General features: G+C 72.9%; 192 protein-coding genes, 5 pseudogenes and 1 riboswitch (2 of these 198 running past the window's edge). Of the genes and pseudogenes, 121 read left to right on the top strand and 76 right to left on the bottom strand.

The features are described from left to right. On the bottom strand, window positions 1-635 hold the 5' portion of the coding sequence (locus tag HT134_RS15130) for an ABC transporter ATP-binding protein (protein ID WP_175600955.1). The gene continues 94 nt to the left of window position 1, outside the view; 635 of the gene's 729 nt are visible here — the first part of the coding sequence; its start codon is at window positions 633-635; its stop codon lies off the left edge, out of view. Then, complete coding sequence (locus HT134_RS15125) at window positions 632-1,138, bottom strand: PadR family transcriptional regulator (protein WP_175600954.1); 507 nt, start codon at window positions 1,136-1,138, stop codon at window positions 632-634. The genes HT134_RS15130 and HT134_RS15125 overlap by 4 nt, the downstream gene beginning before the upstream one ends. Window positions 1,139-1,268: 130 nt before the next feature. Here HT134_RS15125 and HT134_RS15120 point away from each other — a divergent pair, with 130 nt between their 5' ends. The 8 genes from HT134_RS15120 (at window position 1,269) to HT134_RS15085 (ending at window position 9,585) form a co-directional block, all read left to right on the top strand. Beyond that, the gene (locus HT134_RS15120) at window positions 1,269-2,516 is read left to right on the top strand and encodes an ABC transporter substrate-binding protein (protein ID WP_312888132.1); all 1,248 of its coding nucleotides are present in this window, start codon (window positions 1,269-1,271) and stop codon (window positions 2,514-2,516) included. Window positions 2,517-2,523: 7 nt separating this feature from the next. After that, entirely contained in the window at window positions 2,524-3,855 is a 1,332-nt protein-coding gene (locus HT134_RS15115) for an ABC transporter substrate-binding protein (RefSeq protein ID WP_175600953.1), read from the top strand. A gap of 12 nt (window positions 3,856-3,867) precedes the next feature. After that, on the top strand, window positions 3,868-5,253 hold the full coding sequence (locus HT134_RS15110; RefSeq protein WP_175600952.1) for an ABC transporter permease: 1,386 nt from the start codon (window positions 3,868-3,870) through the stop codon (window positions 5,251-5,253). After that, entirely contained in the window at window positions 5,250-6,152 is a 903-nt protein-coding gene (locus tag HT134_RS15105) for a carbohydrate ABC transporter permease (RefSeq protein WP_175600951.1), read from the top strand. The genes HT134_RS15110 and HT134_RS15105 overlap by 4 nt, the downstream gene beginning before the upstream one ends. A 138-nt stretch (window positions 6,153-6,290) precedes the next feature. Beyond that, the gene (locus HT134_RS15100) at window positions 6,291-6,968 is read left to right on the top strand and encodes a uracil-DNA glycosylase (RefSeq protein WP_175600950.1); all 678 of its coding nucleotides are present in this window, start codon (window positions 6,291-6,293) and stop codon (window positions 6,966-6,968) included. A 10-nt stretch (window positions 6,969-6,978) separates the two neighbouring features. Further along, window positions 6,979-7,302 (top strand): hypothetical protein, encoded by a 324-nt coding sequence (locus HT134_RS15095; protein WP_175594104.1) that lies wholly within the window; start codon window positions 6,979-6,981, stop codon window positions 7,300-7,302. 106 nt (window positions 7,303-7,408) lie between these two features. Next, window positions 7,409-7,699 carry an MTH1187 family thiamine-binding protein gene (locus HT134_RS15090; RefSeq protein WP_175594105.1) on the top strand — a complete coding sequence of 97 codons (291 nt, stop codon included), beginning with the start codon at window positions 7,409-7,411 and terminating at the stop codon, window positions 7,697-7,699. A 293-nt stretch (window positions 7,700-7,992) separates the two neighbouring features. After that, window positions 7,993-9,585 carry an FAD-dependent monooxygenase gene (locus HT134_RS15085; protein ID WP_175600949.1) on the top strand — a complete coding sequence of 531 codons (1,593 nt, stop codon included), beginning with the start codon at window positions 7,993-7,995 and terminating at the stop codon, window positions 9,583-9,585. On the opposite strand, the gene HT134_RS15080 is transcribed toward HT134_RS15085, so the two are convergent. After that, the gene (locus HT134_RS15080; protein WP_175600948.1) at window positions 9,575-9,772 is read right to left on the bottom strand and encodes a hypothetical protein; all 198 of its coding nucleotides are present in this window, start codon (window positions 9,770-9,772) and stop codon (window positions 9,575-9,577) included. The two genes, HT134_RS15085 and HT134_RS15080, sit on opposite strands and share 11 nt — an antisense overlap. Before the next feature lie 47 nt (window positions 9,773-9,819). On the opposite strand from HT134_RS15080, the gene pdxR reads away from it, so the two are divergent. Continuing rightward, window positions 9,820-11,277 carry a MocR-like pyridoxine biosynthesis transcription factor PdxR gene (pdxR, locus tag HT134_RS15075; RefSeq protein ID WP_175600947.1) on the top strand — a complete coding sequence of 486 codons (1,458 nt, stop codon included), beginning with the start codon at window positions 9,820-9,822 and terminating at the stop codon, window positions 11,275-11,277. Here pdxR and HT134_RS46960 read toward each other — a convergent pair. From HT134_RS46960 to glgX, 6 genes and pseudogenes are all read right to left on the bottom strand, one after another. Continuing rightward, the gene (locus HT134_RS46960; RefSeq protein ID WP_281387486.1) at window positions 11,250-11,381 is read right to left on the bottom strand and encodes a hypothetical protein; all 132 of its coding nucleotides are present in this window, start codon (window positions 11,379-11,381) and stop codon (window positions 11,250-11,252) included. The genes pdxR and HT134_RS46960 overlap by 28 nt on opposite strands. Window positions 11,382-12,140: 759 nt before the next feature. After that, window positions 12,141-12,443, bottom strand: a pseudogene (locus HT134_RS48085) (GNAT family N-acetyltransferase); the annotation flags it as partial. A 277-nt stretch (window positions 12,444-12,720) separates the two neighbouring features. Further along, the gene (locus HT134_RS15065; protein ID WP_175600945.1) at window positions 12,721-14,079 is read right to left on the bottom strand and encodes a hypothetical protein; all 1,359 of its coding nucleotides are present in this window, start codon (window positions 14,077-14,079) and stop codon (window positions 12,721-12,723) included. A gap of 168 nt (window positions 14,080-14,247) precedes the next feature. Continuing rightward, window positions 14,248-15,978, bottom strand: coding sequence for a malto-oligosyltrehalose trehalohydrolase (gene treZ, locus HT134_RS15060; RefSeq protein ID WP_175600944.1), 1,731 nt, complete (start codon window positions 15,976-15,978; stop codon window positions 14,248-14,250). Then, entirely contained in the window at window positions 15,968-18,193 is a 2,226-nt protein-coding gene (treY, locus tag HT134_RS15055) for a malto-oligosyltrehalose synthase (RefSeq protein ID WP_175600943.1), read from the bottom strand. Before treY ends, treZ begins: the two co-directional genes overlap by 11 nt. Beyond that, window positions 18,186-20,279 carry a glycogen debranching protein GlgX gene (glgX, locus tag HT134_RS15050; RefSeq protein ID WP_175600942.1) on the bottom strand — a complete coding sequence of 698 codons (2,094 nt, stop codon included), beginning with the start codon at window positions 20,277-20,279 and terminating at the stop codon, window positions 18,186-18,188. The genes treY and glgX overlap by 8 nt, the downstream gene beginning before the upstream one ends. Window positions 20,280-20,494: 215 nt before the next feature. On the opposite strand from glgX, the gene mscL reads away from it, so the two are divergent. From mscL to pip, 3 genes are all read left to right on the top strand, one after another. After that, entirely contained in the window at window positions 20,495-20,929 is a 435-nt protein-coding gene (gene mscL, locus HT134_RS15045) for a large conductance mechanosensitive channel protein MscL (protein ID WP_175600941.1), read from the top strand. A 171-nt stretch (window positions 20,930-21,100) separates the two neighbouring features. Next, window positions 21,101-21,697 carry a hypothetical protein gene (locus tag HT134_RS15040; protein ID WP_312888131.1) on the top strand — a complete coding sequence of 199 codons (597 nt, stop codon included), beginning with the start codon at window positions 21,101-21,103 and terminating at the stop codon, window positions 21,695-21,697. Window positions 21,698-21,716: 19 nt separating this feature from the next. Next, window positions 21,717-22,688: a prolyl aminopeptidase gene (gene pip / locus HT134_RS15035; RefSeq protein ID WP_175600940.1), complete on the top strand. Its 972-nt coding sequence runs from the start codon at window positions 21,717-21,719 to the stop codon at window positions 22,686-22,688. Here the strand turns inward: pip and HT134_RS15030 are convergent. Further along, window positions 22,642-23,190, bottom strand: a complete 549-nt coding sequence (locus HT134_RS15030) for a phosphatase PAP2 family protein (RefSeq protein ID WP_175600939.1) — start codon at window positions 23,188-23,190, stop codon at window positions 22,642-22,644. The genes pip and HT134_RS15030 overlap by 47 nt on opposite strands. Before the next feature lie 182 nt (window positions 23,191-23,372). Here HT134_RS15030 and HT134_RS47630 point away from each other — a divergent pair, with 182 nt between their 5' ends. Further along, a complete protein-coding gene (locus HT134_RS47630; RefSeq protein WP_312888130.1) occupies window positions 23,373-24,167 on the top strand; it encodes a universal stress protein in 795 nt (264 codons plus the stop codon). Between the two features lie 163 nt (window positions 24,168-24,330). Here HT134_RS47630 and HT134_RS15020 read toward each other — a convergent pair whose 3' ends face one another. Beyond that, complete coding sequence (locus HT134_RS15020; protein WP_175600938.1) at window positions 24,331-25,461, bottom strand: glycosyltransferase; 1,131 nt, start codon at window positions 25,459-25,461, stop codon at window positions 24,331-24,333. Continuing rightward, window positions 25,458-26,432 carry a glucosyl-3-phosphoglycerate synthase gene (locus HT134_RS15015; protein ID WP_175600937.1) on the bottom strand — a complete coding sequence of 325 codons (975 nt, stop codon included), beginning with the start codon at window positions 26,430-26,432 and terminating at the stop codon, window positions 25,458-25,460. The genes HT134_RS15020 and HT134_RS15015 overlap by 4 nt, the downstream gene beginning before the upstream one ends. Window positions 26,433-26,530: 98 nt before the next feature. On the opposite strand from HT134_RS15015, the gene HT134_RS15010 reads away from it, so the two are divergent. Continuing rightward, entirely contained in the window at window positions 26,531-27,496 is a 966-nt protein-coding gene (locus tag HT134_RS15010; RefSeq protein ID WP_175600936.1) for a Gfo/Idh/MocA family protein, read from the top strand. After that, window positions 27,489-28,670, top strand: a complete 1,182-nt coding sequence (locus tag HT134_RS15005; RefSeq protein WP_175600935.1) for a zinc-binding dehydrogenase — start codon at window positions 27,489-27,491, stop codon at window positions 28,668-28,670. Before HT134_RS15010 ends, HT134_RS15005 begins: the two co-directional genes overlap by 8 nt. Before the next feature lie 9 nt (window positions 28,671-28,679). On the opposite strand, the pseudogene HT134_RS48080 reads toward HT134_RS15005, so the two are convergent. From HT134_RS48080 to HT134_RS14990, 3 genes and pseudogenes are all read right to left on the bottom strand, one after another. Next, window positions 28,680-29,858, bottom strand: a pseudogene (locus tag HT134_RS48080) (MGH1-like glycoside hydrolase domain-containing protein); the annotation flags it as partial. Continuing rightward, complete coding sequence (locus tag HT134_RS14995) at window positions 29,855-30,640, bottom strand: sugar phosphate isomerase/epimerase family protein (protein WP_175600934.1); 786 nt, start codon at window positions 30,638-30,640, stop codon at window positions 29,855-29,857. The pseudogene HT134_RS48080 and the gene HT134_RS14995, both read right to left, overlap by 4 nt. A 4-nt stretch (window positions 30,641-30,644) precedes the next feature. Further along, window positions 30,645-31,673, bottom strand: a complete 1,029-nt coding sequence (locus HT134_RS14990) for a zinc-binding dehydrogenase (RefSeq protein WP_175600933.1) — start codon at window positions 31,671-31,673, stop codon at window positions 30,645-30,647. 113 nt (window positions 31,674-31,786) lie between these two features. On the opposite strand from HT134_RS14990, the gene HT134_RS14985 reads away from it, so the two are divergent. The 5 genes from HT134_RS14985 to HT134_RS14965 are packed head-to-tail and all read left to right on the top strand — an operon-like array spanning window position 31,787 to window position 37,081. Beyond that, window positions 31,787-32,674: a sugar phosphate isomerase/epimerase family protein gene (locus HT134_RS14985; protein WP_175600932.1), complete on the top strand. Its 888-nt coding sequence runs from the start codon at window positions 31,787-31,789 to the stop codon at window positions 32,672-32,674. Window positions 32,675-32,707: 33 nt separating this feature from the next. Further along, entirely contained in the window at window positions 32,708-34,072 is a 1,365-nt protein-coding gene (locus HT134_RS14980; RefSeq protein ID WP_175600931.1) for an ABC transporter substrate-binding protein, read from the top strand. Next, on the top strand, window positions 34,069-34,980 hold the full coding sequence (locus tag HT134_RS14975) for a carbohydrate ABC transporter permease (RefSeq protein WP_175600930.1): 912 nt from the start codon (window positions 34,069-34,071) through the stop codon (window positions 34,978-34,980). The genes HT134_RS14980 and HT134_RS14975 overlap by 4 nt, the downstream gene beginning before the upstream one ends. Further along, window positions 34,964-35,884 carry a carbohydrate ABC transporter permease gene (locus HT134_RS14970; RefSeq protein WP_312888129.1) on the top strand — a complete coding sequence of 307 codons (921 nt, stop codon included), beginning with the start codon at window positions 34,964-34,966 and terminating at the stop codon, window positions 35,882-35,884. The genes HT134_RS14975 and HT134_RS14970 overlap by 17 nt, the downstream gene beginning before the upstream one ends. A gap of 3 nt (window positions 35,885-35,887) precedes the next feature. Then, a complete protein-coding gene (locus tag HT134_RS14965) occupies window positions 35,888-37,081 on the top strand; it encodes an ROK family transcriptional regulator (protein WP_175600929.1) in 1,194 nt (397 codons plus the stop codon). 56 nt (window positions 37,082-37,137) lie between these two features. On the opposite strand, the gene HT134_RS14960 is transcribed toward HT134_RS14965, so the two are convergent. Beyond that, window positions 37,138-37,917: a helical backbone metal receptor gene (locus HT134_RS14960; protein WP_246364392.1), complete on the bottom strand. Its 780-nt coding sequence runs from the start codon at window positions 37,915-37,917 to the stop codon at window positions 37,138-37,140. A gap of 164 nt (window positions 37,918-38,081) precedes the next feature. Here HT134_RS14960 and HT134_RS14955 point away from each other — a divergent pair, with 164 nt between their 5' ends. Then, window positions 38,082-38,885 carry an SAM-dependent methyltransferase gene (locus tag HT134_RS14955; RefSeq protein ID WP_175600928.1) on the top strand — a complete coding sequence of 268 codons (804 nt, stop codon included), beginning with the start codon at window positions 38,082-38,084 and terminating at the stop codon, window positions 38,883-38,885. Window positions 38,886-38,921: 36 nt separating this feature from the next. Here HT134_RS14955 and tpx read toward each other — a convergent pair whose 3' ends face one another. Continuing rightward, window positions 38,922-39,422, bottom strand: coding sequence for a thiol peroxidase (gene tpx, locus HT134_RS14950; RefSeq protein ID WP_175600927.1), 501 nt, complete (start codon window positions 39,420-39,422; stop codon window positions 38,922-38,924). Between the two features lie 83 nt (window positions 39,423-39,505). After that, window positions 39,506-42,781 (bottom strand): fused isobutyryl-CoA mutase/GTPase IcmF, encoded by a 3,276-nt coding sequence (gene icmF, locus HT134_RS14945; protein ID WP_175600926.1) that lies wholly within the window; start codon window positions 42,779-42,781, stop codon window positions 39,506-39,508. 86 nt (window positions 42,782-42,867) lie between these two features. On the opposite strand from icmF, the gene HT134_RS14940 reads away from it, so the two are divergent. Continuing rightward, complete coding sequence (locus HT134_RS14940) at window positions 42,868-43,920, top strand: glucose 1-dehydrogenase (protein ID WP_175600925.1); 1,053 nt, start codon at window positions 42,868-42,870, stop codon at window positions 43,918-43,920. 59 nt (window positions 43,921-43,979) lie between these two features. On the opposite strand, the gene HT134_RS14935 is transcribed toward HT134_RS14940, so the two are convergent. Both HT134_RS14935 and HT134_RS14930 read right to left on the bottom strand, forming a co-directional pair. Further along, window positions 43,980-44,840, bottom strand: coding sequence for a CHAP domain-containing protein (locus HT134_RS14935; RefSeq protein WP_312888142.1), 861 nt, complete (start codon window positions 44,838-44,840; stop codon window positions 43,980-43,982). Window positions 44,841-45,014: 174 nt separating this feature from the next. Continuing rightward, window positions 45,015-45,785, bottom strand: a complete 771-nt coding sequence (locus HT134_RS14930; RefSeq protein WP_175600923.1) for a PP2C family protein-serine/threonine phosphatase — start codon at window positions 45,783-45,785, stop codon at window positions 45,015-45,017. 75 nt (window positions 45,786-45,860) lie between these two features. Here HT134_RS14930 and HT134_RS45600 point away from each other — a divergent pair, with 75 nt between their 5' ends. Both HT134_RS45600 and HT134_RS14915 read left to right on the top strand, forming a co-directional pair. Beyond that, entirely contained in the window at window positions 45,861-47,918 is a 2,058-nt protein-coding gene (locus tag HT134_RS45600; protein WP_246364391.1) for an N-6 DNA methylase, read from the top strand. Window positions 47,919-47,956: 38 nt separating this feature from the next. Continuing rightward, the gene (locus HT134_RS14915; RefSeq protein ID WP_175600922.1) at window positions 47,957-48,850 is read left to right on the top strand and encodes a serine/threonine-protein kinase; all 894 of its coding nucleotides are present in this window, start codon (window positions 47,957-47,959) and stop codon (window positions 48,848-48,850) included. A 6-nt stretch (window positions 48,851-48,856) separates the two neighbouring features. Here HT134_RS14915 and HT134_RS14910 read toward each other — a convergent pair whose 3' ends face one another. From HT134_RS14910 to HT134_RS14900, 3 genes are read right to left on the bottom strand one after another with little or no spacing between them, the layout of a single operon-like run. Next, window positions 48,857-49,561: a GntR family transcriptional regulator gene (locus tag HT134_RS14910; protein WP_175600921.1), complete on the bottom strand. Its 705-nt coding sequence runs from the start codon at window positions 49,559-49,561 to the stop codon at window positions 48,857-48,859. After that, entirely contained in the window at window positions 49,558-50,685 is a 1,128-nt protein-coding gene (locus HT134_RS14905; RefSeq protein WP_175600920.1) for a CaiB/BaiF CoA transferase family protein, read from the bottom strand. The genes HT134_RS14910 and HT134_RS14905 overlap by 4 nt, the downstream gene beginning before the upstream one ends. Continuing rightward, window positions 50,682-52,127: an aldehyde dehydrogenase family protein gene (locus tag HT134_RS14900; protein WP_217707822.1), complete on the bottom strand. Its 1,446-nt coding sequence runs from the start codon at window positions 52,125-52,127 to the stop codon at window positions 50,682-50,684. Before HT134_RS14900 ends, HT134_RS14905 begins: the two co-directional genes overlap by 4 nt. A 74-nt stretch (window positions 52,128-52,201) precedes the next feature. Between HT134_RS14900 and HT134_RS14895 the strand changes: the two genes are divergently transcribed. After that, a complete protein-coding gene (locus HT134_RS14895; protein WP_175600918.1) occupies window positions 52,202-53,362 on the top strand; it encodes an acyl-CoA dehydrogenase family protein in 1,161 nt (386 codons plus the stop codon). A gap of 26 nt (window positions 53,363-53,388) precedes the next feature. On the opposite strand, the gene HT134_RS14890 is transcribed toward HT134_RS14895, so the two are convergent. From HT134_RS14890 to HT134_RS14850, 9 genes are read right to left on the bottom strand one after another with little or no spacing between them, the layout of a single operon-like run. Beyond that, the gene (locus HT134_RS14890; RefSeq protein WP_175600917.1) at window positions 53,389-54,462 is read right to left on the bottom strand and encodes a C45 family autoproteolytic acyltransferase/hydrolase; all 1,074 of its coding nucleotides are present in this window, start codon (window positions 54,460-54,462) and stop codon (window positions 53,389-53,391) included. Then, window positions 54,459-55,133 carry an FMN-binding negative transcriptional regulator gene (locus HT134_RS14885; protein ID WP_175600916.1) on the bottom strand — a complete coding sequence of 225 codons (675 nt, stop codon included), beginning with the start codon at window positions 55,131-55,133 and terminating at the stop codon, window positions 54,459-54,461. Before HT134_RS14885 ends, HT134_RS14890 begins: the two co-directional genes overlap by 4 nt. A 4-nt stretch (window positions 55,134-55,137) precedes the next feature. Continuing rightward, window positions 55,138-56,106: a P1 family peptidase gene (locus HT134_RS14880; RefSeq protein WP_175600915.1), complete on the bottom strand. Its 969-nt coding sequence runs from the start codon at window positions 56,104-56,106 to the stop codon at window positions 55,138-55,140. Beyond that, on the bottom strand, window positions 56,103-56,840 hold the full coding sequence (locus HT134_RS14875) for an ATP-binding cassette domain-containing protein (RefSeq protein WP_175600914.1): 738 nt from the start codon (window positions 56,838-56,840) through the stop codon (window positions 56,103-56,105). Before HT134_RS14875 ends, HT134_RS14880 begins: the two co-directional genes overlap by 4 nt. A gap of 40 nt (window positions 56,841-56,880) precedes the next feature. Further along, a complete protein-coding gene (locus tag HT134_RS14870; protein WP_175600913.1) occupies window positions 56,881-57,834 on the bottom strand; it encodes an ABC transporter ATP-binding protein in 954 nt (317 codons plus the stop codon). Next, window positions 57,831-58,697 carry an ABC transporter permease gene (locus tag HT134_RS14865; RefSeq protein WP_175601143.1) on the bottom strand — a complete coding sequence of 289 codons (867 nt, stop codon included), beginning with the start codon at window positions 58,695-58,697 and terminating at the stop codon, window positions 57,831-57,833. The genes HT134_RS14870 and HT134_RS14865 overlap by 4 nt, the downstream gene beginning before the upstream one ends. A 2-nt stretch (window positions 58,698-58,699) precedes the next feature. After that, window positions 58,700-59,608 (bottom strand): ABC transporter permease, encoded by a 909-nt coding sequence (locus tag HT134_RS14860; RefSeq protein WP_175600912.1) that lies wholly within the window; start codon window positions 59,606-59,608, stop codon window positions 58,700-58,702. A gap of 5 nt (window positions 59,609-59,613) precedes the next feature. Further along, entirely contained in the window at window positions 59,614-61,239 is a 1,626-nt protein-coding gene (locus HT134_RS14855) for an ABC transporter substrate-binding protein (RefSeq protein WP_175600911.1), read from the bottom strand. 6 nt (window positions 61,240-61,245) lie between these two features. Next, entirely contained in the window at window positions 61,246-63,225 is a 1,980-nt protein-coding gene (locus HT134_RS14850) for a primary-amine oxidase (RefSeq protein WP_175600910.1), read from the bottom strand. Window positions 63,226-63,422: 197 nt separating this feature from the next. On the opposite strand from HT134_RS14850, the gene HT134_RS14845 reads away from it, so the two are divergent. From HT134_RS14845 to HT134_RS14820, 6 genes are all read left to right on the top strand, one after another. Next, on the top strand, window positions 63,423-64,406 hold the full coding sequence (locus HT134_RS14845; RefSeq protein WP_217707819.1) for a LacI family DNA-binding transcriptional regulator: 984 nt from the start codon (window positions 63,423-63,425) through the stop codon (window positions 64,404-64,406). 219 nt (window positions 64,407-64,625) lie between these two features. After that, entirely contained in the window at window positions 64,626-65,918 is a 1,293-nt protein-coding gene (locus HT134_RS14840) for an ABC transporter substrate-binding protein (RefSeq protein ID WP_175600908.1), read from the top strand. Continuing rightward, entirely contained in the window at window positions 65,915-66,874 is a 960-nt protein-coding gene (locus HT134_RS14835; RefSeq protein WP_175600907.1) for a carbohydrate ABC transporter permease, read from the top strand. Before HT134_RS14840 ends, HT134_RS14835 begins: the two co-directional genes overlap by 4 nt. Further along, entirely contained in the window at window positions 66,871-67,674 is an 804-nt protein-coding gene (locus HT134_RS14830) for a carbohydrate ABC transporter permease (RefSeq protein WP_175600906.1), read from the top strand. Before HT134_RS14835 ends, HT134_RS14830 begins: the two co-directional genes overlap by 4 nt. Continuing rightward, window positions 67,671-69,041 (top strand): GH1 family beta-glucosidase, encoded by a 1,371-nt coding sequence (locus HT134_RS14825; protein ID WP_175600905.1) that lies wholly within the window; start codon window positions 67,671-67,673, stop codon window positions 69,039-69,041. Before HT134_RS14830 ends, HT134_RS14825 begins: the two co-directional genes overlap by 4 nt. A 35-nt stretch (window positions 69,042-69,076) precedes the next feature. Next, on the top strand, window positions 69,077-70,072 hold the full coding sequence (locus HT134_RS14820) for a LacI family DNA-binding transcriptional regulator (RefSeq protein ID WP_175600904.1): 996 nt from the start codon (window positions 69,077-69,079) through the stop codon (window positions 70,070-70,072). A 2-nt stretch (window positions 70,073-70,074) separates the two neighbouring features. On the opposite strand, the gene HT134_RS14815 is transcribed toward HT134_RS14820, so the two are convergent. After that, a complete protein-coding gene (locus HT134_RS14815) occupies window positions 70,075-70,434 on the bottom strand; it encodes a DUF1622 domain-containing protein (protein WP_312888128.1) in 360 nt (119 codons plus the stop codon). Between the two features lie 116 nt (window positions 70,435-70,550). Between HT134_RS14815 and HT134_RS14810 the strand changes: the two genes are divergently transcribed. Next, window positions 70,551-71,405, top strand: coding sequence for a hypothetical protein (locus tag HT134_RS14810; RefSeq protein WP_175600903.1), 855 nt, complete (start codon window positions 70,551-70,553; stop codon window positions 71,403-71,405). Window positions 71,406-71,521: 116 nt separating this feature from the next. On the opposite strand, the gene HT134_RS14805 is transcribed toward HT134_RS14810, so the two are convergent. Beyond that, a complete protein-coding gene (locus HT134_RS14805) occupies window positions 71,522-72,394 on the bottom strand; it encodes a sugar kinase (RefSeq protein WP_175600902.1) in 873 nt (290 codons plus the stop codon). 187 nt (window positions 72,395-72,581) lie between these two features. Here HT134_RS14805 and HT134_RS14800 point away from each other — a divergent pair, with 187 nt between their 5' ends. From HT134_RS14800 to HT134_RS14790, 3 genes are all read left to right on the top strand, one after another. After that, complete coding sequence (locus HT134_RS14800; RefSeq protein WP_175600901.1) at window positions 72,582-73,304, top strand: hypothetical protein; 723 nt, start codon at window positions 72,582-72,584, stop codon at window positions 73,302-73,304. Window positions 73,305-73,483: 179 nt separating this feature from the next. Then, entirely contained in the window at window positions 73,484-74,188 is a 705-nt protein-coding gene (locus HT134_RS14795; protein ID WP_175600900.1) for a maleylpyruvate isomerase family mycothiol-dependent enzyme, read from the top strand. A gap of 78 nt (window positions 74,189-74,266) precedes the next feature. Then, window positions 74,267-74,512, top strand: coding sequence for a DUF6343 family protein (locus HT134_RS14790; RefSeq protein WP_175600899.1), 246 nt, complete (start codon window positions 74,267-74,269; stop codon window positions 74,510-74,512). 111 nt (window positions 74,513-74,623) lie between these two features. On the opposite strand, the gene HT134_RS14785 is transcribed toward HT134_RS14790, so the two are convergent. The 3 genes from HT134_RS14785 to HT134_RS14775 form a co-directional block, all read right to left on the bottom strand. Beyond that, window positions 74,624-74,875, bottom strand: a complete 252-nt coding sequence (locus tag HT134_RS14785; RefSeq protein WP_175600898.1) for a DUF3040 domain-containing protein — start codon at window positions 74,873-74,875, stop codon at window positions 74,624-74,626. 86 nt (window positions 74,876-74,961) lie between these two features. Next, complete coding sequence (locus HT134_RS14780) at window positions 74,962-75,207, bottom strand: type B 50S ribosomal protein L31 (protein ID WP_175594158.1); 246 nt, start codon at window positions 75,205-75,207, stop codon at window positions 74,962-74,964. A gap of 28 nt (window positions 75,208-75,235) precedes the next feature. Continuing rightward, window positions 75,236-76,012 carry an SDR family NAD(P)-dependent oxidoreductase gene (locus HT134_RS14775; RefSeq protein ID WP_175600897.1) on the bottom strand — a complete coding sequence of 259 codons (777 nt, stop codon included), beginning with the start codon at window positions 76,010-76,012 and terminating at the stop codon, window positions 75,236-75,238. A 433-nt stretch (window positions 76,013-76,445) separates the two neighbouring features. On the opposite strand from HT134_RS14775, the gene recQ reads away from it, so the two are divergent. Both recQ and HT134_RS14765 read left to right on the top strand, forming a co-directional pair. Further along, window positions 76,446-78,254, top strand: a complete 1,809-nt coding sequence (recQ, locus tag HT134_RS14770) for a DNA helicase RecQ (RefSeq protein WP_175600896.1) — start codon at window positions 76,446-76,448, stop codon at window positions 78,252-78,254. A gap of 781 nt (window positions 78,255-79,035) precedes the next feature. Beyond that, a complete protein-coding gene (locus tag HT134_RS14765; protein WP_175600895.1) occupies window positions 79,036-79,536 on the top strand; it encodes a hypothetical protein in 501 nt (166 codons plus the stop codon). Between the two features lie 372 nt (window positions 79,537-79,908). On the opposite strand, the gene HT134_RS14760 is transcribed toward HT134_RS14765, so the two are convergent. After that, window positions 79,909-80,460, bottom strand: coding sequence for an NUDIX hydrolase (locus HT134_RS14760; protein ID WP_175600894.1), 552 nt, complete (start codon window positions 80,458-80,460; stop codon window positions 79,909-79,911). 295 nt (window positions 80,461-80,755) lie between these two features. Between HT134_RS14760 and HT134_RS14755 the strand changes: the two genes are divergently transcribed. The 3 genes from HT134_RS14755 to HT134_RS14745 all read left to right on the top strand — a co-directional run bounded on the left by HT134_RS14755 (window position 80,756) and on the right by HT134_RS14745 (window position 82,694). Continuing rightward, a complete protein-coding gene (locus tag HT134_RS14755; RefSeq protein ID WP_175600893.1) occupies window positions 80,756-81,466 on the top strand; it encodes a cysteine hydrolase family protein in 711 nt (236 codons plus the stop codon). A gap of 89 nt (window positions 81,467-81,555) precedes the next feature. Further along, window positions 81,556-81,834, top strand: coding sequence for a hypothetical protein (locus HT134_RS14750; RefSeq protein WP_175600892.1), 279 nt, complete (start codon window positions 81,556-81,558; stop codon window positions 81,832-81,834). A gap of 413 nt (window positions 81,835-82,247) precedes the next feature. Further along, entirely contained in the window at window positions 82,248-82,694 is a 447-nt protein-coding gene (locus HT134_RS14745; RefSeq protein ID WP_175600891.1) for a hypothetical protein, read from the top strand. A 200-nt stretch (window positions 82,695-82,894) separates the two neighbouring features. On the opposite strand, the gene HT134_RS14740 is transcribed toward HT134_RS14745, so the two are convergent. Beyond that, entirely contained in the window at window positions 82,895-84,247 is a 1,353-nt protein-coding gene (locus HT134_RS14740; protein ID WP_175600890.1) for an erythromycin esterase family protein, read from the bottom strand. 175 nt (window positions 84,248-84,422) lie between these two features. After that, the gene (locus HT134_RS14735) at window positions 84,423-85,232 is read right to left on the bottom strand and encodes an alpha/beta hydrolase (RefSeq protein ID WP_175600889.1); all 810 of its coding nucleotides are present in this window, start codon (window positions 85,230-85,232) and stop codon (window positions 84,423-84,425) included. A gap of 212 nt (window positions 85,233-85,444) precedes the next feature. Here HT134_RS14735 and HT134_RS14730 point away from each other — a divergent pair, with 212 nt between their 5' ends. Genes HT134_RS14730 through HT134_RS14715 form a run of 4 tightly spaced genes read left to right on the top strand, consistent with a single transcriptional unit; the run spans window position 85,445 to window position 89,874 of the window. Then, window positions 85,445-86,449 carry an NAD-dependent epimerase/dehydratase family protein gene (locus tag HT134_RS14730; RefSeq protein ID WP_175594169.1) on the top strand — a complete coding sequence of 335 codons (1,005 nt, stop codon included), beginning with the start codon at window positions 85,445-85,447 and terminating at the stop codon, window positions 86,447-86,449. 29 nt (window positions 86,450-86,478) lie between these two features. Beyond that, window positions 86,479-87,168 (top strand): PIG-L deacetylase family protein, encoded by a 690-nt coding sequence (locus HT134_RS14725; RefSeq protein ID WP_175600887.1) that lies wholly within the window; start codon window positions 86,479-86,481, stop codon window positions 87,166-87,168. A 37-nt stretch (window positions 87,169-87,205) separates the two neighbouring features. Next, window positions 87,206-88,147: a methionyl-tRNA formyltransferase gene (locus HT134_RS14720; protein WP_175600886.1), complete on the top strand. Its 942-nt coding sequence runs from the start codon at window positions 87,206-87,208 to the stop codon at window positions 88,145-88,147. Window positions 88,148-88,158: 11 nt separating this feature from the next. Then, a complete protein-coding gene (locus HT134_RS14715) occupies window positions 88,159-89,874 on the top strand; it encodes a Rossmann-fold NAD(P)-binding domain-containing protein (RefSeq protein ID WP_175600885.1) in 1,716 nt (571 codons plus the stop codon). On the opposite strand, the gene HT134_RS14710 is transcribed toward HT134_RS14715, so the two are convergent. Continuing rightward, entirely contained in the window at window positions 89,871-91,127 is a 1,257-nt protein-coding gene (locus tag HT134_RS14710) for a condensation domain-containing protein (protein WP_175600884.1), read from the bottom strand. The genes HT134_RS14715 and HT134_RS14710 overlap by 4 nt on opposite strands. 14 nt (window positions 91,128-91,141) lie before the next feature. Beyond that, window positions 91,142-91,387: an acyl carrier protein gene (locus HT134_RS14705; RefSeq protein WP_175600883.1), complete on the bottom strand. Its 246-nt coding sequence runs from the start codon at window positions 91,385-91,387 to the stop codon at window positions 91,142-91,144. Between the two features lie 141 nt (window positions 91,388-91,528). Here HT134_RS14705 and HT134_RS14700 point away from each other — a divergent pair, with 141 nt between their 5' ends. From HT134_RS14700 to HT134_RS45595, 8 genes and pseudogenes are all read left to right on the top strand, one after another. Next, window positions 91,529-92,986, top strand: a complete 1,458-nt coding sequence (locus tag HT134_RS14700; RefSeq protein ID WP_175600882.1) for a class I adenylate-forming enzyme family protein — start codon at window positions 91,529-91,531, stop codon at window positions 92,984-92,986. Between the two features lie 64 nt (window positions 92,987-93,050). Next, window positions 93,051-94,538, top strand: coding sequence for a condensation domain-containing protein (locus HT134_RS14695; protein WP_175600881.1), 1,488 nt, complete (start codon window positions 93,051-93,053; stop codon window positions 94,536-94,538). Continuing rightward, window positions 94,535-100,690, top strand: coding sequence for a non-ribosomal peptide synthetase (locus HT134_RS14690; protein ID WP_175600880.1), 6,156 nt, complete (start codon window positions 94,535-94,537; stop codon window positions 100,688-100,690). The genes HT134_RS14695 and HT134_RS14690 overlap by 4 nt, the downstream gene beginning before the upstream one ends. Beyond that, a complete protein-coding gene (locus tag HT134_RS14685) occupies window positions 100,687-106,077 on the top strand; it encodes a non-ribosomal peptide synthetase/MFS transporter (RefSeq protein WP_175600879.1) in 5,391 nt (1,796 codons plus the stop codon). The genes HT134_RS14690 and HT134_RS14685 overlap by 4 nt, the downstream gene beginning before the upstream one ends. An 89-nt stretch (window positions 106,078-106,166) precedes the next feature. After that, a pseudogene (locus HT134_RS14680) lies at window positions 106,167-107,032 on the top strand (IS5 family transposase). 30 nt (window positions 107,033-107,062) lie between these two features. Further along, window positions 107,063-107,248, top strand: a complete 186-nt coding sequence (locus HT134_RS14675; protein WP_175600878.1) for a helix-turn-helix domain-containing protein — start codon at window positions 107,063-107,065, stop codon at window positions 107,246-107,248. 259 nt (window positions 107,249-107,507) lie between these two features. Next, window positions 107,508-107,618, top strand: a pseudogene (locus HT134_RS48075) (hypothetical protein); the annotation flags it as partial. Continuing rightward, a complete protein-coding gene (locus HT134_RS45595) occupies window positions 107,588-108,550 on the top strand; it encodes a tyrosine-type recombinase/integrase (RefSeq protein ID WP_376768091.1) in 963 nt (320 codons plus the stop codon). The pseudogene HT134_RS48075 and the gene HT134_RS45595, both read left to right, overlap by 31 nt. Before the next feature lie 214 nt (window positions 108,551-108,764). Here HT134_RS45595 and HT134_RS14665 read toward each other — a convergent pair whose 3' ends face one another. The 4 genes and pseudogenes from HT134_RS14665 to HT134_RS14655 all read right to left on the bottom strand — a co-directional run bounded on the left by HT134_RS14665 (window position 108,765) and on the right by HT134_RS14655 (window position 116,444). Next, window positions 108,765-109,079, bottom strand: coding sequence for a hypothetical protein (locus HT134_RS14665; RefSeq protein ID WP_175600877.1), 315 nt, complete (start codon window positions 109,077-109,079; stop codon window positions 108,765-108,767). After that, on the bottom strand, window positions 109,076-110,638 hold the full coding sequence (locus HT134_RS14660) for a polymorphic toxin-type HINT domain-containing protein (protein WP_512698715.1): 1,563 nt from the start codon (window positions 110,636-110,638) through the stop codon (window positions 109,076-109,078). The genes HT134_RS14665 and HT134_RS14660 overlap by 4 nt, the downstream gene beginning before the upstream one ends. A gap of 108 nt (window positions 110,639-110,746) precedes the next feature. Then, a pseudogene (locus tag HT134_RS48325) lies at window positions 110,747-111,451 on the bottom strand (RHS repeat-associated core domain-containing protein); the annotation flags it as partial. Further along, on the bottom strand, window positions 111,378-116,444 hold the full coding sequence (locus HT134_RS14655; protein ID WP_246364483.1) for a LamG-like jellyroll fold domain-containing protein: 5,067 nt from the start codon (window positions 116,442-116,444) through the stop codon (window positions 111,378-111,380). The gene HT134_RS14655 and the pseudogene HT134_RS48325, both read right to left, overlap by 74 nt. Window positions 116,445-117,806: 1,362 nt before the next feature. On the opposite strand from HT134_RS14655, the gene HT134_RS14650 reads away from it, so the two are divergent. Together HT134_RS14650 and HT134_RS14645 are read left to right on the top strand one after the other, a co-directional pair. After that, window positions 117,807-118,013: a cold-shock protein gene (locus tag HT134_RS14650; RefSeq protein ID WP_175600874.1), complete on the top strand. Its 207-nt coding sequence runs from the start codon at window positions 117,807-117,809 to the stop codon at window positions 118,011-118,013. A gap of 357 nt (window positions 118,014-118,370) precedes the next feature. After that, window positions 118,371-119,795, top strand: a complete 1,425-nt coding sequence (locus tag HT134_RS14645) for a DEAD/DEAH box helicase (protein ID WP_175600873.1) — start codon at window positions 118,371-118,373, stop codon at window positions 119,793-119,795. 106 nt (window positions 119,796-119,901) lie between these two features. Here HT134_RS14645 and HT134_RS14640 read toward each other — a convergent pair whose 3' ends face one another. From HT134_RS14640 to HT134_RS14630, 3 genes are read right to left on the bottom strand one after another with little or no spacing between them, the layout of a single operon-like run. Further along, a complete protein-coding gene (locus tag HT134_RS14640) occupies window positions 119,902-120,960 on the bottom strand; it encodes a 2-oxo acid dehydrogenase subunit E2 (protein WP_175600872.1) in 1,059 nt (352 codons plus the stop codon). After that, on the bottom strand, window positions 120,953-121,957 hold the full coding sequence (locus HT134_RS14635; RefSeq protein ID WP_175600871.1) for an alpha-ketoacid dehydrogenase subunit beta: 1,005 nt from the start codon (window positions 121,955-121,957) through the stop codon (window positions 120,953-120,955). The genes HT134_RS14640 and HT134_RS14635 overlap by 8 nt, the downstream gene beginning before the upstream one ends. Continuing rightward, window positions 121,954-122,835 (bottom strand): thiamine pyrophosphate-dependent dehydrogenase E1 component subunit alpha, encoded by an 882-nt coding sequence (locus tag HT134_RS14630; RefSeq protein WP_175600870.1) that lies wholly within the window; start codon window positions 122,833-122,835, stop codon window positions 121,954-121,956. The genes HT134_RS14635 and HT134_RS14630 overlap by 4 nt, the downstream gene beginning before the upstream one ends. Window positions 122,836-123,002: 167 nt before the next feature. Here HT134_RS14630 and HT134_RS14625 point away from each other — a divergent pair, with 167 nt between their 5' ends. Further along, window positions 123,003-123,461, top strand: a complete 459-nt coding sequence (locus HT134_RS14625; RefSeq protein ID WP_175600869.1) for a hypothetical protein — start codon at window positions 123,003-123,005, stop codon at window positions 123,459-123,461. 99 nt (window positions 123,462-123,560) lie between these two features. Beyond that, window positions 123,561-124,010 carry an SRPBCC family protein gene (locus tag HT134_RS14620; RefSeq protein WP_175600868.1) on the top strand — a complete coding sequence of 150 codons (450 nt, stop codon included), beginning with the start codon at window positions 123,561-123,563 and terminating at the stop codon, window positions 124,008-124,010. Window positions 124,011-124,065: 55 nt separating this feature from the next. Here HT134_RS14620 and HT134_RS14615 read toward each other — a convergent pair whose 3' ends face one another. The 4 genes from HT134_RS14615 to HT134_RS14600 form a co-directional block, all read right to left on the bottom strand. Next, window positions 124,066-127,269 carry an AfsR/SARP family transcriptional regulator gene (locus tag HT134_RS14615; RefSeq protein WP_175600867.1) on the bottom strand — a complete coding sequence of 1,068 codons (3,204 nt, stop codon included), beginning with the start codon at window positions 127,267-127,269 and terminating at the stop codon, window positions 124,066-124,068. Between the two features lie 40 nt (window positions 127,270-127,309). Continuing rightward, on the bottom strand, window positions 127,310-127,684 hold the full coding sequence (locus HT134_RS14610; RefSeq protein WP_312888127.1) for a nucleotide pyrophosphohydrolase: 375 nt from the start codon (window positions 127,682-127,684) through the stop codon (window positions 127,310-127,312). Window positions 127,685-127,771: 87 nt separating this feature from the next. Then, window positions 127,772-128,224 (bottom strand): DUF6789 family protein, encoded by a 453-nt coding sequence (locus HT134_RS14605; protein WP_175600866.1) that lies wholly within the window; start codon window positions 128,222-128,224, stop codon window positions 127,772-127,774. A 74-nt stretch (window positions 128,225-128,298) separates the two neighbouring features. Beyond that, complete coding sequence (locus HT134_RS14600; protein WP_175600865.1) at window positions 128,299-129,312, bottom strand: LacI family DNA-binding transcriptional regulator; 1,014 nt, start codon at window positions 129,310-129,312, stop codon at window positions 128,299-128,301. A gap of 141 nt (window positions 129,313-129,453) precedes the next feature. On the opposite strand from HT134_RS14600, the gene HT134_RS14595 reads away from it, so the two are divergent. The 4 genes from HT134_RS14595 to HT134_RS14580 are packed head-to-tail and all read left to right on the top strand — an operon-like array spanning window position 129,454 to window position 133,896. Further along, window positions 129,454-130,740 (top strand): extracellular solute-binding protein, encoded by a 1,287-nt coding sequence (locus tag HT134_RS14595; RefSeq protein WP_175600864.1) that lies wholly within the window; start codon window positions 129,454-129,456, stop codon window positions 130,738-130,740. Continuing rightward, a complete protein-coding gene (locus tag HT134_RS14590) occupies window positions 130,737-131,699 on the top strand; it encodes a carbohydrate ABC transporter permease (RefSeq protein WP_175600863.1) in 963 nt (320 codons plus the stop codon). The genes HT134_RS14595 and HT134_RS14590 overlap by 4 nt, the downstream gene beginning before the upstream one ends. Next, window positions 131,696-132,514: a carbohydrate ABC transporter permease gene (locus HT134_RS14585; RefSeq protein ID WP_175600862.1), complete on the top strand. Its 819-nt coding sequence runs from the start codon at window positions 131,696-131,698 to the stop codon at window positions 132,512-132,514. The genes HT134_RS14590 and HT134_RS14585 overlap by 4 nt, the downstream gene beginning before the upstream one ends. 2 nt (window positions 132,515-132,516) lie before the next feature. Further along, complete coding sequence (locus HT134_RS14580) at window positions 132,517-133,896, top strand: glycoside hydrolase family 5 protein (protein ID WP_175601140.1); 1,380 nt, start codon at window positions 132,517-132,519, stop codon at window positions 133,894-133,896. 95 nt (window positions 133,897-133,991) lie between these two features. Here HT134_RS14580 and HT134_RS14575 read toward each other — a convergent pair whose 3' ends face one another. Together HT134_RS14575 and HT134_RS14570 are read right to left on the bottom strand one after the other, a co-directional pair. Beyond that, window positions 133,992-135,458, bottom strand: coding sequence for a tetratricopeptide repeat protein (locus HT134_RS14575; RefSeq protein ID WP_175600861.1), 1,467 nt, complete (start codon window positions 135,456-135,458; stop codon window positions 133,992-133,994). After that, a complete protein-coding gene (locus HT134_RS14570) occupies window positions 135,455-136,114 on the bottom strand; it encodes a TetR/AcrR family transcriptional regulator (protein ID WP_175600860.1) in 660 nt (219 codons plus the stop codon). Before HT134_RS14570 ends, HT134_RS14575 begins: the two co-directional genes overlap by 4 nt. Window positions 136,115-136,177: 63 nt before the next feature. Between HT134_RS14570 and HT134_RS45590 the strand changes: the two genes are divergently transcribed. Genes HT134_RS45590 through HT134_RS14560 form a run of 3 tightly spaced genes read left to right on the top strand, consistent with a single transcriptional unit; the run spans window position 136,178 to window position 138,283 of the window. Continuing rightward, window positions 136,178-136,705: an MFS transporter gene (locus tag HT134_RS45590; RefSeq protein WP_246364389.1), complete on the top strand. Its 528-nt coding sequence runs from the start codon at window positions 136,178-136,180 to the stop codon at window positions 136,703-136,705. Continuing rightward, a complete protein-coding gene (locus HT134_RS46955; RefSeq protein ID WP_312888140.1) occupies window positions 136,609-137,616 on the top strand; it encodes an MFS transporter in 1,008 nt (335 codons plus the stop codon). The genes HT134_RS45590 and HT134_RS46955 overlap by 97 nt, the downstream gene beginning before the upstream one ends. Before the next feature lie 49 nt (window positions 137,617-137,665). Beyond that, entirely contained in the window at window positions 137,666-138,283 is a 618-nt protein-coding gene (locus HT134_RS14560; protein WP_175600858.1) for a rhomboid family intramembrane serine protease, read from the top strand. A 69-nt stretch (window positions 138,284-138,352) separates the two neighbouring features. Here HT134_RS14560 and HT134_RS14555 read toward each other — a convergent pair whose 3' ends face one another. After that, a complete protein-coding gene (locus tag HT134_RS14555) occupies window positions 138,353-140,725 on the bottom strand; it encodes a lantibiotic dehydratase (RefSeq protein ID WP_175600857.1) in 2,373 nt (790 codons plus the stop codon). 252 nt (window positions 140,726-140,977) lie between these two features. Here HT134_RS14555 and efeU point away from each other — a divergent pair, with 252 nt between their 5' ends. From efeU to HT134_RS14525, 6 genes are all read left to right on the top strand, one after another. Continuing rightward, window positions 140,978-141,829, top strand: a complete 852-nt coding sequence (gene efeU / locus HT134_RS14550; RefSeq protein WP_175600856.1) for an iron uptake transporter permease EfeU — start codon at window positions 140,978-140,980, stop codon at window positions 141,827-141,829. 84 nt (window positions 141,830-141,913) lie between these two features. Beyond that, a complete protein-coding gene (efeO, locus tag HT134_RS14545; RefSeq protein WP_175600855.1) occupies window positions 141,914-143,071 on the top strand; it encodes an iron uptake system protein EfeO in 1,158 nt (385 codons plus the stop codon). A gap of 81 nt (window positions 143,072-143,152) precedes the next feature. Next, complete coding sequence (gene efeB / locus HT134_RS14540; RefSeq protein ID WP_312888126.1) at window positions 143,153-144,469, top strand: iron uptake transporter deferrochelatase/peroxidase subunit; 1,317 nt, start codon at window positions 143,153-143,155, stop codon at window positions 144,467-144,469. A gap of 412 nt (window positions 144,470-144,881) precedes the next feature. Beyond that, complete coding sequence (locus HT134_RS14535; RefSeq protein WP_175600854.1) at window positions 144,882-145,262, top strand: CU044_2847 family protein; 381 nt, start codon at window positions 144,882-144,884, stop codon at window positions 145,260-145,262. Continuing rightward, window positions 145,246-146,376 carry a S1 family peptidase gene (locus tag HT134_RS14530; protein WP_175600853.1) on the top strand — a complete coding sequence of 377 codons (1,131 nt, stop codon included), beginning with the start codon at window positions 145,246-145,248 and terminating at the stop codon, window positions 146,374-146,376. Before HT134_RS14535 ends, HT134_RS14530 begins: the two co-directional genes overlap by 17 nt. Beyond that, complete coding sequence (locus HT134_RS14525; protein ID WP_175600852.1) at window positions 146,373-148,061, top strand: tetratricopeptide repeat protein; 1,689 nt, start codon at window positions 146,373-146,375, stop codon at window positions 148,059-148,061. Before HT134_RS14530 ends, HT134_RS14525 begins: the two co-directional genes overlap by 4 nt. A 119-nt stretch (window positions 148,062-148,180) precedes the next feature. On the opposite strand, the gene HT134_RS14520 is transcribed toward HT134_RS14525, so the two are convergent. Together HT134_RS14520 and HT134_RS46950 are read right to left on the bottom strand one after the other, a co-directional pair. Beyond that, window positions 148,181-148,870 carry a leucine-rich repeat domain-containing protein gene (locus HT134_RS14520; RefSeq protein ID WP_175600851.1) on the bottom strand — a complete coding sequence of 230 codons (690 nt, stop codon included), beginning with the start codon at window positions 148,868-148,870 and terminating at the stop codon, window positions 148,181-148,183. 364 nt (window positions 148,871-149,234) lie between these two features. Beyond that, a complete protein-coding gene (locus tag HT134_RS46950) occupies window positions 149,235-149,813 on the bottom strand; it encodes a CGNR zinc finger domain-containing protein (protein ID WP_175600850.1) in 579 nt (192 codons plus the stop codon). Between the two features lie 36 nt (window positions 149,814-149,849). On the opposite strand from HT134_RS46950, the gene HT134_RS14510 reads away from it, so the two are divergent. After that, window positions 149,850-150,743 (top strand): arginase family protein, encoded by an 894-nt coding sequence (locus HT134_RS14510; RefSeq protein ID WP_175600849.1) that lies wholly within the window; start codon window positions 149,850-149,852, stop codon window positions 150,741-150,743. A 46-nt stretch (window positions 150,744-150,789) separates the two neighbouring features. On the opposite strand, the gene HT134_RS14505 is transcribed toward HT134_RS14510, so the two are convergent. After that, window positions 150,790-151,989 carry an ROK family transcriptional regulator gene (locus tag HT134_RS14505; protein ID WP_312888125.1) on the bottom strand — a complete coding sequence of 400 codons (1,200 nt, stop codon included), beginning with the start codon at window positions 151,987-151,989 and terminating at the stop codon, window positions 150,790-150,792. 79 nt (window positions 151,990-152,068) lie between these two features. Between HT134_RS14505 and xylA the strand changes: the two genes are divergently transcribed. From xylA to HT134_RS14480, 5 genes are all read left to right on the top strand, one after another. Beyond that, window positions 152,069-153,232: a xylose isomerase gene (gene xylA, locus HT134_RS14500; protein ID WP_175600848.1), complete on the top strand. Its 1,164-nt coding sequence runs from the start codon at window positions 152,069-152,071 to the stop codon at window positions 153,230-153,232. Beyond that, complete coding sequence (locus tag HT134_RS14495) at window positions 153,229-153,972, top strand: sugar phosphate isomerase/epimerase family protein (RefSeq protein WP_175600847.1); 744 nt, start codon at window positions 153,229-153,231, stop codon at window positions 153,970-153,972. Before xylA ends, HT134_RS14495 begins: the two co-directional genes overlap by 4 nt. Next, entirely contained in the window at window positions 153,969-155,072 is a 1,104-nt protein-coding gene (locus tag HT134_RS14490; RefSeq protein WP_175600846.1) for a Gfo/Idh/MocA family protein, read from the top strand. The genes HT134_RS14495 and HT134_RS14490 overlap by 4 nt, the downstream gene beginning before the upstream one ends. 133 nt (window positions 155,073-155,205) lie before the next feature. After that, window positions 155,206-155,508 (top strand): putative quinol monooxygenase, encoded by a 303-nt coding sequence (locus HT134_RS14485; RefSeq protein WP_175600845.1) that lies wholly within the window; start codon window positions 155,206-155,208, stop codon window positions 155,506-155,508. Between the two features lie 46 nt (window positions 155,509-155,554). Further along, window positions 155,555-156,307 (top strand): helix-turn-helix transcriptional regulator, encoded by a 753-nt coding sequence (locus HT134_RS14480; protein WP_175600844.1) that lies wholly within the window; start codon window positions 155,555-155,557, stop codon window positions 156,305-156,307. Window positions 156,308-156,373: 66 nt separating this feature from the next. On the opposite strand, the gene HT134_RS14475 is transcribed toward HT134_RS14480, so the two are convergent. After that, complete coding sequence (locus HT134_RS14475; protein WP_175600843.1) at window positions 156,374-158,275, bottom strand: DUF4434 domain-containing protein; 1,902 nt, start codon at window positions 158,273-158,275, stop codon at window positions 156,374-156,376. Window positions 158,276-158,462: 187 nt separating this feature from the next. On the opposite strand from HT134_RS14475, the gene HT134_RS14470 reads away from it, so the two are divergent. Then, on the top strand, window positions 158,463-161,342 hold the full coding sequence (locus HT134_RS14470) for a DUF7824 domain-containing protein (protein WP_175600842.1): 2,880 nt from the start codon (window positions 158,463-158,465) through the stop codon (window positions 161,340-161,342). 67 nt (window positions 161,343-161,409) lie between these two features. Then, window positions 161,410-161,709 (top strand): hypothetical protein, encoded by a 300-nt coding sequence (locus HT134_RS44695; protein ID WP_217707817.1) that lies wholly within the window; start codon window positions 161,410-161,412, stop codon window positions 161,707-161,709. On the opposite strand, the gene HT134_RS14460 is transcribed toward HT134_RS44695, so the two are convergent. Beyond that, a complete protein-coding gene (locus HT134_RS14460) occupies window positions 161,696-163,672 on the bottom strand; it encodes a family 10 glycosylhydrolase (RefSeq protein ID WP_312888124.1) in 1,977 nt (658 codons plus the stop codon). The two genes, HT134_RS44695 and HT134_RS14460, sit on opposite strands and share 14 nt — an antisense overlap. Window positions 163,673-164,015: 343 nt before the next feature. Between HT134_RS14460 and HT134_RS14455 the strand changes: the two genes are divergently transcribed. The 7 genes from HT134_RS14455 to HT134_RS14425 all read left to right on the top strand — a co-directional run bounded on the left by HT134_RS14455 (window position 164,016) and on the right by HT134_RS14425 (window position 171,800). Continuing rightward, window positions 164,016-165,539, top strand: a complete 1,524-nt coding sequence (locus tag HT134_RS14455; RefSeq protein ID WP_175600841.1) for a golvesin C-terminal-like domain-containing protein — start codon at window positions 164,016-164,018, stop codon at window positions 165,537-165,539. Window positions 165,540-165,757: 218 nt separating this feature from the next. After that, window positions 165,758-166,852: an ABC transporter ATP-binding protein gene (locus HT134_RS14450; protein ID WP_175600840.1), complete on the top strand. Its 1,095-nt coding sequence runs from the start codon at window positions 165,758-165,760 to the stop codon at window positions 166,850-166,852. Beyond that, complete coding sequence (locus HT134_RS14445) at window positions 166,845-167,936, top strand: ABC transporter ATP-binding protein (protein WP_175600839.1); 1,092 nt, start codon at window positions 166,845-166,847, stop codon at window positions 167,934-167,936. The genes HT134_RS14450 and HT134_RS14445 overlap by 8 nt, the downstream gene beginning before the upstream one ends. Next, a complete protein-coding gene (locus HT134_RS14440) occupies window positions 167,933-168,862 on the top strand; it encodes a carbohydrate ABC transporter permease (RefSeq protein ID WP_175600838.1) in 930 nt (309 codons plus the stop codon). Before HT134_RS14445 ends, HT134_RS14440 begins: the two co-directional genes overlap by 4 nt. Before the next feature lie 5 nt (window positions 168,863-168,867). After that, the gene (locus HT134_RS14435) at window positions 168,868-169,716 is read left to right on the top strand and encodes a carbohydrate ABC transporter permease (protein WP_175600837.1); all 849 of its coding nucleotides are present in this window, start codon (window positions 168,868-168,870) and stop codon (window positions 169,714-169,716) included. Continuing rightward, window positions 169,716-170,009: a DUF2160 domain-containing protein gene (locus tag HT134_RS14430; RefSeq protein WP_217707816.1), complete on the top strand. Its 294-nt coding sequence runs from the start codon at window positions 169,716-169,718 to the stop codon at window positions 170,007-170,009. The genes HT134_RS14435 and HT134_RS14430 overlap by 1 nt, the downstream gene beginning before the upstream one ends. A 15-nt stretch (window positions 170,010-170,024) precedes the next feature. Next, the gene (locus HT134_RS14425; RefSeq protein ID WP_175600836.1) at window positions 170,025-171,800 is read left to right on the top strand and encodes an ABC transporter substrate-binding protein; all 1,776 of its coding nucleotides are present in this window, start codon (window positions 170,025-170,027) and stop codon (window positions 171,798-171,800) included. A 21-nt stretch (window positions 171,801-171,821) separates the two neighbouring features. On the opposite strand, the gene HT134_RS14420 is transcribed toward HT134_RS14425, so the two are convergent. Both HT134_RS14420 and HT134_RS14415 read right to left on the bottom strand, forming a co-directional pair. Continuing rightward, window positions 171,822-172,979 carry a cytochrome P450 gene (locus HT134_RS14420; RefSeq protein ID WP_175601135.1) on the bottom strand — a complete coding sequence of 386 codons (1,158 nt, stop codon included), beginning with the start codon at window positions 172,977-172,979 and terminating at the stop codon, window positions 171,822-171,824. A gap of 108 nt (window positions 172,980-173,087) precedes the next feature. Continuing rightward, window positions 173,088-173,651, bottom strand: coding sequence for a TetR/AcrR family transcriptional regulator (locus HT134_RS14415; protein ID WP_175600835.1), 564 nt, complete (start codon window positions 173,649-173,651; stop codon window positions 173,088-173,090). 87 nt (window positions 173,652-173,738) lie between these two features. On the opposite strand from HT134_RS14415, the gene recD2 reads away from it, so the two are divergent. The 14 genes from recD2 (at window position 173,739) to HT134_RS14340 (ending at window position 190,767) form a co-directional block, all read left to right on the top strand. After that, on the top strand, window positions 173,739-175,946 hold the full coding sequence (recD2, locus tag HT134_RS14410; RefSeq protein WP_312888122.1) for an SF1B family DNA helicase RecD2: 2,208 nt from the start codon (window positions 173,739-173,741) through the stop codon (window positions 175,944-175,946). 90 nt (window positions 175,947-176,036) lie between these two features. Further along, entirely contained in the window at window positions 176,037-178,334 is a 2,298-nt protein-coding gene (locus HT134_RS14405) for a heparinase II/III domain-containing protein (RefSeq protein ID WP_175600834.1), read from the top strand. Then, window positions 178,331-180,079 (top strand): substrate-binding domain-containing protein, encoded by a 1,749-nt coding sequence (locus HT134_RS46940; RefSeq protein WP_217707815.1) that lies wholly within the window; start codon window positions 178,331-178,333, stop codon window positions 180,077-180,079. Before HT134_RS14405 ends, HT134_RS46940 begins: the two co-directional genes overlap by 4 nt. 131 nt (window positions 180,080-180,210) lie before the next feature. Beyond that, the gene (locus tag HT134_RS14390) at window positions 180,211-181,218 is read left to right on the top strand and encodes a hydroxyacid dehydrogenase (RefSeq protein WP_246364388.1); all 1,008 of its coding nucleotides are present in this window, start codon (window positions 180,211-180,213) and stop codon (window positions 181,216-181,218) included. Between the two features lie 40 nt (window positions 181,219-181,258). Further along, on the top strand, window positions 181,259-182,563 hold the full coding sequence (locus tag HT134_RS14385; protein ID WP_175600833.1) for an ABC transporter substrate-binding protein: 1,305 nt from the start codon (window positions 181,259-181,261) through the stop codon (window positions 182,561-182,563). Between the two features lie 56 nt (window positions 182,564-182,619). Next, a complete protein-coding gene (locus HT134_RS14380; protein ID WP_175600832.1) occupies window positions 182,620-183,549 on the top strand; it encodes a carbohydrate ABC transporter permease in 930 nt (309 codons plus the stop codon). Further along, window positions 183,546-184,367, top strand: coding sequence for a carbohydrate ABC transporter permease (locus tag HT134_RS14375; protein ID WP_175600831.1), 822 nt, complete (start codon window positions 183,546-183,548; stop codon window positions 184,365-184,367). The genes HT134_RS14380 and HT134_RS14375 overlap by 4 nt, the downstream gene beginning before the upstream one ends. Beyond that, window positions 184,364-185,074 (top strand): ferredoxin-NADPH reductase, encoded by a 711-nt coding sequence (locus HT134_RS14370; RefSeq protein WP_175600830.1) that lies wholly within the window; start codon window positions 184,364-184,366, stop codon window positions 185,072-185,074. Before HT134_RS14375 ends, HT134_RS14370 begins: the two co-directional genes overlap by 4 nt. A gap of 127 nt (window positions 185,075-185,201) precedes the next feature. After that, window positions 185,202-186,653 carry an MFS transporter gene (locus tag HT134_RS14365; protein WP_312888121.1) on the top strand — a complete coding sequence of 484 codons (1,452 nt, stop codon included), beginning with the start codon at window positions 185,202-185,204 and terminating at the stop codon, window positions 186,651-186,653. A gap of 81 nt (window positions 186,654-186,734) precedes the next feature. Beyond that, window positions 186,735-187,340, top strand: a complete 606-nt coding sequence (locus HT134_RS14360) for a DUF4396 domain-containing protein (RefSeq protein ID WP_175600829.1) — start codon at window positions 186,735-186,737, stop codon at window positions 187,338-187,340. A 108-nt stretch (window positions 187,341-187,448) separates the two neighbouring features. Beyond that, window positions 187,449-188,624 (top strand): alpha/beta hydrolase family protein, encoded by a 1,176-nt coding sequence (locus tag HT134_RS14355; protein ID WP_217707814.1) that lies wholly within the window; start codon window positions 187,449-187,451, stop codon window positions 188,622-188,624. Between the two features lie 211 nt (window positions 188,625-188,835). Then, window positions 188,836-189,204, top strand: a complete 369-nt coding sequence (locus HT134_RS14350; RefSeq protein WP_175600827.1) for an STAS domain-containing protein — start codon at window positions 188,836-188,838, stop codon at window positions 189,202-189,204. A gap of 51 nt (window positions 189,205-189,255) precedes the next feature. Next, entirely contained in the window at window positions 189,256-189,666 is a 411-nt protein-coding gene (locus HT134_RS14345) for an ArsR/SmtB family transcription factor (RefSeq protein WP_175600826.1), read from the top strand. Window positions 189,667-189,759: 93 nt separating this feature from the next. After that, window positions 189,760-190,767, top strand: a complete 1,008-nt coding sequence (locus tag HT134_RS14340) for a cation diffusion facilitator family transporter (RefSeq protein WP_175600825.1) — start codon at window positions 189,760-189,762, stop codon at window positions 190,765-190,767. Here the strand turns inward: HT134_RS14340 and HT134_RS14335 are convergent. Continuing rightward, on the bottom strand, window positions 190,758-191,672 hold the full coding sequence (locus HT134_RS14335; RefSeq protein ID WP_175600824.1) for an SDR family oxidoreductase: 915 nt from the start codon (window positions 191,670-191,672) through the stop codon (window positions 190,758-190,760). The two genes, HT134_RS14340 and HT134_RS14335, sit on opposite strands and share 10 nt — an antisense overlap. Window positions 191,673-191,803: 131 nt before the next feature. Here HT134_RS14335 and HT134_RS14330 point away from each other — a divergent pair, with 131 nt between their 5' ends. Then, window positions 191,804-192,709, top strand: coding sequence for a prenyltransferase/squalene oxidase repeat-containing protein (locus tag HT134_RS14330; protein ID WP_175600823.1), 906 nt, complete (start codon window positions 191,804-191,806; stop codon window positions 192,707-192,709). Here the strand turns inward: HT134_RS14330 and HT134_RS14325 are convergent. Next, window positions 192,678-192,878, bottom strand: coding sequence for a hypothetical protein (locus HT134_RS14325; RefSeq protein ID WP_175600822.1), 201 nt, complete (start codon window positions 192,876-192,878; stop codon window positions 192,678-192,680). The two genes, HT134_RS14330 and HT134_RS14325, sit on opposite strands and share 32 nt — an antisense overlap. Window positions 192,879-193,334: 456 nt before the next feature. Here HT134_RS14325 and HT134_RS14320 point away from each other — a divergent pair, with 456 nt between their 5' ends. Both HT134_RS14320 and HT134_RS14315 read left to right on the top strand, forming a co-directional pair. Further along, window positions 193,335-193,964, top strand: coding sequence for a phosphoribosyltransferase (locus HT134_RS14320; RefSeq protein ID WP_175600821.1), 630 nt, complete (start codon window positions 193,335-193,337; stop codon window positions 193,962-193,964). 97 nt (window positions 193,965-194,061) lie between these two features. After that, window positions 194,062-194,394: a putative quinol monooxygenase gene (locus HT134_RS14315; protein ID WP_175600820.1), complete on the top strand. Its 333-nt coding sequence runs from the start codon at window positions 194,062-194,064 to the stop codon at window positions 194,392-194,394. Window positions 194,395-194,449: 55 nt separating this feature from the next. Here the strand turns inward: HT134_RS14315 and HT134_RS14310 are convergent, their stop codons facing one another. Further along, complete coding sequence (locus HT134_RS14310) at window positions 194,450-194,752, bottom strand: 4a-hydroxytetrahydrobiopterin dehydratase (protein ID WP_175600819.1); 303 nt, start codon at window positions 194,750-194,752, stop codon at window positions 194,450-194,452. 157 nt (window positions 194,753-194,909) lie between these two features. Between HT134_RS14310 and HT134_RS14305 the strand changes: the two genes are divergently transcribed. After that, on the top strand, window positions 194,910-195,707 hold the full coding sequence (locus HT134_RS14305; RefSeq protein WP_175600818.1) for an alpha/beta fold hydrolase: 798 nt from the start codon (window positions 194,910-194,912) through the stop codon (window positions 195,705-195,707). A gap of 5 nt (window positions 195,708-195,712) precedes the next feature. On the opposite strand, the gene HT134_RS14300 is transcribed toward HT134_RS14305, so the two are convergent. From HT134_RS14300 to HT134_RS14290, 3 genes are read right to left on the bottom strand one after another with little or no spacing between them, the layout of a single operon-like run. Continuing rightward, window positions 195,713-196,699: an endolytic transglycosylase MltG gene (locus HT134_RS14300; protein ID WP_175600817.1), complete on the bottom strand. Its 987-nt coding sequence runs from the start codon at window positions 196,697-196,699 to the stop codon at window positions 195,713-195,715. After that, window positions 196,696-197,208 (bottom strand): SigE family RNA polymerase sigma factor, encoded by a 513-nt coding sequence (locus HT134_RS14295; RefSeq protein WP_175600816.1) that lies wholly within the window; start codon window positions 197,206-197,208, stop codon window positions 196,696-196,698. The genes HT134_RS14300 and HT134_RS14295 overlap by 4 nt, the downstream gene beginning before the upstream one ends. Window positions 197,209-197,257: 49 nt before the next feature. Continuing rightward, complete coding sequence (locus tag HT134_RS14290; protein WP_175600815.1) at window positions 197,258-198,757, bottom strand: PucR family transcriptional regulator; 1,500 nt, start codon at window positions 198,755-198,757, stop codon at window positions 197,258-197,260. A 122-nt stretch (window positions 198,758-198,879) separates the two neighbouring features. Here HT134_RS14290 and HT134_RS14285 point away from each other — a divergent pair, with 122 nt between their 5' ends. The 4 genes from HT134_RS14285 to HT134_RS14270 all read left to right on the top strand — a co-directional run bounded on the left by HT134_RS14285 (window position 198,880) and on the right by HT134_RS14270 (window position 204,613). Further along, window positions 198,880-200,184: an MFS transporter gene (locus tag HT134_RS14285; protein ID WP_175600814.1), complete on the top strand. Its 1,305-nt coding sequence runs from the start codon at window positions 198,880-198,882 to the stop codon at window positions 200,182-200,184. Window positions 200,185-200,259: 75 nt separating this feature from the next. Then, window positions 200,260-201,831 carry an amidohydrolase gene (locus HT134_RS14280; RefSeq protein ID WP_175601130.1) on the top strand — a complete coding sequence of 524 codons (1,572 nt, stop codon included), beginning with the start codon at window positions 200,260-200,262 and terminating at the stop codon, window positions 201,829-201,831. Window positions 201,832-201,864: 33 nt separating this feature from the next. Next, a complete protein-coding gene (locus HT134_RS14275; RefSeq protein WP_175600813.1) occupies window positions 201,865-202,986 on the top strand; it encodes a diaminopropionate ammonia-lyase in 1,122 nt (373 codons plus the stop codon). A 163-nt stretch (window positions 202,987-203,149) separates the two neighbouring features. Next, complete coding sequence (locus HT134_RS14270) at window positions 203,150-204,613, top strand: vanadium-dependent haloperoxidase (protein ID WP_175600812.1); 1,464 nt, start codon at window positions 203,150-203,152, stop codon at window positions 204,611-204,613. Window positions 204,614-204,705: 92 nt separating this feature from the next. On the opposite strand, the gene HT134_RS14265 is transcribed toward HT134_RS14270, so the two are convergent. After that, window positions 204,706-207,930, bottom strand: a complete 3,225-nt coding sequence (locus tag HT134_RS14265; protein ID WP_175600811.1) for a serine/threonine-protein kinase — start codon at window positions 207,928-207,930, stop codon at window positions 204,706-204,708. Next, window positions 207,927-208,238 (bottom strand): protein kinase family protein, encoded by a 312-nt coding sequence (locus tag HT134_RS14260; protein ID WP_175600810.1) that lies wholly within the window; start codon window positions 208,236-208,238, stop codon window positions 207,927-207,929. The genes HT134_RS14265 and HT134_RS14260 overlap by 4 nt, the downstream gene beginning before the upstream one ends. A 151-nt stretch (window positions 208,239-208,389) precedes the next feature. On the opposite strand from HT134_RS14260, the gene HT134_RS14255 reads away from it, so the two are divergent. After that, complete coding sequence (locus HT134_RS14255) at window positions 208,390-210,678, top strand: M28 family peptidase (protein WP_175600809.1); 2,289 nt, start codon at window positions 208,390-208,392, stop codon at window positions 210,676-210,678. 43 nt (window positions 210,679-210,721) lie between these two features. Here HT134_RS14255 and HT134_RS14250 read toward each other — a convergent pair whose 3' ends face one another. Further along, window positions 210,722-211,414: a GNAT family N-acetyltransferase gene (locus HT134_RS14250; RefSeq protein WP_175600808.1), complete on the bottom strand. Its 693-nt coding sequence runs from the start codon at window positions 211,412-211,414 to the stop codon at window positions 210,722-210,724. A 64-nt stretch (window positions 211,415-211,478) separates the two neighbouring features. Here HT134_RS14250 and HT134_RS14245 point away from each other — a divergent pair, with 64 nt between their 5' ends. The 14 genes from HT134_RS14245 (at window position 211,479) to HT134_RS14180 (ending at window position 225,935) form a co-directional block, all read left to right on the top strand. Further along, on the top strand, window positions 211,479-212,000 hold the full coding sequence (locus HT134_RS14245; RefSeq protein WP_175600807.1) for a carboxymuconolactone decarboxylase family protein: 522 nt from the start codon (window positions 211,479-211,481) through the stop codon (window positions 211,998-212,000). Window positions 212,001-212,241: 241 nt separating this feature from the next. Then, window positions 212,242-212,390: riboswitch (cyclic di-AMP (ydaO/yuaA leader) on the top strand. Between the two features lie 13 nt (window positions 212,391-212,403). Continuing rightward, complete coding sequence (locus HT134_RS45570) at window positions 212,404-213,291, top strand: CHAP domain-containing protein (protein WP_246364387.1); 888 nt, start codon at window positions 212,404-212,406, stop codon at window positions 213,289-213,291. A 198-nt stretch (window positions 213,292-213,489) separates the two neighbouring features. Then, window positions 213,490-214,464, top strand: a complete 975-nt coding sequence (locus HT134_RS14235; protein ID WP_175601128.1) for a C40 family peptidase — start codon at window positions 213,490-213,492, stop codon at window positions 214,462-214,464. 107 nt (window positions 214,465-214,571) lie between these two features. Continuing rightward, the gene (locus tag HT134_RS14230) at window positions 214,572-215,129 is read left to right on the top strand and encodes a dihydrofolate reductase family protein (RefSeq protein ID WP_175600806.1); all 558 of its coding nucleotides are present in this window, start codon (window positions 214,572-214,574) and stop codon (window positions 215,127-215,129) included. 78 nt (window positions 215,130-215,207) lie between these two features. Beyond that, complete coding sequence (locus HT134_RS14225) at window positions 215,208-215,468, top strand: twin-arginine translocase TatA/TatE family subunit (protein ID WP_175600805.1); 261 nt, start codon at window positions 215,208-215,210, stop codon at window positions 215,466-215,468. Window positions 215,469-215,713: 245 nt separating this feature from the next. Next, window positions 215,714-216,151: a Fur family transcriptional regulator gene (locus HT134_RS14220; RefSeq protein ID WP_175600804.1), complete on the top strand. Its 438-nt coding sequence runs from the start codon at window positions 215,714-215,716 to the stop codon at window positions 216,149-216,151. 31 nt (window positions 216,152-216,182) lie between these two features. Next, on the top strand, window positions 216,183-218,417 hold the full coding sequence (gene katG / locus HT134_RS14215) for a catalase/peroxidase HPI (RefSeq protein ID WP_175600803.1): 2,235 nt from the start codon (window positions 216,183-216,185) through the stop codon (window positions 218,415-218,417). 182 nt (window positions 218,418-218,599) lie between these two features. Beyond that, window positions 218,600-220,045: an MFS transporter gene (locus HT134_RS14210; protein ID WP_175600802.1), complete on the top strand. Its 1,446-nt coding sequence runs from the start codon at window positions 218,600-218,602 to the stop codon at window positions 220,043-220,045. A gap of 237 nt (window positions 220,046-220,282) precedes the next feature. Beyond that, on the top strand, window positions 220,283-220,921 hold the full coding sequence (locus tag HT134_RS14205; protein WP_175600801.1) for a biotin transporter BioY: 639 nt from the start codon (window positions 220,283-220,285) through the stop codon (window positions 220,919-220,921). Between the two features lie 6 nt (window positions 220,922-220,927). Beyond that, complete coding sequence (locus HT134_RS46935) at window positions 220,928-222,445, top strand: AMP-binding protein (RefSeq protein WP_217707813.1); 1,518 nt, start codon at window positions 220,928-220,930, stop codon at window positions 222,443-222,445. Then, the gene (locus HT134_RS14195; protein WP_175600800.1) at window positions 222,442-223,605 is read left to right on the top strand and encodes a thiolase family protein; all 1,164 of its coding nucleotides are present in this window, start codon (window positions 222,442-222,444) and stop codon (window positions 223,603-223,605) included. Before HT134_RS46935 ends, HT134_RS14195 begins: the two co-directional genes overlap by 4 nt. Further along, the gene (locus HT134_RS14190) at window positions 223,606-224,280 is read left to right on the top strand and encodes an energy-coupling factor ABC transporter ATP-binding protein (RefSeq protein ID WP_175600799.1); all 675 of its coding nucleotides are present in this window, start codon (window positions 223,606-223,608) and stop codon (window positions 224,278-224,280) included. After that, window positions 224,277-224,882 carry an energy-coupling factor transporter transmembrane component T family protein gene (locus HT134_RS14185; protein ID WP_175600798.1) on the top strand — a complete coding sequence of 202 codons (606 nt, stop codon included), beginning with the start codon at window positions 224,277-224,279 and terminating at the stop codon, window positions 224,880-224,882. The genes HT134_RS14190 and HT134_RS14185 overlap by 4 nt, the downstream gene beginning before the upstream one ends. Before the next feature lie 150 nt (window positions 224,883-225,032). Beyond that, window positions 225,033-225,935, top strand: coding sequence for a GNAT family N-acetyltransferase (locus tag HT134_RS14180; protein WP_175600797.1), 903 nt, complete (start codon window positions 225,033-225,035; stop codon window positions 225,933-225,935). Between the two features lie 68 nt (window positions 225,936-226,003). Here the strand turns inward: HT134_RS14180 and HT134_RS14175 are convergent, their stop codons facing one another. The 4 genes in view from HT134_RS14175 to HT134_RS14160 are tightly spaced (at most 54 nt apart) and all read right to left on the bottom strand, a layout consistent with a single transcriptional unit that may run on beyond the window. Beyond that, a complete protein-coding gene (locus HT134_RS14175) occupies window positions 226,004-226,999 on the bottom strand; it encodes an MBL fold metallo-hydrolase (protein WP_175600796.1) in 996 nt (331 codons plus the stop codon). Continuing rightward, the gene (locus HT134_RS14170) at window positions 226,996-227,421 is read right to left on the bottom strand and encodes an SRPBCC family protein (protein ID WP_175600795.1); all 426 of its coding nucleotides are present in this window, start codon (window positions 227,419-227,421) and stop codon (window positions 226,996-226,998) included. Before HT134_RS14170 ends, HT134_RS14175 begins: the two co-directional genes overlap by 4 nt. Next, entirely contained in the window at window positions 227,418-228,671 is a 1,254-nt protein-coding gene (locus HT134_RS45555; protein ID WP_217707812.1) for a M24 family metallopeptidase, read from the bottom strand. Before HT134_RS45555 ends, HT134_RS14170 begins: the two co-directional genes overlap by 4 nt. A gap of 54 nt (window positions 228,672-228,725) precedes the next feature. Beyond that, window positions 228,726-229,530: the 3' end of a helix-turn-helix transcriptional regulator gene (locus tag HT134_RS14160; protein ID WP_175600794.1), read on the bottom strand. The gene runs 1,925 nt beyond the window's last position; only the last 805 of its 2,730 coding nucleotides appear in the window; its start codon lies beyond the right edge, outside the window — the gene reads right to left on this strand; its stop codon occupies window positions 228,726-228,728.

The raw sequence follows: 229,530 nt of genomic DNA, 5'->3' as shown, positions 1-229,530 counted from the left end.
CGGTCGGCCAGGCTCGCCACCCGGGCGTCGTGGGTGACCATGACGATGGTCTGGCCCTGCTTGTGGACCTCGCCGAGCAGGCGCAGCACGTCGCGGGTGTTGCGGCTGTCGAGGTTGCCCGTGGGTTCGTCGGCCAGCAGCACGCTGGGCTTGTTGGCCAGCGCGCGGGCGAGGGCCACCCGCTGCTGCTCACCGCCGGAGAGCTGGGCGGGCGCGGCGTCGGCCCGGTCGCCCAGGTTGAGCGCGGCGAGCAGGCTCTCGCGCCGCTCGCGGGCCTCCTTGGGGGAGATCCCGGCCAGCAGGGCGGGCAGCTCGACGTTGTCGGCCACAGTCATGTTGGCCACGAGGTTGAAGAACTGGAAGACGAAGCCGACCTTCTCGCGGCGCAGCAGCGCCCAGGCGCTCTCCGACAGCGTGTCGACGCGCTTGCCGTCGAGCCAGATCTCGCCGCTGGTGCGGGTGTCGAGCCCGCCGAGCATGTGGACGAGCGTGGACTTGCCGGAGCCGGAGGGCCCCATGACGGCGACGAACTCGCCCTCCTCCACCTCCAGGTCGACGCCCCGGACCGCGGGCACCGGCAGGGCGCCCCCGGAGTAGATCTTGACCAGGTTGACCGCCTTGAGGACGGCGCTCATGCGAGGTCCTCCTGGCAGCGCTCCAGCCAGTCGAGGTCGGCCTGCAGGTGCAGCATGGCGCCCTCGATGAGGAGCCCGGCCACCCGGTCGCGGGGGTCGGTGCCGGACAGGAGGTCGTTCAGGTCGGCCATGAGGGAAAGATAGTGCCGCCGCTGGCGACTGATGAGAGCCATGCGGTCGGCGATGCCGGTGAGGGGGGCGAGGACGAGCTTCATGAAGAACTCGTCGCGCACCCGCGGCCCCTCGGTCGGCTCCTCGACCCACGCGGTCAGGGCGTCGCGGCCCTTGGCGGTCAGGTAGTAGACCTTCTTGTTCGGCCGGTTGGACTGCTCGACGTCGACGGACCTGACCAGGCCGTCCTTCTCCAGCCTGCCGAGCGTCACGTATATCTGGCCGATGTTGGGGGAAGGGTAGGCGGACCCGAAGGTCTGCTCCAGTGCCTGCTTCAGCTCGTAGCCGTGAGCCGGCTCCTTCGCCAGCAGGGCCAGCAGGTGAGGCCGCACGCCTCACCCCCTTCCCTTGCGTTACGTGAGCGTTACGTGCCCATCCGTTGACCTCCACATTACTCGTGTGCATAACATGAATGCATCTACCTAACACGTATGTAATCCCGAGGAACGTGGAGGTAACAGGGTGCTTCGCCCCGTTCCGATCGTGCTGGCCGTCCTCCTGGCGGCCGGATGCGCGGGAACGGGCGACGAGGGCGGTGGCGACACCGGGACCGGCGGCACGGGTCCCATCACGTTCGCCACCGGGCGCGACACCACGGCGTACCTGCAACCCCTGCTGGACCGCTGGAACCAGGCCCACCCGGCCGAGAAGGTGACGCTCCTCGAACTGCCCGAGGCCGCCGACGAGCAGCGCGCGCAGATGGTGGCCAACCTCCAGGCCCGCAGCAGCCGGTACGACGTGCTCGGACTGGATGTGGTGTGGACCGCGGAGTTCGCGGACAACGGCTGGATCATCCCCCTGGAGCGCGGGCTCTTCCCGCTCGACAGGCTCCTGCCGACGGCCGTGGAGACCGCGGTCTACAAGGACAAGCTCTGGGCCGTGCCGTACACGTCCAACGCGGGGCTGCTCTACTACCGCACCGACCTCGTGAAGAAGCCGCCCAGAACCTGGGCGGAGCTGCGCGAGCAGGCGCTAGCAGTCACGAAAAAGCATGACATCGAGGGTTATGCCGGGCAGTTCCTCGCGTACGAGGGGCTGACCGTCAACTTCACCGAGGCCGTGCAGTCGGCGGGCGGGCAGGTCGTCAGCCCCGACGGCACGAAGGTGACGCTCGACCCGGCCAAGGCGAAGACCGCGCTGGAGTTCCTCCAGCGGGGGCTGCGCGAGGGCTGGATCCCCAAGGAGTCGCTCACCTACAAGGAGGAGGAGACCCGCCTGGCCTTCCAGGAGGGCAGGCTCGCCTTCGCCCGCAACTGGCCGCACGCCTACGGGCCGGCCATCGGGCGGCTCGGCGGCAAGGTCGGCGTCACGCGGCTGCCCGGGCTGGACGGGCCCGGCTCCAGCACGCTCGGCGGCGCCAACCTGGCCGTCAGCGCCTCCTCCAAGCACCAGCAGACCGCGCAGGAGTTCATCCGCTACTTCACGGGCCTGGACAACGAGCGCCGGGTCCTCACCGAGGGGTCCTTCCCGCCGGTGTGGACCGAGCTGTACGACGATCCCGAGCTGATCAGGCGCTTCCCGTACCTGCCCGTGCTCAAGGAGAGCATCCTCGCCGCCAAGCTCCGGCCGGCGAGTCCCACCTACAACCAGCTGAGCCTGGTGATCGCCAGCTCGGTCGCCAAGGCCATCAGTCCTCCCTTCACCGAGTCCGCCGACGACGTCGCGGCCTCGATGAGATCCGAACTCGAAGAGATCATCAGAACCCAGTGAGGAAGTCATGGCAAAAGCCAGCGCAGCAGTCATCCTGGCCGGGCTCGCGGTAGCCGTCGCCGCCTGCGGCAACGCGCCGACGACGAGCGAGCCCGCGGCCTCGAGCTCCGCGAGCTCGGCGAGCACGGGCGGCGGCGGCAAGACCCTCGAAGGGGTCAAGCTGGAGATCGCCGCCAAGTGGACCGGCGACGAGCAGAAGAACTTCGAGCAGGTGCTCAAGGCCTTCACCGAGAAGACCGGCGCCAAGGTCACCTACGCCTCCACCGGCGAGGACACCGGTGCCTACCTCGGCCCGCGCATCCAGGGCGGCAGCCCGCCCGACGTGGCCGTCCTCCCGCAGCCCGGCCTGGTGCAGCAGTACGCCAAGCAGGGCGCGCTCAAGCCGCTGACCGACGCGGTGACCAAGGAGATCGACGCCAACTACACCCCGTACTGGAAGGAGCTCGGCTCCGCCGACGGCAAGGTGTACGGCGTGCTGATCAAGGCCGCGCACAAGTCGCTGGTCTGGTACCGCACGCAGGCCTTCCAGGACGCCGGCGTCCAGGAGCCGGCCACCTGGGACGACCTGATGAAGGCCGCGCAGACCATCGCCGACTCCGGCACCGCGCCGTTCTCCCTCTGCGGCGCGTCCGCCTGGACCCTGACCGACCTGTTCGAGAACATCTACCTCTCGACGGCCGGCCCCGAGAAGTACGACCAGCTCTCCAAGCACGAGATCCCGTGGACCGACCCGAGCGTGGCCACCGCGCTGGAGAAGATCGCGCAGATCGCCGGCAAGCAGGAGTTCATGGTCGACGGCACCTCCGGCACCATGCAGACCGACTTCCCGACCTGCGCCAACAAGGTCTTCGCCAACAAGAAGTCGGCCATGGTGATCGAGGCCGACTTCGTGGCCACCTCCGTCGCCCAGGCCAAGGGCAAGGTCGGCGAGGACGCCAAGGCCATCCCGTTCCCGAAGGCCGGCGACACCGCGCCCGTCATCCTCGGCGGCGACGTCGCGGTCGCGATGAAGGACTCCCCCGGCGCCATGGCGCTGCTGGAGTTCCTCGCCTCCAAGGAGGGCGGCGAGATCTGGGCCAAGCTGCCCGGCTACCTGTCGCCCAACAAGAACGTCTCCCCCGACAACTACCCCGACGCGCTGACCAAGCAGCTCGGCCAGACGATCGTCTCGGCCGGCGACGCCGTCCGCTACGACATGTCGGACCTCGCGCCCAGCGCGTTCGGCGGCACTGACGGCAAGGGCGAGTGGAAGATCCTCCAGGACTTCCTGCGCAAGCCCACGGACATCAAGGGCGCGCAGGCCGCGCTGGAGGCAGAGGCCAAGAAGGCCTGGAAGTAAAGAGGTAAGGCCGTGACCGAACGGTTGGACGGCCCGGCCCCGGCGGTGCCGCGCGAGGAGGAGACCTCGCGCGGCGGCGCAGCCGGACCGGCTGATACCCCCCGCACCACACGACGCCTCGGCCCCTCGCCGGCGGTCGCCATCGCCTTCCTCCTCCCGGCGGCCGTGCTGCTGGGCGTCTGGGTGGTCTACCCGATCGTCTACTCCCTGTTCCGCAGCCTCTTCGACGCCTCCGGCAAGGGGTTCGTGGGGCTGGGGAACTACACCACGATCTTCACCGACGCCGGCATGCTCACCACGATCAGGAACAACCTGATCTGGGTGGTCGTGGCGCCGATCGTGGTCACCACGCTCGGGCTCATCTTCGCGGTGCTCACCGAGCGGATCCGGTGGGCGACGGCGTTCAAGCTCATCGTGTTCATGCCGATGGCGGTCTCGCTCATGGCCGCCGGCGTGATCTTCCGCCTCGTGTACGACGAGGCCCCGGACAGGGGCGTGGCCAACGCCATCCTCACCACCGTGCACGACACGTTCTCCTCCTCGCAGGGCTACCCGGAGGCGCGTCCCCGTGAGGGCGCCCAGTCGGCGGTGGCCGCGCAGAACGGCGGAGTCGTCACCAAGCAGGCCGTGCAGGCGGGACAGCCGGTGCTGGTCCCGATCGTGGGCGTCAAGCCCGCGGCCATGCCGAAGAACGCCCGGCCCGCCAAGGCGCCCACGGGCGGCGGCGGCCTGGCCGGCACGGTGTGGTTCGACTTCACCCCCGGCGGCGGTGGCGCGCCGAACCAGGTCGACGCGGGCGAGAAGGGCCTGCCCGGCATGACGGTGGAGGCGGTCAAGGACGGCCAGGTGGCCGGCACCGCCACGACCGCCGAGGACGGCTCGTTCCGCTTCGAGGGACTGCCGGCCGGCTCGTACGTGGTGCGGCTGCCGCAGTCGAACTTCAAGGCCGCCTACAACGGCCTGACCTGGCTCGGGCCGACGCTCATCACACCGGCGATCATCGGCGCGTTCGTCTGGGTGTGGGCCGGGTTCGCGATGGTGCTGATCGCGGCGGGCCTGGCGGCCATCCCGCGGGACGCGCTGGAGGCCGCCCGCATCGACGGCGCGACGGAGTGGCAGGTGTTCCGGCGGATCACGGTGCCGCTGCTGTCGCCGGTGCTGCTGGTCGTCTTCGTCACCATGATCATCAATACCCTGAAGGTCTTCGACCTCGTCTTCATCATCGCGCCGTCCTCGGTCCAGCCGGAGGCGAACGTGGTCGCGCTGGAGATGTGGCGGGTGGCCTTCGGCGGCGGCAACAACCAGGGGCTCGGCAGCGCGCTGGCGATCTTCCTGCTCATTCTGGTCCTGCCCTTCATGATCATGAACATCCGCAGGTTCAGGAGGGAGAACGCATGACGACCGCGACAGCCACGGCCGCTCCCGCCGGCCTGCAGACGGGCGCGCCCCGCAGGGGCCTGGCCGGCAGGATCGTGGACCGCGTCGGCAGCGGCGTGATCCAGGTCCTCATGGTGCTGCTCGGCCTGTTCTGGCTGGTGCCCACGATCGGCCTGTTCGTCGTCTCGCTGCGCACGGTGGACGTCAACAACGCCGAGGGCTGGTGGACGGTCTTCACCAAGCCGGCCGAACTGACCATCAAGAACTACAGCGACCTGCTGGCCAGCGGCTTCACCTCGTCGTTCTGGAACACCGTGGCGATCACGGTGCCGACCACGGTCCTGGTGATCGGCATCGCGGCCATGGCGGCCTACGCGTTCGCGTGGATGGAGTTCAAGGGCCGCGACACGCTGTTCCTCGTCGTGGTCGGGCTGCTCATCGTGCCGATCCAGATCGCTCTCATCCCGATCGCCAAGATGTACGGCGACATGGGGATCTTCGGCTCGATCCCCGGCGTGGTGCTGTTCCACACGGCGTTCGGCCTGCCGTTCGCGATCTTCCTGCTGCGCAACTTCTTCGTCGGCATCCCGGCCTCGCTGCTGGAGGCGGCCCGGATGGACGGCGCGCCGGAGTGGAAGATCTTCGTCTCGGTGGTGTTCCCGCTGGGCAAGCCGGCGATCGCCTCGCTGGGCATCTTCCAGTTCCTGTGGGTGTGGAACGACATGCTCATCGCGCTGGTCTTCGCGAACACCGAGAGCCAGCCGATGACCAAGGCCCTCCAGTCGCAGATGCGGCAGTTCGGGTCCAACGTGGACATCCTCTCCTCGGGGGCGTTCCTGTCGCTGATCGTCCCGCTGATCCTGTTCTTCGCCTTCCAGCGGTACTTCGTCCAGGGCATGATGGCCGGCTCCGTCAAGTAGCCGGTCCTCCGTAAGCGGGCGCTCGCATCTCACAGGGGCTGCGGGCGCCCGCTCCGTCGTGCTCTGTGATCATTCCGGTACGGCCGGAGCGCCCGATTCGGACACGAGCCGCACCAGACCTGGATAGGCTGATCGGCCATGGCAGGTCGTCCCCTGAACGAAGTCGTCGAAGCCGGATGGGCCCGAGCACTGGAGCCCGTCGCCGAGCGGATCGCCCACATGGGCGAGTTCCTGCGCAACGAGATCAACGAAGGCCGGCAGTACCTCCCCTCCGGAGCCAACGTGCTGCGCGCCTTCAGCCAGCCCTTCGACGAGGTCAAGGTGCTGATCGTCGGGCAGGACCCCTACCCCACCCCCGGGCACCCCATCGGGCTGTCCTTCTCCGTCGCCCCCGACGTGCGGCCCATCCCGGGCAGTCTGCTCAACATCTACAAGGAGATGGAGTCCGACCTGGGGCTCCCGCGTCCGGCGAACGGCGACCTGACCCCGTGGGCCGAGCAGGGCGTCCTGCTGCTCAACCGGGTGCTCACCGTGATGCCCGGCAAGCCCGCCTCCCACCGCGGCAAGGGCTGGGAGGAGGTCACCGAGCAGGCCATCCGCGCCCTCGTGGCCCGCGACAAGCCGATGGTCGCGATCCTGTGGGGCCGCGACGCGCGCAACCTCGCGCCCATGCTCGGCCAGGTCCCGCGCATCGAGTCGGCCCACCCGTCGCCGCTGTCGGCGCGCAACGGATTCTTCGGGTCGCGGCCGTTCAGCCGGGCCAACGAGCTGCTCATCCAGCAAGGCGCGACCCCGGTCGAGTGGAAGCTGCCCTAGCATCGTCGCCATGAGCGATAACGAGAAATTCCTGCGTCTCACGGTCGAGCTGACCGTCGAGGTGCTCGACGTCAATGCGCTGCAGGCCGCCGCGCTCGCCGAGATCCGGCACCCGGACGCCGACCTGTCCGACGAGGAGCGGGCCGAGCAGGCCGAGCTGGTCTCCTCCGACGAGACCGGCGCCTCGGCGTTGCAGTGGCTCATCGAGCCCGACCACGTGCTCCAGCTCGTGGACCACATCGACGAGATCGAGCCCCGCGAGGCCATGCTGGGTGTCGAGCCGTCCGAAGCGCCCGAGGACGACGAGGACGACGAGGAGCATGCGCACGCCTGACATCGGGAGCCGGTCACGGCGCTGAGGCGCGCCGTGACCGGCCGTCAGGCCGGCGAAGAGTCCGGGCACGGGGTCGTCCGTGCCCGCCCGCACGAGAGGGCACGCTGTGATCGTCGCATTCTCCATCACCCCGCTGGGCGTCGGCGAAGGGGTCGCCGAGCCGGTGGCGCGCGCCGTCAAGGTGGTCAGGGAGAGCGGGCTGCCGAATCGCACCGACGCCATGTTCACCACGATCGAGGGTGAGTGGGACGAGGTGATGGCCGTCGTCAAGCGCGCCGTGGACGCGGTGGCGGAGGTCGCACCCCGGGTCAGCCTCGTCCTGAAGGCCGACCTGCGCGAGGGCGTCACGGACGGGATGACGAGCAAGCTCGAATCCCTGGAACGCCACCTGTCCTAGTCCCCTCGCCGGGAGTTCTGGCCCCTCCATGGGAGTCCTGACGTCCTTCCTGTGAGTCCGGCCGCTCCCTGGAATCCTGCCCCCTCCCTGGGGGCTCGTGAGCGTGCGTGCCCCCTGGTGGGCGCGCACGCACGGGTTGCGGGCCGGCACGCTTGGGACATCCATGGAGACCCCTCAGCGCAAACGCGATATGTCTTGACCCGCTCCGGTGACGCGACATATCGTGTTCTTCGCGACGCGAACGCGATATGACGCGTTCCCCTTCCCCTTCGCGTACCCCCTGAGAGGTGGACATGAAGCACGAACGAGTGCCCGTCCTGATCGTCGGCGGCGGCTACGCCGGGCTGAGCGCGGCCATGCTCCTCGCGTGGCGGCAGATCCCCGTCATGCTCGTCGAGCGGCACCCCGGCACCTCGATCCAGCCCAAGGCGTTCGGCGTCGGCCCGCGAGCCGTCGAGCTGCTGCGGCCCGTGCCCGGCGTCGAGCACGCCCTCGGCCGGATCTGGGAGGGCATCGGCGACGACATGCGCATCGCCATCGCCCCCAGCCTCAGCGCCCCGAACCCCCACATGATCATGGAGAACCAGGCGCTGGACTTCCTCTCCGAGCTCACCCCCGCCACCCAGGTGGGCGCCCCGCAGGCCGAGATCGAGCGGGTGCTGCGCGCCAAGGCCGAGGAGCTGGGCGCCGACCTGCGCTTCTCGACCGAGCTGGTCACGCTCGACCAGGACGGCGAGGGCGTGACGGCGGTCATCCGGTCGGGCGGCGTCGACAGCCTGGTCCGGGCCGACTACGTGGTGGCCGCCGACGGCTACCGCAGCCCGCTGCGCGAGGCGCTCGGCATCCCCACCACGGGCAAGGGCCCGCTCGGGCACATGTTCTCGATCATGTTCGACGCGGACCTGAGCGGGCTCGTCCGCGAGCGCGAGGTCACGCTGTGGTACCTGCAGAACGACGTGTTCACCGGCGTGATCGTCACCGGCACCGGCGTCGGCGCGCACGTCGTGGGCGTCAACTACGACCCCGGCAAGGGCGAGAGCGCGGCCGACTTCACCCCCGAGCGGTGCGTGGATCTGGTGCGCGTCGCCACCGGTGTCCCGGACCTCGACGTGCGGATCCTGGACACGACCTCCTTCACCCTCGCGCACATCCTGGCCGAGCGGTACCGGCACGGCCGGGTGTTCCTGGCCGGCGACGCGGCCCACACCATGCCGCCCACCGGCGGCCAGGGCGGCAGCACCGCGCTGCAGGACGGCTGCGACATCGCCTGGCGGCTCTGGCTCGTCCTCACCGGCCAGGCCGGGCCCGGCTTCCTCGACACCTACGACGCGGAACGCCGCCCCATCGGCGCCCTGACCGCCGACGCGCAGCTCGCCAACCTCGGGGTGCGGATGCCGCCCGGCCGGCGCGTCGACTACCCGGAGCCGCTGGAGGACTTCCTCCCGGCCCTGCTCGGCTACCGCTACCACTCGACGGCCGTCGTGGCCGAGCCCGGCGACGACGGCTCGCTGCTGGAGGACCCGCGCGTGCCCACCGGCCGGCCCGGCGGCCGGGCCCCGCACGTCGTCCTCGACTGGGACGGGCAGCGGATCTCCACGATCGACCTGTTCGCGTCCGGGTTCGTGCTGCTGGCCGGGCCGAAGGGGCGGGCCTGGACCGACGCCGGGCGCCGGGTGCAGGACAAGCTCGGGATCCAGCTCACGCGGGTCATGGTGGGCGACGAGCTGACGGACGTGGAGGGCGTCTTCGGCAAGAGGTACGGCGTGGGCGAGGGCGGCGCCGTGCTGGTGCGGCCCGACGGATACGTGGCCTGGCGGTCCCCGGAGCCGGACCCCGCGCCGGCGGCCACGCTGGAGCGCGTGCTGCGTCAGGTGCTCAGCCGCTGACGGGCTCCCCTGCGGCGACGTCGCGTGTTCCGGCCACGCCGGGGCCCGTCGTGGCCAGGGGTCGCGCGCTCACGCCTGCCACCCACCGCGCGATCCCCCACATGCGCTCGTCTCCCGCCCGTTCCGTGCGGGAGACCGGCCCGAGGAGATGGTTCGTGAGCCCGATGGCCGCGGCTAGATGTCTCATTCCTGACAACGTAGAGAACGTCTGGCTCAGGGATATAGTCCAGATCCATGGAGGATGAGTGGTCCAGATGGGGGCTGGATCTCCACGTCCATCTCCGGACCGGCGCGGGGCACGGTCTGCGGGCCGGGCTCGAACACGCCCTGCGTGACGCCGTGCGAAGCGGCCGGCTCAGCTCGGGAACACGGCTGCCGTCGTCGCGGGCGCTCGCCCGCGACCTCGGGCTCGCCCGCGGCACCGTCACCCAGGCCCTGGACCAGCTCGTCGCCGAGGGATACCTGGAGTCGAAGCCACGCTCGGGCATCCGCGTCGCGCCCCAGCCCACCGCGCCGCCCGCGGAGACCGCGCCCCCGTCCCACGCCACCCTGCGGCCCGTACGGGGTGTCGATCTGCGCTCCGGCTCTCCCGACCTCGCCGCGTTCCCGCGACGCGAGTGGCTCGCCGCCACCCGGCACGTCATGCAGACCGCCCCCAACACCGCCTTCGGCTACCGGGAGCCAACGGGCGCGATCGAGCTGCGGCAGGCGCTGGCCGAGTACCTCGGCCGGGCCCGTGGCGTCAGCACCACGCCCGACCACATCGTGGTGTGCGCCGGCTACGCCCACGCGTTGCGCCTGGTGTGTCAGGTCCTCCGCCATCACGGCGGCTCCGCCGGCGCGCTCGCCTTCGAGGACCCCACCGAGCCCCGCCACCCGGCGCTCGTCGAACAGCTCGGACACCGGGCGCGGCGCCTCCCCGTCGACCGGGACGGATTGATCGTCGAGGGCCTCACGGACGAGAGCGCCGTCGTCGTCACCCCCGCCCACCAGTACCCGCTCGGGGTCACCCTGAGCCCCGCCCGGCGCGTCGAGCTGGTGTCCTGGGCCAGGCGGACCGGCGCGTACATCGTGGAGGACGACTACGACGGCGAGTTCCGTTACGATCGCCAGCCCGTCGGCGCGCTCCAGGGCATGGCACCCGACCGGGTCGTCTACGCCGGAACCGCCAGCAAGACCATCGCGCCCGGCCTGCGCCTGGCCTGGCTCGCCCTGCCCAGCGGCCTGCTCGCCGCGCTGCGGGAGGTGACGCGCTGGGACGAGTCCTCGGTCAGCGTCATCGACCAGCTCGTGCTCGCGCGGCTCGTCCGGACGGGCGAACTCGACCGGCACGTGCGCCGCTGCCGGGCCCGCTACCGCCGGCGGCGCGACCTTCTCGGCGAGGCCGTCACCCGGCGCCTGCCGCACGGCCGCCTGTCCGGCATCGCCGCCGGCCTGCACGCCGTCCTCCGCCTCCCCGCCGGGTCCGACCACGAGGCGGCCCTGCTCGCTCACCTGGCCGGACGCGGCATCCACGTCGAAGGCATCTCGCCCTTCTACCACCGGCCGGAGCGGTCCCCGCTCGCCGTCGTCATCGGCTACGCCACCCCGGCCGAGCACGCCTATGGCAGCGCCCTGGACGCGCTCGTCGACGCCCTGCGGGAACGCATGCCGGCCACCGGGCCTCAGCCGAGGTCGGGGTGCGGGATGTAGCGGTCGGGGCGGATCAGGGAGAGAGCGCCGTCGTCGGCCATGAACGTGTCCAGGTCGCCGATCCTCCACCCGGCCTCGACCAGCGGCGACACGAGCGGATGCACCCCCGGCACCGCGATCCTGGCCACAAGCGGCGCCGGCTCGCCACCGCCGGCCTGGCCCGTCGCGCTCTCCCGGACCTCCGCTGTTGACGGGACGGCCCCGGCGGACCGGATGGCCGCTGTTGACGGGACAGCCCCGGCGGACCGGATAGTCGCTCTTGGCGCTATGTCCCCGCTCGATGACCCCAAAGGCCCGGTGGACCTGGAAGCGCCGCTTGATCCAAGAGTCCCGACCGACCCCCTAGCCCAGGTAGACCCGGCGCAGCTGGACCTGACAGGCCCGATAGACCCCTCTAGCCCGGTTGACGCGGAAGCGCCACTTGACCCGGAAGCTCCGGCGGACCCCATAGCCCGGGTAGACCCGGCAGCGCAGCCTGACCCGAAATCCCCGGCAGACTCCGAAGGTCCGTTGGAGCCGGAAGCGCCATTTGACCCCAAAGGCCCGGTGGACCGGACCGTCGCTGCGAGTGCGCCGAGCGCCGCCTCCGCGCAATCCTGTGGCGTCGTGCCGCCGGCCGGGCCGATCACGACGTCGCCGCCGCTCACTCGGGCGAAGGCATATCCCTCACCCGTCGTGTACGGGGTGACGCCCGGCGTGGCGGCGTACCAGGCGAGTGTGCCCGGGCGGGCACCGCCGCCGGCCCGCGCGTCGAGCTCCACGACGTCCTCCGGGCGTGCCTCCCGGACCGGCGGGGCAGGCAGACCTGAGGCGGGACCGGTCAGGTAGAGCAGCGGGCACCAGGGGCGCAGCCCGTACCGGATGTACAGGCCCATGGCGCGCGGGTCCGAGGAGGCGAAGGTGACTTTCGGTCCGCCCCCGCCCAGCAACTCCGCGAGGAGAGCGCGCCCCACCCCGGACGACTGGTGCTCGGGCAGGACGAACAGGTCGCCCAGGTGCGTGACTTCACCACGGCGCAGCGTGCCGCCGAAACCCCGGGCCCGCCCGTTCGCCGTGGGGGCGAGGACGAGCCTGCCGAAGGCCCGCTCGGCGTCGAGGAAGTCGCGTGCCGCAGGCCAGCCCCGCAGCAGCCCGAACCGCCTGGCCACCGCCCGCACAGCGGGCATGTCGCCCTCTTCCGCGCCGCGCACCATGCCCTCTGCCACGTCTCCTCCACACCTAGTCGCGAACTCACCCCATCATCGACTGCTCCGGCCAGAGGCTCGCCAGGATCGCGCCCGCGGCGAGCAGCGCGTGGCGGCATGCCCCGCCGCATCCCTGTCCACGCCTGTTCCGGCAGGTCCCCGCCATTCAAGCCGCCACGTCGTGCTCCCCATCCCCATCCCCGTCACCGTCCGCCGTGCGCCGCCTGGCGAACTGGGGCCCGGGGCGGGCTCGGGTCGGTCAAGCTGCGAGGGGGTACGGTGCGGTGCTGGGGCGGGGTGGGCTTGCCTCCTGGGTGGCGCAGAGCCAGTCGTTCAATGAGCCGGTGAAGCCCGAAGGTGGGCCGACCTTGAGGCAGGTCGCCCTCCCTGTGCCCGAGACCGGGGCGACCTTGAGGCGGCGGACGCTTCCCGGTCTGCCCATGGTCGGGGGCTCCGTTTCGCAGGGCGTCAGGCGTACGTCGAACGACGGCCCTGCGAGAGCCGACGAGGTCGCAGGCCGCGAGGCGGTGACGGCGGAGACGGCGGAGAAGCCACCTGCGGTGTGTGACGGTGGCGTCGCCTGGCCGATGCTGTCGGGCGGTTCGCTCCACGCCATGGGGTCTCCCGGCGGGCTGATGTGCAGGTGGTCGTCGATGAGGCGGACGTCCGCCCTCGGGTGTGTCGCGAGGAACGCCAGGTGGTCGGCCAGCAGATGGCTCGCCACCGTACGGAGGAGGTTCGTCGCGCACAGCGTGTGGGCGCAGGCGGCGCCGTCGATGGTGATCTCCGGCAGCGCGAAGCGGCGCAGCCCTCGTGAGGTGACCCGCAGGCAGTCGCACGCCGCCGTGTCAGCAGGGTCCCAGGGCGGGCAGGTGGCGTCGTCGTGGACCTGGACGTCCCAGCCCAGCCAGTCGTCGGCGAGCCGGAAGACGACGGGCTCGTCGGGGCAGCGGTCACAGCTCGGCACCGTCGAGCCCGTCAGCGGGTCGATGACCAGGCCGCCGCACTGCCGGGCCAGGGCGCGGGCCGTCGCGCGGGCGACCTGGAGGATGTCCGGGAGCTGGTGCGGGGGCGCGGTCGAGGAGACCACCAGGTGCTGTCTGGCACGTCGCAGGAGGCGGCGTTCGTCGTGGTGGAGGAAGCGACAGCCGTCGTGGTGGGAGGTCCAGCGCTCCTCGGGGTGGCGGCTTCGGCTCTCGGCGGGGTGCCGGGTGTCGAGGTTGTGGTGGAAGGGGGTGCGGGGGTCTGTGCCGGGGATTCGGGGGTCGGGGTAGTGGGCGGCCCGGTGTTCGTGCTCGCCGGGGATCCGCCGCCCGGCGTAGGGCGCGCTCCGGCGTGCGTCGGGACGAGGTGAGGCGGGTGGGAGTGGCGTGGCTCTGTGCGGCGGCGAGATCGGGCGGCGCAGGGCTCTGCTCCCGGGCGGCGTGGTGACGCCTCTCCACGGTGCCGGGTGGTGCGTGACCTCCAGGCCGGGCGTTCCGTAGGCGGTCATGGCGGCCTTGCGGTGCGGCTTGGCGACCCTCCACGGCACGAGGTCGGGGATCGGGCACGGCAGACGCTCGATGGCGACGACGAACCGGCTCGTCAGAGCCGCGGGCAGCGGCAGGGGGATCTTCATGAGGGCCTCCGGGGTGGGTGAGGGCCTCAGCTTGGCGAAGGGCTGGGAGGGGTGAGGGTGCCGAGCGCGGTTCTGTGGATGACGAGGTTTCTCTCATGGAGAGGCTGTGGACGACAGGCCCCGGCGTCAGCGCCAGGGAAACCTCGTCATGCGTACCAGGAGGCCCGGTCAGGCGTCCTTCTCCTGGGTGGCACGGCAGATGGCCAGGCTCTGTGGTGGCAGCCGCAGCCCGCCCGCGCCCGCCGTCACGTTGTCGTCCGCCGCCAGCAGGACCGTGCTCACCCGCACCGGCAGCGTCGCCGTCTCCCCGCTGAAGTTGACCGCCACGCACACCGACTCGCCGCGCCACATGACGAGCCAGTCGCCGCCCTCCCGGTCGTACGTCACCCGCACCCGGTCGAAGCGCGGGTCCGACAGCTCAGGCAGCGCCTTGCGCAGCGCGATCAGGTCGCGGTACCAGCACAGCAGCGACCAGTGCTCCTCCTCCTTCAGCTCCCCCCAGTCGAGCTTGGCGTCCAGGAACGTCTGCTCGTCCGACGGGTCGGGCGCCTCCCACGCGTACCCGAACCCGTCGAACTCCTTCGCCCTGCGCCCGCCCTCCGTGTCGCGCAGCTCCGGCTCCACATGGTCGGAGAAGAACGGGAACGGCGTGCGCGCCCCCCACTCCTCCCCCATGAACAGCATGGGCGTGAACGGCGAGGTCAGCAGCAGGCCCGCCCCCAGCTTGAGCGCGGGCACGGGCAGCCGGTCGCCCGCCGGGCGGTTGCCGACCTGGTCGTGGTTCTGGACGCAGGCGACCAGCCGGTGACCGGGCACCCCCGTGTACGGGCTGCCGTGCGCGCGTCCCCGGAACGTGGAGTGGCCCCCGTCGTGGAGGACCCCATGCGTCAGCACCTTGGCCAGGGCCGCCAGGCCGGCGAAGTCCTCGTAGTAGCCGTGAGTCTCGCCGCTGACCGCGGTGTGCAGGGCGTGGTGGACGTCGTCGTTCCACTGGGCGGTCATGCCGAGGCCGCCGGCGTCGAGTGAGCGCACCATGCGCGGGTCGTTGAGGTCGGACTCGGCGATGAGCGACAGCGGCCGGCCGACGGCGCAGGCCAGCGCGTCCACCTCGGCCGACAGTTCGGCCAGCAGGTGCGTGGCCCGTTTGTCGTGCAGGGCGTGGACGGCGTCGAGGCGCAGGCCGTCGATGTGGTAGTCGCGCAGCCACTGCAGGGCGTTCTCGATGAAGTAGCGGCGCACCTCGTCGGAGCCGGGCCCGTCGAGGTTGACCGCCTCGCCCCAGTAGCTGCCGGCGAAGCCCCCGAAGTAGGGGCCGAACGGGTGCAGGAAGTTCCCCGACGGGCCGAGGTGGTTGTAGACCACGTCGAGGATGACCCCGATGCCCTCCCGGTGGCAGGCGTCGACGAACGACTTGAGCCCGTCCGGCCCGCCGTACGTCTCGTTGACCGCGTACAGGTCCACCCCGTCGTACCCCCAGTTGCGCCCGCCGGGGACCGGCGCGACCGGCATGATCTCCACGAAGTCGACGCACAGCTCCGACAGGTGGCCGAGCCGCTCGATGGCCGCCTCGAACGTCCCCTCCTGGGTGAAGGTGCCGACGTGCAGCTCGTAGATGACCGATCCGCGCAGGTCACGGCCGGTCCACCGCTCGTCGGACCAGGTGAAGCGGCCGTGGTCGTAGACGGCGCTCGGGCCGAAGACGCCCTCGGGCTGCCGCCGCGAGCGCGGGTCGGGGTACGGCCCGCCGCCGTCCACCACGTACGCGTACCGCGTCCCGTGCCCGGCCTCCGGGACGTCGGCCCGCCACCAGCCGCCGGGCCGCCGCTCCATGGGACGCCGACCGCCGAGGACGTCGAGCTCGACAGCCGTGGCCTTCGGTGCCCAGACCTCAAAGATCATGTCTCTCCAGGAGTGCGACGGGATGCCGGTCGAGCAGGTGCGCTAGCGGGACACGGCCCGTGTGGACAGCGCCGGTGAGCAGGTCGCGCCAGGATCCGGCGGGCAGCGTCAGCGAGGTGGTGCCCCAGCCGCCGCGCCGTTCCAGGCCCACCGGGAGGCGGGTGGCCACCGCGACGGCCCGGGCCCGGCCCTCGTCGCCGGGGACGCCGGTTCCGCCCGCCGCCGCGGGGCCGCCCGCCGTGACGGCGCCGCCGGTGACCGGGCCGGCGAACGCGCCGCCGCCCCGCGCGAACGCGATCACGTGCTCGGCCGCCTCGCCGTCTGCCGCCAGCGGCGTGTACGCCGCGTCGGGGCCCAGCCGGCGGCGCAGCCGGAGCGCCTGCGTGGTGACCAGCAGCTTGGCCGCGTCCCACGCGGAGGCGGGGGTGCGCGGGTAGCTCACGGGCCGCCGGTTGTCCGGGTCGACCAGGGAGAAGTCGGTCGTCTCGTTGCCCTGGTAGACGTCGGGGACGCCGGGCATCATGAGCTGCACCAGTTTGGCGCCCAGCGAGTTGGACATCGCGTAGCGGTCGATCCGCTCGGTGAACTCCCCGATCGGCAGCTTCACGGCGGCCTCGGCGAAGTCGCGCAGCCGCTGCTCGTAGCCGGGGTCGGGGGTGACCCACGAGATCGCGGTCTTGGCCTCGCGGGCGGCCTTGAGCAGGTAGCCGGCGAAGCGCTCGGCGGAGATGGGCCAGGCGGCCATGAGGTTCTGCCAGGCCAGGTAGTCGAGGTGGGGGTCGTGGGACACCGCCGACGACCAGGCGGTGACGGCCTCCTCCCACTCGGCGGGCAGCTCAGACAGCACGCACAGGCGGGCGCGCACGTCCTCCGACCGCTTGGTGTCGTGGGTGGACAGCGTGGTCATCGTGTGCGGCCGCATGTCCGCGCAGTACGCGTGGAACTCCTCGACCGAGGTGCCGAAGAGGTCCGGCTCGCCGCCCACCTCGTTCAGGCACGACAGCGGGAACCACCGGTACAGCGCGGTGTCCTCGACGCCCTTGGCCATGACCGGCCCGCACGCCTGCTGGAAGCGGGTGACGACCTCGGGCGTGCCGTACAGGACCTCGTGGGCGAGCCGCCGCGCGGCGGGAGAGCAGGCCGCGGCGGCCGTCTCGACGATCTCGGCCGACTCGGGCGGCACCGGCTCGCCCGGCACCACGTAGGCCCGGTAGACCGGCATCGCGGTCAGCAGTTCGGCCACGGTCTCCGGCTCGGAGCCGGTCGCCGCGGCCAGGCGCCTGACCTCGGCGCCGAAGAACAGGTCCAGCACCTCGCGCTTGGAGCGCGCCGCCACCTCACCGTAGTCGGCGGGCTGCCCGGTCAGCCGCGTGAACAGCTCCAGCAGCGGCTGCCCGCCCTCGGGGTCCACGAACAGGCCGTTGACCCGGTTGAGCACCTCGTAGCCGGTGGTGCCGTCGCACGGCCAGTCGTCCGGCAGCCGCTCGTGGCCGATGAGGATCTTCTCCACGACGGTCCATGTGTCGCCGGTCCTGGCGCGCAGCCGTTCGAGATAGCCGCGGGGGTCGGCGAGCCCGTCGGGGTGGTCGATGCGCAGCCCGTCGACCAGCCCCTCGTCGAGCAGCCAGAAGATCACCTCGTGGGTGGCGAAGAACACCTCCGGGTCCTCCACGCGCAGCCCGATCAGCGTGGAGACGTCGAAGAAGCGCCGGTAGCCGGGCCCCTCGCGCCAGTCGACCAGCCGGTAGTGGCCGGGGTACGGGAACTCGTGCTCGTGGTAGCGCAGCACGTCGCCGTCCACGACGGGCTCGACGTCGTCGCCCAGGACCGGGAGCGCCACCTTCCCGTCGTCGTCCCACTCGATGTCGAACCAGCGCGCGTACGGCGAGGAGGCGCCGTCGCGCAGCACCGACCAGAACGCGGCGTTGGTGGTGTTCATGTGGTTGGGCACGATGTCCACGACGATGCCCAGGTCGTGGGCGGCGAGCCGTTCGGCCATCTCCCGGAAGCCCTTGGCGCCGCCGAACTCCTCGCGGATGCGCGAGTGGTCGGTGACGTCGTAGCCGTGCAGCGAGCCGGGCGTCGCCTGCAGGATCGGCGACAGGTAGACGTGGGTGACCCCCAGGTCGCGCAGGTAGCCGGCGATCTCCCCCACCTGGGCGAACCCGAAGTCGGGGGTGAGCTGGACGCGGTAGGTCGACAGGGGCCTAGACACGGCGCAGCACCCTCACGCTGCGGCCGGGGACGTCCACGCTCTCACCGGCCCGGCAGACGCGGATGTCCAGGCTGATCGGCATCGCCGTGTCGATCTCGGTCTGCCACATCTCTCCGTAGTCCTTGGGGATCGTGAACCTGATGGGTTCGTGGTGGGCGTTGAACAGCAGCAGGAACGAGTCGTCGCGGATGGGCCGGCCGCGCCGGTCGGGCTCGGTGATGGCGTCGCCGTTGAGGAACACGGCCAGCGACTTGGCGTAGCCGACGTTCCAGTCGGCGTCGGTCATCTCCTCCCCCGCCGGGGTGAGCCAGGCGATGTCGCTCAGACCACGCACCGGGCGGCCGTAGAAGAACCTCCTGCGCCGGAACACCGGGTGTTTCTTGCGCAACGCGGCCAGGCTCTGCGTGAACTCCAGCAGCAGCCAGTTCTCCCGCACGTCGGACCAGTCGACCCAGGTCAGCTCGTTGTCCTGGCAGTAGCCGTTGTTGTTGCCCAGCTGCGTGCGGCCCAGCTCGTCGCCGTGCGACAGCATCGGCACGCCCTGCGACAGGAACAGCGTGGTCAGGAAGTTGCGCTTCTGCTGCTCGCGCAGCGACTCGACGGTCAGGTCGGCCGGGCCCTCGGCGCCGCAGTTCCAGGACCGGTTGTCGTCGCTGCCGTCGCGGTTGCCCTCCTTGTTGGCCTCGTTGTGCTTGTGGTCGTACGAGACGAGGTCCTGCAGGGTGAAGCCGTCGTGGCAGGTGACGAAGTTGATGGAGGCGGCGGGGCGGCGGCTGTCGTCCTGGTAGAGGTCACTGGAGCCGGTGAGCCGGGAGCCGAACTCGGGCAGCGTCGCCGGCTGCCCGCGCCACAGGTCGCGGATGGTGTCGCGGTAGCGGCCGTTCCACTCGGTCCAGCGCGAGGGGAAGTTGCCCACCTGGTAGCCGCCGGGTCCGACGTCCCACGGCTCGGCGATCAGCTTGACCTGCGAGAGCACCGGGTCCTGCTGCACCAGGTCGAAGAAGGCGCTCAGCCGGTCCACCTCGTGCAGCTCGCGCGCCAGCGTCGAGGCGAGGTCGAAGCGGAAGCCGTCGACGTGCATCTCCGTCACCCAGTAGCGGAGCGAGTCCATGATCATCTGCAGGACGTGCGGTGAGCGCATGAGCAGGCTGTTGCCGGTGCCCGTGGTGTCCATGTAGTAGCGCGGGTCGCCGTCCACGAGCCGGTAGTAGTTGGGGTTGTCGATCCCCTTGAACCCCAGCGTGGGCCCCAGGTGGTTGCCCTCGGCCGTGTGGTTGTAGACGACGTCCAGGATGACCTCGATGCCCGCCTCGTGCAGGGCGCGCACCATGGCCTTGAACTCCAGCACCTGCCCGCCGCGCTGCCCCTGGCTGGAGTAGCGGTTGTGCGGGGCGAAGAAGCCGATGGAGTTGTAGCCCCAGTAGTTCGTCAGCCCGCGGTCCTCGAGAACGTGGTCGGTGACGAACTGGTGGACCGGCATCAGCTCGATGGCCGTGACGCCGAGCTTGGTCAGGTGGTCCAGGATCTCGGGGTGGCCCAGGGCCGCGTAGGTGCCGCGCAGGTGCTCGGGGATCTTCGGGTGCCGGACGGTGAGCCCGCGCACGTGCGCCTCGTAGATCACGGTGTCGTGGTACGGCGTGGCGGGCGGCCGGTCGTGCCCCCACCCGAAGAACGGGTTGATCACGATGGAGCGCGGCATGTACGGGGCGGAGTCCATGTCGTTGCGCGAGTCGGGCTGGCCGAACCGGTAGCCGTACACCGCCTCGTTCCACTTCACGTCGCCCTCGATGGCCATCGCGTACGGGTCGAGCAGCAGCTTGGCCGGGTTGCACCGCAGCCCCTTGGCCGGGTCGTACGGCCCGTGCACGCGGTAGCCGTACCGCTGGCCGGGATTCACCCCGGGCAGGTAGCCGTGCCAGATGAAACCGTCCACCTCCGGCAGCGCCACGCGGCTCTCCCGGCCCTGCTCGTCGAACAGGCACAGCTCCACCTTGTCGGCGGCCTCGGTGTAGAGCGAGAAGTTGGTGCCGGCGCCGTCATAGGTGGCCCCGAGCGGATAGGGGTCTCCCGGCCAGACTTCGATCATCAAGGCTCCCTTGCGGCTCTTCCCCATGTTGCGTTCCCCCGCCCTGCCGAACAAGCACTGCCGTACAAGCCCCCCATGGACGGATCAGGTCCTTCCCACAGATCGCGCCCTTAGCCCGCCGCCGGGCACCGGTTTGGGCCCGCCTTCACCTGCCGCTTCGCGCGAGGGCCGCGCGCCGCGTTTGACCGCGTGCTCCCGGGTCACGTAGGCGTTCCATGGGTGGATTCAAGAAGTTCCTCTTACGGGGCAACATCGTGGAGCTGGCCGTCGCCGTGATCGTGGGGGCCACGTTCAGCGGGCTCGTGCAGGCGCTGGTCGCCGACCTCATCACGCCGCTGATCGGCGCCGTGACCGGCGGGCGGCAGCCCGACTTCGCCGACCTGTCGTTCACGGTCAACGGCAGCCAGTTCAAGTACGGCGACTTCCTCAATCACCTCATCAGCTTCCTCATCATCGCGGCCGTCGTGTACTGGCTGGTGGTCCTGCCCATGACCCGGCTGGTCACCCTGTTCGAGGGGCACAAGGAGGCGACGACCAAACAGTGCCCGGAGTGCCTGAGCGACATCCCGGCCGAGGCGCGCCGGTGCGCGCACTGCACGGTCACGCTGGTGCCCGACTCCGAGAAGCCCTCGGTCGCCGACCTGGGGTAGCCGCCGGAGCCTGGCAAGAACATCCCCGGCATTGGGCGAGGCTTGGGGCGAACAGGGCACAGATCGGGGCGTAGGAGGGCGGAAGCCACCGAGGTGCCCAGTACGCATGGGCTGTGGGGTTTTGGCAGGTTGTGGGCTTCAAGAGTGCCGCCGGTTGGGCAAGATGGGCGGGTGAGCGTTGAGTTGATGGTCTGGGACGAGCCCGTGCCGATCTCCAGGGACGAGGCGCGGGCCGCGTACCTGGCCGCGAAGAAGGGCAGGCCGGTCCAGGGCGAGCTGCCGCAGGTGACCAAGGAGCTGCCGGGGCTCGTCACGGTGTTCCCCGGGCACGTGCTGGTGACGATGGACCCCGAGTCGATGGACGAGCTGTCCGCCCAGGTGTTCGCCATCGCCCGGGCCCACGGGATGGTCTGCTACGACCCGCAGCGCGACCTCGTCCACAACGTCGGGCCGCTCGGCGTGTACCAGGGCATGCAGCTCCACACCGGCGACGGCATGATCGTCCACGATCCCGACCTGGGGCTGGTCCACGACGTGCTGGCCACCCTGTCGGCGCAGAACCCGTTCGCGGCGCTCGTGACGTTCGGCCACCACTTCATCCAGGTCTCCCCGGCCGGGCCGGCGGAGAACGCCGGCTACGAGGTGGAGTACAAGGAGGGGCACATGGTGCGGACGCTGATGCCGCGCCTGGAGGACGTGCGCCAGTCCTTCCACGAGTACGCCACCGGCGACCGCTCCTTCCTCGCGCGGCACGACTGGTCTTCGTGAGGGTGGCAGGATCGGCGGGATGAGAACCCATTACCCGCCCATCGAGCCCTACGACTCCGGCTTCCTCGACGTGGGCGACGGCAACGAGATCTACTGGGAGCTGGTCGGCAACCCCGACGGCAAGCCCGCGGTCATGCTCCACGGCGGCCCCGGCGGCGGCTGCTCCGCCAAGCACCGCCGCCAGTGGAACCCCGAGCTGTACAAGGTGGTGCTGTTCGACCAGCGCAACTGCGGGCGCAGCCGGCCCCACGCCAGCGACCCGGCCACGTCACTGGAGCACAACACCACCTGGCATCTCGTCGCCGACATGGAACGCCTGCGCGAGCACCTCGGCATCGAGGCGTGGCAGGTGTTCGGCGGGTCGTGGGGCAGCGCGCTCGCCCTGGCGTACGCGCAGACCCACCCGGAGCGGACGACCGAGCTGGTGCTGCGCGGCATCTTCACGCTGCGCCCCCAGGAGCTGCGCTGGTTCTACCAGGAGGGCGCCTCCTACCTGTTCCCCGACCGGTGGGAGAGATACCTGGCGCCGATCCCCGAGGAGGAGCGGGGCGACCTCATGGCCGCCTTCCGCCGCCGCCTGGAGGGCGACGACCCCGCGCAGCGGCTGGCGGCGGCCCAGGCGTGGGCGCAGTGGGAGGGGTCCACGGTCACGCTGCTGCCGGACGAGCAGCTCGTCGCGGAGTTCGGCGAGGAGCGCATGGCGGTGGCCTTCTCCCGGATCGAGAACCACTACTTCACCCACCTGGGCTGGTTCGAGCCCGAGCAGCTCATCCGCGACGTCGGCAAGATCCGCCACATCCCGGCGGTCATCGTGCAGGGCCGCTACGACGCCTGCACGCCCATGGCCACGGCCTGGGACCTGCACCGGGCCTGGCCCGAGGCGGAGTTCCACGTGGTGGCGGACGCGGGGCACGCCGCCACCGAGCCGGGCATCGTGGACCGGCTCATCGAGGCGACAGACGGCTTCGCGCGAGGCGTACCATCGGCGTGACCGCGCCGACCAGCAGCAGCGTGCACAGCGGCGCCAGCGTCACCCCGATGAGGTAGCCCGCCGCCACGTCGTGCGGGTAGTGGACGCCGACGAACACGCGCGAGAACGCCATGACCGCCGCCAGCGGCAGCACCACCCACGCGAGGGAGCGCCAGGCCAGCACGAGCGCGCCCGCGGCCCCGGCGGCGATCACGGAGTGGTTGCTGGGGAACGACCAGTCGTCCGGCGGCGGGCACGCGGCGATCGTCGCGATCCCGCCGCGGCACGGCCGGTCCTCCCTGACGAAGGTCTTGAGCACCTCGCTGAAGACGTACGCGCACACCACGCCGGCCGGTCCGGCGATCGCGATCGCCAGGTCGCGCGCGGGCCCGTTGCGGGCCCGCCACCAGCACAGGACGAACAACGCCGCGAACAGGAACAGGCCGGCGTCGGTGCCGACCTCGGCGAGGCCGTGGAGCCAGCCGGGCGTGCTGAGAGCGAAGTCGACGATGTCGCGGTACACACGTGTCCAATCGATGAACGAGCAGTGACACGACCTTACGGAAGATCACCGGCGTTCGCGTCGGACTCCGGGCTGATTCCCGGCCGTCACCCTCGGCCGATCGGCCGACCCTTCCCCGGCCCGCCACGACGACGCGCGGACGGGCGGCGTAGGGGGAGTTCGGGCCGGGTAGAGAGGCATGCGTGATCGGAGAGCACGTGATCGTCGGCTACAGCGCCGACGCCGGTGGACGTGACGCTCTCGCCCTCGGCTCCGCGATCACGCGGGTCACCGGCGGCGAGCTGACCGTGGCGACGATCTACCCGCCCGGCAGCCCCGGCGAGGCCGTGGAGGCGCAGGCGAACCTGGCGCACGCCGCCGAGGAGCTGGGCGGCCTGCCCGCCGAGTACATCACCTACGAGAGCCGGGGCGCGGGACGCGGGCTGTCGGTCCTGGCCAGCCGCGTCCGGGCCGACCTCATCGTGGCCGGTTCGGCGGACGGCGGGCAGCGGGGGCGCATCGGGATCGGCTCCACCTCGGACCACCTGCTGCACCTGTCGCCGGAGGCGGTGATGCTGGCGCCCGCCGGCTACCGCCCGCCGGAGGAGGCGGGCAGGCTGACGCTGGCCTACGTCCACCGGCCGCAGTGCGACGCCGCCGTCGAGCGGGTGGCGCAGACGGCGCTGCGGCTGGGCGTGCCGCTGCGGCTCATCACGCTGGACCTGCGCACGGACGATCCCGGCCGGCTCCGCGACGACCTGGCCCTGGCCGTACGGCTGGCGTGGGAGACCACCGGCATCGAGGCCGAGGCGGAGGTCGCCGAGGGGCACGACGTGGCGGAGGCGCTGGCGACGCTGGAGTGGGCGCCGGGCGAGCTGCTGGTGTGCGCGGCGAGCGAGGACGCGCAGCCGCACCGGGTCTTCCTCGGGGAGCTGGCCATGAAGGTGCTGCGGGCGGCGCCGTGCCCGGTCACCGTGCTGCCCCGCGGCTTCGACTGACGGGCCGCCGTCGACGCGACCCGCGGCTTCAGCTGACGGGCCGCCGTCGACGCGACCCGCGGCTTCAGCTGACGGGCCGCCGTCGACGCGACCCGCGGCTCGGCCGGCGCCGTCGGACGGGGCCCGCGCGGCGCGCGCGGGCCACGTCCGGGAGAGGCCGAGGTCAGGAGCCGATGCGCCGCCTCCTCATCGCCTGCTCGTACAGCTCCAGGTAGCGCTCGGCCATGACGCCGGGCGTGAAGCGGCGGGCCGCCTCCGCGCGGCACTCCTCAGGGTCGATCTCGTCCACCCGCAGCACGTACTCGGCCAGCTCCTCCTCGGTGTCGGCGAGCCACCCGGTGCGGCCGTGGTCGATCAGCTCGCCCAGGCAGCCCCGGCGCAGCCCCACGGCGGGCACGCCGAGCGCCAGCGCCTCGACCACGGCGGTGCCGCCCGGCTCGTCCCACTGGACGGGGAACAGGGCGGCCCGCGCCGAGCCGTACAGCTCGTCGCGCCGCCGGCCCTCGACGGTCCCCACCCAGCGGACCAGGTCGCCGTCCAGGTAGGGGCCGACCGCCTCCACGTGGTAGCGCACGTCGGGGTGGCCGTGCAGCGGGTGGTACGGGTCGTGGGCGACGGCGTCCAGCTCGGCCGCCGTGCCGAGGCCGCTGACCGGCCCGGCGAGCACGAGCGGCAGGCCGAGCTTCTGGCAGATCCGGGCCGCGATGTGCTGGCCCTTGAGCCGGCAGATCCGCCCCATGACCACCAGGTGCTCGCCGCCTTCCACCCGGGGCGCGGCGCCGGCGAGCGGGGTGGCCAGGTGGACCGCGCCGAGCGCCGCCGAGCGCAGGGCGGCCGGCGCGAGGCGGAGCTGCGACTCCGACACGCCGTTGACCGCGATCGAGGGCGGGAAGGCGCCGTAGAACGCGGCGTGCTTGCGCAGGTCCCAGTGGAGGGTGTGCAGCACGGGCGGCCCGCCGAGGGCGGACAGCACGGCCGGGCCGACCACCTCCAGGTGGTCGTGGACGAGGTCCACGTCGTCGCGGCGCCGCACCTCGCGCGCCACCATCGCCTGGTGGGCGTGCGCGACGCCCATGACCTGGTTGTACGGCTTCTGCAGCTCCCCGAACTGGCCGGTGTCGTAGACGCTGACCAGCTCGTCCACCTCCAGCGTGCTGGACCCGACGGAGGCGAGGACGACCCGCACCCCGCGCTCGCGCAGCGCGGGCACGAGCGTGGCCACGACGTTCTCGATGCCGCCGTAGCCGGGGGGCGGCACCGGTAACCACGGGCCGGTGTTCACCAGCACGTTCATGCGACGTCCTCCTCGGCGAGCAGCGAGGCGAGCGGGGGACGCTCGGCCACGACGACGTTCATGAGCGATGCCTGCCCGTCGAGCCCGAACTGCAGGAGCGTGCGGGCCGGCGGCTGGGTGGCCATGACCCGTCCCTGGCGTTCGAGCCGGGTCCAGGCGGTGTGCAGGATCTGCCCGGCCATGCGGCCGAGCGCGGCGGTGGACTGGTGGGAGTGGACGCGCACGCCCAGGTCGACCTGGGCCATGGCGTCGAGGCCGACCAGCTCCAGCAGGTCCACCAGGAGTCCCAGCTCGACGCCGTACTCGGTGACGAACGGGACCTGCTCCAGCACCTCGCGCCGGCCGGCGTACTCGCCGCCGAGCGGCTGGTGGAACCCGGCCAGCTCGGGCCAGAACATGTTGAGGATCGGCCGTGCCACCAGCTCGGTGACCCGTCCGCCGCCTCCCCGCAGCCTCGCCCCGTCGGCTGCGATGAACGGCCGCTCGTAGGCGCCCTTGACGAACTGGACGCCGGAGTCGGTCAGCAGCGGCCCGAGGAGGCCGGTGACGAAGTGCGCGCCGAAGTCGCGCAGGTCGGCGTCGACGAAGACGACGATGTCCCCGCTGGAGGCCGCCAGTCCCTTCCAGAGGGCCTCGCCCTTTCCGGTGAGGGGCGGCAGGTGGGGGAGCACCGCGTTCTGCGCCACGACGCGGGCTCCCGCCGCGGCGGCCACCACGGCCGTCGCGTCGGTGGAGTTGGAGTCGACCACGAGGATCTCGTCCACGAGCGGGATCCGCTCGACGAGTTCGCGGCGGATCACGGTGACGATGTCGCCGACTGTCGGCTCCTCGTCGCGCGCCGGCAGGACGACGCTGACCGTGGTCGTTCCCTTGGCGAGGAGCAGGGCGTCGGGGGCCCACTCGGTCGCGGTGCTCGAGTGGGGACCGTACCATTCCCGAGCCCTGGCCAAGGCCCGCAGATCTGTCTCCATGCACTCAGCCCCGTTCTGTTTAGGGGGTCACGGTCGCGCATATGTTCCCTATTGCCGGGAGTTTGAACGTGTTGTTTGATTTTGCGTAAAAGTGGGATATGCGAGATGTGTCCTCAATCACCCGCATAGGCATCATCGGTGCCGGAAATGTCGCTGCGCGCCACGCGGACGTGCTGTCAGGTTTTCCCGACGTGGTGATCACCGGAATCGCCGACGTCGATCCTCTGAAGGCCGAGGCGCTCGCCGCGCGTCATGGAGTCCCAGCTTTTGACGGCCACGCCGGGCTGCTGGAGGCGGGCGGACTCGACGCAGTATACGTCTGTGTGCCCCCATTCGCGCATGGCAAGCCAGAGCACGATGTCCTGTCGTGCAATCTCCCGATTTTTGTCGAAAAACCCCTCGCGCTCGACCTGGAGACGGCGGAAAACATCGCGTCCGAAATCCGGCGGCGCGGCCTGCCCTCGGCGGTCGGCCATCACTGGCGCTACCTGGACGTTCTCGACCGGGCCCGGGAGCTGCTGGCCGACCGGCCGGTACGGCTGGCGCTCGGCCACTGGCTCGACAAGGTGCCCCCGGTCGGCTGGTGGCTGGACCCGGCCCGCTCCGGCGGCCAGGTCGTCGAGCAGGCGGTCCACGTCCTGGACCTGGCCCGGGTCCTGGTCGGCGAGGTGGCCATGGTCCACGCCGTGCCCGCCGCGGGTGACGGCCCCGCTGACGGGGAGGTGGACCGGGCCGTGGCCGCCGTGCTGCGCTTCGCGGGCGGCGCCACGGGCACGCTGGCCACGACGAGCCTGCTGCGCCACAAGCACCGGGCCGGCCTGGAGGTGTACGCGGACGGCGTCGCCCTGGAGCTGACCGAGACCTCGCTGACCGTCAACGGCACCGAGGTGGTCGAGGACGCGGGCCGGGCGAAGACGCTGGTCGACCGGGCGTTCATCGACGCCGTGCGCGACGGCGGCGGCGACGTGCGGGTGCCGTACGACGAGGCGCTGCGCACCCACCGGCTGGCGCTCGCGCTGGCCCGGTCGGCGACGCTGGGAAGGCCGGTGACCCTCGATGGCTGACCCCGTGACGGACGCGGCACCCTCCCCGGCGCGCTCGACGGCGCGCAGCCGCGTGCTCTGCGTCGCGGCGCCCGGCGAGGTCACCCTGGTCGAGGAGGAGTTGCCCGCCGTGCCCGAGGGCGGCTTCCGGGTGGAGACCGTCTACAGCGGGATCTCCGCCGGCACCGAGCTGACCTACGTCAAGGGCACCAACCCCTACCTGGCCGCCTCGTGGGACCGGGCGCTCGGCCTGTTCCGGCCGGGCGCCCCGGCGCTCGCCTATCCCGTACGCGGCATCGGCTACATGCAGGTCGGCCGGGTGGCCGAGACCCGTACGCGGGCCGTGCGGGAAGGCGCGCTGGTGGCCATGGCCTACGGCCACCGCACCGGCTACGTGGCCGACCCGCTGGCGGACCGCTTCGTGGAGCTGCCCGCCGGCCTCGACCCCGTGCTCGGCGTCTACGTCGCCCACATGGGGCCGATCTGCGCCAACGGGCTGCTGCACGCCGCCGCCGACCTGTACGGACCGGCCGTGCGCGACCTGGGGGACGGCGTGCGCGGGCGGCGCGTGGCCGTCGTCGGGGCGGGCGTGGTGGGGCTGCTGACGGCCGCGTTCGCGCTGGAGCACGGCGCGGCGGAGGTCGTGGTGGCCGACGAGACGCCCGAGCGGCTGCGCGTCGCCGAGGCGCTCGGCGCCCGCCCGCTGCCCGTGGACCCCGGCGACAGCGACGGCGATGGCGACGGCGACCCGGCGGTGGAGCTGAAGCGCCGCTGGCGGCACGGCCCCGACGACCGGGGCGCCGACGTGGTGTTCCAGTGCCGCGGGCAGGCCAGGGCGCTCGCGCTGGCCCTGCGGATGCTGCGCCCGCAGGGAACGGTCGTGGACCTCGCCTTCTACACCCGGGGGGCGGAGGAGGTGCGGCTCGGCGAGGAGTTCCACCACAACGGGCTGTCGCTGCGGTGCGCGCAGATCGGCCGGGTGCCGCGCGGGCTGGCCCACGCCTGGGACCGGGAGCGGCTGTCGTACGAGACGGTCGCCCTGCTCGGACGGCGTGGCGCGGCGCTACGCGAGCACCTCGTCACCGATGTCGCCGGCTTCGCCGAGGCGCCGCGCCTCCTCGCGGATCTGGCCGCCCGCCGGCGCCATTCCGTCCAGGCCGTCCTCCGCGGCGACGTCCAGGATGAGGGCGGCTGACCAGCTGAAGTCGTGACAGCCGTGGCCCTCCAGCGTGAACGGGTCGAAGTACTCGCGGAACCCGGACGCGGTGACGGCCCTGACCATGCCCTCGGCCAGCGGCGCGGCCAGGTCGGGCCGGCGCCGCCGCAGGCCCCGCCAGATCAGCCAGGTGAGGTTGATCCAGGCGGGGCCGCGCCAGTAGCGCACCGGGTCGAACTCGGGCGCGGCCGGGGCGAAGCTGGGCACGATCCCGTCCTTGAGCCCGAACCGGTCGAGGCCCGTGCCGATCAGCTCGTTGACCAGCTCGCGCGGCAGGCCGGGCAGCATGAGCGGGGTCAGCCCGGCGGCGCTGTTGGAGCGCACGAGGCAGCCGGTGAGCACGTCCCGGGCGTGGAAGAGGCCGTCGTCGTAGAGGTGCTCGGCCATCGCGGAGGTGACGGCCGCGGCCTCGCGGGCGTGCGGCTCGGGGTCGAGCCCGATCACCCGCGCGATCCGCCCCAGCGCCACCTCGGCCACGCCGTACGCGGCGTTGAACAGCGGATCCTCCACCCGGAAGGCGTCGGAGCGCCGGTAGCCGGTGTCGCGGTAGGCGCGGGCGAGCGAGGTGTAGCGCGCGTAGTCACGGTCGGTGGGCCGCTCCTCCACGCTGACGTAGGTCGTGTCGCGGCGCACGAACGCGGACGGCTCGGGCTCGACGACGGCCAGCGGCACGTCCCAGGCGGGGCTGTTGTCCATGCCCGACTCCCAGGGGTGCACGATCGAGATCAGCCCCTCGGGCGAGCGCCTGGCCGTGCGCAGGAACTCCTGCTGGGCGACCAGGCGCGGATAGATCCGCCGCAGGAAGGCCGGGTCGGGCTCGGCCAGGTGGACGCGCCAGGCGGCCAGCGCGTGGACGGGCGGCTGCACGATCCCCGAGGTCCGCACCCCCGACGGGGCGCTGACCTGCCAGAACTCCGGCCCGGGGAAGTAGGCCCCCTCGGGCACCGCCGGGTTGAACACGATGTGCGGCACCCGGCCGTCGCGCCACTGCGCGCCGAACAGCGTCAGCAGCTCCGACCTGGCCCGGCGCGGCGACCACCGGGCGTTGCCGATCGCGATGAAGGCGGAGTCCCAGCTCCACTGGTGGGGGTAGAGGGTGCGGGAAGGGACGGTGTAGCTGCCGTCCCAGTTGGCGACGAGCACGCGGACGGCGTCGCGGAGGATCATAGGAATTTCCTGATGAAGGAGGCGGTCTGGGGAAGGACGATCTCCGGTTCGCCTCGAAGGCGGCATTCCAGCGCGAGGTAGCCGTCGTAGCCGGCGGCGTCCAGGGCGGCGAGCTGCGCCGCCCAGTCCAGGTGGCCGGTGCCGGGCTGGTTGCGGTTGGACTCGGAGACCTGCATGTGCGCGAGGTAGGGGGCTGCTTCGAGGATCGAGCGGCAGGGGTCGTCCTCCTCGATGTTCATGTGGTACGTGTCGCCTGCCACCCGGATCGCGTCCATCGAACAGTACGACACCGCCTCGGCCAGCGTGTTCACCATGTGGTTCTCGTAGCGGTTGAGCGGCTCCAGCATGATGAGCACACCGTTGCGCTGGGCGTGCTCGCCCAGCGTGGCCAGCGCCTCGGCCAGCACCTCGCGGTCCTCGTCGGGCCCGCGGGGCGGCTCGAAGGGCGGCAGCCGCCGTGAGAACTGCCCCCAGGAGGCGGGGGTCATCACGCCGATGCCGCCCAGCTCGGCGATGACGGTGAGCTGGGACCTCAGCTGCTGGATGGCGTCCTTGCGCAGGGCCGGGTCGAAGTCGCCGATGAAGTGCGGCATGTCCACGCACACGGTCGGCATCACGACGCCGTCGGCGCGGGCCCGCTTGAGCTCGGTGAGGCGGGTGGCGAAGTGGAAGTCGCCCTTGCCGCGCAGCTCGATGGCGTCGAAGCCGGCGTCGAGCGCGAAGGCGAACTTCTCCTGCAGGGTGCGGCCGGGCAGAAGCTGCTCCTGGACGGAAAGCTTCACTGTCTCACTCCTCGAATCGGAAGACGAGCTGGAGGACGTCCGCCGGCCGGTGGTCGAGCAGCTCGTAGGCCGCGGCGGCGTCGCGTGCCGGGACGACGTGGCTGACCAGGCCGAGCACACCCACCTCGGCCCGATGGACGAGCTCCATGAACGTGCGCTGCAGCCGCTCGACGTCCCAGCGGTGCGCCAGCCAGGAGGCGACACCGCCGATCTGCGAGGCGACGAGCTGCACCTGGTTGTGGTGGAACTCCTCGCCGAGCCGCAGGCCGGTCGCGTCGCCCTGGTAGAAGCCGGCGGCGACGACCCGGCCGCCCCTGCGCACGGTCCGGATGGCCTCGTGCAGGCCCAGGTGGCTGCCGCTCAGCTCGATTGCGGCGTCGGCGCCGTCGACGCGCTTGCGGATCAGCTCGGCGACCGAGCCGGCGCGCACGTCGAAGGCCTCGACGGCGCCGAAGGCGCGGGCCAGCTCCAGCCGGGCGGGGATGGCGTCGGCCGCGACGACCCGGGCGCCGCTGAGCACGGCCAGCCGGGTGGCGAGCAGGCCGATGACGCCCTGCCCGAAGACGGCGAGCTGGTCGCCGAGGTGGACGTCGGCGGCGTGGACGGCGTTGAGCGCGATGGCGCCGACGCGGGCGAACACGCCGGTCAGCGGGTCGGCCGAGGGCGGCAGCACGTGGCCGGCCAGCCGCTCGGCGGGCACGACGGCCTCGGCCCGGTGGCCCCAGATGCCCCACACGAGGCTGCCCACGGGCGGGTCGCTGACGTCGGGCGCGGCCTCGACGACCTCGCCGACCTCCTGGTAACCCCAGCCCGTGAGGGGGTAGGCGTGCGTGCGGCCGTCGACGAAGAGCCGCCGCTCGACGTCCCAGCGGCGGGTGAGGTACGGGTTGGTACCGCGGTAGGCGGTGAGTTCGGTACCGGCCGAAACCCCGGAGTAGAGCGTGCGGACCCGGATGGAACCGGGTTCCAGAGCGGCGGGCGGCTCGGAGCCGACAAGGACACGGCCCGGCCCTTCAAACGTGATGACGCGCATTCCCCCACGCTTACGATTATTGATCAAACGAAAGTCAAGGATTTAGTACGAACATGCAGACCATAGTTGAGTGGATAGCACTCTAAAGTCTAGGACTTCGTGCGGAGGTAAGAATGAAATTGGGTTTCCTGACCGCCTGTCTTCCCGAGCTCGATCTCGTGGATGTCGCCCGGTGGGCCGTCGAGCAGGGTTACGAGGCGCTCGAAGTCGCCGGATGGCCGTCGACGGATACCCGAAATCACATCAGAGTGGACCGTTTCGACGGCGCCGAATGCGAGCGGGTCGGGCGAATCTTCGCAGAGACCGGACTCACCCTTTCCTCGATCGCCTATTACGAGAACAATCTGCACCCTCGCGCAGGGGCGGAGGTGAACGCGCACGTGCGCCGGTGCGTGGACGCCGCCGCGGCGCTCGGCTGCCCCACGGTCGGCACGTTCGTCGGCCGCGACCCCGGCCTGTCGGTCCGCGACAACCTCGAACGCGCCGAGGGCGTCTTCCGCCCCCTCGTCGCCTACGCCCGCGACCACGGCGTGGACCTGGTCATCGAGAACTGCCTGATGAAGAGCTGGCACCCCGACGGCTACCCGGGCAACCTGGCCTACTCCCCCGAGCTGTGGGAGTGGATGTTCACGCTCGGGCTGCGGCTCAACTACGACCCCTCGCACCTGGTGGCGCTCGGCATCGATCCGGTCGCCGCGGCCATGCCGTACATGTCGCAGATCGCGCACGTGCAGGCCAAGGACGTCGAGCTGCTGCCGGGCACCATCAACCGCTTCGGCTTCTACGGCCCGATCAGCGGCGAGAAGGGCTGGTACCGCTTCCGGGTGCCGGGGCTGGGGCAGATCCAGTGGGGCGAGGTGGTCGGCGCGCTGCGCCGGGGCGGCTACGACGGGGTGGTCTCGGTCGAGCACGAGGACCCGGAGTGGACCGGCGGCACGGAGAGGGTACAGAGCGGTCTCGGTATCGCGTACGGAACGTTGCGTCACCTTGTGCGGGGGTAAGTGCGGCATATCCCCGTGAACGAGGAGCGCGCCATGCCGAAAAGCACCACCGCCGTCCTCTGTGTCACCCTGATGGCCGCGGCCACGCTGACCGCGTGCGGCGGCGGGAACGAGAGGGCGGCCAACGAGATCACCGTCTGGACCGAGGAGAACCTCCCCGACCGGATGGCCGTGCAGCAGCGGATCGCCGCCGACTTCACCAAGAAGACCGGGATCAAGGTGAAGCTGGTCGGAGTGGCCGAGGACCAGTTCAGCCAGATCGTCACCTCGGCCGCGGCCGCCGGCAAGCTGCCCGACGTCATCGGGGCCCTCCCGCTGTCGTCGGTGCGCGAGCTGGAGGCCGACGACCTGCTCGACACCGAGACCCCGGCCAAGGTCGTCGACCAGCTCGGCCGCGACTCGTTCTCGCGGCGCGCGCTCGACCTCGACAGCTCGGGCGGGAAGCTGCTGGCCGTGCCCAGCGACGGCTGGGCCCAGCTCGTCCTCTACCGCAAGGACCTGTTCGACAAGGCGGGCCTGGCGCCGCCCGACACGTACGAGGCGCTGGAGGCGGCGGCGCGCAAGCTCAACACCGGCGGCGTCGCCGGCATCACGCTGGCCATCGCGCCCAAGGACTCCTTCACCGCCCAGAGCTTCGAGCACGTGGCCCTGGCCAACGGCTGCCAGCTCGTGGACGCCTCCGGCAACGTCACGCTCGACTCGCCGCAGTGCGTGAAGGCGTTCGGCTTCTACGCCGGGCTGGTCAGGAACTACTCGGTCAAGGGCAAGCAGGACGTCGACTCGACCCGCGCCACCTACTTCTCCGGCAAGGCCGCCATGGTCATCTGGTCGTCGTTCATCCTCGACGAGCTGGCGGGGCTGCGCAAGGACGCGCTGCCGAGCTGCCCGCAGTGCAAGGACGACCCGGGGTGGCTGGCGAAGAACACGGGCGTCGTCACGGCGTTGAAGGGCCCGGACGGCAGCGCTCCCGCGCAGTACGGGGAGATCGTCTCGTGGGTGGTCACCCGCGACGCGGCCAAGGACTCGGCCGCCAAGTTCGTCGCGTACGCCATGAACGAGGGCTACGAGCGGTGGATCGGGATGGCGCCCGAGGGCAAGTTCCCCACCCGCAAGAGCTACGCCGCCGCCTGGAACAAGCTGCCCGCCGGCGTCGACACCAAGAAGCCGCTGGCCGACGTCTACCCGGCGTCCGTCCTGGACGCGCTGCGCGCCGGCCCCGACAGCTTCGCCCGCTGGGGCATCACGCAGGGCCAGGGCAAGCTGGTGGGCGCCACGATGGGTGAGCTGCCGGTGCCGAAGGCGCTCAGCCAGGTCGTGGACGGCTCACTGACGCCCGAGCAGGCCGCCGCCCAGGCCAAGAAGGACGTCGAGACCATCAAGCGCGGGATCCGCCAGTGAGCCTGACCCTACAGAAGCAGGAGGGGCGGGCCGGGCTGGCGCTGATCTCGCCCACCCTGGTCATCACCCTGGTCGTGGTCGTCCTGCCGCTCCTGTGGGCCGTCATGCTGGCCTTCCAGGACGTGCGGCTCATCAACATCCGCAGCAAGGGCCTGTTCGGCGGCTACACGCTGGAGAACTTCCGGTACGTGCTCTCCGAGCCGGGCTTCTGGCCGGCGCTGGTCAACACGCTCGTCTACACCGTGGCCGGCACCGCGCTGTCCATCGCGGTCGGGCTGGTCGCCGCGCTGGCGCTGCGTGACCGCTTCAAGGGGCGCACGCTGGTGCGGGCCTCCATCCTCATCCCGTACGTGGCGCCGGTCGTGGCCGTCGCCTTCCTGTGGGAGACGATGCTGAACCCCCAGTACGGCATCGTGAACACCTGGCTCAGCCAGCCGATCGCCTTCCTCAGCCAGGCCAAGGGCACCTTCCTCGGGGTGGAGGTGCCGGTGGCGCTGCTGACGGTCATCGCGTTCGAGGCGTGGCGGTACTTCCCGTTCGCGTTCCTGTTCATCCTGGCCCGGCTCCAGGCGCTGCCCGCCGACCTGGAGGAGGCGGCCGTGGTGGACGGGGCGACGCCCACCCAGCGCTTCCGGTACGTGATCATGCCGCAGCTCTGGCGGATCGTCGCGCTGCTGGCCGTGCTGCGCTTCGTGTTCACCTTCACCAAGTTCGACGACGTGTACCTGCTGACCGGCGGCGGGGCCGGGACCGAGGTGGTCAGCGTGCGCGTCTACAACTTCCTGACCTCGCGCGACGACATCGGCGCCGCGGCGGCGCAGGCGATCGTCCTCGCCGTCGTGCTGGTCGTCTTCCTGGCCCTCTACCTCAGGTTCTTCGCGGGAGGCGAACGTGAGCAGAACCGCTGAGCCGGCGCTGGCCGCTGGCGGGGGCGAGCGGCCCGCGAGCGCGCGCCGCGGGCGGCCGATGAGCAGGGACCGGGTGGAGCGGGCCGCGCTGCGCGTGCTCAAGCCGCTGGTGATCGCCGTGTTCGTCGCCGTCACCGCGTTCCCGTTCCTCTACATGGTCATGCTGTCGGTGCGCGACATCCAGGAGCTCATCCTCGACCCCGGCTCCCTGTGGCCGCGCCGGCTCACCCTCGACACCTACGCCGACGTGCTGACCCGGCAGGGATTCCTGACGTTCATGCGCAACAGCGCGATCGTGGCCGTGGCGTCCGTGGCGGTGACGCTGCTGATCTCCATCCCCGGCGCGTACGCGGTGGCCCGGCTGCGCTTCTTCGGGCACCGGCAGGTCCACTTCCTGTTCCTGGCCGTCTACCTCTTCCCGGCGATCGTGCTGGCCATCCCGCTCTTCGTGCTGTTCACGATGATGGGGCTGCGCGGGTCGCTGTTCGGGCTCATCCTCGTTTACATCGCGCAGACCGTGCCGGTCACGGTATACATGCTCCGCAACTACTTCGAGACCGTGCCGCGTAGCGTGGAGGAGGCGGCCGCCATCGACGGCTGCACGCGCCTGTCGACCATCTGGCGGGTCGTGCTGCCGCTGTCGAAACCCGCGCTCATGGCGACCGGCCTCTACGTGTTCATGATCGCCTGGAACGAGTTCCTGTTCGCCCTGCTCTTCCTCGTCGAGAGGCGGGAGAGCTGGACGGTCTCCCTGGGACTCTCCCAGCTCGCGGGCAGCATCGAGATCCCGACCACGGTGCTCATGGCCGGGTCGGTGGTCCTGACGCTGCCCATCGTGATCGTGTTCTTCGCCAGTGAGCGCCTGCTCACCGAGGGTCTCACGGCGGGAGCTGAGAAGGGGTAGACGATGCTGACGGCAGGGCACATCCTCCAGCTCATCCGTGATGGCTCCTGCCGCACCCGCAAGGAACTCATCGAGTACACCGGACTGTCCCGCTCCACGATCACCGACCGGGTGGACCGGCTGATCGAGGCCGGCTACATCCACGAGTCCGGCGTGGCCAGCTCCGGGGGCGGCCGCCCGCCCTCGGTGCTGGACCTCGACGCGGGCAAGCGCCTGGTGCTCGTGGCCGACCTCGGCGCCGGGCACGCCCACGTCGCGCTGACCGACCTCGCCGCCCGGCCGCTGGCCGAGGAGCACACCGAGATGCGCATCGACCGCGGGCCCGACGCCGTCCTCACCTGGGTGCGGCAGGCGTTCCAGCGGCTGCTCGACCGGACGGGCATGCCGGCCGAGCGGGTGTGCGGCATCGGCGTGGACCTGCCCGGCTCGGTGGACCACGACACCGGGCGGCTGCTGCGCTCGTTCGTCATGCCCGGCTGGGACGACCATCCGATCGGCGCGAGCCTCAGCTCGGCGTTCGGCGTGCCGGTGCTCGTGGAGAACGACGCCAACGCGATGGCACTCGGCGAGTGGTGGTCGTCGTGGCGGCGCACCCGGGCGCTGCTGCTCGTCAAGGTCTCCACCGGCATCGGCACCGGCGTGGTGCTGGACGGCTCCGTCTACCGGGGCGCCGAGGACGCCGCGGGCAACCTCGGCCACGTACGGCTGCGCGAGAGCGACGGCCGGGTCTGCACGTGCGGCTCGCGCGGCTGCGTCGCCTCGCTGGCCAGCGGCCACGCCTTGGCCACCGACCTCGGGGTGGAGACCAGCCGCGACGTGGTGCGCCTCGTCCAGGCCGGCGACCCGGCCGCCATCGCCCACGCCCAGGAGGCGGGCCGCACGCTCGGCGTCCTGCTGGCGACCGCGGTGAGCCTGCTCAACCCGGGCGTCCTGGTGCTGGCCGGTGACATGGCCGAGACCGGGGAGCACTACCTGACCGGCATCCGGGAGAGCGTCTACCGGCGCAGCCTGCCGTACACGACGCGCAACCTGCGGATCGTGACCAGCACGCTGGGGCGGCGGGCCGGGATCGTGGGCACGGCGGTGATCGTCATGGAGCACGTGCTCAGTCCCGGGGCCGTGGACGCCGCCCTGGCAGCCCAAGCCGCCCCGGCCGCCCCGGCTGCCCCCGCCGGCCGCTCCGGCACCGGCGCCTGAGCGCGGGTCGCCTCAGCTCGCCAGGGCGCGGGCCCCCTCAGGTCGCCAGGAAGCCCTCAGGGCGCCAGGGCGCGGGTCAGGCGGGCGCGGGCCGTCACGAGGGAGGGGCCGTACCAGGTCAGGTCGCGCCCGCTGACCAGCGCGCACCGCAGCCCCGGGAAGCATTCGGGCCCGTCGCCGGCGTGGAAGGCGTACGGCTCGTCGGGCAGCACGACCAGGTCGGGCGCCCGGGCGGTCAGCTCGGCGAGCGGCACCTTGGGGTAGCGCTCGGCGTGCCCCGCGTACAGGTTGTCCACGCCGAGCCGGCGCAGCACGTCGCCGGTGAACGTGTCGCGTCCCACCACCATCCACGGCCGCCGCCAGATGGGGACGACCGCGGTGCGCCGCGGCCCCTCCTGCGGCTCGCGCCAGACCTCGCGCGCCTCGGCCAGCCACGCGGGCGGCTCCGTGCGGCACGCCTGCGCGAACATCCGTTCCAGGGAGGCGAACGCCTGGTCCAGGGTCTCGATCCGGGTGACCCAGACGGCCAGGCCGGCCTCGCGCAGGGCGGCGAGGTCGGGCTCGCGGTTCTCCTCGGCGTTGGCCAGCACCACGTCGGGGCGCAGGCTCCTGATCGCGTCGAGGTCGGGGTTCTTGGTGCCGCGCACGCGCGTGACGTCCAGGCCGGCGGGGTGCGAGCACCAGTCGGTGGCGCCGACCAGCGCGTCCGGCACGGTGGCCGCCACGGACTCGGTGAGCGACGGCACGAGGGAGACGATTCTGGTCACGGTCGCGGGCACCCGCACGGCCGCCCCGGTGTCGTCGCGCACGCCCGCCTCCGTCATCGCCGTCTCCATGCCACGACCCCATCCTGCCCGGTTCGGGTCGCCTGAGCCCTGACCGAAAATGAGTGAAATACCGTGAATTCTGGGCCGAATGTGCGCAGGTCCTCCACAAGCTCCATAACGAATCCGTAGAATCCCCCATAAAGATCATTACTTCTTGATCGGGGGATCTCCGGTTGGAGCGAGAACCGCTGGGCTTCGACCCCAACACGCCCAACGTCGCCCGGCTGTACGACTACTACCTCGGGGGCAAGGACCACTTCCCGGCCGACCGTAAGGCCGCCGAGAAGATCCTCGCCGTCGCGCCCGAGGTGCGTCTCGCCGCGCGGGCCAACCGGGCGTTCCTGGGGAGGGCCGTCCGCTTCCTGGCCCGGAGCGGGGTGACGCAGTTCCTCGACATCGGCACGGGACTCCCCACCCAGGGCAACGTGCACGAGGTCGCCCGAGAGGCCGCGCCAGGGGCGCGCGTGGTCTACGTGGACCGGGACCCCGTCGTGCTCGTGCACGCCCGCGCGCTGCTGGCCGACGACGCCAACACCGTCGTCGTCGAGGGCGACGTGCGCGACCCCGTCGGCATCCTGAAGAACCCCGACGTGACGGGGCTGCTCGACTTCAGCAAGCCCGTCGCCGTGCTGCTCGTCGCGGTGATGCACTTCGTGTCCGAGGCGGAGGGCCCCGAGGAGATCATCGGGACGCTGCGCGAGGTGATGGCCCCCGGCAGCTACCTGGTCATGTCGCACGGCACCAGCGACGCCCGGCCCGACGCCGTGGACAAGGGCGTCGAGGTCTACCGGAGCGCGACCTCGCCGCTGACCCTGCGCAGCCGCGAGCGCGTCAGGGAGCTGTTCGACGGGTTCGACCTCATCGAGCCGGGCCTGGTGTGGCTGCCGCAGTGGCGGCCGGACGACACCGACATGATCGACTTCGCCGAGGACCCGCAGTCGTCGCTCATCGTCTGCGGGATCGGCCGCAGGAGCTAGCCGACGGGGCCCGCGCCGGCGGGCCCCGTCGACCGGTTACTTCAGCGCGGCGAGGGCGGCGTCGTAGTCGGGCTCCTGGGTGATCTCCGGGACCAGCTCGGAGTGGATCACCTTGTTGTCGCCGTCGAGCACGACCACCGCGCGGGCGGCGAGCCCGGCCAGCGGCCCCGACTCCTGCGCGACGCCGTACTCGGTCAGGAACTCACGGCCCCGCATGAGCGACAGCATGACCACGTTGTCGAGCCCCTCGGCGCCGCAGAAGCGCTGCTGCGCGAACGGCAGGTCGGCCGACACGCAGAGCACCACGGCCTCCGGGTGCTCGGCGGCGACCTGGTTGAAGCGGCGTACCGAGGCGGCGCACACACCGGTGTCGACGCTCGGGAAGATGTTGAGCACCTTGACCGAGGAGCCGAACGACGCCAGCGTGACGTCGCTCAGGTCCTTGCCCACCAGGCTGAACGTGGGCGCCTCGGCACCCGGCTGCGGGAACGTGCCGCCCACCGTGACCGGGTTGCCCTTGAACGAGATCTCGGACATGAGAAAACCTCCTGTTAGCTGTGGTCCCCGGTGGCGATCCTATCGGCGGGCCGAGCGGTGCCACCGGGGCAGCCCGGGGTGTCTCACACGTTGCGCCGGTACTGACCCCCGGCCTCGAACAGGGCCTCGGTGATCTCGCCGAGCGAGCACACGCGCGCCGCGTCCATCAGCACCTCGAAGGCGTTCGAGCGGGACATGGCCGCCTCGCGCAGCCGGGCCAGCGCGGCGGGCGCCTCGGCGCGGTGCCGCTCGTGGAAGGCGCCGAGCCGGTCGAGCTGCGAGCGCTTCTCCTCCTCGGTGCCCCGGGCCAGCTCCAGCTTCCGCTCGTGCGGCTCGTCGCCGCGCGGGTTGCGGAAGGTGTTGACGCCGATGATCGGCAGCGAACCGTCGTGCTTGCGCATCTCGTACAGCATCGACTCGTCCTGGATGCGCCCGCGCTGGTAGCCCGTCTCCATGGCGCCCAGCACGCCGCCCCGGTCCGACAGCCGCTCGAACTCGCTGAGCACGGCCTCCTCGACCAGGTCCGTCAGCTCCTCGATGATGAACGAGCCCTGCAACGGGTTCTCGTTGCGGGCCAGGCCCCACTCGCGGTTGATGATGAGCTGGATGGCCATGGCCCGGCGCACCGAGTCGGCCGACGGGGTGGTGACCGCCTCGTCGAAGGCGTTGGTGTGCAGGCTGTTGCAGTTGTCGTAGATCGCGATCAGCGCCTGCAGCGTGGTGCGGATGTCGTTGAAGTCCATCTCCTGGGCGTGCAGCGACCGGCCCGAGGTCTGGATGTGGTACTTGAGCTTCTGCGAGCGCTCCGCGGCGCCGTACCGCTCGCGCATCGCGACCGCCCAGACGCGCCGGGCCACCCGCCCGAGCACGCTGTACTCGGGGTCCATGCCATTGGAGAAGAAGAACGACAGGTTGGGCGCGAAGTCGTCGATGTCCATGCCGCGCGCGAGGTACGCCTCGACGTAGGTGAAGCCGTTGGCCAGCGTGAAGGCGAGCTGGCTGATCGGGTTGGCCCCGGCCTCGGCGATGTGGTAGCCGGAGATCGACACCGAGTAGAAGTTGCGCACGCCGTTGGCGATGAACCACTCCTGGATGTCGGCCATCATCCGCAGCGAGAACTCGGTGGAGAAGATGCAGGTGTTCTGCCCCTGGTCCTCCTTGAGGATGTCGGCCTGGACCGTGCCCCTGACCGTGGCCAGCGTGCGGGCGCGCAGGTCGCGCGCCTCCGCCTCGGACGGCTCGCGCCCCTGCTCGGTCCGGAACCGGTCGAGGGCCTGGTCGACGGCCGCGTTGAGGTAGAAGGCCAGGATGGTGGGCGCCGGCCCGTTGATGGTCATCGACACGGACGTGTTGGGCGCCGCCAGGTCGAAGCCGTCGTAGAGGGCCTTCATGTCGTCGAGCGTGGCGATCGACACCCCCGAAGTACCGACCTTTCCGTAGATGTCGGGGCGGAGGTCGGGGTCGTGGCCGTACAGCGTGACCGAGTCGAACGCGGTGGACAGCCGCGTCGCCGGCTGGCCCTCCGAGAGCAGCTTGAAGCGCCGGTTGGTGCGGAACGGGTCGCCCTCCCCCGCGAACATCCGGGTGGGGTCCTCGTCGTCGCGCTTGAACGGGAACACGCCGGCGGTGAAGGGGAAGCGGCCCGGCAGGTTCTCCGAGCGCAGGAACCGCAGCAGGTCGCCGTGGTCGCTGTAGCGGGGCAGCGCCACCCGGGGGATGCGGTTGCCGGACAGCGTCTCGCGCCACAGCGGCGTGTGGATCTCCCGGTCGCGCACGCGGACCACCAGCTCGTCGGCGGTGTACTGCTCGCGCGTGGCGGGCCAGGAGTCGAGCAGCGCCCGGCTCTCCTCCGACAGCTCGCGCTCGGCCCGCTCCTCCAGGCCGGCCAGCCGCTCCTCGCCCCCTTCGCCCCCGCCGTCGCGCTTCAGGAGCGCGCGCACGGCGGCGACCTGCTGGCGGCGGCGGGCCGCCTCCGCCTGGGCGAGGGTCTCGGCGTGGTAGGCGCGGACGGTCTCGGCGATCTCCGCCAGGTACCGCACCCGCGCGGGCGGGACGATCGCCTCGGACGCCTCGGAGGTACGGCCGCGCACCGGCGCCAGCAGCCCCGGCCCGGCGGGCAGCCCCTTCTCCACGAGCACCGCCTTGAGGTGCTGGTAGAGGGCCGTCACCCCCGCGTCGTTGTAGCGGGCGGCGATCGTGCCGAACACCGGCATGTCGTCGGGCGAGACGCCGAACGCCTCCCGGTTGCGCACGAGCTGCCGGCGCACGTCGCGCAGGGCGTCCTCGGCCCCGCGCCGCTCGTACTTGTTGATCACCACGGCCTCGGCGAAGTCGAGCATGTCGATCTTCTCCAGCTGGGAGGCCGCGCCGAACTCCGGGGTCATGACGTAGATCGGCACGTCCACGTGCGGCACGATCCCGGCGTCGCCCTGGCCGATGCCGGGGGTCTCCACGATCACCAGGTCGTAGCCGGCGGCGCGGCAGGCCGCGACCACGTCGTCGAGGCAGGCGGGCACCTCGTTGGGCGCGCCCCGGGTGGCCAGCGAGCGGAAGTAGGTCTGCGGGCCGAGGCTGTTCATGCGGATGCGGTCGCCGAGCAGCGCGCCGCCCCCGCGCCGGCGGGTGGGGTCGATGGCGATGACGGCGATGCGCAGCTTGTCGTCGTTGTCCACGCGCAGGCGCCGGACCAGCTCGTCGGTGAGCGAGGACTTGCCGGAGCCGCCGGTGCCCGTGATGCCGAGCACGGGGGCGCGCGGGCCGCCGAGCACCTCGGCGTCGCCAGCGGCCGGTTCGCCGCCGGCGCGTGAGCCGCCGACGGCGCGCAGCCGGTCGAGCAGCTCGGCCGGTGCGCGGCCGGACTCGATCAGGGTGATCGCCCGGGCCAGCGCGGCCTGGTCGCCCGAGACCACGGCCTCCGCCGAGGGCGGGTCGCCCAGCTCGACGTCGCACTCCTCGACCAGCTTGTTGATCATCCCGGGCAGGCCGAGGCGCTGGCCGTCCTCGGGCGAGAAGATCCGGCTGACGCCCCGGGAGTGCAGCAGCTCGATCTCCTCCGGCACGATGACGCCGCCGCCACCGCCGTACACCTTGACGTGCCCCGCGCCGCGCTCGCGCAGCAGATCGACCAGGTAGGTGAAGAACTCGACGTGGCCGCCCTGGTAGGAGCTGACCGCGACGCCCTGGACGTCCTCCTGGATGGCGGCGGTCACGATCTCGTCCACCGACCGGTTGTGCCCCAGGTGGACGACCTCGGCGCCCTGGGACTGGAGGATGCGGCGCATGATGTTGATCGCGGCGTCATGGCCGTCGAACAGCGCGGCTGCCGTCACGAAGCGGACGGGATGGACCGGTACGTGCACGCCTGATCACTCCTCTTTGAGCGGCCTACCCTCAAGATACTAGGACGTCCTACTATTTCCTGTCGCCTGCCGGGTAGAGGTCGGTCATGCGCGCACTCACCTTGCGGCCGGACACCCGCGGGTCGCTCTGTGTCGAGGACGTACCCGACCCCGAGCCCGGCCCCGGCGAGCTGCTCGTCGAGGGCCTGGCCCTGGGCATCTGCGGCACGGACCGGGAGCTGGCCTCCGGTGAGTACGGCTTCTGGCGGGGCGAGAAGGACAGCATGATCCTCGGCCACGAGTCGCTCGGCCGCGTGCTCCGGGCGCCGGAGGGGTCCGCCTTCTCCCCCGGCGACCTCGTCGTGGGCGTGGTGCGCCGGCCCGACCCGGTGCCGTGCCCGGCCTGCGCCCGCGGCGAGTTCGACATGTGCCGCAACGGCCGCTACACCGAGCGCGGCATCAAGGCGCTCGACGGCTACGGCAGCGAGCTGTGGACCGTGGAGGAGGACTACGCCGTGCGCATCGACCCCCGCCTGGAGCGGGTGGGGATGCTGATGGAGCCGACCTCGGTCGTGGCCAAGGCGTGGGAGCACATCGAGCGGATCGGGGCGCGGTCCTGGTTCGAGCCGCGCACGGCGCTCGTCGTCGGCGCCGGGCCGATCGGGCTGCTGGCCGCCCTGCTCGCCACGCAGCGCGGGCTGGAGGTCCACGTCGTCGACCGCGCCACCGAAGGGCTCAAGCCGGACCTGGTGCGCTCGCTCGGCGCGGCCTTCCACTCCGGCGACTCCCTGGAGCCGGTGCGCGGCCTGCGCCCGGACATCGTCGTCGAGGCCACGGGGGCGGGCACGATGGTCCTCGACTCGATGGTGGCCAGCGGCTCGGCCGGCATCGTGTGCCTGACCGGCGTGTCGCCCGCCGGCAAGGTGCTGGACGCGGACGTGGGGCGCATCAACCGGGACATGGTGCTGGAGAACGACGTGGTGTTCGGCTCGGTCAACGCCAACCTGCGGCATTTCCGCGCCGCGGGCGAGGCGCTGGCGGCGGCCGACTGCGCCTGGCTGGAACGGCTGATCACCAGGCGGCTGCCGCTGGAGCGGGCGCTGGAGGCGTTCGACAAGCCGGGCGACGACGTCAAGCTGGTCATCGAGCTCGGCGACTGACCGGCGGACCGGCTCGCGTCAGTGTCTCGGCTCGTACCGCTCGTACGGCTCCTACGGTCCTACCGCTCGTACGGGCGGCGGCGGGAGGCCGGCGGCTGGTCGCCGGGAGGCCCGCCGATGACCACGGGAACCCGCCGGCTGCCGGTGTCGCGCTCGCGGCCGTCCCCGGCGGGATCGGGGCCGGACCAGGCGGGGTGGGCGTCGGTCCAGGCGGGGTCCGGGTCGGTCCAGGCGGGGTCGGGGTCCGGCCAGGCGGGGTCGGCGTCGGTCCAGGACAGGCCGTGGTCGCGGCGCGATGGCGCGCTCCAGGGCCAGGCGAGGCGGCGACGGGTGCCGCGGCGGCGTCCGGCGAAGCGTAAGGAGAGGACGATCGTCGTCAGCACCATGACGGCGAGCAGCGCGTGGGGCGTGCCCAGCACGTCGAACACCGACCCCTGGGGCTCCCGCTCCCGCAGCGCCGGCGCGAACGGCCGCTCGGTGGAGCGGATCTCGCTCAGCGTGGCGTTGGCCTTGACCAAGCGCGGCAGGCCGTACCCGACGACCTTGTCGGTCTCGCGGACCTTGCGCTTGAGCCAGACGCGGTCGACGTTCGCCTCGATGGTGTGGATCTTGCCGCCGGAGACGCTCTCGACGATGCCGACGTGGTCGATGCCCTGGTAGCTCTTGCCGCCCTTCCAGTCGAAGAAGACCAGCGCTCCCGGCTCCGGCTTGGCCGACCAGGCGCCCTGCTTGATGAACCAGGCGGCGTGGGACGGCGTCCAGGCGAAGCTGCCGACGTAGTCCGTGAGGCCGGCCCGGTCCGCCGCCCAGGCGATGAACATGTCGCACCAGGGCGCGTCCCGGTACTGGGCGTCCTGGACGCGCTCGGCGTACCAGTGGCCGAACTTGGTCTGCTGGCCGCCCTTCTCCCGGTAGCCGATCTCCTTACGGACCTGTTTCAGCAGAGCTTCCGCGATGGGGTCCAGCGCGACTCCTCCCAGAAAATCCGGACGATCACGATGTACGGTAATCGCCGCGCGGCGAGCGCGGGCCGCGCACCGCGAAAGTGGCGAGCTCTGAGAAGGAAAAGGACCTCCGTGACGGAAGTGACGCGGCTAGGCCCCGGCGCCCACGCGCCACACCTGGTCGTCGCCCGTGCCGGGCGCCACCACGTCGGCGACGATCACGGTCACGTTGTCCGGCGAGCCGCCCTCGTTGGCCAGGTCGATGAGGCGCTGCGTGGCCATCGCCGGGTCGGGATGCGTGGTGAGCACCTCGTGCAGCATCTCGGGACCGAGCACGGCCGTGAGCCCGTCGGAGCACAGCAGGTAGCGGTCGTCGGGCTCGGCCTCGCGCAGCGCCATGTCGGGCTCGGCCCGCCCCTCGCTGCCGAGCACGCGCAGCACCATGGAACGCCGGGGATGAACGGCGGCCTGATCCTCCGTTATCCGCCCTTCGTCCACCATCGACTGCACAAGTGTGTGATCCTTGGTCATCTGGTAAAGAGCACCATCGCGAAGCAGGTATCCGCGGGAGTCACCGAGATGAGCCAGGGCGAACCGGTAACCGTCCCAGAGCATGGCGGTCACCGTGGTCCCCATGCCCCTGCGCGCCGGGTCGATCTCCGCCAGCTCGACCAGCCGGCGCGCCGCCTCGTGCACGGCGCCCTCCAGGGCGGCCTCCAGGTCGGCGCCGGTCTCCGGAAGCGTGGCATCCAGCTCGCGCATGACGGCGATCGCCGCCGAGCTCGCGAGCTCGCCGGCCGCGTGGCCGCCCATCCCGTCAGCCACCACGAGCAGCCGGCCGCTCGCGTAGCCGGAATCCTCGTTCTGCTCCCTGCGGCGCCCCACATCTGATCCGGCGGCATAGCGGATGTTGTGCTTCATACCTAGCAGTAAATCATTGGTTGAAAGACTTCACAAGCAGATGCGCTGAAGACTCTTGTGAACTACTGTGGTCGCATGAGCCACGACCCGACCGTGAACGCCGGGGACATCGCCCGGCTCGCGGGGGTCGGGCGCGCCGCGGTGAGCAACTGGCGACGCCGCCACGACGACTTCCCCCGCCCCGTGGGCGGAACCGCCAACCAGCCGCTGTTCTCGCTGCGGCAGGTCGAGGCGTGGCTGCGGCGCTATGGGAAGTCCTACCAGGTATCCCTGGGAGATCGTGTGTGGCAGCGCTTGAAAGCCGCCGGAGATCTACGCCTGGGTGACCTTGTTGCCGAGGCGGGTGAGTTTCTTTCCACCGGGAGTGCCGAGCTGGAGCCCGAACTGGCCGGGCTGGTGTCCGAACTGGCCGAGCGGCACGGGCCGCTCACGGCGTACGAGTTCCTGTGCGAGCGCTACCTGGAGGCCCACTCGCGCCAGTTGTCGGTGACCCGGGAGGACGTCGCCGAGCTGATGGTCCGCCTGGTCGGCGCCGCCCCGTCGGACGATCGACCCGCGCCGGTCCGCACCGCGCCGTCGGACGGGCACCGGGCGAGCGGTCTCGCCGCGTCCGGTGCCCGCGCGTCCTCGGGGGGCCGTCGCCAGGTCGGCCTGCCCACGTCCCCTGAGGGCCGTCGCGAGAGCGCCTTGCCCACGTCCCCCGAGGGCCGTCGCGAGAGCGGCCTCGCCGCGTTCACGGACGGCCGTGGACAGGACGGCCTCGCCGCGTTCCCGGACGACCACCGCGAAGGGCGGGCCGGGGGCCTCATCGAGGCGCCGGCCACCATCCTGGACCCCGCGTGCGGCGTCGGCACGCTGCTGCTCGCCCCCAAGGCCGCCCGCCTGCTCGGGCAGGACCTCAACGGCGCCTCCGCCCGCATCACCGCGGCCCGGCTGAGGCTGCGCGGCGCCGACGCGCGGATCGTCCCCGGCGACGCCATCCGCCACGACGCCTTCGCCGGGGAGAAGGCCGACGCCGTCCTGTGCGACCCGCCGTTCAACGAGCGCGCCTGGGGCTACGAGGAGCTGACCGGCGACCCGCGCTGGGAGTACGGCCTGCCGCCGCGCGGCGAGTCCGAGCTGGCCTGGGTGCAGCACTGCCTGACCCATGTCCGGCCGGGCGGCCTGGTCGCCATCCTCATGCCGCCCGCCGCCGCGAGCCGCAAGGCGGGCCGCCGCATCCGGGCCAACCTGCTGCGGGCCGGCGCCCTGCGCGGCGTCGTGGCGCTGCCCGGCTCCGACCTGTGGCTGCTGCGCCGGCCGCGCGCGGGCGAGCGCCCGCCGTCCGACGTGCTCATCCTCGACGCGACGGCCGACCTGTCCGCCGTCGAGCCGGCCTGGCGCGCCTACCTCGACGACCGCTCCGACCGTACGGTGCGCATCATCGACCTGCTGGCCGACGAGGTGGACATGACGCCGGCCCGCCACCAGCGCCGCGACGACGTCGGCCGGGCCTTCACCGAGGCGCGCGACCGCTTCCTCGCGGCCGCCGCGACGCCGCCCGACCTCAAGGTGCTGGAGCAGCCGCTCGACCAGCCCGCCACCACCGTCGGCGACCTCATCAAGGAGGGCCTGGTCACCGTGCTCCAGGCGCCGCCCAAGATGGCCGCCGAAGGCGGCGACCTGCCGATGCTGACCGCCGACGACCTGGCCGGCGGCACGCCGCCCTCCGGCCGGGCGAACGCCCAGCAGGGGCTCGTGCAGGTGCGCCCCGGCGACGTGGTGGCCTCCTACTCCAGCGTCCGGGTCATGGCCGAGGGCGGCTGCGTGCTGGGGCCGCACCTGACGCTCTACCGGGTCGACCAGCGCCGGCTCGACCCCGACTTCCTGGCCGGCTTCCTGCGGGCGGCCGGTGGGCGCGCGACGACCGGCTCCAGCCGCTTCGACGTGCGGCGCACCCGCCTGCCGCGCCTGACGCTCAAGGAGCAGAGCGCGTACGGCGAGGCGTTCCGGCAGCTCGCGGTGCTGGAGGACGCGCTGCGTGAGACCTCCGTCCTGGGGCAGACACTGATCCGTCTGGGCCTCGACGGGCTGGCCGACGGCCACCTGCACCCGCCCGCTCATGGCCTCATGGAGTCAGGCGGCGGAGCCTGACGGTGTAGCTTTTCCCGAAAGGCGGCATGGAGGGGCGAATGGTCATCGGCGACCGCTATGTGCTCGAGCACTTCCCCCTCGGGCAGGGCGGCATGGGAGCCGTCTACGCGGGCCACGACCGCCACCTCGACCGCCGCGTCGCGGTCAAGCTGCTGCGCCTGCCGGCCGGCGGCCCGGACGGCGAGCTGGAGCGCCGCTTCATCCGGGAGGCCCGCATCCTGGCCCGGCTGGAGCACCCGGGCGCGCCGGTGCTCTACGACTTCGGCACCCACGAGCAGCGGCTGTACCAGGTCATGCAGTTCATCGAGGGCGTCACCGTGGCCGACGTGCTCAGCGAGCACGGGCCGCTGCCGGTTCCGTGGGCCGCCGCCGTCGCCGCGCAGGCGTGCGCGGTGCTGTCGGCCGCGCACGCCCTGGCGATCTGCCACCGCGACCTCAAGCCCACCAACCTCATGCTGTGCCCCGACGGCAGCGTGAAGGTGCTCGACTTCGGCCTGGCCATGCTGCGCGAGGCCGACGTCACGACGTTCACCCGGATCGGCCAGATCCTCGGCACGCCCGCCTACATGGCGCCCGAGCAGATCCAGCGGGGCGTCGCCGAGCCGCGCAGCGACCTGTACGCGCTGGGCTGCGTGCTGCACGAGATGCTGACCGGCCGGCAGCTCTTCACCGGGCCGACGGACTACGTGGTGTTCGAGAAGCAGGTCAAGGAGCGGCCTCCGGACATCCCGGGCCTGCCGGCCGGGCTCGGGGCGCTGCTGTCCGAGCTGCTGGAGAAGCGGCCCGACGACCGGCCCTCGGGGGCGGAGGAGCTGTACGAGCGGCTGGAGCCGTACGCGGTGGGGCTGCCCATGCTGCCCGGCTTCCTGGCCAAGGCGCCGAGTCCGGGCCGCATGTACGCCCGGATGGTCGGCCGCGTCCTCAGCGAGTGAGACGCTTCACGCCTGGGGGGCGCCGGGGAGGACGGCCTCGATGGCGGTCACGGCGTGGGCGCGGTGCGCGGCCAGGACCCGCACGGCCCCTTCGGCGTCGCGGCGGCGCAGCAGGTCGAGCGCGGCCCGGTGCTCCTCGATGACCCGCTCCCTGTTGGCCGGCTCCCCGTAGTAGACGGAGCGGTAGGCGTCGGTGGAGTCCCACAGCGTCCTGATCATCCGGACCATGCGCGGCAGCCCGGACGCCTCCAGGATCGTCATGTGGAAGCGGCGGTTGGCCTCGGCCATCGCCAGCACGTCGCCCGCGGCGGCGGCCTCCTCGACCTCCGCCTGCGCCCGCTCGGCCGCCCGCAGCGCCTCGTCGCCGATCCGCCCGGCCGCCCGGCGCACCGCCTCGGCCTCCAGGAGCTCCCGGATGAGGTAGACCTCGCGCAGGTCGCCGAGGGAGAGCCGCTCGACGAAGTAGCCCCGGTGGGCCTGGTAGGTGACCAGGCCCTCGCCCTGCAGCGTCTTGAGCGCCTCGCGCAGCGGGACGCGGCTCACGTCGAGCTCCTCGGCCAGCGCCTCCTGCCGGATGGGGTCGCCGGGACGCAGCCTGCCGGTGGTGATGGCGCGCCGCAGCTCCTCCAGGACGAACTGCTGCGCCGTGGGCGGCCTGCGCCGCCCACCGGCCTCGGCCGCGACACCCCTCTGGCCTTCTGGCGTGGTCATTCGCCCAATATCTCACGTACCCACTGATCGTCCTGCCCGAGCGAAGGGGGCGCGAGACGGTACTCCGGCGGCGTGCGGCTGAGGCCGACGGGGTTGGCCACCTGGGCGGCCGGCCCCTCGCCGACCAGCGGGTTCAGGCCCAGCTCGGTGGCCAGGGCGAAGGCGTCGGCCATGGTGTTGATCGGCCCGCAGGGCACCCCGGCGGCGCTCAGGGCGGCGAACCACTCGTCGGCCGTGCGGGCGGACAGCGCCCGGTCGAGCTCGGCGCACAGCTCGTCCCGGTGCGCGACGCGGCCGGCGTTGGCGGCGTACCTCGGGTCGGCCGCGAGGTCGTCGCGCCCGAGGGCCGCGCACAGGGCGCGGAACTGGCGGTCGTTGCCGGCCGCGATGACGATCGGCCGGTCGGCGGCCTGGAACACCTCGTACGGGACGATGCTGGGGTGCCGGTTGCCCATGGCGGAGGGCACCACGCCGGCGGCGGCGTACCCGGAGGCCAGGTTGGTCATGGCCGACAGCAGCGACGACAGCAGCGAGACCGTCACCCGCTGCCCCTGGCCGGTGGCGTCGCGGTGGCGGAGCGCGGCCAGCACGCCGAGCGAGGCGTGCAGCCCGGTGATCACGTCCACGAGGGCGACGCCCGCCTTGGTGCCGGGCCCGCCCGGTTCACCGGTGACGCTCATCAGCCCGCCGACGGCCTGCGCGATGAGGTCGTAGCCGGGCAGCCCGGCTCCCGCGCCCTCGCCGAAGCCGGTGATGGAGCAGTAGACCAGCCCCGGGTTGGCCGCGCGCAGCGTGTCGTAGCCGAGCCCGAGGCGGTCCATGGTGCCGGGCCGGAAGTTCTCGACGAGCACGTCGGCGCGGGCGGCGAGCGCGCGGGCCACCTCGGCGTCCGCCGGGTCGCGCAGGTCCAGGGCGATGGAGCGCTTGTTGCGGTTGACGGCCAGGAAGTAGGTGGCCTCTCCCCCGGCGTACGGCGGGCCCCACGAGCGGGTGTCGTCGCCGCCGCCCGGCCGTTCGACCTTGACGACGTCGGCGCCGAGGTCGGCGAGGAGCATGGTCGCGTACGGGCCGGCGAGCACCCGGCTGAAGTCGGCCACGAGCAGGCCGGACAGCGCCCCGCTCACGCCGGCGCCCCGAGGTAGACGGTGACGGTCTGGGTGAAGAACTCGCGGGCGGCCCGTCCCTGCTCCCTCGGCCCGAAGCCGCTGAGCTTGCTGCCGCCGAACGGCACCCAGGGGAAGGTGCCGGCGGACTCGGAGTTGACGTGGAGGACGCCGACGTCGAGGTCGTCCACGGCCCGCAGCGCGGCGCCGAGGTCGCGGGTGAAGATCGCCGCCGACAGCCCGTGCTCGCTCCGGTTGGCCAGCCGCAGCGCCTCCTCCGGGCCCGAGGCGCGCACCGCGCCGACGACCGGGCCGAACAGCTCGGTGCGCCACACGTCCAGGTGCGTGCCGGGCAGGGCGAGCACGGTGGGCGGGGTGAACCAGCCCTCGGCCAGCCGTCCTTCCCGGTACGGCCGGGCGCCCGCCAGCGGCTCGGCGCCGTCCTCGACGGCCCGCCGCACGCCGGCGGTCACCCGCTCCCTGGCAGCGGCGCTGACCAGCGGTCCCATCTCCACGCCGTCCTGGAGCGGGTCGCCGACGACGAGTTCCCCCGCCCTGGCGGCCACCTTGCGCAGCAGATCGGCCGCGACGGCCTCCTCGACCACGAGGCGGGAGGTGGCCGTGCACTTCTGCCCGGTGGACCGGAACGCGCCGAGGCACACCTGCTCGGCGGCGTGGTCGAGGTCGGCGTCGGCGAGCACGACGGCGGCGTTCTTGCCGCCCATCTCGGTCTGCACGGGCTTGGCCAGCTCGCCGCAGCGGGCGATGACGGCCCGGCCGACCTCGGTGGAGCCGGTGAAGGAGACGACGTCCACGCCGGGGTGGTCGATGATCGCCGCTCCGGCGTCGGCCTCGCCGTACACGAGGTTGAGCACGCCGCCGGGCAGGCCGGCCTCGGCGAGTGCGCCCGCCAGGCGCATGGCGAGGAGCGGCACGAGCGAGGAGGGCTTCCACACGACCGTGTTGCCGTAGGTCAGCGCGGGCCCGATCTTCCAGGCCGGGATGGCGATCGGGAAGTTGAACGGCGTGATGAGGCCGGCGACGCCCACCGGGCGGCGCATGACGAGCAGGTTCTCGCCGGGGCGCGGGGAGGCGTAGATCTCGCCGTTCTCGCGGTCGGCCTCGCCGGCGTAGTAGCGCAGGATGCGGGCCGCGCCGCGCACCTCGGCCACGGCCTCGGGGAGCGTCTTGCCCTCCTCGCGGCTCAGCTCGCGGCCCCACTCCTCGGCGGCGGCGTCGAGCAGGGCGGCGGCCCTGGACAGGACGGCGGCGCGCTCGTGGTGGGGGGTGGCGCGCCAGGACGGGGCGGCGTCCCGGGCGGCGCGGACGGCCAGCTCCACCTCTTCGGGGGAGGCGGCGCGCCCGCGGGCGACGATCTCGCCGGGGTTCGCGGGGTTGGCGTCGGCGAACTCGGCGCCGGATCCCTCGATCCAGCGGCCGTTCACGAGGTGCAGGAGCTCCATGGTCAAATCACCCTATCCATGCCATATTGCATAATCAATATTGGATCCAATATCCGATGCTGACAGGAGCGCTCATGCACCCCTCCGCTCTCTTCGCCCTCGACGGCCTCCTCACCGACGAGGAGCGCGACATCCGCGCGGCCGTCCGCCAGGTCTGCGACCGGGAGATCCGGCCGCACGTCGCCGGCTGGTTCGAGGCGGGCGAGCTGCCCGCGCGCGAGCTGGCCCGCACGCTCGGCTCGGTCGGCGTCCTCGGCATGCACCTCGACGGGTACGGCTGCGCCGGCCTCGGCGCCGTCGCGTACGGCCTGGCCTGCCTGGAGCTGGAGGCCGCCGACTCCGGGCTGCGCAGCCTGGTCTCGGTGCAGGGCTCGCTGGCCATGTACGCCATCTGGAAGTACGGCAGCGAGGAGCAGAAGCAGGAGTGGCTGCCCGCCATGGCGGCCGGGGAGCGCATCGGCTGCTTCGGCCTCACCGAGCCCGACTTCGGCTCCGACCCGGGCGGCATGCGCACGACGGCCAAGCGCGACGGCTCCGACTGGGTGCTCGACGGCACCAAGATGTGGATCACCAACGGCTCGATCGCCGACGTCGCGGTCGTCTGGGCGCGCGCCGAGGACGGCGTCCGCGGCTTCCTCGTCCCGGCGGGCACGCCCGGCTTCGCCGCGCACGACGTCAAGCACAAGGTGTCGCTGCGCGCCAGCGTGACCAGCGAGCTGGTGCTGGACGGCGTGCGCCTGCCGGCCGAGGCGATGCTGCCCGGCGCGCGGGGGCTGTCCGGCCCGCTGGGCTGCCTGAACGAGGCCCGCTTCGGCATCGTCTTCGGCGCGATGGGCGCCGCGCTCGACTGCCTGGAGACGGCGCTGGACTACGCCGCCACCCGCGAGGTGTTCTCCCGGCCGCTCGCCTCCTACCAGCTCACCCAGGCCAAGCTCGCCGACATGACGCTGGAGCTGGGCAAGGGCCTGCTGCTGGCGGTCCACCTCGGGCGGCTGAAGGAGCGCGGCGAGCTCACCCCCGAGCAGGTGAGCGCGGGCAAGCTCAACAACGTGCGCGAGGCCCTCGACATCGCGCGGACCTGCCGCACGCTGCTCGGCGCGAGCGGCGTCACGCTGGAGTACCCGGTGATCCGCCACGCCGTCAACCTGGAGTCCGTGCTGACCTACGAGGGCACCTCGGAGATCCACGCGCTGGTCGTCGGCAAGGCGCTCACCGGCCTGCCCGCCTTCCACTAGAACGGCCGCGCCGCTGACGGGGCGGCTCAGAACGTCTGCCAGGTCGTCCCGGCGACCTGGCAGAGCCGTCCCCGGTGGACGCGCATGGCGCCCGCGGCCACATCCAGGCTGATCACCGCGAGCGTCTCCCAGCGCTGGTCGAAGGGCAGCTCCGGGTCCGGGTGGGCGCACACCGGCGCCACCGGGGCGTGGCAGGTCATCGCCCCGGCCCGCGCCGTGAGGTCGGGGTCGGCCAGGCCGTCCGCCCGTTCCTCCAGGTGGCGCAGCCGGGCGTACGTGCCGGGCCGCTCGGTGCCGAGGTCCTCGCCCCGCGCCAGGCCCGGGTCCAGGAAGTGGTTGGTGTGCAGCAGCACGCCGCCGATCCCGTTCGCCCCGGCCTCGACCACCCCGACGCCCGCCGGGCAGATCTCCAGCGCCCTGACCCCCTCCAGGGTGACCACGGTGACGACCGTGGACGCCGACGTCCGCGCCGAACGGGCGATCCGCGTGGCCTCCTCCAGCGTGGCCGCCTCGCCGAGGATCCGGCGCGCGACCAGGTGGACGGGCACGCCGACGTCCGCGTGGTCGGAGCGGTGGCGCAGGATGTTGAAGTGGACGCCGAGGCCCGCGCCGTTGACGCCGATCTTGGCCAGCACCCCGGCCTCGGTGAACGTGCGCACCCGGCGCCCGCCGTCCGTCTCGAAGGCCCACAGCAGCGGCGCGTCGCGCAGGTGGTCGTGCCAGTCCCAGGTCTGGACGGTACGCGGCGAGCGGCCCGCGCCGAGCACGACGGCCGTCGAGCACTCGCCCTCGCCGCCGGCCCGCAGCGCCGCGAGGATCTCGGTGCGGGCGTTGACGGCGGCCACCTGCCAGGGCTCCAGGCCGCAGCCGGCCGCGATGCCGCCGATCTCCTCGGCCAGCGCCGGCGCCCACGCGGCCGTCGCGGCCAGCGCCCGCTCGGCCAGCTCGCGGACCTTCCCGGGCCCGGCCCCGCACGCCTCGAACAGCCGCAGGTAGCCGTCGTGGTTGGCGCGCACGGCCGCGCCCCAGTGGGTCCCGAACTCCCTGCCGCGCCCGCCCGGGTCCGGGCGCGAGGAGGTGAACGCGGGGAACCTGGTCACGAAGCCACCTCCGGGCCTGCCTGCCGCCCGGCACCCGCCGGGCCTGCCTGCTGCCCGGCATCCGCCGGGCGAGGGTCCACCTGGTCCATGAGCGCGGCCAGCGCCGGGTCCGCGTCGCGACGGACCCTCGCGCGCCGCCCGTCGTCGATGTCCTGGCTCAGCTTGAACATGCCGCGCTCCCCCGTCACCCGTACCCGGAAGGCGACCACACCGGACACGATCCGGGCGAACACCTCACGGGAGGCCGCGCCGGGCCGCCACGACGGCGTCCGGGACGACTCCATCGCCTCCACGGTCCGCTCCACCACCTCCAGCGGGTCGGGATGGACCTCGATCCGGCCCGTCAGGTGGACGGCCGCGTAGTTCCAGGTCGGCACCGCCGGGTCCGCCTCGTAGCTGGTCGGCGAGACGTACCCGTGCGGGCCCGAGAAGACGACCAGCGCCTCCGGCGCGGACTCCCAGGCGCGCCACTGCGGGTTGACCCGAGCCAGGTGGCCGACCAGCGTGGCCCCCTCGAACCCGGGCCCGCCCGCCTCCTCCACCAGCACCGGGGCGTGGGTGGCCACGGGCACGCCGCCCGCGACGCTGACCACGAGCGCGAACGGGTTCTCCCGCACCAGGCGGGCCGCGTGCGCCGGATCGGCGGGCGCGTAACGGGGGAAGACGTGCATCGGCCTACTCCACGCCGCTCAGGACGGCGTCCCAGGCCACCTCCGAGGCCAGCGCGCCGAAGCCCGCCGGCTTGAGCCCCTCCAGCTCCACCTCGTCGGTGGTGAGGGCGAACAGCACGTCGCCGTCCGTGGAGGTGTGGAACGGCTGGATGCCGCGGTGCATCGAGCTGTGCACCTGGCGCGCCACCTGGGCGAGGTCGCGGTCGGTCAGGCTCACGTTCGTCACCATGACGGTCAGCGTGGTGTTGCCCATCACGGCCGGCGCGTCCGCGAGGTCCGCGTAGTCCACGCTCGGGTGCCGCCTGACCCCTTCGCCGGAGTGGTAGTTGCCGCGCAGGATCTCGCCGTCGCGGCCCACGACCACGCCCACGGAGTTGATCACGGTCGCCACCAGCACCTTGGCGCTGCCGAAGACGCCGAACGCGGCGCCCTGCCCGGCGTACTCGGCCCGGCCGAAGTCGATCTTCCCGGCGGTGGCGCCGATGCCGGCCCCGCACCTGCCCACGGGGAACTCGCCCTCGCGGGCGGCGCGCAGCGCGGCGCGGCCGAGCGCGGCGTCGGGGTGGACGGCGTTGTCCCGGGCGGAGAAGTCGTAGATCACCGCGCCGGAGACGAGCTGCAGCTCGTCCCACCTGACCTGGTTGCCGCGCCGGGCGAGGAGCTCCTCGCTCACGCCCGCGGCGGCGGCCAGGCCGTACACCGAGCCGCCCGCGAAGCAGATCGCGTGGTTGAAGTCGTAGCCGCCGCTCATGCCGACCGCGCCGCCGCGGGCGTCGACGGCGGTGCGCGCGCCCGCCGGGACGTGCACGACGGTGCAGCCGGTGGGGCCCTCGGCGTACTCGGCGGTGCCGACGTACACGCCGGGCAGGTCGAACGGCACGCCGGCGCGGCCGGGGCTGGGCTGGGGGGTGAGCGGGAGGTCGTCGTTGCCCGGCACACCGGCGTTGAAGGACGAGACGGGGGCGAGGGTCACAGGGACTCCAGGAGCTGGCGCGAGTACGGGTGTTCGGGAGCGGTGTGGAAGACGGCGGCGTCCGCGGTCTCGACGATCACGCCGTCGCGCATGACGGCGATCCGGTCGGCCACGTACCGGACGGCGCCGAGGTCGTGGGAGATGAACAGGGCGCTGAAGCCGAACTCCGCCTGCAGGTCCTTCAGCAGGTTGAGGATCTGGGCCTGGACGGAGACGTCGAGGGCGCTGACCGCCTCGTCGAGGACGACGAAGCTCGGCCGGGTGATCAGCGCGCGGGCGATCGACACCCGCTGCCGCTGGCCGCCGGACAGCTCGTGCGGATAGCGCTCGGCGAAGGCGGCGCCGAGGCCGACCTGCTCCAGCGCCTCGGCCACCAGCGAGCCGGCGGGCCGGCCGAGCACGGCCAGCGGCTCGGCGACGCTCTGCCCGACGCGCATGCGCGGGTTGAGCGACCAGTGGGGGTGCTGGAGCACCGCCTGGATGCGCCCGGCCAGGTCGCGGCGCCTGCGCGGGAACGGCCTGCCGTCGAAGCGGACCGTGCCGGAGGTGGGCCGTCGCAGGCCGAGCGCCACCCGGCTGGTGGTGGTCTTGCCCGAGCCCGACTCCCCCACCACGCCCAGCGTCTCGCCCTCGGCCACGGCCAGCGAGATGCCGCGCACGGCGTCGAGGCGGCGCCGCCGCAGGGGCGGGCCGGTGGTGAAGGACACCGTGACGTCGTCCAGTTCCAGGATCACGCGACCACCTCCAGCTCCGCGGCCCGTCCGGCTCCGCCGGTCACGCGACCACCTCCAGTTCTCCGGTCAGGTCGGCGGCCCGGTGGCAGAGCGCGTCCTGCTCGCCCACCCGGACCGGCGCGGGCCGCTCGACGGCGCAGCGTTCCTCGGCGAACGGGCAGCGCGGCTCGAAGGCGCACCCCGGTGACGGCCCCGTCAGCACCGGCGGCCGGCCGGGCACGGGCCGCAGCCGAACGCCGGGCGGCGCCGCCGCGGGCGCCGACGCGGCCAGGGCCGCGGTGTAGGGGTGGGCGGGGGCGCCGAGCACCGCCGCAGCGGGGCCGGACTCCACGACCCGGCCGCCGTACATGACGGCCACCCGGTCGCACCGCCGGGCCACGGCCGGCAGGTCGTGGCTGAGCCAGACGATGCTCGTCCCCGCCCCGGCCGCGAGCGCGAACACCACGTCCAGCACCTTCTCCCGCACCTGGGCGTCCAGCGAGGCGGTCGGCTCGTCGGCGACCAGCAGCTCGGGCGAGGCGGCCATGGCCAGCGCGATCGCCACCCGCTGCGCCATGCCGCCGGAGAGCTGGTGCGGGTACGCGGAGGCGACCCGGTCCGCGTCCAGCCCGACCCGGGCCAGCTGGGCGGCCACGTCGTCGCGGCCCGTCCGGCCCAGCACGAGCCGTAGCTGCCGCCCCACCCGCATGGTCGGGTCGAGCGAGGCGATCGGGTCCTGGAAGACGAAGCCCAGCCGGCTCCGGCGCAGCCGCCGCAGCTCGGCCGGGCGCAGGGCCAGCACCCTCTCCCCGGCCACGCGTACCTCGCCCGCCTCGACCCGGGCCTGGCGGGGCAGCAGGCGGCCGATCGCCGCGCCGAGCGTGGACTTGCCCGAGCCGCTCTCGCCCACCACGCCGACCGTCTGCCCGGCCGCCACCCGCAGGTCGGCGCCGTCGAGGGCGCGGGCCCGGCCGTAGTCCACGACCAGGCCGTCCACTTCCAGCAGCGGGTTCATACCAGCGACCTCGTCTCCCTCGGTTCGAAGCGGTCGCGCAGGCCGTCGCCGAACACGTTGATGGACAGGATGGCCAGCACCAGCACGGCGCCCGGCCCGATGATCAGCCAGGGGGCTGCCATCATGTACGTCCCACCCTGCCGGATGAGCACGCCGAGCGACGCCTGCGGCGGCTGCACGCCGAAGCCCAGGAAGCTCAGGCCGCCCTCGACGGAGATGCCGACCGACAGCGCGTACGTGCCCTGCACGGCGATCGTCCCGGCCACGTTCGGCAGGACGTGCCGGCCGAGCACGCGCGGCAGCCGGGCGCCGCTGATGACGGCGGCCGTCACGTAGTCGCGCCCGGCCACGGCCACGGCGGCGGCCCGCACGAGCCTGGTCATGAGCGGGATGGTCACGAGCACGATGCCGGCCAGCGCGGCGAGCTGCCCCGGCCCGGCGACGGCGGCCACGAGCACGGCCAGCACGATCGCCGGGAACGAGTAGAGCACCTCGACCACCCGCATGATCAGCTCGTTCAGGTAGCCGCCCCGGTAGCCGGCGAGGACGCCGAAGCCGGCGCTCAGCGCGGCGGTGACGAGCACGGCCGCCGACGACAGCAGCAGCGTGGTGCCCACGCCCTCCATGACGCGCGGCAGCACGGAGCGGCCCAGGTTGTCGGTGCCGAGCCACCAGCCGGGGCCGGGCGGCCGGAGCCGCGGCCCGACGATGGCGTCGGGGTCGCCGGCGGCGTCCACGAGCGAGCCGAGGGCCAGCAGCACGAGCAGCAGCAGGCAGGCCAGGCCCGCCAGCGACAGCGGGTCGAGCCCGCGGGCCCGCGCCCCGCCGCGAATCTCGGCTCGGGCCCGCCCGCTCCGGAGCATCTTCACGCGCGCCTCCCGAGCCGCGGGTCCACCAGGCCGACGAGCAGGTCGACCAGGACGTTCATGACGATGAACACGGCGGCCGCGAGCAGCACGCCGGCCTGCACGACCGCGTAGTCCCTGCGGCCGACCGCCTGCACGACGTAGGAACCGATGCCGGGCAGGTTGAACAGGTACTCGACGATCAGCGCGCCGCCCAGCAGGTACGCGGTGACCGTCGCCGTGAGCGTGAGCACCGGGCCGGCGGCGTTGCGCAGGACGTGGTGCCTGACGATGAACCACGGCGTCTCGCCCCGGGCGACGGCGGCGGTGATGTGCTGCTCCACCAGCACGCCGAGCACCGCGTCGCGGGTCGTCCGGGCCGTGGCCGAGATGGCGAAGATCGACAGGACCGCGGCGGGCAGCAGGTATCCGGTGGTCTGCAGGCCGTACCGGGAGACCACGAAGACGACGAGGCTGCCCAGCGCGAACTCCGGGACGCTCACGCCGAGGCCGCTCAGCAGCCGGCCGGCGCCGCCGCCACCGCCGGGCCGGGCGCGCACGGCGGTGACGACGCCCAGCGGCACCCCGGCCAGGACCGCGGCGGCCACGGCGAGCAGCGTGAGCCGCGCGGTCACCGGCAGCCGCGCCGCCAGCTCGGCCGCGACCGGCTGGCGGCTGATCATCGAGGTGCCGAGGTCGCCGGTGCCGACCGCCGCCAGCCAGTGCCCGTACTGGGCGAGCACCGACTGGTCGAGCCCGTAGCGGGCGGCCAGCGCCGCCTTCTGCTCCGGCGTGGCGAACGGGCCGAGGATGGTCTCGGCGAACCCGCCGGGCATCAGGCGCAGGGCCGCGAAGATGAGCACCGAGATGCCGAGGAGCGTGACGGCCGAGCTGAGCGCCCGGCCGCCCCACCACAGCAGCAGCCGCATCGCGCTCAGCCCCGCTTGACGCGGGCGTCGGCGACCAGCCGCAGCAGGTTGCCGTACCCCTCGGTGGCGTACAGGCTGGGGCTGACCGCGTCGGCTCGGTAGGCGATCGTGGCCGGGCGGGTCACCAGGGGCACCATCTGGGAGTCGGTGTCCGCCTTGGCGCACACCTCGGCCAGCGCCTTGTCCCGTTCCGGGCCCGCCGGGGTCTCGCCGGCCCTGGCGATGAGCGTGTTGAGGTCCTTGTCGGCCCGCATGAAGCCCTGGTTGAAGCCCGCCACGTCCGGGTTCCACCAGGTGGTGACCATGCCGGGGTCGGCGTAGCCGGCGAACCACGACAGGGCGGAGTCGAACGTGGCCGGCGCCTTGCCGTACACCTTGCCCGCCCAGCTCGCCTCGTCCATCTGCTCGATCTTGACGGTGACGCCGGCCTGCTGGAGGTTCTGCTGGATCACCTGCGCGACGGCCGGGGCCGGCTCGGTGGCGTAGATGCTGAGCGTGAAGGACAGGTTCGCGGCGCCGGCCTGGGCGAGCAGCTCCTTGGCCCCGGCCGCGCCGCCGCCGGTGGCCGACGGGAGCGTGGCCGGGTCGCAGGCGCCGGGCAGGCCCGCCGGGGTGACGCCGGTGGGCCTGCCCTGGCCGCCGAGCGCCACCTCGGCGATCTGCTTGCGGTCGAGCGCCATGTTCACCGCCTGCCGGACCCGGGGGTCGGCGAACTTGGGGTTCCTGGAGTTGAGCATCAGGTAGTAGAAGTCGGTGGTCGCCTGGGTGGCGACCTTGACGTCTGTCGCGCCGGCCAGCATCGCGGCGGAGTCGACGTTGCCGAGCGAGGCGAGGGCGGCGCTGCCGTTCTGCACGGCCGCCACGCGCGCCGCCTCCTCCGGGGCGATGGTGACGGACAGGCTGTCGGCGGCCGGCTTGCCCTTGTCCCAGTAGTGCTCGTTGCGGACGAAGGACCACGAGACGTCCTGGCGGTGGTCCTTCACCTTGAACGGGCCCGTGCCGAGCATCTGCTTGGCCGGGTCGAGCGAGCCGGCCTCGATCTCCTTCATCGGCAGGACCGCGGCCGGCACGTTGGCCAGCGCGGCGAGGAACGGCGTGTACGGCCGGGCCAGCGTGACCTTGACGGTGCCGGCGTCCACCTTGACGACCTTCTCGACCGGCCCGAGCTGGCCGCGCCACACCGACTTGGCGGCCAGCAGCCGCCTGAGGCTGCCGACCACGTCGTCGGCGGTCATCTCCCGGCCGTTGGAAAAGGCCACGCCCTTGCGCAGGTGGAAGAGGTAGGTCTTCGGGTCCGGGGTCTCCCAGCTCTCGGCGAGCGCGGGCTTCGGGGCGAAGTCGGGGCCGACGGTGACGAGCGTCTCGTACACCAGCGACATGAGCTGCCAGGAGGTGGCCACGTCGGCGAGCTGGGGGTCCAGCCCGGTCGCGGCCCCGCTGTCGATGTGCACGGCGAAGGTGAGCGCGCCGCCCGCGGGCAGCTTGCCGTCGGCGAGCGCGAGGTATCCGGGCGGGGCCGTCGCGTCCGCGCCCGCGCCCCCGGGCGTGCCGGGGGCGGCGGCGGTCCCGCCGGCGCAGGCCGAGGTGGCGGTGAGCACGGCGGCGGCCCCGCAGGCCAGTCTGTATCGCATGACGCCTCATCTCTGGTGGCAGGAGCCCTCGGCGGGGGCGCCGGGCGGGGCGCCGTTCACGGGGGTGTGGCAGGAGCTCGGGGAGGTGGCGCTCGGGGGGACGTCGAGCGTGGGGTTGCGGTCGAAGAATCCGACGGGCCTGAGGGTGAAGCCGCACGTGTCGACCGGCATGATCGGCCAGTCCTCGGTGCGGGGGAAGTGGGTCAGCCCGAACGTGTGCCACAGCACGATGTCCTGGCCGTCGATGTCGCGGTCGGCCGCGGTGTACGCGGGGAGGCCGGCTCCGCCGGGGTGCTGGTTGACCAGGTCGCCCGCCGGATACCGTTCCGCCGGATGGTAGCGCGTCACCCACAGGTGGCTGGTGGCGAACTCGGCCCGGGAGCGGATCGAGGAGTCCTCGTGGGCGAGCAGGGTGGGCAGGCCCTCGGGATGCAGGGCGTAGCCGACGGGCTCGCCCAGCCGGTTGGCGACCCGCGGGTTGACCACGTGCCAGGTGCGGCCGGCGGCCAGGTCGGCCTGGCGCCTGCCCTGCGACTCGGTGCGCAGCCGGGTGGCGCGCCGGCCGAAGGCGTTGCCGTACGGGTTGGCCTCGTCCATGGGCAGGCGGACGACCTCGACCTCGTCCACGGCGTTGGCCGGGCCGTCGACCATCATGTCCAGCCGGGCCGAGAACAGGTGCTGGTGGTAGGGCGCGGCCAGGCCCGGCGCCACCTGCGAGGCGTACGGCGCGGCGCGCTCGTCGTAGGCGCCGGTGAACACGATGCCGGTGGCCTTGACCTCCAGCTCGATCGTGCCGTCCAGGTAGAGGTACCAGTAGAAGCCGTAGTCGTAGTTGCCGACCGTGACGAAGAAGGAGATCACCAGCCTGCGCTGCCGCCTGGTCTCGCGGGAGCCGTTGGCCGGGTCGGTGTGCTTCCACAGCACGCCGAAGTCCTCCTCGTGCATGCAGATCGCGTTGGTCAGCGCCTTGGGCGAGCCGTCGCCGCCGGTCACGGTGACGTCGAAGTAGGTGATCTCGCCCAGGCAGTCGCAGCCCAGCTCCAGGGAGTTGGCCAGCTTGCCGAGCTGGTACTCGCCGGTGTCGAAGTAGTTCTGCCAGAACCGGATCCGGCTGGGGTCGCCGTAGGGCACCAGCATCTCGGCCACCGACGCCCGGTAGACGATCGGCCGGCCGTCGAAGGCGATCTGGTGCAGCACCAGGCCCTCGCGCATGTCGTAGCCGAGCCGGACGCTCCACTTCTCCCAGGTGACGAGGTTGCCGTCGATCGCGAAGCTCGGCCCTTCGGGCTGCGTGATGTGGATCGGGCGCTGGGTGGTGCGCGGCTCGCCGAAGGCGCCAGGCAGGTGGTAGTCGCCGTGCTCGGCCGGGATCGGCAGGACGCCCGTGTCGACGATCTCGATCACGGTGCCCTTGAGCAGGTCCACGTACGCGACCAGGCCGTCGATCGGGTGCGCCCACGGCAGGCTGTCGGGAGTGGGCCGCAGGTGGGCGAGGACGCGCGCGACCCGCCGGCCCTCCTCGCCGGGCAGCCCGTAGTGGCCGGCCGACAGGGCGGCGAGCCAGATCTCGGCGCCGGCGTCCAGGCCGCGCCGGGCCAGGGCGGCGGCCCAGCCCTCGTCGGCCTTGAGCACCCTGCGGACCAGCTCGTGCTCCTCGTCCAGCATGGGGACCTGACCGGCGGTCACCGGGTCGATCGGCCGGCTCGACTCGACCCGGCCGTCGGTGAGCGAGACCACGACGTCGTGAGCCTGCTCGGTGGCCAGGTCGACGAGCAGGGCGCGGGCGCGCCGGGGAGCCGGGCCCGCGCCGAGGACCTGCTCCTTGGGCGGTTCCTCGACCCCGAGGTAGGAGATCCGGCCGGAGCCGGCCGCCAGCACGCCGTCCTCGGTCATGATCCGTGTGACGTCCTCGATCTCCCGCGCGCCGAGCGGGTCGAGCGGGTGCGGCCGCTCGCCGACGCCGAGAACTCGCCGTCCAGATGACATCCGGCTGTCGCCCCTTCGCTGCCGTGCCGACAGTGTCGCACTGCGGTGCCGGAACGTTCCGGCATGTCGGTCAACATACTTCCGCCGCCAGAGGAGGACAAGACCCCAATGTGGTAAGAAACCAGGCCGAAATCCGGCACCCCAGGGCGGAGCCGGACCGGCCGAAAGACATTCGGGAGAGCGCTAGCATCGGGGGCGTGGGCCCAGACGAGCCGGCCACCCTCCTCACCGTCGCCAAGACGGCGGGGGTGTCCAAGACGACCGCATCCGACGCGCTCAGGGGCTCGGGCCGGGTGTCCGCCGAGACCAAGGCCCGCGTGCTGGCGGCCGCCGCCGCCCTCGGCTACGTGCCCAACGGCTCGGCCCGGCACCTGCGCCGCGCGAGCACCGGCACCATCGGCCTGCACGTGCCGGAGGTGCTCACCCGGTCGGTCTACTACATGGCGTTCGTGTTCGGCGTCGTGCAGGGCGCGGCCGACAACGACTACGACGTCACGCTGATCACCTCGGGCCGCCGCACGCCGCGCGTCGACGGCCTGGTGCTCGGCGACCCGCTGGCCGACGACCCCCTTGTGGCCCGGCTCATGGGCACCGGCCTGCCCACCGTCACCTGCGAGCGCTTCCCCGGCGCGGGCCAGGCCGACGGCGTCGTGCTGTCCCAGCACGCCGAGACGGTCGGCGCGCTCATGGACCACCTGAGCGCCTCGGGCGCGACCCGCCCCGCGCTCATCGTGGCCGGCGACGCCAGCGACTGGGCCGCCTCCGTGCAGGGCGGGTTCCGCGACTGGTGCGCGCGGCACGACCTGGAGCCGCGGGTGCGCACGGTGCCGTTCGACGCGCCGCCCGACGAGGTCCGCCGCGCGGCCAGGGAGCTGCTGGCGCTGCGGCCGGAGATCGACGCGCTCGTCTGCGGCCCCGCCGGGGCGGCCGCCGGGCTGGGGCCGCTGCTGCGCGAGGAGGGCCGGATCCCCGGCCGCGACCTGCTCCTCGCCTCGTGCGTCGACAGCCAGGCGATGCAGCTCGCCGACCCGCCCATCACCTCCATCGACCTGCGGCCCCGCGAGGCGGGGGTGCGGTGCGCGGAGCTGCTGTTCGACCTGCTCGCCGGGCGGGCGCAGCGGGGCGCCGAGCGCGTCCACCCCATAGAGCTCATCGTCCGCGACTCCACCCGCCGCGCCTGAGTCCCCGCCGACTCCACGGCCCCACCTCACCCCCCGCCACAGAGGGCGCAAGCGCTTTCCCTGCTCATCGCCCCCACACGCTGCCGTGAACGCGCTCTCTCACACTCTCCGATCGTTATCTCACAGCAATTGACACCTATGGGTGAGCTTGGCGACCCTTTCGAGAGAGCGCTCTCTCAGCCGGATCACTCCCCCCCGCCCCGACCCCGGAGGGTTCCCATGCCCCCTCGCCTCCAGCGCGCGGCCGTCCCCCTGCTCACCGCCTCCCTCCTCGCCCTCGCCACGGCCTGCGGCGGCGGAGGCGGTGACACCGCCGGGACCGCCGCCAAGCCGGGAGAGAAGATCAAGCTCACCATCGGCCTGTTCGGCGACTTCGGCTTCAAGCCGCTCTACGAGGAGTACAAGAAGACCCACCCGAACATCGAGATCACCGAGAACGTCACCCAGTTCAACGACCACCACAACAACCTGGTCAAGCGCCTGGCCACCAACGCCGGCGCCGACGACATCGAGGCCGTCGAGGTCGGCTACATCAGCACCTTCACCGCCCAGCCCGCCAAGTTCCACGACCTCAAGCAGTACGGCCTGGACCGGCGGCAGGGCGAGTACCTCGACTGGAAGTGGCAGCAGGGCCTGAGCAAGCAGGGCGGCCAGCTCCTCGGCCTCGGCACCGACGTCGGCGGCCTGGCCATGTGCTACCGCAAGGACCTGTTCGCCAAGGCCGGCCTGCCCACCGACCGCACCGAGGTGGCCGCGCTCTGGCCGACCTGGGACAAGTACATCGAGACCGGCCGGAAGTTCGCGGCGTCCGGCGTGGCGGGCGCCAAGTTCGTCGACAGCCCCGGCGAGATCTTCCGCGCCATGGTCAACCAGGCCCCGACCGGCCTGTACGACGACCAGGACCAGATCATCGTGGGCTCCAACCCGGCCGTGAAGCAGGCGTGGGACCTGTCCAACCAGCTCACCTCCGAGAAGCTGACCGCCAAGCTGGCCGCCTTCTCCCCGCCGTGGAACACCGGCTTCGCCAAGGGCTCGTTCGCCACGATCATCTGCCCGGCCTGGATGACCGGCTTCATCCAGGAGCAGGCCAAGGACGCGGCCGGCAAGTGGGACATCGCGACCGTGCCCGGCGGCTCCGGCAACAGCGGCGGCTCCCACCTGATGATCCCCAAGCAGAGCAAGCACCCCAAGGAGGCGGCCGAGCTGATCGACTTCCTCACCTCCAAGGAGAACCAGGCCAAGGTCTTCAAGGAGGAGGGCACGTTCCCGTCGATCCCGGCCCTGTACGACGACCCGTCGATCCAGAGCTTCACCAAGCCCTTCTTCGGCGACGCGCCCATCGGCAAGATCTACTCGGAGGCCGCCAAGGCGCTCAAGCCGCAGCACCTCGGGCCCAAGGAGGCCGAGGTCCGCGTCGTCATCGGCGACGGCCTGGGCCGGGTCGAGCAGGGCAAGCAGACCCCCGACCAGGCCTGGGCCCAGGTGCTCGAGGACGTCAAGAAGATCAAATGAGCTCTCTGCCTCTCGCCGTGGCCCGGCGGCGGCATCGGCGGGGCGTGCGGCACACCCTCGACGTGAGGGTGTCGCCGTACGCCTACGTCGCGCCGTTCCTGCTGCTCTTCTGCGCCTTCGGGCTGTTCCCGCTGGCCTACACCGCCTGGGTGAGCCTGCACGACTGGACGCTGCTGTCGGACGAGCACGCGTTCGTCGGCGCCGCCAACTACGTCACGCTGCTGGCCGACGGCTACTTCTGGAACGCCGTGTTCAACACGCTGTCCATCGGCGTGCTGTCCACCGCGCCGCAGCTCGTCCTCGCGATCTGGCTGGCGCACCTGCTCAACCGGCCGCTGCGGTTCCAGACGCTGTTCCGGGTGTCGCTGCTGCTGCCCAACGTCACCAGCGTGGTCGCGGTCGTGGTCATCTTCAGCCAGCTCTTCGGCCGCGACTTCGGGTTGATCAACTGGGTCCTGTCCTGGTTCGGGGCCGGCGCCGTGGACTGGGCGGCGGGCACGGCCACCTCCCACGTCGCCCTGTCGACGATGATCATGTGGCGGTGGACCGGCTACAACGCGCTGATCTTCCTGGCGGCCATGCAGGCGGTCCCGCGCGAGCTGTACGAGGCGGCCACCCTCGACGGCGCGAGCGGGTTCACCCAGCTCCGCAGGATCACGCTGCCGATGATCCGGCCGACCATCGTCTTCGTGGTCGTGGTCTCCACGATCGGCGCCATGCAGATCATCGCCGAGCCCCTGCTGTTCAGCGCGAGCAGCGGCGCGGGCGGCGTCGGCGCGAGCGGCGGGCCCGACCGGCAGTACCAGACGCTCGCGCTGTTCGTCTACGAGCAGGGCTTCACCAAGTTCGACTTCGGCTACGCCGCGGCGGCCTCGTGGCTCATGTTCGTCGCCGTGGTGCTGGTCGCGGGCGTCAACTACCTGCTCACCCGCCGGATGAGGGGCGGGCTGGCATGAGGCTGCGCTACCTCACCCTCGTCGCGGTGGTCTTCTTCTCCGCCTTCCCGCTCTACTACAGCGTGGTCGTGGCCTCCCGGCACAACTCGGCGCTGGCCCAGGTGCCGCCGCCGCTGCTGCCGGGCGGCAACTTCTTCGCCAACGTCTCCCGCGTCTTCGACACCGTCCCGTTCGGCCTGGCGCTGCTCAACTCGGTACTGGTCGCGGGCTCGATCTCGGTCGCGGTGATGTTCCTGTCCACGCTGGCCGGGTTCGCGTTCGCCAAGCTCCGCTTCCGGGGGCGGGGCGCGCTGCTGCTGGTGACGGTCGCGACCATGACGGTGCCGGCGCAGCTCGGCATCATCCCGCTCTACCTGCTCATGGTGAAGCTGGAGTGGACCGGCACCATGTACGCGCTGGTCGTGCCCGCCCTGGTCAACGCATTCGGGGTGTTCTTCATGACCCAGTTCCTCTCGCGCGCCCTGCCGGGCGAGCTGCTGGAGGCGGGCCGGGTGGACGGGTGCACGACGTGGGGGCTGTTCTGGCACGTCGTGCTGCCGGTCGCGCGGCCCGCGGCGGCGGTGCTCGGCATGCTGACCTTCATGTCGGCCTGGAACGACTACTTCTGGCCGCTGGTCGTCCTCACCCCCGACAACCCGACCGTGCAGGTGGCGCTGTCCACCCTGGCCAGCGGCTACGTCAACGACTACGTGCTGGGCCTGGCCGGCACGGCGGTCGGCACCCTCCCCCTCGTCCTCGTCTTCGCCCTGTTCGGCAGGCAGATCATCGGCGGAATCATGCAAGGAGCAGTAAAAGGATGATTTTCCCGGAAAACTTCGTCTGGGGTGCCGCCACGGCCTCGTACCAGATCGAGGGGGCGGTCAAGGAGGACGGGCGCGGCCAGTCGATCTGGGACGTCTTCTCCCACACCCCCGGGAACGTGGCGGGCGGCGACACCGGCGACGTCGCCTGCGACCACTACCACCGCCACGCCGGCGACGTCGCGCTCATGCGGGAGCTCGGGCTGGCCGCCTACCGGTTCTCCGTGGCCTGGCCGCGCGTCCAGCCCGACGGCACGGGCCCCGCCAACCCGCGCGGCCTCGCCTTCTACGACCGGCTCGTGGACGAGCTGCTGGCCGCCGGCATCACCCCGTACGTCACGCTCTACCACTGGGACCTGCCCCAGGCGCTGGAGGACCGCGGCGGGTGGACCGCCCGCGACACCGCCCACCGGCTGGCCGACTACGCCGAGGCCGTGCACGCCCGGCTGGGCGACCGGGTGCGCCACTGGACGACGCTGAACGAGCCGTGGGTCTCGGCGTACCTCGGCTACGGCAACGGCGTCCACGCGCCCGGCCGCCGCGACCCGGCGGCGGCCATGCGCGCCGCGCACCACCTGCTGCTCGGCCACGGCCTCGCGGCGGCCCGGCTGCGCGAGCGGGGCGCGCAGCACCTCATGCTCGTCGTCAACTCGGCCCCCGTGCTCACCCCCGCCCAGGTCGGCGACCCGTCCGCGGTGCCGGGCGCGGCGGACGCGGCGGCCGTGGAGCGCGTCCACGCCCTGCTGACCCGGCAGTTCCTCGACCCCGTGGTCCACGGCCGCTACCCGGAGGCGGTGCTGGCGGCGGCCGAGCGCAACGGCGGCACCGGCCACCTCCAGGACGGCGACCTGGAGCTGATCGCCGCGCCGATCGACCAGATCGGCGTGAACTACTACAACCCCTGCGTGGTCGAGGCGAGCCCCGGCGAGCCGGCCGACGCCGCCTGGCCGGGCTCGGAGGACATCGGTTTCCGCGCCGCCGACGCCCCGTCCACGGCCATGGGCTGGCCGATCGTGCCCGACGGGCTGTCGCGGCTGCTGGTCCGGCTGACGCGCGACTACCCGGGCGTCCCGCTCATGGTCACCGAGAACGGCGCGGCGTTCGAGGACGTGGTGGTGGACGGCCGGGTCCACGACGCCGACCGGGTCTCCTTCCTGGAGGGGCACCTGCGCGAGGCGCACCGCGCCATCGAGGCGGGCGCCGACCTGCGCGGCTACCTCGTGTGGTCGCTGCTGGACAACTTCGAGTGGGCCGAGGGCTACCGGCGCCGGTTCGGCATCGTCCACGTCGACTACGCCACCCAGGCCCGTACACCGAAGGACAGCGCGCTGTGGTTCAGGAACGTGATCGCCAGGAACGGGCTGTAGATTCCTTCCGTGTTCACCCTCTCCCTGGCGCAGACATGAGGCGGCCGACCCTGGAGGCGGTCGCCGCCCGCGCCGGGGTCTCCCGTGCCACGGCCTCGCGGGTCGTCAACGGGCAGACGACCGTGGCGCCGAACATCCGCGACGCCGTGCTGCGCGCGATCGACGAGCTGGGCTACGTGCCCAACCCGGCCGCGCGCAGCCTGGTCACCCAGCGCACCGACTCGGTCGCGCTCGTCGTGTCGGAGCCGCCGACCCGGGTGTTCTCCGAGGACCCCCTGTTCTCCACGGTGATCCGCTCGGCGAGCGTCGAGCTGGAGACCGTCAACAAGCAGGTGGTGCTCATGCTGGCCTCCTCGGCCAGCAGTCACGCGCGGGTGGAGCGCTACATCGCGGGCGGCCACGTCGACGGGGTCATGCTCATCTCCATGCACGGGGCCGACCCGCTCCCGGCCGCGCTGTCCCGGCTGCGCGTCCCGGTCGTCTCGTACGGCCGGCCCGCCGTCCCCGTGGACATCCCGTACGTGGACAACGACAACGTGGGCGGGGCCGAGCTGGCGGTGCGCCACCTGGTGGCGGGGGGACGGCGGCGGATCGCCACGATCGCCGGCCCGCAGGACATGATCGGCGGCCAGGACCGGCTGACCGGCTACCGCAACGTGCTGCGCGACTCCGACCGCCGCTCGATCGTCGCGGTCGGCGACTTCACCCGCGAGTCGGGCGCGGTGGCGATGCGCCAGCTCCTCGGCGACGACCCGGGCCTGGACGCGGTGTTCGTGGCCAACGACCTGATGGCGGTGGGCGCGCTCCAGTCGCTGCGGCAGGCGGGCCGCCGGGTGCCGGACGACGTGGCGGTGGTGGGGTTCGACGACATCGAGGCCGCCCAGTACACCGAGCCGCCGCTGACGACGGTCCGCCATCCGGTGGTGGAGCAGGCGACGGCGATGGTGCGGCTGCTGCTCGGGCTCTTCGAGGGCGGGCCGGCCGATCCGGTCATCCTGCCGACGGAGCTGGTGGTCCGCGAGTCGGCCTGACCTCAGCGGGACGGCTCGCGCGGCGGCACGGCCCGCTGCCACGGCAGCCGGCCCTCCAGCTCCACCTGGAGCGAGAAGCTGAGGAACGTGCGGACCGCCACGATCACGGCCAGCACGCCGACGCTCCCGAACGTGGGCGAGACGGCCACGGTCCTGATGATGTCGGCCGCCACCAGCAGCTCCAGGCCGAGCAGGATCGCCCGGCCCACTCCCTGCCGGAACGTCATGTAGAGGCCGGCCACCTCCCGCGTGCGGGCGTACCGCACGCCGAAGACCACGAGCGCGGCCAGGACGCCGACGGCGATGACGAGCACGCCGGCGAAGTCCATGACCTCGCCGATGATCTCGATGACGTCCTTCACGCCGCTCCCCCCTCGGCGTCTTCATGCCCACCCCGCTCCGCGCCCGATCTCAATCCGCCTGTGATCAACGGCTGGAATGCTGGAGCCCCAGTGGAACCGCGGCCGAGGGGAGCGTCATGCCGGTGCTTACGTCCAGGGCTCGGGTACGGTTCGCCGCCTCGGCGGTGGCGCTGGCGTCGGCGGTCTTCGCCCCGCTCGGCGCGTCGTCCGCGGCGCGGGCGAGCGCGGACGTGGTCGAGTACAGCTGCACCGGCGACTCGCTGCCGGCTCTGACCGTGCGCCTCCGGGTGACGCTGACGATGCCGACCTCGGCCGTGGTGGGAGAGCAGTTCTCCATCAGGTGGAGCGGCACGTACGAGACGGGCTCGGAGCTGAAGGCGCCGTCGACGGGGCTGCCCGCGGGGCTGAACCTCTACCCGCATGCCGGGATCTCGGGGTTGACGGGGCTCACCTCCGCCACCGGCGCGGGGGCCCTCGGCGCCGTCACGCCCGGGCAGGCCATCACCCTGCCCACCGTGGAGATGAAGGCCACGGCGCGGAACCCGGGCACCGGCTCGGTCCGGCCCGGCGCGGTCACCATCGGGACGACCGAGAACGAGCCCCTGATCACGTGCCAGGCGGCCAGTACCGGGCAGCTCTCGGCGTACACGCTGACGGTCGCCGCCGGGAGCACCGACCCCGACCCGACGTCATCCCCTGACGCCTCGACCTCCGGCACGCCGACCTCCTCCGGCACCACGGAAGAGCCGGACGACTCCACGGACTCCACCGACTCCTCCGGCTCCTCCGCTGAGGAGACCACCCGCAAGCGGTCGTCCGCCGTCCCCAAGGCGGGGGCGGAGACGGGTGGCGGCGGCGAGGCGGGCCCGGACGGGCGGGCGCTCGTGCTGGGCGGGTCGGCGCTGATCATGGCGGCGGGGATCGGCGGCCTGCTGACCCGCCGCCCCCGGCGCGCCACCGGCCGCGGCTAGCCCTCCTCCGCCGCCCTCGGCGCGCCACCGGCCGCGGCCAGCCCTCCTCCGCTGCCCTCCGCGCGCCACCGGCGGCGGCCGGCCCTCCCCCGCCGCACCCGCCAGGCCCGCCGGGTCTACAGGTCGGAGCGGTCGGGCAGGCCCTGCCAGTCGCTGGCGCTGCTCACGGCGGCCGCGCCCAGCACCGTGCCGCGGTGCAGCCGTTCCTGCGGCGTCAGCCCGTCCAGCGCCGCGCTGATGTACCCGGCCACGAACGCGTCCCCCGAGCCCGCCGTGTCCACGATCGGCACCTGGAGCCCGGGCGCGTCGTAGCGCATCCGGTTGGCGCGCACGCTGGCGCCCTTCATGCCCCGGTGCACCACGACCTCCCGCTCCGGCGTGAGCGCGGGCTTGACCAGGTCCAGCTCGTCCTGGCCGAGGAACAGCAGGTGCGACTCGCAGGCCAGCTCGCTCAGCACCTCCTCCGCCTCGCGTACCGACGGCCACAGCTCCGGCACGTAGTTCACGGCGAACGAGATGACCACCTCGGCGGCGCGGGCGGCGCTCACGGCGGCGCGGACCGCTTCGAGCGCGCCCCGCCCCAGCCCCGCCGTCAGGCCGGTGACGTGCAGCATCTTCGAGGCCGCGATGCGGTCGATGGGCACGTTGCCCGGCGAGAGGGACGAGCCTGCGGACCCGGCGCGGTAGTGCGTCACCTGCGGTTCCCGGCCCACGCGCGACTCCCTGAGGAGCATCCCGGTACGGGCGCCCTCACTGACCCGTACGTCGGCGACGTCGACGCCCTCGCCCCTGAGCACCGTGAGGACTCTCGCCCCCAGTTCGTCACCCCCGACCTTGCCGAGGAAGCAGGCCCGGTGACCGAGCCGGGCCAGGCCCACGGCCAGCGTGAACTCGGGGCCGCAGACGTCGAGCCGGGCCTCGGACTCGTGGCGGACCCGGCCGCTGGAGACGACTCCCAGCGCCTCGCCAAGGGTGTAGACGTCCGTCATGGCCGAGACTGTAGCCGGTCTGTGTATCTCCACAGGATTTTCTTGTTGATTGCCCAGGTAGTGCGTGTGATCGAATTTTTGTCGTAACTTTGCTCAACCTTTTCCCCATATGGTGGCTCTAAGTAGTAAAAGCGAGCCGGCTTCCCGGGCCGGCTCCAGCGATACGGGGAGAGGAATCAGCACCCTCATGAGAAAGATCGCTGTAGGTATCGTCTCCGCCCTGGTGGGTGGGGCCATGCTCGTGTCGGGTGGCAGCACCGCCATGGCCAAGACCAAGGCGTCCACCGTCGACATCAGGGACATCTCGCCGAACCCGGTCGTCGTCAAGGGCGACGGCGAGACGGAGGCGTTCTTCAAGGTCGACGCCAGCAGCGACGTCGACAACGTCAAGCTGAGCGTCAGCCCCCTGGGTGTGCGCACGCTGCGCGCGCAGGAGGCCAAGCAGCTCGAGTCGTGGCGCTTCAGCGTCCCGTTCAACGCCGACGACGCCGAGGGCAAGTGGCGCGCCACCGCCCAGGCGTTCAAGAACGGCCAGGTCGTCGCGACCGACGAGGCCGTCTTCAGCGTCGAGATCCAGGACGAGAAGGCCGAGACGCGGATCTCCCGCTTCAGCGCCGACCCCTACAAGGTCCGCAAGGGCAAGTCGATCTGGTTCTCCGGCCGTCTCCAGGTGGATGACGAGGGCTGGGAGGGCGTTCGCGGCGAGAAGGTGAACGTCTACTACCGCGCCAACGGCTCCAGCGGCTGGAAGTGGGTGGCCTCCGCCACCACCAAGTGGGGCGGCAAGTTCACCGCCAGCACCCGCGCCTGGAGGAGCGGCACGTTCAAGGCCGTCTACGACGGCAACGACGAGCTCCAGGGCGCCGAGAGCCGCACGGACTACGTCCGCGTGGTCTCCTGGCGCCGCTGAGCCCGACCGGTCGTCATGACCGGTGAGCACGCCTGAGCACGACCCGGTCGTCATGACCGGGCGCACGTCCGAGCGCGAGCCCGGTCCCCTCGTGGGGGCCGGGCTCGCGCCTTTCCCGCCGTCGATCCCGCGCCCGCGGACGATCGTGATAGGCGGCGTCCTGGGGGTAGCGTCGAAATATGGCTGACGACCTGCTGAAAGAGTTCGACCCGTTCGACATCTTCGACGCCGAGGCGGCCAGACTCGACCGGTTCTTCTCCGGTCTGGACGACGAGGGCTGGCAACGGCCGTCGCGGTGCGCGGGGTGGTCGGTGCGTGACGTCCTCGCGCATCTGGCGGGCGAGGAGCTCTACAACCACGCCTGCCTCGACGGCAACGTCCAGGACCTGCTGGCCCGTCTCGCCCGCGAAGGGGTCAACGGGTTCCACGACTTCAACGAGTGGTCCGTACGGCAGCGCCGGCCCATGCCGGTGCAGGCCGTACTGGAGGAGTGGCGCGAGCAGAACGGCGACACCCGGCGCCGCATGCGCGAGCTGGGCGCCGACCACCTGATCGACACCATGGCCGGGCCGTACCCGGTGGGGTGGCAGACGTTCCACTACGACTCGGAGTACGCGACCCACGCCGACGACGTCGGCGCCCCGGTCTCCGACGAGGAGATCGAGGGGCGGACGCTGTGGCGGGTCGCGGTGGGGCGGTTCGTCCTGGCCGAGCAGGGGGCGGACGTCCAGGTCGAGCAGACGGCGGAGCAGATCTGGGCGTACGCCGACGGGGTGAGCGCGACGCTGTCGTACCCGGAGTTCGCCGAGGCCACGGTGGGGCGGCTCCCGGCCGGCCACGGGCTCGACCCGCGGCTGGCCGAGAGGCTGCGCTGCCTGGCCTGAACGGCCGGGGACGGGCTTGCGCGGGCCGCGGAGGAGTGCTTCCGCGGCCCGGCTCGCCCGGCGAGTGGGGGAGGAGACATGTGGCTGCGTGACCGCTCGGGAACCGAGCCGGCGTCCGCGCGCAGCCCGCTGCGCGCCCGGCGGGCGCTGTCGACGGTGGCGTTGGTGGCCGGGGTGACGGCGGCCGTGTTCTTCGCGTTCAGCGCGATGAGCACGGGCGAGGAGGTGTGGGCCTGGGAGGCGGCGATCGGCGCCGTGGTGGCGATCATCGCGGCGATCGACCTCGCGGTGGTGCGACGCCGCCGCGGCCAGTCAGGCCGCTGACCCGACGCGACCCGCGCGCGCGTTCAGGCGACGAACACGGCCTCCGTTCAGGCGACGAGCGGGCCTTCGGGACCTCCGTCCAGGCGACGAGCGGGCCTTCGGGACTTTCGCTCAGGCGACGAGCACGGCCAGGGTGAGGAGCGCCACCACCAGCAGGACCGAGAGCACGATGAGCCACACGTGCCGTGTCACCCAGCCGCGCGCGCGTTCCCCGTACGGCCGTATGTAGCCTTCGCCGCCTGCTTCGATGCTGTTGATCGCCGCGACGCGCCTGGCCAGGTCCGGGTCCTCCAAGGCCAGGGCGTACTCGATTTCCGCGAGGATGCGGCGTTCCTTTCCAGAGAGACCCATCGCGATCACCATGCTCCCACGCCGGTGAAGGCTTTGTACCCACAAGTAATGGGGGCATGCGGCTGCTCAGGCCGGAAGTGGCGCCGTAATTCGTTCGGTCAGTTCGTGCCGTACCGCTGCCTGAAACGCTCGACGCGGCCCGCGCTGTCCACGATCCGCCCGCGGCCGGTGTAGAAGGGGTGGCTGGCGGAGGAGACGTCCACGTCCACGACGGGGTACGTGCGGCCGTCCTCCCACTCGACGGTCTTCGCGCTGGTCACGGTGGACCGGGTGAGGAAGGCGAACCCCGCGCTCGGGTCACGGAAGACGACGGGGCGGTACGACGGGTGCAGGTTCTTCTTCATGCCCCCCTCAACCTGACGACAACGGTTTTCATTCCCGGGCTTCGGGATCGAGCCCGAGCACCGACCGGCCGCCGTCCACGGGCAGCGTCACGCCGCTCACGAACGCGGCGTCGTCCGACAGCAGGTACGCCACGGCGGCGGCGACCTCGGCGGCGGACGCCACCCTGCCGAGCGGGTGCAGCCGCGCCATCTCCGCCTCGATACCGGCCGCCCCCTCGGGGCCCAGCGCGGCCAGGAACTCCTCGTACCTCTCCGTCGCCACCGACCCCGGCGCGACGGCGTTGACCCGGATGCCGCGCCTGCCGTACTCGACCGCGAGCGCCCTGGTCAGGCCCTCGACGGCGGCCTTCGCCGTGGAGTACGGCAGGCTGCCGGGGACGGCCCGGCGGGCCTGGTGCGAGGTGACGTTCACGATGGCGCCGGACGTACCGGCGGCCAGGAATCGGCGCACGGCGGCGGCGCAGCCGGTGACGGCGAGGTCGAGGTTGGCCGCGATCAGCGCCCGGATCTCGGCGGTGGAGGAGGTGTGGACGGAGGCGTCGCGGAAGACGGCGGCGTTGTTCACCCAGCCGGCGAGCGTGCCGGACTCCTGGGCGAGGTCGGCCGCCCGCTCAACCACGGCCTCGTCGGAGGCGTCGCCGACGACCGGGACCACCCCGTCGCCCGCCCAGGCGAGGGCGGTGGGGTCGTGCTCGACGGCCACCACGCTGACCTTCGCGCCGCCTCCCCGACCGGCCAGCAGCCGCTCCACGACCGCCCTGCCGATCCCGCGCCCTCCGCCGGTCACCACGTACGACACGCTCATGATCCCCACGCTACGCGCAGCGTCGCGATCAGTGCGGGCTCCCGACCGGCGCGCGTTCCCGCTCAGCGGGCGTTCCCGCTCAGCACTGCTTCCCCCTCGCCGCGCGTTCCCGCCCGCCCCAGCCTCCCGCTCGGCGCACCACCCCGACCTGGACCATGCGAACAACGACATCCCCGGCGGACTGCAAGCGGCCGGCCTCCCAGGGCCACCCGCCTGGAGGACATGCGTCGGGACGAACCGGTGGCCGCCGGGAAGAACCGCCGTTCCAGCCGCCCGCCCTGGCTCGACCCGGGCACTCACTCCCCCAGCTCGCCGTCTGCGTGACCCAACGATCCGGGCGAAGCGGGCGCTGGAGCCCCAGGGGCTCGTGAATTCCTCATCGCCGTGGGCGAATCCGTGCCGGCGATCACCCCCGATCACATAAGGTAGCCGCATGGATACCCCCATCGAGGTCCTGCACCGGGTCTTCGGCTACGACTCGTTCCGGGAAGGCCAGCAGGAGATCATCGAGCACGTCGTGCAGGGCGGCGACGCGCTCGTCCTCATGCCGACCGGTGGCGGCAAGTCGCTGTGCTACCAGATCCCGGCGCTCGTGCGGCCCGGCGTCGGCGTGGTCATCTCGCCGCTGATCGCGCTCATGCAGGACCAGGTCGACGCGCTGAGAGCGCTGGGCGTCCGCGCGGGGTTCCTCAACTCGACGCAGGGCATCGACGAACGGCAGGCGGTCGAGGCGGCGTTCGTGGGCGGCGAGCTCGACCTGCTCTATCTCGCGCCCGAGCGGCTGCGGGCCGACTCCACCCTGCGCCTGCTCGACAGGGGCGACATCTCGCTGTTCGCGATCGACGAGGCGCACTGCGTGTCGCAGTGGGGCCACGACTTCCGGCCCGACTACCTCGCGCTGTCCGGCCTGCACGAGCGCTGGCCGGAGGTGCCGCGCATCGCGCTGACCGCGACCGCCACGCCGGCCACCCACGCCGAGATCTCCTCCCGGCTGGGCCTCGACCAGGCCAGGCACTTCGTGGCCGGCTTCGACCGGCCCAACATCCACTACCGCATCACGGCCAAGAGCGAGCCGAAGCGGCAGCTGCTGGAGTTCCTGCGCACCGAGCATCCCGGCGACGCGGGCATCGTCTACTGCCTGTCGCGCTCCTCGGTGGAGAAGATCGCCGAGTTCCTCGCCGACAACGGCATCCCCGCCGTGCCCTACCACGCGGGCCTCGACGCGGCCACCCGCGCCGCCCACCAGTCGCGGTTCCTGCGCGAGGACGGGCTCATCGTGGTGGCGACGATCGCGTTCGGCATGGGCATCGACAAGCCCGACGTGCGCTTCGTCGCCCACCTCGACCTGCCCAAGTCGGTCGAGGGCTACTACCAGGAGACCGGCCGCGCCGGGCGCGACGGCCTGCCCGCCACCGCCTGGATGGCCTACGGCCTGCAGGACGTCGTACAGCACCGGCGGCTGGCCCTGGAGGGCGACGAGGCGCACCGGCGGCGCCAGGTCCTCCACCTCGACGCGATGCTCGCCCTGTGCGAGACCGCCGGCTGCCGCCGCGTCATGCTGCTCGACTACTTCGGCCAGGAGCTCGACAAGCCCTGCGGCAACTGCGACACCTGCCAGGCGCCACCCGAGTCCTGGGACGCCACGGTCCCGGCTCAGAAGGTGCTGTCCACGGTGTTGCGGCTGGCCCGGGAGCGGCGGCAGAAGTTCGGGGTGGGGCAGATCGTCGACATCCTGCTCGGCAAGAAGACGGCCAAGGTGCTGCAGCACGGGCACGACGCGCTGACGGTGTTCGGCGTGGGCACCGAGCTGGGCAACACCGAGTGGCACGGGGTGGTGCGCCAGCTCCTCGCGCAGGGGCTGCTGGCGGTCGAACCGGCCCACGGCGCGCTCGTGCTCACCGACGCGAGCGCCGACGTGCTGCGGGGGCAGCGCGAGGTCCGCCTGCGCCGCGACGCCCCGCGCCCCACCCGCTCCCGGCCGTCCGGCGGCGGCGGTTCCTCACGGCAGGCGGTGGAGCTGCCGGCGGAGGCGGCGCCCGTCTTCGAGCGCCTGCGCGCCTGGCGCGCCGCCACGGCCAAGGAGCAGGGCGTCCCGGCGTACGTCATCTTCCACGACGCCACGCTGCGCGAGATCGCCACGCTGGCGCCCTCGTCGCTGGCGGAGCTGGGCAAGGTCAGTGGGGTCGGGGAGAACAAGCTGGCGAAGTACGGCGAACAGGTCCTGGAAACCCTGGCCTCGTGACACGACCCCGCCGGGCTGGGCTTGCGGCGTGCAGTTCGGAGGGCGGGGGCGGCGCGACATCGCCGCCTATTCGTCGCGGCGGACTTGGCGGGTGAAATCGTCGGGGTCACGGAGCGCCTGACGGGACGGAGCGCCTGACGGGAACGTGGGGAGGGCGGGCGCGCTCGCTTGGGAAGCGGGGAACGATGAGCGCGCTTGGCTCACAGCCGCAAGAAGTGCCGGCGGCTCGCGGGGCTTGTAAGGGGCTGGGCGCGCTGGACCGACCTCTCGCGACGGCCGCTAACCGTTCGCGAGAGCTGGACGGCAGCTAACCGTTCGCTGGAGCTAGGGAGAGTTGGACGCGCTGGGCCGACCCTCTCGACGGCCGCGTGCCGTTCGCTGGAGCTAGGGAGAGTTGGACGCGCTGGGCCGACCCTCTCGACGGCCGCGTGCCGTTCGCTGGAGCTAGGGAGAGTCGGACGCGCTGGGCCGACCCTCTCGACGGCCGCGTGCCGTTCGCTGGAGCTAGGGAGAGTCGGACGCGCTGGGCCGACCCTCTCGACGGCCGCGTGCCGTTCGCTGGAGCTAGGGCCTGTTGTGTGGGCCTCAGCAGAGCACCGGTGATGGAGCCGACGAAGCAGAGGTCGGCGCCTCAGGGCGGTGCGGCTGCTGCCCTCGCCGCTGTTGGGAGCGAAGGCGACCAGCGTGGTGCGCCGCGGGCCACGATGACTGAGCTGCGCCCGAGACGGATATTTGATCTGACTGCATGGCACGGCCGGAGCGCGAGTGGCATGCTACGCCAGTGCAGACGATCAAGAAAGCGGTCGCGGTATCGGCGATGGCCGTGGTCTTGGTGGTCGCGGTGCTGATCTTTGCCCCCACCTACGGATACGCCGCGGTGGATTTTGCCACGTGCAAGGTTCAGGTGGCGCAGCAGCATCCTGCGCTGCAGAAGGAAGTGACCCCGCTGCTGGCCCGGTTGTTCCCCGCGGGCTCGGTCACAGCGATCGACCGTGAGGACAACTGCGAGTTCGAACCGCTTCCTGACTTGATTCCCGTACCGAGCGCCAGCGTGGTCGTGACGGTGGCGGATGATGCCCAGCACGTTCGAGGCGCCCTGGCCGTCATGCGTCGCGAAGGCTGGCGGGATGTGGAGCCCGTCGAGGAACCGGATTCACTACAGATGGTGGGGCTGACGAAGAAGTTCTCGCACGGCACCGTCGAGATGTCCATCGAGTACGACCCCAGCGTATCTGGCGGTTCGGGCGTACTCACGTGGGAGTTCTTCTTCGAATATTCCTAGGGAGTCGGGCCCGCTGGGCTGACCCTCGCGACGGCCGCCAGCCGTTCGCGAGAGCGAGAGCTGGGGAGAGTCGGGCGCGCTGGGGTGGTCCTCGCGACGGGTGGGAGTGGTTCGCGGGGGGCTCGTGAGGGTTCGGGCGCGCTTGAGCGGTGCTTACGTGCACCAGTTGGACGCGATCGACTCGCAGCCAGGAGGTTGAGGCGGTCGGCTGGGAACCAGGAGAGCGGGGCGGTCGGCTCGGGAGTCACGAGAGCCAGAGCGACCGATCCAGGGACCGGCAGAGCCAGAGCGGCCAACGCAGGAAGCAGGAGGGCCAGGGCGATCAGGTTGTCTGGCTTTGGTGGTCGGGGGTCCCTGGCGCTGCTGGTCACATCAGGTGTGGCGGCTGTCGGCGTGCTGAGCGTCGAGCAGCGTGGCGGCGCGGTCGAGGGTCTCGCGGACGTTCGCCTCGGTCGTCAGCTCCCGGGCCTCGGTGGTGGTGAGCCAGCGCAGCGGCGCGTCCTCCCGCTCGGGCCGTACGGCGTCGGGTGAGCCGGTGGCCAGCATGAAGCGCAGGTCGGCGTGCTCGTGGGCGGGTTCGTGCGGTGCGGCGGGCACCGGGACGATCACCAGGTGAAGGGGACTCGAGTCCGGCCAGGGCGCCAGGTCGGTCAGTCCGGTCTCCTCGGCGCCCTCGCGCAGCGCGATCGCCAGCGGGTCGGTCTCGCCGGGGTCGGCGTGCCCGCCCACGAGGATCCAGGCGTGCTGACGGGCATGCCAGCGCAGCAACACCCGTCGCGTCGGCGGATGCACGATGAGCGCCGTCGCGGTCAGGTGCAACGGGAGCTCGCGCCCCCAGGGGCCGCCGGGGCCGTCCAGGATCTTCCGCGTCCGTTCGGCGTCCACGGCCTCGACGGCGTTTCGCGGCTCCGGCAGCACCAGCATGAATCTCTCCTTCGTACGTGCGCCTGAGAGGGTCCCACATCGCCGCACCGGTGCGACACCGAATATCGCCGGGGGCGCCGTGAACAGGGCGGGCGCCCAGCTCGGTGGACAACTGCCGGTTGTGCCGTGTCGGCGTGTCGGCTGTTGGACTCCCCGGGTCGGCCACCGTTTTGATGGCGCCGCGCCACCGTCGCGCACGACCACCGACCCCCGCCGGACACGTTCGCCAGCCCACGTCCGCCGGCCCACGTCCGCCGGCCACGTCCGCTGGACATCCCCTCACCCAAGGAGAGACATGACCGTCACGACCCCGACGCTGGACCCTCGGACGAGCGCGCTGCTCGTCATGGACTACCAGCCGGCGATCCTGGCCTCGCTCCCCGGGTCCGCCGAGCCGGAAGCGCTGCTGTCCCGGGTGGCGGACGCGATCGCCGGCATGCGGGCGCACGGTGCGGTCATCGCCCACGTGCGGGTGGGCTTCACCGAGGCCGACTGGGCGGCGATCCCGCCGGCCAACAAGACGTTCTCCTTCGTCGCCCGGCAGCGCCTGATGCACCACGAGGAGCCCGGCACCGCCTTCCACGATCGGCTCGTCCCCGAGCCCGGTGACATCACCGTCCGCAAGACCCGCTACGGCGCGCTGTCCACCACGGACCTCGACCGCCGGCTGCGGGAGCGCGGGGTCACGACCCTGGTCATCGCCGGGGTCACCACCAGCGGCGTCGTGCTGTCCACCGTCACCGACGCCGCCGACCGCGACTACCGGCTCCACGTCCTGTCCGACTGCGTCGCCGACCCGGATCAGGCAACCCACCACGCTCTGATGACCGGCGTCTTTCCGAGGATGGCCCACGTCGTCGACACCGCCGGACTGCGGTCCTTGCTGCGCGGGAGCCGCCCCGGGCAGGCAGTTTCGGCGCGGGGCGGTGGCGACGGCCCCACGAAGAACGGTCGTCGCCACCGCACTGACCCCGAAACCGGGCGGTCAGCTTCACTGCCACATTAGCCGGACAATCGGCGTGGCGCTCTCGGCGCCACTCCCGCCCGCTACGTACAGTGATCATGAACTGTCGCTTCGTGGTAACAGGGGGAACCATGAGAAGCCTCATCGCCGCCGGCCCGCTGCTCCTCGCCGCCGTGCTGGTCGGCGCGGCGGCGGGCCCGGCCGCCGCCGCGCAGAGGGACGACGGCATCGGGAACGAGTGCAGCTCGTCCTCACGCACCTCGTCCACCTGGGTGTACGCGGTCAACGACGAGGTGGTGTCCGGGTCCTACACCTCCGAGGTGTGCAAGGATCCCGCGATCGGCTGGCAGCCGTACTGGTGGGAGAACATCGTCAACGAGACCGACGACCTGGGGTCGTACGAGCAGTGACGCGTGAGCGGTGAGCGTGCGCGAGCGCATGCTCCTGACGCCGGTCCGAGTCGCCTCTCGGACCGGCGCACCGCACACCCCGCGAGGCCGCCGCCCTCCACCTTTTTCCCGAAAGGCATTCGGTGCGCTCCGCCGGGAATTCCGGAAAGAAAATCACCGGCATCGGCAGCACGGCGGCAAATAGTTGTGGCGTAACCTCTTGCCATGAATCCGGACTCCGGCCGCCAGGAATGGGGCGACCGAGGAAGAAAGCGCACCGTGGTGGCCGGCTGCCTGGTCGTCGGGGCGATAGGGGCAATTATCTGGCTCATTGCCCTGGGTGTGATCCTGTATTTCCTTTTACGATCATAAATCGCGGTTGGAACCTCCTGCGGCGTTCCGGTGTACGGGACGTGAGAGAACGAGGAGGCGTCGTGAGATCGATCGTTGTGGTGGTGCTCATGCTGGCTGCCGGATGCGCGAGAACCCCGGGAGCGCCGCCGAGTGCCGGTCCCGCCGTGGCGGCGGGATGCCCGGGGGCGTCGGGGGTCAGCGCGGACGGCGGGCTGCCGGAGGTGCGCGGGGAGGGGCGGGGCGCGGAGGTGTGGGGGCTGTTGTTCGCACCCGTGCCGTTCGAGCGCGGACGCGAGGTGAAGATCGTGTGGCGCATGACCGGTGAGGGCCCCCTGACGGTCACGGCCACGCTGCCCGACGGCACCCGGGCCCGCCGCACGTTCGGGCCCGAGCAGCACGGCGGGTCCACGTGGAAGCGGCCGGGCGACGAGTGGGGCACGGGATTCATGTTCCCGAAGGCGGGCTGCTGGCGATTCGACCTGACCAGGACGCGCGGGACCGGCCAGGTGCGGCTGCCCGTCCGCTGACCCCATGGGCCGGCGCGCCCCTCCGCCCCGGCGTGGGGCATGTCCGTCCCGTCCGCGACCCCTGTCGCCGCCACGTGGGCGGCGCGGGCAGGGGTCCCGGACGGGGGTCGCGGACAAGGGGTCGCGGACACGGGTCGCGGACAGGGGTCGCGGACAGGGGTCGCGGACAGGGGTCGCGGACAAGGGGTCGCGGACGGGCGTCACGGCGTCAGCTTGTCGGCCTCCCGGACGTCGTGGAGATGGATGAGGACGTCGAAGGAGCGGGCGAGCGCGAGGTCGGCCGGCGGGTAGGGGTACTGCGTGCCGATGTTGCGCGTGGGGCGGGCGACGTCGAGCCAGGCGCGCGCCGCCGCCGGGGCGTCGCGGACGTCGAGGTAGTAGTCCTCGTGACGGACCTGGTCGAGGGTGTACTCGTTCATGCCGGGCGTGGCCGCTCCCACGGTGAACTTCTTCCAGTCGCCGCCGAGGGCGGCGTCCTTCGACAGGAAGGAGCCCTGGTGGAAGGTGAAGCCGATGGGGAGGTACTTCGGGCCCAGCGTGTCGCGCAGGAACGATCCCTGCGTCTTGGGATACATCGTGGGCTCGCCGGCCGTGTAGCCGACGTGGTCGTTCTGCGCCGACAGCAGGATCTTGTCGCCGGTGCGCCGCTGCCACCAGGTGATGTTCTGGGCCATCACCTGGTCACGGAAGCGCTGGGCGGTGGCCACCGAGTCCGGGTCCTTGACGTCCATGGTGAGGAATCTGGCGGTCTGGGCGATGGATCGGGCGTTCTGCTCGGCCCAGGCGAACTCGTCTCCGCCGGGGCCCTTCTGGCTGATGATCAGCTCCAGGGCCTGCTCCGCCTGGTCGGCGAGCCGCAGGCGTTCCGCTTGGGGCTTGCCCAGGTAGGCGAAGACGTCGTCGATCGGCCGCAAGCCGGCGTAGAGCTCGTTGAGCCGCGCGAGCGACTCGGGGTGGTGCTCGCGCACGTAGCCGGTCACCCGGCCGAAGAACGCGTCACTCAGTGTGGGGGCGCCGAGGTCGTCGCCCATGAAGTGGACGGTGCGGCCGGGGTGGCGGCGGTTGTGGTCGCGCATCCACTCGATGAGGCTCACGAACTCCTCGCGGTCCCATGGCGAGCCGGCCAGCGTCTCCTTCGCGATCTCGCGGGCGTTCCCCCTGCCGGTCTGGAGGTAGTCGTCGATCACGAGTCCGGCGGACCAGCTCAGCTCCAGAGCGAAGGTGGTGAAGCCCTTCTCCTCGACGAGGTAGCGGAAGACCCGCTCCTTCATGGTGAAGAACTCGTGGGAGCCGTGGGTGGCCTCACCGAGGCCCACCACTCCGGCGTCGCCGATCATCGCGCCCAGGGCTCGCAGGTCGGCCGTCCTCCTCCCGGGCTCGGTCGTGCGCAGCGGGTGCGCCGCCTGCTCCAGCGCGTGGACGGGGTTCCGCTTCCCGCCGGCCGTGTCGGCCAGGGCCGCCTGAGCCGTCACGGCGGCGATGACCGCTCCCGTCGCGATCACCGCGGTCCCCAGTCGACGCCGCCGGCTGACGCGCTTCCAGTCCCTGGCCATGCTGATTACCCCTATGCCTTGCGTGTTGCCACGTGCGATCCATACGCCGACGAGAGTATGGGCCACGTGTGCACGCCTCCCATGACGCTGACCTGCGTCTTTGGGATGAGGCGGGCTGGTGTGCCCGGGTGGGGCGGCCCCTACCCGGGGGCGCGGGATGACCCCCGGCGGGGCCTCAGGCCGGCAGGACGCGGTCGATGAACGCGGTCACGTCCGCCAGGACCTCCTCCCGGTTCGTCTCGTTGAAGACCTCGTGGCGGGCGCCCGGGTAGACGCGCTCGGTGAGGTCCGTCCCCCTGATCGCCTCGATCCCCGTGCGGGTGCCGGTCAGGGGCACCAGCCGGTCGTCCTCGCCGTGGACCCACAGCGTGGGCAGCGCGCCGAGCGAGCCCGCCTTGGTGATCGTGGCCAGGGTGGTGGCGAACGCCTCCAGCGTGGGCCGCTTGAACGGCCCGTGCCAGACCAGGGGGTCGGCCGCGTAGGCGGCCCCCACGGCCGGGTCGCGGCTGAGCGTCGCCGGGTCGATGGGCACGTCCGGCGGCTCCTCGTACGCGAGCAGCTCGGAGATCGGTCCCCACTCCCCCAGCACCGGCCCCGACAGCACCAGCGCCGTCAGGCCCTCGCCGTGCCGCTGGGCGTAGCGGGCGGCGATCATGCCGCCCATCGAGTGGCCGATCATCACGACCGGCACCCCCGGGTGCCGCCGCACGGCGTGCTCGCGGAGGGTGTGGACGTCGGTCACCACGTCCTCGAAGTCCCTCACCAGCGCCCGGTCGCCTTCCGACCTGCCGTGCCCCAGGTGGTCCACCCCGTACACCGCCGCGCCGTCGCCGGTGAGCGTGCCGGCCACCCATGCGTAGCGTCCGAGGTGCTCGCCGTACCCGTGGACGAGGACGGCCAGGTAGCGGGGGCTCTCGTGCGGCCACTCGCGGGCCGCGAGCGCGCCGTGGGTGCCGGTGAGGGGGTGTTCGCGTGACGTCGCCATGCCCTGGGATATCTCCGCGCGGGCGTTGATCTACGCGCGCACGGAGCAGCACGTCCGTAATGTGGCGCAAGAGGATGATAAAAGATGAAAACTTCTGCCACTGGTGACAAGTAGGGCGAAAACTGTTTTAATCCGACGCTAGGTGGCCCCGGGGTGCCATGACCCGGAGTGACCGTTTCCTCGAGTCACGGCTTCGTGGGAAAGGCAGGCCCGTGGGAGCTCCAAGTGGCGAAGTAGTCGTCACGGGCGGTCTCGGTTTCATCGGCTCACATCTGGTGGACGCCTACCTGGAGGCGGGCCACCCCGTACGGATCATCGACTCCGACGCCGGCGCGGTCATCGACGGCGAGGACTACGACGCGAACCCCCGCTGCACGGTCGTCCGGCGGCGCGTGGAGGACTACCTGGCCGGCGGCGGCGACTTCCGGGGCGTGGACCGCGTCATCCACGCCGCCTCCTACGTCGGCCCCGCCAGCATCCTGTCCAGGTCGGGCCGGCTCGGCCACGACATCATCGGCAGCACGGCCCCGGTCATCGAGGCGTGCGCGAGCGCGGGCGTGCCGCTGTGCGTGTTCAGCTCGGCCGAGGTGTACGGCCGCAGCGGCGTGCTCGACGAGAAGGACGACATCGTCGTCCCGACCCACTACAACACCCGCATCGAGTACGCCATCGCCAAGACCCTGGCCGAGGCGATGGTGGCCAACAGCCGGCGGCACGGGCTGCGCGGCATCGTCATCAGGCCGTTCAACGTCGCCGGGGCGCGCCAGTCGCGGGCCGGCGGCTTCGTCATGCCGACGTTCGTGCAGCAGGCGCTGGCCGGGCGGCCGATCACCGTGTTCGCGGGCGGCGACCAGGTGCGCGCGTTCATCGCGGCCGGCGACCTGACCGGCTTCCTGCTCGGCTACATGGACGCGGCGCTGGAGGGGGACGACGTCGTCATCAACGTCGGCAACCCGGCCAACGCCGTCACCATCATGGAGCTGGCCGAACGCGTCAAGGCGCTGCTCGACAGCCCGTCGCCGATCGTCCGGGTGGACGGGAGGAGCGTGCACGGCCCGCACTACGCGGAGGCGGAGTCGTTCCACAAGATCCCGGCGCTGCGTGCGGCCACCGGCCTGGGCTGGCGGCCCCGGGTGCCGCTCGACGAGCTGATCCTGAGCACGGCCGACTACTACCGCGCACGAGAGGACCGAAGGGCAGTGAATGCACCGCTTTAGCCATCCATGCGGACGGCGGTGACCGGGGCGTGCGACGCTTCGAGCGCGTGCTGGTGATCTCGCCGCACGCCGACGACGAGGTGCTCGGGTGCGGCGGGCTGATGGCTGCCCAGGCCGACGCCGGGGCCGAGGTGCACGTCCTGTTCCTCGCGGTGGACGGGATGCGGCACTACGGCCTCGACGGGGCCACCACGTACCGGCAGCGCCTGGACGAGATCGAGGACGTGCGGGCCACGCTCGGCTTCAGCTACGAGATCGCCTACGGCGACCGGGACCTGACCGAACGGCTCGACACGCTGCCCCGCAGGGAGCTGGTCGACCTGTTCGAGCGGGCGCTGAACGAGCGGCGCCCGGACCTGCTGCTCCTGCCCAGCTTCGCCGACTACGACCAGGACCACCGCGCGGTGTTCGCCGCCGGGTTCGCCGCGGCGCGGCCCATCGCGCAGCAGTTCGGCAAGTGGCTGGTGCCCAACGTCTTCCTGTACGAGATGTCGAAGATCCAGTGGGCGTCGGAGCCGATGCCCCGCTCCACCGCGTACTGCGACATCGGCGCGTACATGGAGCGCAAGCTGGAGGCGCTGCGCGGATACCGGAGCCAGCACCGGCCCTCCCCGCACATCAGGAGCGAGGAGTCGGTGACGGCGCTGGCCACGCTGCGCGGCGCGGAGATCGGCGTGGAGCGCGCGGAGGCGTTCGGCGTGCTGAGGACGGTCCTGTGACGGGGCCGGGCGAGGTCAGGCGGCTGAGGGAGGTCCTGTGAAGACGTTCGCGTTCTGTACGGGGATGGAGTTCGCCGCTCCGGCCGTGGACGTGCTGGCGGCGCAGGGCACGGCCCCGTCGCTGCTCATCGGCTACCCGCCGAAGCTGAGCCACCGGTCCGGGTACGCGCCGCTTCAGGAAGCGGCGGACAAGCACGGCATCCCGCTGCTGGAGACCGACGACATCAACGACGGCCGCGCCCACGAGCTGGTCACGGGCAAGGGCATCGACCTGCTCGTGGTCGCCGGGTGGTCGCAGCTCGTCCGCGACCCGCTGCTGTCGGCCTGCCCGCTGGGCGCGATCGGGCTGCACCCGACGCGGCTGCCGGAGGGCCGGGGGCGGGCGCCGCTGCCGTGGACGATCATCAAAGGCCTGACGTCGAGCGCGGTCAGCCTGTTCTACCTGAACGAGGGCGCCGACGAGGGCGACCTGATCGCCCAGCGCGACTTCGAGGTGAGCCGCCGCGACGACGTCACCGAGGTCTACCGCAAGGTCACCCGGATCAACATCGAGCTGCTCGCCACGTACGTGCCGCTGCTGCTGTCGGGACAGGTCGTGGCCAGGCCGCAGCCGCCCGGCGGGTCGTGGTGGGAGCGGCGGCGGCCGGACGACGGGGTGATCGACTGGTCGAGGCCGGCCGGCGACGTCTACGACTTCGTGCGCGCCCTGGCCGCGCCGTACCCGGGCGCCTTCACCTCCGTGGACGGGCGCAGGCTGTACGTGCACAGCGCCGACCTGGTCGAGTGGGGCGGGGCGGACGAGCCGCCGGGCACGGTGCTCGCGCCGGTCTGGTCCACGGGGACGGCGGGCGTGCTCGTGGCCTGCGGGTCGCGGCTGCTCGTCGTGCGCGAGGCGCAGTGGGAGGGCGGCGAGCGGCGGGACGCGCTGGCGCTGCTGGAGGCGGGCGAGCTGCCGGTCGGCACCCGCCTGGGCACGTGACCTCCGCCGGCGTGAGGCTGAGCGGGGCGGTGATGGCGCACCCGCGCCACCGGGAGGCCGCCGAGAAACTGGCCGGCGACCGGCTGGACGTGGTCACCGACCCGGACCCGGGCGGGCGGCCGTCGGCGTTCCGCACGTCGCTGCTCGCCTGGTCGAGCGTCCCGCCCGACTCGACCCACCACGTGGTGCTGCACGACGACATGGTCCTGTCGGGCACGTTCTTCGAGCGGGCCGAGCGCGCCGCCCGCGCCATGCCGCGCGCCGCCCTGGCGCTGTTCGCGTTCTGGAACTCGCGCAACGGCGCGGCGGTGCGGCTCGGCGCGCTGGCCGGGGCGCGCTGGGTGCCGGGCGCGGGCGAGTACACGCCGGTGGCGGCGCTGCTGCTGCCCCGGGACGTGGCCGCCGGGTACGTGGAGTGGGCCCGCGGCCGGGGCGACACCTGGCCGGACGACGTGCTCATGGGCCGCTACCTGCGGCAGGCCGGGGTGCCGGTGCTCGTCGCGGTGCCGAGCCTGGCCGAGCACGAGGACCTGGCGAGCCTGGTCGACAACGACTTCCAGGGGCTGCGCCGCTCGCCGTGCTTCTTCGCCGACGACCCGCAGGCCGGGCGGGAGGAGGGCGGGCCGGTGCCGGCGCTGCCGGTGATCCCGTTCTTCAAGCGCGGCGTGGCCCAGTGCGCGGTACGGGTGCCGGGCACGGCCCGCTGGCGCGACATCCTGTGCGAGGACTACCTGCGCGGCCGGGGCGTGGACGTGGACGCGCTGCGCGTGCCGGACGAGCACGGGCAGCTCTGGCTGGCCGCGTACACGATGGGCGTCGTCCACCACGGGCCGCGCGGCGACCCCGAGGTGCTGGACCGGGCGCTGGCCACGATGGGGCCCGGCGGGCTCTGCCACGCGCTCGGCTCGCGCGAGCTGGGCCGCCTGTCGGACCGGCTGCGCGAGGTGGCGCGGGACGGCCTGGCGGCGGGGCTGGCGGCGCGGCCGAGGCGCGGCGGGCGGCCGGCGGTGGCGGTGACGGGCTCGGCCACGTTCGTGCGCGACCAGGTGGCGCTGCTGCTCGCCGACCGGGGGCACCGGGTGACCGCGCCGTCCTCGGCGGCTGCCGTGGTGCACGTGTGCGCGCTCGGCTGGGACCCGGACGCCGATCCGGAGGAGGAGCTGCGGCTCGCGCGCGAGGCCCTGGCGGGGGCGCGGCACGGGGTGCTGCTCAGCTCGTGCGCGGTCTACCGGCGGGGTCCCGAGGCCGTGGACGAGGACAGCCCTGTCGAGCCGGGGTCGGCGGTCCTCGCGGTGGAGGCCGCCGTGCCCGGCGCGAGCGTGCTGCGCCTCGCGGAGCCGTACGGGCCGGGGATGCCGCAGCGGGGCGCGCTGCCCGAGCTGGTGCTGCGCTCGTCGCTGAGCCGGGCGCTGCGCGTGGACGGCGGCACCGCGCAGCTCGTGCACGTGCGCGACGTCGCCGCGGCCGTGGCGGCGGTGCTGGCGCGGCGGCCGGGGGCGCGGGTGTTCAACGTCGCGAACCCCGGCAGGCTGCGGCTGCGCGAGCTGGCCGAGGCGGTGACGGGCGCGGTGCGGCCGGTCCCGGTCGAGGAGACGCCCGGCGGGGAGCGGGCGCCGACGATCGACGCCGGGCGCGCCGGGCGGGAGCTCGGCTGGCGACCGGCGGTCGAGCTGGACTACGGGCTGCACAACCTCGCGCAGTGGATGGCGTACGAGAGCGACCGCTAGAGCTCGCCGCAGGCGGCGTCGACCACGAGCGTCTCCAGCTCGCGCAGGTAGCGCTCGATGCCGGCCGGCCCGAGCAGGGCCGTGTCGGCGTACAGCGACACCTCCATGCGTCCCGGCTCGCCGCCGAGGTGCAGGCGGAAGTCGCAGATGTTGCGGTCCATGGCGTCGGTCCAGGCGACCTCGGTCCGCTCCGCCGCCGCCCGCAGGGTCCGCTCGTCCGGTGGCGCCGTTCCGGGCTCGTCGCGCTGGACGAGCCGCTGGTCGTTGAAGCAGCCGAACGACCGGATCCCCGGCCCGGCGGCCGAGACGGCCTCCTCCATGGCGTACGGGTCGAACCACGCCTGCCGGTAGGCCCGCATGGCGGCGCTCCAGCCCCGGCGCACGAGGTCGCCGAACGAGGGCGCGTCGAGGTCGAGCAGCACGAGGCCCTCCTGGGAGATCGTGGACACCACGTCGCGCCGGTCGGCGGCGAAGCGGTTGCCGACGATGACCCGCATGCCGCAGTGCCGCTGCCCGGTCAGCCCGCCCGCGAGCCGCATGGCGGCGGCCAGCAGCACGGTCGAGGAGCTGACCCGGTGGCGCGCGGCCACGGCCCGGGCCGCGGCGGCGAGCGCGGCGGACGACATGGTCGCCTCCAGGAACCGCGGCGCCCCGGGGACGAGCGCGGCGTCCGGCACCGGGTCCATCCGGGCGTGCTCCTCCAGCCAGAAGGCGACAGCCCGTTCCGAGACGCGCGTCCCCTCCTCCGAGCGCTGCCACCCGGCCAGCTCCCGGGGCGTGGCGGCGGTCACGGGCGGCAGGGAGTCGCGGATCAGCAGCAGCCGGAAGTCGCGGACGACGAGGTCGGCGGCGTGCCCGTCGGCGGCCAGGTGGCACAGCACGAGCACGACGTCCGTGACGTGCTCCCCGTCCACCACGAACGCGACCCGCAGCGGCCACTCGTCCGCGTAGCGGAACGGCTCGGCGGCCAGCCGGTCGCGCACCAGGCCGGCCGGCTCGGAGGTGACCTCCACGTGGGGCCGCGCGGCCGGCCACACGAGCTGACGGGGCGCGTCGCGCGGCCCGGTGAGCCGGGTGCGGAGCGACTCGTGCCGCGCCACGAGCGCGTCGAGCGCCCGCCTGGCCCGCTCCACGGTGACGGGCCGCCGGGGGCCGGGGAACACGCGGGCGATGTTGAGGTAGCGCTCCTGCGGCGCGGCGGCGACCACGGCGCGCCAGATGTCCTGCTGCCCCCAGGTCAGCGGCGCCTCCACGGGCTCCGGCCCGCTCAGCGAGGCTCCCGGGCCCGCACGTCACGCACCAGGTCGTCGAGGGTCTCGAACGCGCCCGGATCGACCTCGACCCCGAACTCGGTCTCCACGGCGTCGATCAGCCGCAGGAAGCCGAGCGAGGTCACGCCCAGGTCGGCCAGCCGGGCGGTGCCGGCCAGCACCTCGGCCGCCTCCACCTCGCCGTCCGTCGCCTCGGCGACCAGGCCGGCCAGCCGTTCACGTAGTTCGCCGTCGGTCAGCACGTGGCTCGGACCTCCGTTTCCCCGGATTCGGGGCGAGTGTGCCACGGCGTAGATCGTCCGCACAACCACCGATGGACGAGGGGTTGACGGTTGTGTGCATTTTTTCTACCGTCTGGCGGCAGCCCGAAAATATTTCTGGGGGTGGTCCCGTCGGCTGTTCCGGTCCCCTCACTGCTCGGCGCGAGAGCCGCCGCCGACCCCGGCCACGAGGCCCTGGCCGTCGCCGGGTCCGGCCGGTTGACGCTCCGGGACTGGGACGAGCGCTCGGACGCCACCGCCCGCGCCCTGCTGGACCGCGGGGTGCGGCGGGGTGACCGGGTGGCGCTGGCCTTCGGCGCCCGCGACTGGATCATGTACGCGGTCTGCTGGATGGCGGTGCTCAAGGCGGGCGCCGTGGCGGTGCCGTTGTCGGACCGGCAGGCGGAGCCCGAGCTGAGGTCCATGATCGAGCACTGCGGCGCCACGCTGACCGTCCACGGGTCCGGCCCGCCGCCCGTGCCGGGCGCGTTACCCGCCGGCGAGCTGACCGGGCCCGCCGAGCCGCCGCCGGTCGAGCTCGACCCCCTCGACCTGGCCCAGATCCTCTACACCTCCGGCACCACCGGCACCCCCAAGGGCGTCGCCGCCACCCACGCGAACCTCACCTCGCCGCCCGTCCACCCCAGGCGCCGCCCGTTCGCCCACTCACGGCACCTCGTCCACGCCTTCCCCATCGGCACGAACGCCGGCCAGGTCATGCTGCTGCACGCGCTGACCGCCGCCCCCACCGTGGTCACGCTCCCCCTGTTCACCCCGGCCCGGTTCGCCGCGCTCGTCGAGGAGCGCGCCGCCGGGACGGTGTTCGTGGTCCCGGCCATGGCCGTCGAGCTGCTGAACGCCCGCGTGCACGAGCGCCACGACCTGTCGAGCGTGCTGCTGCTGGGCTCGGCCGCCGCCGCGCTGCCGCCGCCGGTGGCCGCCCGGCTGGCCGCGGCGTTCCCGTCGGCGACGGTCGTCAACTACTACACCTCCACCGAGGCGGCGCCCGCCCAGACCATCATGGTCTTCGACCCCGACCGTCCGGGCGCGCTCGGCCGGGCCGCCGGGGGCAGCAGCCTGAAGATCGCGACCGCGGACGGCGAGCCGGTGGCGCCGGGCGAGACCGGCGAGGTGTGGATGCGGGCCGCGGCCCACCCCCGCGCCTACTACGGCGAGCGCGGCGACACCTTCCGCGACGGCTGGGTGCGCATGGGCGACCTGGGCCGCCTCGACGCCGACGGCTACCTGTACCTGGTGGACCGGGAGAGCGACGTCATCAAGTCGGGCGCGTTCAAGGTCTCGACGCTCCAGGTGGAGGCGGCGCTGCACGAGCACCCGGCGGTGGCGGAGGCGTCGGTGTTCGGGGTGCCGCACCCGGTCATGGGCATGGCGGTGGCGGCGGCGGTGGTCCCGCGCGAGCCCCTGGCGCTGCGGCAGGTGCGGGCGTTCCTCGGCGAGCGGCTCGCCGCGCACGAGCTGCCGACCCGGCTGCTGTGCCTGGACGCGCTGCCGAGGAACGCGGCGGGCAAGGTCGTCAAACGAGAGCTGCGCCGCCTGGCCGAGGAGCGGCCGCGCGAGTGAACGGGCACGGGCGGGCGGCCACGCGCCGATGACGGACACGGCGAGCGGAACACGGGGAGACGGCATGGTCCTGGCGTCGCAGGCGCAGCACGGAATGTGGATCACCGAGAGGGTGCACGGCACGGGCACGGCGTACCACATGCCGTTCGCCCTGTGGTTCGACGGCCCGCTGGACCGCGAGGCCATGCTGGCCGCGTGCGCGGCCGTCGTCGCGCGGCACCCCGTGCTGTCGTGCGTGTTCGAGGAGCGCGACGGCGAGCTGCACCTGGTGCCCGCGGCGGCCAAGCCGCCGGTCGAGTTCCTGCCGTCCGTCCCCGACCCGGAGGAGTTCGTCGCGCGGGAGGTCGCGCGGCCGTTCGACCTGGAGCGGGGGCCGCTGGCCCGCTTCACGCTGGCCGGCGTGCCGACGGGGCGGCACCTGCTGCTGTTCGTAGCGCATCACCTGGTCTTCGACGGCATGTCCAAGGACGTGCTGGTGCGGGACCTGGCCGCCGCGTACACGGGCGGGCCGCTGCCGCCGCTGCCCCTGCCGTACGGCGGGAGCGGCGAGGTGCCGGCCGAGGCCGCGGCGTACTGGCGGGAGCGCTGGCGCGAGGTGCCGTCCGTGGTCGTCGGGGGCGCGCCGCGCACGCCGCGCGTGGCCGGGCACGGCGAGACGGTGCTGTTCGACCTGACGCGGGAGATGGCCGCCGCCGCGTTCGACGGGGTCTCGCGCTTCGAGCTGTTCCTGGCCGCCGTCCACGCCCTGCTCTTCCGGTACGGCAACGCCGAGGTGTCCGTGGCCGTCGCCCTGTCGACGCGGACGCCCGAGACCCGCGACCACATCGGGCTGTTCGCCACCGAGCTGCCCGTGTTCTCCTCACCGGAGCCGGACCTCGCGTTCCGGGACCTGGCGCTGCGGCTGCGGGCCGAGATGCGGCGGCTGAACGCCTTCCGGGAGGTGCCGGTGGCGCGGGCCGTGGGCGGCATCCGGCCCAGGCCGGCGCTGGCCCCGGCCTCGGTCAGCTTCCGGCGGCGCGCGGCCGACCAGGACTTCCCCGGGCTGCGCGTGTCGGCGGAGTGGAAGATGTCCAACCACGTGGTGCGCAACGCCCTGCACTTCCAGGCCGTGGACGGCGACGACGGGCTCCGGGTGACGCTGCACCACAGCCCCGAGATCGTGTCCCGGGAGGAGGCCGGGCGGGTGGCCGCGCACCTGCGCGCGGTGCTGGAGGCGGTCGCCGCCGACCCCGGCGTCCGGCTCGCGGCCCTGCCCCTGCCGGAGGCCGCCGTCGTCACCGCGCCGTCGCCCGTCCCCGCGGAGGCGTCGTCGAGGGCCGCCGCCGACGACGAGCTGGTCGGCCAGGTGCGGGCGATCTGGATGGAGGTGCTCCGGCTGGACGACATTGCGCCCGACGAGGACCTGTACGACCTGGGCGGCCACTCGCTGACCATCACCCAGATCTGCGCCCGGATCCGCAAGCGGCTCGGCGTGGACGTGCCCTTCGACGTGTTCCTCGACGACCCGACCATCGCGGGGGTCGCGGCGGCGGTCGGCGAGCTGCGCCCATGATCTCCCTGGGCCAGGAGCGGCTGTGGTTCCTGCACCGGCTCGACCCCGCCGACCCCGCGTACCGGGTGGCGGTGGTGCGGCGGCTGCGCGGGCCGCTCGACGCTGACCTGCTGGAGGCGGCGTTCGCGGACGTGGTGGCGCGGCACGAGTCGCTGCGCACGCGCTTCCCCGACCAGGACGGGCTGCCGGTCGCGGTGGTGGACCCGCCGGGGCCGGTGCCGGTCGAGCGCGTTGAGGTGTCCGGGCCGCGGGAGGCGGAGCGGCTGTTCGCGGCGCGCGCCGCCGCGCCGTTCGAGCTGGCCGCCGCCCCGCCGCTGCGGGTGACGCTGGCGCGGCTGGCCGACGGCGACCACGTGCTCGGCGTGGTGCTGCACCACGTGATCGCCGACGGCTGGTCCCTGAACGTGCTGATGGACGACCTCGCCGCCTGCTACGCGGCCCGCCGCGACGGCGTCCCGGCCGCGCTGCCCCCGCTTCCCGTGCGCTACGCCGACCACGCCGCCGCCCAGCGCGCCGCCGACGCCTCCGCCGACCTGGAGCACTGGACCGCCCGGCTGGCCGGCGCGCCCGTGCTGGAGCTGCCCACGGACCGTCCGCGCCCGGCCCGGCGCGGCAGCCGGGGGCGCGAGACCCCGTTCGAGCTGCCGCCCGAGCTGGTCGGCGCGCTGTCGCGGCTGGCGCGGGCCGAGCGCTGCACGCTGTTCATGGTGCTGCTGGCCGCCTACCAGGTCCTGCTGTCGCGGCATTCGGGGCAGGACGACGTGGTGGTCGGAACGCCGACGGCCGGGCGCGACCGCCCCGAGCTGGAGCCCATGGTCGGGCTGTTCGCCTCGACGATGGTGCTGCGGGGCGACCTGTCGGGCGATCCGTCGTTCGGCGAGCTGCTGCGCCGTACGCGGACGGTCGTGCTGGAGGCGATGGCGCACCGCGACGTGCCGATCGAGCGGGTGCTGTCCGCGCTCGACATCGAGCGCGACCTGTCGCGCACGCCGCTGTTCCAGGCGATGCTGGCGCTGCACAACGCCGCCACCGGGTACGGCGAGGCCGCGACGTTCGCCGGGCTGGAGAGCACGCCGTTCCCCCACGGCGACCCGCCGGCCATGGTGGACGTGCGGATGGAGCTGTGGCCCACGGGCGACGGCCGCGGCGGCGGGCTGCGCGGCGCCCTCCACTACAGCGCCGAGCTGTTCGAGCCGGACACCATGGAGCGGATGGCGGCCCGGTTCGTCACGCTGCTGACGTCGGTCGCGGCCCGGCCGGAGGCGCGGATCGGCGAGCTGGACCTGCTGCCGCCCGCCGAACGGGAGCTGGTCACCGCGGCCTGGACCGGCGCCGCCCTCGACGTGCCCGAGGGCACCGTCGCCGACCTGGTGCTGCGCCAGGCGGAGCGGCGGCCGGACGCCGTCGCCGTCGAGTGCGCGGGCGAGCGCGTCACCTACCGGGACCTCGCCGAGCGGGCCCGGCGGGTCGCCGCGGACCTGTGGGCGCGGGGCGCGGGGCCCGGCTCGGTGGTCGCGCTCCGGCTGCCGCGCTCCGCCGGCCTGCCGGGCGTGCTGCTCGGCGTGATGCTGTCGGGCGCCGCCTACCTGCCCATCGACCGGGGGCTGCCGGACGAGCGGGTCGCGTACATGCTGGAGGACTCGGGCGCGCGGCTGACGCTCGGCGACCTGCCGCCCGCCCCACGGCCCGCGACGCTCGGCGGCGAGGCCGCGTACGTGCTCTACACCTCCGGCTCGACGGGCCGCCCCAAGGGCGTGGTGGTGCCGCACGGCGCGCTGGTCAACCTGCTGGCCGGGATGGAGGCCCTGCTCGGCTCGTCCCCCTCGGACGTCTGGCTGGGCAGCACCTCGCTGTCGTTCGACATCGCGGGGCTGGAGCTGTACCTGCCGCTGGTCACCGGCGGGCGGCTGGTGCTGGCCGGGGACGAGGAGGCGCGCGACGGCGCGGCGCTGGCCCGGCTGATCACCGGGTCGGGCGTCACCCACGTGCAGGCCACGCCGTCCGGCTGGAGCATGCTGCTGTCGGCCGGGCTGGACCCGGCGGGCCTGGTGGCGCTGACGGGCGGCGAGGCGCTGCCCCTCGCCCTGGCGCGGCGGCTGCGCGCGCGGGTCGCGCGGCTGCTCAACATGTACGGGCCGACGGAGACGACGATCTGGTCCACGGCCTGGGAGGTGCCGCCCGCGCCGGAGCGGGTGAGCATCGGGCGGCCGATCGCCAACACCACGGTCCACGTCCTCGACGCGTCCGGCGCTCCCGCGCCCGTCGGCGTGCCGGGCGAGCTGGCCATCGGCGGCGCCGGCGTCGCGCTCGGCTACCTGGGGCGGCCCGAGCTGACCGCCGAGCGGTTCGCCGGCGGGCGGTACCTGACCGGCGACCGGGCCCGCCGGCTGGGTGACGGCACGCTGGAGTTCCTCGGCCGCGCGGACGGCCAGGTCAAGCTGCGCGGGCACCGGATCGAGACCGGCGAGGTCGAGGCGGCGCTGGAGTCGCACCCGGCGGTGGACCGGGCGGCGGTGCTCGTGCGGGGCGACGACCTCGTGGCGTACGTCGCGGTCGGAGCCGGTGACGTCGCGGTCGGGACCGGTGACGTCGCGGTCGGAGCCGGTGACGTCGCGGTCCCCGAGGGGCTGGCCGGGCACCTGGCCGCGTGGCTGCCCGCGTACATGGTGCCGAACGTCGTCGTCCCCCTCCCCGCGCTGCCCCTCACCCCGAACGGCAAGGTGGACCGGCTGGCCCTGCCCGAGCCCGGGCTCCCCGAGGCGGGCCGGGGCGGGGCGCCGCGCACCGACCGCGAGCGGCAGGTGGCAAGGATCTTCGGCGCCGTGCTCGGGCTGCCCGAGGTGGGCGTGGACGACGACTTCTTCGCCCTCGGCGGGCACTCGCTGCTCGCCACCCGGGTCGTCGCCCGGCTGGAGGCGGCCGGGACGCCCGTGCCGCTGCGCGAGCTGTTCGCGCACCCGACCGTGGCGGGCCTGGCCGCGCTGCTGGAGAGCGTGCCGGACGAGCACGCCCGCCCCGTGCGCCCCCGCCCGGCCGGCACGCTGCCGCCGCTCTCCCCCGCGCAGGAACGCCTGTGGTTCCTGCACCGCCTCGACCCCGCCGACGCCTCGTACACCATGTTCGTCGTCCGCAGGCTGCGCGGGCCGCTGGACCGGGCGCGGCTGCGCACGGCGCTGAGCGGGGTCGTCGCCCGGCACGAGGCGCTGCGCACCCGCTTCCCCGAGGTGGACGGGCGGCCCGTGGCCGTCGTCGAGCGGCCCGCCCCCGTCGCCGTCGAGGAGCTGGACGCCCGCGACGAGGCCGAGGCCCGCGCGCTGGTCGCCGCCCGCACGAACGCCCCGTTCGACCTCGGCGCGGCCCCGCCGCTGCGGGTCACGCTGATCCGCCTGGCGGACGGCGACCACGTGCTGTGCGTGGTGATGCACCACATCGTCGCCGACGGCTGGTCGATCGGCGTGTTCCTCGACGACCTCGCCGCCCTCTACGCCGGGGCGCGGCCGGAGCCGCCGGCCGTGCAGCAGGGCGACGTGGCCCGCTGGCAGCGCGACCGGGACGGCGCCGCCGCGCTGGCGTACTGGCGCGAGCGGCTGGCCGGGCCCCCGGCGCTGGAGCTGCGCACCGACCGCCCCCACTCCGAGGGACCGGCCCGGGGCGGCCACCACGTGCTGGAGCTGCCCGAGGAGCTGGCCGGGGCGCTGGAGGCGGTGGCCCGGCGGGAACGGGCGACGCTGTTCATGGTGCTGCTGGCCGCCTACCAGCTCCTGCTGTCCCGGCACACCGGGCAGGACGACGTGCTCGTCGGCACGCCCACGGCCGGGCGCGACCGGGTGGAGCTGGAGCGGGTCGTCGGCTACCTCAGCAACACGCTGGTGCTGCGCGGCGACCTGTCCGGCGACCCGACGCTCGCCGAGCTGCTGGACCGGACCCGGGGTGTCGTGCTGGAGGCGATGGCCCACCAGGACGTGCCGTTCGAGCGGCTGCTGGCCGAGCTGGACGTCGAGCGGGACCTGACCCGCAAGCCGGTCTTCCAGACCATGCTCGCGCTGAACCAGGGCGGCCGGGACGAGCGGGACCGGATCGGCGACCTGGAGATGTCGTACTTCGACGACGGCTACCGGCAGGCCAAGTTCGACCTGACGGTGGAGGCGTGGCGGTCGCCGGGGCTGCTGCGGGTGGCGTTCGGGTACGACGCGGGGCTGTTCGACGCGGAGACGGTGCGGCGGCTGGCGGAGCGGTTCGCGGTGCTGCTGGCGGCGGTGGCGGATCCGGCGCGGCTCGGCGTGCCGGTGTCGCGGCTGCCGGTGCTGACGGGAGAGGACGAGGAGCTGCTGGCCGCCGCCGGTCACGGCCCTGACCTCCGCAGTGAGGAGCCTGAGCTTCTCGGCGAGGAGCCTGGTCTTCTCGGCGGGGACCGCGTGCCGGAGATGGTGGCGCGGGCCGTGTCGGCGTACCCGGACCGGGTGGCCGTGGTGTGCGGCCAGGAGAGCGTCACCTACGGCGAGCTGGGGCGGCGGGTGGCGGCGCTCGCCGCCGAGCTGGCCGGGCATGGTGTCGGGGACGGGATCGTGGGGCTGCGGCTCGGGCGGTCCGTCGAGGCCGTGGTGGCGATGCTGGCCGTCTGGCGCGCCGGGGCGGCCTACCTGCCGCTCGATCCGGCCCATCCGCCCGCCCGGCTCGACCGCGTCGCCGCCGAGGCGGGCGTCCGGGCCACGGTCACGGGATCCCTGGCCGTCCTGCCCGGTGTCCCCGCGCCGCGCGAGGAGCCCGGGCTGGCGTACGTGCTGCACACCTCCGGCTCCACCGGCGTCCCCAAGGGCGTGGCCGTCGAGCACGGCGCTCTGGCCGCGCGGGTGCGGTGGATGCGCGAGGCGTACGAGCTGCGGCCCGGCGACCAGGTGGTGCAGCTCGCGCCGCTCGGGTCCGACACGCACGCCGAGGAGCTCTACCCGGCGCTGGCGGCCGGGGCGACGGTCGTGGTGGTGCCCGGCGACGGCGGGACCCTGCCCGACCTGCTCGCCGAACGGCCCGGCGTCACCGTCCTGGACCTGCCCACCGCGTACTTCCACCAGCTCGTGGACGTGCTCGACGACGTGGCCTGGCCCGCTGCGCTGCGGCTGGTGATCCTCGGCGGCGAGCAGGTCGAGGGGTGGGCGGTGGCGCGATGGCGGGAGCGGTTCGGCGACCGGGTGCGGCTGGTCAACACGTACGGGCCGACCGAGACGACGATCATCGCCACGGCCGCCGACCTGACGGAGGATGAACCGCGTCCGCCCATCGGGCGGCCCGTCGCCGGCGTCGCGGTCCGGCTCCTGGACCGGCACGGCCAGGCGGTGCCGCCGGGGGCTCCCGGCGAGCTGCACGTCGGCGGCGCGGGAGTGGCACGCGGCTACCTGGGCCGTCCCGACCTGACCGCCGAGCGGTTCGCGGACGTCGCCGGCACGCGCTGGTTCCGCACCGGGGACCTGGTCCGACTGCGGCCCGACGGCCTGCTGGAGTTCCTCGGGCGGCTTGACGAGCAGGTGAAGATCCGGGGGTTCCGCGTGGAGCCGGGCGAGGTCGAGCACTGCCTGCTCGGGTGTCCCGGCGTGCGCCGCGCCGCCGTGGTCGCCCGGGACGGCGAGCTGGTCGCGTACGTGGTCGGCGAGGCGGCCGTCGTCGGCGAGGCGGGCGTCGCCGGTGCGGGAGCGGTCGTCGGGGAGGCGGGCCGGCTGGCCGAGCACGCCGCGCGGACGCTGCCGCCGTACATGGTGCCCGCCCACTGGGTGGTGCTCGACGCGCTGCCGCTCACCCCCAACGGCAAGCTCGACCGGGCCGCGCTGCCCGCCCCGGGCCGTCCGGAGGGCACGGACCGGACGCCGCCGCGCACCGACGCCGAGGAGCTGGTGGCCGACGTCTGGGCCGAGGTGCTGGGCGCGGACAAGGTGGGGGCGTTCGACGACTTCTTCGCGCTGGGCGGGCACTCCCTGCTGGCGGTCAAGGTGGCTGCCCGGCTGCGCGCCCTCGCGGGGGTCGATCTGCCGATCCGCACGCTGTTCGCCCGCCGTACCGTCGCCGAACTGGCGCTCGCCGTCGAGGAGGCGCTGGTCGCGGAGGTGGCCGGGCTGTCCGACGAGCAGGCGCGCGCCCTGCTGGACGCGGAGGACCTGTCGTGACCGAACTGACCTCGCCGTCCGCGCAGCTCACGGAGGCGCAGCGGGCGCTGCTCGCGCGGCGGCTGCGCCGTCGCCGCGCCCCGGCCGCGCCCGTCGTCCCGCCGCTGCCCGAGGGCCAGGAGCCGCCGCTCTCGTACGCCCAGGAGCGGCTGTGGTTCATGGAGCAGTACGCGCCCGGCAACGTGGCCTACACGATCCCGTTCGTGCGGCGGCTGCGCGGCCCGCTGGACGCGGCGGCGCTGTCCAGGGCCTTCGACGAGGCCGCGGCCCGGCACCAGCCGCTGCGCGCCCGCTTCCCCGCGAGCGACGACGGCCGCCCGCTCGTCGTGATCGCGCCGGAGGCCTCCGTGCCGTTCACGACCGCCGCGGCGGCCTCGGCCGAGGAGGCGCGCGAGCGGGTGGACGCGTTCCTGGCCGAGCCGTTCGACCTGGCGGCGGGCCCGCTGATCCGCGCCCTCCTCGTCCGGCTGGCGGACGGCGACCACGTGCTGGCCGTCGCCGTCCACCACATCGCGGCCGACGGCTGGTCCGCCGACGTGCTGCTGCGCGAGGTGCTGGGCCGCTGCGCGGGCCGGCCCGCGCCGGAGCTGCCGGTCACCTACGGCGACTTCGCCGCCTGGCAGCGCGACCGCCCCGACGCCGAAGCCGACGTGGCGTACTGGCGGGAGCGGCTGGCCGGGCTGCAACCCCTCGAACTGCCCGCCGACCTGCCGCGCCCGCCCGAGCTGACCTACCGGGGCGCCGCCCACTCCTTCACCGTGGACCGCGAGCTGGCGGCCCGCCTCGCCGGGATCGGCCGCGACCGCGGGTGCACGCCGTACATGGTGCTGCTGGCGGCGTTCGCCGCGCTGCTCGGCCGGTACGCCGGTCAGGAGGACGTCGTGCTGGGCTCGCCGGTGGCGGGCCGGTCGCTGCCCGAGCTGGAGAACCTGGTCGGCTGCTTCGTCAACATGCTGCCCATGCGGGTCGACCTGTCCGGCGGGCCGTCGTTCACGGACCTGCTCGACCGGGTGCGCGAGAGCGCGACCGGCGCGTACGCGCACCAGGAGCTGCCGTTCGAGCGGCTGGTGGCGGAGCTGAACGTGCCGCGCGAGGTGTCGCGGTCGCCGGTGTTCCAGGTGCTGTTCGCGATGCAGAACTACGCTTCCGCGGAGCCCACGGCCGGGGACGGGCCGGTGGTGGAGGGGTTCGACCTGGGGGTGTGGGCGACCCGGTTCGACCTGGAGCTGTACACGTGGGGCGAGGGGTCGTTCCTGTTCGTCTACAACACCGCGCTGTTCGCGCCCGAGCGGATCGAGCGGATGGCCGGGCACCTGGCCACGCTGCTGGAGGGCGTGGCGGCCGACCCGGCGGCGCCCGTCCACCGGGTGGAGCTGCTGACCGCCGCCGAGCGGGCCGAGCGGGAGCGGTGGAACGACACGCTCACGCCGCTGGGCGAGCCGGACCTGCTGCACCGGCCCTTCGAGGAGCGGGCCTCGTCTTCCGATGTCGCGCTGGTCCACCCGGGCGGCGGCATCACGTACGAGGAGCTGGACCGGCGCGCCTCGGCGCTGGCGGGCGAGCTGGTCGCGGCCGGGGTGCGGCGCGGCGAGCTGGTCGCCGTGGTCATGGAGCGCGGCTGGGAGCAGGTGGTCGCGGTGCTGGCCGTCGGCAAGGCCGGGGCGGCGTACCTGCCGGTGGACGCCGACCTGCCGGACCGGCGCCGCTTCGAGCTGCTGGAACGCGGGGAGTGCGCGGTGGCGCTCACGCAGCCGCGGCTGGAGTCGTCGCTGGAGTGGCCTCCGGGGGTGACCCGCCTGGCGGTCCACCCCGCGCCCTCCACGGTCTCCGCCGTGGAGTGCCCGGCGAGGCCGGACGACCTCGCGTACGTCATCTTCACCTCCGGCTCCACCGGCGCGCCCAAGGGCGTGATGATCGAGCACCGCGCCGCGCTCAACACCGTCCGCGACATCAACCACCGCTTCCGCGTCGGCCCGTCCGACCGGATCATCGCGCTGTCGGCGCTCAGCTTCGACCTGTCGGTGTACGACGTGTACGGCGCGCTGGCCGCCGGGGCCACGCTCGTCATGGGCGAGCCCTCCGGCGACAAGGACCCGGCCGCCTGGGCCCGCCTCGTGGAGGAGCACCGCGTCACCGTCTGGAACTCGGTGCCCGCCCTCATGGAGCTCCTCGTGGACCACGCCGAGCACGAGGGCTCGGACCTGTCCTCGCTGCGGCTGGTCATGATGTCGGGCGACTGGATCCCCACCACGCTCCCCGGCCGCATCCGCGCCCTGGCCCCCGACGCCGAGATCGTCAGCCTGGGCGGCGCCACCGAGGGCTCCATCTGGTCGATCGCGTACCCCGTCGGCGAGGTGGACCCCTCCTGGACGTCCATCCCGTACGGCACGCCGCTGGCCAACCAGAGCTTCCACATCCTCGACCGCGGCCGGTGCGACGTGCCGGTGGGGGTGCCCGGCGAGCTGCACATCGGCGGCGTGGGCGTGGCGGCGGGCTACTGGCGCGACCCCGAGCGGACGGCCGCCTCCTTCGTCACCCACCCGCGCACCGGCGAACGCCTCTACCGGACGGGCGACCTCGGCCGCTACCGCCCGGACGGGACGATCGAGTTCCTGGGGCGGGCGGACGCGCAGGTGAAGATCCGCGGGTACCGGATCGAGCTGGGCGAGATCGAGGCCCACCTGTCGCGCCACCCGGCGGTGGCGGAATGCGTGGTGGCGACGTCCGGGACGGGGACGGGGGCGCAGCTCGTCGCGTACGTGGTGCCGCGAACCTCGGATGCGGAGGCGGCGGCTCTGCGCGCCCACCTCGCGGAGACCCTGCCCGCGTACATGATCCCCGCCCGTTTCATCCCCCTCCCCTCGCTCCCCCTGACCGCGAACGGCAAGGTGGACCGCGCCCGCCTCCCCGCCCCGTCCGCATCCACTTCGTGGGCGCAAACGCGGACGGAGCCCTCGACGGAGGCCGAGCGCCTGGTCGCCGCCGTCTGGGCCGACGTACTGGAGCTCGACGGCTTCGGGGTCGACGACGACTTCTTCGACGTGGGCGGCCACTCGCTGCTGGCCATCAAGGTGGTCGCCAGGCTGCGCAGGGAGCTGCCGCCCGGGGCGACGCCCATCGCCGTGGTCGACCTGTTCAAGCACCCGACGGTCCGCGGCCTGGCCGCCCTCGTGGAGGGCACCGCCACCGCCTCGCGCGGCCTGCTGCACGAACTGACGCCCCGCCGCACGTCTCCCCCGGTGCTCACGTACGTGTGCGTGCCGTACGGCGGGGGCGCGGCGGTCGTCTACCAGCCGCTGGCGGACGCGCTGCCCGGCGAGTACGCGCTGTGGTCGGTGGCCATCCCCGGCCACGATGTCGGCCTGGACGAGGAGCGGCTGCCGCTGGAGGAGGTCGCGGCCCGCTGCGTCGCGGAGATCATGGAGAAGGTGCGCGGCCCGGTCGCGCTGTACGGCCACTGCGGGGTGGGCTCGGCGCTGACCGTGGAGATCGCCCGGCGGCTGGAGGCCGAGGGACGCCCGCTCGAAGCCGTCTACATCGGGGCGATCTTCCCGTTCGCCCGGCCGTCGAAGGGACCCGCGGCGCTGCTGGCCAAGCTGGCCCGGCGCGAGTTCCTGCGCGGCGACCGCGGCTACGTCAACTGGCTGACCTCGATGGGCCTCGACATGGGCGACCTCGACCCGGCCCAGGCCCGGCACATCGTCCGCACCATGCGCCGCGACAGCGAGGCGGCCGAGGAGTACTTCACGGGGTTGTTCGAGGGCGCGGTGACGCGGCTGCGGGCGCCGGTGATCAGCGTGGCCGGGGAGCACGACCCGGCGACGGAGTTCCACGAGGAGCGCTTCCGGGAGTGGCACTTCCTCAGCCCGGTGGCCGGGGTGGTGGAGCTGGACGAGGCGGGCCACTTCTTCCTGAAGTACCGGGCCGGGGAGCTGGCGGCCATCGTGACCCGTACGCACCGGGCCTTGGCGGAGGGCGGGGAGGCGGGCGGCGAGACGTGGCGCCTGGCCGCGACCTCGAGGGATGACTCATCAGGGACCGGCGCACCACGCCGCGAGCCGACGACGCCCGCTCCCAGCATGGGGAGGTTCGCCACCGTCGCTTGCGGCCAGCTCGTCTCGATGCTCGGCGCCGCCCTGACCGAGTTCGCCATCCCCGTCTGGATCTACCTCACGACCGGCTCGCTCGCCCAGTTCGCGCTGCTGGCGGTCGTCGGCCTGGTGCCCGGGATGCTGGTCGCCCCGCTCGCCGGCGCCGTCGTGGACCGGGGGAACCGCCGCACCGTCATGCTGTACGGCGACGCGGCGGCCCTGACCACGCAGCTGGGATTGGGCCTGCTCCTGTGGACGGACCGCCTTGAGACCTGGCACATCTACCCCCTGCTCGGCGTCCTGTCCGTGGCCCTCACCTTCCAACGGCTGGCGTACGGCTCGGCGGTGCCCCAGCTCGTCCCCAAGCGCTACCTCGGCCACGCCAACGGCATGGTGCAGATGGCCGGCGGCATGACGCAGCTCCTGGTGCCGCTCGCGGCCACGGGCCTGATGGCGGCGATCGGGCTGGAGGGCATCCTGGCGCTGGACGTGGCGAGCTACGCGTTCGCGATCGGGGTGACGCTGCTGGTGCGGTTCCCGGCGGCGATGGCGTGGCGGCGCAAGGAGCCGGTGCTGGCGGAGATGGTCGCCGGCTTCCGGTACTCGTGGGGCGACCCGGGCTTCCGGCGCATGCTGCTGTTCTTCGCCGTGCTGAACGTGTTCCTGTCGCCGCTGTTCCTGCTCGTCTCGCCGCTGGTGCTGTCGTTCGGGACGCTGGCGGACGTGGGGCGGATCTCGTTCGTGTCGGGCCTGGGGGTCTTCCTCGGCGGCCTGACGATGACGGCCTGGGGCGGGCCGCGGCGGGGACGCATGCGGACGGTCCTGTGGTTCACGCTGGCGCTGGCGGCGTTCTGCCTGGTGACGGGGCTGCGAGCGGACCTGGTGACGATCGGGGTGGGGGCGTTCGGCATGTCGCTGTGGCTGACGCTGCTGAACGGGGTGTACGCGACGATCGTGCAGGTGAAGGTGCCGCAGCGTTTTCACGGGCGGGTGTTCGCGCTGAACACGCTGATCGCGTGGAGCACCTTGCCCCTGGGCTTCGGGCTGGTGGCGCCGTACGGCGCGGCTGTCTTCGACCCCTTGATGGCCCCGGACGGGCCGCTGGCGGGAACTCTCGGGGCAGTGATCGGGACGGGGGCCGGTCGGGGGGTGGGGTTGATGTATCTGCTGTTCGCGGTGGCGATGGCGGTGCTGGCGGTGGTGACACTCCGATCCCGGCTGCCGAAGCTGGTCGACGAGACCCCGGACGCCCTTCCGGACGACCTGATCGGCCTGGAGGCCCTGGGCCGCCCCTAGGCCGTGTTTTGTGGATCAGGAGGTGGGACCAGCCTCCTGATTCGCCGATTCGGGCAGCGCGGCGAGCTCGGGTGTGGCTCGATGAGTACATGGTTCGTCGCCATGAGTTAACCGATGCCGCGTGGGAACGTATCGCGCCGCTACTGCCGGCCAACCCAGGACGAGGTGGCCGCTGGCGGGATCACCGCCAAGTGCTCAACGGCATCGTCTGGAAGATCCGCACCGGCGCCGACTGGCGGGACATCCCCGACCGGTATGGCCCTTGGCAGACGATCTATCAGCGGTTCCGTCGCTGGTCAGCCGATGGGACGTGGCAGCGGCTGCTGGAGCACGTCCAGGCTCACGACGACGCGGCAGGAACGGTGGACTGGTCAGCGGTGTGCGTCGACTCGACCATCGTGCGGGCCCATCAGCACGCCGCGGGCGCCCGCAAAGGGGGCACCGGGCAGGGACGAACCACCACGTTGGGGATCAAGGCGGTCAGGCGCTCGGGCGCTCGCGCGGCGGACTGACCACCAAACTCCACCTGGCCACCGACGGGCGCGGCCTGCCGCTCGCCTTCGTCATCACCAGCGGCAACATCAACGACTGCACCCAGTTCACCCGCGTGATGGCAGCCGTTCGCGTGCCTCGGCTCGGCTCAGGCCGCCCTCGCACCCGACCGCAGCATGTCATCGCTGACAAGGGCTACAGCTCCCGGGCCATCCGCACCTATCTGCGCCGGCGGGGCATCAGCGCGACCATCCCTGAACGCGCCGACCAACTGGCCGGGCGAGCCCACCGAGGACACCGGCGCTGCGCGTTCGACCCCGTCCGCTACAAGCGTCGCAACGTCGTCGAACGCTGTTTCAACCGGCTCAAGCAGTTCAGAGGCATCGCCACCCGCTACGACAAGCTCGCCGTTCACTACCAGGCAGTTGTCACCATCGCTTGCCTGCTGCTATGGATCGCATGAGATCCACAAAACAGGCCCTAGAGGCCGCCCATGACCCGGCTTCTTCTCACTGCCTCCGAAGCCGCCGAAGCCCTCGCGATCTCTCGCAGCAAGCTCTATCAGCTCCTGCATGCGGGCGCGCTCGTCTCCGTGCTCATCAGCGGCTCGCACCGCATCCCCCTGTCCGCCCTGCACGACTACATCAACCACCTCACCGACAAGGAGGCCGCAGCATGACCACGACCTTGATAGCCACTCCCGAAGAGCCGAACCGCAACGGAAAGCCTCGCACCTCGCGACGGCGCACCAGCGGCGAGGGCACCCTCTACCAGCGCGCCGACGGGCGTGGGAAGGAGCCGCCGACGTCCCTGCCACGAACGGGCAGACCCGACGCATCCGCGTCTACGACAGGACCCGCCGCGAAGCCGCCGACAAGCTCACCAAGAAGATCGCCGACCACCGGCAGCACCTGCCAGTCCCGGCCCGAAATCCAGCCTTGGGCGACTACCTGACCACGTGGCTCGTTCACGTCGCCGTACATAAGGTCCGCCCCAACGCCCTGGCCCGCTACCGTGCATGCGTCCGCCTCTACTTCCCCGCCCACCTGCTCAAGAAGAAACTCAGCCAGCTGACCGCCGAGGACATCCGGCAGTGGCTCGACCAACTCCGCGCCACCTGCCGCTGTTGCGTCCAGGGCACCGACGCCGCCTGCGGCCCCACCGCCCCCGAAGAGAGCCGCCATCCACGCTGCTGCACCCTCGGCCAGTACTGCCAACGCATCCTGTCCCCGCTGACCATCCAGTACATCCACGCCGTGCTCCGCTCGGCCCTGGAGCAGCTGTACGGGAAGACGACCTCCCACGCAACGTCGCCCGCAACGTCGAAGTCCCCGTCGGACGGCAGAAACGCATCGAACCCCTCAACCCGGCCGAAGCCCGCGCCTTCCTCGACGCCGCCCAGGGCTTTCGCCTGCACGCCCTGTTCGACCTCGCGCTACGCACCGGCATGCGACGCGGCGAACTACTCGGCCTGCGCTGGTCCGACCTTGACCTGTCCGGCGGCACCCTGGCCATCCGCCAGACCCTGCAATACGTCCCCGGCACCGGCCTAGTCACCACCGCCACCAAGACCCCAAGCTCCGAACGCCGCATCGCCCTACCCCGCGAATGCATCACCTCCCTGACCTGCCACCGCACCCAGCAAGACGCCGACCGCGCCACCGCAGGACCAGACTGGACCGACACCGGCCTGGTCTTCACCACCAAGACCGGCACCCCGCTCCAGCACAGCAACGTCAACCGCGACTTCCACAAACTCCTCCGCGGAGCCGGGCTACGTAAGATCCGCTTCCACGCCCTCAGACATTCGTGCGCCTCACTCCTACTTGATCAAGGTGTGGACCCTATCGTCATCAAGGAGCTGCTCGGCCACACCCACATCGCCATCACCGCCGACGTCTACGCCCACATCCGACTCCGCCTCCAACGCGACGCCATCGAACGCATGACAGGCGCTCTCTGCGACCAGCCTGACACGTAGCCCTCAGAAAACGATCAGGATCTCTGTAGCCGTCACCGTAGCCGTCAAACGTGGTTCGGCACCCCAAGTGAAACCATCGCAAGGGGTGTCGAATTCATATTTAAGACACCAATATAAACTCGAGCCGAGACAACCTTCAAATAATCCGGCCGAATCAATATTCGGCACACCACTTACTGTCGACCAACTGCTTGGATGTCTGGTCAGTTGAAAATCACGGAACCCCCAAGATGTCCATGATTCGAGTGGTCGCGAGATCCAGGATTCGCTCTACATCTTCGCGAGGAGTTCCCGCCCCAACTACTCTTTCGATCTGCCATTCTATAAAGATTGGCATAAACCAGAGGAGTTTGACGAAGGACGAATTTACAACTTCACCCTCGACGGGATCGATTTCACCCAGCAGCTCAATATAGGCGTCAGCAAGCTCTTGAACGAACTCTCCGCCGCGCAAGCGGCCAAGGAACCCCGTCTCATCGTCCCAGGTTAGATCCAGCGCCTCAAGGAGCTCTGGATCGTCATGCCTCAATCCCAACACCCCACAATCGCATCGGAGGGTACGTAGCCATGGATCAGAACCTCCTGGTCCTTTTTGGCGTAGGCGTCCACTCTACCCTTCCCAGGGAACCCAGAGGAGACATCAGCGATCGCTCCAGGAATCTTGGAAAGATCGATCGCAACAACCCCATGCCCCTGGTTGTATTTATCAAATGCCACGCTCGGCAACTTTGAGGTGGAAATCCAGGGGCTTCTACGCTTTCCAGCTACATGCGATAGCGGGTCGACAACTGCGCTGGGATCGCGAGCTGTGAGCCCCAAAGCCGGGTCCTCGCCAGGGGCCAAAGCCCTCCACACAATCCCTGGCCAGGCATCCCCATCTGCGGGATTGTCGTTGTGAACGAGGATGGCTTGGTCGCCTGCTACCACATGGTAGGTGTGCGCGGCGTCAATCGTCAGATTGTGGACCCGCCGAACAGCGGTCCGGCTAGCGATCGCTGTGATCTGAACGTACGTGCCAGCTGCAGTCTGCAACCACATGCCAGGTTGTAGCTGGCCGGCCGGGATCCAGACTTTGAGTGCGGGGATCCAGAAGGGATGGTTGCCTGTGGCGACGATCTCGCCTGTCCGATCACCCTTCTTCCCGTCTGTATCTATGGTGATCTCGACCAGCCGCTTCATCCCTTGGCCAGCGATCAGGGCCGTGACCGATTGAGGCTTCCTACTGCCTGTCGATGGATCCGTGGCGAGAACCATGTCGCCGATCTTGACGTTTTCGATCGGCTTGGCGCTCCCGTCCGCCATGAGCACCTTGGTGCCTTCGACGAAACTGTTGCCAGTCCCGCAGCTGAAGATCGGGGGCTGCGGAGGGTCGCCCAATTCGATCTCCGTGTCCTCAGGGTCGACAGCGGCTACCCCGTCTTCACATGTCCCTGTCCCGTACCGTGAAGCGTCACAGTTGATGATGGGGTCTTCATAGGCATTGGGATCGATTCCGTAGAGTTCCGCTACCGCGTCACCACTGATAAAGATCTGGTCCGGGTGCGCACATGGTTGGCCAGGGGTGCAGTTATCAGGGGTCCCGCATCTCGACTCAGGGCAGGGAGGAGGGGTGCACGGGCTCTTGCAAGGCCCGTGGATGGTGCTTTGCTTGGTGGGCTTCCGCCTCTTCTTGTCGTCGGGATTCTGGGTAGTTGAAATCTTCCTACATGCAGGGGACGAACACTTCGGCTGGCCGCAGCTGCCAACTACTGAACATCCGCGAGGCTGCTGGTGAGGAGTCGAAGTGGTAGTTGTCGGGCGCTGATCCTGCGGCTTTCCACGCACCTTCGTCTTCGGCTTGACCGGCTGCATTGGTTCTCGCCTGTCGTCACCGTAAGAGCTTGACGTGGTACTCGTCTTGCCTCCAGGCTTGACTGCACCCTTGCCTTGACTGGATGCCTTGGCTGCCGCTGCCGCTGCTGCTGCAGCTACGCGAGCCGCCGTCGCCGCCTCTCGCGCAAGGCGGGCCGATATATACGCAGCTTTCACAGCAGCCACAGCACGATTCACCGCGGCACGAGCAGCAGCAGCAGCAGCGGCGCCCGCCATAGCTGGGGCGGCGTTGCCGAGACCACCAATCGAAGATGAGCTGCTCGCAGTGGCGGTGCCTCTGCCGCCTCCGCCGCCACCGCCCATGTCGTCCTTATGGCCGGTCGGGTCAACGTTGCTGAGAGGCCTTCCACTAACGTACGTATACCGATTCGCCTTGATGGAAGGCTCCGCCGGCAACGTCCAGGTGTCGCGCGAGGCGAACGAGCCGGTACCCGGCTGGTACCACCGGGCATGCATGTTGACCTTGCCGGTGTCGGGGTCCGTGTACTCTCCCTGGTAACCCAGCGTCGACTTGGTCCCGGTCTGCGCCAGTACCTCGCCGTACGGGTTGTACGCAGTCGACCCCGACAAAGCCGTGCCAGAAAACGTCCCGACCAGGTCGTCATGGATGTCCGTGAAGGCCCCGAGCGCCGCGTTCGCTCCCTCCTTGACACTGACCAAGCCGCCGAACGGATCCCAGCCGTACTTCGACTGGACCGCGCCCGCCTGGTCAGTGATGGCCACGACGTCGTTGGACAGGCCCGCGTAGGCGAAGCGCTGCTGCGTCGTCCGCGTCTGACGGGTGGCCATGCGGTCGAAGGCGTCATAGGTGTACGTCGCGTCGCCGTCGTTGATGAGGCGGTCGAAGGCGTCGAACGTCAGATGCTTCGTGGTGCCGTTCTTCGTCTCCGTGGCGAGCGTGCCGCGCGGCGTGTACGTGTAGTCCGTACCGTCGCCGGACGTCAGACGATTGCGCTCATCGTAGGTGTAGGTCTTGTCGCCGGCCTGGATGCGGTTGCCGGAGGCGTCCCACTTGTAGGTCGTGGTCGTGCCGTCCGGGCCCTTCCAGGAGGTGAGGCGTCCGGCGTGGTCGTAGCCGTAGGTGTTGTTGCCGGCGCCCGGCCGTCCCCTCCGTGATTTTGGAGGTGAGGTTGTCGTCCTTGTCCCAACCGTAGGTGATCTTTGCTAACTGGCCGCCGGTGCTGTTCTTCAGCGTGTGGGTGGCCACGCGGTCCACCGCGTCGTACGTGTAAACCTGCGTGTTGACCGGGTTGGTGGACGTGACGGTGCTGAGCCGGTCCGCCTTGTCGTAGTCATACGTGTTGGTGCGGCCGCTGACCGGGTCGGTGACAGTCCTGAGGCGGTTGTCGTCGTCCCAGGTGTAGGTCGTGGTGCCGCTGGCGTCGATCCGCTGGGTCGGGTTGCCCATCGGGTCGTAGCCGAACGCGCTCGTCTGGCCCGTCGGCCCGGAGACCTTGGTCAGCAGGCTGCGGTCGTTGTACTCGAGGACCTGGTCGTTCATCTTGGTGACGCGGTCGGCCAGGTCGTAGCCGTACGTCTTGTCGTCGGTGTACAGCCCCTCACCCGAGCCGCTGACCTTCGTCACCCGGTCGAGCAGGTCGAACTCCCTGTCCAGGCGCACCCCTCCGGGCTGGATCAGCGCGGTCTCGTTGCCCGCGACGTCGTAGACGTGGGTCCAGGTGCGGTCCGCCAGGTTGGGGTGAGCTGTGGTGGAGGGCTCGGTGAGGGTCTCGATGAGCCCGAGCGTGTTGTACGCGGTCCAGGTGGCGTTGCCGCGCCCGTCGGTCAGGCGGGTCCGCGCCCCCGAGGCGTCGTAGCCGAAGCTGGTGGCGATGGACTCGGTGTCGGAGACCGGCTCGACGAGTTCGGTGAGCTGGTTGGTCGCGTCGAACGTCCGCTTGGTGACATGCCCCTCGCCAGATGTGATCTTGGTGAGGTTGCTCGCGAGGTCGTAGCCGTAGCCGCGCGTCTTGACGGTCGCGCCCTGCTTGTCCACGTTCTTCAGGCCGGTCAGGCGGCCGGCGAGGTCGTAGTCCGCGATGAGGGCGTTGCCCAGCGCGTTCGTGACCTTGGCGGGACGGCCGACCAGGTCGTAGTCGAAGGTCGACGTGTTGGTGACTGGGTCCGTCTCCGTGCGGACCTCGGAGGCGGCGTTGACCGTGTAGGTGGTGGACTTGTTGCTGGGCGGGGTCACCTTGGTGAGGGCGCTTGCGTCGTTGTACTCGTACTTGGTGACGTACGCCGCGGTGGTCGGCTTGCGCTCCACGAGCGTGCTGGTGATCCGCCGGCCGAGGTCGTCGTACGTGGCCTCGCTGCGCGCGCCGGTCGGGTCGATGGCGGCCAGTTCCTCGCCCAGGAGGTCGTAGTGGGAGATCCACTGGCCGGCGGGCTGCCCCTGCGCCGCGGGCGGGTCCGTGACGCGGACCGGGTTGTCGAGCGCGTCGTACTCGATCGTCGTGACCTGACCGCGGGGGTTCGTCGTCTTCGTCAGACGACCCACCTTGTCGTATTCGTAGAGAACCTTGGGTGTGACCGCCGTGCCGCCGGGCGGCGTGTACGGCATGCCCGTCACCGAGGTGAGCTGACCGGCGCGGTCGTAGCCCGACGTGGTGATGCGACCCTCCGGATCGACGGCGTGCGTCTGGCGACCGACGGCGTCGTAGCCGAACTTCGTGGTGACGCGGTCGTCCCGCGCGGCTCCGGCCTTCTCCACCTTCACCGGCGGTGACTTGACCTCGATCAGCTGGTTGTTCAGGTCGTAGCGGAGCGTTGTGGTGAACGCTGCGGCGTCGGCGCCCGACGCGTTGCCCCGAGGATCGACCGCCTCCACGACCAGGCCGCGGTCGTCAACCTTCCAGGTGGTCGTCACGTCCTGGCCGTCGTTCTTGACGGTCTGGCGGACGAGACGGTCCTCCTTGTCGTAGGCGTACTCGGTCGTCTCGACTCGAGTGGTGCCGGTCGCGGACTGCTTGGTGGCGATGATGTTGCCGTTGGCGTCGTACGTGTAGCCCGTCTTGCGGCCGAGCTCGTCCGGGTCGAGCGTCTGCGACGTGAGCCTTCCTGCGGCGTCGTAGACGTAGTCGACGCGGACCTTGCCACCGCCGCCGACCTGCTGAGTGACATTGCCTGCGGCGTCGTACGTGTTCCTCTCGAGGACCACGTTCCTGGTGGTGGTCAAGCCGTTCAGCTTGGCCTCGGTGGCCGTGGTCTCCGACAGGAGGTCGTCGCGGTAGTAGGTGTAGGAGGTCGTGCGCCCCATCGCGTCCTTGCGCGTCGCCAGCCGCCCGCCGTCGTCGTACGAGAACGACTCGAGCGTGATCTCCTTGGGAGCGGTCGGAGCGACGGGACTGCCGGTCCAGTTCTTCAGGGTGCGCGAGGCCAGCTCGCCGCGCTTGGTGTACGTGTAGCCGAAGATCGAGCCGAGCTCGTCGGTCACCGTGACTTTCGCGCCGATCTCATCCCAGGAGGTGCGGATGACGCCGCCCTCGGGATCTGTGGCGGTCTCCTCGCGGCCGTGGGTGTCGTAGGTGTAGCCGAAGACCTGCTCCTGGTCGCCGCCGGTCAGGTCCTTGACGGTCTCCGAGAGGATGTTGCTGTCGGGGTCGTACGCGTACGTGGTCTGTGCGGTGTGGGTGACGCCGGTGACCTCGTTCTTGACCCCCGGGCTGGTCTGGGTGGCGATCCGCCCCAGCAGGTCGTAGGTGTACGCCGTCTTGGCGCCGTCCGGCTGGGCCTTCGAGATCTCAGTCTCGCTCGTCACACGTCCCAGGACGTCGAACTCGGAGGAGACGACCAGGCCCTCGGGCATGGTCTGCTCGGCGAGGTCGCCCGCGGACGTGTAGCGGTAGCTCGTCGTGTTGTTCCGGGCGTCGGTGCGCGACTTCACCAGGCCGGCCGGAGTCGTGCCACCGCGTACGGCGGGCTCGGTGCCGTCGGTGTAGGCGATCGTGGCCGAGCGGCCGTTGGGGAAGTCGGGCGTCGCCGGGGTGATCTGCTTGGTCTGCTCGCCGTACTGGTTGTACTCGAAGGTCGTGGCGTACGTGTTGTCGGTGGAACTGCTGGAGCGGGCGTCACGCACCTTCAGGACGCGGTCGTTGCGCAGGTCGAACTTGTCGTCCTTGTTGAGGTAGTACTCCGTGTAGCTGGTCTGGCAGCTGTCGAAGGTGCGGCAGGTCTCGGTGGAGAGGGTGTTGCCGCGCTCGTCGCTCTGCCAGGTTGTTGTGTTGTTGTTGGGGTCGACCCGTTCGTACAGGTAACCGCCGGTGTCGTAGGAGTACTTGGTGACCTTGCCCAGCTGGTCGGTCTTGGACATCAGCCGGTAGCCGCGCCAGGCGTCGTGGACGGCGGTGATCTTCTCGTTCTTCGGGTCGGTGACCACGACCGTGGAGGTGCCGGCGGCGCGGTCGATGGTGCGCTCCCCGAGTTGCCAGGTGCCGCCGTGCTGGTCGGTGTGGGTCTTGATGCGCTCGGTGGCGGGGTCGTAGGTGTTGACGGCCCAGATCCGGCCCGACGGGAGCGTGATCTTGGTGAGGAGCTGCGGCGCTTGGAGACGGGCGGCGTAGTGGCGGGCCACCTCGGCGGCCGACAGGGGGCGGTCGTAGAGGGCCACCTCGTCCAGTGAGGCCGCCAGTCCTCCGCCGCCGAGATCCAGGTAGTCAAGATCGCTGGTGCCGGTGATGGGGCCGTTGAGCGTGCCGGCGACCTGTCCGTCCAAGTACAGCGTCTGCACGTCGCCGGCGGCAGCGAGCACGACGTGATGCCACGCGCCATCCTTGACCGTGGCGCTGGTGACGATCGGGGTGGTGGTCTGGTGGAACGACGCCGACAGCTTGCCGGCCGACGTGATCTCCAGCATCGGCTTGGAAGCGTTGTCGAAGATCTCGTGTGCCCGCATGATCGTGCCGGTGCCGGTGGTCTTGAACCACAGCTCCGCCGAGGCCCACTTGCCCACCCTGGGCATGAACCCGCCAGGCAGGGTTATGTTGGCGCTGGTGGAGGCGGCGATGTCCACAGCCGTGTCAGCGGCGCCGGCCAGCGCTCCCGGCTTGCCCAGGGTGACGTCGTCGTCATAGTAGATGTCCTCGGCGCCCCAGCCCAGATCCTTGCCCTGGTAGCCCGTGCTCTCCCCGAGCCTCCAGTAGCCGAGCGGGTCGGAATCCAGGACCGTGCTGCGATACAGCGATCCGGGGCTGTGCTCGTAGAGGGTGCAGCCGCCCGCGGGGTCGCACACCTTCTCCAGCACATCGCCGTTGTAGGTGTAGGACCAGGTCAGCGGCTTGCCGTCCACGGGGTCGATCGAGACCGCAGTGATGTGCGCACCGGTCCAGGCGAAGGTGAGCGAACGACCCCCCGGCGCGGTCGCCTTGGAGAGCTTGCCGTCGGTCCCGTACGTGAGTTCCTGGACACGTCCGCGGTTGTCCGTCATCTTCAGCAACCGGCCGGCGCTGTCGAACAGGTAAGACGTGGAGGACTTGTCCATCAACCGCCAGCTGCCGTCGGCGTTCTTGGCGAGCGTGGCGTACATGCCTGGTGGCGGCTGGTATCCGCCGTCATCCTTCTTTGCAAAGCGGACCTGGCGACCGTCCGGGTAGGTGACCAGAGCGGCCTCGCGGCCCGCCACGTTCTCCGGGACGATCCGCATGTCCCACCGGGTCGCCCAGCCCGCGCCGAAGGCGCCGTCACGCCGCGGGTCCATGCTGTTGAAGGACCGCACCACCGACAGCGGCGGGCCGGCAGTCGCGACCTGCAGGTCGGTGAAGGTGGTGGTGTAGTTGCCGGACTGCTGGTTGAACTCCTGGCCATTGACGCCTCGTATCGACAACTGTGAGGTGATGGTGGGCTGCCGGACACCCACCACCAGCGTGTAGATGTCGGAGTAGGCGCTCTGACCCCCGATCGTCGACGCGTCGCTGACCTGAACCCGCCACCAGTACTGACGGCCCCACGCCAATGTGCCCTCGGGGATCGTCCAGGTGCTGGACTCGTTGCAGCAAAACGGGTCATGCGTGGTGCAACGCGACATCGACGGCGTTTCGCAGATCTCGAACTTGTAGCCGATCGTGCCCGTGTACCAGGTGGTGGCAGTGACGTGCAGCGTCGGCTCCGTCGTCATCACCTGCATGCCGTTGTCGGGAGACATCGACGTCACGGTCGGGGGCGGCGGCTTGGGGCAGTCGCCGATCAGCATCCAGCCGGTCTGTAGTTCATACGGGGGATAGGTGTTCAGGCTCGCCGGGATGTTCTGGATGGCCTTCCAGACCTTCTGGCCGGACGCGACGTAGGTGCCGTACGCCACGTACACGCCCTTCTGCCACGGTGAGTACGAACCGCAGGGCGGATCGCAGGGAGCCCATGGCCCGCAGGACTGAGTGGAGGCCACACCCGCCTTCGTCGCGGTCGAACTGGGGGTGGGAGTTGCTTGTCGGGACGTCGCTGTGCGCCGCGCCCGGACCAGTCCGGAACGTTCCTCCTGAGGCAACGCCTTCTTCAGCGGCTTGGCCTTGCCCTTCGGTGTTCCTGGATCCGCAGTTGTGCGCGTCGCATTCGCCGACGTCAGCGACAGCAAGCCTGCGGCGGTCCCCCATGACTGCTTCGGCGTCTCAGCCGAGCCTCCTGCTACATGCGGCACTGCCACGGAGGCAGCCGCCACCACCGGTTGCGGATCGAACCCCAGCAGCCCGGGAAGCATCACGGCCAAGATCGTGATCACCAGGATGCGGACACGACGATCCCAAGGCAGCAAGCGGCGCATACGCCGTCACACTCCGAACCACGTGGGGCATCCCCGAGGGGACGCCGGACGAAGCTCCACCCCGTCTGAGCCAGATGACAAGGTCTCTGACTAGCGCGGCTCGGAGCGCGTTGCTCAAACGGACGAAGCGCAACTTCCACCCGAAACGGCAACAAGATCCAATTAAGTCATACAAAGATCACGGATGGTGACTTACCACTCTTGAACGCCACGCCCTAAGCCCTTGGGAGCCGTACGCCAGCCGCTGGGAGGTGAGGACCAGCGGTGGCCTGGTCCGCGTAGCCGCAGGCACCGCAAGACGTGGGCGGCCGTGCAGCGCGGGTCGGCGGCTGTCGCCCGCGCTGACCGCCCGGCCGAGACCGAGTCCATGGACCCCCTTCAACCGGGGCACGTTCCCCATCTCTGGATGTTCAGGCGCGATTCGGCGAGAGGGCGTGCACAGCAGGGCAGAACGTGTGCTAAGTTGAATTCAGTTGCAGTTGTGGTACCCATAAAAACTTGTGTGCACCTGACGGTATGTAGCCTCAGGTGCATTTTTTGTTTACCGGTCTTCTCCGGGTGTGGGCCTATCTCGGCGACGCGAGATTCGTCCGATGCGGATTTCGGCTTTGCACCTATCAAGAGGAGATCAACATGGCTTCTGGCACCGTGAAGTGGTTCAACGCGGAAAAGGGCTTCGGCTTCATCGAGCAGGACGGCGGCGGCGCCGACGTCTTCGCGCACTACTCCAACATCGTCGCCAACGGCGGCTACCGCGAGCTGCGCGAGGGCCAGAAGGTTGCCTTCGACATCACCCAGGGCCAGAAGGGCCCGCAGGCCGAGAACATCGTTTCCGCCTGACACTGACACACCACGCAACTGGGGCCCGCGCCATAGGGTGCGGGTCCCAGCGCGTCGCTCGGGTGGTAACCGACGTGCTGTGACGGTCTCACAAGCCGCGAAGGGCAGCATGTCCGTTCTTCCGCCGCACACCGGCTGGACCACTGATGGCTCCGGTTCGGACACAAGTCCGCTCCGGGCTCTCTGACCGGCATCGCCGCCCCTGTTCTCTTCGGCGAATGCCGACCATTTCGACGCCCGAGGCCAGGCTGTTCTCCGCCGGCTCGGCGCGTCTTTCTTCGGCTCGTTCTTGACATTCTTGTGCTGCTCATCGCGCCGGGAATCACTTGACACGTGCCGCTTCGAGGAAGGTTCTGCATGAACCACGCAACTCGCAAGCACGACCGTTACTCCCCCACCCGCACCGGCGGCTCTGCCAGGGGCGACCAATTCGCCTCACCGGCGCGTGGCCGTTCAGCCGTCCCCAGCCGTTCCGGTGGTCACGGGCGTCGTCCCGCCGCGCTTCAGGGGGAATTCGCACTGCCGGTCACGGTCACCCCGGCCCTGCCCGCAGCCGCGACGTTCTCTGAACTGCACATGCCGCCCGCGCTGATGAAGGTGCTCACCAGCCTGGGTATGAAAGAACCGTTCCCGATCCAGGCGGCCACGCTGCCGAACTCCCTGGCCGGCCGGGACGTCCTCGGGCGGGGGCGCACCGGGTCAGGCAAGACACTCGCCTTCGGCCTGGCCCTGCTCGTCCGCACCTCCGGACAGCGTGCCGAATCGCGGCAGCCGCTGGCCCTGATCCTCGTTCCCACTCGGGAGCTGGCCCAACAGGTCACCGACGCGCTCACCCCGTACGCTCGGTCACTGAAGCTGCGGCTGGCCACCGTCGTCGGCGGCATGTCGATCGGCCGGCAGGCCAATGCGCTGCGCGCTGGTGCGGAGGTCGTCGTCGCGACCCCGGGACGGCTGAGGGATCTCATCGAGCGCGGCGACTGCCGCCTCGATCAGGTCGCCATCACCGTACTGGACGAGGCCGACCAGATGGCCGACATGGGCTTCATGCCGCAGATCACCTACCTGCTCGACCAGGTGCGCCCCGGGGGCCAGCGGATGCTGTTCTCCGCCACTCTGGACCGCAATGTCGATCTGCTGGTCCGCCGCTACCTGACCGACCCCGTGGTCCATTCGGTCGACCCCTCGGCGGGCGCGGTCACCACGATGGAGCACCACGTGCTGCACGTCCAAGGCGCCGACAAGCAGGCCACCACCATGGAGATCGCTGCTCGCGACGGCCGGGTGATCATGTTCTTGGACACCAAGCACGCCGTGGATCGGCTCACCGAAGACCTGCTGAACAGCGGCGTACGCGCCGGCGCGCTCCACGGGGGCAAGTCCCAACCCCAGCGCACCCGCACCCTCGCCCAGTTCAAGACCGGCCACGTCACGGTGTTGGTGGCGACCAACGTCGCGGCTCGTGGCATCCACGTCGACAACCTCGACCTCGTCGTCAACGTCGACCCGCCAAGCGACCACAAGGACTATCTGCACCGCGGCGGCCGTACCGCCCGCGCCGGCGAGTCCGGCAGCGTCGTCACCCTCGTCCTGCCCGACCAGCGGCGTGGCATGACCCGCCTGATGGCCGACGCCGGTATCGTCCCGCAGACCAGCCAGGTCCGTTCGGGCGAGGCGGAACTCAGACGTATCACGGGCGCCCAGGCTCCCTCAGGGGTTCCCGTGACCATCACCACGCCGGTCGCCGATCGTCGGCCGCGCCGGAACCGCCGACGATTCGGATAGCGGGGAGGGCAGGGCCTGCCCGCCGCGGGCGGCAGTGCGGAAGGAGTCGCCGCCGTGGGGCCGGCCGGTGCTCGACCTCCTGCACTCCGGTGATCGCCTTCGCCTCTCACAACCCTTCAGGTGACTCCAGCGACTCCTTCAGTGCCTGGAGGAAGAGGACCGCGTCGCGGCCGTTGTTGAGGCGGTGGTCGTAGGCGAGGCCGATCGTCGCCACCGTACGGTCCCCCTCCGGTTGCGGCGAGGCCAGGGCGAGGGCGCAGGCGTGGCCGGGGGCGATGATCGGGATGGCCAGGACGATGTCCGGGTCGTGGTGCAGGGTGACCGCGATGTTCGCGCCCCGGAGGTCGGCCTCCTTGAACGTGCCGTGCTGGGCGTGCCGGCGGAAGGCGGTCATGGTCTCGGCGATCTCCGCGAGCCCCGGGCGACCGCGGACGACCGGGACGTACAGGCCCGTGCCCAGGTCGATGGTGACGCCGACCGCGGGCGTCTCGGGGACCGCGGCGGTGGCCTCGTCCACGAGTTCGGCGAAGAACATCGGGTGCTTGTCGTGCAGGGACGCGACCGCGGCGATGAGCAGGTCCGGGAGGCCGACCAGCTTGCGCAGGCGTCTGGTGAGGTCGCGGGTCAGGGTCAGGGCCGCTCCGACGTCCACCTTGATCGCGGTGTACGCGGCGGGGATGGTCCGGTGGGAGAGCGTCACGGTCCGCCCCACCGCCCTCTGGTGGACCGAGAGGGCCGCCTGCGAGGCTGAAGAGCCGGACGCGGCCAGGCGTTCCACGTCCGCGCGGCGTACCACCTTCACGTCCAGGGTGCGTACCAAGGCCGGGTCCAGGCCGAGGCTGTCGATGAGGTCCTGGGCCGGGGCCGTGATGATCGGTCCTCCGGGCTTCTCCGCGAGTGTGGGGGCGGGGAAGGGCACCGCGGGCTCCGCGTCGCCGGAAGTGATCCGCGCCAGCAGGTCCCCCGGGCGGCAGACGGCCCCCTGCGCCAGCAGGTGCGTGAGCGTGCCGTCCTGCTCCGCCGTCAGCTCCTCCACCGCCTTCGACGTCTCCAGCGTCGCCACCGGCTCCTCGCGCCGCACCGGCGCGCCGTCCGCGGCGAGCCACTCCAGCAGCGTGTACTCCGAGTCGTTGTTGTTGAGCTTCGGGACGCGGAGCTCACCCATGCAGGCCCTCCAGTACGGCCGAGCGGATCGTCGTGTCCTGCACCAGCACCTCGCGCTCCAGGTGGACGGCCGTCGGGATGACGCTCGCGGCCGAGCTGACCAGGGCGACGGGGCGGCGCAGCGTCCCCCACAGGCGCGTGTGCAGGCCGGCCGCGACGTGCTCGCCCCACGTGCCGCCCGCCGTGCCGTCCTCCGCGACGCACACGAGCCCGGTACGGGCCAGCAGCGGCACGAGCCCGGGCACCCCCGCCGGGTCGAACGGGTGCAACCGTGACGGCACGAGCAGCGCGCCCGCCAGGTCGTGCTCCAGCAGCAGCGTCCGCATGGCCGACACCGCCCGGTGGGCGAGGCCGCCGGGGACGATCAGCGTGTAGTCCGGGTCGCCGCCGCCGGCCAGCTCCACCACGGCGACGTCGTCCACGAGCCGCCAGGTGAACAACTCGTCCACGGCCCCTTCCCCGTACATGGGGCGGGTGTAGAGGACCTTGTCCTCGAACAGCAGACACGGCTCGCCGAGCGCGAGCATGCGGTCGAGCACGCCGCGGTTGTCGTGGAACGGCGTCACCTCGAACAGCGACAACCCCGGCACCCCGAGGAAGTGCTTCTGCAGGGTCTGGCTGTGGGTGGGGCCGTAGCCGCGGTGGCCGCCGGAGGGGCAGCGGACGACCAGCGGCATGGGGACGCGCCGGCCGTACATGGTGACCGACTTGGCGGCGAAGTTCACGATCTGGTCGAACGCGAGGGCCGCGAAGTCGCCGAACATGATCTCGACGACGGCCTTCTCCCCCGCCAGCGCCAGTCCGGCGGCGGCTCCGGCGATGGCGCCCTCGCTCAGCGGCGTCGCGAGCACGCGGCCGGGGAAGCGCTCCGACAGCCCTTTGGTGATCTTGAAGGCGCCGCCGTACGGGTCGAGGATGTCCTCGCCGAGGACGTACACGGACGGGTCGTCACCGAGCAGGCCGTGGAGGGCCCGGTTGAGGTTCTCGGCGACCCTCATGCGCCACCCCACACCGCGGGAGGCCGGGCGGCGACCTCGGCGGCGACGCGCTCCACCCGGTCGCGGGCCGCGGCCTCGACCCGGGCCGACTGGGCGGGGTGCGCGGCCCGGTAGGCGGCGTACCAGTCGACCGGCCGGACGCCCGGCGGCCGGACGTCGTCGCCCTTGCTGTGCGGGCCGAGCCGGTGCGTGCGGAACTCCAGCACCAGCGGCCCGGGGTCCGTCCGCACCGTCTCGATCAGCGGCGCCACCTCGCGCCTGACCGCGGTGACGTCCAGGGCGTCGATCGCGTGGTGCCGGACGCCGAACGCCGCCGCCCGTCCCGCGACCGTGCCGGCCATCTGCGCCGGCGTGGGCGTGGACTGGGCGATGCCGTTGTGCTCGACGACGACCAGGAGCGGCAGCCGCCAGAGCGCGGCCAGGTTCAGCGCCTCGTACACCGCCCCCTCGCCCCAGGTGCCGTCGCCGATGTACGCGCAGGCCAGGGCGCCGGGCTCGTGCCGGCTGAGGTGGAGCGCCACCCCGGCGGCCACGGGCATGCTCTGGCCCTGTACGCCGGTGGACAGGTAGCGCCCGCGCCGCAGGTGCTGGCTGCCGCCCACCCCGTCGCAAACCGCTCCCTTGCGACCCATGATCTCCGCCAGCAGCCCCTCGGGGTCGTCGAAGCGGGCCAGGTAGTGGCCGTGGCCGCGGTGGTTGCTGAAGATCCAGTCGCTGTCGCGGAGCAGGGGGCGCAGCGAGACGGGGACGTACTCCTGCCCGAGGCAGGTGTGGGTGGTGCCGTTGAGCTCCCCCTGCTCGAAGAGCGCGAGCAGCTTGCGCTCGAAGCAGCGGATCAGCAGGAGCAGTGCCAAGTCCTCGTCAGCCAGCCCGTTCATAGGCCCCTTTGAGTCCCCGAAAAACGCGGAAAAAGCCTGAAAAATCCCTGGAAAGGCTATCCAAAGGCGCCTATCCCGTCCACAGTCTCGATCACGCGGCGCGTCCCCGGGAGGTAAGTGCCGAACGGTCTTCTGATCGCTCCCCGTACGGGACTACCTTCTGATCCATGACCCCTCTGGAGCCACTGAGATCCCCCTACCGGCCGCGCCGGACCCGGTCCTTAGGCGTGACGATGACGGCCGGGTGGAGCGTGAAGGTCATCGGCATCACCGCGGAAGGAGAGCTGCCCGACGACTTCGAGGTGGAGGCCGCGCTGCAGGCGGCCGAGCAGGACCTGCCCGAAGGGGGCGGGGTGGCGTTCGTCATCGTGGACCGCGGCACCGACGCGCTGTGGGCGAACGTCTGCTGGTGGCGCTCCGACATCCTGTTCCAGCGGCTGTGGCGGGCCGAGCTGGGCTCGACCGACCTGCGCCGGATGCCGCTCGACGCGCCGGTCGGCTGCGTGTGGCAGTTGCTGGCCATCGACTGCGAACGGCGGGCCTGGGTGGAGCACGTGCTGACCCGGCCGCACGACCCCGACCTCACCGGCTATCTGGCCGCCGACCCCATGGTGGAGGCGAGCTGACGGACGATCTTAAGGGCACCAGAAGGGGATCGTAAGGGCGCCCCGGCATCGTGGAACACGTCAGAAGACGGACGAGCCCCACGAACGAAAGGCACCACGATGACGCAGACCGCGCAGTTCGAGATCACCCGGGTCCTCGACGCCCCCCGCGAGGAGGTCTACGCCGCCTGGACCGAGCCGCGGCGCCTGTCCCGCTGGTTCGGGCCCCGTTCGTTCACCGCCCCGGTGGAGCGGATCGTCGCCGACGTGCGGCCCGGCGGCGCGTGGCAGGTGGTCCTGGTCGGCGAGGGCGGCTTCGAGGCCCCGCTCGGCGGCACCTACCGCGAGGTGGACGGCCCCGGCCGGCTGGTCTTCACCACCGGCGACCCGGACAACCCGGGCGACGGCCCGGCCTCGGTGGTCACGCTGGAGCTGACCGAGACGGACGGCGGGACCGCGATGCGCTTCCACCAGTTCGGGGTCAACACCGACGAGGAGCACGCCCGGCAGGCCAAGGCGGGCTGGACCGAGTTCTTCGACCGGCTGGCCGAGCACGTGGCCCAGGCATGACGGCCCAGGCATGACGGCCCAGGCATGACGGCCCAGGCATGACGGCCCAGCCCACTCACAATCCGGGCGCGTCGGCCGGCTTGAGCCGGCCGCCCTCCTCGTACAGCGCGTCGAACGCCGCCCCGCCCAGCGCCGCGCGCACCCGCTCGACGACGCGCCCGATCTCCTCCGCCTGCGACGGCCCCGCCGGCAGCCGGTTGCCCTCGCGGACGGCGGCGGCCAGCCCGAGCAGCCGCGCGGCCCGCTCGGGCGAGCCGAGTGCGGCAAGGGCGGAGGCGAGCCCGTCCACGGCGAACGCGACGCTGGCCGGGTCGCCGACGCGCTGCGCCGCGGTCAGCGCCTCCAGGTGCAGCGCCCGGGCCTCCTCGGCGTCGCCGAGGCGTTCGCGCAGGTGTCCCAGCTCGACCAGGGTGGTGGGCAGGTGCAGCGCGGGCTCGGCGCCGGGGTCGCGCGGCACGCCTTCGAGCAGGTGCAGCAGGTGCCGCTCGGCCACCTCGTCCCGGCCGGCCCGGCGCGCGGCGAAGGCGAGGCCCATCTCGGCCATGAGCGTGCCCTCGCGGAAGCCCTGCTCGACCGACAGCCGCAGCGCCCGGTCGCACAGCTCCATCGCCTGCTCGTAGTCGCCGCTCTGCAGCGCGTTCCAGCCGAGCCACGCCGTACGGCGGGCGGCCTCGTTGCCCATCCCGAGCTCCTCGGCCACCCGCAGCCCGTCCTCGAACAGCCGCCTGGCCCCCTCGGCGTCGCCCTTCACGGCGGCCAGGCCGGCCAGCCACTCCGTGGCCTGGAGCAGCCCCCACCGGTCGCCGAGCTTGTCGAAGAGGCGGACGCTCTCCTCGCTGTCGCGTTCGAGGGCGACCATGTCACGGGTGGTGAAGGCGTCGCGGGCCCGCTTGCTGAGGGCCGCGGCGATGCCCCATTCGTCGCCGATCGCGCGGAACGTCGTCAACGCCGCGCCCACCAGCTCCTGCGCCGTCGGCACGTCGGAGACCGCCATGCCGAGGAAGAGCTCGGCCCGCGCCCTCTCGCGGGGGTCGGCGATGGCCGCGGTGTCCCAGGCGGCCTCGTCGCCGAGCATCATCGCGAACCCCGCCCGCCAGGCCGCGGCCCGCGCCCGGCCGGGAGCCTCCCCGCGCAGGGCGAGGGCCGTCTCCAGCGAGCGCCGGGCCTCGCCGGGCCTGCCGCGCAGGTACCAGTACCAGCTCAGCGCGTTGACCAGGCGGATCGCGGTGTCCGCGTCGTGGCCGCGGGCCGCCGTCTCCAGGGCCGCGCGCAGGTTGGCCGCCTCGGTGTCGAGCCGTTGCAGCCACGCGCGCTGGTCGTGCCCGTACAGGGCGGGCTCCGCCCGCTCGGCCAGGGCCAGGTGGTGGCGGGCGTGGGCGCGCCGCACCTCCTCCAGCTCCCCGGCTTCGGCCAGCCGGTCCAGGCAGTACTCGGACACCGACTCCAGCAGCCGGTACCGCACGCCCGCCGCGCCCTCCACGACCACCACCAGCGACCGGTCCACCAGCCGGGCGAGCAGGTCGAGGACGTCGAGCTCCGCCGGCTCGCCGAGCCGGCCGTCGCCGTCGCCGCCGCCGCCCGCGCAGACCTCCTCGGCCGCCTCCAGCGTGCACCCGTCGGCGTGGACGGCCAGGCGGCGCAGCACCACCCGCTCGGGCGGCGTCAGCAGGTTCCAGCTCCAGTCGATGACCGCGGTCAGCGTCTGCTGGCGGGCCGGCGCGCCGCGGTGACCGGCGGCGAGCAGCCGGAACCGGTCGTCCAGCCGCGCCACCACGCCCCGCACGCCGAGCGCCCGCACGCGGGTGGCGGCCAGCTCCAGCGCGAGCGGGATGCCGTCGAGCCGGCGGCAGAGCCGTACCACCGCCTCGGCGTTGCCCGCGTCGAGCGTGAAGCCGCGCGCGGAGGCGGCGGCGCGGGCCACGAACAGGCGCACGGCGTCGGACCGCTCCGCGGCGTCCAGCGCGACGGCGGGAGAGGCGCCGAGGACGGCGTCGAAGGCGGTGAGGTCGGGCACGCCGAGCGGCGGCACGCTCCACAGCACCTCGCCGGGCAGGGCCAGCGGCTCGCGGCTCGTGGCCAGCACCCGCATCCCCGGCACGGCCCGCAGCAGCGCCTCGGCCAGCTCGGCCACCCGTTCGACCACGTGCTCGCAGTTGTCCAGCACGAGCAGCAGCTCACGGGCGCGCAACACCTCGCCGAGCCGCGCCGCGGGCGCCGCCCCCTCCGTGCCCTCGCGGATGCCGAGCACCTCCATGACGGCCTCGGCGGGCGAGCCCGTGGCGCGGTCGAGCGCGGCCAGCTCGACCAGCCAGGCGCCGTCGGCGTACGCGCCGGACAGCCGGTGGGCGACCTCCAGCGCGAGCCGGGTCTTGCCGACGCCGCCGCTGCCGGTCAGCGTGACCAGCCGCTCGCCCTCCAGCAGCGCGGCGACCTCGGAGACCGCGTCGTCGCGGCCGATCAGCCTGCTGACGGGGGCGGGCAGGTTGGTGGGCGGCAGCTCGGCCGCGGCGCTGAGCGCGGGGTCCTGGCCGAGGATCGCCTGGTACAGCTCCGCCAGCTCGGGGCCGGGGTCGAGGCCGAGCTCCTCGGCCAGCCGCTCGCGCAGCTCGGTGTAGCTGGCCAGCGCCTCGCTCTGCCGTCCCGCCCGGTACAGGGCGCGCATGTGGACGGCGCGCAGCCGCTCCCGCAGCGGGTGGCGGGCGACGAGGTCGCCCAGCTCGCCCGCGAGCAGCCCGTGCTCGCCCAGCTCCAGGCGCGCCTCGGCGTGCCGCTCCAGCGCCGCGAGGCGCTGCTCCTCCAGGCGGACGATCGCCGCCCTGGTGAACTCCTCGTCGGCGAAGTCGGCGAACGCGGGCCCCCGCCACAGCCCCAGCGCCTCCGACAGCAGCGCGGCCGTGGCGCGCGGGCCGTCGGCCGTCTCGGCGCGCGCCACCAGGCCGGTGAAGCGGGCGGCGTCCACGGCCCCGGGCCCGGCCTGGAGGAGGTAGCCGGGGGCGCGGGAGACGACGAGGTTCTTGCCGCCCGGCTCGGCGTCCTCCAGCGCCCTGCGCAGCTGGGAGACGCGCACCTGGAGCGCGCCGGCCGGGTTGCCCGGCGGTTCGCCGCTCCACAGGTCGTCCACCAGCCGGTCGGCGGACACGACGTGTCCCTCGCTGACGAGGAGGTCGGCCAGGAGCGCACGCACCTTCAGGCCGGGGATCGCCACGCTCTCCCCGGCGTCGGTCCAGACGGCCAGCGGGCCGAGCACGCCGAATCGCATGCCCGTCACCTTATGCGCGGCCGTGAGCCTCTGGTACGGCTCAGCGGTCTCCCCGTCGATCCGGGGGCAGCTTGGGCGCCTTCCTCGCCGAGCCTCGGTAGAGGGCCGGGTCGTAGCGGCGCTCGTTCTCCGCCAGCTTGGCCCGGGCCGCCTCCACCAGGTCGATCCCGAGGACGTCGGCCAGCCGCACCAGGTAGGCCGTCACGTCGCCCAGCTCCCCGCGCACCCGGTCGAGCGTGGCCGGGTCGAGGCTCGCCGACTCGTCCGGGGTGAGCCACTGGAACTCGGCCACCAGCTCGCCCGCCTCGCCGGCCAGCGCCATCGCGAGGTTCTTCGGGGTGTGGAACTGCTCCCAGTCGCGGGCCCGCGCGAACGCCCGCAGCCGCGCGGCCAGTTCCTCCAACTCGGTGCTCACGTGCGCCGACCCTACCCTCCTCGCCTCCCGGAGGGTCCGGTCACGCGCCCGGCGCCGACGCCGACGCCGACGCGGGCGCGGGCGCGGTCAGGCCGCCTCGGCCGCGCGGCGGCCGAGGCGGGTGAGGGCGTTCGCCAGGGCCAGGCCGTAGACGACATGGCCGGCCGCCATCACGGCCTGGCGGCCGGGCCGGTCGCGGTGGGCCGGCGGCATGGTCGTGAGCTTGGGCACCCAGCCGGCGTAGCTGCCGTACCAGATCGCCAGGCCGTACAGGACGCCGAGCGGCACCCGGCCGCGGCCGCGGGTCAGCACGCCGAACAGCGCGCCGGACCCGATCCCGAACGCGAAGTGGGCGGCCGTCCCCAGCACGCCCTCCCCCGGCTTGGGCTTGCGCGGGTGGCCGGGCAGGATCGCGCGGACGATGCGCTTGGGCGGCTGGTCCCTCATCAGGCCGGCGCGCTGGCCGGCCACCATGACCGTGCTCATCGCCGCCGTCGCGAGGGCTCCGCCGACGGCTCCGTTCACGAGATGTCGCAGCATGCCGTACCGGCTGCCCGGGAGCCTGATCGGGAAACCGGCGTACGCGCCACGCTCGCGCGGCGCGCCCGAGACGGTCAGGGGCGCAGCGGCGCGGTGCTCTCGCGGACGACCAGCTCGGTGGCCAGCTCCACGCGCCGCGTCTCCGGCTGCTCGCCCCGTCCCATCGCGAGCACCGTGCGCGTCGCCAGCGCGGCCATCTCCTGCAACGGCTGGCGCACGGTGGTCAGCGGCGGCCAGGCCGAGCGGGCGAGCGGCAGGTCGTCGAAGCCGACCACGCTGAGGTCCTCCGGCACCCGCAGGCCGCGCTGCCGGGCGGCCTCGAACACGCCGAACGCCTGCAGGTCGCTGCCCGCGAAGATGGCCGTGGGCGGGTCGTCCAGCGACAGCAGGGCGTGGCCGTTGTCGTGGCCGGAGTCGACGAGGAAGGTGCCGCGCCGGATCAGCTCGGGAGCGACCGGCATGCTGGCGGTCTCCAGGGCGGCGCGGTAGCCGTCGATGCGGGCCTGGCTGCACAGCATGTCGGCGGGGCCGCTGATCATCGCGATGCGGCGGTGGCCGAGCTCGACGAGGTGCCGGGTGGCGGCCAAGCCGCCGTTCCAGTTGGTGGCGCCGACCGAGACGACGCCGGGCGCCGGCTCCCCCTCGGGATCGACGACCACGAACGGCAGCGAGCGGGCGCGCAGCTGGTCCTGGACCCCGGCCGACAGGCGGGAGGCGACGATGACGACGCCGTCGGTGCGGCGGCCGGCCAGGCGCTCCATCCAGTCGCGGCCGGGCCCGGCGTGGGTGTGCAGGACGGAGATGACGACGCTGGCCCCGGCCTCGTGGGCGGCGCTCTCGGCGCCCCGGACGATCTCCATGGCCCACGGCGACTCGATCTCGGCGAAGACGAGGTCCACGAGCCCGGCGGGGGTGTCGCCGGTGCTGGCGCGGCGCTGGTAGCCGTGCTGCTGGAGCAGCCGCTCGACGCGGGAGCGGGTCGCGGGCGCGACCTCGGGACGGCCGTTGATGACCTTGGAGACCGTGGGGATGGAGACCCCGGCCTCCTCGGCTATCAGGGCGATCGTCACCCGCCTCTTCGCTGACATAGGTCCACAGTGTACCGAAACTTTCGGCGGAGCGATGCTCCTGTTGCTGCTATTGACGCGTAACAGGCCGTTTACCTATGCTCCGGTCAGCGAAATTATCGGGGGGTTTCACGAAACTTTCGGCGTGAGGAGAGAACCCCTATGAGAGGACGCGGTTTCCTGCTGATCGCGACGGCCGTACTCGTCGCCGGATGCGGCGGCGGCGGAGGCGGCGCCGCCGAGCCGAAGCAGAGCCAGGCGGGCTCACCGGCCAAGGTGACCCTGGAGCTGTGGCACCTGTCGACCACCGAACCGATGAAGACGATCATGGCTGAACGGGCCAAGGAGTTCGAGGCCAAGCACCCCAACGTCACCATCAAGGCCACCGTCCTCGAGAACGAGGCGTACAAGTCGAAGATCACGACCCTCACCCAGTCCGGCAAGGCGCCCGACGTGTTCGCCACGTGGGGCGGCGGGGTCCTCAAGCAGCAGATCGACGCGGACCTGGTCAAGGACCTCTCCGCCGACGTCGCCCCGATCCTCGGCGGCTTCACCAAGGCGTCGCTGGCCGCCTACCAGTTCGACGGCAAGACCTACGGCCTGCCGACCGACATCGGCATGGTCGGCTTCTGGTACAACAAGAAGCTCTTCGCCAAGGCCGGCATCCAGCAGCCGCCCGCCACCTGGGCCGAGTTCCTCGACGACGTCAAGAAGCTCAAGGCGGCCGGCACCACCCCGATCGCGCTGGCCGGCAAGGAGAAGTGGCCGGGCCACTACTACTGGGCCTACCTGGCCATGCGCATCGGCGGCGTGCCGGCGCTCCAGCAGGCCGCGACCGACAAGAACTTCAGCACCCCCGACTTCGTGGCCGCCGGGCAGCAGCTCAAGGCGCTGGCCGACCTCCAGCCGTTCCAGAAGGGCTTCCTCGGCGCCGGCTACTCCACCCCCGACGGGCAGTCCGCGAGCGTCTCCAACGGCAAGGCCGCCATGGAGCTGATGGGCCAGTGGGCGCCGGCCGTGCAGAAGTCGTCGGGCAAGGGCCTCGGCGACGACCTCGGCTTCTTCCCCTTCCCGGCGGTCGACGGCGGCAAGGGCGCGATCACCGACGCGTTCGGCGGTGGCGGCGGCCTGGCCGTGGGCGCGGACGCGCCGCCGGAGGCGGTGGAGTTCGTCAAGTTCTTCGACGAGATGGCCAACCACAGCAGGGCCGTCGAGAAGGGCGGCGTGCTGCCCGTGCTCCAGGGCGAGGAGAGCGCCGTCAAGGACCCCAACCTCAAGGTCGTCGCGGAGTCCCTGGCGAAGGCGACCGGCTTCCAGCTCTACCTGGACCAGGCGTACCCGCCCGCGGTGGGCGCGGAGGTGAACGACAGCGTCGCCCAGCTCATCGCGGGCACCAAGACGCCGCAGCAGGTCGCCGACGCCGTCACGGAAGTGGCCAAGAGCGAATGACGACGCTCACCCGGGGGCCGCAGGCGCCCGCGCTCGCGGCCCGCGACCGGCCGCCGCGGCGCAGGCGCCGGCCCTGGCTGACCATCACGCTGTTCGTGCTGCCGGCCCTGGTGCTGTTCCTGCTGCTGGTCGTCGCGCCGATCGCGGTCGCGCTGTACGCCAGCGCGTTCAAGTGGAACGGCTTCGGCGGCCTGCCGACGAACTTCGTCGGCCTGGACAACTTCACCCGGCTCTTCGGCACCGAGGTCTTCCGGCAGGACGTCTGGCACCTGGCCGTGATCGTCCTGCTGTCGCTGGGCGTGCAGCTTCCGTTCTCGCTCGCCATCGCCATGCTGCTGCACCAGCGGGTGCGCGGCCGGGCCGTCTACCGGCTGGTGTTCTTCGCGCCGTACGTGCTGTCGGAGGTCATCACCGGGGTGCTGTTCTCGCTGCTCCTGTCACCGGACGCGGGGCTGGCCAACCAGATCCTCGGCGTGTTCGGGCTGGAGTCGGAGTGGCTGGCCGACACGGGGACCGTGCTGCCGTCGGTGTTCCTCGTCATGACCTGGAAGTACTTCGGGTTCCACATGATGATCTATCTGGCGGGGCGGCAGAACATCCCGCAGGAGCTGATCGAGGCCGCGCAGATCGACGGGGCCACGCCGTGGAGGGTGTTCCGCCACGTCACGCTGCCGCTGCTCGGCCCGACGATCAGGATCAGCGTGTTCCTGTCCGTCATCTACACGATCCAGCTCTTCGACCTGGTGTGGATCCTCACCGAGGGCGGCCCGTCGCACGCCTCGGAGACCATGGCGGTCACCATGATGGAGTTCGGCTTCGGCCGCAACCAGGTGGGCTACGCCAGCGCGATCAGCGTCGTCATGTTCGGGCTGAGCCTCGTCTTCGCGCTGGTCTACCAGCGGTTCGTGATGCGCCGCGACCTGGAGGGCGCGACGACGTCGATGGGAGACCACCGGTGAGACGCACCACCCTTCCCCTGCACGCGATCGCCTGGATCGTGGGCGCGTTCATCCTCGTGCCGATCGTGTACGCGCTGCTCGGCGGCTTCAAGAGCACCGACCAGCTCTCCACCAACCCGTTCGGCCTGCCCGACCCGTGGGTGACGGAGAACTACACCCAGGTGCTCGGCTCGGGCTCGTTCTGGCGGCAGCTCTGGAACAGCACGTTCATCGCGGTGGCGACCACGGTGATCGTGGTGCTGCTGTCGGCGATGGCGGCCTACGTGTTCGCCCGCTTCGCCTTCCGGGGCCGGGAGCTGCTGTTCACCGTCTTCACCGTGGGGCTGATGTTCCCGTTCGCGGTGGCCATCCTGCCGATCTTCGTGATGCTGCGCACGCTCGGGCTGCTCGACAACCCGCTCGGGGTGATCCTCACCCAGGCCGCGTTCGGGCTGCCGCTGACGATCATCATCCTGCGCGGCTTCTTCCGCAGCGTGCCGGGCGAGGTCGAGGAGGCCGCCACCATCGACGGCTGCACGCCGTTCGGGTTCTTCTGGCGGATCCTGCTGCCGATGGCCCGCCCGGCGCTGGCCACCGTCTCGGTGCTCGCCGTCGTCGGGAGCTGGAACAACTTCATGCTGCCGCTGGTGGTCTTCAGCGACGAGACGGCGTGGACGCTGCCGCTGGGCGTCCAGCAGTTCCAGGGCCAGTACACCTCGGACATCGCGCGGGTGCTCGCCTACCTGGTGCTGGCCATGCTGCCGGCGCTGGGCTTCTACGCCGTCGCCGAGCGGCACCTCATCGGCGGACTGACCGCGGGAGCGACGAAAGGGTGACCATGCTGCACGTGTCCGGAACACGGCTCCTGACCTCCGACGGCACGCCGGTGCGGCTGCGCGGGGTGGGCCTCGGGGGCTGGCTCAACATGGAGAACTTCATCACCGGCTACCCCGGCGACGAGTCGTCGATGCGGCTGGCCGTGCGCGAGGTGCTGGGCGAGGAGCGGGCGGCGCTGTTCTTCGAGCGGCTGCTCGGCTCGTTCTTCACCGAGGACGACGCGGCGCTGCTGGCTGGGCTGGGCATGAACTGCGTGCGCATCCCGGTCAACTACCGGCACTTCGAGTCGGACGACCGGCCGTTCGAGATCGTCGAGGACGGCTTCCGGCACCTGGACCGGGTGATCGGCCTGCTGGGCGCGCACGGCGTGTACAGCGTCATCGACCTGCACGCCCTGCCCGGCTCGCAGAACCAGCACTGGCACTCCGACAACCCCACGCACGTCGCCGCGTTCTGGCGGCACCGGCACTTCCAGGACCGGGTGGTGCACCTGTGGGAGGCGATCGCCGACCACTACCGCGACCACCCGTGGGTGGCGGGCTACAACCCCGTCAACGAGCCCGGCGACCCGTCGGGCAAGGTCGTCGGCCCGTTCTACGACCGGCTGGTGAAGGCGCTGCGCGCCGCCGACCCGCGGCACGTGCTGTTCCTCGACGGCAACACCTACGCCACGGACTTCACGGTCTTCCGTGAGATGTACGAGAACACGGTGTTCGTCTGCCACGACTACGCGCTGGCCGGGTTCGCCCACGGCGGGCCGTACCCCGGCTACACGCGCGGCGAGTGGTGCGACCGCGACGAGCTGGAGCGGACCTTCGAGCGGCGCTCGCGCTTCCAGCGGGAGACGGGGACGCCGCTGTGGGTGGGCGAGTTCGGGCCCGTCTACACCGGCGACCCGGACGTCGACGGCCAGCGCTACCAGATCCTGCGCGACCAGCTGGAGATCTACGACGCGTACGGGGCCGGCTGGTCGCTGTGGACGTACAAGGACGTGGGCCTGCAGGGCCTCGTCTGCGCCCGCGGGCCGTACCTGGAGCGGTTCGGCGGGTTCATCGCCAAGAAGCGGCGGCTCGGCGTCGACCGGTGGGGCTCCACCATGGAGGAGACGGCCGCCGAGCTGGCGCCGCTGCACCGGCTGCTGGAGGAGGAGGCGCCGGGCTGGGACCCGTACCCGTGGGGCGCCCGCTACCAGACCGACGACCTCGTCAGGCACATCCTGCTCGCGCAGGCGCTGCTGCCGGAGTACGCGGAGCTGTTCCGGGGGCTCGGCGACGACGAGCTGCTGGCGCTGGCCGACTCGTTCCTGCTGGAGCGGTGCGCCCGGCGCGAGCCGCTGCTCGACCTGCTGTCGGCGAGCCTCGGAGCGGAAGGAGCGCGCTGAGGGGACCCCGGCCCGCGGTCTCACCGGGGCAGCACCGAGGGCCGCCGGCCCGCGGCGTCACCGGGGCAGCGGCAAGGGCCGCCCTTCGCGCGGCCTCACCGGGGCAGCGCCGCGCGGAGCGCCTCCACGCAGCGGGCCTCGGCCTCGTTGCGGAGCCCGGCCGCCGCGTGGGCGGAGCGGATCGCCTCCTGGCGTTCGTCCTCCCACTCGCGCGCCTGCTCGGCCGTGGTGGCGTGGTCGCGGAAGCGGGTCGCGCTCGCCGCCCAGCTTCGCGCTCCTGACGACTGGTCCTTGGCGAGCGTCACACCGGCGGCGAACGCCGACAGCGCGTCGGCCCAGGCGCGATAGGTGAGGGCGAGCCGGGTGGTCTCCTCGTGGATCTCCACCATGAGCTCGTGGAAGTCGGCGTCGTCGCCGTCGCGCACGCGCAGGCCCGCGCTCCCGTGGGCCACCGCGTCGAACTCGGCGGCGTACTCGGCCGTGAGCTCGCCCTCGTAGCCGAGCGTCGCCACCGCGAGCCTGAAGCGGGAGACGTCGCCGGGGACCGGGTCGTCGTCCATGCCGAGGACGTACCAGCCCGACTCGGCCGGCGGGCCGGGCACAGCCGGCATGGGGTAGGCGAAGCTCTTCAGCTCGGTGCCGGGGCCCGGACTCGTGTACGCGGTCGCGCCCATGAGCTCGGCGACCGAGCCGAAGACGTCGAGGGCCCGTTCGAGCAGTTTCTCCACCTTGACGCGGGACTCCGACGTGGCGGCGCGCAGGTCGCGGACGGCGGCGTCGATCGGCTCCGAGCGGGCCGGCCCGATCAGCTCGGCCAGGTCCGCGAGCTCGGGAGCCGCCGCCGAACGGGGATTGCGCCGCCATTTGTCCTTGATGATGCGCAGGTGCCACCAGATCTCGGTGAACGCCTTGCTGAGCGCGTCGTTCTCCGGGCTGACGCGGGCGGCGCCGAGATAGACCTCCGCCGACTCCAGGGTGCGGTGCAGCATGAACAGCAGCTCGCCGAGGCCCAGGGCGAGCGCCTCGTGCTCCGGGTCGAGCCGGAGCCCGTCCCGGTAGGCGCGTTCGGCCTCCGCCCAGTCATACCTGGCCCGGGCCACCTCGGCGAGCGTGAGGTAGGCGAACGGGTCCTGGGGATTCGCCTCGATCGCCGCGCCGGCCGTGCGCCGCGCCTCGTCGACCTTGAAGCACGCCAGCTGGCAGCGCGCCAGCACGTTCAGCGCCCCCGCGTCCTCGGGGTTGATCCGGACCGCTTCCACGGCCTCCCGCAGCGCGGCGGCTTTGCGGCCTTCGTCCAGGAGCAGCAGGGCCAGCAGGCGATGCGCCCACGCGCCGTGCGGTTCGAGGCGGAGCGCGGCCCGCACGGCCCCGCGGGACTCGGACCACCACAGGGGACTCAGTGCGGACCGGGCGTTGAGCAGGCAGTGGGCATGCAGGCAGTGCGCCTCGTAGGCGGTGTCCTCGGCGGCCAGCGCGGGGCGCAGGGCCTCGGCAGCCTCGCGCCACCGGCCGAGGTCCGCCAGGTGGTGGGCGGCCGTGAGGGCTTCGCGGCCCGCGTTCACGCGGCGCCGCCCGCGTGTCCGCCCGCGTGTCCGCAGTAGTCGCCGAGGCCGTGCTCCAGCAGGTCGAAGGCGCGCTCGGCGTCGGCCACGGCGTCGGGGTACACCGCGTCGGACGGCTCGCCCGCCAGCAGGCGGCGCAGGTTCTCGCCGGTCAGGGCGGCGCGCGTGGAGGTGATCTGGGCCGCCGCCACGCGGGCCGTCACGTCGTCGCGTCCCGACTGGGCGGCCAGCTCGCGGGTCAGCAGTTCCCGGGCGCGTTCGTGGAAGACGTAGGCCCTGGTCGTGAGGGCGGGGGTGGTGAGGATGAGCCGCATGACGGCGAGGGTGTGCGGCGCGTCGTTGATCCCCACCGAGGCGTCCCGCCGGGCGAGGCGGTCGAGGTAGTCGCGGCGCAGAGCGACCACGGCCGGCTCGCCCGGGGCGCGCTCGCGCACGACGCGGGCGGAGTCCTCCACGTGCGCGTCCATGGGCGAAAGGACGATGTCCTCCTTCGTCGCGAAGTAGTTGAAGACCGTCTTCCTCGACACCTGGACCGCAGCGGCGATCTCCGCCACCGACACGTCGTCGAAGCCGCGCTCCACGAACATCCGGATCGCCGTTTCCCAGATCTCCCGCTGGGTCTGCAGCTTCTTCGTCTCCCGCAAGCCGAGTTCCATGGGAGCGATACTACCCTGAGAGGAAAAGTTGTCTCAGTGTAAATTTCGTCTTAGAGTAATGGCATGACCGACAAACAGCTCGGAGTGGCCAAGCTGCTCTGCCTGCTCACGATCGTCGTGGCAGTGCTCGACCAGAACATCGTCTCCTCCGCGATCGTCCCGATCGTGCGCGAGCTCGACCCCGCCGGCGGGCTCGACCACGTCGCCTGGCTGGTCACCGCGTTCGCCCTGGGCGCCACCTCCGTGCTCCCCCTGTACGGCCGGCTGTGCGACGCGCTCGGCGCCAAGCAGGTCTTCCTCGGCGCGGTGGGCACGTTCGCGCTCGGCTCCCTGCTGTGCGGGCTCGCGCAGAGCATGGGCCAGCTCATCGCCTTCCGCGCGGTGCAGGGCATCGGCGCGGGCGGCCTGATGAGCGTGACCATGGTGGTGAGGCCCACCTGCGCCGGCCCGGCGACACGAGCGGCCCGGGGGCCGCCGCCGGGCTCGTCGCGGGCATCGGCTTCGCGGTCGGCCCGCTGCTGGGCGGCCTGTTCGCCGACCACGGCGACTGGCGGCTGGCCTTCCTCGTCAACCTGCCGATCACCGCACTGATCATCGGCGGGGCCCTGTGGGCGGTCCGCATCCCCCGGCACGCCGTCAGGGGCTCCGTCGACGTCGCGGGCGCCGCGCTCGCCGCCGCCTTCGCCTGCTCCCTGCTGCTGGTCTGCGACTGGGGCGGCACCGAGTACGCCTGGACCTCGCCGATGATCCTCGGCCTGGGCGCCGCCGCGATCGTGTCGCTCGCCCTGTTCCTGCGGCGGCAGGCCACCGCCGAGCACCCCGTCCTGCCGCTGAGCCTCTTCCGCGTCGGCGCCCTGCGCGGCGCGTTCCTCGTGCAGGCCCTGTGCAGCGTCGCCATGGTCGGCACCATGGTCTACCTGATGCTCTACCTCCAGGTGGCGCGCGGCGTCACCGCCACCGGGGCCGCCGGCTACCTCGTCTTCATGGCGCTGGGGCTGACCGCCTCTGGCTTCCTCGGCCGCAACGCCTCCGTGCGCGCCTCCCTCGTCGCCGGCACGGGGGCCACGGCGCTCGCCCTGGCCTGGCTCGCGTTCCTGCGCCCGGACACCTCGCTGTGGCTGGTGCGGGCCGCTCTCACGCTCGTCGGGCTCGGCTTCGGCCAGCTCCTCGGCAAGCTCATCATGCTGGTCCAGCAGCAGGCGCCGGCCGCCCACCTCGGCGTGGCCACCACCGGCATCCGCTGGTTCCAGAACCTCGGCATGGCCGTCGGCTCGGCCGTGCTCGGCTCGCTGCTGGCCCGCGTGCTGGCCGCCAGGACCGGGGGGCTCGACATCTCCGGCGTCGCCACCCATCCGGCGGCGGTCGGGGCGTTCGTCTCGTCCCTGGGCGTGGTGTTCGCGGTGGCCGCCGCCGTCATGACCGCCGCCCTGATCTGCGCCGCCATGCTGCGCACGACCGACCGGCGGCCCGAGCCGCTGAAGGAGCCCGCTCCCGTCGCGTGACCGTCCATCATGGAAGGCCCCCCGTGAACCGCCACCCTGAGGACCAGCCGTGACCCGCCCCTCGTCCCCCGACGCCCCATCGGGCCGGACCTCCGCCGCCCGCCCCCTGCTCACCTGGGCCGTCCTCGGCGTCACCGCCGTGACCACCGCCGCCGGGCTGCTCGTCCCCGGTTTCGCCCACGCCCTCGTCCGCACCGACGGCTTCTTCCACGGCGAGTGGTGGCGCCTGATCACCCCGATCCTCGTCAACCCGGAGGGCCCGCACCAGATCATCTTCAACGGGGCGATGCTGCTGCTCGCCGGCGTCACCGCGGAGCGGGTCTTCGGGCGGGCCCGCTGGACTGCTTTGTACCTGGCGGGCGGCCTGGCCGGCAACGCCTGGAGTTACGTGTTCGACCACCACAGCGCGGGCAGCTCCGTGGCCGTCGCCGGGCTGGCCGGCGGGCTGGCGGCGTGGGCGCTGAGCGGGCGCGCCGGGTTGCCCGTTCCCCCGCGGATCGCGGCGGGCGCGCTGCTCGTGGGCGGCGCCGCGCTCGCCGCCCTGGGCGACAACCACGGCGCCCCCCTGCTGGCCGGGGCCCTGCTCGGGACGGTGTTCCTGCGCACCACGCGCGACGTGCCGTCCCTGGCGGACGTCCGGCCGGGACGTCCGGCGCGCACTCCGTGACGTCCCTGACGGACCGCAGCCTCTGTGACACCTTGACGGACCGCAGCCTCTGTGACGTCTTGACGGACCTCAGCCCGAGACGTCCAGCGCGTACTCCGTGACCCGGCGGCCGTGCGCGCCGTACACGGGGGCGTCCACCGGGTCCGGCAGGGCCTCCTCCAGCACCACGTTCCCGTCCTTGCCGGCCGCCGCGTGGGCCATCGCCAGCAGCAGGAAGTGGTCGGTCACGTCCACGTAGAACGGCCTGCGGGCGGCCCGCCGTCCCGAGGCGAAGCGCACGAAGAACCGCCGCGGTATCCCGTGCCGCTCCAGCCAGCGCGCCGTCCTCAGCACGTACGCCGCGTCGCCCTCCCCGTCGTACGGCACCGGCAGCTCCCCGACCGGCATCCGCCAGCCGGCCCGCGCCAGCACCACCCGCCCGAGCCGGAGGCGGGGCCGGGCCTGCACCTCGTCCACGGCCGCGGCCGAGCGCCACGGCGCCACCGCCAGCCCGACCGGCTCGCCGAAGACCCGCAGCAGGAACGACCAGGCCGCGGGCAGCGCGCGCGGCGCCGACGCGCCGAGGTGAGCGGGGCGCACCGGCTCGCCGTCCGGGCCGGTCAGCACCAGCAGCAGCGTGGCCGGGTCGTAGGAGACGCGCAGGTCCGTCAGCGACAGCGCCGCGCCCTCCGCCACCGTGAACGGGTAGTCCACGGCCACGGCCGAGGCGGGACGCAGGTTGAGGTGGTTGCCGAACGTGCCCAGGCACTCGGCCACCGGCCGCCGCGGGCCGTCCGGCACGCTCACGCCGGCGCGGGAGAGCAGGTGACGGATCCGGCCGGCGCCCCGGCCGTACCCGGCGGTGAGCGTGTTGAGCACGAACTCGTGTCCCGCGGTCAGGTGGCCGTAACAGGTGACGGAGCCGGGCGGCCGGACGTACGCGGGCCACGACACCGCCATCTTGTCCACGATGTCCGGATCGGCCACCAGCACGCCCTGCTCGTCCGGCGGCGAGGCGAACAGCGCGTCCCACGTCTCGCGGCGCAGCCGGTTGATCCGGCGCGCCGTCGATCCGGCGGCGGGCCCGGCGCGGTCGAGCAGCGCCCGCAGGTCCGCGCACGCGGCGGGCGCGTCGCGGTAGAAGGCCAGGAACGGCACCGAGGCGTCCGCGCCGTGGCGCTCCACGAAGTGCTCGGCGGCTGTGATCCTGACCGGCAGGTCCGGGTCGAGCACGGCGGCCAGGCGGCGCACCGCGTCCAGGTCGCGCAGCACCGGCTGCCAGGCGCCCCGCCCGCACACGGCGGGCGGCGCCGTCGAGACGGCCGTCTCCACGCGGACGCTCCGCTCGCCGAGCCCGGCCGTGTCGCCGAGCCGGGCGAGCAGCCAGCCCGCCACCGGCCTGATGCGCTCGCCGTAGGTCGCCTGGACCGCCTCGCGCAACGCGGTGGGCAGCCACGGGCGGTCCGGCGAGTCGCCCGGCAGGACCTCCTCCACCCAGGCGGCGAGGTCGGCCAGCGGGTCCAGCGCCTGGTCGGCGAACGGCCGCACCCGCTCCACGAGCCCCAGGGCCAGCAGCCGCCCGACCACGCCGGGCTCGGCGACGGCGCGCTCCAGGGCGCCCACGGTCGGCTCCGGCGTGGCCCGCACCCAGGCCAGGGCCCCGGCCACGGCCGGCTCGGCCAGGATCGCGACGGGCTCCGCCGCCTCCCGAGGCTCACGGAAGGGCCTGCCGTCCGCCTCCCCGGCGCCGCGCGCGGCCCCGAGGAACCACAGCCTGCCGTCCTCCTGCCACAGGCTCGGGTTGACGCGCACCCGCACCGCCTCACGCAGCCCCGGACGGTCGGCCAGCGCCGCCCAGACGCGCCGCACCGTCCCGAGGTCCACCTCGGGCACGGCGCTCCAGCGCAGCTCGTCGGCCGGGGTCACGGCCGGTCCGGCGTCCTCCCACCGGCCCAGCCCGCTGATCGTGAACGCGGCGTGCGGGCTCGCCGTGGCGGCGGTGCGGGCGACGTTCCTGGCCAGCCGCGACAGCTTGGGCCGTTTCGGCACCGCGCCCGGCCGGGCCAGCCAGCCCTCCAGGGTCGCCGACAGCCGGGGACACGAGCAGGCCAGGCCGCGCAGGAACGCGTCGTCGCCGGCCACCGAGCGCAGGGCGTCGGCGCGGTCGCCCAGCTCGGCGGCCAGCGCCTCGGCCAGCGCCCCCGGCGCCTCGTCGGCCCAGCCGCCGCCCTCCTCGCCGTCGTCGCCGTCGAGCACGGGGGCGCCGTACGGGTCGCGCCCGAACGCGCGGCCGTCGTCCTCGTCGTCCTCGTCTTCCGGCCCCTCACGGGGTTCCTCTCCGCGCTCCTCCGCGAGGATCTCGTCCACCAGCGCCCAGGTGCGCGTGAACCGCAACTCCTCCAGCCCGTCGGACGGCAGCCCCGCCACCCGCACACCGAAGACGTCACCCGTCTGACCGTCCATCGCGATCCCCCCGTACGGACTCTTGGGGCAACCTTCCCCGTCCGGCCGCTCCCAGGGGCAACGCACGCACCGCGCTTTACCGGTTGTACGCGGTGATATAGGCCACCATAGACGTTCGCCGGGCCGGATCCATCGCGCCGACCTGCGACGGGACGCCGCGCGGAGGGGGGCGTCGGAGCAGCCGCTTGCATTAGGTAGGCTCCACCTGCCCTAATTTAGGTAAGCCTTTCCTACGCCGCTGCGGGAGTGACCGTGTTCGCCAGCTACCTGATCGGACTACGCGAAGGACTGGAGGCGACCCTCGTCGTCTCGGTCCTCATCGCGTTCCTCGTGAAGAGCGACCGCAAGGACGGGCTCCCGTACGTGTGGGCCGGCGTCGGCGCCGCCGTCGCGCTCTCCGTGGGCTTCGGGGCGCTGCTCACCTTCACCGCCGCCCACCTCGGCCACACCGGGCAGGAGCTGTTCGACGCGATCACGTCGCTCCTCGCCGTGGTGTTCGTCACCTGGATGATCTTCTGGATGCGGCGCGCCGCCCGCGCGCTCTCCGGCGAGCTGCGGGGCAAGCTCACCGACGCCCTCCAGATGGGGTCCCTGGCCGTCGTCGTCATGGCGTTCCTCGCCGTCGCCCGCGAGGGCCTGGAGACGGCGCTGCTGTTCTTCGCCTCGGTGCAGGGCGCCACCGCCACCGCCGCGCCGCTGGCCGGCATCACCCTCGGCCTGCTCACCTCCGTGCTCATCGGCTGGGGCCTGTACAAGAGCGCCCTGCGGATCAACCTCACCAAGTTCTTCACCTGGACGGGGCTGCTGCTCATCCTCGTCGCGGCCGGCATCTTCAAGTACGGCGTGCACGACCTGCAGGAGGCCGGCGTGCTGCCCGGCCTCAGCACGTACGCCTTCGACGTCAGCGCGGTCGTCCCGGCCGACTCCTGGTACGGGGCGCTGCTGGCCGGCACGCTCAACCTCACGCCACAGCCCAGCGTCCTCGAAGCCGTCGCCTGGCTGCTCTACGTTGTTCCCACGCTCTTCCTGTTCCTGCGTCCGCAGCGCGCACGGACGACGCCCACGCCGGCGTCCACCTCCCCCGCCGCCCGGCCCTCCGCCTGACCTCGCCCACCCGACCAACACCACCCGATCGAACACCGCCCGATCGAACACCGCCCGGAGAGTCGCAGTCCGATGAGGAACACCATGCGCATCAGCACCCCCCGAGCCCGCCACGCCCTGGGGTCGGCCGCCGGCGTGCTGGCCCTGCTCTGTCTGGCCGCCTGCGGCTCCGGGGAGCAGGCCACGACCGGCGCCGCCGCTCCGGGCAAGCCGGGCAAGATCACCGTGGCCGCGTCCGACACCGAGTGCAAGGTGGCCGCCACCGAGGTGGCGGCCGGCACCAGCACGTTCGCGGTCACCAACGACGGCAGCAAGGTCACCGAGTTCTACGTGTTCGCGCCGGGCGACCGGGTCATGGCCGAGGTGGAGAACATCGCGCCCGGCCTGACCCGCGAGGTGGTCGCGGAGCTGCCCGCCGGGGCGTACGAGACGGCCTGCAAGCCGGGCATGGTGGGCAAGGGCATCCGCAACCCGCTCAAGGTGACCGGCGAGCACAAGCCGCTGACCAAGGACGCCAAGCTGGCCGGGGCCACCGCCGAGTACAAGCGCTACGTCAAGTCGCAGAGCGACACGCTGCTGGTCAAGACGCAGGAGTTCGTGGACGCGGTCAAGGGCGGCGACATCGCCAAGGCCAAGGAGCTGTACCCGGTGTCGCGTACGTACTGGGAGCGGATCGAGCCGGTGGCGGAGATCTTCGGCGACCTCGACCCCGCCATCGACGCCCGCGAGGCCGACCTCGCCCAGGGCGAGGAGTGGACCGGCTTCCACCGCATCGAGAAGGACCTCTGGATCACCAAGGACGTCGCCAAGGACGGCCCGATCGCCGACAAGCTGATCGCCGACGTCAAGGCCATCGTCGCCAAGGCCAACGCGACCGAGCTGACCCCGCTCAACCTCGCCAACGGCGCCAAGGAGCTGCTCGACGAGGTCGCCACCGGGAAGATCACCGGTGAGGAGGACATCTGGTCCCACACCGACCTGTGGGACTTCGACGCCAACCTCCAAGGCTCCAAGGCGGCCGTGCAGGCGCTGCGGCCGGTCCTGGAGGAGCGGGCTCCCGACCTGGTCAAGACGCTCGACGAGAAGTTCGCGGCGGCCGAGGCGGCCCTGGCCGTCCACCGGAAGGGCGACGGCTGGAAGCTGCACAACGAGCTGTCCAAGGAGGAGCTGAGGAAGCTCTCGGACGCCATCAACGCGCTCGGCGAGCCGATCAGCAAGATCGCCCCGATCGTGGCGAAGTGACAGCCGGGCGGACAGAACGGATGGACGTGGCGAAGTGACGACGGGACGGACCGGGCGGACCGGGCGGAGAGGCGTGACGAAGTGACGACCGGACGGGGAGACGCGGCGATGGGCGAGCACGGCGACCAGGCGGCGGAGCGCGAGCGCCAGGCGGAGCGCACCGGCCGGATGAGCCGCAGGAAGCTGTTCGGGCTGGGCGCGGCGGGCGTGGCGGCCGTGGGGGCGGGCGCCGTCGCCACCCGCTCCCTCCTGGAGGAGCCGGTGGCCAGGGCCGCCTCCACCTCCGACCCCGTCCCCTTCTACGGCGAGCACCAGGCCGGCATCGTCACCCCGGCCCAGGACCGGCTGCACTTCGTCGCCTTCGACGTGATCACCGACAAGCGGGCCGAGCTGGTCGAGCTGCTGCAGGAGTGGACCGCCGCGGCGGCCCGCCTGACCCAGGGCAAGGACGCGGGCACGTTCGGGGCGATCGGCGGCTCGCCGGAGGCCGCGCCGGACGACACCGGCGAGGCGCTCGGCCTGCCCGCCTCGGGGCTGACGCTGACGATCGGGTTCGGGCCGTCGCTGTTCGACGACCGGTTCGGGCTGGCGTCCCGGCGGCCGGCGGCACTGGCCGACCTGCCGAAGTTCCCCGGCGAGCAGCTCGTTCCGGAGATCTCCGGCGGCGACATCTGCGTGCAGGCGTGCGCCCACGACCCGCAGGTCGCGGTGCACGCCATCCGCAACCTCGCCCGCATCGGGTTCGGCAAGGTGTCGGTGAAGTGGTCGCAGCTCGGCTTCGGCCGTACGTCGTCCACCTCGCGCGCCCAGAGCACGCCGCGCAACCTCATGGGCTTCAAGGACGGCACCAACAACATGAAGCTGGAGGACGCCCAGCTCCTGCGCGACCACCTGTGGGCGTCGGGCAACGACTGGATGGCCGGCGGCACGTACATGGTGACGCGCAAGATCCGGATGACCATCGAGACGTGGGACCGCACCTCCCTGTCCGAGCAGGAGGCCATCTTCGGCCGCGACAAGGGCGCGGGCGCGCCGCTGGGCAGGAAGGCCGAGTTCGACACGCCCGACTTCAACGCCACGGGGCCCGACGGCCAGCCGTACATCAAGGCCGACGCCCACGTCCGGCTCGCCCACCCGAGCCACAACGGCAACGCCCACCTGCTGCGGCGCGGCTACAACTACGTGGACGGCTCCGACGGGCTCGGACGGCTCGACGCGGGCCTGTTCTTCATCGCCTACCAGCGCGACCCGCGCACGGCGTTCGTCCCGGTGCAGACGAACCTGGCCAAGCACGACGCGCTGAACGAGTACATCAAGCACGTGTCGAGCGGGCTGTTCGCCTGCCCGCCCGGGGTGCGGGACGCGGGCGACTACTGGGGCCGCACCCTGTTCGCCTGACCACAGGGGCCTGAAGCGGAAGGGCCTGAAAGGCAAGGCCCTCGAAGGGGCGCGCTCCGCGCGTCTCGACTCGGACAGCGCTGTGTGGGGGAGCCGAGCTCCCCCACACCCCCTTGGCAAGGGGCCTCCGGCCCCCTGCACCCCCGAGAGTCACCCGCGTTCGCAGAAAACGCTTGGCCCTCTGCCAGACCGGAAAAGGCAAGAGCCTGCTCACAGAACCTCGGGCCGGTACGAAGTCGAGGTCAGAGGAATTGCCTGCGCTGTGGCCCGCGGCCCTGGTAGGCCATCGCCATCGCGCGCGGAGACCTGACAACCCGGCATTCCAGGCCCGGGCGCCCGGCCCAGCGGTCATGATGAGATGACGATCTCTGGGCGTGGAGATACCTCGCTGGCGGAAGAGGAGTGATCGGGCATGTCGAACGTGGTTCCCATCGAGCTGCCGGACGGCGAGGTCATTCTCGCGCGGGTCCGCGTCGAAGGCCCGTCGGATGTCGGCTCGACCCAGGTCTTGCGGAAGCTGCCGGTCGACGACCTCAGGAAGGTCGTCACCGGCGTCGCCGGAACAGTCGCGGACGCGGTCGAGTCAGTACGGCCCGACCAGGTCAGCGTGGAGTTCGGCATCGAGATCGCGGTCAAGAGCGGCAAGGTCGCGAGCGTGCTGGCGGAGGCCGGCGGCAAGGCGAGCCTCAAGCTCACGTTGACCTGGGACACGGCGCGTGACAAGCAGGCGCACGGCGCGGCGGACAGCGATGAGGAGAGTGACGGCGAGGGCACGGGTGAAGCTGCTGCGTAGCATCGACGAACTGCTCAAGCCTCGGCTGGTGCTCGTCAACTCCACTGTGGGCGGCACCGGCTTCCTCGTCGCGCCGGGCGCTGTCCTCACGTGCGCCCATGTCGTCGACGAGCCGATCGGCGAGATCGTCGAAGTGCGGCATCTGGGTGTCGTGCTCGACGCCGAGGTGGAATCCCGGTTCCCGGCGGCGGCCGGCGAGGACGCCTTCTACCCCTATCCCGACCTCTGCCTGCTGCGGATCCGCGACTACGAACAGCATCCGTGCGTCGTGCTGGACGAGCGGATTCCGGTCATCGATCAGCGGCTGTACACGCGTGGTTACACGACGACCTTCTCGCCGATGCCGTCGGAGGAGCCGAGCACGTTCACGTACGAAGGGCTGCACGATGTCGCGGGCGGGCAGCTGCTGAAGTTGATGGCAGGCGACGCGGTCGCCGGCATGAGCGGCTCGCCGCTCCTGGACCTGGCCGGCGGCGCCGTCGCCGGGGTCGTCAAGACGAGCCGGGGCGAGCGGGGCGGAGGATGGGGCATCCCCGTGAGGGCTGCCTTCGCCGCGATGCCGGGCCTCAAGGAGGCCAATGCTCGATACGGCGAGAGCGATCCACGGTGGGGGGACATTCTCCGCTCGGCGGGCAAGGCCCATGACAGCCGGGTGATCGTCGACATCGACGCGATCCGAGAGCGCACGCCCGCGCACCGCCCGGCCGGCGTCCTGTTCACCGTGACCAACGTCGCGGGAGCGCTCGTCAAGCTGGTCTCCATGGGGCTGGAGGTGATCTCGTGCCGCAGGACCGCCGCGCCGCACCATGACCTACCGGAGGGGCTGCCCGAGCAGTTCTCCCTCTCGGTCGAGATCGAGCCGGCGCCGGGCGTTTACGAGCTGCTCGATCACGCACACATGCTGCAACCCCAGGAGACCGAGGGCTACAGCCTCCAGATCCATGCGGCGGAGGGGTGGATCTATCTGCTGTCACTGCATGTGCGATGGCGGGAACCGGGCGGCTCGGATCTGGAGGTCTGGCAGAGCCCGCCCTTCGAACTCGCGTTCACCATCACGAACCCCGGCGAGCTGCTCCGCGCCGCCAGGGAGGCGAACCCGGGCGGGACGAGATGACCCTCGATGACGCGCCGGCCCGTTGCGCGGGATGCGGAGACGGGTTGCCGCTGTCGGGTCGCGTCTTCTTCGACACCTCCGACTCGACCGAGGAGACCCGGAGGCTCCTCGAGGACCCGGACCTGCCTGCGGCGCCCGTGGCGTGTGGTTGCGGAGCCGAGAGATGGCTGCCTCTGATCTGCCGTGACCCGGCGACGGAAGCCCTCTTCTTCGTGGCCGACGAAGACCGCGCAACGTTGCTGGATGAATACGACGAGACACTGGTGAGCTGCCTGAGCGCCATACCGCCGGAGGCGCGGGATCTTGCCCTGCATGGCCCGTACTTCGTGGTCGCGGGCGTGGCCGCCCTACGGGAGCTCATCGTGCGCGGCGACCGGCTTCTCGCCTCCCTTCGTGATGTGCAGATGGCGGAGGTTCCGAGCGCCCATCTCGCCGTGATGAACCTCCTGCAGGTCGCCGCGGCGTACGCGCGGGCGGACCGGACCGGCCCGGCGTTCGACATCCTGCGGCGAGCACCGCTCGCGCAGGTGCGCAGCCCCGATTACTGGGTCGCCTACGGCAAGCATGCCGTGGCGGCGGGCTCGCTCGACGCGGCGGAAGCCGCTTTCGCGCGGGCGGCGGCGGCCTCCCGAGAGCTCTCTCATCTTCCGCTGGATCCGCTGGGCGCCGATGACAGCCTCGCGGATATTCCCGGAGTCCGGTTGCCGCAGCTCACGGAGGCCGTAAGAGAACGCCGACGACTGCTGATGTTCGGGCCGGAGCCGGACGATGAGACGGCCGCCGAGAGGACGGGGTACGGCATCGGCGCGATCCAGGCCGCGCTGATCGACCTGCCGGACCAGGACGTCAAGACGCTCCGATCCCTGCACCGCTCAAGCCTCGGCATCTTCCTGAAGTGGATCGACGGCTCGCAGGCGCGCAAGGCGAACGCCGCCGAGCTCAAGCGGATGTGTGCCCTCGGCAAGGAACGCGCCCGCGGCGACCTCGGCGCGGAGCAGGACCCCGAGCGGCTGCTGCGCGTAGGCGAAGTCCTCGCCGAGGCCGGAGAGCCCGACCTCGCCCTGGCCTCGCTGCGACGTGCCGAACGCACCGGCCCGCCCGAGGTGGGGTTCGCGGCCGCGCGCCGGATCGGCGCGATGCTGTCCGCGTCCGACGCCGAAGAGGCGGAGAAGTGGCTCAGGAAGGCGCTGATCTCCCGCCGATCCGAGACCCGGGCCATGGCGCACCTCGGACTCGCACTCATCGCCCAGCGCAGGGGCATGCCTGAGCTCTACCACGAACAGCTCCTGCTCAGTGCGAGGCTCTGCGGCGACCGGGGATCTCCCGAAGCCCTCTACCTCCTGGCGCTCCGCGAGGCCGAGCTCGGCAGGCAGGAGACCCAGATGGCCTATCTGACCCAGCTCGCGCGGGGGAACCACGGCACGGTGACCGAGGCCGCGGGAGTGGCGCTCGCCGACCTCTGCCTCCGCCGGGGCGAGCCTGCCCGGGCGTATGAGTTCGCCATGCTCGGGAGCCATTCCCTGGAGGTGGACATCGTCATGGCTTCGATGTTCATCCGGGGGATGGTTCTCACGGTGGCGGGGCGGATCCGAGAGGCACGACAGCTCATCGGCGCCGTCGCGATGATGCCCGGTATCTACTCCGAGAGGGCTCAGCGATGGCTCGCCGACCATCCCGGACCGTGACCGTGCTCCGTTGACCTCGATGGGCGGGGATTCCTGCGGCGCGCTCGGACCGCGCCGAGGCGCGGTGACGCCGTTCCGATCGTGCTCGCCGGTTCTCGTGCGTGCCAGTAGGCGTCGCACTAGACGGAATCTTCACCGTCCACGACCAGACGGGACGCCCACTTGGGAATCTTGTCGAAGTCGGCCTCGTTCAGGTCGATCCGTTCGAGCGAGGGGAGCTTCTTCAACCATTTCGGCAGCTCACTCAGGTACGTGTCGGTGACGTCGAGTTCGACAAGGGCGTGGAGCGTGGCCAGCGAGTCCGGGAGCTCGCTGAGTGGGTTGTCCGCCACGTCGAGCCGGGTGAGCGAGGCGAGGTTTCCCAGTGAATCGGGCAGCTCGCTGAGGTTGTTGGCGTGGACGTCGAGCATGGTGAGGGAGGTGAGATTCCCCATCCACTCAGGCAACTCCTCCAGGGGGCCGTCAGACAGATCCAGGAAGGTCAGCGCCTTGAGGTCGCCCAACCACACGGGTAGCTCCTTGAGGTGGTGACCGGCCAAGCCGAGTCCCTGGAGAGCGTGGAGGTGAGCCAGAGATCCGGGAAGTTCCCGGAGTCTGTTGCCTGCCAGGTCAAGCCGGGTGAGTGAGGTGAGCCCGCCCAGCCATTCCGGCAGCTCACTGAGCTGGTTGAAGCTCAGGTTGAGGTGGGTGAGTGAGGTGAACGCGGCCAGCGTCGCCGGCAGGCTGCGGAGCTCCAGGCCGGAGAGGTCCAGGACGGGAGTGCTGGTGCGCAGTGCCCGGTTGATGCGATCTTCGGCTTCGGACGCCATCGATGTCTCCTCGGAAATCACGCCAGGCTACCGCCAAAGATCACAACAGGGCGGCACAATGCCGGCATGAGGGATCGAACAGCGACCTCTCCCTCCTCCCTCGTCGCGATGCCCAGCGCGTCCTGGGAGAGCGTCTTCCTGGCCGCTCCGGGGGTCGTGCGGGCGGTCACGCTGGCCGCCCTGCTGGGACAGCCGCTCACCCGGGGCCCAGGGCGGGTCATGGGGTGGTTGCCGACCGCCGACGTGGTCTCCTGCGGATGGATGGTCACACGAGCGACGGGTGGTCGCCACAGGGTCCGTACGGCTGGCCGATCCTGGTGTGCGGGGCGGGCTCGGGTCTCAGAGGCGGTGGCGGGCGCGGGTCTCAGGGGCGGTGGCGGGCGCGGGAGGCGGCGGCGTGGGCGCGGTTGGCGCAGCGGGTCGAGCAGAACTGGCGCCGCCCCGGGCGGCTGCGGTCCACGAACGCGTCCCGGCACGGGGCGGCGGCGCACATCCGCACCCGTTCCCAGTCACCCTCCGCCGCCAGGTCGAGCAACTCCTGCACGGCCCGTACGGCCAGGCGGCCGGCGAGCGAGGCGCCGGGCGCGGGGGCCAGCCGGAGCCGGGGGACGCCGTCCGCCTCCTCGACGGCCGGGCGTAGCGGCAGCTCGGCCGTCCAGCGCGCCAGCGCCGGTGAGCGGTCCGCGGGGTCGGCGGACAGGACGGCCCGGAGCCGATCGCGCACCGCCCGCACCTCCGCCAGATCCGCCAGATCCCTCTGATCCGCCAGATCCTCCAGATCCGCCCGATCCGCCGGTTCCTCCTCGCTCCGCGTCACCGACAGCTCCGCGCAGAAGCGGCGCAGCGCCGCCGCGTCCGGCAGTCGTTCCGGTTCGTCCAGGTACGCGTCCCAGGTGTTGGCCAGGTCCAGCGCCACCAGACCCGTCTCCGCGAAAACCCGCATTCCGCCATCCCATCAGCCCGTGCTACCGTCAGGAGTATGAGCATTATAACCACTGACAGAGTCTTGGCCGTCCTCGACGCTCCCTCCAACCTGGGTCTGCGCCCGCCCGCGCCGGACAGCGTCCCCGGCTGCTACAAGGCCCCGTGGGCGTTGCGGGACGCCGGGCTGCTCCAGCGGCTCGGCGCGAGCGACGCCGGAGCCGTGGTGCCGCCCCGGTACGTGTCCACCTGGCAGCCCGGCGACGGCGTGCGCAACGGCCAGGCCATCGCCGCCTACACGCGCAGGCTGGCCGAGCGCCTCGCCGGGCTGCGCGGCGAGGGACGGTTCCCGGTGGTGCTGGGCGGTGACTGCTCGATCGTGCTCGGGGCCGCGCTGGCGCTGCGGCGCGAGGGCCGGTACGGGCTGGCGTACCTCGACGCGCACGCCGACTTCCGCCACCTGGGCAACTCGCCGCACGTCGGCGCGGCGGCCGGGGAGGACCTGGCGCTGGTGACCGGGCGCGGCGACGGCTATCTGACCGACATCGACGGCCTGCGGCCGTACGTGCGGGACGAGGACGTGATCGTGCTCGGTGTGCGGGAGGGCGAGGATCTGCTGGACGTCGCGGGCTCCGGCCTCGCGTACGTGCCCGCCGCCGAGGTGGCCGCCCGGGGCGAGGAGGCGGCGGCGGCCGTGCTGGCCAGGCCGGAGCTCGACGGGTTCTGGATCCACGTGGACGCCGACGTGCTCGACTCGTCCGTGCTGTCGGCCGTCGACTCGCCCTCCCCCGGCGGTCTGTCGGCCGACGAGCTGGTACGGCTGCTGCGCGGCCTGCTCCGGCTGCCCGGCGCGGCCGGCTTCCAGGTGACGATCCTGGATCCCGACCTGGACGAGGACGGGTCGCAGGCCGCTCTGCTCGCCGACGTCATCGTCCGGGCCCTGGCCGCCTGACGGAAGACCCCGGAAGGGGGTCAGCCGGAAGAGTCCCGGGAGGGGGTCAGAGGGCGAGGACGCCCGCCGGGTCGGCGAGCACCCGCTGCATCGCCAGCCCCGCCGCCCCCAGCACCGCCGCGTCCGCGCCGATCGCCGACATGGCGACCCGCGGCGGCGTGCGCCGCATCTGCCGCAGCCGCGCCGACAGCACGTCGGACGCGGGCCGTTCCACCCAGGGGAACAGCCGCGCGAACACCCCGCCCAGCACGATCGTCCCCGGGTCGAGCAGGTGGACCGCCGAGGTGAGGGCCAGGCCGAGCGCCTCGCCCGCCTGGCCGGCCGCCGCGAGGGCCGCGCGGTCGCCCGCCTCCAGCAGCGACACGAGCCCGTCGATCGAGGCCGAGGCGGCGGGCAGCGCGGCGGCGGCGCCGGGCAGGGCCGCCACCCGGCCGCGCATCGGGACCACGGCCCCGAGCAGCGCGTCCTGTCCCGCGTACACCTCCAGGCAGCCGCGGCCGCCGCAGCGGCAGGCGGGCCCGTCGGGCACGACGACGACGTGCCCCAGCTCGCCGGCCAGCCCGTACGTGCCGCGGAACAGCGACCCGTCCACCACCAGCCCGGCCCCGATGCCGATCTCGCCCGAGACGTACAGGAAGTCGCTCTGGCCGGAGCCGAACCACAGCTCGCCGAGCGCCGCGAGGTTGGCCTCGTTGTCGACCTCGCAGGCCAGGTCGTGCAGGCCGAGCTGGCCCGCCACCCCGATGTCGCGCCAGCCGAGGTGGGGCGCGTTGCGCAGCAGGCCGTCCTGGACGGGGCCCGGCACGGCCAGGGCTGCGCCGGTGATGCGCAGCCCGGCGCGCTCGGCGTCGGCGACGGCCTGGCCGGCGAGTTCGCGCAGGTCGGCGAGGATGGCCTCGGGGCGGGAGCCGCGGTTGTCGGCGGGGCGGACGCGGCGCACGCGCACGGTGCGGGTGAGATCGACGACGCAGGCGGCCAGGTAGTCGACGTTGACCTCCAGGCCGAGCGTGGCGATCCGGTGGCCGCTGAGGCTCACGGCGACGCCGGGACGGCCCCGCTCGCCGTCGCGGACGGCGCCGTTCTCGACGACGACGCCGGCGTCGAGCAGGTCGGAGACCAGCTTCGACACGGTGGTCTTGGTCAACCCGGTCAGCTCGGCCAGGGCGGCCCTCGTGAGCGGGCCCGCCGCGCGGATCTCGCCGAGCACGACGGCGAGATTGCGGGCGCGCATGGAATCGTGCCGCACGCCTCTTGACGATGCCACATCTGCCTCCGAGGATTATGTGCAGATTGTGGACTTAATCCTAGAGCGGCGAGAGGGCACCATGAGCTCGTTCATCCCAACCCCCGATGATCGCTTCACCTTCGGCCTGTGGACGGTCGGGTGGCAGGCTCGTGATCCCTTCGGAGACGCCAGCCGGCCCGCGCTCGACCCCGTGGAGACCGTACACCGCCTGGCGGAGCTCGGCGCCTACGGCGTCACCTTCCACGACGACGACCTGCTCGCCGTGGAGCCCGACCGGGACAAGGCCATCGAGGCGTTCCGCAAGGCCCTGGGCGAGACCGGGATGAAGGTCCCCATGGCCACCACGAACCTCTTCACGCACCCGGTGTTCCGCGACGGCGCGTTCACCAGCAACGACCGCGACGTCCGCCGATACGCCATCCGCAAGGTCATGCGCAACATCGACCTGGCCGCCTCGCTGGGCGCCCGGACGTACGTGTGCTGGGGCGGGCGCGAGGGCGCCGAATCCGACGCGGCCAAGGACGTGCGCGCGGCCCTCGCCCGCTACAAGGAGGCCCTCGACCTGCTCAGCCAGTACGTCCTCGACCAGGGCTACGAGCTGCGCTTCGCCATCGAGCCCAAGCCGAACGAGCCGCGCGGCGACATCCTGCTGCCGACCATCGGGCACGCGCTCGCGTTCATCAACGAGCTGGAGCACCCGGAGATGGTGGGCCTCAACCCCGAGGTCGGGCACGAGCAGATGGCCGGTCTGAACTTCGTCCACGGCATCGCGCAGGCCCTGTGGCACGGCAAGCTCTTCCACATCGACCTGAACGGCCAGCACGGCCCGAAGTACGACCAGGACCTGGTCTTCGGCCACGGCGACGTCAAGAGCGCGTTCTTCCTGGTGGACCTGCTGGAGCACGGCGGCTACGACGGGCCGCGCCACTTCGACTACAAGCCGCTGCGCACCGAGGACCCCGAGGACGTGTGGGTGTCGGCCGCGGCGAACATGCGCACGTACCTCATCCTGCGCGAGAAGGCCCGCGCCTTCCGCGCCGACCCGGAGGTCCAGCAGGCGCTGGCCGCCTCCCGCGTGGACCAGCTCGCCGTGCCCACGCTGGCGCCCGGCGAGACGCTCGCCGACCTGGCCGCCGAGGAGTTCGACCCGGACGCGGCGGCCGAGCGCGGCTACCACTTCACCCACCTCAACCAGCTCGCGCTGGAGCACCTGCTCGGCGCGCGCGGCGGGGCGGCCGGATGACGAACCCCCTCGCCTTACAGCTCTACACCGTCCGCGACCAGCTCGCCGCCGACCGCGACGCGGTGCTGCGCCGCGTCGCCGGGCTGGGGTACGGCGCCGTGGAGCCGTTCGACCCGACCACCGACCCCGAGGGGTTCCGCCGGGTGGCGGACGACCTCGGGCTGACGGTGCCGATCACGCACGCGTACGCGCTGCTGGACCAGGAGCCGGCGAAGGTGTTCGACGCGATCGCCACGGTCGGCGCGGAGCTGGTGGTCATCCCGGGCGGCGTCCCGCACGAGGAGTTCACCACCCGCGACGGCCTGGCCCGCACCGCCGACCTGCTCAACGGCCTGGCCGGGCGGGCCGCCGCCCACGGCATGCGGATCGGCTACCACAACCACTGGTGGGAGATCGAACCGCGCTTCGGCGAGCGGCACGCGCTGGAGGAGCTGGCCGGGCTGCTGGCGCCGGAGGTGTTCCTGGAGGTGGACACGTACTGGGCGGCGGTCGGCGGCGCCGACGTGCCCGCGCTGCTGCGCCGCCTCGGTGACCGGGTGCTCGCGCTGCACGTCAAGGACGGGCCCGGCGACAAGGAGTCGCCGCACACGGCGGTCGGCGCGGGCGTCATGCCGGTGCCGGATGTGCTGGCGGCGGCGCCGGGCGCGTGGCGGATCGTGGAGCTGGACCACTGCGCGGGCGACGTGTTCGAGGCCCTCGCGGCCAGCCGGGACCATCTGAACGCGCTGGAGGGCGTGTGAGCGGCGGGCCGGTCGGGGTGGCCGTGGTGGGCGCGGGCGTGATCAGCGGTCAGTACCTGCGCAACCTCACGGCCTTCCCCGACGTACGGGTGCTGGGCGTCGCCGACCTCGACGAGGCGCGCGCGGCGGAGGTCGCCGAGCGGCACGGCGTGCCCGTCTCGGGCGGCCTGGACGCGGTGCTGGCGCTGCCGGAGGTGGAGATCGTCGTCAACCTCACCGTCCCGGCCGCGCACGCCGCCGTGGCGCTGGCCTGCTTACGGGCGGGCAAGCACGTGTACGGCGAGAAGCCGCTGGCGCTGGACGCCGAGGAGGCGGCCAAGGTGCTGGCCATGGCCGCCGACCTCGGGCTGCGGGTGGGCAACGCCCCGGACACGTTCCTCGGCGCCGGCATCCAGTCGGCGCTGCGGGCGCTGCGCTCCGGCCTCGTCGGCGAACCGTTCGCGGTCAGGGCGGCCACCCAGAACCTCGGCCCGGAGTCCTGGCACCCGAGCCCCGAGTTCTTCTACCAGCCGGGCGGCGGGCCGCTGTTCGACCTCGGCCCGTACTACCTGACCACGCTGACCGCCCTGCTCGGCCCGGCCGCGCGGGTGTCGGCGACCACCCGCAGGGCGCGCGCCGAGCGGGTGGTCGGGTCGGGGCCGAAGGCCGGCACGGTGTTCCCCGTGGACGTGCCGACGCACGTGGAGGCGCTGATCGACTTCACGGGCGGCGCGGGCGCGGCGGCGACGTTCAGCTTCGACTCGCCGGTGGACAAGCGGCTCATCGAGATCGTCGGCACCGAGGGCGCGCTGTCGCTGCCCGATCCCAACACCTTCGAGGGGCCGCTGCTGGCCCGCGGGCTGCACGACACCGACTGGCGGGAGCTGCCGGTGGAGGGCACGGTCGCGGGGCGCGGCATCGGCGTCCTCGATCTCGCCCGGTCGATCCGCGCGGGCGTCCCGCACCGGGCGTCGGGCGAGCTGGCGCTGCACGTCCTGGAGATCATGACGGCCGTCACGGCGTCCGGGGAACGCGGCGAGTTCCGCCGGGTCCGCTCCGCGCCGCCCGTGCCCGAGCCGCTCCCGCCGGACTGGGACCCCTACGCCGCGACCCTCGCCTGACCCTGGGACGCCGGGAGCGGGCTCGTCCGTTGGAAGCGTGAACGCGTCCGGCCGGCGGGAGCCGGCCGGACCGGGTCCGCGCGAGGATCGGGACATCACCGCGGCAGCCGCCGCCCCGATCCAGGAGATGCTCATGATCATTGCCATGGTCGACTTCGACACCGCCGCCTCCGACCGGGCGGCGGCCCTGGCCCACCTCGACACCGATCGCGACCAGGTGCGCGCGATGCCGGGGAACCTCTCCTACCGCGTGTTCGCCTCGCGCGAGGACGAGACCCGGGTGACCGTGATGCACGAGTGGGACGGCGAGGAGTCGTTCGACGGCTACCTGAAGTCCGACGTCTTCGCGCGCGCCGGCGCGGTGCTCCGGCCGCTGATGGCCGGGTCCCCGGTGAGCCGGCGCTTCCGCGCGGAGCCGATGGAGATCGTCGCCTGAGCGGCGTCAGGGCGGCTCCCTACGATGGGTTCATGCGAGGCCGCGGATGACCCGGAAGGCGTACAGCTTCGTCCGTGCGTTCCCGCCGGAGCCCGCTCGTGCGTTCACCATGGACCGCCACTACCTGCTCTGCGCCTCGGCCGGCGCCCTCCGGCTGGAGGCGCGGGGCCAGGCGTGGCTGCTGCCGCCGGCACGGGCCGCCCTGATCGAGGCGGGCCAGCCGATACAGGTGAGCGTCCCGCAGCCGGCCACGACCGCGTCGGTGCTGTTCGACACCGGATTCGCCCCGGCCCCACCGGCGCCGCTGACCGTGTTCGACCTCAGTCCCCTGGCACGCGCGCTGGTGGCCGAGTGCGGCGCCTGGGGCCCGAGCGACGAGCCTCTTCCGGCGTACGCCGAGACGCTGTTCACCGCGCTCGCCGCGGTGAGCCGGCGGCTCGCCGAGCGGCCGAGCCCGGTCGTCGTGCCGGCGGGGCGGTCACCGGAGCTGCGCCGGGCCCTGCGGCTGACCGAGCAGCGGCTCGGCGGCGACGTCCGCTTCGAGGAGGTGGCGGAGGAGGTGGGGCTGGCGCCCCGGTCGCTGGCCCGGCGCTTCGAGGACGAGACCGGCATGACGTGGCGGGCGGTCCTGCGCCGGATGCGGGTGCTGCGCGCGATCGAGGAGCTGGCCGCAGGAGACGCCCCGGTCACGCAGATCGCGTTCACGGTCGGCTACACCTCACTGTCGGCGTTCAACGCCGCGTTCCGGCAGCTGACCGCGCGCACGCCCACGGAGTACCGCGCCAGCTTCCGGCCCTGACCGGAGCCGGGGCCCGCTTCCCGCGCTCACCCGAGGCTTCACACCCTCACCGGAGGCGTCCCGCCCTCATCGGAAGGTGAAGCCCGCGCCGCTGGTACGGCCCGCGCCGTTCACGGCCGTGACCATGAGCCACGGCCGGCCGGGGGCGATCACGGCCGGGTCGAAGGGCGCCCAGACCCTCTCCCGGGCCACCCCTCCCGACCGGCCCTCCCGGCCCCGGCCGCCGCCGTCGGATCGGCCGCCGCCGTCCTCTGCTCGGCCGTCGTCTCGCGCGTCGGCCCCGGGCTCGGGGGTGAGGGTGGCCGTCCGCACCGCTCCCCCGGCCTCCTGGTAGGTCAGCCGCAGCGTGCCGCCCCCGAGGTTGAGCCCCCGGACCTCGATCCCGTCGCGCCCTCCCACCGTCCTCCGCGTCGCGTCCATGACGAGGGGGTCGTTCCACCCGGCCGTGATCGCGTCCGCGAGCGACGGCGCGCCTGGCCGGTCCCGGCAGGTGAGGAACGGGTCCCAGCCGTACGCGATGATCTTCGTGGCGTACCGGCCGACGGCCATGACCTGCCGGTCCACCCGGCTCTTGGCGGCGCGCCCGCGCAGCGGCAGCGGGTCGCTCCTGCCGCACTCGCCCGGGACCGGGGTGGGCTCGAAGACCTCGACGTTCACCCACAGCTCGGCGCCGGGCCCGGCGCGGCGCGCGGCGGCCGCCACGTAGTCGGCGGTCGAGCCGTAGTACGCCCGCCGGTACGGCACCGCCCCCGCCACGGGCACGAGCCGGGTGTCCACCGGCTCGCCGTCCTGGCCCGCCCCGTACACCGGGACCTTGCCGACGCCCCGGCCGTCCTGGACGGCGATGGCCATGGGCAGGCCGGCCCGCGTGGCCGCGATGTCGGCGAAGCCGGCACCCACCACGCTCGGCGGGAAGCCCCGCCACCGGCGCGCGTCCCAGTACGGGCTCACCACGATCGTCCGGCCCGGCAGCACGGCGGCGGCCACCGCGTGCTGCGCCCGGTAGAGCGCGAGCACCGGGTCGCGCGGGCCGCGGTCGCGCATGGCCAGCTCGAACGACTGGTACACCCCCGCCAGCGCCGGTGACGCGCCGAACCGCTCCCGGTAGCCGGTCAGCACCCGCTCGGTGAAGGCGTTCAGCGCGTCGGTGGAGGCGGCGTCGGGCTGCCACGGCCTGGCCGGGTCCTGCGGCGCGGCGGGCAGCCCCGGGTACACCCGCATGCCGTACGCGGCGGCCTCCTCCAGCAGGTTGCCGACGCCGTCGCCGTCCGTCGCGACGAGCACCAGGTCGTACGGACCGGACCGGCAGGACGGCCCGAGCAGCAGCCGGTAGTAGACGCGCCCGCCGCCGTCGATCCGCCGGTCCAGCCCGGGGCAGCGCAGGGCGCCGGGGCCGAGGCTCTCGCTGGTCACGTAGGTGAAGACGCGGCGGATCTGCTGGCCGCGGACGGCGTCGCGGGCGGCCAGGTAGCACGGCCGGCCCCGCTCGACACACCCCGCGAACACGGGGTCGGGCCGCAGGCCGGGCTCCGTTTCCACAGCGGGAGTCCGGACGGGCTCCGCTTCGGCGGCCGGGCCGCCGGCGGTGTCCCCTTCGCCGGCTTCGTCGGCGACCGGCGTCCGTGCCGTCTCGCCGCGCTCCGCGGCGAGCACGCGGCCCGCGCCGTCCACCCGGGCGGCGGCGAAGCGTGGGCCGAACGTGATGATCGTGTCGCCTCCGGCCGCGTGGACGGCCTGCAACGTCCGCCGCGTGTCGCACCGGTCGGGGCGAGGCTCCATCCAGTAGCCGCTGATCGCGTACGGGGCCGTCACGCGGGTGTCGCGGGGCGGGCAGCCGGGGGCGCCGGTCCTGGGCGCGGCGCCGAGCCCCCACAGCAGGCCGGCCGCCGCCACCACCGCCACGGCCGCGAAGACCCCCACGGCCTGGAGGACGAACCGAGCCCGGTGCCGCACCGCCAGCACTGCCACCCCGCATCCCGCCGCATCCCGCCGCGCCGCTCCGCATCCCGCCGCGCCGAGGTCGCCCTCACCTTATCCATCGGCCGCCGGAGATCGCCCTCCCCTGACGTGACAGGACACCCGGAATTGTCGGCGCCCTCTGCCACGATCGCGATCACCTCGGCCCCCGAGATCACCGAACCCCCCAAGGAGAGTCATGCGAGCGAACGACGCCGCCTGGCCGCCGGTACGCGACCTCATCGCGGCCGGCGACGTGGCCGCGCTGGTGAAGACGGTCAAGGCGCTGGACGAGCCGGCCCGGCGGGAGGTGGCGCGCGAGCTGCCCGGCTCCATCGCCGAGGTCCGGCGGATCGTGTGGGACGAGGTGGCCGCCCATGACGCGCGGGCCGACCGCGACAGGAAGGAGCGGCAGGCCGAGCTGGCGCGCCTGTACGCGGCCGGAGAGCTGAGCGAGTACCAGTACCACACGGCCTACTCCATGACCTGGGAGCACGAGCGCGGGGTGGCCAGGCCCGCGACCGACCGCTGGATCGAGCCCATGCGGGTGGCGGGGGCGGCGACGATCGGGGGCGCGGCGGCGGTGGCCGCCTGGGTGACCCGGCGCGAGTTCGACCTCTGGGTCGACTCGCCCTCCGAGCTGGAGCGGGAGGTGGAGCCGGTCCTGGAGGTGGTCGCCGCCCGGCCCGACGCCTGGCAGGCCGATCTCGCGGTGCGGCTGGCGCTCCGCGTCCGGGCCCGGAGGCGTCCGCCGCTGGCCGACCGGGTGCTGGAGCTGGCGCTGGCCCTGCTGCGGCGCACCGGCGCGACCCCGCCCGAGCACGATCCGCTGGTCGTGGCGTGGGCGCGGCAGGTGCCGAGGCCGGGCGACCCGCTGACCCGGCACCTGGTGCCGCGGCTGTTCGAGGCCGAGGGGGTCGGGCGGGTGCTGCGTGACGACCGCACGTGGCTGGGGAGGCTGACCAGGCTCGCGGCCCGCGACCGGTCGATGCGGGAGATGCTGCTCGACGGGTGCCGGCGCCGGTTCCTGCGCGGCGGCGAGGGGCCCGACCTGCGGTTCTTCGTACGGCTGCACGAGGAGCTGGCGCCGGCGCCGGCCGAGGTGGCGCCGCACGCGCGCGACTACCTGCGTCTGCTGCCGGCCGCGCCGGGCCCGGTGGCCGAGCTGGCCCTGCGGCACGTACGAGACCTGGACGGTCTCGTGCCCGAGGACGTGGTCGAGGCGCTGGAGGGGCTGGTGTTCCGGGCCGAGGGCGGGCTGGCCCGCGCCGGGCTGGGCTGGCTGGCGGAGCTGGTCAAACGGGCTCCCGAGCGGGCCGGCGACCTGGCGCCCGTCCTGGCCACGGCGCTCGGCCACCAGGCGTGGGCCGTGCAGGACCGGGCGGTGCGCATCGCCGTGCGGCACGCCGCCCGCTTCCCCGCCGACGCGGTCGCGACCCTGCGCGACGGGGTGGGCGAGCTGCCGGCGGACCTGCGCAACCGGATGGCCGCGGCCTTCGGCGGCGAGACGGTCCCGGAGCCGCGCTTCGCCTCCGACGGCCCTGAGGGCTCCGAGGACCAGGAGGACGGGCGCGTCCCCGCGACGCTGCCCGCGCCGCGTCGTCCTGTCCCGGCCGTGGCGCCCCCCGGCGACGCCCGGAGCCTGGCCGAGATGGCGCTCGACGAGGACGGGCCGGCGGCCGAGCGGTCGCTGGCGGCGTTCGTGCGGCTCGCCGCCCGGGACCGGGACGCGCTGCGGGCGGCGCTCGCCCCGCTGAGCCGGCAGGACGACTGGCGGCTGCGTGTGAACGAGCTGCGCGAGCGCGAATGGCGCGGGCACGACACCTGGATGCGGGCCCTGGCCGTCGAGCTGGCCGGCCCGGGGCTGGGGCCCGAGAGTCTCTGGATGCTGGCGCTGAAGGCGGCCGCGCTCCTGCACGAGGTGTCGCAGGAGTATGTGGAGCGGACGCGGGCGCGCCAGGACCGGAAGCCGGGGGCACCGGCGCACGGGGACCCGGTGCCCGGGCCGCGGCGCGCGTCGCCGTTCCACCGCTTCATCCTGCGGCGGTACGCGGAGATCCACGCCGCGCTGGCGGCGGGGACGCTGCCGCCGCTGCTGCTGGCCACGCCGAGCCTGTCCACGGGCCACGTCGACCCGGCCGACCTGGTGGCCCGGCTGGAGGAGCTGGAGGCCGCCGGCCACGAGCCGCTGCCCGCCGACTTCCAGCAGGCGCTGCTGCGGCTGCCCCGCGCCGTGGACCCCGCCGTGGTGCGACGGGCCGGGGCGCTCACCTCGCCGGCGGGCCGGCGCGCGGCCCGCTGGATGCGGGAGGGCGGCCTGCCCGACCCCGTCGTACGGGTCACCCGGCTGGGCGACGGCGAGGGGCCCCGGAACGTGGGCTGGATGACGACGACCGTCGAGGCCGCGCCCACCGGCCTGCCGCTCGTGGACGAGCTGCTGGCCGACCAGCCCCGGCACGTCCACTACGTCTTCGACGGCCACCTGGGCGACATGATCGAGCGCTGGCCCGCGGTCATGCCGTCCCACCGGGAGGTGGTCGCCGCCCACCTGGTCGGCCACGAGCCCCTGGAGATCAGATGGATGCCGTCGTCCGTGCTGGAGCTGCTCGCCGACGCCTCCGGCCCGGCGGGGCGGGCGATGGCGCTGCTGCTCGCGTACCGGATCTTCCCCCGGCCGTGGATCGGGGACTGCACGGGGCCGGCGCTGCGGGCGCTGCGGCGGATCGCGGCGTCCGGCGAGCTGCCCGCCGAGGAGCTGGGCGGGTGGCTCGCGGAGCGGGCGCTGCGCGGCGAGGTCAGGACGCGTGACCTGGCCGCCGTACTGGAGGCCGAGGCGCTGAACGGCGCCCACCACGACGTGTGGCGCGTGCTCTCCACGGCGCTGCCGCCGCTGCTGCCCGAGCCGGGAGCGCGGCCGACCAAGGCCGACACCGAGCTGGTCGCCCTGGCCGGGCGCACGGCCCGCTGGTCCGGCGCGCGGGGGCGGCACCCGGAGCTGGCGGCGTTCGCCGCGCGCAAGGGCACGGCCCGCGCCCTGCGCCTGGCCCGCGACCTGGACGCCCACCTCACCCGCCCGTAGCGCTCCCCCTCCGCCTTCCAGGCGGGGCGAGCCCCCCAAACCCTCAAGGATCGTCACCGGCGCCCACGTGCCGCACGTCGTCCTCCAGAACAACCTCATGGCGACCTTCAACGCCCTGGAGGCGGCGGTCCGGTTCGGGGCGACGCGCTTCGTGAACATCTCCAGCGAGACCGTGCCCGGCTACTTCTTCTGCGAGCGCCCGTTCCTGCCGGACCACGCGCCCGTGGACGAGGACCACCCGATCCGGCCGAAGCGGTCGTGGCGCGACTACCTCGACGAGGACGGCCGCGCGCTGTGGCTGCCCCTCGCGTGCCCGCGCGTGGCCGCGCGGGCACGCGGCCCTCGCCGTGGGGTCAGACCTTGGTGATGCGCACCGCGTCGGCGATGACGTAACCGGTCGTCGAGGTCCAGCGGCTGACGCCGACCACGTTGTACGTGCCCGCGTTCAGCGGGTACGTGCCCAGCACACGCCACACGCCGCCGCCCGTGCGCTGGTCCACGGTGACCGTCTGGTTGCCGGTGCTCGTGGCCACGACGTACGGCGTCGCGCTGTTGTATCCCGCGTTCGAGGGGTACCAGATCTCGACCTTGTAGCTGCCCGCGCTCGGGATCGCCGCCCTGAACCAGGCCGGGTCGCTGGCGGAGACGGGGTCGGCGAAGCGGTAGTCCGTGCCGTGGAGCTGCGAGGAGTACGTGGAGGTGCCCCACGACGAGCTCGCCGTGAAGCCGGCGTCCGCGTTGTCCACCGTCACGCTGAACGCCGTCCCGCTGCCCGCCACCGCCTTGCCGGCGCTGGGGTCGCTCTCCTGGTGGGTGCGGTCGAGCGCGGTCACGTAGTACGTGTAGCCGGCCGTGGCCGAGGCCGTGGCGTCGGTGAAGGTGGTCTTGCGGGTGGTGGTCAGCAGGTTGCGGGCGTCGGCGAAGGCGCACGGGTCGGCGGTCGAGGGCGAGCCGTCCACCCGGTAGACCGCGTACGCGGTGCCGGAGCCCTGCCAGGTGAGGGCGACGCCGCCGGAGCCGCGCGTGGCCGCGCTGATCGTCGGCGCCGCCGGGGCGGCGGCCGTGCCGCGGGCGGGCAGCAGCGCCGGCCTGGTGTAGTGGGTGGAGACGACCTGGGTGAAGCTGCCGATCCGGTCGGCCTTGACGTCCTTGGCGGAGAAGTAGACGTCGCCGAGCACCTCGGGCCGGGTGCGGTTGTAGGTGAGGTGGTCGCTCAGCTCGGCGGGGTCCTGCCAGGCGGCGTCCTGGCCGGAGGCGCCGGCCCGGTAGGCGGCCTGCCCGATGACGAGCTGCACGCCCGTCCCGCGCACCACGTCGGACCACCAGGCGGTCAGCACCTTGTAGTCGGCCGCGGTGTTGCCGATGTGCCAGTAGATCTGCGGCGCCAGGTAGTCGACCCAGCCACGCTTCACCCACTGCCGGCTGTCGGCGTAGATCGCGTCGTACGACTGGAGGCCGGAGGTGGCCGAGCCGAGCGGGTCGGTCGAGGAGTTGCGCCAGATGCCGAACGGGCTGATGCCGAACGTCACCCACGACTTGGCGGCGTGGATGCGCTGGTCCATCTCCCGTACGAGCTTGTTGACGTTGTCGCGCCGCCAGTCGGCGATGCCGGCGTACCCGCCGCCGTACGTGGAGTAGGTGGCCGCGTCGGGGATCGTCTGGCCGCTGACCGGATACGGGTAGAAGTAGTCGTCCAGGTGGACGCCGTCGAGGTCGTAGCGGGTGACGGCGTCCATGATGGCGTCCTCGATGAAGGCGCGCACGGCCGGGATGCCGGGGTTGTAGTACAGCTTGCCGCCGTAGGCGAAGCGCCAGCTCGGGTTCTCGCGGGCCGGGTGGGTGGAGACGAGCTTGGTCGGGTCGTCGTGGTTGGCGATCCGGTACGGGTTGAACCAGGCGTGGAACTCCAGGTTGCGGGCGTGGGCCTCGCTGACCATGAACGCGAGCGGGTCGTAGCCCGGGTCCTTGCCCTGGGTGCCGGTCAGCCACTGCGACCACGGCTCGTACGGGGAGGGCCAGAACGCGTCGGCCGTGGGCCGTACCTGCACGACCACGGCGTTCATCCGCTTCTGCACGGCGAGGTCGAGCCAGGCGCGGAACTCGGACTGCTGGGCGGAGACGCTGAGGCCGGGCGCGCTGGGCCAGTCGATGTTGGCCACGGAGGAGATCCACATGGCCCGGAGCTGGCGCTTCGGCTTGGCCGGGTCCGTGGTGCAGGCGGCGGTGACCGCGGCGGAGCTCTGCGCGGCGGCGGTCGCGGCCGAGCTCTGCGCCGCGGCGGGCGCGGCCGGGGCGAGCAGCGTGGCGGCGGCAGCGACGAGCGCGGCCACGCCCGCACGCAGAGTGCGCGAGGAGCGTGAAAGCCGGCGGCTACGTGGGGGGTGTAAGGCGTGGGGGGCGGACGCGGCGAGCCGGGTTGACAGGCTCCCGTGGTGCGGGGTCACGAAGAGAAGTTTCAGCGACCGTTACTCGGAGCGCAATAGTCTTCACGGATTCGAGGGGGCCCAACTTCACGGCGACCTTACGCCGGCAAGTCTCTCAAGACCCCTCAAAACCTGACAATCCCATCGCGCGGGCGAAAAGTTTCTTCTAACTCCCGAGTAATGTCAATTATCGACATCTGTCATGGAATGCGCCTACTGTGCGACCGTCACCCCCAACGAGGAGCTCCCCATGACGTTCGCCCGCACGCGATTAGTCGCTCTCGTCACCTCCGCCCTCCTCACCGGTCTCGCCGTCGGCGCCGCCCCCGCCCAGGCCGCCCGCGAGACCCCGCTCCAGGCCGCCTTCGCCAAGGCCGCCGCCCAGAACGACGTCCCCCGCGACCTGCTCGTCGCCCTCGCCTACGCCGAGACCCACCTCGACGGGCACCAGGGCAAGCCCAGCGCCAGCGGCGGCTACGGCGTCATGCACCTGGTCAGCAACCCCGTCAACCACTCCCTGGAGAAGGCCGCCGAGCTGACGAAGCTCCCGGTCGAGAAACTGCGCGCCGACGACACGGCCAACATCGCGGGCGGCGCCGCCGTCCTGCGCTCCCTCGCCGACGCGCAGGGGCTCGACGAGGCCGCCCGCAAGGACACCGGCCGCTGGTACCAGGCCGTGGCCAAGTACGGCAACGCCTCCTCCCCCGAGCTGGCCCGCCTGTACGCCGACTCCGTCTACGAGCTGCTCGGCCTCGGCGTCCAGGCCAAGGGCGTGACGGTCAAGCCGCAGGAGGTCACCGCCGACCGCGGCGACCTCGCGGGCGCCCGCGACCTCAGCGCCAAGACCGAGGGCTCCGCCGGCCTCCTGGCCGCCGCCGACTACCCGAACGCGACCTGGGTCGCCGCCAGTTCCAGCAACTACACGGTCTCCAGCCGTGAGTCGTCGTACAACATCGACCGCGTGATCATCCACGTCACCCAGGGCTCGTACGCCGGCACCATCTCCTGGTTCCAGAACCCCAGCGCCAAGGTCTCGGCCCACTACGTGGTCAAGTCCTCCAGCGGCGCCATCACCCAGATGGTGCGGGACAAGGACATCGCCTGGCACGCGGGCAACTGGGACTACAACACCCGTTCCATCGGCATCGAGCACGAGGGCTACGTCAGCGAGGCCTCGTGGTTCACCGACGCGATGTACCGGGGTTCGGCCGCGCTGACCCGCTGGATCTGCGACAAGTACGGCATCCCGAAGGACCGCACCCACATCATCGGCCACGTCGAGGTGCCCGGCGCCGACCACACCGACCCCGGTCCGTACTGGAACTGGACCACGTACATGAACTACGTGACCGGCGGCGGCACGCCGACGTGGAGCACCACGGTCGACAACTCCACCTCCGGCCAGTTCACCGCCAGCGCCAACTGGGGCACCTCCACGTACTCCAGCCAGCGCTACGGCGCCGACTACCGCTTCGCCGACCCGGTGTCCTCCAGCGACGTCGCCTGGTACCAGGCGAACATCCCGAGCGCGGGCACCTACAAGGTCGAGGTCTGGTATCCGGCCGACGCCGGGTACAACAGCTCGGCGCCGTACATCGTGGCGACGTCGAGCGGCAACCAGACCGTGTACGTCGACCAACGCTCGGGCGGAGGAGCCTGGCGCAGCCTCGGCACGTTCTCCCTCAACGCCGGCACGGCCAACGTGGTCGGCGTGAGCCGGTGGACGGGCGGCACCGGCTACGTCATCGCGGACGCCGTCCGCATCAGCAAGTAGCTCCACGAATCCCCGGTGCGGTCCGCGCCGCGGCGTCCGGCGCGGACCGCCCGGCGCGGACCGCACCGGCCTCCCGGCACGGACCGCACCGGCCTCCCGGCGCGGATCGCACGGGCCGGAAACGGCCTAGGCAGGCACAAGCGGCTCATGTTAGATGGAGGGACATTCACCCGACTCTCGCAGCAACCGATCTGGCTCCGGCAGAGAGGACCGGGCACATGGCGCTGACCCTCGACGGCGTCCGCGTACGCAGACGCGGAGAGGTCTGGCTCGACGGCATCGACCTCGAGTTACCGAGCGGGATGACGACGCTGCTCGGCCCGATGACGGCCGGCAAGACCACCCTGATGCGGGTGGCCGCCGGGCTCCTGCCGCCCGACTCCGGGCGGGTGGTCGTCAACGGCCGGGACGTCACGGGAGTGTCGGTCCGCAGGCGCTCCGTCGCCTTCGTCTACCAGCAGTTCGTCAACTATCCCTCCCTCACCGTCCACGAGAACATCGCCTCTCCCCTGCGCCTGGACCGCTCGTTCCCCAAGCGGGACGTCGACCGGCGGGTGCGCGAGGTGGCCGAGCTGATGGGCATCGCCGAGCTGCTGGAGCGGCGGCCGGCCGAGCTGTCGGGCGGCCAGCAGCAGCGCACCGCGATCGCCCGCGCGCTGGCCCGCCCCGTCGACCTGCTGCTGCTCGACGAGCCGCTGGCCAACCTCGACTTCAAGCTGCGCGAGCAGCTCCGCTCCGACCTGAAGAGCATGTTCAGGCAGTCGCCCGGCCTGGTGCTGTACGCGACGTCCGACCCGGCCGAGGCGCTGGCGTTCGCGGCGCCGGCCGTCGTCCTCGGCGAGGGCCGGGTGCTGGACACCGGCGAGGTCGCCGCCCTCTACGCGCGCCCGCCCACCCTGGCCGTGGCCGCCGCGCTCAGCGACCCGCCGCTCAACCTGCTGCCGGGAACCGTGCGGGAGGGGCGGGTCGAGGTGCTGGGCGCCTCGTTCCCGGCGCCGCGCGCCCACGCCTCCGGCCGTGACGTCGTGCTCGCCGTACGGCCCCATCACGTGTCCCTCGACCCGGCCGGGAAGGACGGCGCGCTGGAGTTCCCGGCCGAGGTGCGGCTGGCCGAGGTGACGGGCAGCGTCACGTTCGTCCACCTGCTGCTGCCCGGCGGCCGGCACCTGGTGGCCCAGCTCGACGGGCCGCGCGCGTTCACCCCCGGCGACCGGGCGACGGCGTACGTCGACCCGGCGCACGCCTTCCTGTTCGACGAGTCGGGCGGGCGGCTGCTCGCCGAGTCCGCCGCGGAGGTCGACCTGCATGGCTGACATCCGCCTGGAGGACGTGGGACACAGCTACGACGGCGGGCGGACGTGGGCCGTGCGGCCGATGACCTGGACCTGGCGCTCCGGCCGGGCGTACGCGCTGCTCGGACCCAGCGGGTGCGGCAAGACGACGCTGCTCAACATCATGTCGGGCCTCATCACGCCGACGACCGGCCGCGTCTGGTTCGGCGAGCGCGAGGTGACCTCGGTCCCGACCGCGGGACGCAACATCGCGCAGGTCTTCCAGTTCCCGGTGCTGTACGAGGAGATGTCGGTCTACGACAACCTCGCCTTCCCGCTGCGCAACCGGCGCTACCCGAAGGACGAGGTGGACCGGCGGGTGCGCGCCGTGTCGCGGATGCTCGGGCTGGACGCCCACCTGGGACGCCGCTCGCGGCGGCTGGACCCGGGCCGCCAGCAGATCGTCAGCCTGGGCCGCGGCCTGGTGCGCTCGGACGTGGCGGCCGTGCTGCTGGACGAGCCGCTGACCGTGGTGGACCCGGCCGTCAGGTGGACGCTGCGCAGCACGCTGAAGGAGATCCACCGCGACACCGGCCACACGCTGGTGTACGTCACCCACGACCAGACCGAGGCGCTGACGTTCGCCGACGAGGTGGTCGTGCTCAAGGACGGCGCGATCGTGCAGGCCGGGGAACCGGCGGAGCTGTTCCTGTCGCCCGCGCACGAGTTCGTCGGCCACTTCATCGGCTCGCCCGGCATGAACACGCTCCCCGGGGAGGTCGCGGACGGCCTGGTCCGGGTGGGCGGGCAGGTGGCCGGGCGCGCGGACGGGCCGCTGCCGCCGGGGCCGGTGCGCGTCGGGGTGCGGCCGGAGTTCGCCCGGCTCGGCGACGGGCCGGGCTCGCCGGGGCTGCCCGCCGAGGTGACCGGCGTGGACCGGATGGGCGCCTACGACCTGGTCCACGTGCGGGCCGCCGGGCATCCGCTGGTGGCCCGGGCCGAGGCGGGCTCGCCGTACGAGCCGGGCGCGGCCGAGTTCGTGCGCTTCGCCGTCGGCCGGGTCTTCCTGTTCCGCGACGCGGTCCGCTGCGGGCAGGTCGTCCCGCTGAACGGGAGGGCTGGATGACGCTCACCGAACCGGTCAAGGACCCCGTCGCGGCCGGGGCCGACGAGCCGGACCGGCGGCCCGACGCCAAGCCGAAGGACAACCGGGCGTGGCTGCTCGTGCTGCCCGTCGTCGTCTGCGTGACGTTCACCGCGCTCGTCCCGCTCATGACGGTCGTCAACTACTCCGTGCAGGACATCTTCAGCCCCAGCGACCGGATCTTCGTCGGGCTGGAGTGGTTCCGCTCGGTGACGCGCGATCCGGAGGTGCGCGGCGCGTTCCTGCGGACGCTGCTGTTCTCGGCGCAGGTGCTGCTCATCGAGATCCCGCTCGGGGTGGCGATCGCCGTCGCGATGCCGCGCCGCGGCTGGACGGTGTCGGCGGCGCTCGTGGTCGTCGCGCTGCCGCTGCTCATCCCGTGGAACGTCGTGGGCACGATCTGGCAGATCTTCGCCCGGGGCGACATCGGGCTCGGCGGCTGGGCGGTCAACCAGGTGCCGGGCGTGGACTTCAACTACACGCTGGACTCGGCGGACGCCTGGATCACGGTGCTCGTCATGGACGTGTGGCACTGGACGCCGCTGGTGGCGCTGCTCGCGTACGCGGCGCTGCGCTCGATCCCGGAGCCGTACTTCCAGGCGGCGCAGATCGACGGCGCGTCGGCCTGGGCGACGTTCCGCCGCATCCAGCTCCCTCGGCTGCGCGGGGTGCTGACGATCGCGATCCTGCTGCGGTTCATGGACAGCTTCATGATCTACACGGAGCCGTTCGTGGTGACCGGCGGCGGGCCGGGCAACGCCACGTCGTTCCTCAGCATCCTGCTGTCGAAGATCGCCGTCGGGCAGTTCGACCTCGGGCCCGCGGGCGCGTTCTCGCTGCTCTACTTCCTCATCGTGCAGATCGTCTCGTACGTCTTCTTCACCGTGCTGACCCGGAGCGGAAGGTGAGCGGCATGACCGGAGGCCCGGCGGCGCCTGCCGTGGCGCGGCGGGCGGGGCGGCAGCTCCCCTGGGCCAGGACCGTCTTCTGGCTCTACGCCGCCACGCTCATGCTGCCGCTGCTGTGGATGTTCGGCATGTCGATCCGCCCGAACGAGGACATCCTGGGCGGCTTCTCGATCGTCCCGCAGCGGGCCACGCTGGACAACTACGCCACGTTCTTCAGCGACCCGTCGTGGTACTCCAGCTACCTCAACTCGATCGTCTACACGTCGCTCAACGCGGTCATGTCGCTCGTCGTGGCGATCCCGGCGGCGTACGCGTTCTCCCGGTTCAGGTTCGCCGGCGACCGGCACCTGTTCTTCTGGCTGCTGACCAACCGGATGGCGCCGCCGGCCGTGTTCCTGCTGCCGTTCTTCCAGATCTACCAGAGCGTCGGCCTGTTCGACACGCACCTCGGCGTCGCCATCGCGCACATGCTGTTCAACGTGCCGCTGGCCGTGTGGATCCTCGAAGGGTTCATGTCCGGGATCCCGCGCGAGATCGACGAGACGGCCGCCATCGACGGCTACTCGCTGCCGCGCTTCTTCGTCCGGATCTTCCTGCCGATGATCCGCTCCGCGATCGGCGTCACCGCGTTCTTCTGCTTCATGTTCAGCTGGGTCGAGCTGCTGATCGCCCGGACCATCACCTCCGTGAACGCCAAGCCGATCGCCGCCACCATGACCCGCACCGTCAGCGCCGCCGGCGTCGACTGGGGGCTGCTCGCGGCGGCCGGCGTGCTGACGATCATCCCGGGGGCCGTGGTCATCTGGTTCGTCCGCAACTACGTGGCCAGGGGTTTCGCGCTGGGGAGGGTCTGATGGGTCCGCGTCCCGCCGTGCTGGAGTGGATGGTCTGGACGGCGCCCACCGCGCTGGTGTTCGCCGGCCTCGGCGTGCTGCTGTGCGTCATGGCGGTGTGGGCGAAGGTGTCGCCGCCGGTGGCGCGGCGGGGCTTCCTGCGCATCGAGACCGACCGCGGCGACCGGCTCTACATCGGGCTGATCAGCGCGGCCGTCGTGCTCGCGGGCTGGATCGCCGTCACGGACCTGTCGATGTGGCTCGCGCTGGGGTGCGCGCTGCTGGTGGCGGTGGTCATCGGGATATGGGGTTGAGAGAGAGGACGGACCATGCCGTTACCGCTCCGCACCAGAGTCACCCGGACGAGGACGGCCGCCGCCGCGGTCGCGCTCGTCCTGTTCGCCGCGGCCTGCTCGCAGGGTGACGGTCCGCGCAAGAGCGACTGGACCGAGGCCGGCGGCAAGGCGGCGGCGCAGAGGTGGGTCACGCAGGAGTTCACGCCGAGCACCCTGTCCAAGGACCAGCAGCTCGCCGAGATGGACTGGTTCATGAAGGCCGCCGCGCCGTACCGCGGCATGGAGATCAACGTGGTGTCGGAGACGATCACCACGCACGAGTACGAGTCGCGGCAGCTCGCCAAGGCGTTCGCCGAGATCACCGGGATCAAGGTCAAGCACGACCTGATCCAGGAGGGCGACGTCATCGAGAAGCTGCAGACCCAGATCCAGGGCAACCAGAACATCTACGACGCCTACGTCAACGACTCCGACCTCATCGGCACCCACTCGCGCGGCACCTACGTCTTCCCGCTGTCCGACTACATGGCCGGCGAGGGCAAGGACGTCACCTCCCCCACGCTCGACCTCGACGACTTCATCGGCATCAGCTTCACCACCGGCCCGGACAAGAAGCTCTACCAGCTTCCCGACCAGCAGTTCGCGAACCTCTACTGGTTCCGCTACGACTGGTTCACCGACCCGAAGATCAAGAAGCAGTTCAAGGACGCCTACGGGTACGACCTCGGCGTGCCGGTCAACTGGGCGGCCTACGAGGACATCGCCGACTTCTTCACCAACAAGGTCAACGGCGACGGCACGATCGACGGCAAGAAGGTCTACGGCCACATGGACTACGGCCGCAAGGACCCGTCGCTGGGCTGGCGGTTCACCGACGCGTGGCTGTCCATGGCCGGCAACGGCGACCCCGGCATCCCCAACGGCCTGCCCGTGGACGACTGGGGCATCCGGGTGGAGAACTGCCGGCCCGTCGGCTCGTCCGTCACGCGCGGCGGCGACACCAACGGCCCGGCGTCGGTCTACGCGCTGGCCAAGTACGTGGAGTGGCTGAAGAAGTACGCGCCCAAGGAGGCGGCCGGCCGCAACTTCAGCGAGGCCGGGCCGGTGCCCGCGCAGGGCAACATCGCCCAGCAGATCTTCTGGTACACCACCTTCACCGCCGACATGACCAAGCCCGGCCTGCCCGTCGTGAACGCCGACGGCACCCCCAAGTGGCGCATCGCGCCGAGCCCGCACGGCGTGTACTGGAAGGAGGGCAACAAGCTGGGCTACCAGGACGCCGGCTCGTGGACCCTGCTCCGCAACACCCCAAAGGAGCGCCGCGCCGCCGCCTGGCTGTACGCGCAGTTCGTCACGTCCAAGTCGGTGTCGCTGAAGAAGTCCATCGCCGGCCTGACGTTCATCCGCGACAGCGACATCCGCAGCGACTACTTCAAGCAGAACTCCGCCAAGTACGGCGGGCTGATCGAGTTCTACCGCTCGCCGGCGCGCAAGCAGTGGACCCCGACCGGCACCAACGTGCCCGACTACCCCAAGCTCGCCCAGCTCTGGTGGCAGAACGTGGCCACCGCCGTCACCGGCGAGACCACGCCCCAGCAGTCGATGGACAACCTGGCCAAGCAGCAGGACGAGATCCTGTCCCGGCTGGAGCGGCGCGGCTACGGCGGCAACTGCGCGCCCAAGCTCAACCCCGAGCAGCCCGCCCAGTACTGGCTGGACCAGCCCGGCGCGCCGGTGCCGAAGCTGGCCGACGAGCGGGGCAAGCCCGAGACCGTCGACTACGACAAGCTCATCTCCCAGTGGAACTAGGGCGACGAGGGCGGGCCTGCCCTACCAGGCGACCGGGAGCCGATGCACACCGTAGATGGACATGTCCGTACGGAGCGGGATCTCCTCCGGAGGCGCGGCCAGTCTCAGGCTCGGGAAGCGCTCGAACAGCGCCCGGTACGCGATGCGCATCTCGATCCTGGCCAGCTGCTGGCCCAGGCACTGGTGGATGCCGTGCCCGAAGGCCAGGTGCCCGACCGGTGCCGGGCGGGTGACGTCGAGGGTCTCGGGCTCGGGAAACCGTGCGGGGTCCCGGTTGGCGGCCGGGATCGACAGTGTCACCACCTCGCCCTTCCGGATCGTCCGGCCGTCGATCTCGACGTCCTCCAGCGCGGCCCGGAGGGGGCCGAGGTGCGCGACCGACAGGTAGCGCAGGAGTTCCTCCACCGCGCCCTCCATGAGGGACGGGTCCGCGCGCAGCGCGGCGAGCTGGCCCGGGTCGCGCAGCAGGACGTACGTGCCCAGGGCGAGCATGCAGGCCGTGGTCTCGTGCCCGGCGACCAGCAGCAGCAGACCGGCTCCGGCGATCTCCTCAGGGGTCAGTTCGCCTCCGGCGACCAGGCCGCTGAGCAGGTCGTCGGCCGGCTGCGCGCGCTTGCGCGCGACGAGCTCGTACAGGTAGCCGTACAGGGACGCGGTCGCGGCGGTCACCTCCTCCTTGGTCGAGCCCACGCGCAGCGCCGCGGCGGAGTCGCGCCGGAAGCGTTCGCGATCGTCATAGGGCACACCGAGCAGCTCGCAGATCACCAGGGAGGGGACCGGCAGGGCGAAGTCCCGCACCAGGTCCGCCGGCGACCCGCCGCGCTCCATCGCGTCGAGCGTCTCGCGGGTGATCCGCTCGATCTGCGGCTCCAGCGCCTTCATCCTGCGTACGGTGAACTGGGCGGTCAGGGGCTTGCGCAGGCGGGTGTGGTCGGGCGGGTCGAGCTGCATGAAGAAGCCGGGCGGCGTCACGAAGCCGCCCGGATCGAGTCCTTCCCAGCGCACCGGCCAGTGCAGGTGCTCCAGCCGGCTGCTGAAACGGCGGTCGGACAGGACCTTCCGGGCGGCGGCGTGGCCGGTCACCAGCCAGCCGCGGTGGCCGTCGGGATAGCTGAGCGGCCGTACCGGCGCCTCCTCGCGCCAGCGGCTCAGCTCCTCGGGAGGGTCGAAGGCGGACATGCGCTCGGTGGGGAAGGTCACGGGTTCGTCGGACACTGCCACGCTCCTTGGCTCTACACCTATAGAGGCTCTACGGCAGTAGAGGATATCCGGCGGGGTACGCGGTCCTCAGTCCCGCCCCACGGTGGCCAGCAACGCGCGGAACTTGGGACGCAGATCGACCGCTTCGCCCGGGTGGTTGACCAGGCAGTCGAAGATGAGCCCGTCGGCGTAGGCCATGAGGTCGTCGGCCCGGAGATCCGCGTCGCGCACGCCGGCGCGGTCGAGCAGCCGCGTGACCACACCGCGCACGCGAGCACGGCTGGCGACCAGCACCTCGCGCAGCTCGGGCCGCCTGGTGGCCTCCAGCGACAGCTCGTACCTGGCGAGCTGGCGGTCGCGGCTGGTGGTGAGCCATTGGTCGACGAGCTCGGCCACGGCCTCGACGAGATCGTCCGCCGAGCCGGTCGGCAGCTCGGCGCGCAGGTGGAGCGTCGACAGTTCGCTCGCGGTGTGCTCGGCGAGGCGCTCCACCGTGGCCCGCAGCAACGCCTGACGGGTTCGGAAGTAGTACGAGGTCGATCCCTGCGGCAGCTCGGCCGCGCGGTCGACCGCCCGGTGGGTCAGACCGCGCATGCCCTCCGAGGCCAGCAGGGTGATGGCCACGTCGGCGAGCTCTTGCCTTCTTGACACCGGTCAAGCGTAGAGGAGCCGGTCCGGCGAACTGTCGGTCCCGTCTCCTAAGCTGCAGGCCGTACCGAAGATGATTGGATCTTTGCCGTGGAAGCCTCGGTCGCCGTGGACGCCTCGGTCGAGCAGCTCATCCACGTCCGCGACGACGGCTACACCGTCGCCCGGATGAGCTCCGACGCCGGGCCTGGCCCGGTCGCGTCGAGTCCGGCCACGTCGGGTCCGGTGACGTCAGGTCCGGTCGCGTCGAGCTTCGTCGCGTCGAGCTTCGTCGCGAGCGGCCGGGCGCTGACCGGCGTCCAGCCGGGCGAGACGCTGCGGCTGGCCGGCGAGTGGGGCGAGCACCAGCGCCACGGCCGCCGGTTCCAGGTGACGGCGTGCGAGCGGATCGTCCCGTCCACGGTGCGGGCCATCCAGCTCTACCTCGGCTCGGGCCTGATCCGCGGCATCGGCCCGCGCCTGGCCCAGGCCATCGTCGGCCACTTCGGCGAGCGCACCCTGACCGTCATCGACACCGCGCCGGAGCGGCTGACCGAGGTGCTCAACATCGGCCCGGCCCGCCAGAGCCAGATCGTCGAGGCGTGGCGCGAGCAGAAGGCGATCGCCGGGCTGATGGTCGTGCTCCAGGGCTACGGCGTCAGCCCGCTGCTCGCCGCCAAGATCTACCAGGTGTACGGCACGGACTCGGCCGACGTCCTCGCCTCCGACCCGTACCAGCTCATCGGCCGGGTCCGGGGCGTGGCCTTCCACACGGCCGACCGCATCGCGCTCCAGTCGGGGGTGCCGCGCGAGAGCCCGCAGCGGATCAAGGCGGCGCTGCTCGACCGGCTGGAGAACGCCGCCGCCGGGGGCGGCCACTGCTACCTGTCCCTGACGGCCCTGGTCGCCCAGACGGCCGAGCTCGTCGAGCAGGACCCCGACCAGGTGCGTCCGATGGTCGACGCCCTGGCCGCCGAGCGGCGGGTGGTCGTCGAGGCGGGGCCCGACCAGGTCGTCGTGTACGCCAAGGAGCTGCACGCGCGCGAGGTCAAGCTGGCCGGCGAGCTGGGCCGGCTCTGGCAGGCCCGCTCGACGCTGCCCCTGCGGCCGTTCACCGAGGACCCGGGGCTCCACGACGACCAGCGGGCGGCCGTCACGATGGCGCTGACCAGCACCGTGTCCGTCCTGACCGGCGGGCCGGGCTGCGGCAAGAGCCACACGGTGCGGGTGATCGCCGCCACCGTGCGGGCGATGGGCGGCACGGTCACGCTGGCCGCGCCCACGGGCAAGGCCGCCAAGCGGCTGTCGGAGCTGACCGGCCTGCCCGCGATGACCGTCCACCGGATGCTGGCCCACCAGCCCGACCCCGACGCGCTGTTCGACCAGGCGCCGGCGCAGGCCGACCTCGTCGTGGTGGACGAGGCGTCCATGCTCGACCTGCACCTCGCGACCCGGCTGTGCTCGGCGATCCCCTCGGGCAGCCACCTGCTGCTCGTCGGCGACAGCGACCAGCTCCCCAGCATCGGGCCGGGCAGCGTGCTGGCCGACGTGCTGCGCGTGGAGGAGATCCCGCGCGTGCGGCTCACCCACGTCTTCCGCCAGGCCGAGGGCAGCGGCATCATCCGCGGCGCCCACCTCATCCGCGCCGGCGAGCTGCCCCCGCTGCCCGGCGGCGGCGGGTTCTGGTTCGAGGAGCTCGACGACCCGGCGGCCGTGGCCGAGCGCGTCGTCCACCTGGCGACGGTCGCGATCCCGCGCAAGCAGGGGGTCGAGCCCGGCCAGGTGCAGGTGCTGTGCCCGATGCGCAAGGGCGCGGCCGGCACCGCCGAGCTGGGCCGCCTCATCCAGGACCGCCTCAACCCGGCCCGTGACGGCGCCCCCGAGCACTGGTCGGGCTCGTCGGTCTACCGGGTGGGCGACCGGGTCATGCCGATCCGCAACAACTACGACAAGGGCGTCTTCAACGGCGAGACCGGCACGGTCACCCGGCTGGTGCCGGAGGAGCGGCTGCTGGAGATCCGCATCGACGACGGCGACACGGTCACGTACGGCTTCGACGAGCTCGACGACCTGACCCACGCGTACGCGATCAGCGTCCACCGGTCGCAGGGCAGCGAGTACCCGTTCGTGGTGGCGCCCATCGTGGTGGAGGCGGGCGGCGTCATGCTGCGGCGCCGGCTGCTCTACACGCTGGTGACGCGGGCCCGGTCGTGGGTGGTGCTGGTGGGGGAGCGCAAGGCGCTGGAGCTGGCCGTCCACCGCCTCGGCGGCCGCCGCAACACCGGCCTGCCCCGGCGCCTCTCCCTCGCCGTCGGGTGACGGCGCCCGCTCGCTTCCGCCTTCCCTCCTCAAAAATGGTTCAACTTCGATCACTTTCGATCGCTACTATGGGGCCGGGCAAGGAGGACTATGACCAACACCGTGACCGGTCCGGAGCCGGCGGAGCTCGCGGATCGCCAGGCCGGGCCGCTGCTGGCCGTGTGGGGGGCGGCCGCCACGGCCGGCGCGCTGGCGCGGGCCCTGGCGCCGCCCGACGCGGCGCTGCCCGTGCCGGGCTCCTGGGGTCGGCTCGGGCCGCACGCCGAGCGGGCGCTGCGGGCCGTACGGGAGCGGGCGGAGGCCGAGCGGGGCACGCCGTGGCCGCAGCCGCTGGCCTCGCAGTACACCCGCTACTTCCGCGACGGCAACCGGACGGCGTACGAGGCGCAGGTGTTCGAACGCCAGGACCGGCTCACCCGCGCGGTCCTCATGGCCCTCGCCACGTCCGGCGAGACCGGTGCGGACGGCCGCATCTCCGCGACGGGCCAGGCGGATGCGGCCGGCCTCGGCGATGAGGCCGGCCTCGCCTCCCCCTCCGGTCTTTCCGGCGGCGTACCGTCAGGTTCGCCGCCACCCCCGGGTGAGGCGAGCATGGGCGCCGGAGCCCCAGCCGCTCGGACGCCGGCCCTGCCGCCCAAGGCATCGTCCAGCCCTGACGGCGGCGCGCCGGGTGACGACGGCCGGCCCCTGGGCGACAGCGCGACTGTGCATGACGGCGAGGCTTCCGGTGACGGCGGTGAGGCAGGAGCCGGGCCGGAGGCGGCCGAGCGGTGGGTGGACGAGGTGGCCGACGGCATGCTGCTGCTCTGCGAGCAGACCACCTGGTGCTGGCCGGCGCACGAGGACACCTGCCGGCCGGGCGGACCCGTGCTGCCCGACACCGCGACCCCGTACCTCGACCTGGGAGCCGCGGACGTCGCCGCGCAGCTCGCCTGGGCCGACCACGTGCTCGGCGACCGGCTCGACGCCCGCTACCCCGGCCTGCGCGAGCGGGTCCGCCGGGAGGTGCGGGCGCGGGTGCTGCGCCCGTTCACCGAGCGGCGCGACTGGCGATGGCTCGGCCTCGACGGCGACGTCCACAACTGGTGCCCGTGGATCTGCGGCAACGTCCTGGTGACCGCGCTCCGGCTCGGTGAGCCCGGCGAGGAGCGGGCGGCCCAGGTGGCGTGGGCCGTGGAGGGCCTCGACCGCTACCTGGCCGCCCTGCCGGAGGACGGCTCGATCGACGAGGGGTACGAATACTGGTGGAACGGGGCGTGCCGGGCCCTGGAGGCCCTGGACGTCCTGGAGCACGCCACCTCCGGCGCCCTGGCCGCGGCCGACGTGCCGGTGGTGCGGGCGACGCTCCGCTTCCCGCACCTCATGTGGCTCGGCGGCCCCTGGTACCTGAACGTCGCCGACGCGCGGGCCCGGCCGCCCGCCGGCCAGCCGTGGCACGTGCCGTACCGGTGGGGGCGGCGGCTCGGCGAGGCGGACGCGCTGCGGCACGCCCTCGCCCGGCGGGCCGGGGGGATCGCGGTGACGGCCGAGCTGGGCAGGGCGTTGCGTGAGCTGGCCGACGCGGAATGGTGGGCGGTTGACGACCGGCCCGCGCCTGACGACCGGCCCGTGGATCAGGACCGGGCCGGGCGGGGCGCAGGGGTCGGGGAGGCGCCGGCCGTCGCGGCCGTGTGGTTCCCCGGTACGCAGGTGGGCATCGCGCGTGAGGTCGCCGCCGGCACTCGGGGGCTCACGCTCGCGGTCAAGGGCGGCCACAACGGCGAGCACCACAACCACAACGACGTCGGCTCCGTCGTCGTCGCCGTGGACGGCGTGCCGGCGCTGGTGGACGCCGGACGGCCCACGTACACCGCGCAGACCTTCGGCCCCGACCGGTACGCGATCTGGACGATGCAGAGCACCTGGCACAACGTCCCCGAGATCCGGGGCACGGCTCAAGGGCAGGGCCCCGCGTTCCGGGCGCGTGACGTCGAGGTCGCCGACGAACCCGGCCGGTTCGAGGCCCGCATGGATCTGGCCGCCGCCTACCCCGTACCCGGGCTGGAGCGCTGGCGGCGCGTCGCCCGCCTCGACCGCCGCGCGGCGCTCGTGACCGTCGAGGACGCCTGGACCTTCGCCGCCGGCGGGGAGCCGAGCGTGCTGCACTACCTGCTGGCGGGCGAGGTCGAACGGCACGATGATGGGCGGGTCGTCGTACGGCCGCCGGACGGCGCGCGGGCCGCGCTCGTCACCTGGGACCCGGCGCGCGCCACGGCCGCCCTCACCGTCCGCACGCTGGAGGATCCGATGCTTTCGGAGGTGTGGGGCGAGCGCCTGACCCGGCTGGAGCTGCGGCTCCCCGGCACGGCGCGCGGCTCCTTCGAACTCCGGGTGGAGGTGCACCCATGACCGCCCACGACCACCCGCACCCCGGCGCCCCCGGCCCCGGGGTCCCGAGCGCTCACCCTTCCCAAGGACCGGACGACTCCCGCGGGCCCGATGTCTCCCCTGGGCCGGACGTCTCCCGCGCCCCGGACGACTCCCGCGCCCTGGATGACTCCCGTGGGCCGGACGACCCGGCGGCCGGCGAGCGGCACGCGCAGGTGGTGGAGCTGCTGCCCGACGAGCGGCGGGCCCAGGTGGTGGAGCTGCTGCCCGACGAGCGGCGGGCCCAGGTGGTGGAGCTGCTGCGCAGGCGCGGGGTCGTCCGCGTGAACGAGCTGGCGGCCGAGCTGGACGTCTCGGTCATCACGGTCCGCCGTGACATCGCGCTGCTGTCGTCCCAGGGGCTGCTGCGGCGGGTACGCGGCGGGGCCGTGCTGCACGGGGGCGCGGTGGCCGACACGCTGGCGGGAGTCACTCCCCAGGGGGCGCCGCCGACCTCCGAGCCCGGCCGGGAGACGGGTCCCGCCTCTGCCCTGTCCCTCGCGGGGTCAGGTGCGGTCCCCGGGGAAGGGGCGCCCGCGGCCGGGACCGGGGCCGGTCTCCTTCCAGGCACGGGGCTCGCAGGCCCAGATACGGGATTCGCAGGCCCAGGCGCGGGGCTCACCGGCCCAGGTACGGGGCGCGCAGGCGCTTCCGCGGCCATCGGGCAGCCGGGGGTCGCGGGCGCGCCTCCTCTCCCGGGGCACCCAGGGCCCGGCGGGCTGCCGGGCGCCACCGGACTACCGGGAACCCCCGGACTACCGGGCGTCGGCGGAGTGCCAGGCGTCGGTGGGGTGCCGGGCGTGGGCGGACTGCCGGGCGCCGGAGGGCGGTCCGGGGGGCCGGATCAGGAGGGGGCGCAGGCCACGATCGGCATGGTGGTGCCCTCGCTCGACTACTACTGGCCCGACGTGATCCGTGGCGCGCGGGAGGCGGCGGCCGCTTCCGGGGCGCGGCTCGTCCTGCGCGGCGCCACATACCAGGCTGCGGACGAGCGCCGGCAGCTCTCCCGGCTGGTCGAGACGGCCAGGGTGGACGGGCTGCTGGTGGCGCCGACGACGACCGGCGACGAGGGCGAGGAGCTGGTGCGCTGGCTCCAGGGCGCGGGCGTGCCGGTGGTGCTGGTCGAGCGGGCCGCCACCGTGGGGCCGCACCAGGAGGCGATGGAGTCGGTGGTGAGCGACCACGTGTTCGGGGCGGCGATGGCCGTACGGCACCTGGCCACGCTCGGCCACCGGCGGGTGGGGGTGACCACCACGACGCAGAGCCCCACGGCTCCCCACGTGCGGCGCGGGTGGCGGCAGGCGTGCGTGGAGCTGGGCCTGCCCCTCGACGGCACCCCCGACCTCACGACCGTCGACCAGCGCGATCCCGGCTGGCCGGAGGCGCTGGACGCGGTCCTCGACGCGTGCGTCGCCTCGGGCACGACCGCGCTGCTCGTCCACTCCGATCCCGAGGCGATCAGCCTGGTGGAGCGCTGCCAGGAGCGCGGGATGCGGGTGCCCGGCGATCTGTCGGTGGTGACGTACGACGACGAGGTGGCCGAGCTGTGCGACCCGCCGCTGACGGCGGTCCGCCCGCCCAAGGCGGCGATCGGGCAGGCGGCGTACCGGCTGCTGGCCGAGCGCCTCGCGGACGAGGACCCGCAGCGGCCGACGCACCGCGTGGTGATCGAGCCTCGGCTGATCGTCCGGGCCTCCTCCGCACCGCCGTCATCCGGCCAGGCCTAGCACTCGCGCAGAAACGATCAATATCGTTCAGATAAACCTGATCGTTCTGATTAATCAGCTATTGACGTGATCGTAACGATCGGACAGGATCGGCGGCACTGGTAAGCGCTTGCCGCCGAAAGGGAACTCGATTGAGACGGCCACAGGCCCTGCTGGTCATGGACCCCGCCACGTTCAGCACGCTGTTCGAGGAGCCACAGCTCCGCCGGTTGCGTGAACTCGCCGAACTGGGCGACCCCGTCGTGACCGACGACCTCGACACCCCCGAGGTGCGGCGGCGGCTGCGCGAGGTGGAGGTGCTCGTCACCTCCTGGGGCTGCCCGCGGCTGAGCGAGGAGCGGCTGGCCGACGCGCCGGGGCTGCGGGCGATCTTCCACTGCGCCGGCACCGTGCGCACGTTCGTCACCGACGAGGTGTGGCGGCGCGGGATCCTGGTGACCAACGCCGCGGACGAGAACGCGATCCCGGTCGCCGAGTTCACGCTGGCCGCGATCATCTTCGCCGGGAAGAAGGCCCCGTTCCTCGCCCAGGACGCCCGGCGTCACCGCGCCGACTGGTCGTTCGCGACCAGCCGCGGCGAGCTGAGCAACCGGGGCCGCACCATCGGCGTCGTCGGCCACTCCCGTGTGGGCCGCCGGGTCGTCGAGCGGCTGCGCGACCTGGAGGTGGAGGTCCTGGTCGCCGACCCGTACGCCGACGCCGGCGAGGTGGCGGCGGCGGGCGCCCAGCTGGTCGCGCTGCCGGAGCTGCTGCGCCGCAGCGACGTGCTCACCCTGCACGTGCCCGCGCTGCCGTCCACCCGGCACCTGATCGGCGCCGCGGAGCTGGCGATGCTGCGCGACGGCGCGACCGTCATCAACACCGCGCGCGGCGCCGTCATCGACACGGCGGCGCTGGAGCGCGAGTGCGTGAGCGGGCGGCTGGACGCGATGCTCGACGTCACCGACCCCGAGCCGCTGCCGGCCGACTCACCCCTGTACGACCTGCCCAACGTCATGATCACCCCCCATATCGCCGGGTCACTCGGATCGGAGACCCGGCGGATGAGTGAGAGCGCGCTCGACGAGCTCGAACGCTACCTGCACGGCCGGCCGCCCCGCGCGGCCGTCACCGCCGACGAGTTCAAGGTCAGCGCCTGAGTCCCGGCGACCGGCTCGACGGAAAGGAGACCGGATCAACATGATCTCTTCTGACATCTCGGCGAGCGCCGCTGGGCGCCGCCCGGTCCTGCGGACCCTGGCGGCGGTGGCCGCGCTCTCGCTGGCGGCGACGGCCTGCGGCGGCTCGAAGGACGACGCCGGTGGGGACGGCGGAAACGTCACCCTGTCGGTCACCGTCTGGAACATGGGCAAGACGCCCGAGTTCAAGGCCCTGTTCGACGCGTTCGAGGCGGCCAACCCCGGCATCAAGGTCAAGCCGGTGGACATCCTCGCCGACGACTACGCCGACAAGGTCACCACGATGCTGGCCGGCGGCGACGACACCGACGTCATCACCATGAAGAACGTCACCGACTACTCGCGCTACTCCAGCCGCGGCCAGCTCACCGAGCTCACGGACCTGGCCAAGGCGCCCGAGGCGGCCCAGCTCGCCGGCCTGGACGCCTTCGACGTCGGCGGCAAGTACTACGCGCTGCCGTACCGGCAGGACTTCTGGCTGCTCTACTACAACAAGAAGCTGTTCGACCAGGCCGGCGCCAAGTACCCCGGCACGCTGACCTGGGACGAGTACGTCAAGCTGGCGCAGCAGCTCACCAAGGACACGGGCGGCAAGAAGGTCTACGGCACCTACCAGCACACCTGGCGGTCGGTGGTGCAGGCGATCGCGGCGGCGCAGACGGGCGGCGACCAGCTCGGCGGCGAGTACTCCTTCTTCGCCGACCAGTACGCCGTGGCGCTCGGCCTGCAGAAGGCCGGGGCGACGCTCGACTTCGGCACCGCGAGCGCGCAGAAGTCCGACTACAAGACGATGTTCGAGACCGGCGCGACCGCCATGCTGCCCATGGGCACCTGGTACATCGCCAACCTGCTGAGCGGCAAGGCCGAAGGGAAGATCGACGTCGACTGGGCGATCGCGCCGATGCCGCAGCGTCCCGGGGCGACGGGTGTGACGACGTTCGGCTCGCCGACCGCGTTCGCCGTCAACAAGAAGGCCGAGCACGCCGACGCGGCCAAGAAGTTCGTGCAGTTCGCGGCGGGCAAGGCCGGGGCCGAGGCGCTGAGCGGGATCGGTGTGGTGCCGGCGTTCAAGAGCCCCGAGATCACCGAGGCGTACTTCAAGCTCAAGGGCATGCCCGCGGACGAGACGTCCAAGAAGGCGTTCGAGCCGGACAAGGTCGTGCTGGAGATGCCCGTCAGCGACAAGACCTCCGACGTGGACACCATCCTCAAGGAGGAGCACGAGCTGATCATGGTCGGCGAGAAGTCGGCCGCCGACGGCATCCGGTCGATGAGCGAGCGGGTCAAGAGCGAGGTCCTCAACTAGCGACCCGCGTGCAGCCACCCGCCACCCGCCCGCCCCAGAGCTCGTAAAGGACACCCATGGCTCAGGTGATCACACGACCGGCGCCGGCCGCGCCGCGGGCCCGGCCCCGCGGGCGGCGGGCCTGGCGCGACATCCTCGTCGGCTGGAGCTTCATCCTCCCGAACTTCGCCGGCTTCCTGTTGTTCACCATCATCCCGATGCTGACGGCGTTCGCGCTGGCGTTCCTGAAGTGGGACTCCTACAGCGACCCCGAATGGGTGGGTCTGGACAACTTCGCCCGCATGCTGGGCGACGAGAACTTCCACGTCGCCCTGCGCAACACCCTGTTCTACGCGGCCGGCCACATCCCGCTCACCCTGGCCGCAGCGCTCGGCCTGGCCATCGCGCTGAACCGGAAGCTGCGCGGGGTGCCGTTCTTCCGCACCGCGGCGTTCTTCCCGTACATCACCTCGCTGGTCGCGGTGGCGGTCGTGTGGAACATGCTGTTCAACCCGACCGCCGGGCCGATCAACCAGGTGCTGGAGGCGATCGGCGTGTCGCAGCCGCCGCGCTGGGTGGCCAGCAAGGACTGGGCGATGCCCGCCGTCGTCATCACCAGCGTGTGGCGGGACATGGGCTACTACATGGTGCTCTACCTGGCCGGCCTGCAGACGATCCCGAAGGAGTACTACGAGGCGGCGCGGGTGGACGGCGCGAACGCCTGGCAGCGGTTCTGGGGCATCACGGTGCCGTCGCTGCGGCCCACGACGTTCTTCGTCGCGGTCATGCTGACGATCCAGAGCTTCAAGGTGCTCGACCTGATCGTCGTCATGACCGACGGCGGGCCCGGCCGCAGCACGCTCGTCCTGGCCCAGCTCGTCTACCGTGAGGGCATCACCGAGGGCCGGTTCGGCTACTCGTCGGCGATCGCGCTCGTGCTCTTCCTCATCGTGCTGACCGTGACGGTCGTCCAGTTCCGCATCAACGAACGGAGGAGCGCCTCATGACCGCGCTCGTCCGGCGGGTGCTGGCGTACGCGGCGCTGACCGTGATGGCGGCGCTGGTGCTGGTGCCGTTCGCGTGGATGCTGTCGTCGTCGCTCAAGCGCGACAACGAGGTCTTCACCGTGCCGATCCAGTGGATACCGAACGAGCTGCGCTGGTCGAACTTCGTCGACATCTGGGAGCGCATCCCGCTGCTCACCTACCTGGGCAACTCGATGTTCCTGTCGGTGACGATCACGGTGCTCCAGGTGCTCAGCGGCAGCTTCGCCGCCTACGGCTTCTCCAAGGTGCGCTTCCCCGGCCGCGACGCGCTCTTCCTGGCCTACATCGCCACCATCGCCGTGCCCTGGCAGGCGTACATGGTGCCGCAGTACATCATGATGCAGAAGGCCGACCTGACGAACACGCACCTGGCGATCATCCTGCTCCAGGCGTTCGGCGCGTTCGGCGTGTTCCTCATGCGGCAGTACTACATGTCGATCCCGGACGAGCTGTGCGAGGCGGCGCGGATCGACGGGCTCAGCGAGTACGGCATCTACCGGCGGATCATGCTGCCGCTGTCCAAGCCGGCGCTGGCCAGCCTGGCGCTGCTCACGTTCGTCAACACCTGGAACGACTACATGGGGCCGTTCATCTACCTGACGGACAACGACCTGTGGACGGTGCAGCTCGGCCTGCGCTCGTTCATCGGCCAGTACGACGCCGAGTACGCGATGATGATGACCGGCGCGACGCTGTCGGTGCTGCCGATCCTGGCGGTGTTCCTGCTGGGGCAGCGCTACTTCATCCAGGGCATCGCGACCAGCGGGCTCAAGGGATGACCGGGCGGCCCTCGTCGCCGGGCGCGCGGAGCCTGCTGCGGCCGGCGCGGCAGGGGACGTACGAGAAGGTGTTCGCCGCCGCCTACACCTGCCTGGCGACGAACGCGATGCTCGCCGTCGCCTGCGCCCCGCTGCTCGCGGCCCTCGCGCTGGTGCGCGACCCGCTGGCGTCGTGGCCGTTCTTCGCCGTGCTGTCGCTGGTGTGCGCGCCGGCGCTGGCGGGGGCGTTCCGCTGCTTCGCCGCGCTCGGCTCGGGCTCCGCCTCCGTGGTGCGGACGTTCTGGGCCGGCTACCGGAGCGGTGCCCGCCCGGCCCTCGCCGTGTGGGCGGCGGGCGCGGCGGTCGTGAGCGTGCTGGTCGTGGACGGAGCCGTGGTGGCGCGTACGGCCTGGGGCCCGGCGCTGGTGCCCTTCTTCGCCACGGCGGTGGTGCTCGTGGTCGCCACGGTGGTCGCCCTCGTCACGCTGGTCGCCGGCGGGGCGGCACCGGTGCGGCTGCGCGCGCTGGTGCGGCCGTGCGTGTACCTGGTGGTGCGGCGGTGGTACCTGGCCGCCGCGAACACCGTGGTGCTCGCCCTGGCCGTGGGGGTGGTGCTGGCCAGGCCGGTGCCGGGCCTGCTGCTGGCGTGCGCGCCGCTGCTGTACGCGGTGTGGGCCACCACCCGGTTCGTCCTCGCCCCGCTGACGTCACGGGACGCCACCACCTGAACCACCTGTGGGACACACGTGAGCCTCCGGAGGTCCGCCTCCGGGGGCTCACGTGCGTCCTGGACGTGCGGTACCCGGGTATGGTCTCCTATAACTCGTACATCAGTGTTCAAGTTAAGGAGATCTCGTGGAACACGGACCTGTCGCGTCCGCGCCCCCGCACGGGACGCGGGCCACCGCCGGATGGGCCGCGCTGGCGCTGCTCTGCCTGGCGCAGTTCATGCTCATCGTCGACATCACGGTCGTGCAGGTGGCCCTGCCGAGCATCGGGGCGGACCTCGGCCTCGGCCGCGAGGCGCTCACCTGGGTCGTCACGACGTACACGCTCAGCTTCGGCGGGCTCATGGTGCTCGGCGGAAGGCTCGCGGACGCGCTCGGCGCGCGGCGGACGCTGCTCGCCGGACTGGCCGTGTTCACCCTCGCCTCGCTGGTCGCGGGGGTGGCGGCGGACGGCGCCACGCTCATCGCCGGCCGCGGGCTTCAGGGGGTGGGGGCCGCGCTGATGTCGCCGTCGGCGCTCGCCGTCATCACCGGCGCCTTCCACGGCGACCGGCGCGGCCGGGCGCTGGGGGTGTGGGCGGCCATCGGCGGCTCCGGCGCCGCCGCGGGCGTCCTGCTGGGCGGGCTGCTGACGGCCGGACCCGGCTGGACGTGGGTGTTCTACGTGAACGTGCCGATCGGCGTGCTCCTGATCGCCGCCCTGCCGGCCGTCGTGCCCGCTCCCGAGCGGGCCGCCCGGGGCGGCCGGGCCGGGATCGACGTGCCCGGCGCCGCGGCCGTGACGCTGGCCACCGGGCTGCTCATCTACGGCCTGGTCGGCGCGGGCGACGCGGGCTGGGCCTCCGCGCGCACCCTGCTGCCCCTGGCCGGCTCCGCCGTCCTCTACGCCGCGTTCGTGCTGATCGAACGCGGCGCGCGGGAGCCGCTCATGCGGATCGCGACGCTGACCCGCCGCCCGGTGCTCTCCGGCGTCTTCGTCATGCTCATGGCCACCGGGCTCATGCTCGGCCTGTTCTTCCTCAGCTCGCTCTACCTCCAGCACGTGCTGCGCATGAGCCCGCTGGAGACGGGCCTGCTGTTCCTGCCGGTCGCGGTCGCCATCACGGCCGGCGCGCAGCTCGGCGCGCACCTGATCGGCAGGGTCGGCGGGCGGCCCGTCGCCGTGGCGGCGTTCGCGCTCACCGCGCTCGGGGCGTGGCTGATGACGCGGATCGACCCCGGCGCGAGCGCCTGGGCGACGCTGCTGCCGGGCTTCGTGGTCGCGGCGCTCGGCATCGGGCCCGCGTTCGTCACGGCCACGACGACGACCATGGCCAACGTCCCGAGCGACGAGGCCGGTGTGGCGTCGGGCGTGGTCAACACCTTCCACGAGCTGGGCGGCTCGATCGGCGTCGCGGTCGTCTCGTCCGTGGCCGCGGCCGGCCTGGCGCCGGGGGCCACGGGGATCGGCGGCTTCACCGGCGCGCTGGTGGTGTGCGCGGTCGCCGCCGCGGGCGCCGCGGTGGTGTCGCTCGGGCTGGTGCCGGGCGGCAGGCCGGCGGGGGCGTTCGTGGGGCACGGACACGGGCACGGACACTGACGACCGCTCCTTCCCGGGGTCGCCGCGTGACACATATACCCCCTACCCGTATGATGGCCGGGACGCAAGGAAGGCAGGACCATGGAGAACCCCACCGGCCACTCGACCGGCCCCCACGCCGCCCCCCACCCCGGCCACCACGCCCGGCACGCCGACGGTCACACCGACCACCACGCCGAGCACCCCGGTCACCACGCCGAGCACGCCGAGCACGCCGGCCATCACGGCGGCCACCACTCGGGCGCGCCCGCGGCGACCTGGCAGGCCGCGGCCCAGGCGACCCTGCACTGCCTGACCGGATGCGCCATCGGCGAGGTGCTCGGCATGGTCATCGGCACCGCCGCCGGGCTGCACAACGCCGGCACCGTCGTGCTGTCCGTGGCGCTGGCGTTCGTCTTCGGGTACGCGCTCACCATGCGCGGCGTGATGCGCGCCGGCGTCGGGTTCCGCTCGGCGCTCAAGGTGGCGCTGGCGGCCGACACGGTGTCCATCATCGTCATGGAGCTGCTGGACAACGCGGTGATGGTGCTGGTGCCCGGCGCCATGGACGCGGGCCTGACGAGCGGGCTGTTCTGGGCCTCGCTGGCCGGGTCGCTGGTGGTGGCGTTCCTGCTGACCACGCCGGTCAACCGGTGGCTCATCGGCCGGGGCAAGGGGCACGCCGTGGTCCACCAGTACCACCACTGACCAGGACCCCGCGCCTGGTCCCGGACGCCCGGGTACAGCGGAAATCGCAGACGGGAGCGGCCGTTCGACCGAAGCCCGCCCGTCCCCCGGATCGGGACCATGGGCGCCATGAACATCACGATCACCCGCGCCGCCGGCCTGGCCGGCGGCGTCACGGCGAGCCTGCTCGCCCTCCTCACGACCGTGCCGGCCCGGGCCGAGACCGCGAGCCCGGCGCGCGCCGCGGCCACGGCGGCCACGAGCCCGGCGCGAGCGGAGGCCGGGAGCGTTGCGCTGCCCGCACCGACCGGACCCCGGCCGGTGGGCACCGTCACCCTTCACCTCGTCGACCGCGGCCGCCCCGACCCCTGGGTGCCCACCGAGAAGGCCAGGGAGCTGATGGTCTCGCTGTGGTACCCCGCCGCGAAGGGCGGCGGCGGGACCGCCGCGTACATGACCGCGGAGGAGGCGAAGGCCCTGCTGGAGGGGCAGAAGATCACCGAGATCCCGAGCGAGGTGGTCAGCGGGATCAGGACGCACGCCGTCACCGGGGCCCGCCCCGCCGGGCGCCCGGGGACGCTGCCGCTGGTGGTGCTCTCGCCCGGGTTCACGATGTCGCGCTCGTCGCTGACCACGCTCGCGGAGGAACTGGCCAGCCGGGGCTACGTGGTGGCCGGCGTCGACCACGTCCACGAGTCGTTCGGCACGAGCCTGCCCGGCGGACGCCTCGCCGGCTGCGTCGCCTGCGAGGAGCAGGAGCGCGACCCCTGGAAGTTCGGCGACAAGGCGGTCAGGAGCCGGCAGGCGGACGTGTCGTTCGTGCTGGACCGGCTGCTCGGGCGGCACCCGGCCTGGAAGGGCGCCCGGCTCGTCGACCGCTCGCGCATCGGCATGGCCGGACACTCGCTGGGCGGCGCCGGCGCGTCGTGGACGATGCTGAAGGACTCCCGGGTGAAGGCCGGGGTCAACATGGACGGCTCCTTCTTCGTGCCCCTCCCCGAGCAGGGGCTCGCGCGGCCGTTCCTGCTGATGGGCGCGGGCGAGGAACACGAACCGGGCGGCGAGGACTTCACGTGGGCCCGCGACTGGCCCCGCATGACCGGCTGGAAGCGCTGGATCACGGTGAAGGGCGGCGACCACGGCTCCTTCACCGACTACCCGCTGCTGACCAAGCAGTCGGCCAGGGAGCTGGAGGTCACCCGGGCCTACGTGGCCGCCTTCATGGACCGGCACCTGCGCGGGGAGGACGAACCGCTGCTGGACGGCCCTTCCGGGGCCTTCCCCGAGGTGCAGTTCTGGCGGTGACGCCGGCCGATCGGGACGGCCCCGCGGAGCTCGTACCGGTCACTTGAGGACGTCCGGGGCCCCAGGGCCGTCACCCGCCGCAGTGCCGGCCTTGGGGCGACTCAGGGGCGCCGGGGTGCCCGATGCGCGTACGCTGACAGGAGCGGTGACTTGCTCGCGTTCGGCTTGAGCGCACAGGCGATCTCTTTCGCACCGTGGATCGGACCCGATCGTGACAGCCCTGACCGTTCAGTCGGCGCACGACCAAGATCACACCATCATCTCCCTGATCGGCGACCTCGACGCACTGACGGCCCCGCGCCTGGAGGGCGTCGTCGAGGCGGCCCTGCGCGACGGGCTCCGGCACCTCACCGTGGACACCACCGGCCTCACCTTCTGCGACTGCTCCGGCATGGGGGCCCTGCTGCGCGCCCAGCGGGCCGTGACAGCCGCCCAGGGCACCATGACGCTCGCCCACGTGCACGGCTACCTGCGGCGGATCCTCGACGTCACCCGGGTCGGCGCGGCCTTCTCCGAGGGGCCCGGCCGCGGGTTCCCGTGCTCCGTGCCGCCGCAGGCCGCCATGGAGCAGCCGGCCTGAGGCGGGAGACGCTCCTCGACGCCTGACATCCGCCCAGCTAGGCTCGGTCATATGAACAGTTCTTCACAGGAACAGGTGACCGCGCTGGAGGGCTGCGCCACCCGGGTGGTCGACGCCGACCGGGTCGCCGTCGTCAGCTCCCGCATGCCCGCCGAGACCGACCTCGTCGACACGGCCGACATCTTCGGCCTGCTCTCCGACCCCGGGCGGCTGCGGCTCCTGCTGGCACTCCTCGACGGAGAGCTGTGCGTGTGCGACCTTTCGGTGGTGACCGGCCTGAGCGAGTCGGCCACCTCCCACGCGCTGCGCCTGCTGCGCGCGCACCGCGTCGTCGCCGTACGGCGGGCCGGCCGCATGGCCTACTACCGGCTGGACGACGCCCACGTCCGCATGCTGCTCGACCTCGCCCTGGCGCACACCGAGCACACCCAGGCCATCCACCCCGAACGCAAGGAGTCCTGAACGCCCGTGTTGACAGGCGAGCCCAGCCCGCCCATAAACTCAACATATGAACATCAATTCAGATGTTGTGCGCGTCGAGGAGGAGGCGAACCCATGACCGACCGCGAGCGGGGGCACGGCCACGGCCACGGGCAGGGTCACGGCCACGGGCATGCCGTCAGCGTGGCGGGCGACCGCCGCCACCTGACCGCCGCCCTGGCGCTGATCGTCGGGTTCATGGCGATCGAGGTGGTCATCGGGTTCGTCGCCGGGTCGCTGGCGCTGATCTCGGACGCCGGGCACATGCTCACCGACGCCATCGCCATCGTCTTCGCCCTCGTCGCGATGCGGATCGCGGCCCGGCCGCCGCAGGGCGGGTTCACGTACGGGCTGAAGCGCGCCGAGATCGTCTCGGCGCAGATCAACGGTGTGACGCTGCTGCTGCTGAGCGCGTACTTCATCGTCGAGAGCGTGCGCCGCTTCGTGAACCCGCCCGAGGTCGAGGGCCTGTACGTGGTGCTGACCGGCCTGGCCGGCATCGCGGTCAACCTGGCGGCCACCTGGCTGCTGGCCCGGGCCAACCGCGGCAGCCTCAACGTCGAGGGCGCCTACCAGCACATCCTGAACGACCTGTTCGCGTTCATCGCCACGACCGTCGCCGGCGCCGTGGTGCTGTTCACCGGCTGGACCAGGGCCGACGCGGTCGCCGCCCTGGTCGTGGCCGCGCTCATGCTCAAGGCCGGATGGGGGCTGGTGCGCGACTCGGCGCGGGTGTTCATGGAGGCGGCGCCCGTCGGCATGAACCCCGCCGAGATCGGCCGCGAGCTGGCCTCCCTGGACCACGTCGTCGAGGTGCACGACCTGCACATCTGGGAGGTGACCTCGAACTACCCGGCGATGTCGGCCCACGTGCTGGTCACGCCGGGCGACGACTGCCACGCCGTACGGCTGGCGGCGGAGCGGCTGGTGCACGACCGGTACGGGATCGAGCACACGACGCTCCAGGTGGACCACGCCCCGTCCGACGTGCTGACCATCGGCGAGCCGGACCGCCACTGCGCCGACTCGCACGGCCCGGCCCACCGCCCCGATCCGCGCCCCGGGAGCAGGGCTCAGCGGTAGCCGGTGGTGTCGGCGGGGCGGCCGGCGTCCATCACCTCCACCAGGTACCGCCAGCAGTCGGGCCGCGACCCGTCCACGTCCGTGAACCCGTACTCCCGGGCCAGCTCCCCGCTCGACACCGACCGCCCGCTCCACCGGGCCACCTCCGGGTCGGCGGCCAGCGCCGCCACCGCCCGCCCGGTGAAGCGCGGCGACTCCGAGATGGCGAAGTGCGGCTGCGCGGCGGTCGCGTCCCGCCAGGTGTCCTCGGTGACGCCGAAGCCGTCCAGCATCATCTCCGAGCGCAGCCACCCCGGCGTCAGCGCCACGGCCGCGCAGCCGTGCGGCCTCAGCTCGTGCGCCTGGGAGTACGCGAGCCGGATGACGGCGGTCTTGGCGAGGTCGTAGAAGGACGAGACGCGGTAGTGACGGTCGTTGTAGTCCTTGGTGCCGTCGGTCATCTCCACGACCAGGCCGCCCGGCCTCCTGATGAGCAGCGGGAGCGCGTGGTGGCTGGTGACGAGGTGCGTCTCGACGGCCAGGCGCAGCAGCCGCAGCCCGCCGTCGAGGTCGTGCTCCCAGAGCGGCGTCTCCCACTGGGCCAGCTTCTCACCGCCCCACACGTCGTTCACCAGCACGTCGAGCCGGCCCTGCTCGCGGTCGATCCGCTCGACGAGCGCGCGGACCGCGTCGTGGTCGAGATGGTCCACCCGGACGGCCACGCCCTGGCCGCCGGCCCGCTCCACCAGTTCGGCCGTCTCCTCGATGGTCTCCGGCCGGTCGTACTCGGAGCGCTGGTCCCGGGTCGTGCGGCCGGTCACGTACACGGTCGCCCCGGCGGCGCCGAGCTCCACCGCAATGCCTCGCCCGGCGCCCCTCGTCCCTCCGGCGACCAGCGCGACCTTACCCTTCAACGTCTGTGTCATGGCTCGACGCTGACAGGTAAAGCCGACAGGGCGTGTCATGTTTTCCGCGACCGGCGATCCCGGTGGGGTTCCGAGGTGGGCCGTCCGATTCCGACAAGACCGGGGCCCGCCCCGGTGGGCAGGCTGAGGGCATGAGCATCGACCTCTCCGCGGCCGCGGCCTTCATGGCGACGCACGCGCGCGTCCTCGACCGCCGCCGCTTCACCCTGCTGACCGGACTCCTGGAGGGGGCTCGCGGCGACGCGGCTCCCGTGCTGTCGGCCCTCGACGCGTACCGCAACGCGGACGGCGGCTACGGCTGGGGCCTCGAACCCGACCTGCGCTCCCCCGGGAGCCAGCCGGGCGCCGCCATGCACGCTTTCACGGTGTTCGAGGACGTCGCGCCCGTCACCGATCCGCGGGCGGCCGAGCTGTGCGACTGGCTCCTGTCGGTCTCGCTGCCGGACGGCGGCCTGCCGTTCGCCCTGCCCGCCACGATCACGGCCGGCACCGCCCCCTGGTGGGCGGGGGCCGACCCGGCGGTCTCCTCGCCGCAGATCACCGCGGTCACCGCCGCGGCGGCCCACCGGGTGGCCGCGCACGACCCGGCCGTCGCCGCCCATCCGTGGCTGGAGCGGGCCACCGCGTACTGCCTGGACGCGACCGCGGCGATCGAGCGGACGCCGCACGCGTACGAGCTGGCCTTCGCGGTGCGCCTCCTCGACGCGGCGCACGCCGCCCACCCGGCGCGCGTGGCGGCGCTCCTGGACCGGCTGCGCCCGTACGTCCCGGAGGACGGCGTCATGCGGGTCGAGGGCGGCAAGGAGGACGAGCGGCTGCGTCCGCTGGACTTCTCACCGTTCCCGGACGGCCCGTCGCGGTCGCTGTTCGCCAAGGAGACGATCGACGCGGACCTGGACCGGCTGGCCGCGGGCCAGCAGGAGGACGGCGGCTGGACGGTCGACTACGCCCACTTCTCGGCGGCGAGCCCGCTGGAGTGGCGCGGGCACGCCACCGTGCAGGCCGTCACCGTCCTCCACCACAACGGCCGCCTCTGACCGCGTCCCTCCGGGGAGCCGTCACATGGTCCGGCTCTCCGGCGGGAAGCCCGTCCAGCGCCTCCTTCGCCGGCCTGGCGCCTCGCTCGCGCTCCTGCGCGGGGATCTCGTCGGGGGACGCCTCGCCGTGGCGGGTGAGGTACAGGTATCGGGGCGCTTTGCCGTTCATGTCCCGAAACTGTATGACTCTGCAGCCCCGGTGGAGAGAGGGCAGTGTCGTCCGGGATAGTGACGGCTCGGCCGGTGCGCTGGTCACTCTGGAAGACGTGACCCGGCAACCGGACGCCCGCTGACCATGGGGGACGCTCGCGCGGTGACGGAGCGGCACCTCGGCCTCTTCCGGAACGTCCCGGCCGCGCGCCCCGGCCTCTGCCGCGTCTGCCACTCCGCACCGGCCGAGCCTCCCGGACGTCACGCCCCACCGGCCGGGGACCCAGGACGCCGCGCCGCACCGTCCGAGGAGCCGGGACGCCATGTCGCCCCGGCCGGGGCGCGCCTCGTCCTGGCGAGGTCCCGCGCCGCGCGGGAGGAGCGCCGCGTCGCGCGCGATGAGCCGCACGGCCCCGCCCACCTGTGCGCCGGCTGTCTCCGCGCCGCCGCCGGCCTCCACCGTCACACTCCCCACGTGGTGCCCGTCTCGCTGTGCGCGCGGACGGGCGACGACAGGCGGCTGTACGACCTCGTGACCCGCCGCCGCACCCCGCCCGGCGAGCCGAGCCCCGCCACGCTGCTGGCCGCGACGCTCGCGCGCTTCCACCGGGCCCACCTGCGCTGCCTGACACGAGCGGCGGGCGGGCCGTTCACGCTGGTCACCACGGTCCCCGGGGCGGGAGCCGACCGGCCGGTCGAGGCGTTCGACCTCCTGCCGCGCGTCGTGCAGTGGGTCTCCGCGCTGCGCGGCCGGCACCGGCCCGTCCTCATGCCGGGCGGCGACCGCGCCGCCGAGGCCGCGCTGACCCGCCACATCCCGGACGAACGGGCCTTCCACGTCCTCGGCCGGCTCGACGGCGAGCGGGTGCTGCTGCTGGACGAGCTGTTCGTCACCGGGGCCCGCGTGCAGAGCGCCGCCTCGGCGCTGTACCGGGCCGGGGCCGAGGAGGTGGTGGCGCTGGTCGTGGCCCGCCTCGCGGACCCGTGGGCCGACACGCGGCTCGCGGACGCGTGGGCCCGGCCGTACGACTTCGGCCGCTGCTGCCTGTGCGACCCGGCGGCGCGCCCCTCACCGGACGCCGGGCCGCGGGCCGGACCCGGGTGACGGCGTGCCCCCGGGCGTAGGACTCCGGGTGGCGGGCGAGGCTGGGTTAGTCTCGTGGGGTCACCAGTGCCGACGCACCCGAGCCCAGGGGACCTGCATGATCTTCATCACCGCGAAGTTCCGCGTCCTGCCCGAGCACGCCGACCGCTGGCCCGAGATCGCCGCGGAGTTCACGGCGGCCACGCGCGCCGAGCCCGGGTGCCTGTGGTTCGACTGGTCGCGCAGCCTCGACGATCCGCACGAGTACGTCCTGGTCGAGGCGTTCCGCGACAGCGAGGCGGGGGCCGCGCACGTGACGTCGGAGCACTTCCGCACGGCCCAGCGCACGCTGCCGCCGCACCTGGCGGAGACGCCGCGCATCGTGAACGCCGACGTCCCGCAGCAGGACTGGTCCGAGCTGGGCGAGATGGCGGTCACCGGACGCCCCTGACCAGGCGCGGGGATCCCGGCGCGGTCGCGGGCGGCGCGCTCCTCCGGCCCGGAGCTCACCCGCGGTCGCGGGCCGCTCCGCTGAGCACCCGGTCGATCCGGGCGGCCAGTTCCACGTCCTTCTCGGTCACCCCGCCCGCGCTGTGCGTCCGCAGCGTGAACCGGACGCCGTCGCCGGTGCGCTCGATGTCGGGATGATGGTCGAGCGCGTTGGCCTCGTTCATCACCGCCTCACTCAGCCAGCTGTAGCTGTCGGGCGTTATCGGCACGTCCTTGAGCAGCGCGTCGTCCTCACGCCGCCACCCCTGGAGGGCCGCCAGCGCGGTGTCGATCTCCTCAATGCTCAACCGCTCGACCATGATGTCCCCTTAAGAGTCGTTTGTCCTATGGCTGGCTTACCACCGGAGCACCGCCTCACACCCCCGCCACCGGCCGCCCCCGCCACCGATGAGTTCCGCCCGTCCCGGAGGTCTTACCTCCCGCACGTTCGAACACAGCACGGAAGGACCACCGGCCATGACCACCCACACCCTGCGCGTCCCCGGCGCTCGCCTCCACTACGAGGTGCGCGGCAGCGGCCCGCTGCTGCTGCTCTTCGGCTCCCCGATGGGCGCCGCCCCGTTCACGCCGCTGGCCGAAGCGCTCGCCGGCGACCACACGGTCGTCACGCACGACCCGCGCGGCATCTCCCGCAGCGTCCTCGACGACCCGGACCAGGACTCCACGCCCGACCTGCGGGCCGACGACGTCGCCGCCCTCCTGGACCACCTCGGCGCCGACACGGCCGACCTGTTCGGCAGCAGCGGCGGCGCGGTGACGGGCCTGGCCGTGGCCGCCCGCCACCCTGGGCGGGTGCGGACCGTCGTGGCGCACGAGCCGCCGCTGCTGGAGCTGCTGCCGGACGCGGCCGAGCGGCGGGCCGCGACGGACGACGTCGTCGAGACCTTCCACCGGGAGGGCCACGGCCCGGCGTGGGCGAAGTTCATGGCCGCCGCGGGGTTCGACGTCGAAGCCGCGGGGCCGCCGCAGGGCGGGTTCTCCGAGCAGGACCTCGCCGACAGCGCGCGCTTCTTCGCCCACGAGCTGCGCGGCACCACCCGGTACGTGCCCGACCTCGCCGCACTGAGGTCGGGCCCGGGGCGCGTGGTCGTGGGCATCGGCGCCGAGTCGGGCGGCCTGGTCACGTACCGGACCTCGACGGCCCTGGCGGACCTGCTCGGCACGGCGCCGGTGGAGTTCCCGGGCGAGCACGGCGGGTTCGTCACCCACGCCGGGCCGTTCGCCGAGACCCTGCGGAAGGCGCTGGCGGGCTGACCGGCTCACGACCCTGCCCGGGTCCTCCTCTTCTGCTCGTCGAGGAGGCTCTCGTACTCCGCGGGTGAGCGGGCGAACTTCGTCGCCCCGGTCCTCGGGTCCACCGTCACGTAGTACAGCCAGGACCCGGGGGCCGGGCGCAGGGCCGCCTCGATGGCGTGGCGGCCCGGGTTGCCGATGGGGCCGGGCGGCAGGCCGTGGTAGCGGTAGGTGTTGTAGCGCGACCGGCTCTTCAGATCGGCGTCACTGGCGGCGACGGCGTACTTGCCGAGGGCGTACATGAGCGGGCTGTCCATCTCCAGCTTCATCGGGGGCCGGTGGCCGAGGCGGTTGTAGATGGTCCGCGCGATCTTCGGCATGTCCTGCCAGCTGGACGCCTCGGCCTGGACGATGCTGGCGACGATCATGATGTCGCGGGGGTCGCGGCCGAGGCGGCGGGCGCCCTCCACGAGCCCGAGCTGGTCGGCTGTGCTCCGGTGCGCCGTGACCATGTCGGCGAGGATCTGCTCGGCGCTCCGGCCCGGCGCCACCTCGTAGGTGCCGGGAAAGGCGAACCCCTCCAGGGAGCCGTTCGCGTAGTCGGGCAGGCCGAGCGCCGCGCCGTCCTTCGCCGCGCGCTCGAACTCCGCCGGCGGCCTGCCGCTCGCCCGCGCCAGCCTCCGCAGCGTGTCGGCGAGCCGGAATCCCTCCTGCACCGTGACGACGGCCTTCCCGTCGCGCTCGGAGCTCGCGGTGATCTCGCCCTCGGGGTGCGTCATGGGGCCGGTGGCGACGGCCGGGCCCGGCGACTCACCGGACAGCCCCCGCACCGCCACCGCCGTCCCCGCCGCCAGCACCGCGACGGCCGCCGCGGCCGCCAGCGCCATCCCCCGCCGCTTCCCCCCTCGCGGGCCCGGTACCGCCGCCGCCCGGAGGAAGCGTTCCGGCGGGGGCGGCGGCTCCTCGTGCGCCATGTCGGCCAGGGTGTCGCGCAGCACGTCCTCGATGTTCATCCCAACTCCCTCACGGCGCTCAGCTCGGGCGCGGCCTGCTTGAGGCGTTCCAGCGACCGGTAGATCTGGCTGCGGACCGACCCGACCCGCACGCCGAGCAGCCGCGCGATCTCGGTCTCGGACAGGTCCTCGAAGTAGCGCAGCACGAGCACGGCGCGCTGGCGGGGCGTGAGCCGGGCCAGCGCCTCCCGCATGACCAGCCGCAGCTCCGCGGCGTCGGCGTGCTCCCCGCCGGCCTGCTCGGGCAGCCACTCGGCGGCCACCTCGCTGACGCGGGACCGGCGCCGCCACCGGCTCACCTGCTCGTGGTACATCGCCCGCCGGACGTACCCCTCGACGGCCCCGGGGTCGCGCAGCCTCGCCCACCGCGCGGCCGTCTTGGCCAGCGCCGACTGCACCAGGTCCTCGGCGGCGTGCCGGTCACCGGTCAGCAGGTACGCGGTCCGGAACAACGCCGCCGACCGGGCGACGACGAACTCCCGGAACTCCGTCTCGACTCCTGGATCCACCCGTCCTCCTCGCTCTGTCACCAGGCAAGGACGCGGCCGGGTCCGCGATCTATGCCTGCGTGACGCGGCCCGGAGGCACCAGGTCGCCGAGCGAGACGGCCAGCCAGAGCTGGAGGCGGTGCCCGGGGTCGGTCAGCGGGCGCCCCGAGACCCGCTCGGCGGCGGCCAGCCGGCGGCGCAGCGTGTTGCGGTGCACGCCGAGCCGCCGGGCGGCGACCTCCAGGTTCTCCCCCGCCTCCAGGTAGGCGCGGACCGAGGCGACCAGGTCACCGCCGTGCCGGTCCTCGTGCTCGCGCAGGGGGCGCAGCACCGCGCCGGAGAAGCGGCGCGCCGCCTCGGGATCGACGGCGTCCCTGAGCAGCGCCCACGCCTCCAGGTCGTCCACGTGGGTGTAGCCGTCGCCGCGCCCGGCCAGCGCCGCCGCGTGCCGCGCCGCCGCGGGCAGCTCGTCCAGGCTGAGCGCCCGGCAGCCGCCCCCCGCCGCGCCCAGCCGCGCGCACAGCTCCGCGCCGCGCCGCCGCCCCTCCTCCGGCAGCACGAACAGCACGCCCTCGGGCCGGGGACAGACGAACGCCAGCTCCTCCGCCTCCGCGTCGGCGACCACGTCGGCCAGCGCCTCGACCGCCGCCTCCACCGGCACCCGCGGCCCCGCCACGACCACCTCGTACGGCGGCGCCGCCACCGAGCACAGCTCGCCGAGCTGGCGCGTGGACAGCCCGCCGTCGAGCACCGCGGACAGCAGCGCCGCCCGCTGGGCGTGCGACCTGGCCCGCCCGGCGCGCACGCCCAGCAGCTCGATGGCCAGCAGGCAGACGGCGTGGTTGGTCAGCATCCTGACGTGCCAGTCCAGGGGTGAGGCGGTGCGCACCGCGAGCCAGCCGGTGGGCGGGCCGGTGAAGCCGAGGCTCTGCACCTGGACGGCCTCGATGCCGTCGTCCATGACGCCGGCGCTGCGCCGGGCCGCGCTCCCCGCCGCCTCGACCGCCCTGGCGTGCCACGGCCGCTCGCCCGCCGGGACGCTCGCCCGGGTGCCGCCGTTCGGGTCGAGCAGCAGGACCTCGCCTCCGGCGTGCTCGGCCAGGGCCCGCAGGATGCCGGCGGTGCCGGATCCCAGCGCGGCCCGGGCCATCGCCTCCTGGGCGGCCACGACCCGCCGCTCCCCGCGTACCCGCTCGTCGGCGTGCCACCGGGCGACGGCCTCGGTCACGGCGATGAACGGGGTGAGGATCTCCAGGACCGGCAGCCCGCACGCGTCGGCGGCGGCCAGGACGTCGCCCGGCACCTCGGTCACGGCCTCGCCGAGCGCGAAGGCCAGCGCGGCGCAGCCCGCGCCCGACAGCCGCTCGACGTAGGCGCGCCGCCCCTCGGCGTCGGCGGGCAGGCCGAGGCCGATGGTCATGACCAGCTCGCCGCCGCGCAGCCACGGCACCGGGTCGGCCAGCTCCGACACGTGCGCCCACCGCACGACGCGGCTCAGCCCGGCGCGTCCGGCCAGCAGGCGCATCTCCATGCCGGGCAGCGTCATGGCCTGGGCGGTCGTCAGGGCCATGCCGGCTCCTCAGCGGTGTGCATACCGCACTCTAATTCACCGCCGGCGGTGCGATTCGTCCCGGGTCGGATCCCTCTGACCTGCGCATATCGTCGTCGCACCCCCTGAGAACCGGAGGACCCATGAACCGCGCCACCCGGGCGGCCGGCGCCGCCTTCGTCGGGACCACGATCGAGTGGTACGACTTCTACGTCTACGCCACGGCCGCCGCGCTGCTCTTCGACGACCTGTTCTTCCCCAACGCCTCCAGCCCCACGGTCGCGCTCATGGCGTCCTTCGCCACGTACGCGGTCGGATTCTTCGCCAGGCCTCTCGGCGGCATCGTGTTCGGCCACTTCGGCGACCGGGTCGGCCGCAAGTCCGCGCTGGTGGTCACCCTGCTCATGATGGGCGCCGCCACGTTCGCGGTCGGCGTCCTGCCCACGTACGCCTCGGTCGGCGCGCTGGCGCCGGTGCTGCTGGTGGTGCTCCGCTTCGTGCAGGGGCTCGCGGTCGGCGGCGAGTGGGGCGGCGCGGCGCTCATGGCGGTCGAGCACGCGCCGGCGGACAGGAAGACCTTCTACGGCGGCTTCGCCCAGCTCGGCAACCCGGCGGGCGCGCTGCTGGCCACGGGCGCGTTCAGCCTCATGAGCCTGTTCGGCGAGGACACCCTGCACGCGTGGGGCTGGCGGGTGCCGTTCATCGTCTCGGCCGTGCTGGTGCTGGTCGGGCTGATGATCCGGCTGCGGGTCGAGGAGTCGCCCGTGTTCCAGGAGGCCGTCTCCGACGGGCCCGGGCGGCAGGGCGTGCCGATCAAGGAAGTGTTCCGCGGGTCGTGGCGCTCGGTCCTGCTCGGCATCGGCACGCTGCCGGTGGCGATCGGCGGCTACTACATCCTCACGACGTTCCTGCTGTCGTACGCCACGGGCCCGTACGCGGGCGAGTCCGAGCAGCTCATCCTCAACGGCCTGAGCCTGGCCGCGTTCGTCGAGCTGGTCGCCACGCTGGGCATGGCCTGGATGGGCGACCGGTTCGGCAACCGCAAGGTCGTCATCTGGTTCCTCGCCGCCACGGCCGTGCTGGCCGTCCCGCAGTTCACGGTGCTCGGCTCGCACAGCACCTTCCTCATCTTCCTGATGCTGGCCCTGATGCGCCTGGCCACCTCCGGCACGTACGGGCCGATGGCGGCGATCCTGGCGGAGATGTTCCCGCCGCGGGTCCGCTACACCGGCATCTCGCTCGCCTACCAGGGGGCCGGCGCGATCTTCGGCGGCCTGTCGCCGCTCGTCGCCACCGCCCTCGTCGGCGCGGCCGGCGGCGCCGCGTGGCCGGCCGTGGCCCTGCTCGCCGGCATGTGCGTGCTGAGCGTGATCTGCCTGGCCGTGGCGCCCCGCCACCTGGACCGCGCGCCCGCCGCCCCCGCCACGACGACGGCCACCACGGTCTGACCACCCTCCCCGACGAAGCCGTAGAAGGAGAACCTCGTGCCCACCACCGTCATCACCGGCGGCAAGGTCATCACCATGGACCCCGCGAACCCGGCCGCCGAGGCCGTGGCCGCGCGCGACGGCCGCATCCTGGCCGTCGGCCGCGAGCAGGACGTGCTCGCCGCGGCCGGGCCGGGCGCCGAGGTCGTCGACGCGGGCGGCCGGAGCGTGGTGCCCGGCTTCATCGACCCGCACAACCACCTGCTGTCCACGGCCGAGACGCTGGTGGCGGTGGACGCCCGCTACCCGGCCGTGGGCAGCGCCGCCGACCTGGTCGCCGCCGTCGCCGCGGAGGCCGCCCGGACCCCCGCCGGGCAGTGGATCCGCGCGTACGGGATGGACGACGCGAAGTTCCCGGGCGGCCGGCCGACGCGGCGGCAGCTCGACGAGGCCACCACCGACCACCCGGTGATCGTCTACCACGTGTCGGGGCACCACGCGGTGGTCAACTCCGCGGCGCTGGCCTGGCGCGGGATCGGTGAGGACGTGGCCGACCCGGCGGGCGGGTCGTTCGTGCGGGACGAGGGCGGCCGGCTCACCGGCATGGTGCTCGACTCGGCGATGGAGCTGCTGCTGCCCGTGGCCGTGGACATCGGCTGCCACGGCCCGAACTTCCACGTGGACCTGCCCCAGGAGCAGCTGCGCTCCTGGCTGGAGATGGCCGGGGACACCTACCTGCGGGCCGGGGTGACCACCGTGTGCGACCCCCAGGTGTCGCGCCGGGAGCTGCTGGTGTACCGGTCGGCGTGGAAGGCCGGCACGCTGCCGGTGCGCACCGTGGTCATGCCGCTGTCGCACATGCTGGACGAGCTGTCCTCCATCGGCCTGGCCGGGCCGTTCGGCGACGACCGGCTGCGCTTCGGCGCGATGAAGTTCTACTGCGACGGCACGCTGCTGGGCGGCACCGCCATGTTCGAGGAGCCGTACGGCGAGGGCTTCACCGGCTCGCTCTACCACCGGCCGGACGAGCTGACGGACCTCGTGCGGCGGGCCGCGGCGGCCGGCTGGCAGATCGGCATCCACACCCAGGGCGACCGGGCGATGGGCTACTCCCTCGACGCCGTCAAGGCGGCGGTGGCCGTCTCGGGCGACGACGCGCGGCCCCGCATCGAGCACTGCGGGCACCCCACGCCCGCCCAGGTACGGGACTTCGCGGCGCTCGGCGTGATCCCGGTCAACCAGCCCAACTTCCTCCACGACAGCGGCACCGACTTCGTGCGCCGGCTCGGCGACAAGCGGGCGCACCGGCTCCAGCCGATGCGCGAGGAGATCGACGCCGGGCTGCGCCCCGTGCTGTCCAGCGACTCGTTCGTCTCCTCGCTGCGGCCCATGGAGACCGTGGCCAACGCGGTGCGCCGCCGTACCCGGGAGGGCGGCCCGATCGGCGCCGAGCAGGCGATCACGCTGGAGGAGGCGTTGCGCGCCCACACGCTCGACGCCGCGTACGCGCTGCGCATGGAGGACCGGATCGGGTCCCTCACGCCGGGCAAGCTGGCCGACGTGGCGGTGCTCGACGCGGACGTGCGGAGCCTGCCGGCGGAGGCGCTGGCGGGCGTCGACGCGTGGCTGACCATGCTGGACGGGCGGGTCGTCCACCGCCCGGCGTGACGGGACCGGGGCCGGGGATGGCACGCTGATCGGGTGCCATCAAGCTCACCGACATCCACGCCCGCCTGGTTCGCGCGGGCGGGCGCCCGCGACTGGAGGTGCCCGCCCGCTCCCGCGCGGGTGCGCGACTTCCACGCCTCGCTGCCCGGTTACGCCCCCACTCCCCTGGCCGAGCTGCCCGCCCTCGCCGCCGAGCTGAGCGTCGGGCGGGTCTTCGTCAAGGACGAGTCGTCCCGTCTGGGACTGCCCGCGTTCAAGGCGCTAGGCGCCTCATGGGCGGTCCACCGGGCCCTCGCCGAGCGCGCGCCGGACGGCGACGGCCGGGGCGCGGCGGTCACCCTCGTGACCGCCACCGACGGCAACCACGGCCGCGCCGTCGCCCGCACCGCCCGGCTGCTCGGCCTGCGGGCCCGGGTGCTCGTCCCGCGCGGCGTGCATCCCCAGGCCGTGGCCGCCATCGCCGCCGAAGGGGCCGAGGTCACCGAGGTGGCCGGGTCGTACGACGACGCGGTGCGCCTGGCGGCCGAGACCGCCGCGGCCCCGGGCGCGCTCCTCGTCCAGGACACCGCCTGGCCCGGCTACGAGCGGATCCCGGGCTGGATCGTCGAGGGCTACTCCACCCTGCTCGCCGAGACCGACACGCAGCTCGCCGCCGCCGGGGTGACCTCGCCCGGCCTGGTGGCCGTGCCCGCGGGCGTGGGCTCGCTCGCCCAGGCCGTCGTCACGCACTACCGCAGCCGTACGGCCGGACGCCCCCCGGCGCTGCTGGCCGTGGAGCCCGACGCCGCGGCCTGCGTCCTGGCGAGCCTCGTGCGCGGGGAGCCGGTCGCCGTCACCACCGGCGAAACGATCATGGCCGGGCTGAACTGCGGCACCCCGTCGAGCGCCGCCTGGCCGTACCTGAGGGACGGCCTGGACGCGGCCGTCGCCGTCACCGACGCCGACGCCGCCTGCGCGGCGCGCGACCTCGCCGCGCTCGGCGTCTCCTCCGGCCCCTGCGGCGCCGCCGCGCTCGCGGGCGTGCGGGCCGCGCTGACCGGCGACGGGCACGGCGAGCGCCGTGCGGCCCTGGGCCTCGCACCGGACGCGGCGCTCGTGCTGCTCAGCACCGAGGGCGCCGCCGCCAACCCGCACGCCGGCCACCCGCTCCCCTGACCGAGCGACGGGCCGAGCGACGGACCGGGCGGCGACCCGGGCGGCGACCCGGGCGGCGACCGGATAGGCAACACCCACCTTCGAGTTAGCTCGAATACGCGTTCGAGCATGGCATGATCGCCAAGCCAGATGCACGGGGGCCCGCAAAGCGAGGAGATCTGCCATGCCCGAACGGACGTCCTTACGCGCGCTCGCGCTCACCGTGGCGGCCACCGCCACGCTCCTGCTGCCCGTCGCCCCCGCCCACCCGGCGCCGGGCTCCTCCGCGTCCGCGGAGGCGCGCGCCGGCACCGGGCGCAACGTCGTGGTGCGCTGGAACGAGGCGGTGCTGGCGGCCGTGCGCACCGGCACCCTCGGCCCGCCGCAGGCAGCCAGGGCCCTGGCCGTGGTCCACACCTGCGCGTACGACGCGTGGGCCGCCTACGACGCGGTCGCCGTCGGCACCCGGCTGGGCGGCTCGCTGCGCCGGCCCGAGCCGGAGCGCACCGAGGCCAACCGCGCCGAGGCGGTCAGCTACGCCGCCCACCAGGCCGCCGCCGACCTCTACCCGGCGCAGCGCCCCGCCTTCGACGCCCTGATGACCGAGCTGGGCTACGACCCGGCCGACACCTCCAGCCAGCCGGCCCGCACCGGGCTGGCCGCGTGCACGGCGGTGCTGGAGCACCGGCACGCCGACGGCTCCAACCAGCTCGGCGGCTACGCCGACACCACCGGCTACGCCCCGGTCAACGCCCCGATGGTCGTCGCCGACCCGCTGACCTCGGTCAACGACCCGAGCCGCTGGCAGCCGCTCACCTACCGCAACAAGGCGGGGGCGCTGGTGACGCCGCCGTTCCTGGCGCCCCACTGGGGCGGGGTGGCCTCCTTCAGCGGCCGGGCCCGCGACCTCGCCGACGGCGTGCCCGCGCCCGCGGCGAACGGCACGACCGCCTTCCGCGCGCAGGCCGCCGAGATCGTGGCGGGCACCGCGGCGCTGACCGACCGCCAGAAGGCGATCGCCGAGTACTGGGCCGACGGCCCGAACAGCGAGACCCCGCCCGGCCACTGGTGCCTGTTCGCCCAGCAGGTGTCGGCGCGCGACGGGCACGGCCTGGACGAGGACGTGAAGATGTTCTTCGCGCTGGCCAACTCGGTGATGGACGCCGGGATCGCCGCCTGGGAGGTCAAGCGCGACCACGACTCCGTCCGCCCGATCACCGCGGTCCGCTACCTGTACCGGGGGCAGCGGATCCCCACCTGGGGCGGCCGGGTGATCGACGGCGCGACCTGGGTGCCCTACCAGGTGCCCACGTTCCCGACGCCGCCGTTCGCGGAGTACGTCTCGGGGCACAGCACGTTCAGCGGGGCGGCGGCCGAGGTGCTGCGGAGCTTCACGGGCGGCGACGCGTTCGGCGGCGAGGCCGTGATCGCGAAGGGCTCGTCGCAGGTGGAGCCGGGCGTCACCCCCGCCGCCGACGTGACGCTGCGCTGGCACACCTTCTCCGAGGCGGCCGACCAGGCCGGGCTGTCGCGGCGCTACGGCGGCATCCACTTCCGCGCCGGCGACCTGCAGGGCCGCGCCCTCGGCCGGGCGGTCGGCGCCGCGGCCTGGCAGCGCGCCCAGGCGTACTGGTCCGGCCAGGGCTGACCGCCGCCCGGCCGGTCGGCATCCCGGCCGGTACACGCGCACGGGCCCGGTGGGTCAGCACCCCGGCCGGCGTACCGGCCGGGGCCGGTGGGTCAGCACCCCGGCCGGTACGCCCGGCCGGGGAGGTGGCGCGCCCACTCCGCCGCGGTGAGGCTCCGCCCGGCCCGCGCGCAGACCGCCCCGATCAGCGGCCCGACCGCCACGGGCAGCCGGGTCGGCCGCGCCTTCCGGCCGATCGCCACCACCTCCGCCGAGTCCGCGGTGAAGACGACCGACCGCGCGCTGTCCGTCAGCCGTGCCACGGGCCCGACCGGCTGCCCCCGCCCCACGTCCCAGACGGTCAGCGTCTTGTCCTGCGAGGCGAACGCGAACAGCCGGTCGTCGGGCGAGAACGCCGCCGCCCACGGGGCCGCGCCCACCCGCAGCCAGTCGCCCACCTGGGCCCCGGTGCGCGTGTCCCAGACGCCGACCTTGCCGGCGAAGTCCGCGGCGACCAGCCGCGCGCCCGCGTCGAACCAGACGTCCTCGGTCGCGCCGGGGAACGGCAGCCGCGGCCCGTAAGGCCGCCCGCTCTCCAGGTCGACCATGCGCAGCCGGTCCGCGTCGAGGCCGACGAGCCGGCCGTCCGCGGTCACCGTCCAGCCGGACAGGCGCGGCCTGGGCACCTGCCTGACCCGCCGCCCGCCGGGCAGCGCCCAGAGGGTGAACGTCCTCTCCCCGGCCGTCCACAGCCCGGCCGGGCCGGGAAGCGAGCCGTCGGTGATGCCGGAGAGCGGCACCCTGGCCAGCTCGCCTCCGGTGGCGGTGTCCCAGACGACGACGCTTTCGCTGCGCCGCAGCGCGAGCCGGCGGCCGTCGCGGCTGAAGGTGAGCTCGCTGTCGTACGGGTCCGACGGACCGGCCGCCAGCGCCCGGCCGGCCGACCGCGCCCGGGAGGCGTCCCACGCGCGGGGGTCGGCCAGCCGTACCTCTGAGGCGTCCAGCGCGTGGGAGGCGAGGAGCCGGCCGCCCGTGCCGAGCTCCACCTCGTCCACGGGCTCCGCCGCGACCGCGTACGGCGGGAGCGTGACGACCGTGTCCTCGCTCAGGTACCGCAGGCCGTCCGGTCCGAACCCGACCGCGGACGCCAGGTCGGGGAGCGCGCGCTCGTACACCAGCGGCTCGTCGGCGTCCACCTCGTAGAGCCGCAGCGTCGCGCCCAGCCCCGCGAGCACCCGGCCGTCCCGGTCGAACACCGGGGTCGCCATGCGCTCCCAGTCCGCGAGGAAGGTGAGCTCCTTGCGGGTGCGGGCGTCGAAGACGGTCAGCCCCTTGTCGTCGCCGATGGCCAGCCGCCGCCCGTCGCGGCTGAAGCCGGCCCAGGCGGCGCAGTTCGAACAGATCCCGGGGAAGCCCGGCAGCGGCTTGCCGGAGGGCAGCGCCCACCGTTTCCCGCCCGCCACGACGTAGTCGCCGCCGGGGTGGACCGCCACCTTGTCCAGCGTGGGCACCGCGGTGCTGCGGCCGGTGCGCGGGTCGCGGATGGTCTTGCCCTGTCCGATGTCGATGACGAGCAGGCCACCGCTGAAGGAGACCTCCAGGTCGATCTCCTCGGCGGCGGGCACGCGCGGGCCCACCCGGGCGCCGGTGGCGAGGTTCCACAGCGCCACGCCCTTGGTGTCGGCCACGGCGAGCAGCCGGCCGTCCTCGCTGACCGCGACCTGCCGCAGCCGTGCGGCGGGCCGGCCCGGGGCGGTGAGGGCGCCGGTGAAGCCGCCCGTGCGGCGTCCGGTCGCCACGTCCCAGATCCGCACCTCGCCGGGGCTGACGCTGACCAGCGTGCGGCCGTCGGCGCTGAGCGCGCGGGCCACGTCCGGCCCCGTCGCCGGGTCGTGGAAGGCGCCGGTGGCCTGGTCGGTGAGCGAGGCGAACAGGCTCGACCGCGCCTCGGCCGTGGGCGAGAGCCGTCCGGCCGCCGCGCTGAGCAGCATGGCGAGCACGGGGTCGCGGCCGCGCACCGACTCGGCGACGCCCGCCAGCCGGGCCGACTCGGACGTGTCGCGCTGCCGGGCGAGCGTCTCGCCCTGCTCGGCCAGGGTGATGCTCTGCCGTACCGCGAGGCCGCCCGCGACCAGCGACACCACCAGCAGCACGCCGAGACCGGCGGCCAGCGCCCTGGTGCGCCGCGAGCGGCGCCTGGTGAGGGCCGCGCCGGCCTCCAGGAAGTCCCGCTCGGCGGGCGTGAGGGTGATGTTGCGCCGTTCGGCGGCGGCCCAGCGCAGCGCGTCGTCGAGGGAGCTGCCGTGCAGGAGGTCGGCGTCCTTGCGCCCGCGTTCCTGCCAGCGCTCGGCGGCCGTCAGGATCTGCCGGTGGATGGACAGCCCGTCCCGGTTGGCCGCGATCCAGGCGCGCAGCCGGGGCCAGGCCAGCGGCAGGGCGGGCCGCAGCAGCCGCAGCCGTTCCCCGCCGTCCACGGCCGAGACGAGGTAGGCGAACGCGGCCAGCACGCGCTCGGCGTCGGGCGGCAGCTCGGACCTGCGCGCCTCGCGCGGCATGAGGAAGCCCTCCTCGGTCACCGTGACCAGGCGCAGGAAGACGTCCGGCACGAGTTCCCGGTCGGCGGGCGAGAGGGCGGCGTAGGCGTCCTCGGCGATGACGCCGAGCGCCGGATCGTCGCCGGGCACCCCCAGCCGCTCGCCGCCGTCCGCGCCGCGCGCGAGCAGCCGCGCCGTCTCCCCCGCCGCCCCGTCCGGCCCGGCGAGACCGCCCTCCGGCACGGCCGCCCCGTCCGGCTCCGCGAGACCGCCCTCCCGCCCGGCCGTTCCGTCCGTTCTCCCGGCGAGACCGTCGGCGTTGAGCAGGCTCAGCAGGAGGTCGCGCGAGGGCGGGCGGCGCGCCGCGTCCTTGGCCAGCGCCGCCCGGACCAGGCCGCGCAGCGAGCCGGGCAGCACGGCGAGGTCGGGCTCGTGCGCGAGCACCCGGTGCATGACCGCGCCCAGCGACTCCCCCGCGAACGGGTCCTTGCCGGTGGCGGCGAACAGCACCACGGCGCCCCACGCGAACACGTCCGCGGCCGGCCCCACGCGTTCCCCCGAGAACGCCTCGGGCGCCATGTAGCCGGGCGTGCCCGCCACCACCCCGGTCGTCGTGAGCGACATCTCCTGCGTCCTGGCCACGCCGAAGTCGATCACCCGGGGGCCGTCCGGGCCGAGCAGCACGTTGTCGGGCTTGAGGTCGCGGTGGACGACGCCCGCGTCGTGGACGGCGGTCAGCGCGGTGGCGATCGCCGTGGCCAGCCGGTGCAGGTCGTCCCCGGCGAAGCGCCGGCCGCCCGTCACGGCCGCCCGCAGGCTGGGCCCTCGACGTACTCGCTGACGATGTACGGCCTGGGCCCGTCGAGGTCGGCGCCGAGGACCCGGGCGGTGCAGAACGACGCGACCCGCTGCGCCGCCACGACCTCCCTGGCCATCCGCCCCCGCAGCTCCTTCTGACCGGCCAGGTCGCCCCGCAGCACCTTGACCGCCACCCGCGTGCCGGCCTGGTCGTACGCCTCGTACACGACGCCCTGGCCGCCCGCGCCCAGCCGCCCGGCCAGCCAGTACGCGCCGAGCCGCTGCGGGTCCCCGTCGATCAGTGCGTTGCTCACGCGGGGTTGGACTACCGCCGCGGGCGGTTGGTTGGCCCGAGGACGATCAGCGCGCGGGGAGTCCCGGCGGTCGCACTGAGGAAAACCGCAGGTCGATCCGGGCACCCGCCTCATTACCCGGCACAAGGGCGCGGACATAGCGTTCCTGGCCATGACCGGAACCTTGATCGAGGCGCCGCGCCGGGTCGTGGCGGGGCTGTCGGCCCTGCTCGTCCTCGCCGCGCTCATCATGCTGACCGCGATGGCGGACAGCACCATGCAGCCCTTGCCCGCCTCGGCGCCGAGCGGCGAGTTCAGCGCCGGGCGGGCTCTGCGGCATCTCGAACGCTTCGCCACCGAGCCGCGCCCGATCGGCGGCCCGGCCGGCGAGCGGGCCAGAACCTACCTGGCGGGGCAGCTGCGGGCCGCGGGGCTGGAGGTCATGACGCAGCGGGCGATCGGCGCCAACGCCTCGACGGGGCTGGCCGCGTTCGGGCAGGTGCACAATCTGGTGGCCGTACGGCGCGGCAGCGACCCGACCGGGACGGTGCTGATCGCGGCGCACTACGACTCGGCGTCCATGGGCCCCGGCGCCTCCGACGACGCCGCGGCCGTCGCCGCGATGCTGGAGACCGTACGGGCGCTCGGCGGCGCCGCGCTCCGCAACGACCTCGTGCTGCTGATGAGCGACGGCGAGGAGGACGGCGTGCTGGGCGCGGAGGCGTTCGCCCGCGAGCACCCGCTGGGCCGCGAGGGCGGGGTGCTGCTCAACTTCGAGGCCCGCGGGGTCGCCGGGCCTTCCATGCTGTTCGAGACCACCCCGGGCGACGCCGAGCTGGTGCGCACGTTCGGGCAGGCCGTGTCGCACCCGCGCGGGAACTCGTCGCTGATGGCGATCTACCGCCTGCTGCCGAACAACACCGACTTCACGCCGCTGACCGAGGCCGGCTTCACCGGCATGAACTTCGCCTACCTCGAACGCTCCTCGCGCTACCACACCGCCCAGGACTCCGTGGACCAGCTCGACCGGGGCAGCCTCCAGCACCACGGCTCCACGATGCTGGCGCTGGCCCGCACGCTGGGGAACGCGGACCTGGCGACGCTGCGGGCCGGCCACGACGCCACGTACTTCCGGCTCCTCGGCGTCATGGTGCGCTATCCGCAGGCCCTCGTGTGGCCGCTCGCCCTGCTGGCGGTGGCCGCGGTCGCGGGGCTCGCGCTGGTGGCCCGCCGCAGGCGGCTGCTCAGCCTGCCGCGCCTGGCCGTGGGCGCGGTGTCCGGCGTCGCGCCGCTCGCGCTGGCCGTGGTGCTGGCCCAGGGGCAGTGGCAGGTGATGGCCGGAATGCGGCCGGTGTACGACGTGATGGGCGGGCTGCTGCACCGGCCGGGGCCGTTCCAGGCGGCCGTCGCGCTGCTGGCCGTGGCCTCGGTGCTGGCCTGGTACGCGGCGCTGCGGCGGGTGGCCGGGCCCGCCGCGCTGGCGGTCGGCGCGCTGGCCTGGCCGGCGGGGCTGGGGGTCGCGTGCGCGGCGTACGCGCCGGGCGCCGCGTACCTCCTCACGCTGCCCGCGCTGGCGGGCGCGCTCGGCGGGCTGGGCGCGGTGCTGCTGCCGCCCCGGTGGCGGGTGGCGGCGCTGACGGCCGGCGCCTGCGTGTCGGCGATGCTGCTGCCCGCAATGGCCAGGCTGGTCCTCGACGGCCTGGGGCTGGCCCTGGGCGGGGCCGCCGCCCTGGTCGTGGCGCTGTTCGCGCTGACGCTGCTGCCGTTCGCCGAGCTGCTGTCGCCGCCGCGACGGTGGCGCCCGGCCGTGCCGGCCGTCGCCGCGGCGCTCGCGCTCGCCCTGGCCGCCGGCGGGCTGGCCGTGGACCGCTTCGACGCGGCCGACCCGGGGCGCACGCACCTGGCGTACGTGATGGACGCCGGCGCGCGGACGGCCCACTGGGTCAGCGCCGACACCGACCCGCCCGCGTGGACCCGGCGCTACGTCTCCGGTCACGACGTCTCCGGCCTCCCGCCCGGCTACGCCCGCGGCGCGCTGTGGACCGGGCCGGCGCCCGCCGCCCCCGCCGCCGCTCCCCGCCTCACACTGCTGGGCCGCGAGGGCGGCACGATCCGGCTGCGGGTACGCGCCGGACGCGGCGCCCGCTCGGTGACGCTCCGCGTCGAACGCCCGATCACCGGGGCGACGGCCGCGGCGCGCGGGCTGACGACCGTGACCGTGCCGGTGACGGGGGCGCGGGCCGGCACCTGGCCGGGCGAGGTGCGCTTCCGCGGCCTGCCCGCGGGCGGCGCCGAGATCACGCTGCGGGTGGCGGGGGCGGGCCCGGTCCGCGTGACGGCCGTCGCCGAGACCGACGGCCTGCGCGCGGTGCCGGGGTTCACCCCCATGCCGCCGTCCCTGGTGGCCTCCACCAGGGAGGACGGCGGGCTCATGGCGGTCACCCGCACGTACGCCTTCTGACGGCGTCACGTCGCGGGCGGCGCCGGCTCCTCTGCTGACGGCGTCACGTCGCGGGCGGCGCCGGCTCCTCGGTCAGGCCGAAGGCGGTCCAGCCGCGGACCGGGAAGCCGGCCGCTGCGGCGACGGCGGCCGAGGCCAGGTTGCCGGGGTCGTGCATGTAGGTGGGCACGGCCCCCTCGTCGAGCACCCGGCGGGCGGCCTGGGCGACGAGCGCGCGCGCCAGGCCCCGCCCGCGCGCCTCCGGAGCGGTCACGACGGCCAGCTCGTGACCGTACGCGTCGTGCTTCTTGATCCCCACGCCCGCCAGGTGCGCCCCCGTCTCCGGGTCCCGGGCGACCAGCACGTCCCCGCCGAAGGGTCGCAGCCACGCCGGCGTATCGGGGTGCTCCGCCGCGGTCCACTCCCCCGGCTGGGGCAGGGACGCGGGGGAGAGCGTCCATCGGTAGACGGCGGTGAACCACTCGCGCTCGGGATGCCCGACCAGGGCCGGGACGCGCGGACCCAGCGCGGCGAGGCCGGGCTCCTCGGCGTGCAGGCGCGCCACCGGCCCGGCGTGCTCCGGCGGGACCGACAGGACGCCTCCCTCGGGCGACGCGATCCCCATGACCGGATGGAGCCTGCCGTCCCATCCGGGCCGCGTCCGCGCGGGTTCGCCGACGACGTCCAGCTCGGACGCGGGCGGCCAGGCGCCGAGCCAGCGGGTCAGGTGCTCGGCGAGTCGTCCTCCGGGTGTCATCTCCAGCCTCCTTAATACGGTGCGGGGGTATAGTATCGCCACCCGAGACCAGAGGAGTGATCCCATGCGACGCCTGACCGCACTCACCCCCGCGCAAGCACAGGGGAAGGCGCGCGAGCTGCTGGACGACATCATCGAGAGGAGGGGCGGCGCCGGGGAGATGGTGTCCACGATGGCGCACTCCCCCGCTGTCCTGCAGGGCTACCTCGACCTGTCCCGCGCCATGCGCCGCTCGAAGCTGCCCCGCGCCCTCAGCGAGAAGATCTCCCTCGCCGTGCAGGAGCGGATCGGCTGCGGCCTCTGCCTCGACGCCCACACGACGGCCGCGAAGGCGGCGGGACTGAGCGAGGCCGACGTCGCCCTCGCCCGCCAGGGCACCTCGGCCGACCCGCGCGAGGCCGCGCTCATCGGCGTCGCCGTCCGCGTGCTCGCCGAGCCGTCCTCGATCACCGACCAGGACGTCGCGGCCCTGCGCGAGCACGGCTGGAGCGACCGGATCATCGCCGAGCTCCCCGGCCTGGTCGCCCTCAACCTGCTGACCGGCTCCTTCAACCTCCTGGCCGGCCTCGAACCCCACTACGAGTGATAGTAGTCACATCCGGACCGGGCGCGCGGAGATCACGACAGACAACACCAAAGGTAAAGAATTAGGCATAAAAGCCCAGTTCAGGGATGTTTACCGACAAAACCCGACAAACCACCCCTTGCCCTGCCCTATACCCATCACTTACCTTGAGCGCCCCGAGACGTGCGGCCGGAGAGACACCGGCCGGGCGCCTCACACCTGCCAAGACCGCGCCGCCCAGGCGGGATCCGATCCCGCCGCGGTGGCGCGGCCGCCGAGTCCGCGGTCATCGCGGAGCCGGGGACCCAATCCCCTTGGGGTGAATCGGAACGCCGTCCACGACGGCGTCCCGTAGGGCACTTCCACGCCCGAACCCGTCAGCTAACCCGGTAGGCGGCATGGAAGCAAGGAGCAAACCCCCAGCATGACCATGCACGTCCCCTCTCGTGCTCGCACGTCCGCCGGCCTCCCCCGCCTCGCCCTCGGCGTGACGATCGTCGCCGGCGTCGTCCTGTCCGGCCTCCCCGCCCGCGCCGACGACCCTCGCTCCGCCGAGCAGCCGGCCACCTCCCGCACCGGCACCGCCCCCGCCGCCCGGAACACCGCGCCGGCCCAGGCGGACGCCCCGCCTCAGAACGACGCGCCGCTCCAGAACGGCGCCCCGGTCGCGAATGCCGCCCCGGTCACGAAGGCCGTCCCGGTCACGAAGGCCGCGCCGCCCGCCCAAGCCGTCCCGGTCACGAAGGCCGCGCCGCCCGCCCAGGCCGCCCCGCCCCAGGAGAACGCGCCGGCGCCGAAGGCCGCCCCGGCCCACAAGGCGCTGCTGACCGCCGACGCCCTGCTGAAGGTGGCCAAGTCCCAGCTCGGCGTGAAGGAGAACCGGGCCGGCGGCGGCACCCGCTTCCACCGCTGGTACATGTCCTCGCCCCGCGCGGCCCAGACCGTGGCCCGCGACGGCGGGAGCATCCGCGCCTACCGCAACGCCCCCTGGTGCGCGATGTTCGTCTCCTGGGTCGGCGAGAAGGCCGGCCTGCGGGCCAGCATGGGCGCGGACGCCTACACCGTCACCTGGGCCAGGTGGTTCAAGAGGCACGAGCGGTGGGGCCGGAAGGCCGAGCGCGGCGCGGTCGTGTTCTTCTCCTGGAACGGCGGGCGCATCGGCAGCATCGACCACGTGGGCCTGGTCAAGAAGGACAACGGCAACGGCACGATCACCACGATCGAGGGCAACACCGGCGACGGCCGCGTGGAGCAGCGCGTCCGGCCCAAGTCGCAGGTCGTCGGCTACGGCTACCCCGAGTTCCAGGGCTGACGCCTGCCGCGCGCGGGCCGCGGTGAACGCCGCGCGGCCCGCGCGCGTATCTCCACACGCGGCCCGTACGAGCCCGCCACTACCACGGCTAGTACGCCGTCGCGCCAGCACGCACACGGAGCAAGGGGCCGGCCTCTCCAGATCCTCTGTACGATGTCGCCCAAGCTTCGAGATCTACGAGGAGGCGTCGTAGTGACCATGCCGGCAGTGCTCGGGAAGATCGCGGTGTCGGCGGCACTGGCGTCGGCCGTCCTGGTCGTCACCCCCGGCGCCGCCGTCGCGGAGCCCTCGCCGGCGCAGGTCCGGGCGAAGCTCCAGAAGCTCAACGAGCGCGCCGACCAGACGGTCGAGCGGTACAACCAGGCCACCGAGGCGTACAAGAAGGCCAAGGAGCGGCACGACGGCCTCGACGCCGAGCTCACCCGCAAGAACGCCCAGGCCACGGAGCTGCGCCGGCAGCTCATGTCCGCGGTGGTCAGCGACTACCGGTCGGGGCCCCTGCCCGGCTGGGGCGGCGTCGTCGCCGACGGCGATCCGCGAGCCGTGCTGGGCGGCATGGCCACCCTCGACCGGATCGCCGAGACCAGGGCGGCGAGGCTGCGGGCCTTCCAGGCGGCGACCAAGGACTTACGCGACCGCTACGGCGAGGCCCGGCGCGTCCTGGACGAGACCGAAGCGGCCCGCGACAAGGTGCGCGGCGAGCGGGCGAAGGTGGAGAAGCTGATCGCCGAGCAGACCCGGCTGCTGCGCCGGATCGGCGCCTTCAGGACCGGAGACCCCAGGAGCACCGGCATGACGTACTCCGGGCCCGCCTCCGGCAACGCCCGCGTCGCGTTGCAGTTCGCCTTCGCCCAGATCGGCAAGCCCTACCGGTTCGGGGGCACGGGGCCGGGCTCGTACGACTGCTCCGGGCTGACCCAGGCGGCCTGGCGGGCCGCCGGGGTCTCGCTGCCCCGCACGACCTGGACGCAGTGGAGCTGGGGCGCCGCCCGCCGCGTCCCCCTGAACGCGCTGCAGCCCGGCGACCTGGTCTTCAGCAAGGGGCTGGGGCACATGGGCATGTACGCGGGCGACGGGAAGATGGTCCACGCGCCGCAGACCGGCGACGTCATCAAGATCAGCGAGCTGGACGGCTACTGGCGCGGCCGGCTGGTCGGCGCCATCCGCCCGTAGGGCACCATAAGTCCTCCTTAGGGAAGCCGTAAGCAGCTTCCCGCAGGCTGTCGTCAGACAGACCACAGCGGGGGCGACGCACCGCCCCCTCCCCGAGGAGGAACACCATGAGGAAGATCATCGCCGGCCTGTTCGTCTCGCTCGACGGCGTCGTGGAGGACCCGGCGGCCTGGCACCTGCCGTACTTCAGCGACGAGATGGGCGCCGCCGTGACGGACACGCTCGCCAAAGCCGACACGGTCCTGCTGGGGCGCGAGACCTACGACAGCTTCGCCGGGGCCTGGCCGGAGCGCGAGACCGCGGGCGGCGAGGACGCCGGCATGGCCAAGTCCCTCGGCGACGCGCGCAAGATCGTCGTCTCGCGGCAGCCGCTGGAGTTCACCTGGCGCAACTCCGAGCTGCTGCGCGGCGACCTCGTCGAGGCCGTCACCGCGCTGAAGAACGAGCCCGGCGACACGCACATCGCCATGAGCGGGTCGATCTCCGTCGTCCAGCAGTTGCTGGCCGCGGGCCTGCTGGACGAGCTGCGCCTGCTGGTGCACCCCGTCGCCGTGCGCCGGGGCAGGCGGCTGTTCGAGGACGGCGACCACCCCATCCCCTTCACGCTGGTCTCGGCCGAGACCTTCCGCACGGGCGTGCAGCACCTCGTCTACGAGGTCGCCTGAGCCGCTCCCATGCCCCGCTGACCTGCGTGGACGTAGGATGGCAGACGGCTTGACCGTGCGCTCCACCACGGGGGGATCATGGAGAATCTCGGGGTCGGCGAGCTCCTCATCATCGGGCTGGTCCTGTTCATGCTGTTCGGCTCGTCGAAGCTGCCCGACGTGGCCCGCTCGATCGGACGTTCGCTGCGCGTCTTCAAGGCCGAGGCCGCCAAGCCGTACGAGGAGGACGCGGAGCCGGTGCAGGCGCCCTCGCCGGAGGAGCAGGCGCGCGTGCTGGAGGAGCGGGCCGCCCGCCTGCGCGCCGAGGCGGCCCGCGACCGCCGCGACGAGACCGGCTGACCACCGCCCGGCCGAACCGCCGCCTGCAGCCCGCCGCCCGACCGACCCGCCGCCCGGCCGACCCGCCGACCCGCCGACCCGCCGACCCGCCGTCCGGCCGACCCCGCGAAAGGCCCGCTGGACCCGCCGGGCCCGCTGACCACGGCCAGGTCTCGGCGCGGCACTGAAAGGGTTCCGGCGTGGCGCTAAACCTGCATCGTTCGTTCTCTTGTATTGTTCGTGTTTATGAAGGTAGGTTCGGCGGTATGAGCGCGCCCACGTCTCCGACCACCGCCGAGGAGCTGCGCGGCGCCGGCCTGCGGGTCACGGCCGCCCGCGTCGCGTTGCTGGAGACCGTCCGGCACGGCGACCACCTGGACGTCGAGGCGATCGCCGCCGGGGTGCGCGACCGCGTGGGTCACATCTCCCTGCAAGCCGTCTATGAGGCCCTGCACGCGCTCACCGCGGCGGGCCTCATACGCCGGATCGAGCCGGCGGGCAGCCCCGCCCGGTTCGAGGGACGCATCGGGGACAACCACCACCACGTCGTGTGCCGCTCGTGCGGTGTCGTCGCCGACGTCGACTGCGCGGTCGGCGACGCGCCGTGCCTGCACGCCTCCGACGACCACGGCTTCTCGATCGACGAGGCCGAGGTCATCTACTGGGGCCTGTGCCCCGACTGCTCCACCGTCCCCACTTCCTGAGCACCGATCGGCTCAGTCCGGAAGGATTCCCATGTCCGAGAACCACGATGCAATCGTCACAGACCCCAAGACAGAGGGCGAAACGGGCGGTTGCCCGGTCGCGCATGGGCGCGCCCTGCACCCCACCCAGGGCGGCGGGAACCGCCAGTGGTGGCCGGAGCGGCTCAACCTGAAGATCCTCGCCAAGAACCCCGCCGTGGCCAACCCCCTGGGCGCGGACTTCGACTACGCCGAGGCGTTCAAGAGCCTGGACCTGCCGGCCGTGAAGCGGGACATCGCCGAGGTGCTGACGACCTCGCAGGACTGGTGGCCGGCCGACTTCGGCCACTACGGGCCGTTCATGGTGCGCATGGCCTGGCACAGCGCCGGCACCTACCGGATCAGCGACGGCCGCGGCGGCGCAGGAGCCGGTCAGCAGCGCTTCGCGCCGCTCAACAGCTGGCCCGACAACGGCAACCTCGACAAGGCCCGCCGCCTGCTGTGGCCGGTCAAGAAGAAGTACGGCAAGAAGCTGTCCTGGGCCGACCTGCTCATCCTGGCCGGCAACGTCGCCCTGGAGTCGATGGGCTTCAAGACCTTCGGCTACGCCGGCGGCCGCGCCGACGTCTGGGAGCCCGACGAGGACGTCTACTGGGGCCCCGAGACCACCTGGCTCGGCGACCAGCGCTACACCGGCGACCGCGAGCTGGAGAACCCGCTCGGCGCGGTCCAGATGGGCCTCATCTACGTCAACCCGGAGGGCCCGAACGGCAACCCGGACCCGATCGCCGCGGCCCGCGACATCCGCGAGACGTTCCGCCGGATGGCGATGAACGACGAGGAGACGGTCGCCCTGATCGCCGGCGGCCACACCTTCGGCAAGACCCACGGCGCGGGCCCGGCCGACCACGTCGGCCCCGACCCCGAGGCCGCCCCGATCGAGGAGCAGGGCCTCGGCTGGCGCAGCACCTTCGGCACCGGCAAGGGCGGCGACACCATCACCAGCGGCCTTGAGGGCATCTGGACCGACACCCCGACCACCTGGGACAACAGCTTCTTCGAGATCCTCTTCGGCTACGAGTGGGAGCTGTTCAAGAGCCCGGCCGGCGCGCATCAGTGGCGGCCGAAGGACGGCGCCGGCGCGGGCACCGTCCCCGACGCGCACGACCCGTCGAAGCGCCACGCCCCGACGATGCTCACGACGGACCTCTCGCTCCGGTTCGACCCGATCTACGAGCCGATCTCGCGGCGCTTCCTGGAGAACCCCGACGAGTTCGCGGACGCCTTCGCGCGGGCGTGGTTCAAGCTGACCCACCGCGACATGGGCCCGGTCGCGCGCTACCTCGGCCCGGAGGTCCCGTCCGAGGTGCTGCTGTGGCAGGACCCGCTCCCCGAGCGGACCTACGAGCTCATCGACGCCGCCGACGTCGCCACGCTCAAGGAGCGGATCCTGGCCTCGGGCCTGTCGGTGTCGCAGCTCGTGTCCACCGCGTGGGCGTCGGCCTCGTCCTTCCGCGGCAGCGACAAGCGCGGCGGCGCCAACGGCGCCCGCATCCGCCTGCAGCCGCAGAGCGCCTGGGAGGTCAACGACCCCGACCGGCTCGCGACCGTGCTGCGCGTCCTCGAGGGTGTCGCGGACGCCTTCAACGCCTCCCAGACGGGCGGCAAGCGGGTCTCGGTCGCCGACGTGATCGTCCTCGCCGGCTCCGCCGCCGTCGAGAAGGCCGCCAAGGACGCCGGCTTCGACGTCGAGGTGCCGTTCACGCCGGGCCGCGTGGACGCCTCGCAGGAGCAGACCGACGTCGAGTCGTTCGCCGCCCTGGAGCCGACCGCCGACGGGTTCCGCAACTACCTCGGCAAGGGCAACCGCCTGCCGGCCGAGTACCTGCTGCTCGACCGGGCCAACCTGCTCACCCTGAGCGCGCCCGAGATGACCGCCCTGGTCGGTGGCCTGCGCGTGCTGGGCGCCAACCACCAGCAGTCGCCGCTCGGCGTCTTCACCGCGACCCCCGGCGCGCTGACCAACGACTTCTTCGTCAACCTGCTCGACCTGGGCACGACGTGGAAGGCGACGTCCGAGGACGCGAACACCTTCGAGGGCCGCGACGCCGTCACCGGCGAGGTCAGGTGGACCGGCACCCGGGTCGACCTGGTCTTCGGGTCGAACTCCGAGCTGCGCGCGCTGGCCGAGGTCTACGCGTGCGACGACGCGAAGGAGAAGTTCGTGCGCGACTTCGTCGCGGCGTGGGCGAAGGTCATGGACCTCGACCGGTTCGACCTGGCCTGATCGCCACCTGACGGCCGTCGGCCGACGCCGGACGCCTGAGAGCGCCGGCCCGGGGTTCGCCCCCGGGCCGGCGCTCTTTTCTGTTTGACAACCGGCGCCCCATGCCCCACATTCATGTGCGTCACGCAATATTTGTGCGACGCACATGATGCGTCGCGCACGACCTCAGAAAGGGGAGCCCTGTGCCCTCCCCCGCCCGCGCCGCCCCCGCCGCCCCCGCCGCCCCCGCCGGCGCGGACCCCGCCGTCACGCCGGCGAGGCGGCGCGCCGTCCTGGCCGTCGTCGTCGCGGCGAGCGTCCTCGACCTCCTCGACTCCACGATCACCAACATCGCGGCGCCGACCATCGCCGCCGACCTGCGCGGAGGTGACGCCCTGGTCCAGTGGCTGGGCGCCGGCTACGCCCTCGCGCTGGGCGTCCTGCTCGTGCCCGGCGGACGGCTCGGCGACAAGTACGGCCGCCGCCGCACCTTCCTGGCCGGCATCGCCGGCTTCACCCTCGCCTCCGTCGCCTGCGGCCTGGCCCCCGACCCGGCCTCGCTCATCACCGCCCGGCTGGTCCAGGGGGCGTTCGGCGCCCTGCTGATCCCCCAGGGGTTCGGCATCCTCACCTCGGTCTTCCCGCGCGACCAGCTCGGCACGGCCTTCAGCGCGTTCCTGCCCGCCCTCGGCGGATCCGCCGTCGGCGGTCCCGTCCTGGCGGCCGGCCTGATCGAGGCGGACCTGTTCGGCCTCGGCTGGCGGGCGATGTTCCTGATCAACATCGTCCTCGGCGGCGTGATCGTCCTGGCCGCCGCCCGGCTGCTGCCGAAGGACCGCGGCGACGCCTCCGTCTCCCTCGACGGCCCCGGCGCGGCCCTGCTCGCCGCGGCCATGCTCGGCCTGCTCTACGGCCTGATCGACGGCTCGGCCCACGGCTGGGCAGCCGCCCCGCTGCTGTGCATGGCCGCCGGCCTGGCCTTCTTCGCCCTGTTCGCCAGGCGCCAGCGCACGGCGGCGAACCCGCTCATCGAGCCGTCCCTGCTGCGCAACCGCGGGTTCACCTCCGGGCTGGTCCTCGGCGCCGCGTACTTCGCGGCGGTGTCGGGCCTGCTGTACGTGCTGTCGCTGTTCATGCAGAAGGGCCTGGGCTTCACGCCGCTGCGCGCCTCGCTGGGCCTGGCGCCGGTGGCGGCGGGCATCGTCGTGGCCTCCGTCGCCTCCCACCGGCTCATCACCCGGCTCGGCCGCCGCCTCGTCGCCGCCGGCCTGGTCGTCACCCTGGCCGGCACGGGCTGGCTGCTGGCCCTGGTCCTCGTCTCCGGCACCGCCCCCGGCGGCTGGGCGCTCGTCGCGCCGGTGCTCGTCGTCGGCCTGGGCATGGGCACCTGCTCCGGAACCGTCTACGTCATCACGGTCGGCGACATCGACCCCGCCGAGTCCGGCAGCGCCGGCGGCTCGCTCACCGCGGTCCAGCAGCTCGCCAACGCCGTCGGCGCCGCCGCCGTGACCACCGTCTACTTCGGCTCCCTGGCCGACGGCCAGGCCGCCGCGGCCGCGCGCAGCCTCGCCACGACGGCCGTCACCACCCTCCTCTGCTGCGCCCTGGTCCGGCTGCTGCCCCGCCGCGCCGCCCCGCGCCACCACTGACGGCCCCGTCCCGGGCGGGGATCCGCCCAGGCAGAGGTACGTACCTGCCGCGGGTAGGGTGAAGCCCGTCCGGCGCGGCGCGGCACCGGCCCCGGCACCACGCCGGGATCACGACGGGGGCACGCGCCGGGCCCGGCGACGGCTGGACCGCCACCCGCCCTCCGTCAGAGGAGGGCGGGAAATGTTGTGGGATCCCGCCATGTCTGACCCATGACGTCCTGATGTGAGATCTGCTTTATGACACACGACGAACAGGTGCCGTCCCGGCCGCAGGAGTCAGGGGATCACCAGCCCCGCCGCCGGCTCGCCACCGGCGACCTGGCCCGCATCAGCGTCTTCGCCGCCCTGATCGCCGTGCTCGGGCTGCCCGGCGGCATCAGCGTGCTGGGCAACACGGTGCCGATCACCCTGCAGACGTTCGGCGTCATGCTGGCGGGCGCCGTGCTGGGCGCCCGGCGCGGCGCTCTGGCCGTCGCCGTCCTCCTCGTGCTGGTCGCCGCGGGCCTGCCCCTGCTGGCCGGCGGGCGCGGCGGTCTCGGCGTGTTCACCGGCCCCTCCGCCGGGTTCCTGATCGGCTGGCTCCCGGGTGCCGCCGTGGTCGGCTGGATCGCCGGGAGCGGCGGCCGGACCCCCGGCTTCGCACGGCTCCTCGTGGCGTGCCTGGCCGGCGGCATCGGCGTCATCTACCTCCTGGGCGTCCCGGTCCAGGCGGCCCTCACCGGCCTCCCGCTGGTCAAGGCCGGGGCGCTGAGCTCGGTCTTCCTGCCGGGCGACCTGGCCAAGGCCGTGCTGGCGTCGGTCGTGGCGAGCGGCGTCTTCCGGGCCTACCCGGCCGCGGGCGGCGAACAGCCGGTGGCGGCCAAGGGGAGGCGCTGACCCGGCATGCCGGTCTCCGCACAGGTCCTGCGCCACGCCGCCGACCGCCCGCACCATCCGGCCGTCCGCGGCCGGTCGGGGGAGCTGACCTACGCCGAGCTCGCTGCCCGGATCGCCGGAGCGGCCCGGCGCCTGTCCGACCTCCTCGGCCGAACGGCTCCTCCCCCGGCGGTTCGGCCCACCGCGACCATCCCTCCCCCGGCGGACCGGCCCACCCCGACCGTCCCTCCCCCGGCAGACCGGCCCACCGCTTCCGCCCCTCCCCCGTCCGGCCCGGAGGCCGGTCGGCGCCCGCTGGTGGCCGTCAGCCTCGACGACCCGATCGAGCTGCTCGTCGCCGTGCTGGCCGCCGACCTGGCCGGGGCCATGCCGCTGGTGTGCGACCCCTCCTGGGGGCCCGAGCGGCGCGCGCTGGTGATGCGGGCCGTCCCCGTGGACGCCTCCATCGACGCCCCCCTACCCGCCCCGCCCGTCTCCCCGCCCCCGACGTCCGGCGCCGCCGCTCCCGACGACCCGGCGTGGGCCTGCTTCAGCTCCGGCAGCACCGGCAGACCGCGCGCCGTGGTGCGCACCCGCGCGTCGTGGACAGCCTCCTTCCCGCACCTGGACCGCCTCACGGGGATCGGGCCTGACGACGTCGTGCTGGTCCCCGGGCCGCTGGTGTCCTCCCTGTACGCCTTCGCCGCCGTGCACACCCTGGCGACCGGCGCGACGGCCGTCCTGCCGGGCCGCTGGTCCCCGGCCGACCTGGCCGCCGACCTGGCCGAGGCCACCGTCGTCCATCTCGTGCCGCACCGGCTGCCCGCCGTGCTCGACGCCCTCGGCCGGACCGCGAGCCCGCTCCGCACGGCCGTGATCGGCGGCGCCGCGCTGCCGGGCGGCGCGCGCGAGCGGGCGGCGGCGGCCGGCGTCCACGTCGTGGCGTACTACGGCGCGACCGAGCTGTCCTTCGTGGCCGTGGACGCCGACGGCGCGGGGCTGCGCCCGTTCCCCGGCACCGACATCGAGGTCCGCGTCCCGCGCGGGCAGCGGCTCGGAGAGGTCTGGGCCCGCTCCCCCTGGCTGTCGCAGGGCTATCTGGCCGGCGCCACCGGTCCCCTGCGCGTGGACGACGCCGGCTGGATGAGCGTCGGCGACCTGGCCGAGCCGTACCGGCCGGGCGAGGTGCTGCGGCTGCGCGGCCGCGGGGACGGCGCGATCCAGACCGGCGGCGCGACCGTCGTGCCGGAGGACGTCGAGGAGGTGCTGCGCGGCGTGCCGGGCGTGGGCGACCTCGTGGTCGTCGGCTCGCCGCACCCCTACCTCGGGTCCGTGGTCACCGCCGTCCTGGAGACCCGCGACGCCGCCCCGCCGCCGCGGGCCAGGCTGGAGGCGGCGGCGCGCAGCGGCCTCGACACCGCCCAGCGGCCCCGCCGCTGGTACGCCGTCCCCGAACTCCCCCGCACGCCCACCGGCAAGCCGGCGCGCGGGCTGGTCGCCACCCGCCTCGCCGACGGCGACCCCGGCCTGCGGCGGCTGGGATGACGGTGACCGGCCTGCGCGACGCGCCGGTCGTCGTGGCCGCCCGCCGCACCCCCGTCGGCACCGCCGGGCACGCGTTCAGGGACCTGACCGTCGACCGGCTCGCCGCCCCCGTCGTCGCCGCGGTCGCCGGCGACGTCGCCGGCCTCGGCATCCCGGTGGACGACGTGATCCTCGGCAATTGCATGGGCCCCGGCGGCAACGTCGCCCGGGTCTCCGCGCTGGCGGCCGGGCTCGGGCACGACGTCCCCGGTCTCACGGTCGACCGGCAGTGCGGCAGCGGCCTGGCCGCGATCCTGCTCGCCGGCCAGGCGGTCCGCGCCGGCGAGGCCGACCTGGTCGTCGCGGGCGGGGCGGAGAGCGCGTCCACCGCCCCGCTGCGGGCGCACCGCGGCGGAGGGGACGAGCCGCCCGTGCCGTACGGGCGGGCGCCGTTCGCCCCGGCCGGACACCCCGACCCCGACATGGGCCCGGCCGCGGAGGCGCTCGCGACGGCCCGCGGCGTGAGCCGCGAACGCCAGGACGCCTACGCCTGCCACAGCCACGCCAAGGCGCTGGCCGCGCGCGACGCGGGCCGCTTCGAGCGGGAGATCGTCCCGGTCGGCGGCCGGACGGACGACCAGCGGCCCCGCCCCCTGCGGATGGCGTCGCTGTCCCGGCTGCCGGCCGCGTTCGTCACCGGGGGCACGGTGACCGCCGGCAACTCCTCGCCGGTCAGCGACGGCGCCGCCGCGGTCGCCGTCGTCCCGGACCGCCTGCGGGCCGGTCTGCCGGGGCTGCGGCTGCGGGCCGGCGCGGTCGTCGGCTGCGACCCCGCGCTGCCCGGATGGGGGCCGGTGCCGGCCGTCCGGCGCGTGCTCGAACGCGCCGGCGTGACGCTCGGCCAGGTCGCGGCCGTGGAGATCGTGGAGGCGTTCGCGGCGCAGGTGCTGGCGGTGACCGACGCGCTCGGGCTCGACCCGCTGGACGGCGACCGGGACCGGGTGTGCGCCGACGGGGGCTCCCTGGCCCTGGGCCATCCCTGGGGCGCCAGCGGCGCCGTGGTGGTGACCAGGCTGTTCGGCAGGCTCGTCCGGGCCGGCGCGCCCCCGGGAACACTGGGACTGGCGACGGCGGCGGTCGGCGGCGGCCTCGGGGTCGCCGCGCTGTTCGAGGTGGTGTGAGTGATCGAGTTCTCCGACGTCCGTGTCCGGCTCGGGCCCCGGGACGTGCTGTGCGGCGTCACGCTGTCGCTCGCGCAGCGACGCGTCGGCGTGATCGGCGCCAACGGCTCCGGCAAGAGCACCCTCGCCCGGCTGATCAACGGGCTGGCCCTGCCGACCTCGGGCAGCGTGACGGTGCTCGGGCGCGACACCCGCAGGCACGGGGCCCGCATCAGACGGGACGTGGGGTTCGTCTTCACCGACCCGGACGCCCAGATCGTCATGCCGACGGTGGCCGAGGACGTGGCCTTCTCGCTGCGCCGCAAGGGGCTGCGGCCCGAGGAGGTGGAGCGGCGGGTGCGGGCCGTGCTCGCCGAGAACGGTCTGGCCGAGCACGCCGACCATCCCGCCCACCAGCTCTCCGGCGGCCAGAAGCAGCTCCTCGCCCTGTGCTCGGTCCTGGTGCTGGAGCCCCGCGTCCTGGTGATGGACGAGCCGACGACGCTGCTCGACCTGCGCCACTCCCGCCAGTTCGCGGGCGTCCTGCGCGGCCTGCCGCACCAGGTGGTGGTGGTCACCCACGACCTGGCGCTGCTGGAGGACTTCGACCGCGTCGTGGTGCTGGACGGGGGCCGCGTGGTCGCCGACGACGAGCCCGGCCCGGCGATCGGCCACTACCGGAAGCTGATGGCGTGACCGGGCTCACCGGCGCCTACGTCCCCGGCCGGTCGCCGCTGCACCGCCTCGGCGCCGGCGTCAAGCTGCTCGCGCTCGCGCTGTCGTGCACGGCGCTCGTGCTCCTGAGCTCGCCGGTGGCGCTGGGCGGCGCCGCGGCGGTCGTCGTCCTGCTGTACGCCGTGTCGGGCGTCGGCTGGGCGGCGGGCTGGGCGCAGGTGCGGCCCGTCCGCTGGTTCGCGGTCGCGCTGTTCGCCGTGCAGGCGCTGTCGGCGGGGCCGCCGGTCGCGGTGACGTCCACGCTGCGGATGGTGCTGGCCGTCGCCCTGGCGGGGCTGGTCACGCTCACCACCCGCACCGCCGCCATGATGGCCTGCCTGGAACGCTGCCTGGCGCCCGCGCGGTTCGTCGGCCTGGACCCGTTCCGGCTGTCGCTGCTGCTGTCGCTCACCGTGCGCAGCGTGCCGGTCGTCTCGGGGCTGGCGACGCGGGTCAGGGAGGCCCAGCGGGCCCGGGGGGTCGAGTGGAGCATGCGGGCGTTCGCCGTGCCGCTGCTGATCAGCGTCCTGCGGCACGCCGACACGCTCGGCGAGGCGCTGCGCACGCGGGGCCTGGACGACTGACTCTGCTAAGCTGCTGCGGCGCTCTCGTTGAGCAGCGGAACCAAGGAGGTGGAGACCATGACCACGATGACTGTCATGCGCTTCCGCCTCGTTCCGAGGGCGCCGAGGGTCTGAACGGGAGCGCGTCGCCACCCGTTAGGACTTTCTCGCATGACCGATCTGGTGATCCGTCCCCTCGTGGCAGGGGAGCAGGACCTCTTCGACTCCTTGCCGGACCCGGGCCTGGTGGGCTTCGCCGCGTTCGGCGACACCTACTCCGCCATGGCCGCCGCCGGCCAATACCGGCCGGAATGGTCGTGGGTGGCCCTGCGCGAGGGCCGGGTCGTCGCCCGCGCCGCCTGGTGGGCGGGGCCGGACGACGCCGAGCCCATGGCCCTCGACTGGTTCGACTTCACCGACGCCGACGCGGCGGTGGAGTTGCTGCGCACGGCGCCGTTGCGCGCCGAGTACTCCATCAAGCTGCCGCGCGGCTGGCGGGAGCAGCCCGAGGTGCGCGCCCAGGTGCAGGCCCGCGTCGACGCGGCCGTCGCCGCGGGCATGTCGCCGCTCGTCGAGCGCTACCGGTACGCGTGGACGCCGGACTGCGGCCTGCCCGAACGCCGGGGCCGGCTCCTGTTCCGTCCCGAACCCGACGACGAGGTGATCTTCGAGGTCTTCCGCCGCGTCCACCAGGGCAGCCTGGACGCGCACGCACGCCGTACCATCGCCGAGTCCGGCCTGGACGCGGCCGCCCGGGAGGATCTCGACCTGCTGCGCTGGCTGCCGAGCCCGCGCGAGTGGTGGCGGCTGGCCTACACGCCCGGCGGGGACCTCGTCGGGCTGACCGTCCCCGCCGCCAACCCCAACGCCGCCATCGTCGCCTACGTCGGCGTGGTGCCCGAGCACCGCGGCAACGGCTACGCCTACGACCTGCTCGCCGAGGCCACGCACCTGCTGGTCGCCGAGGGGGTGGAGCGCATCGTGGCCGGCACGGACCAGGGCAACCTGCCGATGGCCGCCACGTTCGCCAAGGCCGGCTACCCGATCGACCAGGAACGCATCGACCTGATCTAGGCCGGATCCAGGCCGGGGCTCCCGCTCCGGGCGAGGCCGCCGTGCGGCGCCTCGCCCGCGAGCCGCCCCTATGCGTGGTACAGCCGGTAGGTGGCCAGGACGTTGAGCCGGTGCAGGTCGCGGCACAGGGCGAGCATGCCGCCCGTGACCGCCTCCGTGGGCAGCCCGTAACCGGCCAGGGCCGCCTCCAGCGCCGGGTCGAGCCGGTCGCCCGCCCACGGGTCGGCGCAGGCCGCCATGGTCTCCTCCAGGGTGCGGCCCGCCGCCACGGCGGCGCTGACGTCCTCGTCCAGCCGTTCCAGGTAGGCGAGCAGCGCGTCGATGGCGGGATGCGCCGGCCCCATGGGGCCGTGACCGGGCACGATCGTCCGCAGTCCGGGCAGGGCCTCCTTCATCGCGCGCAGCGTCGCGGCGTACGGCCTCGGCCCGCCCTGCAGCAGCATGTGCGCGATGCCGGCATGGGCCAGCAGGTTGCCCGTCCAGGCGACCTCGGCGTCGGGGACGTGGACCACGGTGTCGCCGGGGCCGTTGCCGGGCCCGAAGTGCCACAGGACGACGGTCCTGCCGCCCAGGTCGATCTCGGCGCGGGAGTCGAAGACGAGGTCCGGGAGGCGCCATTCGGTGACCGCGTCGAGCAGGGCGTCGTCGCCGTACATGTTGCCGCCCCTGACCTGCTTCTCGTAGCCGAGGTCGGTCATGTTGTCCCGGTTGGCGCGGGAGGAGACGATGACGGTCTCGGCGGGGAAGGCCAGGTTCCCGAAGGTGTGGTCGCCGTGGTAGGTGGTGTTCACCAGGTACCGCAGCGGCCGGTCGGTCAGCTCGGCGGCCAGGTCCTGGATCTGCCGCGAGACGTCGGGGGTGATGCCCGCGTCCACGACGAGCGCCGCGTCCCTGCCGGCGACGAGGCCGTTGTTGTCCTTGGGCGGGAGCGAGGCCATGAGCGCGTGGACGCCGTCCGCCAGCGCGTGGGGCGTCAGGCGCAGCCCGGCGGGTGACAGGTTCGGGCCGGAGTATCCGCCGGGACGCTCGGCGATCTCCCGCTCGGGGATCCGGAAGACGCTCATCGGGCCGCCACCAGCGCGCCGAGGCGGTCGAACAGCAGCGGCACCTGCTTGCCGAGCTGCGCGCGGACCAGGTGCTCGGCGAGCTTGGGCACCCCGTCCAGCTCCAGGCGGAACTCGACGCGGGAGCCCGGCCCGTCCGCGGTGACCGTGTACCGCTGGGTGACGCCGGGCCGGGTGCCGGGCGCGGTGCGCAGGACCAGGCGCTCGCCGGGTACGAGCTCGGCGACGGTGAGCGTGATCTCGGCGCGCTTGCCCATCACCTTGCGCACCTGGGTGACCGTGGCGTCCTGCCGTACCGGTCCGTCCACGTGGGCGGACAGGACGTCCGCCTGCCAGTCGGGGTGGCGTTCCAGGTCGGCGAGGACGGCGAAGACGGCCTCCGGGGCGGCGGGATAGGCGGCCACGTGCTCGACGGTGATCATGAGGTGCTCCTCAGCAGCTGGGCGGTGAACGGGTTGAGCTCCAGCGGGTCGTCGTCGCCGATGACGACGGTGCCGCCGAGGTTGGCCAGCCGGCCCCCGACGACGGCGTTGGGCTCGAAGGCGAACGTCATGCCTGGGGCCAGGGGCAGCTCGCCGCCCATGGTGGGCACGTCGAACAGCCGGCCGTACCGCTGCGCCTCCGGCATGCGGCGCAGCCCGGCGCCGAAGCCGCAGACCGGGCCCATGGGATTGAGCAGGTGCACCAGCGGGTGGACGTTCCAGGCGTCCGCCTCGCGCAGCGGGGCCTCCATGGCCTCGACGAGGTCGCCGAAGGTGTTGCCCGGCGTGGCGGCGGCCAGCCCGGCCTCGTAGCTCGCGCGGGCGATCCCGGCGGCGGTGACGACGTCGGGATGCGGCTCGCCGACGGCGATGGCGACCTGGTGCTGGGTCTCCTTCATGCCGAACCGGCAGAACACCTCGGCCATGACGACGTCGCCGTCCTGGAGGATCCGCGGCTGCTGCGGCCGGTACGACCAGGCGGGCGGCCCCCAGGAGACGAACCCGGGGCCGGTGGACAGCAGCATGCCGGGGGCGGCGACGCCGAGCCGGAAGGCGGCGGCCATGCCGGCCGCGTACACCTCCGCCTCGCTGACGCCGGGCGCGGCGGCCTCCAGCATCGCCCGCGCCATGGCGTCGCCGGCCGCCGCCGAGTAGGCGATGACCTCCAGCTCCTCCTTCGACTGGCAGGTCGTGGCGAACAGGTATCCGAGGCCGACCGGGACGAACCGTACGCCGGGCAGCTCGGCGAGCACCTCCGTCCACAGGTGGTAGGGCATGATCGGGTTGATGTGGAACGGCGGGTAGGGGTCCAGGCCGAGCACGCCGACGGCGCCCGCCTCGACCCGGTGCTCCCGCAGCACCTCCACCACCCCCGCGGCGTGCCGGGCGACCCGGATGTCGCCCGGCGGGATCCACAGGTCGTCGCCGCGGCGGGTGGCCTCGATGTGGTCCGCGACCGGGAGCGTGGACCAGGTGAGCTGCACCGGATCGGCGTCGCCGCAGAAGATCACGATGGAGCCGGGGCGGTCGTTGGTGAAGTAGGCGTCCGGCGCGAACGGCGCCAGGTCGGCGCACTCGTGCTCGCCGTACGCGATGAGGGCGTCGAGCCCTTCCGCCGCCATGATGTCGCGGGCCAGGCCCCAGCGGCGGTCGCGCTCGGCCAGGCTGTAACGGGGTACGTGGTTGGTCACGCCGCCGACGCTACGGACGCACTGACCGGGGCCGCGTCCGTCACGATTCGGTATTCAGACAGCTGTGCCGGGCGGCCGGTTAAGCATCGGGGCCAGTTCGGCCCGCGAGGTGATGCCCAGCTTGGGGAACGCCTTGTACAGGTGGTAGGCGACGGTGCGCGGGCTGAGGAACAGCCGGGCGGCCACGTCCCGGTTGGAGGCCCCGGTGGCGGCCAGCCGGACGACCTGGAGCTCCTGCGGGGTGAGGACGGCGAGCGGGTCGTGGGCGCCGTCACGGACGGCCGGCGCGTACCCGGCGGCCCGCAGCTCGTCCGCCGCGCGGGCCGCCCAGCCCGTGGCGCCGAGCCGGTCGAACAGGTCGTGGGCGGCGGTCAGCTGCCCTCTCGCCTCGGCGCGGCGCAGGCGGCGGCGCAGCCACTCCCCGTACAGCAGGTGCGTGCGGGCGTGTTCCAGAGAGTGGCCGTCGCGGTCGTGGTCGGCCAGGGCCTTGCGGTAGAGCGGCTCCGGGTCGTCGGCGAGCAGCGCCGCGCAGCGGGCCGCCACGGCCAGCGCCCACGGCCGCGCGCAGGCTTCGGCCCAGGCGGTCAGCCGGGCGAGCGCGGGGCCCGCCTCGCCCGGCACACCATGCCGGACGGCCGCCTCGACCAGGGCGGGAACGGCGTGCATCTGGACGCTGATCGTGTGCGCCGCCCGCCCCGCGCCCGCCTCGCGCAGCCGGGCCAGCGCCGCCTCGTAGCGCCCCCGCTGGAGGTCCAGCTCGGTGAGCGCGTGGACGGCCCAGCCGCGCGCGGCGGCGCGCCGGCCGTCGGCACTGGCGGCGTCCGCCTCGACGGCCATGGCCCGAGCGCGTTCCTCCTCG

The sequence above is a fragment of the Nonomuraea rhodomycinica genome, from assembly GCF_013363995.1.
Classification (GTDB): Bacteria; Actinomycetota; Actinomycetes; order Streptosporangiales; family Streptosporangiaceae; genus Nonomuraea; species Nonomuraea rhodomycinica.
The sequence above is the reverse complement of the archived record's forward strand: the minus strand, read 5'-3'. Positions and strand labels throughout refer to the sequence as shown.

Coding starts and splice junctions, on each gene's coding strand:
- HT134_RS14660 (WP_512698715.1), bottom strand. CDS start 110,638: ATGGCGGGCGCCGCTGCTGCTGCTGCTGCTCGTGCCGCGGTGAATCGT.
- HT134_RS15005 (WP_175600935.1), top strand. CDS start 27,489: ATGGCTGACCCCGTGACGGACGCGGCACCCTCCCCGGCGCGCTCGACG.
- HT134_RS14285 (WP_175600814.1), top strand. CDS start 198,880: ATGAACCGCGCCACCCGGGCGGCCGGCGCCGCCTTCGTCGGGACCACG.
- HT134_RS15080 (WP_175600948.1), bottom strand. CDS start 9,772: ATGAGACATCTAGCCGCGGCCATCGGGCTCACGAACCATCTCCTCGGG.
- HT134_RS14600 (WP_175600865.1), bottom strand. CDS start 129,312: ATGTCAGCGAAGAGGCGGGTGACGATCGCCCTGATAGCCGAGGAGGCC.
- HT134_RS14900 (WP_217707822.1), bottom strand. CDS start 52,127: ATGGAGCTCCTGCACCTCGTGAACGGCCGCTGGATCGAGGGATCCGGC.
- HT134_RS45600 (WP_246364391.1), top strand. CDS start 45,861: ATGAGCCACGACCCGACCGTGAACGCCGGGGACATCGCCCGGCTCGCG.
- HT134_RS46950 (WP_175600850.1), bottom strand. CDS start 149,813: ATGCGGGTTTTCGCGGAGACGGGTCTGGTGGCGCTGGACCTGGCCAAC.
- HT134_RS14985 (WP_175600932.1), top strand. CDS start 31,787: ATGAAATTGGGTTTCCTGACCGCCTGTCTTCCCGAGCTCGATCTCGTG.
- HT134_RS14605 (WP_175600866.1), bottom strand. CDS start 128,224: ATGCTGCGACATCTCGTGAACGGAGCCGTCGGCGGAGCCCTCGCGACG.
- pdxR (WP_175600947.1), top strand. CDS start 9,820: ATGGAGGATGAGTGGTCCAGATGGGGGCTGGATCTCCACGTCCATCTC.
- HT134_RS14315 (WP_175600820.1), top strand. CDS start 194,062: ATGATCTTCATCACCGCGAAGTTCCGCGTCCTGCCCGAGCACGCCGAC.
- HT134_RS14335 (WP_175600824.1), bottom strand. CDS start 191,672: ATGACACAGACGTTGAAGGGTAAGGTCGCGCTGGTCGCCGGAGGGACG.
- HT134_RS14915 (WP_175600922.1), top strand. CDS start 47,957: ATGGTCATCGGCGACCGCTATGTGCTCGAGCACTTCCCCCTCGGGCAG.
- HT134_RS15065 (WP_175600945.1), bottom strand. CDS start 14,079: ATGAAGATCCCCCTGCCGCTGCCCGCGGCTCTGACGAGCCGGTTCGTC.
- HT134_RS14370 (WP_175600830.1), top strand. CDS start 184,364: ATGACCGGGCGGCCCTCGTCGCCGGGCGCGCGGAGCCTGCTGCGGCCG.
- HT134_RS14520 (WP_175600851.1), bottom strand. CDS start 148,870: ATGGCGTCCGAAGCCGAAGATCGCATCAACCGGGCACTGCGCACCAGC.
- HT134_RS14850 (WP_175600910.1), bottom strand. CDS start 63,225: ATGTCATCTGGACGGCGAGTTCTCGGCGTCGGCGAGCGGCCGCACCCG.
- HT134_RS14425 (WP_175600836.1), top strand. CDS start 170,025: ATGCCGTTACCGCTCCGCACCAGAGTCACCCGGACGAGGACGGCCGCC.
- HT134_RS15085 (WP_175600949.1), top strand. CDS start 7,993: ATGAAGCACGAACGAGTGCCCGTCCTGATCGTCGGCGGCGGCTACGCC.
- HT134_RS14445 (WP_175600839.1), top strand. CDS start 166,845: ATGGCTGACATCCGCCTGGAGGACGTGGGACACAGCTACGACGGCGGG.
- HT134_RS14830 (WP_175600906.1), top strand. CDS start 66,871: ATGAGGCTGCGCTACCTCACCCTCGTCGCGGTGGTCTTCTTCTCCGCC.
- HT134_RS14230 (WP_175600806.1), top strand. CDS start 214,572: ATGAGGAAGATCATCGCCGGCCTGTTCGTCTCGCTCGACGGCGTCGTG.
- HT134_RS14580 (WP_175601140.1), top strand. CDS start 132,517: ATGCTGCACGTGTCCGGAACACGGCTCCTGACCTCCGACGGCACGCCG.
- HT134_RS14250 (WP_175600808.1), bottom strand. CDS start 211,414: ATGACACCCGGAGGACGACTCGCCGAGCACCTGACCCGCTGGCTCGGC.
- HT134_RS14780 (WP_175594158.1), bottom strand. CDS start 75,207: ATGAAGAAGAACCTGCACCCGTCGTACCGCCCCGTCGTCTTCCGTGAC.
- HT134_RS14325 (WP_175600822.1), bottom strand. CDS start 192,878: ATGAACGGCAAAGCGCCCCGATACCTGTACCTCACCCGCCACGGCGAG.
- tpx (WP_175600927.1), bottom strand. CDS start 39,422: ATGTCCGAGATCTCGTTCAAGGGCAACCCGGTCACGGTGGGCGGCACG.
- HT134_RS14495 (WP_175600847.1), top strand. CDS start 153,229: ATGACGAACCCCCTCGCCTTACAGCTCTACACCGTCCGCGACCAGCTC.
- HT134_RS14810 (WP_175600903.1), top strand. CDS start 70,551: ATGCCGGTGCTTACGTCCAGGGCTCGGGTACGGTTCGCCGCCTCGGCG.
- HT134_RS14990 (WP_175600933.1), bottom strand. CDS start 31,673: ATGCGCGTCATCACGTTTGAAGGGCCGGGCCGTGTCCTTGTCGGCTCC.
- HT134_RS14595 (WP_175600864.1), top strand. CDS start 129,454: ATGAGAGGACGCGGTTTCCTGCTGATCGCGACGGCCGTACTCGTCGCC.
- HT134_RS14965 (WP_175600929.1), top strand. CDS start 35,888: ATGCTGACGGCAGGGCACATCCTCCAGCTCATCCGTGATGGCTCCTGC.
- katG (WP_175600803.1), top strand. CDS start 216,183: ATGTCCGAGAACCACGATGCAATCGTCACAGACCCCAAGACAGAGGGC.
- HT134_RS14615 (WP_175600867.1), bottom strand. CDS start 127,269: ATGCGATTCGGCGTGCTCGGCCCGCTGGCCGTCTGGACCGACGCCGGG.
- HT134_RS15010 (WP_175600936.1), top strand. CDS start 26,531: ATGCGAGATGTGTCCTCAATCACCCGCATAGGCATCATCGGTGCCGGA.
- HT134_RS14170 (WP_175600795.1), bottom strand. CDS start 227,421: ATGATCACCGTCGAGCACGTGGCCGCCTATCCCGCCGCCCCGGAGGCC.
- HT134_RS14735 (WP_175600889.1), bottom strand. CDS start 85,232: ATGGCGACGTCACGCGAACACCCCCTCACCGGCACCCACGGCGCGCTC.
- HT134_RS14620 (WP_175600868.1), top strand. CDS start 123,561: ATGACGCAGACCGCGCAGTTCGAGATCACCCGGGTCCTCGACGCCCCC.
- HT134_RS14855 (WP_175600911.1), bottom strand. CDS start 61,239: ATGCGATACAGACTGGCCTGCGGGGCCGCCGCCGTGCTCACCGCCACC.
- HT134_RS14180 (WP_175600797.1), top strand. CDS start 225,033: ATGACCGATCTGGTGATCCGTCCCCTCGTGGCAGGGGAGCAGGACCTC.
- HT134_RS14825 (WP_175600905.1), top strand. CDS start 67,671: ATGATTTTCCCGGAAAACTTCGTCTGGGGTGCCGCCACGGCCTCGTAC.
- HT134_RS14800 (WP_175600901.1), top strand. CDS start 72,582: ATGAGAAAGATCGCTGTAGGTATCGTCTCCGCCCTGGTGGGTGGGGCC.
- HT134_RS14345 (WP_175600826.1), top strand. CDS start 189,256: ATGAACAGTTCTTCACAGGAACAGGTGACCGCGCTGGAGGGCTGCGCC.
- HT134_RS14790 (WP_175600899.1), top strand. CDS start 74,267: ATGTGGCTGCGTGACCGCTCGGGAACCGAGCCGGCGTCCGCGCGCAGC.
- HT134_RS14860 (WP_175600912.1), bottom strand. CDS start 59,608: ATGCGGCTGCTGCTGTGGTGGGGCGGCCGGGCGCTCAGCTCGGCCGTC.
- HT134_RS14630 (WP_175600870.1), bottom strand. CDS start 122,835: ATGAACGGGCTGGCTGACGAGGACTTGGCACTGCTCCTGCTGATCCGC.
- HT134_RS14485 (WP_175600845.1), top strand. CDS start 155,206: ATGATCATTGCCATGGTCGACTTCGACACCGCCGCCTCCGACCGGGCG.
- HT134_RS14280 (WP_175601130.1), top strand. CDS start 200,260: ATGGACCCCGCGAACCCGGCCGCCGAGGCCGTGGCCGCGCGCGACGGC.
- HT134_RS14340 (WP_175600825.1), top strand. CDS start 189,760: ATGACCGACCGCGAGCGGGGGCACGGCCACGGCCACGGGCAGGGTCAC.
- HT134_RS14895 (WP_175600918.1), top strand. CDS start 52,202: ATGCACCCCTCCGCTCTCTTCGCCCTCGACGGCCTCCTCACCGACGAG.
- HT134_RS14795 (WP_175600900.1), top strand. CDS start 73,484: ATGGCTGACGACCTGCTGAAAGAGTTCGACCCGTTCGACATCTTCGAC.
- HT134_RS14195 (WP_175600800.1), top strand. CDS start 222,442: ATGACGGTGACCGGCCTGCGCGACGCGCCGGTCGTCGTGGCCGCCCGC.
- HT134_RS14535 (WP_175600854.1), top strand. CDS start 144,882: ATGTCGAACGTGGTTCCCATCGAGCTGCCGGACGGCGAGGTCATTCTC.
- HT134_RS14865 (WP_175601143.1), bottom strand. CDS start 58,697: ATGCTCCGGAGCGGGCGGGCCCGAGCCGAGATTCGCGGCGGGGCGCGG.
- HT134_RS14930 (WP_175600923.1), bottom strand. CDS start 45,785: ATGAAGCACAACATCCGCTATGCCGCCGGATCAGATGTGGGGCGCCGC.
- HT134_RS14785 (WP_175600898.1), bottom strand. CDS start 74,875: ATGGTGATCGCGATGGGTCTCTCTGGAAAGGAACGCCGCATCCTCGCG.
- HT134_RS14355 (WP_217707814.1), top strand. CDS start 187,449: ATGAACATCACGATCACCCGCGCCGCCGGCCTGGCCGGCGGCGTCACG.
- HT134_RS14385 (WP_175600833.1), top strand. CDS start 181,259: ATGATCTCTTCTGACATCTCGGCGAGCGCCGCTGGGCGCCGCCCGGTC.
- HT134_RS45570 (WP_246364387.1), top strand. CDS start 212,404: ATGACCATGCACGTCCCCTCTCGTGCTCGCACGTCCGCCGGCCTCCCC.
- HT134_RS14470 (WP_175600842.1), top strand. CDS start 158,463: ATGCGAGCGAACGACGCCGCCTGGCCGCCGGTACGCGACCTCATCGCG.
- HT134_RS14675 (WP_175600878.1), top strand. CDS start 107,063: ATGACCCGGCTTCTTCTCACTGCCTCCGAAGCCGCCGAAGCCCTCGCG.
- HT134_RS14455 (WP_175600841.1), top strand. CDS start 164,016: ATGACGTTCGCCCGCACGCGATTAGTCGCTCTCGTCACCTCCGCCCTC.
- HT134_RS14885 (WP_175600916.1), bottom strand. CDS start 55,133: ATGCACGTCTTCCCCCGTTACGCGCCCGCCGATCCGGCGCACGCGGCC.
- HT134_RS45595 (WP_376768091.1), top strand. CDS start 107,588: ATGCGTCCGCCTCTACTTCCCCGCCCACCTGCTCAAGAAGAAACTCAG.
- HT134_RS14220 (WP_175600804.1), top strand. CDS start 215,714: ATGAGCGCGCCCACGTCTCCGACCACCGCCGAGGAGCTGCGCGGCGCC.
- HT134_RS14940 (WP_175600925.1), top strand. CDS start 42,868: ATGCGCGCACTCACCTTGCGGCCGGACACCCGCGGGTCGCTCTGTGTC.
- HT134_RS14235 (WP_175601128.1), top strand. CDS start 213,490: ATGCCGGCAGTGCTCGGGAAGATCGCGGTGTCGGCGGCACTGGCGTCG.
- HT134_RS14380 (WP_175600832.1), top strand. CDS start 182,620: ATGGCTCAGGTGATCACACGACCGGCGCCGGCCGCGCCGCGGGCCCGG.
- HT134_RS14980 (WP_175600931.1), top strand. CDS start 32,708: ATGCCGAAAAGCACCACCGCCGTCCTCTGTGTCACCCTGATGGCCGCG.
- HT134_RS14300 (WP_175600817.1), bottom strand. CDS start 196,699: ATGAACATCGAGGACGTGCTGCGCGACACCCTGGCCGACATGGCGCAC.
- HT134_RS14360 (WP_175600829.1), top strand. CDS start 186,735: ATGGAGAACCCCACCGGCCACTCGACCGGCCCCCACGCCGCCCCCCAC.
- HT134_RS14750 (WP_175600892.1), top strand. CDS start 81,556: ATGAGAAGCCTCATCGCCGCCGGCCCGCTGCTCCTCGCCGCCGTGCTG.
- HT134_RS14430 (WP_217707816.1), top strand. CDS start 169,716: ATGGGTCCGCGTCCCGCCGTGCTGGAGTGGATGGTCTGGACGGCGCCC.
- HT134_RS14820 (WP_175600904.1), top strand. CDS start 69,077: ATGAGGCGGCCGACCCTGGAGGCGGTCGCCGCCCGCGCCGGGGTCTCC.
- HT134_RS14480 (WP_175600844.1), top strand. CDS start 155,555: ATGACCCGGAAGGCGTACAGCTTCGTCCGTGCGTTCCCGCCGGAGCCC.
- HT134_RS45590 (WP_246364389.1), top strand. CDS start 136,178: ATGACCGACAAACAGCTCGGAGTGGCCAAGCTGCTCTGCCTGCTCACG.
- HT134_RS14405 (WP_175600834.1), top strand. CDS start 176,037: ATGACCAACACCGTGACCGGTCCGGAGCCGGCGGAGCTCGCGGATCGC.
- HT134_RS14740 (WP_175600890.1), bottom strand. CDS start 84,247: ATGGCCAGGGACTGGAAGCGCGTCAGCCGGCGGCGTCGACTGGGGACC.
- HT134_RS14645 (WP_175600873.1), top strand. CDS start 118,371: ATGAACCACGCAACTCGCAAGCACGACCGTTACTCCCCCACCCGCACC.
- HT134_RS14570 (WP_175600860.1), bottom strand. CDS start 136,114: ATGGAACTCGGCTTGCGGGAGACGAAGAAGCTGCAGACCCAGCGGGAG.
- HT134_RS14755 (WP_175600893.1), top strand. CDS start 80,756: ATGACCGTCACGACCCCGACGCTGGACCCTCGGACGAGCGCGCTGCTC.
- efeO (WP_175600855.1), top strand. CDS start 141,914: ATGCGCATCAGCACCCCCCGAGCCCGCCACGCCCTGGGGTCGGCCGCC.
- HT134_RS14760 (WP_175600894.1), bottom strand. CDS start 80,460: ATGCTGGTGCTGCCGGAGCCGCGAAACGCCGTCGAGGCCGTGGACGCC.
- HT134_RS14225 (WP_175600805.1), top strand. CDS start 215,208: ATGGAGAATCTCGGGGTCGGCGAGCTCCTCATCATCGGGCTGGTCCTG.
- mscL (WP_175600941.1), top strand. CDS start 20,495: ATGGGTGGATTCAAGAAGTTCCTCTTACGGGGCAACATCGTGGAGCTG.
- HT134_RS14690 (WP_175600880.1), top strand. CDS start 94,535: ATGATCTCCCTGGGCCAGGAGCGGCTGTGGTTCCTGCACCGGCTCGAC.
- HT134_RS14440 (WP_175600838.1), top strand. CDS start 167,933: ATGACGCTCACCGAACCGGTCAAGGACCCCGTCGCGGCCGGGGCCGAC.
- HT134_RS14245 (WP_175600807.1), top strand. CDS start 211,479: ATGCGACGCCTGACCGCACTCACCCCCGCGCAAGCACAGGGGAAGGCG.
- HT134_RS14270 (WP_175600812.1), top strand. CDS start 203,150: ATGCCCGAACGGACGTCCTTACGCGCGCTCGCGCTCACCGTGGCGGCC.
- HT134_RS14775 (WP_175600897.1), bottom strand. CDS start 76,012: ATGAGCGTGTCGTACGTGGTGACCGGCGGAGGGCGCGGGATCGGCAGG.
- HT134_RS14635 (WP_175600871.1), bottom strand. CDS start 121,957: ATGAGGGTCGCCGAGAACCTCAACCGGGCCCTCCACGGCCTGCTCGGT.
- xylA (WP_175600848.1), top strand. CDS start 152,069: ATGAGCTCGTTCATCCCAACCCCCGATGATCGCTTCACCTTCGGCCTG.
- HT134_RS14305 (WP_175600818.1), top strand. CDS start 194,910: ATGACCACCCACACCCTGCGCGTCCCCGGCGCTCGCCTCCACTACGAG.
- HT134_RS15095 (WP_175594104.1), top strand. CDS start 6,979: ATGAGCGATAACGAGAAATTCCTGCGTCTCACGGTCGAGCTGACCGTC.
- glgX (WP_175600942.1), bottom strand. CDS start 20,279: ATGATCGAAGTCTGGCCGGGAGACCCCTATCCGCTCGGGGCCACCTAT.
- pip (WP_175600940.1), top strand. CDS start 21,717: ATGAGAACCCATTACCCGCCCATCGAGCCCTACGACTCCGGCTTCCTC.
- HT134_RS14525 (WP_175600852.1), top strand. CDS start 146,373: ATGACCCTCGATGACGCGCCGGCCCGTTGCGCGGGATGCGGAGACGGG.
- HT134_RS14625 (WP_175600869.1), top strand. CDS start 123,003: ATGACCCCTCTGGAGCCACTGAGATCCCCCTACCGGCCGCGCCGGACC.
- HT134_RS14450 (WP_175600840.1), top strand. CDS start 165,758: ATGGCGCTGACCCTCGACGGCGTCCGCGTACGCAGACGCGGAGAGGTC.
- HT134_RS14695 (WP_175600881.1), top strand. CDS start 93,051: ATGGTCCTGGCGTCGCAGGCGCAGCACGGAATGTGGATCACCGAGAGG.
- HT134_RS14255 (WP_175600809.1), top strand. CDS start 208,390: ATGACCGGAACCTTGATCGAGGCGCCGCGCCGGGTCGTGGCGGGGCTG.
- HT134_RS14805 (WP_175600902.1), bottom strand. CDS start 72,394: ATGACGGACGTCTACACCCTTGGCGAGGCGCTGGGAGTCGTCTCCAGC.
- HT134_RS14910 (WP_175600921.1), bottom strand. CDS start 49,561: ATGACCACGCCAGAAGGCCAGAGGGGTGTCGCGGCCGAGGCCGGTGGG.
- HT134_RS14555 (WP_175600857.1), bottom strand. CDS start 140,725: ATGGACGGTCAGACGGGTGACGTCTTCGGTGTGCGGGTGGCGGGGCTG.
- recQ (WP_175600896.1), top strand. CDS start 76,446: ATGGATACCCCCATCGAGGTCCTGCACCGGGTCTTCGGCTACGACTCG.
- treZ (WP_175600944.1), bottom strand. CDS start 15,978: ATGATCTTTGAGGTCTGGGCACCGAAGGCCACGGCTGTCGAGCTCGAC.
- HT134_RS46940 (WP_217707815.1), top strand. CDS start 178,331: ATGACCGCCCACGACCACCCGCACCCCGGCGCCCCCGGCCCCGGGGTC.
- HT134_RS14290 (WP_175600815.1), bottom strand. CDS start 198,757: ATGGCCCTGACGACCGCCCAGGCCATGACGCTGCCCGGCATGGAGATG.
- HT134_RS14420 (WP_175601135.1), bottom strand. CDS start 172,979: ATGTCCGCCTTCGACCCTCCCGAGGAGCTGAGCCGCTGGCGCGAGGAG.
- HT134_RS15105 (WP_175600951.1), top strand. CDS start 5,250: ATGACGACCGCGACAGCCACGGCCGCTCCCGCCGGCCTGCAGACGGGC.
- HT134_RS14590 (WP_175600863.1), top strand. CDS start 130,737: ATGACGACGCTCACCCGGGGGCCGCAGGCGCCCGCGCTCGCGGCCCGC.
- HT134_RS15020 (WP_175600938.1), bottom strand. CDS start 25,461: ATGAACGTGCTGGTGAACACCGGCCCGTGGTTACCGGTGCCGCCCCCC.
- HT134_RS14640 (WP_175600872.1), bottom strand. CDS start 120,960: ATGGGTGAGCTCCGCGTCCCGAAGCTCAACAACAACGACTCGGAGTAC.
- HT134_RS14510 (WP_175600849.1), top strand. CDS start 149,850: ATGAGCATTATAACCACTGACAGAGTCTTGGCCGTCCTCGACGCTCCC.
- HT134_RS14840 (WP_175600908.1), top strand. CDS start 64,626: ATGCCCCCTCGCCTCCAGCGCGCGGCCGTCCCCCTGCTCACCGCCTCC.
- HT134_RS14330 (WP_175600823.1), top strand. CDS start 191,804: ATGAGCATCGACCTCTCCGCGGCCGCGGCCTTCATGGCGACGCACGCG.
- HT134_RS14650 (WP_175600874.1), top strand. CDS start 117,807: ATGGCTTCTGGCACCGTGAAGTGGTTCAACGCGGAAAAGGGCTTCGGC.
- HT134_RS14435 (WP_175600837.1), top strand. CDS start 168,868: ATGACCGGAGGCCCGGCGGCGCCTGCCGTGGCGCGGCGGGCGGGGCGG.
- HT134_RS14205 (WP_175600801.1), top strand. CDS start 220,283: ATGACACACGACGAACAGGTGCCGTCCCGGCCGCAGGAGTCAGGGGAT.
- HT134_RS14175 (WP_175600796.1), bottom strand. CDS start 226,999: ATGAGCGTCTTCCGGATCCCCGAGCGGGAGATCGCCGAGCGTCCCGGC.
- HT134_RS14870 (WP_175600913.1), bottom strand. CDS start 57,834: ATGAACCCGCTGCTGGAAGTGGACGGCCTGGTCGTGGACTACGGCCGG.
- HT134_RS14375 (WP_175600831.1), top strand. CDS start 183,546: ATGACCGCGCTCGTCCGGCGGGTGCTGGCGTACGCGGCGCTGACCGTG.
- HT134_RS14835 (WP_175600907.1), top strand. CDS start 65,915: ATGAGCTCTCTGCCTCTCGCCGTGGCCCGGCGGCGGCATCGGCGGGGC.
- HT134_RS15115 (WP_175600953.1), top strand. CDS start 2,524: ATGGCAAAAGCCAGCGCAGCAGTCATCCTGGCCGGGCTCGCGGTAGCC.
- HT134_RS14655 (WP_246364483.1), bottom strand. CDS start 116,444: ATGTCGCGTTGCACCACGCATGACCCGTTTTGCTGCAACGAGTCCAGC.
- HT134_RS15100 (WP_175600950.1), top strand. CDS start 6,291: ATGGCAGGTCGTCCCCTGAACGAAGTCGTCGAAGCCGGATGGGCCCGA.
- HT134_RS14310 (WP_175600819.1), bottom strand. CDS start 194,752: ATGGTCGAGCGGTTGAGCATTGAGGAGATCGACACCGCGCTGGCGGCC.
- HT134_RS14960 (WP_246364392.1), bottom strand. CDS start 37,917: ATGGAGACGGCGATGACGGAGGCGGGCGTGCGCGACGACACCGGGGCG.
- HT134_RS46935 (WP_217707813.1), top strand. CDS start 220,928: ATGCCGGTCTCCGCACAGGTCCTGCGCCACGCCGCCGACCGCCCGCAC.
- HT134_RS15015 (WP_175600937.1), bottom strand. CDS start 26,432: ATGGAGACAGATCTGCGGGCCTTGGCCAGGGCTCGGGAATGGTACGGT.